Genomic DNA, 230,686 nt, shown 5'->3' on the forward strand with positions numbered 1-230,686 from the left:
CTCGAAGCCGAGTTGGGCGGCGAACCGGGCTGCCCGCATCATGCGCAGCGGATCGTCCGAGAAGGAGGCCTGCGGCGTTCCCGGGGTCCGCAACCGGCGCTCGGCGAGGTCCTCCAAGCCGCCGTGGGGGTCCACGAACTGCTTCTCGGGGAGCTCGACGGCCATCGCGTTGACCGTGAAGTCGCGGCGGACGAGGTCCTCCTCGATGGAGTCGCCGTAGGAGACCTCGGGCTTGCGGGACGTGCGGTCGTAGATCTCCGACCGATACGTCGTCACTTCGAGTAGGAAGTCCGACTTCTTGATCCCTACGGTGCCGAAAGCGATCCCCACCTCCCATACGGCATCCGCCCACGGCCGCACCAGCGCGAGCACGTCCTCGGGCCGGGCGTCCGTGGTGAAGTCCAGGTCGTTGCCGAGCCGCCCCAGCAGCGCATCGCGCACCGAACCGCCGACGAGGGCGAGGCGGAAGCCGGCGTCCCGGAAGCGGCGCGCGAGCTCGTCCGCCACCGGGGAGACGCGCAGCAGCTCGCTGACCGCGCGGCGCTGCACCTCGCTCAGCGACTCGCCCGCTCCCTGCGGCTCGCTCACTCCGCGCTCGCCTGCCGGACTCGGCTCCGCCGACGGGCGGCCGGGCGACGTCGCGGGGCGGCCCGCCGGGGCGGTCTCCGCGGGCTGCACGGGCTGCACGGGCTTCGAGGACCCCGAGGACCCCGAGGACTGCGCGGGGGACGCGGACGGAGCGGAGGAAGCGGCGGGAGGCTGGTCGGGGCTGTCACTCATGGCGTTCGGCACAGCAGCACAGGGTACGTTGCCGGGCGCCCGGCTCGCCGAGCGGCGGCGACCCGGCTGCGGAGGCAGCTTGATGATCTTGTTGTGGACGGCGCGGCACTTCCGCCCGTGAGGCATCGTTACCATCAGGGATCCAGAACGCACGACCCACTACTGCACCACCCACTGCTGCACCTGTTCCTGCACCACCCAGCACCACCCAGCACCAAGCGACCGACGACGACAGACGACGGGATGGACGAGCGCGTGGCCGAGGCGGCTGAGAGTCAGGCTCCCCCTGCCCGTAGGGGGAAGAACCGCCGGCGGCGCCGGGCCGCGACGCTGCTGGCCACGCTTCCCGTGCTGGCGGCCCCCCTCCTGCCGGTGACCGCCGCCCCCGCGGCAGCCGCACCGTCGGCCCCCTCCGCCGCGGCGGCCTCCCCCGCGGCGGCCGCGGCACCGCAGTCCAGCGGATCCCGCAGCGCCCGGATCTCCCTGGACGAGGTCACCCCCTCGGTTCCGGAGAAGGGCGACACCCTCACCGTCAGCGGCACCGTCACCAACACCAGCAGCGCGACGCTGACCGGACTGAAGGTCACCCCCCGCATCGGTCCCACACTGACCTCCCGCAGCGCCATCGAGCAGGCCGACCGCCGCCAGGGCTACCTCTCCGGTGCGGACGGCACCGAGGTCCCCGGCGGGCACGACGCGCGCCTGGCGGGGCTGGCCTCCGGCATCACCCGTGCCTTCACGCTCAGGATCCCCGTCAGCGATCTGCACCTGGGGGCCGACGGCGTCCACCAGCTCGGCATCTCCCTCACCGGGCAGACCCACGCCCGCCCCTACACGCAGGTCCTCGGCATCGGCCGCACCTTTCTGCCCTGGCAGGAGAAGGGCGGCAGGCCCCAGACCCGGGTCAGCTACCTGTGGCCGCTGATCTCCACGCCGCACGTGACCGCGCGGACCCAGTCCGACGAGCAGCAGACCCCCGTCTTCCGGGACGATGCACTGGCCAAGGAGCTGGCCCCCGGCGGACGCCTCCAGCAGATGGTGGAACTGGGCAAGGACCTCGACGTCACCTGGGTGATCGACCCCGACCTGCTGGCGAGCGTCGACATGATGGCGGGCCGCTACCGCGTCCACAAGTCCGGCGGCGACCCGGACGACACCGTCCCCGGCAAGGGCCAGGAGTACGCCAAGAGCTGGCTGAACGACTTGCAGAAGGCGGTCCACGACAAGGAGGTCGTCGCCCTCCCGTTCGCCGACCCGGATCTGGCCTCGCTCGCCCATCGCGGCAAGAACGTGCCCGGCGCGCTCAGCTCCCTGGGACAGGCCACCTCGCTCAGCAGGAGCACCGTGGGGACCGTGCTCCACGTGAAACCGAACACGGACTTCGCCTGGCCGTACGAGGGGGCTGTGGACTCCTCCGTCGTGGACGTGGCCACCTCGGCGGGCGCCCACAACGTGATCACCCGCAGCGACAGCGTCAGGGACGCGGGGCTCTCGTACAACCCGACGGCTGCGCGCCCGATCGGCAGCGGCAACACCGCCCTGGTCGCCGACGAGCGGATGTCCACCGCGTTCCAGTCGGACCTGTCCCGCGCCGGAGCCTCCTCGCGTGCCGTGCAGCAGTTCCTGGCACAGTCCCTCGCGCTGGCGGACCAGGCACCGTCGCGCACCCGCAGCGTCGTCGTCGCCCCGCAGCGGATGCCGAGCGTCTCCCAGGCGCAGGCGATGGCACGGGGCGTCACGGCCCTTGAGGACAGCGGCTGGGCGCAGATGGCCGGCCTGGAGGACGCGGCGAAGGCTCAGCCGGATCCGCGCGCCCAGCGCCGGATGCCCGCCCCGTCGTCGTACCCCTCGTCGCTGCGGAAGAGCGAGCTGCCCGCCTCCTCCTTCGAGCAGGTGCGCAAGACCAAGGACGGGCTGGAGGACTTCAAGGCGGTCCTCAGCGACCCCGAGCGCGTGATGCCCCCGTTCAGCACCGCCATAGACCGTGAGGTCTCCAACGCCTGGCGCGGCAGGGAGGACACCGCCCGCAGCTACCGCGACGCGGTGGAGCGGTACCTGCTGGAGCTGCGGGGCGCGGTCAAGCTCATCAAGAAGTCGGACATCACCCTCTCCGGCCGCGAGGCCACCATCCCCGTCACCGTGCAGAACAACCTGGCGCAGGGCGTGGACGGGCTCGTTCTGGAGCTGCGGTCCAGCCGCGTCGGTCTCGACGTGGGGGATGCCAAGCGCGTCAAGGTCGACGGCGAGCACACCCAGTCCCTCAAGTTCGACACCACCGCCAAGAACAACGGCCGTGCCTACGTCTACGCCCAGCTCTACACGGAGGACGGCGAGCGCTACGGCAAGCCGATGAAGTTCCAGGTGAACGTGACCTCCATCACCTCCACGGTGCTGCTGGTGATCGCGGGCGGCGTGCTGCTGATCGTGCTGGCGGGCATCCGGATGTACACCCAGCGCAAGCGCTCCGGCCCCGCCCCCGACCCGGACGCCCCGGTGGAGGGCCCGGACCCGGGCAGTGACACGGGAAACGACACGGGAAACGACACGGGAAACGACACGGGAAACGACACAGGAAACGGGGGCGAGGACGGCCCCGGAAAAGGCGAGAACGGCGCCTCGCAGGGCGACGACGAGGCGTCCGAGGGCGGTGACGGGCCCGCCGAGGACGCGGACGGCGACGGCAACGACACCGTCCGCGAAAACGACAACCCCCCGGCCGCGGGTGAGAAAGTGGACCGTTGACGCATCCGGGCGAGCAGGGGCAGGGGTAGGTAGCGACGATGAACGCGCCGTATGGCGGCGACCGGGGCCGGACCCCCGGTGAGGGCTCTGGCCAGCCGGAGGACCCGTACGCACGGGAGCCGTACGCCGGGGATGCGTACGACTCCGACCCGTACGCCTCCGACCCGTACGGCCACAGCGGCTCCTCGGCGCAGGGCCCCCATGGGCAGCAGCCGTATCAGGCGGAGGCCTACCAGGGGGAGCAGTCCCCGTCCGGTGCCCCTCCTCGTTCTCCGCAGCACGACTTCCAGCAGCCGCAGCAGCCTCCGCGAACCCCGCATGCACCGCAGGCCCCCCAGCAGGGGGACGCCTTCGCCCACCTGTACCGCGACCAGGGCCACCCGCACTCGCCCCAGCGGGGACGCGCCCAGGGGCGGCACCCCCAGCAAGGACAGCAGCCGCCCCAGCAGCCGCAGCAGTCCCAGCAACAGCACCCCCCGCAAGGGCGGCAGCCCCACCAGTACCAGCAGTCCGCGTACCACCCGCAGCCCACCCAGCCGCCGCAGCCGTTCCCACCCGAGCCCGGAGCGCCCGGTGCCGCCGAGGAGCCGTCGGCGCAGACGGTCAACCTCGGTACCGTCGCACCCGCGCCCGGGAAGGAGCCACAGGCCCCGCCGCCCGGCGAGAGCACAGGCGGCGGCGGGGGCCTGCTCAAGTCCAGCGCCATCATGGCGGCGGGCACGATGGTCTCCCGGCTGACGGGCTTCATCAAGTCCGCACTGATCGTCGCGGCGCTCGGCGGCGTCGGCCTCCTGGGCGACTCCTACCAGCTCGCGATCACCCTGCCGACGATGATCTATATCCTCACCGTCGGCGGCGGCCTCAACTCGGTCTTCGTCCCACAGCTGGTACGGGCCATGAAAGAGGACGGCGACGGAGGCGAGGCCTTCGGCAACCGGCTGTTGTCCCTCGTCACAGTCATCCTCGGCGGGCTGGCCGTCCTCGCCGTCTTCGCCGCCCCCCTCCTGGTGCGGGTCATGTCGTACCCCATCGCCAGAGACCCGCAGGCCAACGACGTGGCCGTCGCGTTCGTCCGCTACTGCGTCCCGTCCATCTTCTTCATGGGGATCCACGTGGTGATGGGGCAGATCCTCAATGCGCGCGAGCGCTTCGGCGCCATGATGTGGACCCCCGTCCTCAACAACGTCGTCATCATCGCCGGAATCGGCATGTTCATCGGTGTCTACGGCGTCTCCGGGGAGAGTCACCTCAACGTCTCCACCATCCCGCCCGAGGGCGTCCGGCTGCTGGGCATGAGCACCCTGCTCGGGCTCGTCGTCCAGGCCCTGGCGATGGTCCCCTACCTGCGGGCCGTCGGCTTCCGTGTGCGGCCCCGGTTCGACTGGCGCGGACACGGGCTCGGCAAGTCGGCCAGGCTGGCCAAGTGGACGACCCTGTTCGTGCTGGCCAACCAGGCGGGCGTGCTGGTCGTCTCCAACCTGTCCACCGCGGTCGGCGCCAAGGGCGGCGACTCCGGCTCCTACCTCGCCTACAGCAACGCGCAGCTCATCTGGTCGATGCCGCAGTCGATCATCACCGTCTCCGTGATGGCCGCGCTGCTGCCCAGGCTCTCCCGCTCCGCCGCCGACGGCGACACCGGTGCCGTGCGCGACGACATCTCACAGGGGCTGCGAAACTCCGCGGTCGCCATCGTGCCCATCGCCTTCGGCTTCCTCGCCCTGGGCATCCCGATGTGCACGATGATCTACGGCTCCTCCGGCGTCGACTCCGCTCGCTCCGTCGGCTACATGCTGATGGCCTTCGGCGTCGGCCTGATCCCCTACTCGGTGCAGTACGTCGTGCTGCGCGCCTTCTACGCCTACGAGGACACACGCACCCCCTTCTTCAACACCGTGATCGTGGCCGCCGTGAACGCTGCGGCGTGCGGGCTGTGCTACGTGTTCCTTCCGACCGACTGGGCGGTCGTCGGCATGGCCGCCTCCTACGGGCTGGCCTACGCAATCGGGGTCGGCATCGCCTGGCGCAGGCTCCGCAAGCGGCTCGGTGGCGACCTCGACGGACGGCACGTCGTACGCACCTACGCCCGCCTCGGCGGGGCCAGCATCCCGGCGACGATCACGGCCGGCGCAGCGGCCTGGGGCATCACCCACGTCCTGGGCAGCGGGACCCTCGGTTCCATCGCCGCACTCGTCGGCGGGGGGATCGTTCTGGCCGCCGTCTTCGTCCTAGCGGCGAAGCGCATGCGGATCGAGGAGATGACAGCGATGCTCGGGATGGTGCGCGCCAGACTCGGCCGATGAAATCCGGGCGAGGAAACCGGCGCATACAACCATCATTCGCCCCCGCGTGTCGTGCATAGCGGCGAGGTGTAGGCACAATTGTTTCCGGCCGTTTCCAGGGAAGCGGCGCTACGGATGGGGAGGCAGGAACGACGGTGGCGGAACGGAGCACAGCCGCTGTCGACGTGGCCGAGACCAGCGGTGAGAACGGCAAACCGCTGGCCGCCCGGCAGGACGGGGCCACGAGCGACGGTGCGACGGACGCGACGAACGGACACAGCCGCGGCGCCGGGCCTTCCGCTCCCACGGAGCACCCGGCCGCCCCCACCGGCACCGCCGCCGACTCGGCGCCCGCGCCGGACAGCACCGACACCGCGCCACCCGGAAGAACCACCGATCGGGAAAAGGATTCGGCGGCCGACGACGACAACGCCACGACACGGGAGGCCGTCACGGAGACGGCCGCCGGGAACGAGGACGCGGACCCCGCCCGCCGGGTTGCCTCCGGTTCCGACGAGGCGCCGTCCGACGGCACTTCCGGCGATGCGGCGCGCGACGAGACCGGCTCCGACGCCGAGGACGGTCACGGTCTCGGCGCCTCCCCCGAACCTGCCTCTGAGGACGGCGCCGGGCGCCGCCCCGGCACCCCCTCCGAGGACGATGCCGAGGCCGACGGCCCCGGGCCCGGCTCCGACGCCGTGACCGGCGCAGCGCCGGACGAGGACACCGACGCCCGCACCGCTGCGCACGACCCCGCCACAGCCCGCACCGGTACCGACGCGGACACCGAGCCTCTTGCCGGGGCCGACACGGACGCCGCGGCCCGTACCGCTACCGACTCGTACGCCGGGGCCCCTGCCGCAGCCGACGCAGACACCGAGGCCCCTGCCGCAACCGACGAAGGCACCCAGGCTCTTGCCGGTACCGACGCAGACACCCAGGCTCTTGCCGGGGCCGACGCAGACACCGGGGCCCGTACCGCAGCCGACGCAGACACCGAGGCTCTTGCCGGGGCCGACGTGGACACCGAGGCCGCAGTCGGTACGGACACCGAGGTTTCCGTCGGAGGCGACGAAGGCGCCGAGGCAGGTGCGGGCGCCGAGGGGGTCGCGCTGGATTCCGGTGAGGGGCAGTCCGGCGGGGGCGCGACCGCGCAGGCATCCGTTCAGGAGCCGGAGCCGGCCAAGGCGCCGGTCGAGATGCGGGTCCCCGAGCTGCACAGCGGCCACAAGCTCGCCCGCCGCTACCGCCTGGAGGAGTGCGTCACCCGCCTCGACGGGTTCAGCAGCTGGCGCGCCGTCGACGAGAAGCTGCGCCGCGCCGTGGGCGTCCACGCGCTGCCCGTCGGACATGCGCGCGCCCGTCAGGTGCTCTCCGCCGCCCGCTCGGCGGCCCTCCTGGGCGATCCGCGGTTCGTCCAGGTCCTCGATGCGGTCGAGGAGGGCGATCTGGTCTACGTCGTCCACGAGTGGCTGCCCGACGCCGTACCGCTCAGCGAGCTGCTCGCCGGCGGCCCCCTGGAGGCGCACGAGGCCTACCAGCTCGTCAGCCAGCTCGCCCAGGCGCTGACCGCCGCACACCGCGAGGGCCTCGCCCACCTGCGCCTGAACCCGACCTGTGTGCTGCGCACCGGCATGGGCCAGTACCGCATCAGGGGGCTCGCCGTGAACGCCGCGCTGCGCGGGGTCACCAGCGAGCACCCGCAGCGCGACGACACCGAAGCCATCGGCGCCCTGCTGTATGCGGCGCTCACCCAGCGGTGGCCGTACGAGGAGGACGCCCACGGGCTGCCCGGCGTCGGCTCGCTCGACATGGGCACCCTCGCCGCGCCCGAGCAGGTGCGTGCGGGCGTCCACCGGGGACTCTCGACCCTCGCCATGCGGGCCCTCGTCAACGACGGGGCCACCGCCTCCCGCCAGGAGCAGCCCTGCGCCACACCGGAGGAGCTGGCCAAGGCGGTCGCGGCCCTGCCCCGCATCCGTCCGCCGGAGCAGGCCTTCACACCGCCCCCGCCCTATCAGCGCACGACGTATCAGCAGGGCGCCTACGCCACCCCCGGCGCCGTGGGTCCGGCCGCGGGGATGCCGCCGAACGGTCCCCGCGTCGAGCAGCCGGCGCCGCCGGCCCTGCCCGGCCGTACCGGGAAGGCCCTCAAGTGGGGCGTCTCCGCGCTGCTGATCGCCGCGCTCGGACTGGGAAGCTGGCAGGTGGCCGACGCGCTGCTGGAGGGCGAACCCCCGGCCGGCAAGTCCACGAAGCAGGTGCACGCGAACGACGCGTCGGGGCAGACCGGCAAGCCCGTCAAGATCGAGGACGCCAAGGACTTCGACCCGCAGGGCGACGGCTCCGAGAACCCGGAGAAGGCCGGGGACGCCATCGACGGCAAGCCAGGAACCTACTGGCTCACCAGCCACTACATCGGCCGCCCCGACTTCGGCCACCTCAAGTCCGGCGCGGGCCTCGTCCTGGATCTGGGCAAGGTCCAGCAGGTGAGCCGGCTCAAGGTCGACTTCATCGGCAAGACGTCGGCGAGCTTCCTGGCGACGCCCCGCAACGTGACGAGCATGCCCTCCTCCCTGGGCAGCTTCAGCAAGGTCTCCAGCGGTTCGGGGGAGCACCTCACCCTCAAGGCGAAGAAGCCGATCAAGACCCGCTACGTACTGGTGTGGCTCACCAAGCTCCCACTCTCCGACGACGGCAACTACCGTGGTCGCGTCACGGAGGCCCAGGTCCTGAGCTGAGCGGGTCCGCCGTGCGTGAGACGGGCGCGGCCGAGGCCGCGGGTGCCGCTTCCCGCCGGGTCGCGGCAGGGCGAGGGGAGGGGTGATGGCGAGCGACGACGCGACGCGCCGTCCATCGCGCGCGGTCCGACCGGCGCGCGAGGGGACCGCCGTGCCCGACGGGACGGAAAGGGACCCCGACAGCGGCGCGGACGCCGACCCCCCGAGGCGGCGGGACGGCGAAGAACACCGGGACAGCGCCCCAGCGCAGCCGAACGGCACCGCAGCGCAGCCGAACGGCACCGCAGCGCAGCGGGACACCGACGAGCATCAGGACGGCCCCACGGCCGGGCACGAGAGCGACGCGGGACATCGGGACGCCGAGGCGAGGCAGCGGAACGCCGACGAGAAGGCGCGGGACAAGACGCTGCTCGATCAGCACGTGGCCGGCGACCCGGACGCGTTCGGTGAGCTCGTCCGGCGCCACCGCGACCGGCTGTGGGCCGTGGCTCTGCGGACACTGGGCGACCGGGAAGAGGCGGCCGACGCCGTGCAGGACGCGCTGGTCTCCGCCTACCGCGCCGCGCACACCTTCCGCGGCCGGTCCGCCGTCACCACGTGGCTGCACCGCATCACCGTCAACGCCTGCCTGGACCGGGCCCGCAAGGCGGCCTCCCGCCGGGCGGCCCTGACCGACGACACCGAGCGCCTGGAGCAACTGCTGGAGCCGGAGGAGTCCGCCGCCGACCCCGTCGAGCGCGAAGACGTGCACCAGCAACTGATGGCCGCCCTCTCCGAGCTGCCGACCGAGCAACGCGCCGCGCTCGTGCTGGTGGACATGCAGGGTTACCCCGTCGCGGAGGCGGCCGATGTACTCGACGTGGCAGTCGGCACGGTCAAGAGCCGCTGTGCCCGGGGACGGGCCCGCCTGCTGCCGCTCGTCTCCCATTTGCGCCCGAGCGGTGACGGCGGCCGTGACGACGACAGCAGCAGCACCGCGCACGGTACGGACGGCACGAACGGCACCAAGGGAGGGAACCCGACGAGCGGGGCATCCGTCCCACCACCGAGAGAGGCTCCGCGGAAGCCACCGCGGGCCACCACGCAGGGCCCCAGCGGCTCCGGGGCAGTGAAGGGAGGGGGACAGGCATGACACCGACCCCTTTCCCGTACGACGAGCACCCGGACGTCTCCGAGATCTCCGCGCTGGGTGAGGGCGTCCTGCCCGCCGAGCGGGAACCGGCGGTGCGCGAACACCTCGCGGAGTGCGAGCTGTGTGCCGAAGTACGGAACTCCCTGGAAGAGATCCGCGAAACCCTCGGTACCCTCCCCGGCCCGGTACGGATGCCCGAAGACGTGGCGAGCCGTATCGATGCCGCCCTCGCGGCGGAAGCACTGTTGGACTCGACGACGCGGGAGGGAGACGAGGCGGTTTCACGTGAAACCGCGCCGGGGGAGCCCTCCACGGACGCATCCGACGCCACGGGACGCACCACCACGACGGCTGTTTCACGTGAAACGGCCTCCGCCTCTTCCGCAGCCCCCTCCGATGCGGGCTCCGCGGCGGACGCCGACCCGGTGGACACGCCCGCCTCCCCCCGCCCGCGCTCCGGTGACCGCCCACCCGGTCACGCCCCCGGAGGCACCGGGCCCCGGGGGCCCGGCGGCGGAACCGGGCCCGGACGGGGATCCGCCGCGTCCCGACGCAGTCGGCGCCGCAGGCGAGCCGTTCTCGCCGCGGTGGCATCCGTCGCGGCACTCGCCCTCGGCGGGATCACGTTCCAGGCGCTCTCCGGGGACGACTCCAGGGAGGTCGCCTCGGACACCGCCAAGAGCGCGCAGCACCCGACGACCACCGCCCCGTCGCGGACACCGGAGACCCGCGTCCCGCACAGCGGCACCGAGGAGACCGGCGAGGACCGGCAACTGCGCAAGCATGTCCAGCACCTGCTCTCCGAGCAGCCGACGCACTCTCCCGGCCGCCGTGCCCCCAGCCCCTCCACGACCAGCGGGACCCCGTCTCCCGACACGAAACGCAGCCCCAGCACGGGAGAGAACACGCTCCGGGACGACATGACCGGCGGCCAGACGCTGCCCTCCTGCGTACGCGACGGCATCCGGCGCGCGGAGACCCCGCTGGCCGTCGACCCCGACGCCACCTTCGCCCACCGCTCCGGCTACCTGGTCGTCCTCCCCCACCAGGGCGGCGACACCGCCCAGGTGGACGCCTACCTGGTGGACCCCTCGTGCATCGATGCCGATCCCTCGGGGCCGGGAAAGGTGCTGTTCAAGGGGGTCTACCCGCGCGGGTGACCCGGGGACGCGGGCACGGGAATGTCTGCCCCGTAGGATCCGTTGGACGGGGTGCAAGCCTCGGCACAAGATCCCGGATAGCAGTCGGCAGACAAGGAAGACTCCCGTGAGCGACGTCCGTAACGTCATCATCATCGGCTCGGGCCCGGCCGGATACACGGCTGCGCTCTACACCGCACGCGCGTCGCTGAAGCCGTTGGTGTTCGAAGGCTCCGTCACCGCCGGCGGCGCCCTGATGAACACCACCGAGGTCGAGAACTTCCCCGGCTTCCAGGAAGGCATCGTGGGCCCCGAGCTCATGGACAACATGCGGGCCCAGGCCGAGCGCTTCGGTGCCGAGCTGGTCCCCGACGACGTCACGGCTGTCGAGCTGTCCGGCCCGGTCAAGACCGTCACGGACTCCACCGGCACCGTGCACCGCGCCCGTACGGTGATCGTCGCCACCGGTTCGCAGCACCGCACGCTGGGCCTGCCGAAGGAGGACGAGCTCTCCGGCCGCGGGGTCTCCTACTGCGCCACCTGCGACGGCTTCTTCTTCCGCGAGCAGGACATCGTCGTGGTCGGCGGCGGCGACACCGCGATGGAAGAGGCCACCTTCCTCTCCCGCTTCGCCTCCTCGGTCACCGTCGTGCACCGCCGCGACACGCTCCGCGCCTCCAAGGCGATGCAGGAGCGCGCCTTCGCCGACCCGAAGATCTCCTTCGCCTGGAACAGCGAGGTGGCGGAGATCCACAGCAAGGACGGCAAGCTGTCCGGCCTGACGCTGCGCGACACCGAGAACGGCGAGACCCGCGAGCTGGACGTGACGGGCCTGTTCGTCGCCATCGGTCACGACCCGCGGGTGGAGCTGTTCAAGGACGAGCTCACCCTGGACGAGGACGGCTACCTGAAGGTGGACGCCCCCTCGACCCGCACCAACGTGCCCGGCGTCTTCGCGGCGGGCGACGTGGTCGACCACACCTACCGGCAGGCCATCACCGCGGCGGGCACCGGCTGCTCCGCGGCGTTGGACGCCGAGCGCTTCCTCGCCGCGCTCACCGACGTGGACGCCGAGGAGACGCCCGAGCCGGAGAAGACCGCAGCCACGGTCTGACTGTCCCGGGCAGCCGCCCGCCTACGCCCATCAGCTCCCACCTGACCCGCAGTCAACAGAGAATGAGGAGAAGCACCATGGCCGGTGCCACCGTGACCGCGACCGACGCCGACTTCGACGACGTCGTCCTCAAGAGCGACAAGCCCGTGCTGGTCGACTTCTGGGCGGCTTGGTGCGGCCCGTGCCGTCAGATCGCCCCCTCCCTGGAGGCCATCGCAGACGAGCACGCCGACAAGCTGACCGTTGTGAAGCTCAACATCGACGAGAACCCCGGCGTCGCCGCGAAGTACGGCATCATGTCGATCCCGACCATGAACGTCTACCAGGGTGGCGAGGTCGTCAAGACCATCGTCGGCGCCAAGCCGAAGGCCGCCATCGAGAAGGATCTCGCCGACTTCATCGCCTGAGCTCCGCCTCACCGCCGGGTCCGCTCCGCCACGGAGCCACCAGGCGCCCGGAGCCAGCCAAAAGGGGCGCGGTTTCACGTGAAACCGCGCCCCTGCGCGTTTCCCCGCAGCAGTTCAGCCGCCCTCACAACGGACGCAGCGCAGGTTCCTTGCTGTGGACCTTGCCCAGCAGTTGGTCCAGCGCCCGCTCCATGTCCTGCCGCCACGACACGGTCGACCGCAGCTCCAGACGCAGCCGCGGAAAGCGCGGATGGGAGCGGACGGTCTTGAAGCCGACGGCCAGCAGATGGTCGGCGGGCAGCAGACAGGCCGCCTCCCGCCACTCCGTGTCCCCGAACGCCTCTATCGCCTTGAAGCCGCGCCGCAGCAGGTCCTTCGCCACCGTCTGCACGATCACCCGCCCGATGCCCTGCCCCCGGAACTCCGGCAGCAGAAACGCCGTCATCAACTGGACGGCGTCAGGCGAGACGGGGCTGGTGGGAAAGGCGAACGAGCGGGGCACGTACGCGGGCGGCGCGTACAGCACATAGCCGACCGGCACGTCGTCGACGTAGACGACCCTGCCGCAGGATCCCCACTCCAGCAGCACGGCGGAGATCCACGACTCCTTCTCCCGGTCCGGCCGCCCGGCCTTGGACGTCTCCTCGTCACTGACCGGGCCCAGCTCCCAGAAGGCGCAGGCACGGCAGCGCTCCGGCAGGTCCGCGAGGTTGTCCAGCGTAAGCGGAACGAGCTGTCGCCCCATGGCAGACATCGTAGCCACGGGGCGACAGCTCGTCGTGAGGTTTCTGCTGTTGTGACTGATGCGGTGACCGGACGCCGCCGGCACCGTCCCGCCCGGCCTCCGGTGATCCCTCGCGCTTCCGGTGGGTCACCCGGCCGGCGCGGACTATGTGGGCTCGTCGTCCTGCTCGGCGTCGCCGTCGGCGAGGTTCTGCTGGAGCACCCGGCCCTCCCCGGGAGCGAACTGCCCCAGGATCCGGTCGAGGTCCTCCATGGAGGCGAACTCCACGACGATCTTGCCCTTCTTCTGCCCCAGGTCGACCTTGACCCGGGTCTCGAAGCGGTCGGAGAGCCGCCCGGCCAGCTGGTTGAGCGCGGGGGAGACCCGGGCACCGGCCCGCGGCCCCTTGGGCTTGGTCCGGCCCGAGGGCGTGCCGTTCATGAGCGTGACGATCTCCTCGACCGCCCGCACCGACAGCCCCTCGGCCACGATGCGGTGGGCGAGCTTGTCCTGCTGCTCGCCGTCCTCCACGGAGAGCAGCGCCCGCGCGTGCCCGGCCGACAGCACTCCGGCAGCCACCCGCCGCTGCACCGCGGGAGACAGCCGCAGCAGCCGCAGTGTGTTGGACACCTGCGGCCGGGAGCGTCCGATCCGGTCGGCCAGCTCGTCGTGGGTGCAGTCGAAGTCCCTGAGCAACTGGTCGTAGGCGGCCGCCTCTTCCAGCGGGTTCAACTGCGCGCGGTGCAGGTTCTCCAGGAGCGCGTCGAGGAGGAGCTTCTCGTCGTCGGTGGCCCGGACGATGGCCGGGATGGTCTCCAGCCCCGCCTCTCGGCACGCCCGCCAGCGGCGCTCACCCATGATGAGCTCGAAGCTGCCCGCTGTCAGTTCGCGGACGACCACCGGCTGGAGGAGGCCGACTTCCCTGATCGAGGTGACCAGTTCGGAGAGAGCGTCCTCGTCGAACACCTCACGCGGCTGACGCGGGTTCGGAGTGATCGCGTCGAGAGGTACCTCGGCGAAGAAGGCACCCGCCGCCTCACCGGCCGCAGCGGCTTCCGTTTCCGCTTCCGCCGCGTCCTCGCCCGGGGGTGCTTCCGTTTCACGTGAAACGGGTTCACGTGAAACGGACTCGTCGCCCTCCCGCTGCGAGAGCGCGGCGACCTTGGCAGCCGCCACCCCACGGGACCCCTGATCCGGGGACAGGAGAGGCACAGAGGTCGGAGAGGTGGAGCCTCCCGTGACACTCGGCGTCTTCCCAGCCCCCGACTCCGAGGACTCGGTGGTCTCCGTGCTTGCCGGAGCCGCCGGGATCAGCGCACCGAGCCCCCGCCCCAGGCCCCTACGTCGCTCGCTCACTGCCCCTCCGCCATGCTGCCGTGCTGCTGCGTCTGCTGTGGTGTCTGTGATGACTGCTGATGTGCCTGGAACGGCACCGCCTGCTGGGGCGGAGCTGCCTGCCCCATCGGCGGGGCCTGCTGCGCGGGCGGCATCGGCTCGGCAGGCTGCGTCTGCTGACGCGGCGCCACCTGTGGGGCCGTCGGCGTCTGCTGGGTCTGCTGCGCCTGTTCCACGCTCGGGTCGCGCAGGGCGATCTCGCGCGCCGCCTCCAGGTAGGAGAGCGAACCGCTGGACCCCGGGTCGTAGGTGAGAACCGTCTGCCCGTAACTCGGCGCCTCCGAAATCCGCACCGAACGAGGGATGTTCGTGCGCAGGACCTCCTTGCCGAAGTGTCCGCGCACCTCCTCCGCCACCTGCGAGGCCAGCCGGGTGCGGCCGTCGTACATCGTCAGAATGATCGTCGAGATGTGCAGGCGGGGGTTGAGGTGCCCCCTCACCAGCTCGACATTCCGCAGGAGTTGGCCCAGGCCCTCCAGTGCGTAGTACTCGCACTGGATGGGGATCAGCACCTCCGCGCCGGCCACCAGGGCGTTCACCGTCAGCAGGCCGAGAGAGGGCGGGCAGTCGATGAGGATGTAGTCCAGCGGCTGCTCGTAGGCCTCGATGGCCCGCTGAAGGCGGCTCTCCCGCGCGACCAGCGACACGAGTTCGATCTCCGCACCGGCGAGATCGATGGTCGCCGGCGCGCAGAAGAGCCCCTCCACGTCCGGTACCGGCTGGACGACTTCCGAGAGCGGCTTGCTCTCCACCAGGACGTCGTAGATCGAGGGCACTTCGGCATGGTGGTCCACACCCAACGCCGTCGACGCATTGCCCTGCGGGTCGAGATCGACGACCAGGACACGTGCCCCGTGCAGCGCCAGCGAGGCGGCAAGATTGACGGTCGTCGTCGTCTTGCCGACCCCGCCCTTCTGGTTGGCCACCACCATGACCCGGGTCTGCGCCGGACGCGGCAGCCCCTCGCCGGCGCGGTTCATCGCTTCGACCGCCTGCTGGGCGGCTCGACCGATGGGTGTGTCATCCATGGGCGGTGGCGTCTCACGTGCCGCGTCACCGCGGGGAGCGACCCCACCCGCGCTGGCTTCCCCTGGCTCTGTCCGGGGACCGGGGACCGGGTCGGCCATCGGTCCCGCGATATTGGCGTCGGACCGCAACGGTTCACTCTCCTCACCATCAGGCTCGCTATGAACAGAGCCTCCCATGCTTTCGGTGTCGTGAACCAGCGAGCCCCACTCGGTTGTGGACGAATCCACCTCCGAGCGGGGCTGTGGGGCCGGGGCGGTCCGGCCGCGCGCACTGGCGGCAGCGCGGCCTCGGTTGATGATTCCGTGCAACAGAGAGCGGCGTTTCACGTGAAACACGATGCACGCGGCTGCGGCGTCGTTCGCCGCGACACTCCGCTCCACGGTGTCGTAAGCGTTTTTATGGAGTAACCGAGAACCTGAGTAACGGGAGAGCGGAGTAATCGAGGAGCCGAGCAACCAAGGAACGGAAGGCAGCTACGAAGGACCCGGAAGCGGAACCACGAAGCGGGCTCCGCCCCCGAGGCCGAGAACTCAGCGGTGGCGCCGGCCACCGCGCGCCGAGCGGCCGCCCGCACGCCGGGCCTTCTCCGCCTTGGCCCGCCGGGCGGCGAACCGGACACCGCCGGGGCTCTCCCCGACCCGCGCCCGCACCACCGTGGAGGGCGGGTCCACCACGCCGCGGCCGATCTGCTCCACCGTGGTCTCCACGACCCCCAGCTTGTGCAGCGCGTCCCGCGCCGTGCGGACCTCCTCCTCAGCGGTGTCGCCCTTGAGCGCCACCATCTCGCCGTACGGCCGCAGCAGCGGAACCCCCCAGCCGGCCAGCCGGTCCAGCGGCGCCACCGCACGGGCCGTCACCACGTGCACCGGCGTCAGCGTGCCCAGCATCTCCTCGGCCCGCCCCCGACGCACCGTCACATGGTCCAGTCCCAGCAGCTCGACGACCTCCTGGAGGAAGGTGGTCCGTCGCAGCAGCGGCTCCAGCAGCGTGATCTCCAGATCGGGGCGGACCAGCGCCAGCGGGATGCCCGGCAGGCCGGCGCCCGAACCGACGTCGCAGACCGAGACACCCTCGGGCACGGCCTCGGAGAGCACGACGCAGTTCAGCAGGTGCCGCTCCCACAGCCGGGGCACCTCGCGCGGGCCGAGCAGCCCCCGCCGTACCCCGGAGTCCGCCAGGAGCTCCGCGTACCGCTGCACAGCACCCAGGCTGTCACCGAACGCCTTGTGCGCCGCCTCCGGCGCGGGCGGCAGTTCCGCCGCGTGCTCCGGCGGCTCCCCCACGTCGCGGCTCACGGGAGGACGACCACGCAGCGCTGCGGCTCCTCGCCCTCGGACTCGCTGCGCAGCCCGGCGGCCTTCACCGCGTCGTGCACGACCTTGCGCTCGAACGGTGTCATCGGGCGCAGCTTCACCGGCTCACCGGCGTCCTTGGCCTCCTTGGCCGCCTGCTCGCCGAGCTCCGCCAGCTCCTCCCGCTTGCGGGCCCGGAACCCGGCCACGTCCAGCATCAGCCGACTGCGGTCACCGGTCTCACGGTGCACCGCGAGACGCGTCAGCTCCTGCAGCGCCTCCATCACCTCACCGTCCCTGCCGACGAGCTTCTGCAGATCGCGTGAGGTGCCCTCGCTGACGATCGAGACCACGGCGCGGTCGGCCTCGACGTCCATGTCGATGTCGCCGTCCAGGTCGGCGATGTCGAGCAGCCCTTCGAGGTAGTCGGCCGCGATCTCACCCTCCTGTTCCAGGCGGGTCAGGCTGTCGGTGTCGGCTTCGGTGCCCTCGGGGGCAGTCGTGTCCGTCACGGCGGGGACTCCTTCGGTACTCACTTCTTGGAGGGGTGCTTGGGACGCTGCGGGCCCTTGCGCTGCTGGCCGCTCTTCTTCTGACCCGACTTGGCCTGGCCGCCGCCCTGCTTCTGACCGCCCTGCTTGGCGCCGCCCTGCTGCTTGCCGGACGCCTTCTGCCCGGAGCCCTTCTGCCCGGACGCCTTGTGACCGGCCTTCCCCGCAGCGGAACCACCCTGGGAACCGGACTTGGCGGCAGCGTCGGCACCGTCGTCAGTGTCGGCTTCGTCGTCCTTCTCCAGCGACGTGGTGACCGAGGAGGCGCCGCCCTGCTGGGAGCCCGCAGCGACCGCACCGCCCTGCCGCTGTGCCTTCGTCTGCCGCTTGGGCTGCTGACGGCGGGCCCGGGCGACCTCGGCGGCCTCGCGGGCCTCGACCTCCTTCGGGTCCTCCTTCAGCTTGCCCGCGGCACGCAGCCGCTCCTGACGCTCCTTGTCGGCGCGGGAGCCGGGCGTCGGGTTGCGCTTGATCATGAAGAGCTGCTGGCACATCGTCCACACGTTGGTGGTCAGCCAGTAGATGAGGACACCGACGGGGAAGTTGATGCCGAAGACGGCGAACATGACGGGGAAGACGTACATCAGCATCTTCTGCTGCTGCATGAACGGCGTCTTGACCGTCATGTCGACGTTCTTCGTCATGAGCTGGCGCTGCGTGTAGAACTGCGACGCCGACATCAGCACGATCATGATGACGGTCACGACGCGGACGTCGGCGAGGGTGGCAGCCAGCTCGCGCGCCTGGTCGGCGCTGTCCATGAACTTCGCGGCGATCGGGGCGCCGAAGATCTTGGCGCTACGGGCGCTCTCGACCTGGTCGGCGTTGAGGACACCCACCGGCTTGTTGTCGGCGATGTGGCTGAGCACCCGGAAGAGGGAGATGAAGAACGGCGACTGCGCGAGGATCGGCAGGCAGCTGGAGAGCGGGTTGGTGCCCGTCTCCTTGTAGAGCTTCATCATCTCTTCGCTCTGGCGCTGCTTGTCGCTCTTGTAGCGCTCCTGGATCGCCTTCATCTTCGGCTGGAGCGCCTGCATGTTCCGCGTCGACTTGATCTGCTTCACGAAGAGCGGGATCAGGCAGACCCGGATCAGCACCACCAGGAAGAAGATGGACAGACCCCAGGCCCAGCCGCTGTCCGGGTCGAAGACCAGGCCGAACAACGAATGGAACTGGACGATGATCCAGGAGACAGCGGTATAGAGAGGACTCAGGATCGTGTCCACGAATCAGGCTCCTTGGGCGTTGGACGGGGTCCGGCGCTGCTGCCAGCGGGAGCGGATCCGCTGGTGCCATACCGGGTGCTTCCGGGCGGGGACATGGTCGACGCCACCGGGCGACCACGGGTTGCAGCGCAGAATGCGCCAGGCCGTCAGTGCCGTCCCCTTCACGGCGCCATGGCGGTGGATGGCCGTGTAGCCGTAGTGGGAGCACGACGGGTAGTACCGGCACACCGGGCCGAGCATCGGACTGATCGTCCACTGGTACAGCTTGATCAACCACAGCAGCGGGTACTTCACGGGGCTCTCCCTCCCGGTTCTCGGCCGGGATCGCGGGGGCGCTCCCCCGAGTCGGCAGAGCGAGGGGACCCTTTGAGCAGCTTCCGCAGCGCGGCGTCCAGATCGCGGACCAACTCCGCGTGACCGGCCTCACCCGCGCCGGGCAGCGCTCGTACGACAACCAGGCTACCTGCGGGCAGCAAGCGCAGGCGTTCACGCATCAGCGCGCGCAGGCGCCGTTTCACACGGTTACGGACCACCGCGTTGCCGACGGCCTTGCTCACGACGAAACCCGCACGCGTCGGGGAAACCTCTCCCCCCGACGCGTGCGGGTCCGTTCGACTGCGTAGGTGGACGACGAGAAGCGGGCGACCGGCCCTGCGTCCTCGGCGTACCGCGGCCGCGAAGTCCTCGCGCCGCCTCAGCCGGTTCTCGGTAGGCAGCACGTCATGGACCTGTGGTCAGGCTGCTCAGGCCGACAGGCGGGCGCGACCCTTGCTGCGGCGGTTCGCGACGATCGCGCGGCCGGCGCGGGTCCGCATGCGCAGCCGGAAGCCGTGGGTCTTCGCGCGGCGGCGGTTGTTCGGCTGGAAGGTGCGCTTGCTCACTCGGGGGCTCCAGAGATGCTTCGTGTCCCGCGGGGGACCGCGGGACAGGGTGTGGGGAGTCGACCGGCTGTCACCGTGCGCCCACGAGTAGCTCGCAACGCCCGAGTGTGCACCGCTTCATGACCGACCGGGCGAACCGGGCGATCTTGCCCATCGGAGGCAGGCGGCAGCAGCCGTCGACACTCGACCTGGTTACGGTACGCGCGCTTACGCCATCCGGTCAAACCAACGCCGGCGGGGCACCCCCTGCCGACGGGGCCACCGTACGCGAGCCGCACGCCTCCAGGCCGCGCCCGACCACCGCCACCGCCGCCCCCACTACTGCACTCGTGCACAGCCTGTGGACAACGACTTGAACGGGGTCGGTCCGCGTGACTACCGTGGCCGAACTTCCCTTCCTTCCCGACCGTGCCCAGAAACACACATCCGTGGGACCTGGTCGATCACCGGACGACGAGCGTCACCGAGCGAGTGACCCGTCACCCAGCGAGTGAGAGAGCGTGCCCTGTGGCTGACCTACCTGCCGATCTTGCCGCAGTGTGGCCACGGGTGCTGGAACAGCTTCTGCGCGAGGGTCGTGAAGGGCGCGAAGGCCGTGAAGGGCAGAGCGTCGAGCCGAAGGACCAGCGCTGGCTGCGGGACTGCCAGCCCCTCGTCCTGGTCTCCGGCACCGCACTGCTGGGCGTACCGAACGAATACGCGAAACAGGTCCTGGAGGGCCGGCTCGCCCCCCTCATCACCGAGGCCCTCAGCCGCGAGTGCCAGCAGCCCATCCGGCTGGCCATCACGGTGACGGGCCCCATGCCGGAGGCCGCCGCACCCGCCGCGCCGGTCACCCCCTCCATCCCGTCACCCACCCCCGCGCCCGAGCAGCAGTCCCAGCCGCTGCACCGCGAGGGCGGATACGAGAGCGCGCCCGCGTACGACACGTACCAGTCGCGCGAGGGGTACGAGGGGTACGAGCAGCGCGACGATCAAGCAGCGCAGCACGGTGCGCCGCAGCCCTCCCCCCAGTCCGGGCACCAGCCGCCCCCCCGTGATCCGCAGCTCCGGCCCCGGGCCCAGGCCCAGCCGGAGCACTTCGAGTCGCAGGACCGCTACGAGCACCAGGACCGCTACGAACCGTCGGACTGCTACGAGCAGACCGAACGGTACGGACAGGCCGACCGCTACGACCAGCCCGACCGCTACGACCAGTACGACCAGTACGAGGCCCGTGAGCAGTACGAGGCACGCGACCAGTACGAGGCACGCGAGATTCCGGGGGCGCGGACCGCGTACCCGGCGGACTACTCGCACGGTCCGGCCCCGGCACCGGCCCCCGAGCCCGCCCCCTGGCAGCAGCGGCGTGACCCGTACCCCGCGCAGCCCCAGCGCCCCCAGCCGTACGACCACCGGCAGCAGGGCTACGACCAGCAGCAGGCGTACGAGCAGCAGCCGCAGGGCTACGAACAGCAGGCGTACGACAGCTACGACCAGCAGCAGCGCCAGGCTCACCCGCAGCACCAGTCCCCGCAGGCCCCTCCCCAGCAGCTGCACCAGCAGCCGCATCAGCCCCCACAGCATGCGCAGCCTCAGCAGCGTCCCCGGCCGCAGGTGCCGCCGCAGGGGCGGCCGCCCGCGCCTCCGTACGACAGCCCCTCCCAGCTGCCCGCGCCCAGCGGGGCACCCGGGCCGCTGGCCGCTCAGCCGGCGCCGGCGACGGGCCCGGGGGAGCCGACGGCGCGGCTGAATCCGAAGTACCTCTTCGACACCTTCGTGATCGGGGCCTCGAACCGCTTCGCGCACGCCGCGGCCGTCGCCGTGGCCGAGGCGCCCGCCAAGGCGTACAACCCGCTGTTCATCTACGGCGAGTCCGGACTGGGCAAGACCCACCTGCTGCACGCGATCGGCCACTACGCCCGCAGCCTCTACCCGGGCACGCGGGTCCGGTACGTCAGTTCGGAGGAGTTCACCAACGAGTTCATCAACTCCATCCGCGACGGCAAGGCGGACGCGTTCCGCAAGCGCTACCGCGACATGGACATCCTGCTCGTCGACGACGTCCAGTTCCTCGCCGACAAGGAGTCGACGCAGGAGGAGTTCTTCCACACGTTCAACACCCTGCACAACGCCAACAAGCAGATCGTCCTGTCCAGCGACCGGCCGCCCAAGATGCTGGAGACGCTGGAGGACCGGCTGCGCAACCGCTTCGAGTGGGGCCTGATCACCGACGTCCAGCCGCCCGAGCTGGAGACGCGGATCGCGATCCTGCGCAAGAAGGCGGTGCAGGAGCAGCTCAACGCGCCGCCGGAGGTGCTGGAGTTCATCGCCTCCCGCATCTCGCGCAACATCCGCGAGCTGGAGGGCGCGCTGATCCGGGTGACGGCCTTCGCCAGCCTGAACCGGCAGCCGGTGGACCTCGGGCTGACCGAGATCGTGCTCAAGGACCTCATCCCCGGCGGTGAGGACGCGACGCCGGAGATCACCGCGCCCGCCATCATGGCGGCCACCGCCGACTACTTCGGGCTGACCGTGGACGACCTGTGCGGATCCTCACGCAGCCGCGTGCTGGTGACGGCGCGACAGATCGCCATGTATCTGTGCCGGGAGCTGACGGACCTGTCGCTGCCGAAGATCGGCGGTCAGTTCGGCGGCCGCGACCACACCACCGTCATGCACGCCGACCGGAAGATCCGGGCGCTCATGGCGGAGCGGCGCTCCATCTACAACCAGGTGACGGAGCTGACCAACCGCATCAAGAACGGCTGACGCGCAGCGCCAGGAGCGGCTGGCACCGCGCCGAAAAGGGCTGCCGACGGCGCCGGAACCGGCTGACAGGCCGCTGTCGGCACCTCGCGAGCCGCCCCTTCGACACCAGGGCCCCCGGAGGAGAACTCCCCGGGGGCCCTTCGCTGTTCGATTCGGGGCGCGCGGGGCGGCTCGGTCCACAGCGAGGGCCGGTTCACCGCGTCCACACCCTGGGGACCTCTTCCGTTGTCCCAAGGGCATCCACAGTCGGGCTCGTGGGAGGGTGTTCCGCGAGGTCACCCGGTTGTGTATTTGTGGGCAGGCGCTGTCCACACCTGTGGAGGGCGGGAACCGCTCCTCGACGGGCGGCCGACTTGTCCACCGGCTGCCCACAGGAGACGGCCGTTTTTCCCCAGTGATCAGGCACTTCTCCACAGAGCTGTCCACTGTTCGGCAACGCAACGCGCCCGCTCACCGGTCCGAGTGAAAGCCGTCACATCGGGGCCAGGGATTGGGCTGTGGGAAAGGTGGGTAAATCTGTGGGCGCCGCTGTGGGGAAACCCCCTCTGCCTGTGGGCGGGGTGTGGGGAACTTTTCCGCGTCCACAGCGAGGCCCCGTTCCTCCACCGGTCCACCCACAGCCGCGGTGGACAAAATTCCGGCTCTGAGCTGCGGAAACGGGCTTATCCACGGTTTCCACAACCCCTACTACTACGACGACACCTAGAGAGCCCGGGATTCGCTTCGAAGTGGGGGCTGTGCACAACTCGGCGCCGCCCGCCTCGGGTGGGATCGCAGCGACTTGACCCGCACCCGCATCCGCTGTCGGTCCGGTGCGTCAGACTGGTGCCCGGCAAACAGCACCAGCGACAGGCGGCAGCAGGAGGCGGCTCAAGGTGAAGATCCGGGTTGAACGGGATGTCCTCGCGGAGGCGGTGGCCTGGACGGCCAAGAGCCTCCCCGCCCGCCCGCCGGTGCCCGTGCTCGCGGGCCTGCTGCTGAAGGCGGACGACAGCTCGCTGAGCCTCTCCGGCTTCGACTACGAGGTCTCGGCGCGGGTCTCCGTGGAGGCGGAGGTCGAGGAGGAGGGCACCGTCCTGGTGTCCGGCCGGCTGCTGGCCGACATCTGCCGCGCCCTTCCCAACCGTCCGGTGGAGATCTCCACAGACGGTGTACGGGCGACCGTGGTCTGCGGCTCCTCGCGGTTCACGCTGCACACCCTGCCGGTGGAGGAGTACCCGGCGCTGCCGGAGATGCCGTCGGCCACCGGCACGGTGCCGGGCGAGGTCTTCGCCGCCGCGGCCCAGCAGGTGGCCATCGCGGCCGGCCGGGACGACACGCTGCCGGTGCTGACGGGTGTGCGGATCGAGATCGAGGGCGACACCGTCACGCTGGCCTCCACCGACCGCTACCGCTTCGCGGTCCGCGAGTTCCTGTGGAAGCCCGAGACGCCGGACGCCTCGGCGGTCGCCCTGGTGCCCGCCAAGACGCTGCTGGACACCGCCAAGTCGCTCAGCAGCGGGGACAGCGTCACGCTGGCGCTCTCCGGCTCCGGCTCCGGCGAGGGGCTCATCGGCTTCGAGGGGGCCGGGCGGCGGACGACGACGCGGCTGCTGGAGGGCGATCTGCCCAAGTACCGCACGCTGTTCCCGACCGAGTTCAACTCGGTGGCGGTGATCGAGACGGCGCCGTTCGTGGAGGCCGTCAAGCGGGTGGCGCTGGTCGCGGAGCGCAACACTCCGGTGCGGCTGAGCTTCGAGCAGGGTGTGCTGACCCTGGAGGCGGGTTCCAGCGACGACGCACAGGCTGTGGAGCGCGTCGACGCCGACCTGGAGGGCGACGACATCTCGATCGCCTTCAACCCGGGCTTCCTGCTGGAGGGGCTGAGCGCGATCGACTCCCCTGTGGCGCAGCTCTCGTTCACGACCTCGACCAAGCCCGCCCTGCTGAGCGGCCGGCCTGCCAAGGACGCCGAGGCGGACGAGGCCTACAAGTACCTGATCATGCCGGTGCGGCTCTCCGGCTGACGCCTCTGCCGCCAGGGCCCTGGAGCGGAACGTCCGTCCACAACCTCCGGGCGTAGGGTCGAAACCGCACGAAACGCTGGTGAACGTAAGGGGCAGTGATGGAGCTCGGTCTGGTCGGTCTCGGGAAGATGGGCGGGAACATGCGTGAGCGCATCCGCCGCGGGGGCCACACGGTCATCGGGTACGACCGGAATCCGGACGTTGCGGACGTCGGCAGCCTCAAGGAGCTGGTCGACTCGCTGAGCGGGCCGCGCGTGGTGTGGGTGATGGTGCCGTCGGGCGCCGCCACCCAGTCGACCGTCGACGAGCTGGCCGAGCTGCTCTCCCCCGGCGACCTGGTGGTCGACGGCGGGAACTCGCGGTGGACCGAGGACGAGAAGCACGCGGAGGAGCTGAAGGCCAAGGGCATCGGCTTCGTCGACTGCGGTGTCTCCGGCGGCGTGTGGGGCCTGGAGAACGGCTACGCGCTGATGTACGGCGGCTCCGCCGAGGACGTGGCGAAGGTCCAGCCGGTCTTCGACGCGCTCAAGCCCGAGGGGGAGTTCGGCTCCGTCCACGCGGGCAAGGTCGGCGCGGGCCACTTCGCGAAGATGGTCCACAACGGCATCGAGTACGCGATGATGCAGGCCTTCGCCGAAGGCTGGGAGCTGCTGGAGGCGGCCGACTCGGTGACCGATGTGCGCGAGGTCTTCCGCTCCTGGCAGGAGGGCACGGTCATCCGCTCCTGGCTGCTGGACCTGGCGGTCAACGCGCTGGACAGCGACGAGCACCTGCAGGCGCTGCGCGGCTACGCGGCGGACTCCGGGGAGGGCCGCTGGACGGTGGAGGCCGCGATCGACAACGCGGTGCCGCTGCCGGCGATCACCGCGTCGCTGTTCGCCCGCTTCTCCTCGCGGCAGGAGGACTCCCCGCAGATGAAGATGATCGCCGCGCTGCGCAACCAGTTCGGCGGGCACGCGGTCACGGCCAACGACAAGGCCGGGGAGAAGGGCGCGGACGCGCCGGGTGCCGACGTCACTCCGCCCACGGGGGGCTGAGCGCGCACCGATGCACGTCAGGCATCTCTCGCTTGCCGATTTCCGGTCGTACGCCCGGGCCGAGGTCGCCCTCGGGCCGGGCGTGACGACGTTTCTCGGACCGAACGGCCAGGGCAAGACGAATCTGGTCGAAGCGGTCGGCTATCTGGCCACGCTGGGCAGCCACCGGGTGTCCTCGGACGCGCCGCTGGTGCGGGCGGGGGCGGAGCGGGCCGTCGTCCGTGCCCAGGTGCGGCAGGACGAGCGGGAGCAGTTGGTCGAGCTGGAGCTGAACCCTGGCAAGGCGAACCGGGCGCGCATCAACCGCTCCTCGCAGGTGCGGCCCCGTGACCTGCTGGGGATCGTGCGCACGGTGCTGTTCGCGCCGGAGGACCTGTCGCTGGTCAAGGGGGATCCGGGTGAGCGGCGGCGGTTCGTGGACGAGCTGGTGGTGGCGCGGTCCCCGCGCATGGCGGGGGTGCGCGCGGACTACGAGCGGGTGCTCAAGCAGCGCAACAGCCTGCTGAAGTCGGCCGCGATGGCGCGGCGGCACGGTGGCCGCGGCGCCGACCTGTCGACGCTGGACGTGTGGGACCAGCATCTGGCGCGGGCGGGCGCGGAGCTGCTGGCGCAGCGGCTGGAGCTGCTGGCGGTGCTGGGTCCGCTTGCGGACAAGGCGTACGAGGCGCTGGCGCCGGGGGGTGGCCCGGTGTCGTTCGCGTACCGGGGCCCGGTGACGGCGCCCTCCCGGGAGGAGCTGTACACGGGGCTGCTGGCGGCGCTGGGTGAGGCCCGCAAGCAGGAGGTGGAGCGCGGGGTGACGCTGGTGGGTCCGCACCGGGACGAGGTGCTGTTGCGGTTGGGCGAGCTGCCCGCGAAGGGGTACGCGAGCCACGGCGAGTCGTGGTCGTACGCGCTGGCGCTGCGGCTGGCCGCCTACGAGCTGCTCAAGAGCGAGGGTCACGAGCCGGTGCTGATCCTGGACGACGTCTTCGCGGAGCTGGATGTGCGGCGCCGCTCCCGGCTCGCGGAGCTGGTGGCCGGGGCCGAGCAGGTGCTGGTGACGGCGGCGGTCGAGGAGGACGTGCCCGGCGTTCTGGAGGGAGCGCGGTTCACGGTGGCCGAGGGGGAGGTGGCATCGGCGTGAGCGAGCAGCCCGGACGGCCGGACCCGGAGGCGGCCCCGCGGGACGCGGCAGGCGGCGAGGCTGCGCAGGACGCGGGGGACGCGAAGGAACCGCAGGTCAGTGGCGTCGACCTGGCGCGGGTGGCGTTGCGGGCGGCCAAGGAGCAGGCGCGGGCCCGGGGGGCGGAGGCGCAGCAGCGGCGGCAGGCCCGGCAGGGGGGCGGGCTGCGGTCGGGTGCGCGGCGGGACGGGCGGGATCCGCTGCCGCTGGGGGCCGCGGTGAGCCGGTTGATCGCGGAGCGTGGCTGGGAGACCCCGGCGGCGGTCGGCGGGGTGATGGGGCGCTGGCCGCAGTTGGTGGGTCCGCAGGTGGCGCAGCACTGCGAGCCGCAGAAGTACGACGAGGAGGAGCGCGCCCTGCTGGTGCGGTGCGACTCGACGGCGTGGGCGACGCAGCTGCGGTTGCTGGCGCCGCGGTTGGTGGCCCGGCTGAACGAGGATCTGGGGCAGGGCACCGTGAGGGTGATCAAGGTGCGGGGTCCGGAGGCGCCGCGGCGGGGGTACGGGGCGTTGCGGGCGCCGGGCAGCAAGGGGCCGGGCGACACCTACGGGTGAGGGCGGCGCGGCCGGCGCGTGGAGCGGCAGCCGTGCGGGGGGTGTGCGGAACGTCGGGCGGGGTGACGGCGTGCGGGATGGGCGGCTCCGTGCCGAGGGTGGCGCCGTGGTGCGGGGCGGGCCTAGCGGCGGGGGTGTTTTCGGGGGGGTCGGGGTGGTTTTCCGGGGGATTTTCGGCGGGTGGTCGCGGACCGTGTGCGGTCCGGGACAGGTGGAGACGAGTGGAAGCGCTCAGCGCCGCTGTGGAGCTCCTGGCACCCCTTCCCAGATATGGGGAGTCGACGGACGCCAGTTCAGGGCGGCACATGCCAACTCAGGCACCGGCAAACCCCCACTCACATCGCAGACACCGGTACACTGGGGGACTACCGCACCGTTGCGGAACTTGTCGAACGACGCAGCCGCTCCGCATTGCCCAGGAGACGGCCTGTGCTGTGCCAGAAAGGGCGCTTCGTGGCCGATTCCGGCGATCTCAACGAGAACGAGCAGACGACTCCGCCGCAGTCCGCGGAGACCACCACCGAGCACGGCGGGAACGCCGCACCGGACCCCGCGGGCGGCGGCGCCGTGGCCCCGGGTGCCGAGGGGGTGCCGCAGGTCGACGCGGCCGACCCGGCGGCGTACGACGCAAGCGCGATCACCGTCCTGGAGGGGCTGGACGCGGTCCGCAAGCGGCCCGGTATGTACATCGGGTCCACGGGCGAGCGTGGTCTTCATCACCTCGTCCAGGAGGTGGTCGACAACTCCGTGGACGAGGCGCTGGCCGGCTACGCGGACACCATCGGCGTGGTGCTGCTCGCCGACGGCGGGGTCCGGGTGACCGACAACGGGCGCGGTATCCCGGTGGGCATCGTCCCCTCGGAGGGGAAGCCGGCCGTCGAGGTCGTGATGACCGTGCTGCACGCCGGCGGCAAGTTCGGCGGCGGCGGGTACGCGGTCTCCGGTGGTCTGCACGGCGTGGGCGTCTCGGTCGTCAACGCGCTGTCGACGAGGGTGGCCGTGGAGGTCAGGACCGACGGCTTCCGCTGGACGCAGGACTACAAGCTGGGCACGCCCACGGCGCCGCTGTCGAAGAACGAGGCGACGGACGAGACCGGCACGGTCGTCACGTTCTGGGCGGACGGCGACATCTTCGACACCACCGAGTACTCCTTCGAGACGCTGGCCCGCCGCTTCCAGGAGATGGCGTTCCTCAACAAGGGCCTGACCATCACGCTGACCGACGAGCGTGAGGGCCACGTCGACGAGGAGGGCCACCCCAACTCGGTCCGCTACCACTACGAGGGCGGCATCGCCGACTTCGTGCGCTACCTCAACTCCCGCAAGGGCGAGCTGGTGCACGACACGGTGATCGACTTCGAGGCCGAGGACACCGAGCGGATGCTCTCGGTCGAGATCGCCATGCAGTGGAACAACCAGTACAGCGAGGGGGTCTACTCCTTCGCCAACACCATCCACACGCACGAGGGCGGCACCCACGAGGAGGGTTTCCGCGCCGCGCTGACGGGCCTGATCAACCGGTACGCGCGCGACCGCAAGCTGCTGCGCGACAAGGACGACAACCTCACGGGCGAGGACATCCGCGAGGGTTTGACGGCGATCATCTCCGTCAAGCTGGGTGAGCCGCAGTTCGAGGGGCAGACGAAGACGAAGCTGGGCAACACCGAGGCCAAGACCTTCGTCCAGAAGATCGTCCACGAGCACCTGACCGACTGGCTGGATCGGAACCCGAACGAGGCCGCGGACATCATCCGCAAGGGCATCCAGGCGGCCACCGCCCGGGTCGCGGCGCGCAAGGCGCGGGACCTGACGCGGCGCAAGGGTCTGCTGGAGACGGCGTCGCTGCCGGGCAAGCTGTCGGACTGCCAGTCCAACGACCCGTCCAAGTGCGAGATCTTCATCGTGGAGGGCGACTCCGCGGGCGGCTCGGCCAAGTCGGGCCGGGACCCGGAGTACCAGGCGATCCTGCCGATCCGCGGCAAGATCCTGAACGTGGAGAAGGCCAGGATCGACAAGGTCCTGCAGAACGCCGAGGTACAGGCGCTGATCTCGGCGTTCGGCACGGGGGTGCACGAGGACTTCGACATCGAGAAGCTCCGCTACCACAAGATCATTCTGATGGCGGACGCCGACGTCGACGGCCAGCACATCAACACCCTGCTGCTGACCCTGCTCTTCCGCTTCATGCGGCCGCTGGTGGAGGCCGGGCACGTGTTCCTCTCCCAGCCGCCCCTGTACAAGATCAAGTGGAGCCGGGACGAGTACCAGTACGCCTACTCCGACCCCGAGCGGGACAGCCTCATCCAGTTGGGCCGCGAGCAGGGCAAGCGCATCAAGGACGACTCGGTGCAGCGCTTCAAGGGCCTCGGCGAGATGAACGCGGACGAGCTGCGGGTGACCACCATGGACATCGAGCACCGCGTCCTGCGCCAGGTCACGCTGGACGACGCGGCCGCGGCGGACGACCTGTTCTCCATCCTCATGGGTGAGGACGTCGAGGCCCGACGCTCGTTCATCCAGCGCAACGCCAAGGACGTCCGCTTCCTCGACATCTGACGTCGGCCCACCCCCGCCCGCCGCGGGCGGGGGTGCCCGAAGCGCGCCGCACACAGAGAAGGACTTGATCTTCAGCCATGGCCGACGAGACCCCCACCACCCCCGAGCCGACGCCCGAGAACGCGCCCGCGCCCGACAGCGCGCTGGTCGACACCGAGGCCGGTGCCCGCGTCGAGCCCGTCGCCCTCGAAACGGAGATGCAGCGCTCCTACCTCGACTACGCGATGAGCGTCATCGTGAGCCGCGCGCTGCCCGACATCCGCGACGGCCTCAAGCCGGTGCACCGCCGGGTGCTGTACGCGATGTACGACGGCGGCTACCGCCCCGAGAAGGGCTTCTACAAGTGCGCCCGCGTCGTCGGCGACGTCATGGGCACCTACCACCCGCACGGTGACACCTCGATCTACGACGCGCTGGTGCGGCTGGCGCAGCCGTGGTCGATGCGGATGCCGCTGGTGGACTCCAACGGCAACTTCGGCTCGCCGGGCAACGACCCGGCCGCGGCCATGCGGTACACCGAGTGCAAGATGGCGCCGCTGGCCATGGAGATGCTCCGGGACATCGACGAGGAGACCGTCGACTTCCAGGACAACTACGACGGCCGCAACCAGGAGCCGACGGTCCTGCCGGCGCGCTTCCCCAACCTGCTGGTCAACGGCTCCGCCGGGATCGCCGTCGGCATGGCCACCAACATTCCGCCGCACAACCTGCGCGAGGTCGCGGCGGGTGCGCAGTGGTATCTGGACCACCCCGAGGCCTCGAACGAGGAGCTGCTGGACGCCCTCATCGAGCGCATCAAGGGCCCCGACTTCCCCAGCGGTGCGCTGGTGGTGGGCCGCAGCGGCATCGAGGAGGCGTACCGCACCGGGCGCGGCTCGATCACGATGCGGGCCGTGGTGGAGGTCGAGGAGATCCAGGGCCGCCAGTGCCTGGTCGTCACCGAGCTGCCCTACCAGGTCAACCCGGACAACCTGGCGCTCAAGATCGCCGATCTGGTCAAGGACGGCCGGATCGGCGGCATCGCCGACGTCCGGGACGAGACGTCCTCGCGCACCGGACAGCGCCTGGTGATCGTCCTCAAGCGGGACGCGGTCGCCAAGGTCGTCCTCAACAACCTGTACAAGCACACCGATCTGCAGACCAACTTCGGTGCCAACATGCTGGCCCTGGTCGAGGGCGTGCCGCGCACGCTGTCGCTGGACGCCTTCATCCGGCACTGGGTGGCCCACCAGATCGACGTCGTCGTACGCCGTACCCGCTTCAGGCTGCGCAAGGCGGAGGAGCGGGCCCACATCCTGCGCGGCCTGCTCAAGGCGCTGGACGCCATCGACGAGGTCATCGCGCTGATCCGGCGCAGCCAGACCGTCGAGGACGCCCGCGGCGGCCTGATGGACCTGCTGACGATCGACGAGATCCAGGCCAACGCGATCCTGGAGATGCAGCTGCGCCGGCTGGCGGCCCTGGAGCGGCAGAAGATCACTGCCGAGCACGACGAGCTCCAGGCGAAGATCGACGAGTACAACGCGATCCTGGCCTCTCCCGAGCGGCAGCGCCAGATCATCGGCGAGGAGCTGCGGCAGATCGTCGACAAGTTCGGCGACGACCGGCGCAGCAAGCTGATCCCCTTCGAGGGCGACATGTCCATCGAGGACCTGATCGCCGAGGAGGACATCGTCGTCACCATCACCCGTGGCGGCTACGTCAAGCGCACCAAGACCGACGACTACCGCGCCCAGAAGCGCGGCGGCAAGGGCGTGCGGGGGACGAAGCTGAAGGAGGACGACATCGTCGACCACTTCTTCGTCTCCACCACCCACCACTGGCTGCTGTTCTTCACCAACAAGGGCCGCGTCTACCGGGCCAAGGCCTACGAACTGCCGGACGCCGGGCGGGATGCGCGCGGTCAGCACGTGGCCAACCTGCTGGCGTTCCAGCCGGACGAGCAGATCGCCGAGATCCTGGCCATCCGCGACTACGAGGCCGTCCCCTACCTGGTGCTGGCCACCAAGTCCGGGCTGGTGAAGAAGACCCCGCTCAAGGACTACGACTCGCCCCGCTCCGGGGGCGTCATCGCCATCAACCTGCGCCAGATGGACGACGGCCGCGACGACGAGCTGATCGGCGCCGAACTCGTCTCCCCCGAGGACGACCTGCTGCTGGTCAGCAAGAAGGCGCAGTCGATCCGCTTCACCGCGACCGACGAGTCGCTGCGCCCGATGGGCCGTGCCACCTCCGGTGTCAAGGGCATGAGTTTCCGCGAGGAGGACGAACTGCTCTCGATGAATGTCGTGCGGGCGGGTACGTTCGTCTTCACGGCCACCGATGGCGGGTACGCGAAGCGCACAGCTGTGGACGACTACCGCGTCCAGGGCCGTGGCGGACTCGGCATCAAGGCCGCGAAGATCGTGGAGGACCGGGGCGAACTGGTGGGGGCGCTGGTGGTCGAGGAGACCGACGAGATCCTCGCCATCACCCTCGGCGGCGGCGTGATCCGCACGCGGGTCAGCGGGGTGCGGGAGACGGGCCGTGACACCATGGGCGTCCAACTGATCAACCTGGGCAAGAGGGACGCGGTCGTCGGCGTGGCACGCAACGCCGAGGCCGGCCGTGAGGCCGAGGAAGTGGACGCCGCGGTGGACGACCCCGAGGAGGGGGTGCAGCAGGACGCGCCCGGCTCCGAGCAGACCGGTAACGACTGAGACGACCTGGCACCGGCCAGGACGACGAAGACGAGGAGCAGGGCGTGAGTGGTGCTCAGCCTCAGCCGAAGGCGCAACCGCAGCCTCAGCCGAAGGCCAAGCCACCGTCCCCGGCGCAACCCCAGCCCCAGCCCGAGCAGCAGCCGCACCGGCCGCCCCAGGCCTACCCCTCCCCCGATGCGGCGGAGGGGCAGACCGGGGCGGTCGGGCAGCAGGCCGGTGCCGTGCGCAAGCCCCGCACCGGGGCACGCACGGTGCCGCGGACACGCAAGGCCCGGCTGCGGGTGGCCAAGGCCGATCCCTGGTCGGTGATGAAGGTCAGCTTCCTGCTGGCCGTGGCACTCGGGGTGTGCACCGTGGTGGCGGTGGCAGTGCTGTGGATGGTGATGGACGCGATGGGGGTCTTCTCCACCCTGGGCGGCACCGTCAGCGAGGCCACCAGTGCCGACGGCAGCAGCGGCTTCGACCTGGAGACCTTCCTCTCGCTGCCCCGCGTACTGGTCTTCACCTCGCTCATCGCGCTGATCAACGTGGTGCTGGCCACCGCGCTGGCCACACTGGGGGCCTTCATCTACAACCTGTCCGCGGGGTTCGTCGGTGGCGTCGAGCTGACCCTCGCGGAGGACGAGTGAGCACCTCCCGCTCCGCCCCTGCGGGCGGCCGGGAAACGGATTTGGGAGCACGGCCTGGAGTGCGCTAATCTTTCGGTGCAGCGCGCGGCTATAGCTCAGACGGTTAGAGCGCTTCCCTGATAAGGAAGAGGCCCCAGGTTCAAGTCCTGGTAGCCGCACCGGCAAAAAGTTGCACGACAGAAAAGGGCCCGGCACCTCGCACGAGGTGCCGGGCCCTTTTCTGTCTTCTTCGCGGGGCGTGGGGCGGTGCTGTGGCGGGGACGGTTCCGACGGGTGGAGGACAGTGCGCTCATCGGGTGGAACGGGCGCGCCCGGGCGTGGGCACCCGGCGCTCCGGTCACTCCTTCGGTCAGTCTTTCTCCACATCCCCCCCGTGTCCGAGGAGTGACCATGCGTCCTGCCGCCCTGCTCAGTGCCGTCGCGACTGCCGTTGCGGTGGCCGGTGTTCTCCCCCTGACAGCCGCGGGCGGCGCCGCCGCCGATGCGCCGGGCGGCAGCGTGAACGCGTCCGACAACGACCGCACGTCCGTCGTGCAGGGCGCGTTCGCCGGCCCCCTCACCGCCCGTACGAGCGCGGACGCGACGCTGGAGCGGTACGCCGGGCCGTGGCTGGGCTCGGCGTACCGGCACGGGCGGGGAACCGACCGCTGACGTCCGGGCCCCGCGGTCGCTCAGCTGCTCGCGGCGCCGCCGGCCTGCGTGCGGCGCCGCGCTGACGTTTGCCCCCCGGGGCGGCCTGGTACTGGTACCGCGTCCGGACGCCGGGCAGCCGGCGTCTCCTCGGCGAGCGGAGTACTGCGATGACCAGCCCCGAGCCCGGGCCCGAGGGGTACGGGCCCGCCTCCCAGGGCCCCGAGTCCGCGCCCGGGGGACCGGCGCAGCAGCCGGGTCCGCGGCAGTCGGACGCACCCGGAGGCACCGGCCCGCCGGACGGCACCGGCGCGCCCGACGGCAGCGGCACCCCGGGGGAGCCCGCGGGGGCCGCATCGGACCGCGCCGACCGGCCGGCAGCCGCACCCGCCGCCGGGGAACGCCGCGAGAAGACCTCCGGGCGGCGGCCCGAGGGACCGGCGCACCAGCGCAGCGGGGGCCTCGGGCAGACGCTGAAGCGCACGATGGCCGAGTTCAAGGAGGACAACCTCTCCGACACGGCCGCCGCGCTCACCTACTACTCCGTACTGTCGATCTTCCCCGCCCTCATCGCGCTGATCTCCCTGGTCAGCCTGGTGATGAGCCCGAAGAAGATCGTCAGCACGCTGACCGACCTGGTCAGCTCGATCGGCCCGTCCTCAGCCGTGGACACGTTCCAGAAACCCATCGAGTCCATGGCGTCCGGCTCCGGAACGCCGGCCGCCCTGCTGATCGTCGGCGCACTGGGCGCCCTGTGGACGGCCTCCGGATACGTCGGCGCCTTCATCCGCGCCTCGAACGTGATCTACGAGGTGGAGGAGGGCCGCTCCTTCTTCACGCTGCGCCCCGTGCAACTGCTGGTCACGCTGATCGCGGTGCTGCTGCAGGCAGTGGTGCTGGTGGGGCTGGTGGTCAGCGGGCCGCTGGCGAAGAAGGCCGGGGACGCGCTCGGAGTGGGCGACGCGGCGGTCACCGCGTGGAACTGGGCCAAGTGGCCGGTCATGGTGCTCATCGTCGTCCTGATCATCGCCGTGCTCTACTACGCCTCCCCCAACGCCAAACTGCGCGGCTTCCCCTCGGTGCTGCCCGGCGCCGTGCTGGCGCTGCTCGTCTGGATCGTCGCGTCGGTCGGATTCGCCTTCTACGTGGCCAACTTCGGCTCGTACAACAAGACGTACGGGACGCTGGGCGGGATCGTGGTCTTCCTGGTCTGGCTGTGGCTGACGAACCTGGCGATCCTGCTGGGCGCCGAGTTCAACGCGGAACGCGAACGCGGCCGGCAGCTCGCCGAGGGCGTCCCGGGGGCGGAGCGCGAGCTCCAGCTGCGGGAGCGGTCACGCACCAAGCGCAAGAAGCGCTCCCGCACGGCTTGACGGCGCGTCGGCACCCCGCCCGGGCCGACCGCTCGGTTCGCACAGGCTGTTGGGTATCATCGGCCGCCAGGAAGGTCCCAACGTCTATGAAGGACGAGGTAGCGCGGTGAAGAAGCTTCTCCTGGTCGCCCTGGCCGCCGTCGGCGGTCTCCTCGTGTACCGCCAGATCCAGGCGGACCGCGCCGAGCAGGACCTGTGGACGGAGGCGACCGACTCCGTGCCCGCAGGTTCGGGTGTGTGAGCCCGGCGGTCAGCGAACCCCGACGACTTCCAGGCCCCGGCCGCCACGGGCGGCCGGGGCCTCGTCGTCCGCCGGTCGTCCGCCGCCGTCCGCCGCCGCCCGGCCCGGCGGGGAGGCACGCGGGACGCCTCGGGACGGTCCGACGGGCCCGGTCCCGGCCTACGTGGCCCCTGGCGGGCAGGGTTGCGGGCGGGCACGGTAAGGAGACGGCCGCGGGAACCGGTGGCGAGCCGCCGTACGTGACAACAGAGCAGTGGCCGGGGAGCGGCCTCGGCAGGTGACAAACGGCACAGAGGGTGGGGACGTGGTGAGACGGAGCAGGGGGACCTGGCGGCGGACGGGCGGGCTCCTGGCAGCGCTGTGTGCCGGCGCGAGCGCCGTCGGCCTGGCGGCGCCGCACGTCTGGGCCGCGGAGAAGCCGCACCCGTACGCGACTGCGCAGGACGCCAAGAGCGTCAGCGGCACCGCCAGCAGCTCGGACGCCCCCACGGTGGGGAACGGGCTGTTCACGGACCGCATCAAGGCGGGCCAGGAGAAGTACTACGCCCTGGACCTGGACGACTCCTCCGACGTGCACGTCGCCGCCACCCTCGCCCCCGGGCCGGGCACCAAGGTCACCTACGACGACGGTGTCGAGGTCACGCTGGAGAACACCGACGACGTCTCCTGCGGTGAGGACGACGCGAGCATCGCCGGCGACACCGCCTTCCCCGTGACCGCCTACGCGGCCCGGCTCATCGGTGACACCGACGACGACTCCTGCCGCGAGAAGGGGCCGTACCTCATCCACGTCGTCCGCAAGGAGGGCAGCTCCTCCGACCCGTCCGCCTGGCCGCTGGAGCTGTCCGTGATGACCGAGCCCGGCCTCAAGGGGAGCATCCCCGAGCCGAGGCCGGGCACGGACGAGGAGACCGACGACAACAACACCCGCCCCACCCCGCCCTCCGGCACCGCCAAGGCCGTCGAGGGCGGCACCGGATTCAACGACGCGCGGGCCGTCGGCAAAGGTGTCTGGAAGGACCGCCTCCAGGCGGGCGAGACCCGGTGGTTCCGGGTCCCCGTCGACTGGAACCAGCGGCTCTACGCGCGCATGGAGGTGCCCAACTCCACCGCGAAGAAGGACGGGTCGACCCGCTACGTCTCCAACGGCTTCCGGCTGAACCTCTACAACCCCGCGCGCGGCCCCCTCTACGACTCCGAGGAGTTCCAGAGCTACGACGGCGGGGGCGCCGACTTCGACCGGTACACCAACCCCGTCCGCTACGAGAACCGGTACGCCGACGACGCCTCCGCCACACGGTTCGCCGGCTGGTACTACGTGGCCGTCACCGCGGGCCCCGAGATGGCGCAGGGCTTCCCCAAGGGCACCCCCGTCACGCTGCGCGTCGCGGTCAAGGGCACGCCCGGGCCCGGCCCGAAGTACGACGGGGACGCGAAGGCCGCGGGGTTCGGCGTCAGCGACGAGGACCGCGACATGGCGGCGAAGGGCCTCACCGAGGTCGAGGCCGAGACCAACGCCACGCTGCGCACCGTCGGCTGGTCCGGGATCGGCACCGGCGCGGGCCTCGTCGCCGTGCTGGCCGCCTGGACGCTGATCGCCCGCCGCCGGACGGCGCCCGCCGCGACCGGCGGCGCCGGCCCCTGGCCGCCACGGCAGCCCGGCACCCCGGGTACGCCCCTGCCCCGGCAGGAGCCGACACAGCCGTACACGCAGCCGCACCAGCCCTACGGCGGCCCTCCCCAGGGCTGAGCGACTCCGGTCCGTCGGCCCGTGTGCGGCGGCCCCTGTGCGGCCTCCGCGGGCCGAGCGGTGCGCTGGCGGCAGCGGCCCCGTGGCGGCCCCCGTGGCTGAGCGGCCCGCTCCGGCGGAGGCGGCTGTATGCGGTCTCCGCCGGTTCGAGCGGTGCGCTCCGGCGGCGGTCGCCGCGCGCGGGGGTTCTCGGGGCTGGTCGGCCCGCTCCGGCGGAGGCGGCCGTGCAGTGGCGCCCTCCCGGGGCTGGGCAGTCCGTTCCGGCGGCAGTTGCCGTGCGGGGGCTTTCCGCGGGGCTGGGCTGCCGCGTCCGGCGGAGGCGGCCGTGCGTGGTGCTTTTCCCGCTGGCGGCCTGCACGGGCGGAGGCGGCCGTGCAGTGGCGCCCTCCCGGGGCTGGGCAGTCCGTTCTGGCGGCAGTTGCCGTGCGGGGGCTTTCCGCGGGGCTGGGCTGCCGCGTCCGGCGGAGGCGGGTGTGCGTGGTGCTTTCCGGGCTGGCGGCCTGCACGGGCGGAGGCGGTTGTGCGTGGTGCTTTCCGGGCTGGCGGCCTGCACGGGCGGAGGCGGTTGTACAGCGGTGCTTCCGGGGGCTGGGCTGCCGCGTTCGGCAAAGGTGGCTGTACTCGGGGCCGGGCGGCCCGTCTTGGTGGAGGCGGCCGGGTCGGGGCGCTTTCCGGGGGCGCGTGGTGCGGTCAGGCGGAGGCGGTCAGGGCCCAGACGCCTACGACCAGGCAGAGCACTGCCACGGCGAGCATCGGGACCGCGACCTTCAGGGGCGGGCCGGGGCGCCGTCCGGTGGGCTTGGGCGCCATGCCCGGCGCGGGGCCCGGTGGGGTGCCGGGTGCGGACGCGGGCGGGTGCGCCGGGCCGAGCTGGGTGCGGGTGACGTCCGCCTCCGGACCGTACGGATACGGCTGTGTTGCTCCGGTCGCTCCGGTCGCCGCCGTGGCGGTCGGTGCGTGCGGGGACGCGGCCGTCGGGGGCGTGCCCGGCGGCTGCGACGGCATCTGCGGTGAGTTCCCCGGGCCCTGCGCCGGAGGTTGCAGGTGGAAGCTGCCGGTGGCCGAGGCGGCGGGCGGGGGCGGCGCCCCGGGAGCGGCCCCCGGGCCGCCGGCGACCCCGGCGGAGGGCCGCAGCGGGCCGTCCGGACCGAACCCCTCGGGCAGCGGCCCGAGATGGTCGGCCACCTCGACCGACCGCTGCTCGTCCGGCGCGCCGCCGTCCAATAGCTGCGCCGCGCTCGCCAGCGCCTTACGGGTGCCGGTGGCGGTCCTGAACCGGGCCGCCGGGTCGGGCTGCAGCAGCTGCCCCAACACCTGCCACAGCGGCTCGGGCACCCGCTCGGGGGCGTCCGGAACCCCGTGCCGGTACGCCTCGAAGAGCTGCTGGGAGTCGGGCCTCTCCCCGGTCAGCAGGAAGAGCCCCACCAGGCCGACCGCGTACAGGTCGGAGGGGAAGTCGACCTCGCCCTCCAGCATCTGCTCCGGAGCGAACCAGCCCGGCGTTCCCACCACGAAGTTGGTCTCGGTCAGCCGCGGGTCGCCCTTGCGTACGGAGATGCCGAAGTCCGACAGCCGCAGATGGGGCCTGCCCGGCCCGGTGGGCTCCAGCAGGATGTTGGCGGGCTTGATGTCGCGGTGCACCACGTCCTCGGCGTGCACGGCCGCCAGACCGGACAGCAACTGGTCGAGCAGGATGCACGCGAAGGAGGGAGGCAACGGCCCCCAGTCGGCGATCAGATGGGCCAGCGAGCCGCCCTTGACCAGGTCCATGGTGAACAGGACCTTCTCGTCGTCGGCCGCCCAGCTCGCCGGGGCCAGCACATGCGGGTGGTCGATCCGCAGGGCCTGCTCCCGCACGAAGCGCAGCAGCGTGTGCGCGTCGGACTGCTGGAGCACCTTGGCGGCCACGTACCGCCGTCGGCGGTGGTCCCATGCGCGCCACACCATGCCGACGCCGCCCCGTCCGATCGGATCGATCAGCTCGTACCTGCCGGCGAAGATCTCACCCATGGTGCCGCGTCCCCCTGATGCGCTCTGGTGTGCTGCTGGTCAGCTCGGACTCGTCAGCTCTGGTGCGCCTCGTAGTGCTTGACGGCGTCCGAGGTGCGGCCCGCGCCGTAGACCCGGAGGAACTCTGCCAGTTCGGGGTGGGAGGGAGCGAGCGTGTTCGCGGCCTCGATGATGTCCGCGGCGTCGGAGACGGAGCGCAGCAGGGCCTGGATCTCCCTCACGACGCGCTTGACGGGGGTCTGCGAGGCGCCGGGGGAGACGGCCTGCGCGGCGGTGTTCAGCACGCTGCCGCCTGCCGTACGGCGGATCTCGTCCATGCGGCTGGTGGCATCCGCCGCGCTGATGTCGCCGCGGGACACCTCGGAGGCCAGCTCCTGGAGGGCCTGGACGCGCTGCACGACCGCCGGGTTGCCGATCTTTGCGCGCTGCCCGCTCATGAGCTGCGAAAGCATAGGGGCGGACAGTCCGAGCACCGTGGCGAGGCGGGCCTGGTTGAGGCCGAGGTCGTCGATCAGCTTGCGGAAGAGAGTGCCCAACGGCTCGCCGTACCACTGGCTCTGCAGCTCGCGCGCCTTCGCTGTCGGGTCCTGTGCTGCTGCGTCCATGAGGTCTCCCCTGGGCTCCCCTGTGTCACTTCGCTCGCGCGAACTTGCCGTGCATCCTACGGACGGGAGGGGGCGCGGGCGATACCCGGTCGGAAGGACAGCGCGGAAGCCAGTATCCTGGTGCGGACGGGGCCATAGCTCAGTTGGTAGAGCGCTGTCTTTGCATGGCAGATGTCAGGGGTTCGACTCCCCTTGGCTCCACGTCGAGAAGCTCCCCCGACCTGCGGAAACGCGGGCGGGGGAGCTTTTTCGCGTGGGCGCGCGGACGCCTCGGGGGCGGGGCCCCGGGCGCCTGGGACCGCGGGGGTATCCCGGGGGTACGCCGGTGCCCGGTGCGTCGGGCGGCAGGACCCCGGGCGGCCGGTCGGTACCCGGTGACGCACTGGCGACGGGGAAGGAGGGAGGACCGGTCGCGCCCGGAACCCCGTCAGGTGTTCTTGCAGCTCCTGCTGCCCTGAGCACAGCCGGGTGGCTCCGGGCGGTTGCGGGCGGCGCCGTAACGGGCGCTGCTCCAGGGGGCGGTGAAGTCGTACGTCGTCAACTTGCAAGCGGTTCGAGGGTTTTACACTCGATCGAGTGATGGTCCGGGGGTGGCGCAGCGCCACCCACAGGGACGCTGCCTATGCTTACGGGCCGATTTCCCGGACTCCTACGGTCACAAGGTCATACGTGAGGGCACCGATGGCACCGCACAGCGACGAGAGCGCCGGCGCGCTGACGTGCGCTCACGGGGAAGAGATCCCCAGCGGCACGGTGCGCTGTCGCGCCGGGGGCGGCAGCGGGGGCGGTACGACCGTGGTGGAGCTGTGCGGGGAGATCGATCTCGCCGTCGTGGTGGCCACCACCCCGCAGCTCTACGCGCTGACCGCCACGCCCACTCCCCGGCTCGTCGCCGACCTGCGGCCCGTGACGTTCATCGACTGCAGCGGGCTGGCCCTCCTGGTGGACATCCGCGCCCGGGTGCTGGCCGGCGGTGGGGTGTTCACGCTCGTGTGCACCGACGAGCGGGTGCTGCGGCTGCTGCGGATCACCGGGCTGACCGACACCCTCGACCCGGTGCCGGCGTTCCCGGACACCAGGACCGGGCGGGACGCCGGGAGCGGACGGCACACCGCGGCCGGTGCGGACACCGGGGCCGGACAGGCCCAGGGGCGGGAGACCTGACCAGGTCTCCCGCCCCTTCCCGTCGGCGTCGGCGACCGCGCGGCCGCCCGGCTCCTGCGGTCACTTCTCCCGGCGCTCGTCGGCCTCGGCCTTGTCCTTCATGTCCTGTTTGTCCTGCCTGTCCTGCTTGGCCTGCACCTCAGGGTCCAGCCTGCTCTCCCCGCTGTCGGCGGCCGGCGAACCGTTCACGCTGGTCAGCGGTGCCCGGTCACCCACCTCCGTGGCGGCCGGCGGCTCGACCAGCCAGTCCGGGTTCGCCTGCCGGTCCCACCAGCGCCAGGCGGCATAGGCGCCGCCCGCGATCAGGCCGACGAGGCCCGCGCGCCAGACGAACCGGCCGGTGCGGGAGCGCCGGCGGCGACGGCGCGAGAGCTTCTCGATCTCCTCGGCCGTCACCTGACCGCGCAGCGCGGCCACCGCGGCGGCACCGCGCTGCAGCGCCTCCTCACGCGCCGGTGCGGTGGCGACGCGCACGTCCGTCACCGCGTTCTCGAGGCGCGGTCCGGCGTAGTCGGCCGCCTTGCGGGCTGCCTTGCGGGTGCGCTTGGCGGCCCGGCCCGCGGCCTTGTCGACCTCGTCCGGGAGGGCGTCCCATGCCTGGGCGACCCGGGGGCCGACGTACTGCTCGTATCCTTCGCGTGCGGTGTGCCGAGCCTGCTCGGCGGCCTTGGCGACCTTGGGCCCCAGGCGCGCGCCGGCTTCCTGTGCGTAGCGCGCGGCGGTGTCCTTGGCCTGGCCGGCGTGGGGCTTCACCACCTCCGCTGCGTGGCGCACGTTCTCCTTGGTGGTGCCGGTCGCGGCGCGCACGCTTTCCTTGGCGGTCACGGTTCCTCCTCTTCGGTGGCTCATGACGTGGGGCAGTCTCTCCGAAAACGGAGGACAGGAAGTCGTTTTTCCACCCCTTTCCAAGATCATGCCTGGCAGTCCGCTACCGGGTACCCACGAGACGGCATCCGGGTCAGCCTGTGTCCACGAAGTCCGTGGGAGGATCGGGGAAGCCGACGCAGACGGACGGGAAGGTAGAACGTGGCCGAGCAGCTCTTCGCCACTGTACGGACCAGCCAAGGCGACATCCGGCTCCGGCTCTTCCCGAACGAGGCCCCCGTCACCGTCCGGAACTTCGTCGAGCTCGCCGAGGGTTCCCGCGAGTGGACGCACCCGGCCACCGGGGAACGGACCTCGGACCGGCTGTACGACGGCACCGTCTTCCACCGGGTCATCAGCGGCTTCATGATCCAGGGGGGCGACCCGCTGGGCAACGGCACCGGCGGCCCGGGGTACGCGTTCGACGACGAGATCCATCCGGACCTGGCCTTCACCAAGCCCTATCTGCTGGCCATGGCCAACGCGGGCCCGGGCACCAACGGCTCGCAGTTCTTCGTCACACTGGCCCCGGCCACGTGGCTGACGGGGCAGCGCACCATTTTCGGCGAGGTCGCCGACGAGGCCGGCAAGAAGGTGGTGGACGCCATCGGGGGCACCCGCGTCAACCCGCGCACGGAGCGCCCGGTTCAGGACGTGGTGGTCGACTCCGTGGTGATCGAGCGCGGGTAGTCCCGGACGGCGGAGCCCCGGACGGGAGAGAGCGAGCCGGGAACGTACGGTTCCGCCTGTGCGTATTCAGGGCGGGCGGGATCGTGTGTGGGGGACACTGGAGGGGTGAGCGTGGCGCAGGACGGACAGCCCGGGGGCGGGGCGGAGCGGGATGAACAGCCCAAGGGCGGTGCGGCCCCCGACGGCGGTGCGGAGCCCGGAAACGCGGCGGGGCCTCGGGACGGGGCCGACCAAAAGGCGGTCCGGCACTGCTACCGGCACCCCGACCAGGAGACCGGTATCTCGTGCGTGCGGTGCGAGCGGCCGATCTGCCCGCAGTGCATGGTGCCGGCCTCGGTGGGCTTCCAGTGCCCGGAGTGCGTCCGGACGGGCTCGGGCACCGGGCACGGTCCGGGGGCGAACCGGCCGCGCACCATCGCCGGCGGCACGGTGACGGCCGATCCGAAGCTGGTCACCAAGGTGCTGATCGGCATCAACGTGGCCCTCTTCATCGCGGTGCAGGCGGTGGGCAACCGGCTGCTGGACAAGCTGTTGCTGTTCGGGCAGGCGGTGACGGAGCCGTACGGGCCGCTGGAGGGCGTGGCCGAGGGGCAGTGGTACCGGCTGCTGACCTCGATGTTCCTGCACCAGGAGATCTGGCACATCCTCATGAACATGCTGGGGCTGTGGTTCCTGGGGCCGCCGCTGGAGGCGGCGCTGGGGCGGGCCCGCTTCCTGACCCTGTATCTGGTCTCCGGGCTCGGCGGTGGCGCGGTCACCTATCTGCTGGCGTCTCCGCAGCAGGCCTCGCTGGGGGCCTCCGGTGCGGTCTTCGGCCTGTTCGGGGCCACGGCGGTGCTGATGCGGCGGCTGCGGTACGACATGCGGCCGATTCTCGTCCTGCTGGCGATCAACCTGGTCTTCACCTTCACCTGGAAGAACATCGCCTGGGAGGCGCACGTCGGCGGCCTGGTGGCGGGCCTGGTGCTGGCGTACGCGATGGTGCACACGCCCCGCTGGGGACACCTGCCGGACGGGGGCCGGAAGCGGCGGGCGCTGGTGCAGTACGGGACGGCGGCACTGCTGCTGGTCGTGATCGCCGTGCTGCTCGTGGTGCGTACGCTCCAGCTCACCTGAGCCCCGAGTTTTCCACAGCGTGTGCGGATCTTGTGTACGGTGTGGCACACCCGTCCGAGTTTTCGGTCAGGTGTGCGTTTCCCTTGGGATTACTGGCCGAACGGGTCTTCGTGCGTGACCCGTCCGGTCACATCGGCGTCAACACCCGGAAAGTTATCCACAGATCTTGTGAGTTATCCAAGGCTGTGGATCAGCCTGTGGATAACTCTTATTTCCACTGGGTGGAGACCACGAAGCCGGTCGCGATGAAGCCGAAACCGACGACGATGTTCCAGTTGCCGAGAGCCTCGACGGGCAGCCTGCTGCTTGTGACGTAGAACACCACGATCCAGGCCAGGCCGATGCCGAACATCGCCAGCATCAGTGGCGCCACCCACCGGCGGCCACCGCCGCCACGGAGATCGATGGTGGTGGCCTTCTTCTCCGGCGGGGGCGTGAAGTCCGCTTTCTTTCGGATACGTGACTTCGGCACGAGAGACTCTCCTGTCGATGCGCTGCTGACCGCCGTACGGCCCACGGGGACGTGGTCCGTTAGCGTAGTGCTTTCCCAGGGCGGAGGGAGACCAGGGTACGGTGACCAGATTCCATCTCCGGCCTGCCCGGCTGGCCGCCATAGGCGTGTTCGCCCTGGCAGGCCTCATCTTCTGGATCAGTTTCAACACCGCGCAAGGCACGAACCTGCGCAGCGACTCCTCGATGCTACGGCTGAGCGACCTCATTCAGGAACGCAGCCGGCAGAACGCCCAGCTCGACAACCAGGCCGCCGGCCTGCGGCGCCAGGTCGACAACCTCGCCCGCCGTGACGACGGCAGCACCAAGGGTGAGGACCGCGAGCTGGACTCCCTCGAACAAGGCGCCGGTCTGCGCAAGGAGAAGGGCGAGGGCCTGACCGTCACCCTCGACGACGCTCCCGGCAACGCCACGGCGAAGGTCCCCGGGCTGCCCGACCCCGAGCCCAACGACCTGGTCATCCACCAGCAGGACCTGCAAGCCGTCGTCAACGCCCTGTGGAAGGGCGGTGCCAAGGGCATCAAGGTGATGGACCAGCGGCTGATCTCCACCAGCGCCGTGCGCTGCGTCGGCAACACCCTCATCCTGCAGGGCCGCGTCTACTCGCCGCCGTACACCGTCAGCGCCGTCGGGGACCGGGAGAAGCTGCACAAGGCGCTCCGCTCCGCGCCCGCCATCCGCAACTACCTCGAATACGTGGACGCCTACGGCCTCGGCTGGAAAGTCGAGGAGCACAAGGCGATGACTCTTCCGGGTTACTCCGGCACAGTGGATCTCCGGCAGGCCGAGCCCGTGGACTGAGGCCGCCGGGGGCGGGGGCCCCGGCAGGCGGTGGGGAGTGAGGGCGCGTGGCGTTACGGGTGGTCGTACGGAGCCTCAGCGAACTGTGCATCACCGTCGGCGTGCTGATCGTGCTGTTCGTCGCCTACCTCCTCTACTGGACCGGGTTACGGGCCGACAGCGCCTCGGACGACGAGATCGCCCGCCTGCACAGGCAGTGGGCCGCGGGTCCGGTGCACCACGGCGGCCGGAGCGGGCAGGGGGCCGACCGCGACGGACCGGCGGACGGCGGGCGGGAGAACGGCCTGGCCGGCGGCGACAGCGGCGACAGCGTCGGCCGGGAGACGGGGACGGCAGCTTCGGCCGACCACCGCGGCGGAGCCTCCTTCGCCGTCATGTACATCCCGCGCTTCGGCAAGGACTGGTCCAAGCCCGTGCTGGAGAACACCGCGACGACCACGCTCCGCAAGGGGCTGGGCCACTACACGCGCAGCGCGTACCCCGGGGCGAAGGGAAACTTCGCCGTCGCCGGGCACCGCCGCACCTACGGCGACCCGTTCAAGGACTTCCCCCGGCTGCGCCCCGGCGACCACGTCGTCGTCAACGACGGCGCCACCTGGTACACGTACACGGTCACCACGCGTCCCTACCGCACGCTGCCCGGCGACACCGGGGTCCTCGACGCGGTACCCGACCCGGTCGACGCGCAGGCCACGCCCTTCGACCGGCCCGGTCGGTACCTCACCCTCACGACCTGTGACCCGGAGTGGGGAAGCAGCCACCGGCTGATCTCCTGGGGGCGGCTGGACGCGACGCGGCCGGCGTCCGAGGGGAAGCCGGAGGCGCTCACCCGGTGAGCCCCCCGAGGCCGTACCCTGACGCCGTACTCTGGGGTGGGCCCACAGGCGCGGGCCGGACGGACGCGGGGGAACGCGTAAGACGCGACGGAAGCGGACACCGGCGCAGCGCGGGAGGAGAGAGGACGACATCGCGGTATGTACGGCTGGATCTGGCGGCATCTGCCGGGCAACGTGTACGTGCGCACACTGATTTCGGCGGCGCTGGTGGCCGGCGTCGTCTTTCTGTTGTTCCAGTACGTCTTCCCGTGGGCGGAGCCGCTGCTGCCGTTCAACGACGTGACGGTCGACGGCGCCGCGGAACCGTTCGGCAGCTTTGTCACCACCCCGCTGGGAGGCGTGGCATGAGCGCCCGCGTACTGGTCGTCGACAACTACGACAGCTTCGTCTTCAACCTCGTCCAGTACCTCTATCAGCTCGGCGCCACCTGCGAGGTCGTCCGCAACGACGAGGTCGAGCCCCGGCACGTCGCGGGTGCCGCCTCCGCGCACGGGGGCCGGGAGGGCGCCTTCGACGGTGTGCTGCTCTCCCCCGGCCCCGGCGCACCCGAGGAAGCCGGAGTCTGCATCGACATGGTGCGGCACTGCGCCGAGCGCGGGCTGCCCGTCTTCGGTGTCTGCCTGGGCATGCAGTCGATGGCCGTCGCCTACGGCGGCGTCGTCGACAGGGCGCCGGAACTGCTGCACGGCAAGACCTCCGTCGTCTCCCACCGGGGCGAGGGCGTCTTCGCCGGCCTGCCCTCCCCCTTCACCGCCACCCGCTACCACTCGCTGGCCGTACGCCCCGGCACGGTGCCGGACGAGCTGGAGGTCACCGCCTGGACCGCCCCCGGCGGCGAGGTCGTCGACGGCGGCGACCTGGTGATGGGCGTACGCCACCGCGAACTCCCCGTCGAAGGGGTCCAGTTCCACCCCGAGTCGGTCCTCACCGAATGGGGCCACCTGATGCTGGCCAACTGGCTGGTGCAGTGCGGCGACACCGACGCCGTGGAGCGGTCCCAGGGGCTGACGGGGGTGCCGCGGGCCGCCGGGCTGGGGACGGTCACCGGGTGACGACCGGCCACGGCGAGGGCGCCGGGGGCGGTCGGGCGCGGTCCGGGGAACGGTACGGCCACGCGGGGTCGGGGCACGAGCCCGGCCGCGACGCCGGACACGAGCCGGGCCACGACACCGGGTACGACCCGTACCGGGCGGCCATCGACGCCCTCGCCGACCCGCTCAACGACCCCCTGCCGGGCCAGCGCTCCGCCCCCGCACCCGGGCAGGGCGCCGCGCCCACGGCAGCCATGCAGGACCCTCTTCCCGGACAGGAGCCCGTCACCGCGCGCGGGCCCGCGGCGGCGTCGTACGGGCCCGGGAGCGCTCCGGCGTCGTACCACGGGGCGGATGCGGCCGGCGTGGACCACGAGGCGCCGTCCTGGTGGTTCGGGGCCGACCCGCAGGAGCCCCGGCACGAGGCCGGGAAGCCGGAGCCTCAGCCGACGCCGCAGGCGTACGGGAACCAACCGGGGCACGGGCGACCGGTGTACGAGGCCCCGGCGTACGGCGCGGAGGCGTACGCGGCGCAGCAGTCGCACGAGGCGGACCCGACGTACCGGCAGCAGGCCCAGGGGCCGCAGCAGTACGCGGCACCGGTGACCGAGCCCGAGCCCGCGCCCGCGCAGGCCCCCGTGCGGGAGGCGGCAGCGCCGCAGACCGCGCGTACCGTGCCCGGGCCGGGGGAGGAAGGGCCCAGCACCCTCAAGCTCCGCTCGCCGCGCCGGCGGGAGGCCGCGGCGGCGGTGGCGGCGGTGGTGCGGACCGAGCGTCCGCCCGGCCCCTCACGGTTGGAGGCCCGCAGGGCTGCACGGGCCCTCAAGCCGGGTCCCGGCATCATCGCCAGCCGCGCCATCGGCGAGGTCTTCATCACCTGTGGCGTGCTGATGCTGCTCTTCGTGGCCTACCAGTTGTGGTGGACGAACTTCCGGGCCGACCAGCAGGCGGGCGGTGCCACGGACAAGCTGCACGCGCAGTGGGACAAGCACAAGCCGGGCAAGGGCATCGACCCGGAGCGCAGGCCCGGAGCCTTCAAGCCGGGCGAGGGCTTCGCCGTCATCCACCTTCCGAAGATCGGCATCACCGCGCCGATCGCCCAGGGCGTCTCCAAGACGCAGGTGCTGGACAAGGGGATGGTGGGCCACTACGACAAGGCACCGCTGAAGACGGCGATGCCCTGGGACGCGAAGGGCAACTTCGCCCTCGCCGGGCACCGCAACACCCACGGCGAGCCGTTCCGCTACATCAACCGGCTCCAGACGGGCGACGTCGTCGTGGTGGAGACCCAGTCGAAGTACTACACCTACCGGGTCACGCGGCAACTGCCGTCCACGTCCCCTTCGGACACGGGGGTGATCGATCCGGTTCCGCCCAAGTCGGGGTTCACGGAGCCCGGACGCTACGTCACGCTGACCACGTGCACCCCGGAGTTCACATCCAAGTACCGTCTGATCGTCTGGGGCAAAATGGTGGACGAACGTCCCCGCAGCAAGGGCAAGCCCGACGCGCTCGTCGACTGACAGCCGTCGGTGGCGGCGCCCGGCAGTGCGCCCTGGGGGGAACCAGCGATACGGCGGCGGAGCGGCGGAGGCGGCACAAGTGACCGACAGCAAGCGGGAGTCCGCGGGGCCGACCGCGGATCGCGGGGGGCCCGCCGAGGGCTCCACCCCGGACTCCGCCCGGCTTCCCGGCCCCACCCCACCGGCCGACCCCGCGAAGGATACCGGCTCGGGGGCCGAAGGCTCCGCCCAGGAGCCCGGCTCCGAGGCTGCCGACTCCGCGCAGAAGTCCGGCTCCGCGGCTGCCGACTCCGCCCAGGAGTCCGACTGCGAGGCCGCGGTCCCCGCGGAGGGCGGAGAGCGGCGGAGGGGAAGGGTGGCTGCCGCGGTGGGGGTGTTCGGAGAGCTCCTGATCACCGCGGGCCTGGTGCTCGCCCTGTTCGTCGTCTACTCGCTGTGGTGGACCAACGTCCTCGCGGACCGGCATGCCAGGAAGGAGGGCGACCGGGTGCGCGAGCACTGGGCCGCCGACCGCGGGCCCGGAAACCTGGACACCCGCGACGGCATCGGCTTCCTGCACGTGCCGTCGATGTCGGAGAAGGACGTGCTGGTCAAGAAGGGCACCGATCCCAAGGAGCTGAACCAGGGCATCGCGGGCTACTACACGAAGCCCACCAGGTCGGCCCTGCCGCAGGACCAGTCGGGCAACTTCTCCCTCGCCGCGCACCGCGACGGGCACGGCGCGAAGTTCCACGACATCGACAAGGTCCACAAGGGTGACGCGGTCGTCTTCGAGACGAAGAACACCTGGTACGTGTACAAGGTCTTCAAGACCCTGCCGCAGACGTCGAAGTACAACGTGGACGTGCTCGACGCGGTACCCGAGGGCTCGGGCCGCAAGGAGCGGGGCCGCTACATCACGCTGACGACCTGCACGCCCGTCTACACCTCGAAGTACCGCTACGTCGTGTGGGGCGAACTGGTCCGCACCGAGGACGTCGACGAGGACCGTACGCCCCCCGAGGAACTGCGCTGACCGCACACGGCGGCCGTGCGCAGCTCCTGCGGCGTGACGGGGTGTGACCCGGCGGCGCGAGCGCGGCCGCTCAGTGGCGGCCCCAACCGCCGATGATCCCGCCGTCGTCGCCCCCGTCGTCCCCCTCGCCCGGGCCGCCCGGGCGGGTCATCACGGTGACCTTGTCGCCCTTCTTGCCCTGCGAGTTGGCGGACGGACTGGTGCCGACGACGATCGCGTCGTCGTCCTGCGGGCCCGTCACCTTGTCCACGGTGAACCCGGCGTCCGAGAGCGCCGACTTGGCGTCACCCAGCTTCTGGTTGGTGACGTCGGGCACGGTGGCCGGCTGGTCGTCGGGCGCCTTGGCGACGGTCAGGCTCACCGTGGTGCCCTCGGCCTGCTTGGTGCTGCCGCCGGGGTCCTGGCGCAGCACCGTGCCCGCGGACTTGGTCTCGTCCTCCTCCTCGGACTTGGAGACCTTGAAGCCGAGCGATTCGAGCTGCTGCTTGGCCTTGTCGAAGGGCTGGTCGACGACGTTGGGCACGGTCGGCCGGGATTCGGTGGCGACCGTGAGGGTCACCTTGGTGCCCTTCTTGCGCTTCTCGCCGCCGCTCGGGTCCTGGGACAGCACGGTGCCGGCCGACTGCTGGGACTCCTGCTGCTTCTTGCCGACCTTGAAGCCCGCCTCGCTGAGCTTCTGCTTGGCGTCGGCGAAGACCTCACCCTTGACGTCGGGCACCTCGCGGGGCGCCTGGTCCTGCGGGCCCTTGGACATGATGAGGGTGACGGAGGTGTCGGGGTCGACCTTCTTGCCACCGGCGGGATCCGTCTTGCAGACGGTGCCCTTCTTCTGGTCGCACCACTCGCTCTGGCCCTTGTCGGCCTTGAGCCCGGAGTTCTCCAACTGCTGGGTGGCCTCGGAGGCGGAGAGCCCCGCGACGTCCGGCACTTCCGGATTGTTGTCGGGCGAGCCGATCAGCGCCTTGCCGATGAAGATCGCGCCGACCAGCACGAGGATCACGGCGAGCGCCAGCAGGATCGTCGACAGCGGGTTCTTGCCCTTGCGGCGCCCGCGCTGCTCGTCGTAATAACCGCCGTCCTCCGGGCGCATCGGCGGCAGCATGGAGGTCTGCGGCTCCTGCGCGTGCAGCGCCGTGGTCGGCTGGTCCTCGGGGTAGCCGCCGTAGCCGCCGGCCATCGCGGTGGCGGCGACGGGCTGGCCGTCGAGGCAGGCCTCGATGTCGGCCCGCATCTCATCGGCGCTCTGGTAGCGGTAGTCCGGGTCCTTGACGAGCGCCTTCATCACGATCGCGTCCATGGCGGGCGTGATCTCGGGGTCGAAGGCGCTGGGCGGCTGCGGCTCCTCCCGTACGTGCTGGTAGGCGACGGCGACGGGGGAGTCCCCGACGAAGGGGGGGCGTACCGTCAGCAGTTCGTACAGCAGGCAGCCGGTGGAGTAGAGGTCGGAGCGGGAGTCGACGGCCTCGCCCTTGGCCTGCTCCGGGGAGAGGTACTGCGCCGTACCGATGACGGCGGCCGTCTGCGTCATCGTCATGCCCGAGTCGCCCATGGCGCGGGCGATGCCGAAGTCCATGACCTTCACCTGGCCGGTGCGGGTCAGCATGACGTTGGCGGGTTTGATGTCGCGGTGGACGATGCCGTTGCGGTGGCTGTACTCCAGGGCCTGGAGGATGCCGGTGGTCATCTCCATGGAGCGCTCGGGCAGCAGCTTGCGCCCGGAGTGCAGCAGCTCCCGCAGGGTGGAGCCGTCCACGTATTCCATGACGATGTACGGGATGGAGACCCCGTCGACGTAGTCCTCGCCGGTGTCGTAGACGGCGACGATCGCCGGGTGGTTGAGCGAGGCGGCCGACTGGGCCTCACGGCGGAAACGGGCCTGGAACGAGGGATCGCGGGCCAGGTCGACGCGGAGCGTCTTGACCGCGACCGTGCGCCCCAGCCGGGTGTCCTGGGCGAGGTAGACCTCGGCCATGCCTCCCCGGCCGAGCACCGAGCCCAGCTCGTACCGGCCGCCTAGGCGACGCGGCTCTTCCATAGTCTCCAGCCCTCTCCGGTCTTCCGTGCCGCGGCGCGTGGAACTCCCCCCAGCCTTCGGCCGGACGGTGCCCCAGGCTTGCGACACGGCGGTGTGCTGCTCGGCATACGGTACCCGCCACAGGTTGCGCGCCTGGTGTGGCCGTGGTGACCGGGCTCACCTCATGCTGCTGGTCGGTGTCACCGCTTCTCGTCGAGGACGGCTTCCATCACGCTCTTCGCGATCGGGGCGGCCAGCTTGCCGCCCGCGATGTCGTCGCGGAGTGTGTTGGAACTCTCCACCACTACAGCGACGGCGACGGGAGATCCGTCACTCGTCTTCGCGTACGAGATGAACCAGGCGTACGGGTTGTCCTTGTTGTCCTCACCGTGCTGGGCGGTACCGGTCTTGCCACCCACGGTGACGCCCGGGATCTTGCCCGCGGTTCCGGTGCCCTTCTCGACCACCGTCTCCATCGCCGACTGGAGCTTCTGCGCGTTCTCGGAGGAGACGGGCTGGCTCAACTCCTTCGGCTTGGTCTGCTCGACGGTGTTGAGGTTGGGCGCGACCAGCTTGTCCATCATGTAGGGCTTCATCAGCTTGCCGTCGTTGGCCACGGCCGAGGCGACCATCGCCATCTGCAGCGGCGTCGCGCGGTTGGAGGCCTGACCGATGCCCGCCTGCGCGTTCTGCGGAGGGGTGTCCTTCGGGTAGACGCTCTTGGCGGGGCGCACCGGCGTTTCCAGATCCGGGTCCATCGGGCCGCCCTCGCCCTCGATGCCCTGCTTGAAGCCGAACTTCTCGGCTTCCTCGATCATGCCCTTGTTGCTGATCTCGTCGGACATCTTGGCGAACACGGTGTTGCAGGACCACTGGAGGGCCACCCGGATGCTGGCGTTCTTGCACTGCGGGATGTTGCCCTCGTTGCCGAGGTCCTTCTGCGTGCCCGGCAGCCGGTAGGGGTCGGGCGAGTCGGTCTTGGAGTCGACGTCGTAGTTGCCGCTCTCCAGCCCGGCGGCGGCGGTGACGACCTTGAACGTGGAGCCCGGCGGATAGGTCTGGCGCAGCGCCCGGTTGAGCATCGGGTCGCTGTCGTCGCTCTTCTTCTGCAGCGCGGTCCAGGCGTTGCTGTCCTTCTTGCTGTTCCCGGCGAAGGCGGACGGGTCGTAGGACGGCTTGTTGGCCAGGGCCAGGATGGCGCCCGTGCTCGGGTCGATCGCGGCGACCGCGCCCTTCTTGTCCCCGAGCCCGTCGTAGGCCGCCTTCTGCGCCTTGGCGTTCAGCGTGGTGACGACGTTGCCGCCCTTCTGCGGCTTACCGGTGATCATGTCGATGGTCCGGTTGAAGAACAGCCGGTCGTCGTCGCCGGTGAGGATCGGGTCGTACAGCTTCTCCAACTGGCTGGCGCCGAACGCCTGTGAGGCGTAGCCGGTGACCGGCGCCCACATCTGGCCGTCCTTGTAGGTGCGCTTGTACTTGAAGTCGGTGCCGTCGGTGGCCGCCGAGCCGGTGACCGACTTGCCGTCCACGACGATGTTGCCGCGCGGCTGGGCGTACCGCGCGATGGAGACCCGTCGGTTCTTCGTGTCGTTCTTGAGCTCGTCGGCCTGGACGAACTGGACCCAGTTCGTCCTCACCAGCAGGGCCATCACCAGCAGACCGCAGAAGATCGCGATCCGGCGCAGGGGCTTGTTCACGGGCGGACCACCTGTGTCATCTCGGCGTCGGGTGAGGGGGCCGGGGCGGGCGCGGGGCGGCGGGCGGTGTCGCTGATGCGGATGAGGATGCCGACCAGCATCCAGTTGGCGATCACGGACGAGCCGCCGGAGGCGAGGAACGGCATGGTCATACCGGTCAGCGGGATCAGCCCCATCACGCCGCCGGCGACGACGAAGACCTGGAGCCCGAAGGCGCCGGAGAGGCCGACGGCCAGCAGCTTGCCGAACGGGTCGCGTGCGGCCAGCGCCGTACGGACGCCGCGCTCGACGATCAGCCCGTAGAGCAGCAGGACGGCCATCATGCCCGTCAGGCCCATCTCCTCGCCGACCGTGGCGAGGATGAAGTCGGAGTTGGCGGCGAAGCCGATCAGGTCGGAGTTGCCCTGGCCCCAGCCGGTGCCGAGCACCCCGCCGGAGCCGAACGCCCACAGGGCCTGGGCGATCTGGTCGCTCTGCGCCATCGTCTTCTCGGCGAAGGGGTGCAGCCAGGCCTGGACACGGTCCTGGACGTGCGGCTCGAACGTGGCCACGACGGTGGCGCCGCCGGCCGACAGCAGCAGGCCGAAGACGATCCAGCTGGTGCGCTCGGTCGCGACGTACAGCATGATCACGAAGAGACCGAAGAAGAGCAGCGAGGTGCCCAGGTCGGTCTCGAAGACCAGGATCATCAGGCTGAGCGCCCAGATGACCAGGATCGGCCCCAGGTCGCGTCCGCGGGGCAGGTACAGCCCCATGAAGCGGCGGGAGGCCAGGGCGAGCGCGTCCCGCTTCACCATCAGGTAGCCCGCGAAGAAGATCGCGATGATGATCTTGACGAACTCACCGGGCTGGAGGTGGACGGGGCCGAGGTTGACCCAGATCCGGGCGCCGTTGACCGGGGAGAAGAACACCGGCAGGACCAGCAGCACCAGGCCCACGGCCATCGAGATGTAGGTGTAGCGCTGGAGTACCCGGTGGTCCTTGAGGAACAGCAGGATCGCCACGAACAGCGCCAGCCCGATCGCCGAGTACATGAGCTGCTTGGGCGCGTCCGGGGTGAAGGAGCCGAAGAGGTACTCGGCGCGCTGGTGCAGCCGCTCCGACTGGTCCAGCCGCCAGATGATCACCAGTCCGAGCCCGTTGAGCAGCGTGGCCAGCGGCAGCAGCAGCGGGTCCGCGTAGGGCGCGTACCGGCGCACCACCAGGTGTCCGACACCTGCCAGCAGCACCATGCCGAAGCCGTAACCGAGCATGCCCGAGGGCAGCTTGTCGTTGATCGCCAGGCCCACGTTGGCGTAGGCGAAGACCGGGATCAGCACGGCGAAGATCAGCATCGCCAGCTCGGTGTTCCGGCGGCTGGGCAGGCCGCCGGAGGACACGGTGGTGTTGCTGCCCGTGGTGGTGGTGAGGTTGCTCATGCCTGTGCCGCCCCCTACGGCGCGGTGCACTGCTTGGCCAGGTCCTGCTGCTTCCCCGTGAGCTTGGGGCTCGGTGACGGGGAGCCGGAGGCGGCGCCAGTGGTGTCGTCGTTGGTGGAGCCGGAGGTGAAGGCGGTGCGGGTCGCGGTGCCGGCGCCGGTGTTCCCCGCACCGGTTCCCGCGGTGCCGTTGCCGGCGCCCCCGTCGCGGGTGGCGTCACCGGGCAGGTTCTGCTCGTCCTTGCGCTGCTTCTCGGAGTCGCCGCCGGACTTGCCGTTCTTGTCCTTGCTGTCCTTGTCGCCCTTGCCGCCCTTGTCGTGATCCTCGGGCTGCTTCTCGCGGTCGGCGACGATGCGGCAGACCTCGGCCTGCTCGTCCAGCTCGGCGAGCTTGTCCTTGGCCTCGCTGCGGCTGCTCAGGGCGATGGTCTCCTTGAGCTGGTTGCGCTGGAAGCTCGCCAGGTACTTGAGTTCGATGTCGGAGCGGTCCTGGTCGACCTTGTGCAGGGAGACGCCGACCAGCTCCTGGTTGATGCCCCGGTAGAGGGCGACGTGGTCGCCGTTGGCGCCGACGTAGTACTGGGTCTGCGTCCAGCGGTAGCCGCCGTACAGCCCCCCGCCGACCACGGCCAGCGCCAGCACGATCCACAGCGAGCGCTTGACCCACCTGCCCTTGCCGCTCTTGCCGGGCTTGGTGAAGTCCTCGTCGGTGAACGGGCCGAAGGAGCCCGCCGGTGCGGCCGGGTCGCCGTGCGGCGGGCCGAAGCCCTCCGCGCCGCCCGGCTGCCCCTGCGGCGGCACTGCCGGGCTGCGGCCCAGCTCGGCCGCGCGGGAGGCCGGGGTGCTGCCGCTGCCCAGCGGCTGCTGCGTCTCGGCCACGGCGCCGACGATGACGGGGGTGTCGTTGAGCTGCGTGTGCAGGGTGTCGTCGTCGTTGATGGCGCCGACGTCCAGGACATCGGCCACGATGCAGGTGATGTTGTCGGGGCCGCCGCCGCGCAGCGCCAACTGGATCAGCGCCTGCACGGTCTCCTGCGGGCCCTGGTAGCCGGCCAGCGTCTCCTCGATCGTCTGGTGGGAGACGACGGCGGACAGCCCGTCCGAGCACAGCAGATAGCGGTCCCCGGCGCGCACCTCGCGGATCGACAGGTCGGGCTCGACGTGGTCACCGCTGCCCAGCGCGCGCATCAGCAGGGAGCGCTGCGGGTGGGTGGTGGCCTCCTCCTCGGTGATGCGGCCCTCGTCCACCAGCCGCTGCACCCAGGTGTGGTCCTGCGTGATCTGGGTCAGTTGACCCTCGCGCAGCAGGTAGGCGCGCGAGTCGCCGACGTGGACGAGGCCGAGGCGCTGGCCCGTCCACAGCAGCGCGGTCAGCGTCGTTCCCATGCCCTCGAGCTGCGGGTCCTCCTCGACCATCAGCCGCAGCTGGTCGTTGGCGCGCTGCACCGTCGTGCCGAGGGAGGTGAGGATGTCCGAGCCGGGGATGTCCTCGTCGAGCTGGACCATCGCGGAGATCACCTCGGAGGAGGCGACCTCGCCGGCGGCCTGGCCGCCCATGCCGTCGGCGACCGCGAGCAGCCGGGGACCGGCGTAGCCGGAGTCCTCGTTGTGCTCGCGGATCATGCCGTCGTGTGATCCGGCGGCAAAGCGCAGTGACAGGCTCATGCGCACCTCGCCCGTCGGCTCCGGGTACATCCGCACGGTGCCCACCCTCCGGTCGTCATGTCGGTACTACTTCCGCAGCTCGATGACCGTCTTGCCGATGCGGATCGGCGCTTCGAGCGGGATCGGCGTCGGTGTGGTGAGCCGGGTCCGGTCGAGGTACGTGCCGTTGGTCGACCCGAGGTCCTCGACGATCCACCTGCCGTCACGGTCCGGGTAGATCCTGGCATGCCGGGACGAGGCGTAGTCGTCGTCCAGCACGATCGTGGAGTCGTGCGCGCGGCCCAGGGTGATGGTCTGCCCCTGGAGGGCCACGGTGGTGCCGGTCAGCGACCCCTCGGACACCACCAGCTTGCTGGGGGTGTTCCGCCCGCCGCCGCGTCCGCCGCGTGCCCGCCGGCCGCCGTCCTGCGGGGGACGCTGGGGCTGGGCCCGCTGCTGGGGGCGCTGTGCCTCGGCACGGCGCGCGGTGCGCTGCGTCACCCTGGTGCCGAACAGGTCACTCCTGATGACCTGGATGGACACGATGACGAACAGCCACAGTACGGCGAGAAACCCCAACCGCATGACCGTGAGGGTCAGCTCTGACATTGCCCCCGCTTCACCCTTCGGCTTGCCGGTAAATGATCGTCGTACTGCCCACGACGATGCGTGAGCCGTCGCGGAGCGTAGCGCGCTGTGTGTGCTGTCCGTCCACCACGATGCCGTTCGTGGAGCCCAGATCCTGGATGGAGGAGGGGCTGCCCGCACGGATCTCGCAGTGCCGGCGGGAGACTCCGGGGTCGTCGATCCGCACGTCGGCCTCCGTGCTGCGGCCGAGCACCAGCGTCGGACCCGAGATCTGGTGCCGGTTGCCGTTGATCTCGACCCAGCGCCGCGTCTCGGCACCCGGCAGCGGCCCGGCCGAGCCGGCCGGGCCCGGCGCGTACGCGGGCGGCGAGGAGGGCGCGGGCGGGGCGGCAGCGGGGCGGGGAGGGTAGCCGTAGCCGCCCGGGGGGCCGTTCCCTGCGGCCCCGCCCGGGGCCTGCCGCTCCGGCGCCTGCGGCTGGGACGTGCTGGAGGCCAGGGTGCGGCTGCGCACCCGGTAGAGCCCGGTGTCCAGGTCGTCGGCCTTCTCCAGGTGGACCTTGACCGGGCCCATGAACGTGTAGCGCTGCTGCTTGGCGTAGTCCCGCACCATGCCGGCGAGTTCGTCGCCGAGCTGACCCGAATAGGGGCTCAGCCGCTCGAAGTCGCCCGGACTCAGCTCGACGATGAAGTCGTTGGGGACGACCGTGCGCTCACGGTTCCAGATGGTGGCGTTGTTGTCGCACTCGCGCTGGAGGGCGCCCGCGATCTCGACGGGTTGTACCTCGGACTTGAACACCTTCGCGAAGGTGCCGTTGACGAGACCTTCGAGTCGCTGCTCGAACCGCTTCAGAACTCCCACGACGCACCTCCTTCCCAGATGCTCTCGGACCTAGCCGACCCGGCCGGCTCCGTCTCCGCTTCCCAGTGTCCCCCGGCATGCGGGCACAGTGCTCCCGCGGTACTGCTTACTGATCGTATCCACGCGCGGGGAAATCGCCTGGTTCCCCACCACAGGCCGGTGCTCAAGTGTTGCCGCTCACAGTGGTTCCGCGCGCGTCCTCCCGCCTCGGCTGCCGTACCGCCCTACAGCGTCGCACGGATCGCTGTGTTCCTGTACTGACTCCCGCCGGGGCGGCTCGAAGCCCCCGGTGGGGCGGCCCGTGCTTCCGCCGGGGGGCGGTACGGGGCAGCGGCCGGGGCGGTGTGGCGGGGTGCCCGATACGGATGTGAGTCCACCCCGCTCGGCGTGCTAATCTTCTGGATGTCGGCAGGCGCCCGCACCGGACGCGAACGACAACACCCAATGCGCGGGTGGCGGAATAGGCAGACGCGCTGGATTCAGGTTCCAGTGTCCGAAAGGACGTGGGGGTTCAACTCCCCCCTCGCGCACACAGAAGCACCGACGGAACGGTCCGCATCGTGATCACGATGCGGACCGTTTTGTTGTTCCCCGTGGAACGGTGCACGTGACCAGGCGTGCGCGAAGGGTCACCCTCAACTGTGAGCCGGGAGTGGCCCGGGCTGCCGTCAGACCAGGCCGGCCAGTGTGAGGCAGAGCACGAGCGGTACGCCCATGGCCACGGCCCCGACGACCATCACTGCCACGGTCCACAGGAGGGAGCGGAACAGCACCCCCAGGCAGGAGTGCGCGCGGGCTTTTTCCGGCCACAGGCGCTCCCCGGCCTTGCGGGAGACGCGGACGCGGCCGGAGGGCGCCCTCCCGACGGCCTGTGCGATGGCCTGGTCCACGGAGTCGTCGGCGCCCGGGCGAGGAGCCGGTACGGCGAGTCGGACGCCGTGCTCGTCGGTGAGCAGCAGCCGGTCCAGCGAGTGGCCGTTCCGGCCGGTCACCTCCAGATGCCCGACCTTGGTCAGCCGGTCCAGGTCCACGGTGCGGCGGCCGAAGAGAGTGCGGGCGCTCAGCAGCCGGCCCCGCTGTGCGAGCTGCCACGAGGCGGTGGCGCCGAGGTGAGCCGGGATCGCGGCGAAGGGGGTGAAGAAGGCCACGGAGCACAGGCCGTCACCGGTAACTCCCGTCCGCACCAGGAGCCCCGGCAGGACGACCATGGCCACGGTGAGCAGACAGGTCGCGGCCAGGGCGTACCACCGGGCAGGTCGTCCCTGGCCGGGCCTGCACGGGGCGTCGGTCGTGGACATGATCCGGCACCGTACCCGCCTCTTCCCCGTCCCGCAGCGGGTTTCTCCCGGGCCGCCCGGACCGTGGGGCCGCCGGTGCGCAACAGCAGAGCGAAGGCCCCGTCGGGGGGCCGACGGGGCCTTCGTGGTGTTGTCGTGCGCGGCTTCGTGACGTCCGTGGAGGGTGCGCCGGGTGTCGGGTAGGTCACACGCCGGCGGCGCGTGCGGTCCGCATCCGCGGGCGCCCGCTCCGCAGTTGACGGCGAGCCGGCCGGCGGGGCGCCGGGGCGGGGGACGGTCGCTGCGCGGCAGTGGTCGAGCGGCGGTGGCGGTGGGGTGCCCGTCAGTCGGCGAACCGGGCGGCCAGGGTCTTGCCCCGGAGTTCGGCTGCCTCGTGGGCCTGGGCGCGGGACGACTTGGCCTTGTCGACGAGGTCCGCCATGGCGGGGTTGCCCTCGGCCAGGGTCAGCTCGGGGACGATGTACTCGACGTCCAGCCCGAAGCCGGACTCGCCCAGCACCTTCTCCAGGTACGTCAGGACGAACTCGAAGCTCTCGCGGGGCGTACCGGGGCCGTAGCCGCCGCCGCGGCTGGCGACGACGGTGGTGGGCTTGCCGGCGACGGTCGTCGTGGGGGCGCCGCTGGTACGGCCCATGACGATCACGTGGTCCAGCCACGCCTTCAGTGTGGAGGGGATCGTGAAGTTGTACATCGGAGCGCCGATCAGCACCGCGTCGGCGGCCTCGAACTCGTTCACCAGCTCCTCGCGGAGCGCGAAGGCCGCGGCCTGCTCCGAGGTGTGCTCCGCCGGGTCGATGAAACCGGCCGCGGCGGCGGCGCCCTCCAGGTGCGGGACCGGGGCGGTGCCCAGGTCGCGGTAGATCACCTTGCCGTCCGGGTGCTCGGCCTCCCATGCCTTGCGGAAGGAGGCGGCGACGTCGCGGGAGACGGATGCCTCGTGCGGAAACACGGACGAGTCGAGGTGCAGGAGGGTGGCCATGGGGGGCTCCTAGGGCTTCATAAGCAGGGGAACTTTCCGACGTAACTATGTATAGCACAGTCACTTACTTTTCTGCACTACCTTGTGTCGGCGCAGTAGCATGGGGGCATGTCAGAGCCCGGAAAGCTCGATCTCCCGCCTCCCCCGGACTGCGACGGTCCGGCCGCCGCTACCTGTACCGAGCCCGAGAGCGCCATCACCCGCGTCTTCCAGCTGCTGGGCAAGCGCTGGACGGGGCTCATCCTGGCCGCGCTGATGAGCGGCCCCGGCCACTTCGCCGAGCTGCGCCGTGCCGTGCCCGGCATCAGCGAGCGCATGCTCTCCGACCGGCTGACCGAGCTCGCCGCCCTCGGGCTGGTCTGCCGCGCCGTCCAGGAGGGTCCGCCTCTGCGGGTCAGCTACAGCCTCACCGGCTCCGGGCACGCGCTGCGGCCCGCCATGGTGGAGCTCACCCGCTGGGCCGACGCGCACCTGACGGGCGCGGCCGGCACCTGCCCGGAGGCGTTCCGTGAGTGATTCCGTGAGTCCGTGAGTGAGTCCGTGAGTGGTTCCGTGGGCGAGCAGCACGGGCGGCGGTCGTAGGGTGGAGGCGATGAACGCCAACTCCCGCGCCCAGGCCGACGCCCGCCAAGAACCCGGTACCGAGCGGCTGGAGAAGGCCGTGCGCGCCGCGGAGACCGCGCTGATCGAGTACGAGATCGCGGTCGAGACCTTCCGCGTGGAGGTGGAGAACTTCTCGCGGCTGCACCACCAGCGCCTCGGCCCGGTCTACGCCCGGCTCGACGAGCTCGACGCGCAGATCGCCGAGGCCGTCGCCGCCCGCACCGGGGACCCGGAGGACATCCGCAGGGCCGACGAGAAGCGCGGCGCCGTCCTGCCCATGCCCCAGGTCGACGCGCTGCTCTCCGGCTGGATCGACTCCTCCGGCATGCCTCCCGAGGCCCAGGCCATGCTCAACGAGCAGCCCGTCAGCCCGCCGAGCCGGGTCCGGCCCAGCGAGGAGACCCGCAAGGCCTACCGCGACCTCGTCCGCAAGGTCCACCCCGACCTCGCCCAGGACGAGGCCGAGCGCGAGCGGCGTGAGGCGTTTCTCGTCCGGGTGAACAAGGCGTACGCGGACGGGGACGCGTCGGCGCTCACCGCCCTCGCCGAGGAGTGGGAAGCCGGCCCGCTGCCCGAGCCCGTGGCGGAACTGCTGCGCAGCGAGGAGCTCTACGCACGCCTGGAGTGGCTCGCCCGGCGCAAGGAGATGCTCGCGCAGGTGGCCGCCGAACTGGAGGAGAGCGCGATCGGCGCGATGCTGAAGCTGGCGCCCGACGACCCCGACGCGCTGCTGGAGGAGATCGCCGAGCAGTTGCACGGGCAGGTGGCCGAGCGTGAAGCGGAGCTGGCCCGCCTGCGCGAGCAGCCGCACGACTGACGCGGTGGCGCCGCGCCGTCCCTCGGCCCGGCCGTCCGTGACCCGCGGCCCGTGGGACGGCAAGCTGTGGCCGGGATGCCTGGGGTGACCGGCCGCTCACGGTGACCGGTCGGCCGACGTGGTGGAGCGGACCGGAAGCAGGACCGGGACACCGGCACGAAGCAGGACACAGGCGTGAAGCAGGACACGAGCGTGAAGCAAGAACGAGACGCAGGACCGACAGGAGAACAGGGATGAACGCCCTTCCCGGCCAGGTGCCCCACATCGAGGCCGCCGCCGTACCGTCCGACGCGCTGCTGCTGGACGTCCGCGAGGACGACGAGTGGAGGGCCGGACGTGCCGAGGGCGCGCTGCACATCCCCATGAGCGACTTCGTCGCACGCCAGGGCGAGTTGACGGAGCGGCTGGGCGAGGGCGAGCGCGTGTACGTCGTCTGCCGGGTCGGCGGGCGCTCGGCGCAGGTCGCCGCCTACCTCGCCCAGCAGGGTGTGGACGCAGTCAACGTCGACGGCGGCATGCTCGCCTGGGAGAGCGCGGGCCGCCCCCTGGTGGGCGACAGCGACCCGGCCTTCGTCGCCTGATCCCGCGCGGGGTCTCCCGGGCTTTGCAGGGCGGGGGTGTGCGGGCCCGGCATGTCAGGCCGGCTCCCGGGTGGCCAGCAGCTCGGCCAGGGCGTCCTCGTGGGCGGCGGCCGAACCGTACGACAGCTCCCACTGCTTGGCCCAGGCGTGGAACCGGTGCAGCGGATAGTCGGTGTCGGCTCCCGTGCCGCCGTGCAGATGCTGTGCCGTCTGCACCACGCGGCGCACCCCGTCCGCGGCCCACATCTTGGCGACCGCCACGGCGGTCGGCTCCAGGCGCCATGCCGCCTGCCAAAGGGTGGCCTCCATCGCGCGCAGGTCGATGTAGCGGTCGGCGGTCTGGACGGCCACGGCCTGGAACGTCGCGACGGCGAAGCCGAACTGTTCGCGGCTGCTGACGTACGTGCTGGTCATCTCCAGCACCCTGCTGCCCAGCCCGAGAGCCAGCGCGCAGGTGCCGGTGGTCAGCAGGCGCCGCAGGTGGCCCGCGGCCTCGGGCCCCTCGACCACGTCGCGGGCCGGTACGCGGACGCCGTCCAGCCGCATCCGCGCGTAGCTCTCCCCGTTGGTGGACGCCTGTGCTTCGAGGGCGACGCCCGGGGTGTCGGCGGGTGCGAGGAAAGCCAGGAGGGGATGCCCGTCGGCCGTGCGGGCCGGGACGGCCACCACATCTGCCGTACGGGCCCACGGTACGGCCGTCTGCACGCCTTCCAGCTCCCAACCCCCGTACCAGTCCACGGACTTCGCCGCGACGGCGAGCTCCGGCGGTTCGTGGCCGCTGCCTCCGTGCCCGGCGACCGTCACCGCCAGCTCGCCGGCCGCGATCCGCGGCAGCAGCGCGGCCCTGAGCTCCGCGTGGCCGTGCTCGGCCAGGGTGAGGGCCACCGCGCCCGTCTCCAGCAGCGGGACGCGGGCCAGCACCCGGCCGGCCTCGCGCAGCGCCAGGCAGAGCGCCACCGCGTCCAGGCCCGCGCCGCCGTGCTCGGTCGGCACGGTGAGCCCGAGCAGATCCGCCCTGGCGAGCCGCCCCCACAGGTCCCGGTCGAAGTCCTGGGCGACGGTGCCGGCCGTCAGCGCCGGGCTCGGCACCGTGTCGACCGTCACCCCCGCGAAGACGCCCTGTGCCGCCTCGCGGGCCGCCTCCTGCTCCTCGCTGAAGCCGAAGTCCATGCCGTACCGCCCCCAGGGGTCGCCGTACCCGAAAGCTGATGGGCCGTCAGGTTACGGCGCGGCGCCGCACTCTGCCAGAGGGCGACCGCTCGGAACCGGGAGGCCCGCACGAGCTCCGGGGGTCGGGGAACCGTTGCGGTACGGCTCAGGCGTCGAAGTCGAGCGCCACCTCGGAGGTCGTCGGGTGGGACTGGCAGGCCAGCACGTAACCGGCCTCCACTTCCTCCTCCTCCAGAGCGAAGTTGCGGTCCATGTGGACCTCGCCCGCCGTCAGGCGGGCCCGGCAGGTGCCGCAGACGCCGCCCTTGCAGGCGTAGGGGGCGTCGGTGCGGTTCCGCAGGACGGCCTCCAGCAGCGTCTCCCCCTCGCGGACCGGCCAACTGCCGCCCCGGCCGCCCAGGGTGGCGCTCATCGTGGCGGAGGCGGCCGGGACACCGGCGGCGCCCCCGGCCGGGCGGGCCGCGGACAGAGCGAGCGAGGCGTCGGCGTGGAAGATCTCCTGATGCACCCGGGAGCGTGGCACCCCGAGCGTGCGCAGCGCCGTGGCCGCGCCCTCCACCAGACCGAGCGGCCCGCACAGGTACCAGCCGTCCATCTCGCGGACCGCGGCGGGCGACAGCAGCGCGGGCAGCAGCGCCGTCAGCCGCTCCCGGTCGAGGCGGCCGGAGGGCAGCCCGCCCTGCTGCTCCTCGCGGGAGAGGGCGGTGACCAGGTGGAAGCGGTCGGGATGACGGTCCTTGAGGTCGGCCACCTCCTCCAGGAACATCGTCGAGGCCGTCGTCCGGTCGCTGCGGAACAGGCAGAAGCGGGCCTCCGGCTCGGTCCGCAGCAGGGTGGCCGCGATGGAGAGGACCGGCGTGATGCCGCTGCCGCCGACGACGGCGGCGAACCGTCCCGGCCGCGGTGCGAGGACGAACCGGCCCGTCGGCGGCAGGACCTCGACCGTGTCGCCCTCCGTCAGCTCCTTGAGGGCGTAGGTGGAGAACTCCCCGCCCTCCACCAGCCGGATGCCCACCCGCAGCGTGGCGGGGCGGGGGTCGGCCGGGGCGCACAGCGAGTAGGTGCGGCGGATCTCCTGGCCGTGGCCCGTGGCGCGGCGCAGGGCGATGTGCTGGCCCGCCACGTATCCGTAGGTCTCCCGCAGCTCGGGCGGTACGTCGAGGGTGAGGGCGGCCGCGTCGTCGGTGAGGCGCTCGACCGACCGGACGCGCAGCGGATGGAAGACGGCCACCCCTCACACCTCCTTGAAGTGGTCGAACGGCTCCCGGCAGCTCTCGCAGCGCCGCAGGGCCTTGCAGGCGGTGGAGGAGAAGCGGCTGAGCACCGTGGTCTCGGCCGAGCCGCAGTGCGGACAGCGGACCGGCCCGGATGCCCCGGCGCCCTCCGCGGGCGGAGCCGCGGATGCGGCGGGCCGTTCCACGGCGTGGCGGGTGGGGGAGAGGCCGACCGGGACCGGGCCCCGGCCCCGGGCTCCGGCGCGGGGCGGCGCGATACCGTGCGCGGCCAGCTTGCGGCGCCCTTCCGCGCTGATGTCGTCGCTCGACCAGGGCGGGGCCAGCACGGTACGGACCTCGACCCGCTCCGCCCCGGCCGCGCGCAGCACCTGCTCGATGTCGGCGCCCATCGCCTCGATCGCGGGGCAGCCGGTGTAGGTCGGGGTGAGCTCGACCAGCAGGTGCCCGGGCTCCGGCTCGACCACCCGGCGCAGCACGCCCAGTTCGGCGAGGGTGACCACCGGGAGCTCGGGGTCGGGCACCTCGCCGGCCAGCTCGGCGAAGGGGCGGGGGCCGGGGGCGGTGCCGGCCGCGGAACGGCCCGTCACCACTGCGCCCCGGGGTGGCTGCGGTGCAGATGCTGCATCTCGGCGAGCATCCGGCCGAACGGCTCGGTGTGCACCCCCTGTCGGCCCGCCCCCGCGGACCACGCACCGTGGCGGGGGGTGTCGGGGACGGTCAGCCCGGCCCGGCCGAACACGTCCCCGATGACGGCGTCCCACTCCTGGGCCAGCTGTGGCCAGCGCACCGCGTCGAGTCCTTCGATCGGCTGGAACAGCTCGCCCGTGAACCGCCACAGCGCATCGACGGCCCGCTGGGTACGGGCATGGCTCTCGTCCGTTCCGTCGCCCAGGCGCAACGTCCACTGTTCGGCGTGGTCGCGGTGGTAGGCGATCTCGTGGACGGTCTTGGCCGCCAGCGGGAGGGTGGAGGCCAACTGGGCGTGCAGCGGCAGTTGGTAGGCGGAGAAGAAGAGCTGGCGCACGATCGTGTGCGCGAAGTCCCCGCCTGGCTGCTCCACCAACTGGCAGTTGAGGAAGGAGCGTTCCTCGCGCAGGTAGGCGATCTCGTCCTCGCTGCCGAGCACCTCGGTCAGCTCCGCGTACAGCGCACGGGCCTGGCCCAGCAGGTCCAGTGCGATGTTGGCCAGCGCCAGCTCCTCCTCCAGCACGGGGGCGTGGCCCGCCCACTCGGCGAGGCGGTGGGAGAGGACCAGCGCGTCGTCGCCGAGGGGGAGCGTGGCGGGTGCGGTGACGGGCGGCCTCGCGGGCCGGGGGGTCACGGACGGCGCGGCCGGGGAGCGGGAGTGTGCGGGCCGGGTGGTCACAGGTTCCGCACCCCCTCCGGCACCTCGTAGAACGTCGGGTGGCGGTAGGGCTTGTCGGCGGCCGGAGCGAAGAAGGAGTCCTTCTCGTCGGGTGAGGAGGCGGTGATCTCGGTGGCGGGGACCACCCACACGGAGACACCCTCCGAGCGGCGGGTGAACAGGTCGCGGGCGTTGCGGAGCGCCATCTGCGCGTCGGGGGCGTGCAGGCTGCCCGCGTGGGTGTGCGAGAGGCCGCGCCTGCTGCGTACGAAGACCTCCCACAGGGGCCAGTCGGCGCTCATGACTCAGCTCACCTTCCCGCCGACAGCGCGGCCGGCCGCGTGCTTCGCTGCGTGCTCAGCCGTGTGCTTGGCTGCGTGCGCCGCGGCTGCCTCGCGGACCCAGGCGCCGTCCTCGTGTGCCGCACGGCGGCGGCCGATCCGCTCGTCGTTGCACGGGCCGTTGCCCTGGAGGACCGCGCGGAACTCCTCCCAGTCGATCGCGCCGAAGTCCCAGTGGCCGCGCTCCTCGTTCCACCGCAGGTCCGGGTCGGGGAGGGTGAGCCCGAGGGCCTCGGCCTGGGGGACGCAGATGTCGACGAAGCGCTGGCGCAGCTCGTCGTTGGAGTGCCGCTTGATCTTCCACTCCATGGACTGCGCGCTGTGCGCCGACTCGTCGTCCGGGGGGCCGAACATCATCAGCGACGGCCACCACCAGCGGTCCACCGCGTCCTGTGCCATCGCGCGCTGTGCGTCGGTGCCGCGGGCCAGCGCCAGCAACAGCTCGTACCCCTGGCGCTGGTGGAAGGACTCCTCCTTGCAGATCCGCACCATGGCGCGGGCGTAGGGGCCGTAGGAGCAGCGGCACAGCGGCACCTGGTTGGTGATGGCCGCGCCGTCCACCAGCCAGCCGATCGCGCCGACGTCCGCCCACGTGAGAGTGGGGTAGTTGAAGATGGACGAGTACTTCTGGCGGCCGGAGTGCAGCTTGTCGAGCAGCTCGTCACGGCCGGTGCCCAGGGTCTCGGCGGCACCGTAGAGATAGAGGCCGTGGCCCGCCTCGTCCTGGACCTTGGCCAGCAGGATCGCTTTGCGGCGCAGCGAGGGCGCGCGCGTGATCCAGTTGGCCTCCGGCTGCATGCCGATGATCTCCGAGTGCGCGTGCTGGGCGATCTGGCGGACGAGGGTGGCGCGGTAGGCGTCCGGCATCCAGTCCCGCGGCTCGATGCGCTCCTCGGCGGCGACGGCCGCGTCGAAGGCGGCCTGGAGCGCCGCGGTCTCCTCGGGAGGGAGTGCGCCCGGCGCCGTGTCCGCGCCCGGACCGCCGGTGGTCCTCTCCCCCGTCCGCCCGTCGCGCGGCGGCGTCGTCACCGATGCCATACCAGCCCCCTGCTCCTCCGCTGTCCCTCCGCACCGCCGGTCCGCAGCGACCGACCGACCGATCGTTCGGTTCAAGAATGAGGTGCCCTCATCCGGCTGTCAAGAGCAGCCAGGGGCCTCTGTGGACGGCGAATGCCATGGACCCTCCGGCCGGGCTCCCGTACACCAGTAGTCTCTGAGAGTCTTCGAGGCGGACCGGTCGGTCCCGTCCCGGGCGTGGAGCCGGCCCGGCGACGGGCCAGGGAGCCGGCCGGGTGGCGGGCAGGAAGAAATGGGGAGCAGGGAGGGCATGGAGCCAGCAGCGCACCAGGTGCCCGGGACGGACAGCGCGGGGGAAACGGACGGCATGCGGGGCATCGCCGCGCTCTCCCTGCCCGCGCGGATCTTCGTCGCGATAGCCGTGGCCGTCGTCACCGTCGGAGTCGCGTTCCACGTGGCGATGGTCTTCTTGCAGACGGCACCGGAGAACACGGTCAGCAAACGGCACGCGGACCTCCTCGACTCCTACATCAACCCGGAGTTCGAACGGAACTGGAAGCTCTTCGCTCCCAACCCCCTCCAGCAGAACGTCGCCGTGCACGCGCGCGCCCGCGTCGCCGGCGGGGACGGCACCACCCGGACCACCGGCTGGGTCGATCTCAGCGCCATGGACGGCGACGCCATCCACGGCAACCCGACACCCAGCCACACCCAGCAGAACGAGCTGCGCCGCGCCTGGGAGTTCTACGCGGACAACCACGACGACAAGGGCAGGTCCTACGGGCTGCGCGGGCGGCTCTCCGAGCAGTACATCAAGCGGATCGTGATGCTGCGCTTCGGTTCCGAGCTGAACGGCGGCAGCGTGGAGCGCATCCAGGTCCGGGCCGCCGTCACCCCGGTCGCCCCGCCCGCCTGGAGCGACGAGAAGAGCGACGGCAAGACCCGGTACTCGGTGCAGCCCTGGTGGCAGGTCACCGGCGGCGACCTGCCGGGAGGTGCCGCATGAGCGCGCAGGGACGGCACCTGGTCCCCGTGCGCGCCCGCCTGGAGCGGCGCGTCTCGCGCGGGCTGGCCATGGTCACCGGGCACGCGCTCGGGCCGTACCAGACGGCGATCGTGCGCATCGGTTTCGGCGCCACCTGGCTGTTCTTCCTGCTGCGGGAGTGGCCGCACCGGCACGAGCTCTACGGCCCGGACGGGCCCTGGAGCTTCGGTCTCGGCAAGCAACTGCTGGAGACCAACCACGCCTTCACGGTGCTCATGTGGGCCGGCAACGACAGCTGGTTCGAGCTCGTCTACGTCGTCGCCCTGCTGTCCGCGGGCGCCCTGCTGCTGGGCTGGCACACCCGCGCCTCGACCGTGCTGTTCATGGTCGGCGTGCTCTCCTTGCAGAACCGCAGCGTCTTCATGGGCGACGGCGGCGACAACGTCATCCATCTGATGTCGATGTATCTGGTGCTCACCCGGTGCTCCCGGGTGTGGTCCCTGGACGCGCGACGGGCCCGTCGCGCCCGCGACCGTGCGCAGGCGGCCGGGACGGGGGAAACGCAGGAAACGCAGGGAACGGGGCAAACGGAGAAAGAGGCCGCGGCGGAGGCCGGGGCCGGTGGTGTGGTGCTGTGGTCGGTGCTCGGTGCCGTCCTGCTGGGCGCCACGATCGCGGGCGCGCTCAGCACCGGCTGGGCCTTGTGCTTCTGGGCCCTGTGGGCGGCCAACGGCGCCTGGTGGGGGCTGAACAAGGCGATCGCCGTACGCGGCGGCAGCGGGCTGCGCGAGATCCGTACCGTGGGCGACGTCCTCGCCAACCTGGCGCACAACGGCGTGCTGCTCGTCATCATGGTCGAGGTCTGCCTGGTCTACTCCACGGCAGGCTGGTACAAGATCCAGGGCAGTCGGTGGCAGGACGGCAGCGCCGTCTACTACCCGATGAACCTCGACTACTTCAGCCCCTGGCCCGATCTGAGCCACCTGTTGGCGGGCAACGGCCTCATGGTCTTCCTGGTGACCTACGGAACGGTCTTCACCCAGGTCGCGTTCCCGTTCACCCTCTTCAACCGGCGGGTGAAGAACGTGCTGCTGGCCATGATGATCCTGGAGCATCTGGGCATCGCCGTCCTCCTCGGGCTGCCGTTCTTCTCGATGGCCATGATCGCGGCGGACTCGGTGTTCCTGCCGACGGTCTTCCTCGTCTGGCTCGGCCGCCACGCCACCGCGCTGGGCGCCCGCGTACGGGGGCTGCTGCCGGGCGGCACATCCCCTGGAACATCCGGGTCAGCTCCGGGAACGGTTCCTGACGCGGCTTCCCCGGCGGCTCCCGGGACGGTCCCGGCGCCCGGAACGACGGGTGCCCGGGCCGAGTCCGGTGCGGAGCGCACGGCGCCTCACTCGGGCTCCGTGTCGTCCCGTGCGGGTGGCGCGGAGCGGCGTCCGTAGGGTGGCCGGGTGACGGAGACGGCCGAGACGGAGTGGGCGCGGCACAGCGGCGCGGGCACGGTGCTGCTGGACGGGTTCCACGCCCTCAAGCACGCCCTGCGCTTCGGAGCCCGGGTCCCGGTCGCGCTGGCGACCGACCGCCGCGCCGCCCTCTCGCTGGCCGGGGAGCTGGCGCCCGACCTGACCGACGCCCTGGGGGCGCTGGTGCGCCAGGTGCCGGAGCGGACGCTGCGCACCCTGGTGCCCCGCCTGCACCCGACGGGCGTGGCGGCCCTCGCCCTGCGGGACAGCGCGCCGTCCGTCGCGCCGGACGGCGACGCTCCGCTCGTCGTCCTCGACAACCCGCGCCACCTGGGCAACCTCGGCGCTGTCGTACGGCTGGCCGCGGGTACGGGTGCGGCCGGGGTACTGACCACCGGGGACGTCGACCCCTGGCACCCGGCCGCGGTACGTGCCGGAGCGGGTCTGCACTTCGCCGTGCCGGTGGCCCGCCGGCAGGTGGCCGAGCTGCCGCGCGGCCCGCTTCTCGCCTTCGACCCGGAGGGTGCCGACCTGCGCTCCGTGACGCTGCCCGCCGGGGCGCTGCTCGCCTTCGGCTCGGAGCGGCACGGGCTCTCGGACGGCCTGCGGGACCGCGCCGACCGGTTGGTGGCCCTCCCGATGCGGCCGCACGTCTCCAGCTACAACCTCGCCACCAGCGTCGCGATGGCGCTGTACCACTGGATGGCCGGGACGGGCCTTGGACCCGACGGGGGATGGGGCTGACGGACCCCGGACCTGCGGTCCCGGAACCGGAAGGTCCCGGAACCGGCAAGGCTGCCTAGAGGTACGGGCCGCCCGTGCGGTGCTGGGCCTCGTTGGCCTCGGCGGCCTCCTCCGGGGACATCGCGCCCGGCGGAAGCGCCCTGCGCATCTGTTCCAACTGCGCCCGGGCCGCCATCTGCTGGGCGAACAGCGCGGTCTGGATGCCGTGGAAGAGCCCTTCCAGCCAGCCGACGAGCTGGGCCTGTGCGATCCGCAGTTCGGCGTCGGTCGGAGTGGAGTCCTCGGTGAAGGGGAGGGAGAGGCGCTCCAGTTCCTCGATGAGCTCGGGGGCGAGGCCGTCCTCCAGCTCCTTGATCGAGCTGGTGTGGATCTCCTTGAGGCGGGCCCGGCTGGCCTCGTCCAGCGGCGCCGCCTTCACCTCCTCCAGGAGCTGCTTGATCATGCTGCCGATCCGCATGACCTTCGCCGGCTGTTCCACCATCTCCGTCACGGGGACCTCAGCCTGCTCATCGCCCTCCCCGTCGCCGCCCTTGGCGCCGGTACCCCCCAGAGCCATTCCGTCGGGGCCCACCACCAGGACCTGCGGCGTCTCCTGCGACTTGTCGTTGCTCGGCTGCGTCATGCCCCCATTCTGCATGCGGGCTCGGACGGCTGCCGAGCGACCCGGTCGGCGGCCGGGCGGGGCGTCGTTCAGCCGCGCCGCAGCCGCAGCGCGAGGAAGGCGAACCCCAGGCCCATGAGCGTCATGCCCGCGCCGAGCGGGAGGACCGGCAGGACCTGGCCCGAGGGCCGGGTGGCGGCGGCCACCGGCTGACCGCGCGCGTCGGTCCGCCCGTCGACGGGACCGTCCGAGGCGTACAGGTCGTGCTTGCCGATCGCCTCGTCGGGACGGCGCGGAGCGGTGAGGTCCTCGGAGGAGGACGGCGGGGGCTGCGTCTGCGCGGCACCCGGGCCGCCCGTGCCGTCCTGGTCCGCATCAGGATCCGGGTTCGCGTTCCCTCCGGGGCCCGCAGCCGCGTCCGGGTCCGGGGCTGTGCGGTTCCGTCCTTCGGGGTGCTTGTCGTGCTGCGGTGCCGTCCCCCGCGTGCCCGGTTCCTGCCGGACCTTCAGCTGTCCGCCGTGCTGCTCGCGCTGGTGGGTTTCGGGGCGCTGTCCGCTCGGGTCACGCCGCGGCTCGTGCGGCGCGGGCCTCTCCGCGGGCTCCTCCCGACGACGCATCCCCTGGCCGTCCGGCTCCTCCTGGGTGCCCTGGAGATCCGGGCGCTGTCCAAAGCCGGAACCGGATGATCCGGAGTCGTGCGGATGTGACGGCCGTGACGGCTTCGGCGGCGCTTCCCGGCCCGGGTCGTCGGGGGGCGTACCGGCGGGCGGGGGATCACCGGCCGCGTTCCGGGGAGCGGCGTCGGAGTCGTCTGAGCTGACGGTTGCCGTCGCCGACAGCAGGTGGTGCACGGTCTGCCGCGCGGAGGGCTGTGCGGCGCCCGCCAGCGCATGCTCGACGGCGGAGGGCCGCACGTAGGACGGCGGCCGGTACGACGACGGTCCGTACGGCAGGGACCGGTACGCCGTCGGCACCGCGTAGGAGTGTCCGGGGGAGGGCTCACCGTACGGGAAGCGGCCGGACGGCGGCAGGTCGCTCGGCGACGGCCCGGGGGGCGACGACGACGGCTCGTACGGCGAGTGGCCGTACGGCGAGTGGTCGTACGACGGCGGTGCCGGAGGGGTGGGCCCCGTCGGGGGCGCCGGACTCAGGGGGCCCGGCAGGTCCCTGTCGCGCAAGCTCCCACTGCCGGGGCCCGTCCCGGCGCGCTCCGGGGCCGGGCCCGTTGCCGTGCCGTCCCCGGCGAGGGCGGCAGGCGTGGGCAGGGCGAGGAAAAGGCAGGTCAACAGGGTGATTCCCCGGTTACGCCGCTGGATGTGCCCCACGAGCGTGACCCTTCCGAACGGGATGGTCCGCATACCAGTCCAGAGTCACATAAAGGGACAAATCCGGCATCATGTGCAAGCGGGACGAGGGATGCCCGCTGCTCCGCACGGCCGACAGAAGGCCGACAGAACCGGGCCTCCGCGTCCTTCGGGCACCGGGGTCTCGGCAGCGCGGCCTCCGTTCCCGCCCGCACCCTCCCTGCCCGCGGCACCGCGTGCAGCTCCCGCGCGTACAGGTCGGGGGAGCGGGCCGGTGACCGATCGACGGCGGACCGGCGGCCGGCGCCCGCCTCGCGGCGTGTCCCGCGGGCGCCGGCCGGACCGGATCACCCCGTGGCCAGCAGCAGCTTGCCGACGTGGCTGCTCTCGTCGAGGGTGCGGTGGGCCCGGGCGGCGTCCGCCATGGGGAACGTCTCGTGCACGACGGGCCGGACGCGGCCGTCCGCGATCAGCGGCCACACGTGTTCGCGGACGGCGGCCACGATCGCCGCCTTCTCGGCCGGGGGCCGGGCCCGCAGCGAGGTGGCCGTCACGGCGCCGCGCTTGGCCAGCAGGGCGCCCAGGTTCAGCTCTCCCTTGCTGCCGCCCTGCATGCCGATGACGGCCAGCCGCCCGTTGACCGCCAGCGCCTTGACGTTGCGCTCCAGGTACTTGGCGCCCATGTTGTCGAGGATCACGTCGGCGCCGACGCCGTCGGTGGCGGCGCGCAGCTCCTCGACGAAGTCCTGTTCGCGGTAGTTGATCAGGATGTCGGCGCCCAGCTCGGCGCACCGCTCCAGCTTCGCGGCCGTCCCCGCGGTCACCGCGACACGGGCCCCCACCGCCTTGGCGAGCTGGACGGCCGCGGTGCCGATGCCGCTGGAGCCGCCGTGCACCAGCAGGGTCTCCCCCGGGCGCAGGTGGGCCACCATGAAGACGTTCGACCAGACGGTGCAGGTCACCTCGGGCAGCCCGGCCGCCGTCGCCACGTCCACGCCGTCCGGCACGGGCAGCAACTGCCCGGTGGGTACCGCGACCTTCTCGGCGTAGCCGCCCCCGCCCAGCAGTGCGCACACCTCGTCGCCGACCGCCCAGCCGGAGACGCCGGGGCCGACGGCCGAGATCCGGCCCGCGCACTCCAGGCCCGGGTACGGGCTCGCGCCGGGCGGCGGGTCGTAGAAGCCCTGCCGCTGGAGGACGTCCGCACGGTTGACGGCGCCGGCCACGACGTCGACGAGGACCTCGCCCTCGCCGGGCTCCGGGTCCGGGACCTCGGCCCAGACCAGCGCCTCGGGACCGCCGGGTTCGGGAATCGTGATCGCATGCATACGGCCGACGCTACCCGGCTCCTCCCGCCTGACCCGCTCGGCCCGTGGGGGCCCGTGGGGCGGCTGCCGTACCGGGGCGGGTGTCCGGGCGGCGCGGGCGGTGGGGCCAGGCCGGACACGGGCCGGCGTAGGTGAAGCGGAGCTTCTGGTCCGGGGTCGGCACGTACGCCTGGTGGCAGCCGGTGCAGAACCAGAACCAGGAGTCGTCCTTGCCCGCCCGGGTCTCCCTGGTGTCCTTCCACAGGAGACGTTCGGGACAGTTGGGGCAGGTCGGCGGCGGATCCATCGCGTCATCGTCACGCCTGGCGCCGCGCCGGGCGCCGCCCGCGCACCACAGTCACCTGAAGGGATGAGCCGGTGGCCCCCACGGCGGCGCCGCTCGCCACGGTGGGGGCCACCGGGCCGTCAACGCTGGTCGCTCCTGCGCTCGTCCGGCTCGGGCAGGACCCGCGACGCGCGGTGGATGACCACGAGCCGGTCGGTGAGCTGGAGAGCGACGGCCTCCGGGTCGTCGTAGGCGAGTATCCGGTGGCCGCGGACGACGGAGACGACCAGGTCGTCGCACTCCCGCGGCGAGCGGCCCGCCTCGGCCTTGGTGACGGGCCGCTCCTTGAGGTCCAGCCCGCTGCCCTGCTGGATGAGATCCTCTATCACCGAGCTGGCGTTGGGGCTGTGCATCGCCAGCCCGAGCAGCCGCCCGGCGGCGCTCGCGCTGGTGATGACCTGGTCGGCGCCCGACTGCCGCAGCAGGGGGGCGTTCTCCTCCTCGCGCACCGCGGCCACGATCTTGATGCGCGGGTTGAGCTGCCGCGCCGTGAGTGTCACCAGCACCGAGGTGTCGTCCCGCTGCGGTGCGATGACGATCTGCCGGGCACGCTGCACCTCCGCCCGGACGAGCACCTGGCTGCGGGTGCCGTCGCCCTCGACGCCGGCGAACCCCTCGGCGTTGGCCGCCTTCACCGTCGCCGGGTGCGCGTCGATGACGACGACCTGGTCGCGGCTGAGCCCGGTGGACAGCAGCGTCTGGATGGCCGAACGGCCCTTGGTGCCGAAGCCGACGACGACGGTGTGGTCGCGCAACGCGGACCTCCAGCGGTTCAGGCGCCACTGCCGACGGGTGCGGTCCGTCAGCGCTTCGAGGGTGGTGCCGATGAGAATGATCAGGAACAGCACGCGCAGCGGCGTGATGACGAGGGTGTTGACCAGGCGCGCGCTGTCCGACCCCGGGGCGATGTCCCCGTATCCGGTCGTCGAGAGCGTGACCGTCGTGTAGTAGAGGCAGTCCAGGAACGTCAGGTGGCCGTCGACGTCGTCCACGTAGCCGTCCCGGTCCAGGTAGACCAGCAGCACCGTCACCCACAGCACGCCGAACGCCGCCAGCAGCCGCCGCACGACCTGCCGCAGCGGGGAGATGTCCAGGCGCGGCAGCAGCACCGAGCCCTGCCGCTCCTCCTCGTCGTCGTCGCCGGTCCCGCTGTCGGCCCGCGAGGAGCGCAGCCGCCTCACCACGGGAGTTCCAGCACCGGTACGTCCTCCCCGGGCGCCGCACCACCGGGCGGCACCACGGCCAGCGCCTCGCAGGACGCGACGCCGCGCAGCATGGCCGGGCCCGCGTAGCGCAGCGGCTGGATACGGGCCCGGATGCCGGAGCCCTCGTGCCGTACGGGCACCAGCCGGGTGTCCCGCGGGTGGCCCGGCACCTCGGCGCCCAGTGTGGCCGCCCGCAGTTGCGGCTCGGCGCGCCCGCCGAGCGCGCGCAGCAGGGGGGCCGCCAGGGTCATCAGCCCGGACAGCGCGGCCAGCGGGTTGCCCGGCAACCCCACCAGGAAGCGGGACCCCGGGCCCGCCGCCTCCCCGGGCGCGGCCCCCGTCCCTGCCGGTGCTGCCTCAGCGCCCGTAGCTCCCGCCGCGCTGTCGGGACCGAGTGCGGCCAGCAGCATCGGGTGTCCCGGCCGGACGCGGACGCCGTGCACGAGGAGGCGGGCGCCCAGCCGGTGCAGCGTCGGTTGCAGGTGGTCGACGGGCCCCTCCGCGGTGCCGCCGGTCGTGACGACCACATCGGCCGTCGTGCCGGACACCGCCTCGAACAGCGCCTCCTTGTCGTCCCCCAGCAGCCGGGTGACGGTCACGTCGGCGCCCAGCGCCGTCAGCCACGGCTCGACCATCGGGCCGAGCGCGTCCCTGATCCGGCCGTCGCGCGGCAGGCCGCGGTGCAGCAGCTCGTCTCCCAGGACGAGCACCTCGACGCGCGGTCGCGGCACCACCTCCAGCTCGTCGTAGCCGGCAGCCGCCGCCAGGCCGAGCACGGCGGGCGTGACGGCCGTCCCCGCGCGCAGCAGCGTGTCCCCGGTACGGCACTCCTGGCCGCGCGGCCGGATGTCGGTACCCGGCTGCGGGGCGGCGGCGGTACGCAGCCGCGCGGCGCCGACCCGCTCGGCCGCCTCCCGGCGGAGCACGGCACTGGTACCGGACGGGACACGGGCACCCGTGGCGATACGGAGGGCCTCCCCGTCGCCGAGCTGCGACGGCTCGGAGCGGTCGCCCGCCAGGATGCCGGGCCGCTCACTGCCGTCGGAGTCCCGCGCCAGCTCCCACGGGCCGGGGCCGGAGACGGCCCAGCCGTCCATCGCGGACGTGTCGAACGGCGGCAGGTCCGTGAGGGCCCGCAGCGGGGCCGCCAGCGTGTGCCCGAGCGCACGGTGGAGAGCGAGCGTGGCGGGCGGCGCCGCCGTGGCGCAGGAGGCCGCCCGGCCGACCGCCTCCGACCAGGTGGGTGCCGCCTCCGGCGCACCACGCCGCCTGCGCCGCGCGTGCGGGCCGTGGCTCACCTGGGGGCCGTCGGCGTCCTCCGCGGAGCAGCCGCCGTGGGACATGTGGGCGGCTGCGGAGCCGGACCCCGCGCCGCCCTGCTCGGGCCCGCCCGGGTGGTGCTCCCGGCCCTGCCGCCCCGCACCGGACGCGGGACCGCCCGGCCCCGCACCGGTCTCGCTGCCGTCCGCGCCGGGTTCACCGCCGTGCACGCCGTGGCCGCTCGGTGCGCCGTTCCGGCCGGGTGTGCCGTACTCGTCGGCGTGCCCGGCGTGCCCGGCGTGCCCGGCGTGCCCGGCGTGCCCGGCGTGGTCCTCGGGCCCGCCGCTGCCGCCGCGCCCCTCTGCTTCGCCGTGCTCGCTCCAGTCGATACGGCGGATCCGCTTCAGGCGGGGTGCGGGAGGTGGTTCCGGCCTGGTGCGGCCGCTGTTGGCGAGGGCGATGGCCTCGTCGAGTTCGTCGGATCCGCTCATCGTTCGTCTGCGTTTTCCGAGGTTTCCGAGGTTTGCGAGGTTTCCGAGGGTTTCGAGTTTTCCGAGGGTTTCGGGTGTTCCGCGTTTCCCGAGCCCCCCGCGTCTCCCGGGGTTTTCGAGTTGTCCTTCTCCGGGCTGTCCCCGGCCGCCGTCTCGTCGGCCCAGCGCTCGGCGAGCCGGGCCGCGCGGGACGCCGCGCGGGCGACGTCCTCGGGCGAGCCGTCCGCCCGCGCTGCCGCGTACCCCACCAGGAAGGTGGTGAGCGGCGCGGCCGGGCGCGCGACACCGTGCGCCGCGTCCCGGGCGAGATCCAGCAGCACAGCGGTGTCCACGTCGAGATCGATGCCCAGTTCGGCCTTGACTGCACCCATCCATTCATCCAGCACGGTGTCATGCTCCCTGATCCGCGCCCGCGCCGTGGCGATGTCCTCCCAGGTGTCGCAGTCCGAGGCGGCGACGGCGACGGGCGGGGCGGTGGACGGTGTCACCCGGTGCAGTTCCAGCCCCTCCAGCACCATACGCAACGGCAATCCGGACAGCTGACCGTACTCCGTGCGCAGCAACGCGAGTTCACGGCGGAGCGGTTCCAAGCGGTAGGCGGCCAGCAGGGGTTGTTCCCGCCCGTCGTAGGCGACGGCCGCTTCCGCGTCCTGGGGGACGGCCAGCAGCGTGTGCACCGTCTCCCTGTCCAGGAAGGGCAGGTCCGCCGAGACGACGAGCACGAGGTCCGGCGCGACCGGGGCAGCGGTTTCCGGCGCGGCGTCCGCAGCGGCCATCGGCGCGGCGGCTGCAGTCCTCTTCGGCGCGGCGTCCGCAGCCGTCTTCGGCGCGGCACCGCTGTGCTCGGCAAGCGCGCACACGCCCGCGTGCAGGGCGGCCAGCGGGCCGCCGCCCGGTGGATCCTCGCGCACCCAGCCGACCGGGCGGTACGTCGCGCGACGCGGGCCCACCACGACGGTGGACGCCGCGTCGGAGCATGCCGCGAGGACCCTGTCGAGCAGGGTCCTCGCGCCGACGGTGACAGCCGGTTTGTCCGCGCCCCCGAGCCGGCCGGCAGCGCCGCCCGCCAGTACGAGCGCGGCGTACGGCCGGCCGCGCACCGTGCCCTCGCGCCCCGGCGGGGCGGTGGGCGGTCGCGTGGTGCCGGGTGGTCCGGGAGCGTCGGATGGTGGTCTGGAAGCCTGCGTCACGCCTCAGAGCGTACGGAGGAGCCGAACCGGTTGCTCCACGCAGTCCGCGACGAAGCGCAGGAAGCCCCCTGCCGTGCCGCCGTCGCACACCCGGTGGTCGAAGGTGAAGGAGAGCTGGACGACGTCCCGCACCGCCAGCTCGTCGTCACCGACCACCCAGGGTCTGCGGGCGATGCGGCCCACGCCGAGCATCGCGGCCTCCGGATGGTTGATGATCGGTGTCGAGCCGTCCACCCCGAAGACGCCGTAGTTGTTCAGCGTGAAGGTGCCGCCCGTCAGCTCCGCAGGGGAGAGCGTGCCCTCCCGGGCCGCCTCCGTCAGCCGGGACATCTGCGCGGTGAGCTGCTCGGCGGACAGCGTGTGCGCGTTCCGCACGACGGGAACGACGAGCCCCCTGTCCGTCTGTGCGGCGAACCCGAGATGCACCTCGGGCAGGACGACGATCTCCTGCGCCGCGGTGTCCACGGTCGAGTTCAGCTCCGGGAACCGGACCAGCGCCGCCGTGCAGAGCCGGGCGAGCAGCGCCAGCAGCGAGACGGGTGCCTCCGGCCGGTTCGGGCCCGACGAGGCGTTCATCCGGCGGCGCGCGGCGAGGAGTTCGGTCGCGTCGGCGTCCACCCAGCAGCTCGCGTCGGGGATCTCGCGGCGGCTGCGGGAGAGCCGTTCGGCCGCCGTCCGGCGCATCCCCCGCAGCGGGATACGGCGCGCACCCGGTGCACCGCCGGTCGCCCCGTCCCCGACGGCCTGGCTGCCGGCAAGGCTCCCGCCCACGGACGGCTGCCCGCCCGGTGCCTGAGCGGCGCGCACGGCACGCTCCACGTCGGCGCGGAGGATCAGCCCGTCCGGACCGCTCCCCCGCAGCTCCCGCAGGTCCACGGAGTGCTCACGTGCCAGGCGGCGCACGAGCGGTGAGATGACGGGCACCGGCGCGGACGCCCGCACGGCGGTGCGGTCAGCCCGGTGGGACGTCCCACCGGACGAGCCGTCGACACAGGCGCCGGGTGTGCCGCCGGGTGCCCCGGTGGGCGTCCCGGCCGGCGGCGCGGTGACCCGGGGGCGGCGCGCGGCTGCCGGGGCCGTCCCGTAGCCGACCAGCACGTTGCCCGAACCGTCGACGTGCTCCCCCTCCGGCTCCCGGCCCGCGCCGGGCCCCCCTTCCGCGTCCGGAGCCGTGCCCGCCTCCCGGCCCGCCTCGCCCGTCGTCGGGCCGTCCGCAGGTTCCGCCGCCTCGGGGCTCACCGCGACGGTGACCAGCGGGGCGCCCACCGCGACCTCGTCGCCCTCACCGGCCGCGTGCGAGGTGACGACCCCCGGGTAGGGGCACGGGACCTCGACCAGCGCCTTGGCGGTCTCCACCTCGACCACGGGCTCGTCGATCCGGACGGTGTCACCGACCGCCACCAGCCACCTGACGACCGTCGCCTCGGTCAGCCCCTCGCCCAGGTCGGGCAGCGCGAACTCGCGTACCACGCCCATCAGAACGCGCCCCCGCCCTGGTCGGGACTCCCCTGCTGACTGGTCCAGCCGCTCTCCCACTGGAGGCGCGCGACGGCGTCCAGGACGCGGTCGACGCCGGGCAGGTGGTGCCGCTCCAGCATGGGGGGCGGGTAGGGGATGTCGAAGCCGGCGACCCGCAGCACGGGCGCCTCCAGGTGGTGGAAGCAGCGCTCGGTGATCCGGGCGGCGATCTCTCCGCCCGGCCCCGCGAAGCCGGGCGACTCGTGGACGACCACGGCGCGCCCTGTGCGCCGTACGGAGGCGACGACCGTCTCCTCGTCGAACGGCACGAGGGAACGCAGGTCGATCACCTCCAGGTCCCACCCCTCCGCATCGCCGGGACCCTCCTCCCGCGCGGCCTCGGCGGCCTCCAGGCACACCGGTACGGACGGCCCGTAGGTGATCAGGGTGGCGGAGGTGCCGCGGCGCCGGACGACGGCCCGGCCGATGCCCGGCACCTCCTCGGGGGACTCGGGGTCCCAGTCGGCCTTCGCCCAGTAGAGCCGCTTGGGTTCGAGGAAGACCACCGGGTCGTCGGAGGCGATCGCCGCGCGGAGCAGCCCGTAGGAGTCGGCCACGGTGGCCGGGGTGACGACGTGCAGCCCGGGGGTGGCCATGTAGTACGCCTCGGACGAGTCGCTGTGGTGCTCGACGCCCCCGATGCCGCCGCCGTAGGGGATGCGTACCGTCAGCGGCATGGGCATCCGTCCGCGCGTGCGGTTGCGCATCCGGGAGACGTGCGAGACGAGCTGTTCGAACCCGGGGTAGGCGAACGCGTCGAACTGCATCTCCACGACCGGCCGCAGCCCGTACATCGCCATTCCGACAGCGGCGCCGAGAATGCCCGCCTCCGCCAGCGGGGTGTCCGCGCACCGCTCCGGGCCGAACTCGGCCGCCAGGCCGTCCGTCACCCTGAAGACCCCGCCCAGGGCGCCGACGTCCTCCCCGAGCACATGCACGTCCGGATCCTCCGCCATGGCGTCCCGCAGGGCCCGGCCCAGCGCCTGCCCCAGCGCCACGGGTTTCCTGTCCTCGGCGGCGCCCGCGCCGGGCGTCCGCCGCACTGCGGTGCTCATCGAACGGCCTCCCCCGCGCTCGCTCCCGTGCCTGGAGGGGTCCCTGTGTCCGCCCCCGCGGCGGCCGCTGCCTCGGCGGCGAGCTCGGCCCGCAACCGGTCGGCCTGCTCGCGCAGCTGCGGTGTCGGTTCGGCGTACACATGGGCGAACAGTTCCAGCGGATCCGGTGAGACGTCCTGGTGCATCCGGGTGCGCAGGGCGGCCGCCTCCCGTTCGGCCGCCTCCCGCACCTGCTGGACGCCCTTCTCCTCCAGCAGCCCGCGGCGGCGCAGCTCCTCCTCCACCAGCGTCACCGGATCGTGCGCCCGCCAGGCTTCGACCTCGTCGTGCGTGCGGTAGCGGGTCGCGTCGTCGGCGTTCGTGTGTGCCTCCAGGCGGTAGGTGACGGCCTCCACGAGCGTGGGGCCGCCGCCGGTACGGGCCCGCTCCAGCGCCTCGGTGAGCACCTCGTGCACGGCCGCCGCATCGTTGCCGTCCACCAGCCGTCCGGGCATGCCGTACCCGACCGCCTTGTGCGCCAGCGACGGCGCCGCGGTCTGCTTGGCCAGCGGTACGGAGATGGCGAAGCCGTTGTTCTGCACCAGGAAGACCACCGGGGCCCGCCAGACAGCGGCGAAGTTCAACGCCTCGTGGAAGTCGCCCTCGGAGGTGCCGCCGTCCCCCACCAGGGCGAGAGCGGCGACCGCGTCCCCCTTCAGCCGTGCGGCGTGCGCCAGCCCCACCGCGTGCGGCAACTGGGTGGCCAGCGGGGTGCTCAGGGGGGCCACGCGGGTCTCGTGCGCGTCGTAGCCGTGGTGCTGGTCGCCGCGGAGCAGGGAGAGCACCTCCACCGGGTCGAGCCCGCGGGCGACGGCGGCGAGGGTGTCGCGGTAACTGGGGAAGAGCCAGTCGCGCTCGTGCAGGGCGAGCCCTGCGGCGACCTGGCAGGCCTCCTGCCCGCGGGACGAGGGGTAGACGGCGAGCCGGCCCTGCCGGGTCAGCGCGGTGGCCTGCTCGTTGAACCGCCGCCCGTGCACCAGCGCGGCGTACAGGCGCTGCAGCAGCTCCGGGTCGGGTACGGAAGGGGCCCCGGCACCGGAGGGCTCCGGCCGGCCCTTGCCGTCGCCCCGGCCCCCGCCCTCGTCGTCGGCCCCGGGGGAGAGCGGCGGCGCCGTCCGGCCGAGCACCCGGTAGGGCTCGGCGTCGGGCAGCAGGGGAGCCGCGTCGGTGCGGGGCCGCCAGGACGGGGGAGGCGCGGGGGCGTAGGTACCTGGCTGCTCTAGAACCGTCATGACGAGCACCTCCTCGTGCGGCGGGCTGCCGCGCACCGCGGGCGGGATGCACCGCACGGCACACGTCTGGCGCGCCGGCCTGCCGATGGCCGTACCACCGACAGGCCGGGACGGTGACCGTGTGGGCCACCCCTACCGATTGTTCGGTCGCCGGCACATTTTGGCTACGGGTGACCCCAGCCTGTGGACAAACGGGCCGCAGAACCGTTCGATGACCGCAGAGTGTCCACACAGGGGAGGTGGCGGACCGTGCCGGATGAACAGATGGCCCACGGGCCGGAGGGGCCGGGCCCCGCGCCGGAACCCCGCCCCGCGGCGCGCCCGCTCGACGCGATCGACCGGGACATCCTGCGGCTGCTCCGCGCCGACGGCAGGGCCTCCATCCGGTCCGTGGCCGAACGGGTGCACGTCTCCCGTGCCAATGCCTACGCCCGCATCAACCGGCTGATCGACGACGGCGTGATCCGCGGATTCAGCGCCCGTATCGACCAGGAACGGGCGGGCCACGGGGCCTCGGCCTACATCACCCTCAAGATCGTCCAGAACTCCTGGCGCAGCGTCCGCGAGAAGCTCCAGGAGCTCCCTGGTGCCGCGCACATCGCGCTGGTCAGCGGCGACTTCGACGTGCTGCTGCTGGTGCACACACCGGACAACAGGGCGCTGCGGGACCTGGTCCTCACCCGTCTGCAGTCGTTCCCCGAGGTGCTGAGCACCCGCACGCTGCTGGTGTTCGAGGAGACGGATCTGGAGCCCGCACCCCGGTGACCACGGCCCGGCGCCCTCAGTGGATGCGCAGCCCCGCGAAGGCGGTGCGGACCACGGCGTCGGCGACCTCCGCACTCGTGGCACCGGCCCCGCCGCCCTGGCCCGGGGCACCACTGCCGAGGCCGGACACGCCGTTGCCCGGGTCGGGTGCGGTGCGGTCGGGGCGGTACCACTCCGCGATCGAGTTGATCATGCCGAACAGCAGCCGGGTCGCCAGCCGCGCGTCCACGTCCTTGCGCAGGTCACCCTCGGCGGTCGCCTGCTTGACCAGCTCGGCGACCCGCTGGTCGAACTCGCGGCGGCGCCCCATCGCCCACACCTCGGTCCCGGTGTTGCCCCGCACCCGCAGCAGCAGCGTCACGTACGGCAGCTCCGTCATCAGGACCTCCACCGTCCGGCGGGTGACGTGCTCCAGCCGGTCCACCGCACGGCCCTCACGGGCCGCGGGCTCCTCCAACACCGCGAACAGGCCGTCCAGCGCCCTGCTTATCGCCCGGCGCAGCAGCTCCTCCTTGCCCCGCACATGGTGGTAGATCGAGGACTTGGAGATGCCGGCCGCCTGGGAGAGGTGCTCCATCGAGGTGCCGTCGTAGCCGCGCTCGTTGAACACCCGCACGGCGACGGAGAGCAGCGAGTCGGGTGTGTACGTGTCGCGCTTGACCGTGGGCATGCGGCCGATGCTAGCCGGGGCGTCCCGAGCCCCTTTTCCGGAGGCCCGGGGAAGGTCCGGCGAGGTCCGGGAGGAGTTTTCCACAGGCTGGGGGACCCCCTTGCACCGACCGATCGTTCGGTAGCAGTATCGGTCGCGTGAGCGGCTCCGGCAACGCCGCGCACGCCGCCGTCGCCCTCGTCGCCGTCGCTCGCCGCCGTCGCCACCCGCACCCCGTCCCAGCTCAGCGAGGAGTTGGTCCGCGTGACCACCGGTACCGGAACGACCACTGCCCAGCTCGTCGACACCCACCGCCCGACCCTGGACCGGGCCCTGGAAGCCATCCGCGACCGGCAGTTCTGGAGCCCGCACCCCGAGCACCCCAAGGCGTACGGCCAGGGGGCGGCCGAGGAGGGCAAGGCGGCCTTCGACGCGCTGCGCGGCAACCGGTTCGAGCTGCCGGGCCAGCCGGTGTCCGGCAGTTGGGTGTCCGGCGAAATCTCCCCGTACGGACTGGAGCTGGACATCTCCTACCCCCGCGCGGACGAGGGGGCGATCGACGCCCTGCTGCCCGTCATGCGGGCGAGCCTGCCGGCCTGGCGCGAGGCGGGGCCGCTGGTGCGGGCGGCGGTGTGCCTGGAGATCCTCGCCCGGATCAGCGCCCGCACCCATGAGTTCGCCCAGGCCGTGATGCACACCAGCGGCCAGGCCTTCACCATGGCGTTCCAGGCGGGCGGCCCGCACGCGCAGGACCGCGGCATGGAGGCGGTGGCCTATGCGTACGCGGAGCAGATGCGCACACCTGAGCGGGTGCACTGGGAGAAGCCGCAGGGCAAGCGCGAACCGCTGCGGGTGACGAAGGAGTTCACCCCCGTCGGCCGCGGGGTCGCCCTGCTGATCGGCTGCAACACCTTCCCCACGTGGAACGGCTTCCCCGGCTTCTTCGCCTCCCTGGCCACCGGCAACGCCGTGCTGGTCAAGCCGCACCCCAGGGCGGTCCTGCCGCTCGCTCTGACCGTGCGGATCGCCCGCGAGGTCCTCACCGAGGCCGGGTTCCCCGCCGACCTGGTCGCGCTGGCCGCCGAGGCGGAGGGCGACGGCATCGCCAAGGACCTGGCCACCCGCCCCGAGATCCGCGTGATCGACTACACCGGCGGCTCCGCCTTCGGCGAGTGGCTGGAGACCCACGCCCGCCAGGCCCGCGTCCACACGGAGAAGGCGGGCGTCAACACGGTCGTCATCGACTCCACGGACGACTACGCGGGCATGCTCGCCAACCTCGCCTTCTCCCTCTCCCTCTACAGCGGCCAGATGTGCACCACCCCGCAGAACCTGCTGATCCCGGCCGCCGGCATCCGTACCGACGACGGCCACAAGAGCTACGCGGAGGTGACGGCCGACCTCGGCGCGGCAGTCGAGAAGCTGCTCGGTGACGACACCCGGGCCAACGCCCTGCTGGGTGCGCTGGTGAACGAGGGCGTGCGTGAGCGCCTCGCCACGGCCCCCTCACTGGGCCAGGTCGCCCTGGCCTCCCGAGAGGTGGCGCACCCGGAGTTCCCCGGTGCCGTGGTCCGCACCCCCGTGATCGTCGAGCTGGACGGCACCAAGCAGGAGGAGGACGCGCCCTACCTGCACGAGTGCTTCGGCCCGGTCTCCTTCGCGGTGGCCGTCGGCTCCACCGACGAGGCCCTGGAGCTGCTCGGCCACACCCTGCTGACCAAGGGCGCCATGACGGTCTCCGCGTACACCACCTCGCCCCAGGTGGCCCGCCGCGTGGAAGAGGTCTGCTTCGAGGAGCCGGCCCAGCTCTCGCTGAACCTCACCGGCGGCGTCTACGTCAACCAGACGGCCGGCTTCAGCGACTTCCACGGCTCCGGCGGCAACCCCGCCGCCAACTGCACCCTGTGCGACGGCGACTTCGTCTCCGGCCGCTTCCGCGTGGTGGAGGTACGGCGCATGACGGAGTGACGACGAGCGGGTGCGCCCTCGCCGGGCCGGGGCCGCACAGGGGCGTGCCCCCGGGCGTGGCCCGGGGGCACGGGTGGAAGGGGCGTCCGGAAGCGGACCGGAGGGGCCGGAAGGGGACCCGGGTGGTCAGTCGCCGGGCTGGCCGGTGGAGACCGTCAGGTCGACCTTGTCCTTCTTCGGGTTGAAGTCCTCCAAAGAGGTGGGGTTCTGGTCGAGGACCTGGTTCTTGCCGAAGACGTTCTCGTCCTCCATGGTGACCTCACCCAGCTTCCAGTCGGCGGCCCGGAGGCAGGCCTTCACCGAGGTGAGGTCCTTGTGGGTCAGGTCCGGGATCATGACGTTGCCGTTGTGCTCGTAGGTCTCGGTCGCCTTCGTGCACTTGTCCTTCTCGATGGTCAGGCTCTTGTCGGGACCCGTGAAGCCGCCCTTGCCGGAGTCGTCGTCGCCCGAGCCGCTGCCGCCGGGGTCGGCGGGGGCGCTGGACTTGTCCTTGGCGGCGGGCTTCGAGTCGGGCTCGTCCCCGTCGCTGCCCGTGAGCACGACGATCATGAAGACGAGGGCCACGACGACGGCGACCGCGGCGAGTCCGTACCCGGCCATGGCGCCCGGTGACATCTTCCTGCCAGGACCGCCGCCGTGTCCCTGGCCGCCGGCGCCGCCGGCGGCGTTGATCGTGTAGGGCGGCGGGGTGGCGGGCCCGCCGGGACCGTAGGAGGACTGCGGGTAGCCGTAACCGGCCTGCGGGCCGGGCTGGGTGGGCGGCGGCGGGGTGGAGGGCCCGAAGCCGCCGCTGTGGTACGGGCCGGGCTGGGTGGGTGCCTGACTGTGCGCCTGCGGCTGGTACGGCGTCTGCACCGCGGCCCCGCCCTGCTGCGGCTGGGAGTTGGCGTCCACGGGCGGGAAGACGGCCTGCCCGACACCGGCACCGCTGGCCGGCGGGCCGCCGCTGATGATGATGGGCGAGGTGCCCGAGGCGAGACCGGCGCCGCCGATGCGCGTGATCTCGTCGTGCATCGAGTCGGCGGACGGGAAGCGCTCGTTGGGGTTCTTCTTCAGCGTGCGGGCGACGAGCGCGTCCACCGCCGGCGGGATGGACTGGTTGATGGAGGAGGGGGCGACCGGCTCCTCCTGGACGTGCGCGTAGGCGATGGCCAGCGGCGAGTCCGCGTCGAAGGGCAGCCGCCCGGTGAGCAGCTCGAAGAGCATGATGCCGACGGAGTACAGGTCGGAGCGGGCGTCCACACCGCGCCCCAGCGCCTGCTCGGGCGAGAGGTACTGGGGGGTGCCGACGACCATGCCGGTCTGTGTCATGGACGTCACGCCGGACTGCATGGCGCGGGCGATGCCGAAGTCCATGACCTTGACCACGCCGCGCTTGGTGAGCATCACGTTGCCGGGCTTGATGTCCCGGTGGACGAGGCCCATCTCGTGGCTGACCTCAAGGGCTGCCAGCACATCACCGGTGATCTTCAGCGCCTTGTCGGAGGGCATCGCGCCGTGCTGGGCGACGTCCTCGTCGAGGACGGTGCGCAGCGGCTTGCCCTCGACGTACTCCATGACGATGTAGGGCACCATCGCGCCGTCGATCTCGTCCTCGCCGGAGTCGAAGACGGACACGATGTTGGTGTGGGTCAGCTTCGCCACGGACTGGGCCTCGCGGCGGAAGCGCTCGCGGAAGGACTGCTCACGGCCGAGCTCGGTGTGGAGTGTCTTGACCGCGACCTGCCGGTCCAGGACGGAGTCGTAGGCGAGATAGACGGAGGCCATCCCGCCGGCGCCGAGCAGGGAACGGAGCTGGAACCGTCCTCCGCCGACCATGCGGCCCAAGTAGTTGCCGGCCGCCTGTGCGCCGTCGTCGCTCATCTGACTGCTTCCCCCTCGGCGGCGCTGCCCCCGTGCAGGTACGTTGAGTGATCCTCTTGACCGTGATACTGGCCCAAGTCTGCCCGGGGGCTCGGTCACGTCAAGTTCGTTGCCCGTTCCGTGACCGAATGCGCATACGCCCTCCGCGAGCGAGGTGCGTCACACGTCGCCGGGCGGCGTCGTCCGTCGTCGCGGCGTGGCGCGGGCTCGCACGCGCGGCGTCCCGAGCGGGTCCACCGAGCGTAGAGGGTGGGGCTGTGCGCCCTCGCGGTGGGTCACCCGCTGTGCACGCCGCACCCCACCGGAGACCTCGACCGCGGGGTGCCGGGCGCCCCGCGAGCGGAGCCCCCCACGGAGGCCCGGGCGCGGCCGCGGGTGTGCGCGAGGTCGCACGCAGGTGTGCGCGGGGTCGCGGTGGGCGCCGGTTTCCGGGTGTGTGCCGGGCGGGAAGGGCGCTCGGCGGGTGGCGGGGGCCTGGTCACGGGGGTGGTCCGCAGCCAACTTGCGGGGCCGGTGCGTCAGCTTGTTGGATGCGACGGGCGTAGCTCGTATTCCGTCCCATCCACCCACCCCCCGCGTGCCTGTAGCCTCCTTGGGGGGAGTATCCACCGCGCGAAGTCCGCGGATTCGAATCGACGGCGAGGACTGATGGCACAGACGCAAGCCGCCGGGGGCCCTTCGGACCCCGACGCGACGGGCGGCGGCTCCCTGCCCGATTCGCCGGAATTGTGGGGCAACAACGGCCTGGTCGGCGACGGCAGGTACCGCCTGACGCACCGCCTCGGCCGCGGTGGCATGGCCGAGGTCTTCGGCGCCGAGGACCTGCGCCTGGGCCGTACGGTCGCGGTCAAGCTGCTCCGCGCGGACCTGGCCGAGGACCCGGTGTCCAAGGCCCGCTTCACGCGCGAGGCCCAGTCCGTCGCCGGCCTCAACCACCACTCCGTCGTCGCGGTCTACGACTCCGGTGAGGAGCTGATCGGCGGCAACATCACGCCGTACATCGTGATGGAGCTCGTCGAGGGCAGCACGATCCGTGACCTGCTGCTGACCGCGGACGCTCCGCCGCCGGACCAGGCGCTGATCATCGTCTCGGGAGTGCTGGAGGCGCTGGCCTACAGCCACCAGCACGGCATCGTGCACCGCGACATCAAGCCCGCGAACGTGATCATCACGCGGGGCGGCGCGGTGAAGGTGATGGACTTCGGCATCGCCCGCGCCCTGCACGGGGCGTCGAACACCATGACGCAGACCGGCATGGTGATGGGCACCCCGCAGTACCTCTCCCCGGAGCAGGCGCTCGGCAAGACCGTCGACGCGCGCTCCGACCTGTACGCGACCGGCTGCCTGCTGTACGAGCTGCTCACACGGCGCCCCCCGTTCACCGGCGAGACCCCGCTGTCGGTGGTCTACCAGCACGTGCAGGACGACCCGGTGCTGCCGTCCCAGGTCTCCGACGCGGTGCCGCCGGAGCTGGACGGGCTCACGATGCGCGCGCTGGCCAAGGAGCCGGACGACCGGTTCCAGACGGCCGAGGAGATGCGCGGGCTCACCCAGTACGCGCTCCAGATGCTGCACGAGCAGGGCGGGCACACCGGCGGTCTGTGGAACACCGGACCGACCGAGCACTACGGCGCGGCGACCGCTGCCATGGGGGTGGCGGGCGCCGGCGCGCGGCCGCACCCCTCGCACTCCGACACCTCGCAGATGGGTGCCCCGCTGCTGGCGGGCCCGCGCGACGACGACGGGGGCTTCGAGGGCGGTCACCGCGGCGGCGGCCGCGGTGGCGGCGGCAGCAAGGGCTTCACGTACGCGCTGGTTGCCTTCCTGGCGGTCATCGCGATCGCGGGCGGCATCTTCTTCGCGGTCAACCAGGACAGCGACGACAGCAGCAACAAGCCCGACAAGCCGACCAAGAGCACGACCGAGCCGAAGGACAAGAAGTCCAGCCACGGCCCCGATCCGTCCCCGACGGAGACGGAGCAGGACCAGCCGGGCACCGACGAGGGCGGCACCGGCGACTATTCGCCCACCGACCGGCCCTCCCAGACCACCCCGAGCAACACCCAGCCCAGCGAGACGCAGCCCTCCGACACGGGCGACCCGTCGCAGTCGGACAACGGCGGCCACCACGGCGGCGGCAACGGCGACGGTGGCAACGGCGGCAAGCCGACCAAGACGCAGTCGCCTCCCCCGGGCGGCAACGACGACGGCGGCGGCGACAACGACTCGGGCGGCAACGGCGGCCTCGTGTCCGGTGCCGACGGCGGCGCCGACGACGAGTAGCCCTCGGGCCCGCGCCCCGCGGCGGACCGCCGTCCGTGAGCGGGGATCGACCGTTCGTCCACCCGCGGTTGACGTAGGGGACCGCGGGGTCGCGCGGCGCTCTACGATGCGGCCGTGCAGCCGTCTTCCCGCCTCCTCACCGAGGGCACGCTCGGCTCCCTGCTGCGGCGCTACGACGGGGTGGGGGACCCGGTGGCCTGCGAGCCCGTCTCGCACGGCCTGCTCAACCGCGGCTACCGGCTGACGACGACCCGGGGCCGCTACTTCCTCAAGCACCACCTCGACGACCGCTCCGCGCGCTCCCGAATCGAGCGCCAGCACCGGGTGACGGCGCGGCTCGGAGCGCGCGGGCTGCCCGTGGTGCCGGTGGTGGAGCGGAGCGACGGGCGGACCGTGGCACTGGTGGGCGGGCGCTGTTACGCGCTGCACCCGTGGATCGAGGGCAGCCACCGGCACGGCAGCGAGCTGTCCACGGGCCAGTCCGGTGCCCTCGGCGCCCTGCTCGGCCGGGTGCACACCCAGCTGGCGCGTACCCTTCCGGCACCCGGCCCCGATCCCCACTCCTGCGCCGACCCGGCCGCGACCTACGCGTTGATCGGCGCCCTGCTGGAGCGGATCCGGGCGCGGCGCCGCCGCGACAGCTTCGACGAGCTGGCCGAGCACCGGCTGCTCGAACGGGACGGGCTGCTGCGGCGGCACGCCTGCTCCCGGCCGGGCCCCGTACCGGCCTCGTTCAGCGGCTGGGTGCACGGGGACTTCCACCCGCTGAACCTGCTGTACGCGCCGCACGGCGCCGGCCCTCGCCCGCTGGCGATCCTCGACTGGGACCGGCTGGGTGTGCAGCCGCGTGCCGAGGAGGCCGTACGCGGTGCGGCGATCTTCTTCCTGCGCCCCGGGGGCACGCTGGACCTGCGGAAGGTACGGGCGTTCGCGCGCGCCTACCGGGGCGGCGCACGCGCCCCGCGCGAGGAGCTGGCGGCCGCCGTGCACCGCGTGTGGTGGGAGCGGCTGAACGACTTCTGGATGCTGCGCTGGCGCTACCAGCTCAGCGACGTGCGGGTGGATGCACAGTTCCCGGCCGCGGCGGCGCTCGTGGTCTGGTGGACGGCGCACTACGAGGCCGTACGCTCCGCCTTCTGCGACTGAGGCCCTGCTGCCGCGGACCGGGTCGCTCCTGGCGCGCCGTTCAGCCGTGGTGGGGGTCGTCGTCACCGTCCGCCGCGCGGAGCCGGGCGATGTAGGCAGCGGCCTGGGTGCGGCGCTCCATGCCGAGCTTGGCCAGGAGTCCCGAGACGTAGTTCTTGACCGTCTTCTCGGCCAGGTGCAGCCGTTCGCCGATGGCCCGGTTGGTCAGCCCCTCACCGATCAGCCCGAGAACGGTGCGCTCCTGCGGGGTGAGGGCGGCCATCCTCTCCCCCCGCCCCGCTCCGGTTCCGGGCCCCGCTTCGGCCTCGGCACCCTGCGCATCCCCGGCGCCCGCCCCCGCCCCCGTTCCCTTCTCCGTTTCCGTCTCCTGTCCCGTTTCCGCCCCGGTTCCGCTGCCGCGCCCGCGCAGCCGGTCGAGCACCCGCTGGGTGTCCGCCGGGTCCAGCAGCGACGTGCCGGCCGCCACCTGGCGGACCGACCGCACCAGCTCGCGGCGGCTCAGCTCCTTGAGGACGTAGCCGGAGGCCCCGGCCATCACGGAGGCGAGGAGCGCCTCGTCGTCCGCGTAGGAGGTGAGCATCAGGCAGCGCACGGACTCGTCACGGGAGCGCACCTCGCGGCAGACTTCGATGCCGCTGCCGTCCGGCAGCCGTACGTCCAGGATGGCGACGTCCGGACGGGTGGCGGCGATGCCGGCGAGCGCATCGGCCGCCGTACCGGCGTCCCCGGCGATCTCGATGGCGGGGTCGGCGGCGAGCATGTCGCGTACACCCCGCCGGACCACCTCGTGGTCGTCGACCAGGAATACCCGGGTTCGTCCGTGTTCGGGCACATTTTCAGTCTCACATACTGATCGGCTCTCCACTCTTCCCGGGCTGACGCACCCCGGGTTACCGTTCGGGTGTCCGCGGCTCGCGAGGCCGTGACCAGTGATGTCCCGACTTCTTCCGGCAGATGCTCGGACTTCCGGGTTCTTACTTGGATATCCGAGCAAAGTTGCAGGTCAGGGCCGCCTCGTGCGTCTATGGAGATGCCAGCCATGGCTGGGGCGTCCCCGCCGAGGGGTCGGTACAGCGGGCCGCGTCCGGGACATGCAGTCACCACCCGGTGCCGACCGCGACGCTCCCACCCCGTGCGTCGCACGGGACCGGGCGAGCCTCCCCCCGCCAGTGGGCGGGGGAGCCCCAGGTCACCGGCAACCCCGGGGGCCGGACAGACGGAGGAGCACACGTGACCGTGGAGAGCACTGCCGCGCGGAGCACCGCGCGCCGCAGCGGCACCGGAGGAAAGCGCGCCACCCAGGCCGCCGCGAACGGCACGGCGGCGGCCGGCGAGGCCACTGCCCCCGGCAAGTCCCGCAAGTCCGCTGCCGGGTCCACCGCGGAGCCCGGCATGAAGCCCGCGGCCGAGGCCGGTGCGAAGCCGGCTGCGAAGACCGGCACCGGGACCGCAGGCAAGGCCACCACCAAGGCGGCGAAGGCCCCCGCGAAGACCTCGGCCTCCAAGAACACCTCGGCCGCCCGGAGCGCCTCGGCGGCCAAGGGCACGGCCGCCACGAAGGGCAAGGGCGCCAAGGGCGGGGCGGCCGCGAAGCGCGGCAGCGCGACGGCGAAGGGCGGTACCCGGAGCCGCTCGCGCGCGGCAGCCGCCCCGGCGCCGGGCGCCACGGCGGACGAGCCCGAGCTGGTGCAGCTGCTCACCCCCGAGGGCGAGCGCCTCACCCATCCGGAGTACGACGTCGAGCTGAGTGCCGAGGAGCTCCAGGGGCTGTACCGGGACATGGTGCTCACCCGCCGGTTCGACGCGGAGGCCACCTCGCTCCAGCGCCAGGGCGAGCTGGGCCTGTGGGCGTCGCTGCTCGGCCAGGAGGCCGCCCAGATCGGCTCGGGCCGCGCCCTGCGCGCCGACGACTACGTCTTCCCGACCTACCGCGAGCACGGCGTCGCCTGGTGCCGTGACGTGGACCCGACGATGCTGCTGGGCATGTTCCGCGGCGTGAACAACGGCGGCTGGGACCCCAACAGCAACAACTTCCACCTCTACACGATCGTGATCGGCTCCCAGGTCCTGCACGCGGCCGGGTACGCGATGGGTGTGGCCAAGGACGGGGCCGACTCGGCGGTGGTCGCCTACTTCGGTGACGGCGCCTCCAGCCAGGGGGACGTGGCCGAGGCCTTCACGTTCGCCGCGGTCTACAACGCCCCGGTCGTCTTCTTCTGCCAGAACAACCAATGGGCGATCTCCGAGCCCACCGAGCGCCAGTCCCGGGTGCCGATCTACCAGCGGGCCCAGGGATACGGCTTCCCGGGCGTCCGTGTGGACGGCAACGACGTGCTGGCCTGCCTGGCGGTGACCAAGGCCGCCGTGGAGCGGGCCCGTACCGGCGAGGGGCCCATGCTGATCGAGGCGTTCACCTACCGGATGGGCGCCCACACCACCTCCGACGACCCGACGCGCTACCGCGCCGACGAGGAGCGGGCGGCGTGGGAGGCCAAGGACCCGATCCTGCGGCTGCGCAGCTACCTGGAGAGCGAGAAGCTGGCCGACTCGGCCTTCTTCACGCGCATCGACCAGGAGAGCGAGGAGATGGGCCGGCACGTGCGCGACGCCATCCGCACGATGCCCGACCCCGACACCATGGCGATCTTCGAGAACGCCTACGCGGACGGGCACGCGCTCGTGGACGAGGAGCGGGCCCAGTTCGCCGAGTACCTGGCGTCGTTCGCGACCGAGTCGGACAGCGGCTCCGCCGCCGGGGAAGGTAAGTGATCATGGCTGTCCAGAAGCTCCCCCTCGCCAAGGCGATCAACGCCTCGCTGCGCACCGCGATGGAGAACGACTCCAAGGTCCTCGTCATGGGCGAGGACGTCGGCAAGCTCGGCGGTGTCTTCCGCGTCACCGACGGCCTGCAGAAGGACTTCGGCGAGGACCGGGTCGTCGACACGCCGCTGGCCGAGTCCGGCATCGTCGGCACCGCGATCGGACTGGCGCTGCGCGGCTACCGGCCCGTCGTGGAGATCCAGTTCGACGGCTTCGTCTTCCCCGCCTACGACCAGATCGTCACCCAGCTCGCCAAGATGCACGCCCGGGCGCTGGGCAAGATCAAGCTGCCCGTCGTCATCCGCATCCCCTACGGCGGCGGCATCGGCGCCGTGGAGCACCACAGCGAGTCGCCCGAGACGCTGTTCGCGCACGTCGCGGGCCTCAAGTGCGTCTCGCCCTCGAACGCCTCGGACGCCTACTGGATGATGCAGCAGGCCATCGAGAGCAACGATCCGGTCATCTTCTTCGAACCCAAGCGGCGGTACTGGGACAAGGGCGAGGTCGACCCCTCCGCCATCCCGGCCCCGCTGCACTCCGCCCAGGTCGCCCGCCAGGGCAGCGCGGCCACCCTTGCCGCCTACGGACCGATGGTGAAGGTCTGCCTGGAGGCGGCCGCGGCCGCCGAGGAGGAGGGCAACTCGCTGGAGGTCGTGGACCTGCGCTCGATGTCCCCGATCGACTTCGACACCGTGCAGCGCTCCGTGGAGAAGACGGGCCGCCTGGTGCTCGTCCACGAGGCGCCGGTCTTCCTCGGTACGGGAGCCGAGATCGCCGCCCGCATCACCGAGCGGTGCTTCTACCATCTTGAAGCACCGGTGCTGCGTGTCGGCGGGTTCCACGCGCCGTACCCACCGGCGCGGCTGGAGGACGAGTACCTGCCCAACCTGGACCGGGTGCTCGATGCCGTCGACCGCGTGCTGGCGTACTGAGGAGAGCCGTGACGATGACGAACAGCGCACAGCCACAGGCCACCGGGTCGGCCGCCGGCGTCCGTGAGTTCCGGATGCCCGACGTGGGCGAGGGGCTGACGGAGGCCGAGATCCTCAAGTGGTACGTCCAGCCGGGCGACACCGTCACCGACGGGCAGGTCGTGTGCGAGGTGGAGACCGCCAAGGCCGCCGTCGAACTGCCCATCCCCTTCGACGGGGTGGTGCACGAGCTCCGCTTCGAGGAGGGCACGACGGTCGACGTCGGCACGACCGTCATCACCGTCGACACGGGCTCCCCCGCGGCCGGTTCGGGCAGCGGCGACTCCTCCCCGGCGCAGGCCGCGATGGAGACCGGGGCCCCGGCCGCGGCTGAGGTGGCGGAGGAGGCCGCCGAGGAGGCCGAGCCGGAGGGCCGGCAGCCCGTCCTGGTCGGGTACGGCGTGGGCAAGAGCTCCACCAAGCGCCGCCCCCGCAAGCCCGCCGCCCCCGCACAGGGTGCCCCGGTGCAGGGCGTTCCCGGGGAGGGTGCGCCCGCGGCGCCGGTGGCGCCCGGGACCTCGGGTGTCCCGGCCGCCGGGCAGCCGGCCCCCGCCGAGGGCGCCGGTTCCCCGGCGCCCGGCGTGCACGGCCACGGGGCGCCCGCCCCCGCCGGCGGGCCGCGTCCGCTGGCCAAGCCGCCGGTTCGCAAGCTCGCCAAGGACCTCGGCGTCGACCTGGCCACCGTCACCCCGACCGGCCCGGACGGCATCGTCACCCGTGACGACGTGCACGCGGCGGCCGGCCGGGCCGCAACCGCGCAGGAGCCCGCCGCGCCCGTGGCCGAAGCCGCCGCTGCGGCCGAGGCCGTGGGGCAGGCGGCGCCGGAGCCGGCCGCGCAGCCCGGACAGGAACCGGCCGCGGTGGCGACCGGGGCGCGGGAGACCCGCATCCCCGTCCGGGGCGTCCGCAAGGCCACGGCCCAGGCCATGGTCGGCAGCGCGTTCACCGCGCCGCACGTCACCGAGTTCGTGACCGTCGACGTCACCCGGACGATGAAGCTGGTCGCCGACCTGAAGCAGGATCCGGACATGGCGGGCGTGCGGATCAACCCGCTGCTCCTCGTCGCCAAGGCGTTCCTGGTGGCCATCCGCCGCCACCCGGAGGTCAACGCCTCCTGGGACGAGCAGCGCCAGGAGATCGTCCGCAAGCACTACGTCAACCTCGGTATCGCCGCGGCGACGCCGCGCGGGCTGATCGTCCCCAACATCAAGGACGCGCACGACAAGACGCTGCCCGAACTGGCGTCCGCGCTCGGCGAACTGGTCAGCACCGCCCGCGAGGGGAGGACCAGCCCCGCCGCGATGAGCGGGGGCACGGTGACGATCACCAACGTCGGCGTCTTCGGCGTGGACACCGGTACGCCGATCCTCAACCCCGGTGAGTCCGCGATCCTGGCCTTCGGGCAGGTCCGCGAACAGCCCTGGGTGCACAAGGGCAAGGTCAAGCCGCGCCAGGTCACCACGCTGGCGCTCTCCTTCGACCACCGGCTGGTCGACGGCGAACTCGGCTCCAAGGTCCTCGCCGACATCGCCGCCGTGCTGGAACGGCCCAAGCGGCTGATGCTGTGGCAGTGACCGTGCGCACGGGCTGAGCCGGTCGGAGCGGCCTCCCGGTCTTCGGCCGGGAGGAGGCCTCCGACCTGTTCCGCCGTGGCCGTGCGCCGTGGCGGTGGGCAGCGTGCGGCGCTTCTGTCCCCGCACTCCCGCGTGGTGGCGGTGGGCAAAGGGTGCGGGGCTCCGGCCCTGCACCCCGCACGGGCGCGGGGCTGCCCCGCAGCGTGGCGGCAGGGCCGGAGCCCCGCACACCGGCGCACCCCGCCGTACCGCATCGTGGTCGTCCCACATCGCGGAAGCCGCAGCCGTACGCATCCGTGTTGTATCTATGATGCGTGCATGCCTGCCGCCGCGCCGCCCACCGAGCACGCCTCCACCCCAGCCGGCACCCCGAAACCGCAGCTCGACCAGGAGAAGCCACCACCCGCCGCGCAACGGGTGTACGCCCATGTGAAGCAGGCGGTGCTGGACCGCCGCTACGAGGGCGGCATGCTGCTGACCGAAGGTGAGCTCGCGGAGGCCGTCGGCGTCTCGCGGACCCCCGTCCGCGAGGGCCTGCTCCGCCTGGAGGTGGAGGGCCTCATCCGGCTGTACCCGAAGAAGGGCGCCCTGGTGCTGCCCGTCTCCGCGCAGGAGATCGAGGACGTCGTCGAGACCCGCCTGCTGGTGGAACAGCACGCGGTGCACCGCGCGGTACCGGTCTCCGAGGCGCTGGTCTCCCGCCTGGAGGAGCTGCTGACCCAGCAGCAGGCACACGCGGCCTCCGGCGACCTGCCGGCCTTCTCCGTCGCCGACCGCGGCTTCCACGCCGCGATCGTGGAGGCGACCGGCAACCAGATCCTCACCCGCCTCTACGACCAACTGCGCGACCGTCAGCTGCGGATGGGCGTCGCCGTGATGCACGCGCACCCCGACCGGGTCGCGAAGAACATCGCCGAGCACGCCGACATCCTGCGCGCTCTGCGCGAGGGCGACCCCGGGGCCGCGGCCCGCGCCGTCCACCAGCACGTGAGCCGCGTCCGCCACCTGGTGCGCGGCGACGAGCGGACCGAGGCGCAGGCCGCACGGGGAACGTGGGAGCCGCGGGAGGGGGAGCGATGAGTACCGTCCCTTCCCCGGAGTCCCCCGAGTCCCCCGGCATCCGGCTGCCCGGCGACCCGCCGGGCGGCCCCCGCGCCATGTGGGTGTGGGGCATCGGCGTGGCCGTCTACTTCGTCGCCGTCACGTTCCGCACCAGTCTCGGGGTGGCCGGGCTCGACGCGGCGCACCGCTTCGACATCAACGCCTCGGCGCTCTCCAGCTTCTCGATCCTGCAACTCCTGGTCTACGCGGGCATGCAGATACCCGTGGGCCTGCTGGTGGACCGCTGGGGCACCCGCCGCATCCTGCTGCTGGGCATCCTGCTGTTCACCGCGGGCCAGTTCGGCTTCGCGCTGTCCGCCTCGTACGGCACGGCGCTGGCCTCCCGGGCGCTGCTGGGCTGCGGGGACGCGATGACGTTCATCGCCGTGCTGCGGCTGGGCGCACGCTGGTTCCCCGCCCGCAGGGGCCCGGTGATAGCTCAGGTCGCGGCGCTGATCGGGATGGCGGGCAACCTGGTGACGACGCTGGTGCTCGCCCGCATCCTGGGGAGCCTGGGGTGGACGCCGACGTTCGCGGGCAGCGCCGCGGGCGGGCTGGTCATCCTGGCACTGGTGATCTTCTTCCTGCGCGACCACCCCGAGGGCCACGAACCCCCGTCCGTGCCACAGGCGGAGGCGACCGGTTCCGGCGCCGGGTTCATCCGGCGGCAGATCGGCGCCGCCTGGCGGGAGCCGGGCACCCGCGCCGGGATGTGGGTGCACTTCACGTGCCAGTTCCCCGGCATGGTCTTCCTGCTGCTGTGGGGCATGCCGTTCCTGGTGGAGGCCCAGGGGCTCGACAAGGGCACGGCAGGTGAACTGCTGACCCTCGTGGTGGTCTCCAACATGGCCTGCGGGCTGGTGTACGGGCAGGTCATCTCCCGCCACCACGCCGCACGCACCCCGCTGGTGCTGGGCACCGTCGCGGCGACGGCCGCGGTGTGGGCGGCGGCCCTCGCCTGGCCGGGCAAGGACCCGCTGTGGCTGCTGGTGCTGCTGTGCGTGGTGCTCGGCGCCTGCGGCCCCGGCTCGATGGTCGGCTTCGACTTCTCCCGCCCCGCCAACCCGCCCGAGCGGCAGGGCACCGCCTCCGGGATCGTCAACATGGGCGGCTTCACCGCGTCGATGACGACGCTGTTCGCCGTCGGTGTCCTGCTCGACCTGACGGGCGACAACTACCGGATCGCCTTCGCCAGCGTGTTCGTCCTCCAGGCGCTGGGACTGGTGCAGTTCGCCCGGCTGCGGGGCCGCGCGGTGCGGCGGGAGCGGGAGCGCGTGGTGGCCAGCCGTGTGGAGGCGGTGCACGTCCCCGTGTGACGGCCCCCGCCCGCACGGCGTCACGGTCTCACAGCGTCACGGCGTCACGGTCTCACAGCGTCACGGCGTCACACCTTCGAACGGTCACGGCGTCACGGAGAAGTTGCGCAGGATCTCGGCGGCGAGGTCGGCGTCGCCGTCGATCTTCACGCGGTCCGCGACGGCGTCCGGCCGCACCCGGCCCGCGGCCAGCCGTGAGTAGGTCTCCCAGTCCAGGGCGAGGGTGGCGGCGGGCCCCAGCGAGACGCTGCCGTCCACGGTGCCCTGGCCGTCCTTGTCGACCCGCACGGTGCGCATGAACTCCACGGGGCCGCTCACATCGAAGACGACCGCGGAGTTCAGCGGGGCCCCGGCGTCCTTGGCGACGACCTTGCCGAGCCCGGCGAGCATCACGTCCCGCGCCACGTACGCGCCGGGGGCGTCAAGGTTGCCCGGCTTGTCCAGGGCGCGGCGCAGATCCTGCTCGTGCACCCACACGTCGAAGGCACGCAGCATCAACTGGCGCTCCAGCGGCAGCTTGCGGGGCCCGAACGGCAGGATGTTGCCGACCTCCGTGTCGGGGCCGCGCTTCTCGTTGCGCAACTGCCGCGCCCGGCGGATCAGCGTGTACTCGAACTCGCTGGTCATCTCCGGACCGGTGTGGTGCCGCCGGACGTCGACCTGCACCTCCATGTGGCGGCTGGTCTCGTCCACGACGTGGCGGATGTCCCGGGGCAGGGAGTGGATCGGCCGCGGGTCGCCCAGCAGTTCGCACTCGATGCCGATGATGTGGGAGATCACGTCGCGGACCGACCACCCCGGGCACTCGGTCCGCCCGTTCCACTCCCCTTCCACGAGCGGAGTGACCAGCTCGGATATCGCTTCCATGGACTGCGTCCACGCGTCAACGTAGGGCTGAAGGCTTGGGTGGTCGGTCACGGGACCCCTCGGCTTGCGGTTCGACAGGTGGTTCGGTCACGGGTGGGCGGGCAGGGCTGTACTGCTTGCCAGGTGCTCTCAAGTTACGCTCCGCACGAGAGCCCCGGCAGGCCTTTTGGGACGATGCTAGGCCCAATCGACCCCCTCGATCGCATGGACGGTGGTACGGTGCGCGCTTCGCTTCTGCAGATTCAGGTGGACCCGGACGAGTCGGTCAATTCCCGTCGGGAACGGGTCGCTTCGCTCGTACGCGCCCAAGCCGGCGCCGATCTGGTGGTGCTTCCCGAACTGTGGCCCGTCGGCGCCTTCGCGCACGACCGCTTCGCCGCCGAGGCGGAGGACGCCGACCCGGCGACCGGCCCGACGGCGCTGGCCATGTCGGCGGCGGCGCGGGACGCCGGCGTGTGGCTGCACGCCGGCTCCGTGGTGGAGAAGGGCGAGGAGGGCGGCGCCCTCTACAACACCTCGCTGGTCTTCTCCCCCTCCGGCGACCTGGCCGCGACATACCGCAAGATCCACCGCTTCGGCTTCGACCAGGGCGAGGCCGCCCTGATGACGGCGGGCACCACCCCCGTCACCGTCGCCCACCCGGAGCTCACCCTGGGCCTGGCCACCTGTTACGACCTGCGCTTCCCCGAGCTGTTCCGGGCCCTGGTCGACGCCGGGGCCGGTGCGCTGGTCGTACCCGCCGGCTGGCCCGCCAAGCGTGCCGACCACTGGTCGCTCCTCGCCCGCGCCCGCGCCGTGGAGAACCAGTGCTTCGTCGTGGCCTGCGGTACCGCCGGCAGCCACGCGGGCGTCGCCCAGGCCGGCCGCAGCGTCGTCGTCGACCCCTGGGGCGAGGTCGTGGCCGAGGCCGACTCCACCGACGAGACCGTCCTGACCGCCGACCTCGACCTCACCCAGGTGGAGAAGGTCCGCGAGTCCTTCCCCGTGCTCAAGGACCGGATGCTGTAGCCGGTCCGGCGGCGTGGCCGCGCAGGGCCCGGTGGCCGACCGGCGCCCGGCGCCGTGGTGGCAAGTGGCACGCTTGAAGGATGAACGACCAGCCCGCCCCCGCCGCCGCACCCGCCCCCGCACCCGCCGCCCGCCGCCCGCGGGTCCGCGCCCCCGAGCTGACGGGCCGGGGCGGCTGGCTGAACACGGGGGGTGAGGCGCTGAGCCTCACCTCGCTGCGCGGGAAGATCGTGATCGTCGACTTCTGGACGTTCTGCTGCATCAACTGCCTGCACGTCCTCGACGAGCTGCGGGAGCTGGAGGAGCGGCACTCCGATACGGTCGTGGTGGTCGGGGTGCACTCGCCCAAGTTCGTCCACGAGGCGGAGCACGCGGCGGTGGTGGACGCCGTGGAGCGGTACGGGGTGGAGCACCCGGTGCTGGACGACCCCGACCTGGCGACCTGGAAGCAGTACGCGGTGCGGGCCTGGCCGACGCTGGTGGTCGTGGACCCGGAGGGGTACGTCGTCGCGCAGCACGCCGGTGAGGGGCATGCGCACGCGATCGAGAAGCTGGTCGAGCAGGTGGAGGCCGAGCACGCGGACAAGGGCACGCTGCGGCGCGGCGAGGGCCCGTACGTCCCGCCGGAGCCCGTGGCGACCGATCTGCGGTTCCCCGGCAAGGTCCTCGGGCTGCCCGGCGGCGGCTACCTCGTCTCGGACACCACCCGGCACCAGGTGGTGGAGCTGGCGGCGGACGGCGAGAGCGTGGTGCGGCGGATCGGCACCGGGGAGCGCGGCCTGGTCGACGGCGGGCCCGGCCGGGCCCGGTTCAACGAGCCGCAGGGACTGACGCTGCTGCCCGACGGGGCCGTGCTGGTCGCTGACACCGTCAACCACGCGCTGCGCCGCCTGGAGCTCGCGACGGGCGACGTGGCCACCGTCGCCGGTACCGGGGAGCAGTGGTGGCAGGGCGCCCCCACCCGGGGCCGGGCCCGCGAGATCGCGCTGTCCTCACCGTGGGACGTGGCCTGCTTCGCGGGCCGGGTGTGGATCGCCATGGCCGGGGTGCACCAGTTGTGGACGTACGACCCGGACGGCGGCACCGTCGCGGTCGCGGCGGGGACGACGAACGAGGGGCTGGTGGACGGTCCCGCCGACGAGGCGTGGTTCGCCCAGCCCTCCGGGCTGGCCGCCTCCCCGGACGGGGCCCGGCTGTGGGTCGCCGACTCCGAGACCAGCGCCCTGCGCCAAGTGGAGCGCGCCGCCGACGGGGACGGCTTCGCCGTGCGGACCGCCGTCGGTACCGGCCTGTTCGACTTCGGGCACCGCGACGGCCCGGCGCAGCAGGCACTGTTCCAGCATCCGCTGGGTGTCACGGCGTTGCCCGACGGCTCCGTCGCCGTCTGCGACACCTACAACCACGCGCTGCGCCGCTACGACCCCGCCACGGGCGAGGTGAGCACCCTGGCGACCGACCTGCGCGAGCCCTCGGGCGCCGTGCTCGCGGCCGGCTCCACCGGCAGCACCAGCGGCGCCGGCAGCCCGGTCGGCGGCGGCGAGATCCTCGTCGTCGAGTCGGCCCGGCACCGGCTGACCCGGCTGCGGCTGCCGGTAAGCGCGGTGGACGCGGCACGGGTCGAGGGCGTGGCCCACCACACGCAGCGTGCCGCCACCGAGGTGGCGGCCGGAGTGCTGCGGCTCGACGTCGTCTTCCAGGCGCCGCCCGGGCAGAAGCTCGACACCCGTTACGGGCCCTCGACGCGGCTGCTGGTGAGTGCCACCCCGCCCGAACTCCTCGGCTCCGGCGAGGGCGCCGGCACCGACCTGCGCCGCGAGGTGGAGCTGACCGGTGCGGAGGGGACGGAAGGGGTGCTGCACGTCTCCGCGACGGCCGCCTCCTGCGACGAGGAGGGGGAGTACCCGGCCTGCCATGTGCACCAGCAGGACTGGGGGGTGCCGGTCCGCATCAGCGCGGCGGGCACCGACCGGCTGCCGCTGGTGCTGGCGGGCCTGGACGAGGGCTGAGTGCCCCGGCGCGGACCCGGGACCGGCGGCCGGGCCCCGGGCCCGCGGGACCGGGCTCAGTCGAGACGGTGCCGGTTGTACTCCTCGACGACGGGGGCGCCGGGGGACGGCGGTTCGACGCGGCGGCGCCGCAGGATGCTGATGTAGGTCAGCAGCCCGATGACGCCGACGATCAGCAGGATCACGCCGATCAGATGGACGTTGATGCCGCTGACGTCAACGTTGACGGCCAGGGCCAGGATCGCCCCCACCGCCATCATGCCGATGCAGATGACGATGCCCATGAATGCTGCCTCCAAGCTCGTTCGGCGGGCCGCGCCGTACGCGGCCTCCGCGCTGACCGGCGCCGGGTACCCGGCTCGGAGGGGTGCAATCAGTCCTAGGTGCGCAAACGGTCCCGCGTGCGCGGCCGTTCGTCACTCGCCGAGGAACGCCGTCAGACAGTTCGCCAGCAGGTAGGGGTCCTGCGCGCCGCACAGCTCCCGGGCGGAGTGCATGGAGAGGATGGCGACGCCGATGTCGACGGTGGTGATGCCGTGCCGGGCGGCGGTGATCGGGCCGATGGTGGTGCCGCAGGGCATGTCGTTGTGGGAGACGAAGCTCTGCCAGGGCACCCCGGCCCGCTCGCAGGCGGCGGCGAACAGGGCGCGGCCACTGCCGTCGGTGGAGTAGCGCTGGTTGACGTTGACCTTGAGGATCGGCCCGCCGTTGGGCATCGGGTGGTGGCCCGGCTCGTGCCGCTCGGCGTAGTTGGGGTGCACGGCGTGCCCGGTGTCGGAGGACAGGCACACGGTGCCGGCCCAGGCGCGGGCGCGGTCCTCGTAGGAGCCGCCGCGGGCGAAGACGGACCGCTCCAGCACGGCGCCCAGCAGGGGGCCCTGGGCTCCGGTGTCGGACTGGCTGCCGTTCTCCTCGTGGTCGAAGGCGGCCAGCACCGGGACGGCGGCCGGCTCGGTGCCCCGCGTGGCGGCGGCGGTCAGCGCGGCGACCCCGGCGTGCACGGACAGCAGGTTGTCCATGCGCGGCCCGACCGCCAACTCGCTCTCCCGGCCCAGGTAGGCGGGGGCCTCGACGCTGTGCGCCATCAGGTCCCAGCCGGCGACGGCGCCCGCGTCCAGCCCGTTCTCCTCGGCGACGCAGCGGATCAGCTCGCCCTCCTGCGGCGCGCCCAGCCCCCAGATCGGCGTCATGTGGCGCTGGCGGTCCAGCTTGAGGCCCTCGTTGACCTGGCGGTCGAGGTGGATGGCCAGTTGCGGAACGCGCAGCAGGGGCCGGTCGATACGCACCAGATGGTCGGTGCCGTCGCGCAGGGTCACCCGGCCGCTGAGGCCGAGGTCGCGGTCGAGCCAGGTGTTGAGGAGGGCGCCGCCGTAGATCTCGACGGCGATCTGGCGCCAGCCCTGGGTGCCGGTGTCGGGGGCGGGCTTGACGCGCAGGTTGGGCGAGTCGGTGTGGGCGCCGACGATGCGGAAGGGGGTGGCGGGTGTGGCGTTCCCGGGTACGTACCAGGCGATGAGCGCGCCGCCGCGCAGCACGTACTTGCCACCGGTGCTCGCGTCCCACTCCTCGGTCTCGCGGACCTGCCGGAAGCCGGCCTTCTCCAGCTCGGCGGCCGCGTTCGCCACCGCGTGGTACGGCGAGGGGCTCGCGGAGAGGAAGGACAGCAGACCGTCGGTGTGGGACCGGTCGAACGGCACGGCATCGCTCATGCCCCCACCTTACGTGCGCCTTCCACGATGCGGACGCCCCGCTCCCGTGGGGGTGGGAGCGGGGCGTACGGCCTCGCCGGGTGCCGGGCGGGGCAGGTCGGCGAGGACGGCGGGACCGGCGGGACCGGCGGGACCGGCGGGGACGGTTTCGGGTGCGGCCGGGCGGCTCAGAACGCGTTCTCGTCCAGCTCCATGACCGACAGGTCCACCGCGTCGGCCAGCTCGCGCTGGACGGCGACCTGCGGCAGCACGGTGGACGCGAAGAACTGCGCCGCGGCGATCTTGCCCTGGTAGAAGGGCACGTCCTTGCCGGTGGCGCCCGGCAGCTTCCCGGCGGCGACGGCGGCGCCGCGCAGCAGCAGGTAGCCGACGACCACGTCGCCGGCGGCCATCAGGAAGCGGGTGGTGTTCAGACCGACCTTGTAGATCGACTTGACGTCCTTCTCGGTGGCGGCCAGGTCGGTCAGCATGGTGCCGACGATGGCCTCCAACTCGCCTGCGGCCCGGCCGAGCTGGTCACGGGCCGCGGACAGCTCCTCGCCGCCCTCGGCCTCGGCGAGGAACTTCTTGATCTCCTCGGAGAGCGCGGTGAGCGCCTGGCCCTGGTCGCGGACGACCTTGCGGAAGAAGAAGTCCTGGCCCTGGATCGCCGTGGTGCCCTCGTACAGGGTGTCGATCTTGGCGTCCCGGATGTACTGCTCGACCGGGTACTCCTGGAGGTACCCGGAGCCGCCCAGCGTCTGGAGGGACTGCGCCAACTGCTCGTAGGACTTCTCCGAGCCGTAGCCCTTCACGATGGGCAGCAGCAGGTCGTTGAGGCGGTGCGCGGCGGAGGCGTCCTCGCCGGCGGCCTCCTTGACGATGATCTCGTCCTGCACGGTGGCGGTGTAGAGGACGAGGGCGCGCATGCCCTCCGCGTACGCCTTCTGCGTCAGCAGCGAGCGCCGCACGTCCGGGTGGCGGGTGATGGTGACCCGCGGGGCGGTCTTGTCGGTGAACTGCGCCAGGTCGGCGCCTTGGACGCGCTCCTTGGCGTACTCCAGCGCGTTGAGGTAACCGGTGGACAGGGTCGCGATCGCCTTCGTGCCGACCATCATCCGCGCGAACTCGATGATCTTGAACATCTGGCGGATGCCGTCGTGCTTCTCGCCCAGCAGCCAGCCCCTGGCGGGCTTTCCGTCGACGGCGCCGAAGGTCATCTCACAGGTGTTGGAGACCTTCAGGCCCATCTTGTGCTCGACGTTGGTGGCGTAGACGCCGTTGCGCTCGCCCAGCTCGCCGGTCTCCCAGTCGAAGTGGTACTTGGGGACGACGAAGAGCGACAGGCCCTTGGTGCCGGGGCCGTGGCCCTCGGGGCGGGCGAGGACGAAGTGCACGATGTTCTCGGACATGTCGTGCTCACCGGAGGTGATGAAGCGCTTCACGCCCTCGATGTGCCAGGTGCCGTCGTCCTGCTGGGTGGCCTTGGTGCGGCCCGCGCCCACGTCCGAGCCCGCGTCCGGCTCGGTCAGCACCATGGTGGAGCCCCACTGCTTCTCGGCCATCAGCGCCGCGATCTTGTGCTGCTCCTCGGTGCCCTCCTCGTGCAGAACCCCCGCGAACGCCGGCCCGGAGGCGTACATCCACACCGCCGGGTTGGCGCCCAGCACGGTCTCGGCGAAGCCCCACAGCAGGGAGCGCGGCGCGGTGGTGCCACCGATCTCCTCCGGGATGCCCAGGCGCCACCACTCGGCGTCCATGTAGGCCTGGTAGCTCTTCTTGAAGGCGGCCGGGACCGGCGCGGTGTGGGTCTCCGGGTCGAAGACCGGGGGCGTGCGGTCCCCCTCCTCGTACGAGGAGGCCAGCTCGTTCTCCGAGAGCCGGGCGATCTCGGCCAGAACGCTCCTGGCGGTCTCGACGTCCATCTCCGCGAACGGTCCGGTGCCGTACACCGCATCGCGCCCGAGCACCTCGAAGAGGTTGAACTCGATGTCGCGGAGATTCGACTTGTAATGCCCCATGGCGACGGCTCCGTAGTGACTCGTTCGTACTTGGCAGTAGCTCCCTAGATGATGCTACCCGCCGGTAATAAGAAGCAACCCCTCACCACCCATCTGTGACTGGTTACTCTTTTCGGTATGTACGGCTACGACCAGACCGGCGCCCCGCCCGGGCAGGGGCACGGCGGCCACAGCGGGCACGGCGGCCACGGCGGGCACGGTTACCAGCAGGCCCCGCCGCCCCCCTACGGCGCGCAGCAGGCGCCCCCGCCGCCGTACGGGCAGCCCGGACCGCAGCAGCAGCCGTTCTACCCCGAGCCCTCCCCGCCCTCCCTCCAGGAGGCCGTCCGCGGCTTCACCACGGGGTCGCTGGGCGCGGAGGACTTCCAGGGGATCTTCTCCACCTCGAAGGTGTACTGCCCGCGCGGGGACACCCCCGGCTTCCTCGCGCTGCACAACACCCAGCAGCCCGTCATCCCCATGTTCAGCACGCTCAAGGAGCTGCGCGCCTACGCGGGCAAGGAGTCGAAGTACTTCGTCATCACCGGCGCGGAGGTCCTGGACCTGCTGCCCTCGGGGTACGGCTTCGTGCTCGACATGGAGGGCGAGCACCGGGTGGTCTTCGACGCCAAGGCGGTCGAGGAGATGGTCGACTTCGCGATGCGGCGGATGTACGGCTGAGCACCGGCGGCGGGCCGCGGGTCACCCCTCGTCGGCCGCCGAGAGATCCCACGCCTCCCACTGGTCCAGTGACGGCTCCGCCGCCTCCTGCGGCTCCTTCTCGTCCGGGTCCGCCTCCCGCATCTCGAACCAGATGTTCTTGCCCTCGCCCCGGGGATCCACGCCCCACCGGTCCGCGAGCATCCCCAGCAGCATCAGGCCCCGCCCGGAGGACGCGAGCTCCCCCGGGCTGCGGCGGTGCGGAAGCTCGTCGCTGGGGTCCGAGACGTCGACCCGCAGCGTGCGCTCCCGCTCCTGCTGCGGCCCGGAGATCTCGGCGACCAGCAGCGCGTCCCCGTCGGTGTGCACCAGCACGTTCGTCAGCATCTCCGAGAGCATCAGGACCGCGCCGTCCACCTGTTCCGGGTCGGCCCAGTCGTGCAGCAGGTCGCGGAGCTGGTGGCGGGCGGCCGCGATCCGGTCCGGCTGCGCCTGGGCGACCGTCATCACCGTCCGCCGCGCCGAGACCGGCACCGCGCCCCCCGGTACGCCCTCCGCGGTGGCGCCCCGCGCCAGCAGCAGCAGCGCGATGTCGTCCTCACGGCGGGGGGCCGACGGCTTCCCGGCGGCCCCGGCCGCACGCTCGGTGCCCTCCTCGCCATGGGCCGCCTGCACGAGCGCATCGGCCACCTGCTCCAGCCCCGGCGCCGCCCCGGCCACCGGAACGGGCACGGCACCCGCACTCCGGACGCGGCCCGTCTCCGCACCGCCCGCGTGCGGGGCGCCCGTCTCCGCACCGCCCGCCTCCGCCTCGGCACGGGCCCGTGCGCGGAGCTCCTCGATGACCTCGTTGATCCGCTCCCACCCGGTCTCCTGGTCGTGCCCGCCCGTCTCCAGCAGCCCGTCGGTGCACATCAGCAGGCGCTCGCCGGGCTCCAGCACCAGCCGGGTGACGGGGTAGTCCGAGTCGGGCTCCACGCCGAGCGGGAGGCCCCCCGCGGTGGGGCGGACCATCATCGGGCCGTCCGGGAGCTGCACGGCCGGATCGGGGTGGCCCGCGCGGGCCACGTCCAGGACGCCGGTGGCGGGGTCCACCTCCACGTACAGGCAGGTGGCGAAGCGCGGGTCCGCGTACTCGGGCTCCTCCTCGGCCTCGTCGGGACCGGGCGGGAAACCGGCGGCCTCCTCGGCGGGGGCGGACGGCGGGGGCGCGTTGAGGCGCTCCCCGGTGCCCATGCCGTGCAGGAAGCGCGAGGCCCGGGAGAGCACCGCGTCCGGATGGTGCCCCTCGGAGGCGTAGGCCCGTACCGCCACCCGCAGCTGGCCCATGATGCCCGCGGCCCGCACGTCGTGCCCCTGCACGTCGCCGATGACCAGCGCGGTACGGCCCGAGGGCAGCGGGATCACGTCGTACCAGTCGCCGCCGATCTGGAGGCCGCCGCCGGTGGGCACGTAGCGGGCGGCCAGGGCCATGCCGGGGACCGCGGGGCTGTGCGCGGGCCGCATCGCCCGCTGGAGCCGGGAGGACAGCTCACGCTCGGACTCGCCCAGCATGGCCCGGGACAGCGACTGCGCCAGCATGCGGGCGACCGTGGTGAGCACCGCGCGCTCGTCCGGGGTGAAGCCGACGGGCCGGCCGAAGGCCGCCATCCAGGCGCCGATGGTGCGGCCCGCGACGGTCAGCGGCAGAAAGGCCCAGGCCGTGCGGCCCGGCTGGGTCTCGGCGGGGCGGGCCGCGGGGAAGCGGGCCGCGTACTCGCCGGGGTCGAGCAGGTAGACGGCGCGGCCGGTGCGCACGGCCTCCGCCGCCGGGTCGTCGTCGGTCAGCCGCAGCCGGGCACCGCTGCCGGGCGGGCCGAGACCGCCGCCGGGCCCGTAGGGGTGCCCGGGCCCGTACGGGTAACCGGGCCGGGCCGGGGCGCCGGGCGAGGCCCCGTAGACGGTGAGCTGGTCGCCGCTCACACAGAAGACGGCCAGCGCGTCGGGGGAGAACCCCGGCATGGCCAGCGACGCGGCGACCCGCAGCACGTCGGCGGTGGTGTACGCCTCGGCCAGCGCGCGCCCGGCGTCCAGCAGGAACGCCTCCCGGTTGCGCCGCCAGTCCCACTCGGCCGCCGGTCCGCGCGTCTGCGGCCCGTCCGCGGACTGCGCGGGGCCCGGCTGTGCGGGCTCCGGGCGCCGACCCGCGGCGGCCCGGGACAGCGGCCCCGCCGCCTGCCGGCCCTCCGCCCCGTCCCCCGCCGGCTGCTGCGCGGGGGTCCCCTCCGGCTCCGGCACCTCGTAGAGCAGACCGGTCAGCCCCGGTGTGCGCTCGGGGTGCGGGTCGGCGTCCCCGGCGGTGCGGGGGACCGGGCGCACCACGACGCGGACCGTCCGCGTGATCGCCCCGTCCGCGTCCACCACCCGCAGCAGGGCCTCGGCGGTGGTCTCCTCGGCGAGGGCCAGGGTGACGATGCCCTGGAAGCCGACGTAGTCGACGGCATGCAGGTGGGAGCGGACCGAGCTGCCGGAGAGTGTGAGGTGCGTGTCGGCGCCTGCGGCGGCCTCCCCGGCCCCGGGCTCCGACGGCGGGGAGGTTACGGTCGGTCCGGCCCCGGCCCCACCAGCCGCATCCGTCCCATCGGCCCCGCCGCGCGCACCGGTCGAGTCGGGTCCTCCGACTCCGAGCAGGCGGGCGGCGCAGGCGTCGAGCGTCACCAGGCCTGTGGCGTCGTCCCAGGTCCACAGGCCCGCGCCCAGGGCTGCCAGGGCGTCTTCGGTGCGCATTGCACCACTTTATGCAGACTCCACCGGGTTGCGGAAACGGGGGCGGAGCGGGGTAGCCCAGGGCGGTACTCTGAGGGGTATCCCACCGTGACCCCTGAGCCGAACGACTTGGATGAATGATGCATCGGTACCGGTCCCACACCTGCGGCCAGCTTCGCGCCACGGACGTCGGCACTGACGTCCGGCTGAGCGGCTGGCTGCACAATCGCCGGAACCTGGGCGGCATCCTCTTCATCGATCTGCGCGACCACTACGGCATCGTGCAACTCGTCGTCCGTGACGAGTCGGGCGAGCTCGCCGGAATCCACGAGAAGCTCAGCTCGCTGTCCAAGGAGACCGTCGTCCGCATCGACGGCACGGTCACCGCGCGCGGCGCGGAGAACGTCAACCCGGAGCTGCCCACCGGCGAGATCGAGGTCGAGGTCTCCCAGGTGGAGGTGTTGGGCGGCGCCGAGCAGATCCCCTTCACGATCAACGCCGAGGACGGCGTCAACGAGGAGCGGCGGCTGGAGTACCGCTTCCTCGACCTGCGCCGCGAGCGCATGCACCGCAACATCATGCTGCGCTCGCAGGTCATCGCGAAGATCCGCGAGAAGATGGTGGCCCAGGGCTTCAACGAGCTGGCCACCCCGATCCTGTCGGCCACCTCGCCCGAGGGCGCCCGCGACTTCCTCGTCCCCTCCCGCATCCACCCGGGCAGGTTCTACGCCCTGCCGCAGGCGCCGCAGCAGTTCAAGCAGCTGCTGATGATCGCCGGGTTCGACCGCTACTTCCAGATCGCGCCCTGCTTCCGCGACGAGGACGCCCGCGCCGACCGCTCGCCCGGCGAGTTCTACCAGCTCGACATGGAGATGAGCTTCGTCGAGCAGGAGGACGTCTTCGCCGTCATCGAGACGGTGATGACCGAGCTGTTCCAGGAGCTGGGTGAGGGCCGCGAGGTCACCTCCCCCTTCCCGCGGATCCCGTTCCGCGAGGCGATGGTCAAGTACGGCTCGGACAAGCCGGACCTGCGCGCCAAGCTGGAGCTGGCCGACGTCTCCGACCTCTTCGCCGGCTCCGGCTTCAAGGCGTTCGCCGACAAGCACGTGCGGGCCCTGGCCGTTCCCGACACCGCCTCCCAGCCGCGCAAGTTCTTCGACTCCCTCGGTGACTTCGCCGTCGAGCAGGGCGCCAAGGGCCTGGCCTGGGTGCGGGTCGCCGAGGACGGTTCGCTCTCCGGCCCGATCGCGAAGTTCCTGACCGAGGACGACGTCAAGGCGCTCACCGCCGCGCTGGGCCTGGTGCCCGGGCACGCCGTCTTCTTCGGCGCCGGAGAGTTCGACGAGGTCTCCAGGATCATGGGCGCGGTCCGCGTCGAGGCCGCCAGGCGGGCCGGGCACTTCGAGGAGAACGTCTTCCGGTTCTGCTGGATCGTCGACTTCCCGATGTTCGAGAAGGACGAGGAGACCGGCGAGATCGAGTTCTCCCACAACCCGTTCTCCATGCCGCAGGGCGGCCTTGAGGCGCTGCGCACCAAGGACCCGCTGGACATCCTCGCCTGGCAGTACGACATCGTCTGCAACGGCGTCGAGCTGTCCTCGGGCGCCATCCGGAACCACGAGCCGGAGATCATGTTCGAGGCCTTCGGGATCGCCGGCTACTCCAAGGAGGACGTCGAGCGGGACTTCGGCGGCATGCTCCGCGCCTTCCAGTTCGGCGCCCCGCCGCACGGTGGCATCGCCCCCGGCGTCGACCGCATCGTGATGCTGCTCGCGGACGAGCCGAACATCCGCGAGACGATCGCCTTCCCGCTCAACAACAACGCCCTCGACCTGATGATGGGCGCCCCCAGCGAGGTCGACGACAAGCGCCTGCGCGAGCTGCACCTGTCGGTGCGCAAGCCCCCGCAGGTGAAGCCCGCGCAGTAACGCGCGGCCTTCCAGCACCGCGGACACCCCCGGGCCCGGCCCCTCCTGCGAGAGGGACCGGGCCCGGAGTGCGTATGGAGCCCGGCTCCCGGGGCGGGCCGCACACCCTGGTCCCAGGAGACCGGCCGCTGATGCTGCCGGAGCCGCTGGAATGCAGTGCGCCGACCACCGGGTGGCTTCCCGTGTCCGGCCCGCTGAGCCCCCCGCCTCACTCTTCGGAGGGGGGAGGCTCAGCCGGACGTCGGTCCTGGCTGGTCTCTTCCAGGCGCGGGCTGTGTTTTCTGGGGGGCGGCTCCCAGGCCCCGGGTTCTTCCCGCGCTGCCCGCGAGCGCTATTTGGTCTCTTCCAGGCGCGGGCTGTGTTTTCCGGGGGGCGGCTCCCAGGCCCCCGGTTCTTCCCGCGCTGCCCGCGAGCGCTACTTGGTCTCTTCCAGGCGCGGGAAGAGGGCCGGGCCCTTGGTGACGGTGGTGCCGGCGGGGAGCTGTCCCCAGCGGCCCGCGTCGGCGAGGGGCTGGTCCGCGAGGGGGCCCAGGGCGGGTTCGGCGCCCAGGGACTCCCACAGCTTGGCGCTGGACTCCGGCATCACCGGGTTGAGCAGCACCGCGCAGGCGCGCAGTGACTCCGCGGCGGTGTAGAGGATGGTGGCCAGCCGCTCCTGGGCCTCCGCCGAGGTGTCCTTGGCGACCTTCCACGGCGCCTGCTCGGTCAGGTAGCCGTTGACCTGCTTGATGAACTCGAAGACCGCGGCGATGCCGCCCGCGAAGTCGAGCTCCTCGCCGATCTTCTGGTCGGCCTCGCGGACCGCCTTCGTCAGGCCGTCGGCGACGGCCTGCTCGGCCTCGCCGTGCCCGGCCGCCTCCGGGAGCGTCCCGTCGAAGTACTTGCCGACCATGGCGGCCACCCGCGAGGCGAGGTTGCCGTAGTCGTTGGCGAGCTCGCTGGTGTAGCGGGCGGCGAAGTCCTCCCAGGAGAAGGAGCCGTCCTGGCCGAAGGCGATGGCCCGCAGGAAGTACCAGCGGTAGGCGTCGACACCGAAGTGATCGGTCAGCTCGTGCGGGGAGATGCCCGTCAGGTTGGACTTGGACATCTTCTCGCCGCCGACCATCAGCCAGCCGTTGGCGGCGATCCGCCTGGGCAGCGGCAGCCCGTTGGCCATCAGCATGGCGGGCCAGATGACGGCGTGGAAGCGGAGGATGTCCTTGCCGACCAGGTGCACGTCGGCGGGGAAGGTGTTCTCGAACTTCTTCTGGTCCGAGCCGTAGCCGACGGCGGTGGCGTAGTTGAGGAGGGCGTCCACCCACACGTAGATGACGTGCTTGTCGTCCCAGGGGATCTTGACGCCCCAGTCGAACGTGGAGCGGGAGATCGACAGGTCCTCCAGGCCCTGCCGCACGAACTGCACGACCTCGTTGCGTGCCGACTCGGGCTGGATGAACTCCGGGTGCGCCTCGTAGTGGGCCAGCAGCTTCTCGCCGTAGGCGGAGAGCTTGAAGAAGTAGTTCTCCTCCTTCAGCATCTCCACGGGCTTCTTGTGGATGGGACACAGCTTCTGGCCCGCGTACTCCCCTTCCCCGTCGAGGAGTTCGCCGTAGGTCTTGTACTCCTCGCAGGGCACGCAGTAGGGGCCCTCGTATCCGCCCTGGTAGATCTCACCGCGGTCGTAGAGGTCCTGGACGAACTCCTGGACGCGGTCGGTGTGGCGCTTCTCCGTGGTGCGGATGAAGTCGTCGTTCGCGATCTGGAGATGCTCCCAGAGGGGCTTCCACGACTCCTCGACGAGCTTGTCGCACCACTCCTGCGGACTGACCCCGTTGGCCTCCGCGGTGCGCATGATCTTCTGACCGTGCTCGTCCGTGCCGGTGAGGTACCACACCTTCTCGCCGCGCTGGCGGTGCCAGCGGGTGAGCACGTCGCCCGCGACGGTCGTATAGGCGTGGCCCAGGTGGGGAGCGTCGTTCACGTAGTAGATGGGGGTCGAGACGTAGTACGCCTGCGTCCCTTCCTGCTCTGATCCAGTGGCCGCCATACCCGAATCCTATCGGCCGCCCGCCACCCTTTTTCCCCGCACCGGTACCCGTGCGGGAGCGGGACGCCGCAGCAGGGTGCCGGCCACCACGGCGCCGGCGCCCGCGCAGGCGGCGCTCACCAGGAAGGCCACCGTCAGCGCAGAGTCGGGGGCGTACCCCGCGTGCAGGAGCGCGCTGTGCAGGGCGCCGAGTCCGGCCACGCCGAGGGCGACGCCGACCTGCTGGTGGGTGTCGTTCAGGGCGGAGCCCATGCCGGCCCGCGCGGGTGGGACGGCTCCCAGGACGACCGTCGTGGTGGAGGGCCCCGCGAACCCGCTGCCGGCGCCCGCCACCAGGAGTCCGGCTGCCACGAGCGCGTACGGCGTTCCGGTGCCGAACCCGGCGAGTACGCAGAAGCCCGCGGCCGTCGCGGTGAAGCCGGCGGCGACAGTGGTGCCCGGCCCCAGCGCCGCGTGCGCTCTCCCGCCCAGCGCGGAGCCGAGGACGATGCCGACGGCGAGCGGTACCACGGCCAGCCCGGAGGCGGTGGGCGGGTAGTCGCGCACCCCTTGGAGGTAGCCGGCCAGCAGGAAGAGGCTGGAGCCGGTGGACAGGGTCAGCAGGGTCGCGGCCGCGCTGCCGGCCGCGAAGCGGCGGTCGCGGTAGAGGCCGAGGTCGATCAGGGGTGCGGGGGTGCGGAGTTGCCGCCGTACGAAGAGCGCGAGGCAGGCGAGCCCCGCCGCGCCGGCGGTGGCCACCGGTACGCCGCCGGCCGCCCGGTCCCCCGTGGCGATCACCGCTGCCGTCAGGGCGGTCATCCCGAGGGTGACCAGCGCGGTGCTCGGTCCGTCCACCGGGCGGGCCGCGGGGTCGCGGGACTCAGGCACCAGGCGGGTCACGGCCAGCGCGGCTCCGCCGGCCACCGGGACGTTGACGAGGAAGACGCCGGCCCAGCTCCACCACGCGGTCAGCGCGCCGCCCAGGACCGGCCCGGCGGCCATGGCACCCGAGGCGACGGCCGCCCAGACGGCGAAGGCGCGGGGCCGCTCGGCCTCGTCGAAGACGTGGACGAGGACGGCCAGCGTGGCGGGCATCACCAGGGCGGCACCCGCGCCCATCACCGTCCGCACGACGATCAGCCACCACACCGACCAGGCGGCGGCCGCCGCGGCCGAGGAGACGGCGAGGAGGGCCAGACCGGCGAGGAGCGCGCGCCGCCTTCCGTAGTGGTCGGCGGCGGCACCGGCGGCGATGAGGAGGCCCGCGAACACGACGACGTAGGCGTCGAGCACCGCTTGCTGCTGTGCCGTGGACGCGTCGAAGTCGGCAGCGATCGAGGGGAGTGCCACGGTCAGCACCGTGTTGTCCACGACGACCACGAGGAGGGCCGCGCAGCACGCGGCCAGGATCGTCCACCGGTGCGGATGGCGGGAGGGTGCCGTCGTCGATTCCGCCCTGCCGTCCTTCGCCATGGCTGCCTCCTGCGGTGCCACTACGGCGCCTTCGTGGTGCCTCCACGACGGTGCCCCTACAGTGTTGGGTTACAACCCCACACTGTAGGGGCACCCGCCGGTGCACGGGCAAGCCCTCCGGTGTAGGCCGAGCCCTTCGGTGTAGGGGCGGGTCGCACTACGCTGGGGCGCCATGAGCCCGAAGCGCGCGCACCGCGACAGCGACGAGATCCCTGCCGCCCTCGCCGGTGCGGTCTGGCTCCGGAAGCCCCGCCCCGTCGCTGCCCGGTCGACGGGCCCCGCGCTGAGCCGGGAGCGGATCGTGACCGCGGCCGTCGCGATGCTGGACGCGCGTGGTGCCGACGGGCTGAGCATGCGCCGGCTCGCGGAATCCCTTCATGTGCACGCGACGAGCCTCTACTGGCACGTGGCCCACCGCGACGACCTGCTCGATCTGGCTCTCGACGCGGTGTTCGGCGAGGTGACACTGCCCGCGCCGCACCGGACCGGGAACGCGGAGGGCGCCGAGGTGGCCGACTGGCGTGCGGACGTCGGCTCCTTCATGGACGCCCTGCGCGACGCGCTGCTGCGCCACCCCTGGTCGCCGCCGCTGGCCGGCAGCCGTCCGCTGCTGGGGCCGAACGCGCTGGCCCGCTCGGAGTTCGTGTACGCGGCCTTGGTCGGCGGCGGTTTCACCGGTGCACAGTTGACGGCCGCGGCCGCCGCCGTCGCCAACTACGTGATCGGCACGGTCTCCGCGGAGGTGCCGTGGCGCGCCGTCTCCACCGAGCAGGAGGAGGCCGGACGGCGCGCCCTCGCGGAGCACCTCGGGCGCTGCGCCGAACGGCACCCCACGCTGGCCGCTCACCCGCCCGCGGCGCACACCGACTGGGACGGTCACTACGCGCGGGGGCGGGACTTCCTGCTGGAGGGCCTGGCGGCATCCCGGGCGCGGGGTACGCGCGGTGACCGCTGAGGACGCGTCAAGGCGAGGGAGGGTGTGTCACCCGCGGCGGGGAGCGTCGGGGTGGAAGAACAACGGTCGTCAAACGGCTACACCTGTGCACAGGGACGACGGCAATCGCCAAAAGGGGAGGCGACGCGGGCACGATGCGGCGTGAGGGCAGCGTCGGCCTCGTAACGGGGAGGCTGGCCGCTGCGGAGTCCGCCGCGCCACGGCGGTACGCACGGTGAGCAACCGTGTGCGTCGTGTGCAATGTGGCGACGCAGCGACGCCGGTGACGCCGGTGACGCCGACGCGGCGCCAGTGACGGTGAAGGAGGTGGCGGTGTGGAGGCCGAAAGGCCGAACCCGGGAACGTGTTGCCGCTGCGATCTGCCGGTGATGCACCGGGCACTGATCGCGATCATCGAGACGGGTTCGGGGCCCGGCGGCAGCGCGTACGCCTGCCTGCCCTGTGCCCACGACTATGCGAAGACCGCGCTCGCTCCCGACTGGATCGGGGAGACGATCGCCCGCGCCGAGGCCGTGCGCCTGGCCTGGGACGAGGAGGAGCGACGGCGGGAGCGGGGCGGCGGCCGGACCGGCGGACGAACCGGCGGACAAGGCGGTGCCGCCACGCCGCTGTGACGTCGGCCGCGTGCCCCGTCCGACCGTGAGCGCGCCCGACGACCCGTGCGTCCGATGTGGACCTGGTGGGTCGTTCGGCGGCTTGTGTGTCCGGCGCGGACTTGGGTGGGTCGTTTGGCGTCTCGTGTGTCCGGCGCGGCCCTGGTGGGTCGTGCGGCGGCTTGTGCGTCTGGTGTGGACCTGGTGGGTCGTGCGGCGGCTTGTGCGTCTGATGTGCACCCGGTGGTGCGTCCGGCGGCTCGTGTGTCTGGTGTGCGTCCGGTGGCGTGTGGGGGTCCGGCAATCTGTGCGTCCGGTACGCCCCTGCCGGGGCGCCCGGCAGCTCGTGCGTCGATGAGGCGTCCGTGGCGCGAGGGGGCTCAGCGGCTGTGCGTCCGGGGGCGTCCGGTGGCGGGTGCCCGTTCGGCGGCCTGTGCGTCTCATGTGCGTCCGGTGGCGCGAGGGTCCTGGTGGCCTGCGTGTCGGGTGCGCGTCCGGCGGCCCGTGCTAACGGGGGCGCGTGCGCGTCCGGTGGTGTGTTCATCCGGGGTTCATTCCGGTGTCGCTCCGCGGCGCACCCGCGGCTCTAGCGTCACGGCGGCGTACGGCGCACGAGCGCACGAACCGGAGGAACGACGATGCGAAAACCGCTGCCGCTGCTCACCGCGCACCCGGGTGGCAGATCCGCGATGACCTGCCGCTACCGCTGCGGGGACGCCTGCTTCCACGAGGTGCCCAACACCAGCGCGAACAGTTACGCGGGGGACGTCATCGCCCGCGCGCTCTCGCGCCGTTCGATGCTGCGGGCCGGCGCCGTCGTGGGGGCGGCGGCGGTCGGCACCGGCCTGGCCTCCGGCCCCGGCGCGGCGCCCGCCTCCGCCGCTGGACCGACGGCGGACGCGGGGCACCCGGCGGGCAGGAGCGGCGTCCACGGGAAGGCGGCGAAGGGGCTCCGCTTCACGCCTGTGGAGCCGAACACGGCGGATGCGGTGACCGTCCCCGCGGGGTACGGGCAGAACGTGGTCATCCGGTGGGGGGAACCGATTCTGCGCGGGGCCCCCGCCTTCGATCCCAGGCGGCAGAGCGCGAAGGCGCAAGCAGGGCAGTTCGGCTACAACAACGACTTCCTCACGCTGCTGCCGCTCCGCGCCCGGCACGGCGGCCACTCCGGCGGCGCCGACCAGCTCCTGGTCGCCAACCACGAGTACACGAACGAGGAGCTGATGTTCGCGGGGTACGACCCGCAGGAGCCGACCCGTGAACAGGTGGAGATCGCCTGGGCGGCGATGGGCCTGTCGGTGGTGGCCGTCGCCGGGGAGCGCCGGACGGGCGCGCTGCGGGCCGTACCGCGGCATCCGCTCAACCGGCGGATCACCGTCACCACACCGTTCGAGGTGACCGGTCCGGCCGCCGGCAGCGCGCTGCTGCGCACCACGGCGGACCCGGGCGGGCGCCGGGTGCTGGGCACCCTCAACAACTGTTCGGGCGGCACCACCCCGTGGGGCACGGTGCTCTCGGGCGAGGAGAACTTCAACCAGTACTTCGCCCACGCCGAGCAGGTCACCGACCCCGAGCGGGCCGCCACCCTCAAGCGGTACGGCGTGACGGGCGGGGCCAGTCAGCGGCGCTGGGAGCGGTTCGATCCCCGCTTCGACCTGACGAAGGAGCCCAACGAGGTCCACCGCTTCGGCTGGGTCGTCGAGATCGACCCGTACGACCCCGACTCCACGCCCCGCAAGCACACCGCGCTCGGCCGCTTCAAGCACGAGGCGGCGCAGCCCCGGCTGACGCGCGACGGGCACGCGGTGGTCTACATGGGCGACGACGAACGCTTCGACTACTTCTACAAGTTCGTCTCGAAGAAGACGATGCGGCCGGGGAGGAGCGCCGCGGACCGGCGGCACAACCTCGCGCTGCTGGACGAGGGCACGCTGTACGTCGCCCAGCTGACCGGCGACAGTCCGGAGGGGGAGATCGACGGGGCGGGGACGCTGCCCGAGGACGGCGAGTTCGACGGCACCGGGCGCTGGATCCCGCTGGCCAGCGGCGAGAAGTCCTTCGTGGCGGGCATGAGCGCCGAGGAGGTGTACGTCTTCACGCGGCTGGCCGCCGACAAGGCGGGCGCCACCAAGATGGACCGTCCCGAGGATGTCGAGCCCTCCCCGCGCACCGGCCGTGTGTACGTGGCGCTCACCAACAACACCGACCGCGGGGCGGCGGGGAAGGCGGGCCCGGACGAGGCCAACCCGCGCAAGGCCAACAAGCACGGGCAGGTACTGGAGTTCGCCGAGCGGGGCGAGGACGCTCCCCCGGCCTCCGGCCGCCAGGCGCCTTCGTCCACGGAGTTCTCCTGGCGGCTCTTCCTGGTGTGCGGCGACCCGGGGGACCCGGGCACCTACTTCGGAGGCTTCCCCAAGGACCAGGTCAGCCCGATCTCCTGCCCGGACAACGTCACCTTCGACGCGTACGGCAACCTGTGGCTGTCCACGGACGGCAACGAGCTGGGCTCCCACGACGGGCTGTTCGGGGTGGCCACGGCCGGGGAGCGGCGGGGTCAGGTGCGGCAGTTCCTGACGGTGCCGACCGGGGCCGAGACGTGCGGGCCGCTGGTGCAGGACCGCCGCGTGCTGGTCGCCGTGCAGCATCCGGGCGAGGTGGACGGCGCCTCCGTCGAGAAGCCCGCCTCCACGTGGCCGGACGGGCCCGGCGCGTATGTGCGGCCCTCGGTGGTCGCGGTGTGGCCGAAGGACGGTTCCGACGTCGGACGGTAGCCCCCGGTCCGGGCGACGGCCGGGTCCCGAGGGGACCGGCGCGCCCGGACCGTGCCCCGCCGCCGGTGAGCGGTGGCGGGGCCCGCGGGCCCGTGCGACGCTGTCGTGAGGACAAACAGCCCGAAACCGCCGTGTCCAGCAGAAGCGGCAAGCCGGGCATGTACGCCTTACGCACGCCAACCGTTGCGGGTGCAGCCATGGAGCGAACCAGAATCCTGATCGTCGGCGGCGGCTTCGCCGGAGTCGAGTGCGCACGCGGGCTGGAGGGCGGTCTGCGTCCTGAAGAGGCGGAGATCGCGCTGGTCACCCCCGCCAGCTACCAGCTCTACCTGCCGCTGCTCCCCCAGGTGGCGGCCGGGGTGCTCACCCCGCAGTCCGTCGCCCCGCCGCTGCGCCGGCTGCTGCACCGCACCTCGATCATCCCCGGCATGGTCATCGGCATCGACACCCACGACAAGGTGTGCATCGTCCGGCTGATCAGCGGCGAGACGCAGAACTACCGCTACGACCACCTGGTCCTCACCCCCGGCAGCGTCACCCGCAGCTTCGACATCCCCGGCCTCACCCAGCAGGCCCGCGGGATGAAGACGCTCGCCGAGGCCGCGTACGTCCGCGACCACGTGATCGCCCAGCTGGACCTGGCCGCGGCCTGCTCCGACGAGCAGGAGAAGGCCGAGCGGCTCCAGTTCGTGGTCGTCGGCGGCGGCTACGCCGGCACCGAGACCGTCGCCTGCCTGCAACGGCTCACCAACTCCGCCGCCCGCCGCTACCCACGGCTCGACCCCGATCTCATCAAGTGGCACCTGTTGGACATCGCGCCCAAGCTGATGCCCGAACTCGGCACCAAGCTGGGGCGGCGCGCCCAGCAGATCCTGCGGGAGCGCGGCACGGACGTGTCGCTGGGTGTCTCCGTCGCCAAGGCCGAGGAACGGCGGATCACCCTCACCGACAACCGGGTGCTGCCCTCCCGCACCCTCATCTGGACGGCCGGCGTCGCCGCCAGCCCGCTGATCGCCACGCTCGACGCGGAGACGATGAAGGGCCGGCTCGTCGTCAACGCCGACTTCACCGTGCCCGGACACCGGGGGCTCTACGCGCTGGGTGACGCGGCCGCCGTACCCGACCTGACCAGGATCGGCGGCGCCGTCTGCCCGCCCACCGCCCAGCACGCGAGCCGGCAGGGCAAGCACATGGCCCGCAACCTGATGGCCACGCTGCGCGGTGTGCCCATGACGCCCTACCGGCACAAGGACCTCGGCCTGGTCGTCGACCTCGGCGGCACCGACGCCGTCGCGCGCCCCCTGGGTTACGAGATCTCCGGGTTCCCCGCCCAGATCGTGACCCGCGGCTACCACCTGATGGCCCTGCCCACCTTCACCGCCAAGGCCCGTACGGTCGCCAACTGGAACCTCAACGCGCTGACCGGCGACGACTTCCTGCGGACCGGCTTCCTCTCCCGCCGCCCCGCCACCCTCCAGGACATGGAGGCCACCGACGCCTACCTCACTCAGGAACGCGCCCGCGAACTGACGGCCTGAGGCGCGGACTCGGGCGGGGTGTCCAGGATGGGGGTGAGGTGCAGGGCCGCCAGGCGCCAGCCCCGCCCGGGGGCGGAGACCAGGTGCAGCGTCACCCGGAAGTGGCCGTCCATGTCGCGGCCCTCGTGGACGGACTGCTGGCTCTGCACGCCCAGGAGGACGGCGCTGTCGCCGTAGCGGCGTAACCGTTCGGTGCGCCAGGTGAACAGGTCGTGCACCAGGGCGCCGGTCCCGTACCGCTCCAGCCACTGCCGCTTGTCCAGGACGAACCCGCGCGGGCCGACAGCCTCGAAGTCGTCGGTCAGCAGGGTGTCCAGCGTCCTGGTGTCGCCGCGCAGTTCGGCGGCGGCCCAGCGGGCGCCGAATGCCGCCGGTTCCACCGGGGCCGTCAGCACCCCTGGCTCCGTCAGCTCCCCCGGCGGCGTCAGCTCGGCCGGGTCCTGCGGCCCGGTCGGTTCCGAGGGCGCCGTCGCCGCTCGCGCCGGTGCCGCAGGCCCGCCGGTGGCCGGGTCCGTCGTCGCGGGCATCTCCTGCTCACCCCTTCTCAGCCGGTGGTGCCGCCCCGTCGTCGTGCGCGCCCCCAGGGTGGGCCCCGCCGGGGTGCGGGCGCGTCGGGCTTCAGGACGACGCCGCGTTACTCCGCAGGGTGCACCGTCTGCACCGTCTGCCAACCATCGATACCACCCGGGGAGTACGGGCGGGGCCCACGCATTCGCAGCCGGATAGCGGGCACAGTGGGGGAGACCGATCGACGACGAGGGATGCGAGGAGCACCCATGCCCACGGTTCCGGTGGTGCGCAGCCTGCGCCGGGTGGTGCGGCCCCGCCTGGCGCGCCCCGGGGTGGACCTTGCCCACCCTGCGCGCTCGCCCCTCGGCTCCTCGGTGGTGAGCTGCGTGGCCTACGACGGCGAGGGCACCCGGCTGATGGACGAGTGCGGCATCGCGGAGGCGCTGGCCTGCGTCCGCAAGAGCGAACCGGCCCAGGAGGGTGCGGGGCAGGACGCCGGCGGAGCGGGCGGCGAGGGAGGCGGGTTCGTGTGGATCGGGCTGCACGAGCCGTCGGAGGCGGAGTTCGAGGGCATCACCGAACTGTTCGGGCTGCACCCGCTGGCGGTCGAGAACGCGATCGAGCCGCACCAGCGGCCGAAGGCCGAGTGGTACGGGTCGAGCGGTCCCGGCGGCGGGGGCGGCGAGATGATGTTCGCCGTCTTCAAGACGGTGCGCTACGTGGAGCACGAGGTGCTGTCCACCACCAGCGAGGTGGTGGACACCGGTGAGATCGTCGTCTTCGCCGGACGGGACTTCGTGATCACCGTCCGGCACGGCGGGCACGGCTCTCTCGGCCCCGTACGCGAGGCGCTGGAGGCCGACCCGGAGCAGCTCGCGCGGGGCCCGGCCGCCGTGCTGCACGCGATCGCCGACCAGGTCGTCGACGACTACCTGCTGGTCGCCGACGAGGTGCAGACCGACATCGACGACCTGGAGAGCGCCGTGTTCGCGCCGCAGGCGCCCTCCACGCGGAGCGGCGGCGCCTTCGAGACCGGCCGCATCCACCAGCTCAAGCGCGAGCTGCTCGAACTCAAGCGCGCCACCCAGCCGTTGGCCCGCCCGCTGGAGCTGCTCTCCTCCCGCCCCAACCAGCTCATCGAGGCGGAGATACGCAAGTACTTCCGTGACGTCGCCGACCACCTCTCGCGGGTCACGGAGCAGATCGCCTCCTTCGACTCCCTCCTCGACTCCATCCTCCAGGCCCATCTGGCGCAGGTGTCCACGGCCCAGAACGAGGGCATGCGCAAGATCAGCGCATGGGTCGCGATCGTCGCCGTACCGACCATGGTCTGCGGCATCTACGGCATGAACTTCCACCGCATGCCCGAGCGGCACTGGGAGTTCGGCTACCCGCTCGTGCTGGCCGTCATCGTCGGCGCCTGCGCGGCCATGCACCGGTCGTTCCGCAGAAACGGCTGGCTGTGAACCGGCACGCCGCGCCCGTGCCGCTGCCGGGCGTCACCACCGTCGTCCTCGACGTGGGCGAGACCCTCGTCCGGGACGACCGGTACTGGGGCTCGTGGGCCGACTGGCTCGGCGTGCCCCGGCACACCCTCTCCGCGCTCGTCGGTGCCGTCGTCGCCCAGGGGCGGGACAACCAGGAGGCGCTGCCGCTGGCCCGGCCAGGGCTGGACGTGGACGCGGAGCGGCGCGCGCGGGAGGCTGCCGGATGCGGGGAGCACCTGGCGGAGTCCGACCTGTACGAGGACGTCCGCCCGTCCCTGGCGGCGCTGGGCGCGGCCGGGCTCGCCGTGCACGTCGCCGGCAACCAGACGGCCCGCGCGGGCGCCCTGCTGCGCGCCATGGAGCTGCCCGCCCGCACCGTCTCCACCTCCGAGGAGTGGGGCTGCGCCAAACCCGAACCGGCCTTCTTCGCCCGCGTTCTGGCCACCACCGGCAGCGACCCCGCCGCCACCCTCTACGTCGGCGACCACCCCTCCCGTGACGTGGGCCCCGCCCACGCCGCGGGCCTGCGCACCTGCCACCTCACCCGCGGCCCATGGGGCCACCTGTGGGCGGGCTGCGACGACCCCGCCCCGGACCTGCGGATCGCCGCACTGAGCGAGCTCCCGCCGCTGCTGGGGGCGGAACAGGTGCGGTGACGTCCGCCCCGGCCGCAGCCGGAGTCCCGGCCGGGGTTCGGTCTTTCCGAACCCCCGATACGGGTGGCCGCTCCCTCCTGCGGCGGCCCGCGCGTCCGTAGCGTCGAGGCCATGGTGAACGTGCAGGACAACGGTGGGACGAACCGGGGACCGGCCCTGGTCATGACGGGGGTCGTGCGGCGCTACGGGCGGCGGCGCGCCGCCGTGCAGGCGCTGGGCGGCGTGGATGTGACGCTGCCGAGAGGGAGCTTCACCGCGGTGATGGGCCCCTCCGGGTCGGGCAAGAGCACCCTGCTCCAGTGTGCCGTCGGCCTGGACCGGCCGACCGGGGGCAGCGTGCGGCTCGGCGGGCAGGAGCTGACCCGGATGGGTCCGCGCGCCCTGACCCGGCTGCGCCGCGAGCGGGTCGGCTTCGTCTTCCAGGCGTTCAACCTGCTGCCCGCGCTGAGTGCCGAGCAGAACGTGCGGCTGCCGCTGCGTCTCGCCGGCAGCCGCGCCCGCCGGGGCGGGAGGGACCGCGCCCGGGACGCGCTGGCCCGCGTCGGCCTGGCCGACCGCGCCCGCAGCCGCCCCGCCGAGCTGTCCGGCGGGCAGCAGCAGCGGGTCGCGCTGGCCCGCGCCCTGGTGACGGAGCCCGAGCTGGTCTGCGCCGACGAGCCGACCGGCGCCCTCGATCCGGCCACCGCGGAGGGCGTGCTGCGGCTGCTGCGCCGTGCGGTGGACGAGGCGGGCGCGACGGTCCTGATGGTCACCCACGACCCGGTGGCCGCCGCGTACGCCGACCGTGTGCTCTTCCTGGCCGCCGGGCGCCTGGTGGACGAGTACGTCGCGGGCGCGGGGCCGAAGCCGCGGCACCGGGCCGCCACCGGTTCCGCCGTCCCACGGGGGGACGGCGGAACCGCGGGCGCCGGTGGCGTCTCCGTCAGCGGTGCCGGGGACGTCGCGGGCGGCGTGCGGGCGGCTGCCGCCGAACCGGTGGCCGGCGCCGCCGCACACATCGCGGGGCGGATGCGGGCGCTCGCCGCACCGCCGGGCGGACCGCCCGAGCAGGACCGTCCCGCGCCGGGGGGCCTCGGTATGGAGGTGGCGCGGTGACGGCCGGGCTCGCGCGGGCCTCGGTGCGGCACCGCCCCGTCGCGTTCGCCGGAGTGTTCGGGGTGCTGGTGCTCTCCGCCACCGTCGTGACGGCCTCCGTGGCGATGCTGCGGACGGCCTCGGGCGTGCGGCCGGGCGCGGCCAGGGAGGAACTGGCCACCATGGGGGCCGGGTTCACCGTGGTGACCGGCTACCTGTCGGTGTTCCTCATCGCCATGGTCATGGCCCTGTCGGTGGCGCAGCGGACGCAGGAGCACGCGATGGTGCGGGCGGTCGGGGGGACGCCGTGGCAGATCCGGCGCACCGTCGCGGCCGAGGCGCTGTGCACGGCGCTGCCCGCCCTGCCGGTGGGCTACCTGCTCGGGTGGGCGCTGGCCCGGGGCTGGCTGGCGGGGATGACCGCGCACGGGCTCGTGCCGCAGGGGGTGCCCCTCGTCGTCGGGGCGCCGCCCGCGCTCGCCGCGGGCGGCGTGCTGCTGGTCACCTCGCAGCTCGGCGGCGTACTGGCCGCCCACCGGGCCGCCCGTGCCCGCCCGGCCGACGCCCTGGGGGAGGCGGCCGGCGCACGGCGGGGCCTGACGGTGACCGGCGTGCTGCGCGGCGTCGGAACGCTCCTGGCCCTGTGCGGGGCCGCGGTGCTGACCGCGGTCACCGCCGCGGGGCCGCGCGAGGACGTGGGGGAGCACCTGCCCCTGGTGCTGCTCGCCCATCTCGTCGCCGTCGGCTGCGCGGGTCCCGCCCTCGGGCGTGCCGCGGTGCTGCTGCTCACCTGGCCGGTACGGCTGGTGACGGCGCCGCGGGTGCTGGGCGGGGGTGCCGCCGCCCAGCTGGCCCTCGCACAGGTGAGGGCGCAGGCCCGCCGGCTCTCCTCCGCCCTCGCCCCGGTGGCCCTGGTGGTGGCGTTCACGCTGGTCAAGCTGGCCGCGCTGGCGCACAGCGCGGACCCCCCGTGGGTCGACCTGTTCGCGACCGTCCTGTATGCCGCCTTCGCCGCGACGGCCGCCGCCCTCACGCTGATGATGCTCAGCGCCGAGGGCCGTCGCGAGGTCGCGCTGCTGCGGTCGGTGGGCGCCGGGGCGGGGCAGGTCGTGCGGATGCGGATGACGGAGGCGGTGACGGTCGCCGTCACGGGGTACGGCGTGGGCACCGCTGTGGCCCTCGCGGTGACGCTGCCGCTCGGCGACGCCGCCGGGGCCTCCCTGACCGCGCTGCCGGCCGGCACCTGGGCGGGCACCGGTGCGGGGGTGCTCGCGCTGGCCCTCGCCTCGACCCTGGCCCCGGTGCCGGGCCACCTGCGCCGGGCGCTGCGCCGGTGACCGTACGGTGCTAAAGAGCCGACGCGGCGCCGCCGGGGACGCCCGAAGGACCGCCCCTACGACCATGAAAGCCGCCCTGTGACCGTGAAGGCCGTACTCGAATCGCTCGGCATCCCCGTGACGCGGCCGGCGCTGCGCGCCCTCGCGTACGCGGTCGTCGGTCTGGTCCCCGCGCTGCTGGGCGTGCCGGCGCTGGCGCTGGTCGCGCTCGGTGCGGTGCTGTGCGTGACGCGGGTGGGGATGCCGGTGCTCTCCCTCGTGCTGACAGCCGTGCGCGCGCTCACCGATCTCGAACGGGCTCTGGTGCGCGGGCTGCTGGGCGAGCGGGTGTCCGCACCGCCGCGCCCCCTCCCGCTGCGCGCCGCGTACGACGGCGCGGCCTGGCGGAGTGCGGCCTTCGCGGTGGTCGACGCGCCGCTCGGGGTGGTGCTGCTGGCCGTCCAGGTGCCCGTGCGGCTGTACGGGCTGGCGCTGCTGTCCTACCCCCTGTGGTTCCGGGCGGTCCGCCAGAACGGGCACCACGGCATCGAGCTCACCGGGACCGTCGCCCTCGACACCTGGCCGCGCGTCCTCGCCGTGGCCGCCTGCGGGCTGGTCGTGCTGGCGGTCGCCGGCTGGGCGGGCCGCCGGCTGGCCGACCTCGTGCGGCTGCTGGCCCGCACCCTGCTCGCCCCGCTCCGCCTCGCCGGCCGGGTCCAGGACCTGGAGGAGACCCGTGCCCTGGCCGTCCGCGACTCCGCCGCCACCCTGCGCCGCATCGAACGCGACCTGCACGACGGCGCCCAGGCCCGCCTGGTCGCCCTCGCCATGGCTCTCACCCGCGCCAAGGACGCCCTGCGCGCCCCCGAGCCCTCCCCGGCCGACACCGACAGGGCCCGCACGCTGATCGACCAGTCGCTGTCCACCGCCCGCACCGCCCTGAGCGACCTGCGGGACCTCGTGCGGGGCATCCATCCGCCGGTCCTCGACAAGGGCCTGGGGCCTGCCCTGGCCTCGCTGCGCTCCGACATCGAGACGCCCGCCCTCCGCGTCGAGCTGCGGACCGCGCTCCTGGCCGCCCCCCGGCCGCCCGAAGCGGTGGAGACCATCGCCTACTTCTGTGCGGCCGAGCTGCTGACCAACGCCGCCCGGCACGCCGCCGCGGAACGCGTCACGGTCAGCGCGTCGATCGAGGAGGCGGGGCGGGCGCTGGTCCTTCTCGTCGAGGACGACGGCCGGGGCGGCGCGGCACCGGCGCCCACCGGCGGGAAGGCCACCGGCCCGGGCGCCTCCACCGGACTGCGGGGCCTCGCCGAGCGGGTACGCACCGTGGACGGCACACTGAGCCTCCACAGCCCGCCCGGGGGACCGACGAGAGCCACGGTCCGCCTGCCGCTCGCACACCAGCAGGAGACACCGTGAGCGTCCGCACAGGTCAGGCCCTGCGCCTGGTGATCGCCGAGGACGCCGTCGTCGTACGGGAGGGGCTCGTCGGCCTGCTCACCGACCGGGGCCTGGAGGTGGCCGCCGCTGTCGGAGACGCGGACGCGCTGTTGGCGGCGGTCGAGCGGACCCGTCCCGACGCCGTCGTCGCCGACATCCGGATGCCGCCCACCCACCGCGACGAGGGCCTGCGCGCGGCCGCGCTGCTGCGGGCCCGCCATCCCCGGCTCGGCATCCTGCTGTTCTCCCAGTACGTGGAGACCAGTTACGCGCACACTCTGCTCGCGGGCGGCCCCGCCGGCATCGGCTACCTGCTCAAGGACCGGGTCCTGGACGTCGAGGAGTTCGTGGACGCCCTGCACCGCGTCGTCGAGGGCGGCACCGCGCTCGACCCCGACGTCATCTCCCGCCTGCTGCGGGCCGGTCCCACCCTCGCCGCCCTCACCCGCCGCGAACGGGAGGTCCTGGGTCTCATGGCCGAGGGCCTCACCAACTCCGCGGTGGCGGCGCGCATGGGGGTCTCCCAGCGTGCGGTCGAGAAGCACACCGCCGCCATCTTCGAGAAGCTGGAGATCCCCCGGACCACCGAGACCCACCGCCGTGTCCAGGCGGTCCTCCACTACCTGGGCGGCAGGTAGCGGTGCCCCGCCCCCGGCCCCCGGCGCGGTGGTGCGGTCAGCGCCGGGCGGCGGAGCCGGACTCGGCGCGTGGGGCGGCGGGGGCGGGGGAGGCCGTCCGCGCGGCAGTGGAGCGCTGGGTCGCCAGCAGGACCACGGCCACCACGGCCATGATGCCGACGACCATGGCGAGCGTGACGGGAGCGTGCACGTCGAGCAGGATCATCGTGGTGTTCGCGGCGAAGTGGGTGACCATCGAGCCGACGACACCGGCGTGCTCGTAGGCGTAGGCGGTCAGCATGGCCATGGGGACGACGCTGACGGCGAAGAGCACACCGCTCGGGGTGGCCAGGCCCAGCTCGTTCTGCACGGTCCCGTCGATGAGGAACAGCGGCAGGTGCCACACCGACCAGACGACACCCAGCACCAGGCCGACCTGGAGGCGGCCCATCGACGCGCGCATCCGCGGGTAGGCGGTGCCCCGCCAGCCCGGCTCCTCCGAGAGCGGACCGGAGACCACCATGCTGACGAGGAACGCGGCCGGCCCGCCCGCCTTCGACATCACGTCCGCCGCGGTCTGCAGGCTCAGGGCCGGGCCGTCCGCCGCCTGCGACAGCAGGGCGGCCGCAACCACCGTCGCCGAGGTGCCCATGAGGAGGAGCGGCAGCAGGAGCAGGGCCTTCCGCCGGAAGGGCACCGCGTGCTCGGGCAGGGCGTCACCGCGCCGGCGCCGGCGTATCCGGACCACCAGGGCGGCGATCAGCGGTCCGAAGGCGCCGAACAGGTAGGGCAGGGCGGTGGGCGGGGTCGTCGCCGACCCGCCGAGCAGCATCGCGGCGCCCCAGGAGGCCCAACTGACGCCGAAGGCCAGCACCATGAACAGGCCCAGGTCGCTGCGGGGCGCGGCGGCAGGGGGCGCGTCCGCGGGGGACTGCCCGGCGTGGGGTTTCGCGAGGAGGTTCAGGGTTGACGCTGTCATGACGCACCGCTCTCTGCAGTCGTGAGGGTTGACGAGTTCTCGGGGGGACGGGGGCGCGGAGCCGTCAGGGCCGGTCCGCGCGCGATCCGGTCGGCGCCTGGTCCACCGCCCCGTCCAGCCGCGGGGCGAGCCAGGAGGCGACGAGGGCGAGGAGTTCGGGGTCGACCGGCTGCCGCAGCAGGCGCCCGTAGGAGCGCAGGCTGTGCGGCCCCGGGTCGCGGCGCAGCACGTGGGTGAGGTCGGGGACGCGGTGGACCTCGGCGCCGCTGGGGACCAGGCGGCGCATCTCCTCCAGGTCGTCGGGGGCGACCTGGAGATCCTTGGCGCCGGTGACGGCCAGCACGGGCACCTGGATCGCGGCGAGGTCGTCGCGGGTGTCGTGGGCGAGGTTCTCGCGCATCCAGCGGGCGTTGACCGGGATGCCGGCGATGCGGGCCACGTCCGTCTGCGTCCTGCGCAGCCGGCCGAGAGCCCGGCCGCCCAGTGCGCCCAGCGGCCGGCGCAGCAGCCGTGCCGGAGCGGGCAGTGTCCCGAAGTGCGAGCGGGCCTGCCAGCGCACGGCGTCCTCGCCCTTGCGGGCGTACCCGGCGAGCAGCACCGCGGCGTGCACCTCCTGCTGCGCGGCGAGCGCCATCGCGTGCAGGGCGCCTTCGCTGTGGCCGACGACGCCGACCGCGTCGGAGCGTACGGCGGGGTGGGCCGCCAGGGCGCGGGCGGCGGCGACGGCGTCCTCGCGGTTGTCGGTGAAGCCGCTGGTGCGCCACCTGCCCGGGGTGGCACCGACGCCGCGCCGGTCGTAGCGCAGGGTGGCGATGCCTTCCGCCGCGAGGGCGTCGGCCAGCGGCCGGGCCAGGTTCATCGTCAGCTTGCGGGAGTTGCCCTCGCGGTCCAGCGGGCCGGAGCCGTGCAGGAGCAGGACGGCGGGGTGCGGGCCGGGTGCCGTCGGCAGGGTCAGGGTGCCGGCCAGGGGGACCCCGTCGGCCGCGGTGACCGTCAGTTCGATGTCGGGCAAGACTCCGCCTCTCTCCGTTCTCAACTTCGAGAACGTTATCAAACATGAGAGTATGGCGTCATGGCAAATGCGAACGAGCTCATGCACCCCGTGCGGATGCGCATCCTGCAGACCCTGCTCGGCGCCGGCGAACTGACCACGGCGCAACTGCGCGACCGGCTCCCCGACATCGCCCCGGCCACCATGTACCGGCACGTCGCGGCCCTCGCGAAGAGCGGCGTCATCGAGGTGGTCGACGAGCGGCCCGTTCGTGGCACCGTCGAGCGCAGCTACCAGGTCCGCCAGGAGCGGGCCCTCATCGACGCCGGCGCGCGCGCCACCATGGGCAAGGAGGACCACCGGCGGGCCTTCGCCGTCTTCACCGCGGCCGTGATGGGCGACTTCGACCGCTACCTCTCCCATGAGGACGCCGACCCTGCCCGGGAGAACGTCCTCTACCGGCAGGGCGCCGTGTGGCTGACCGACGAGGAGTTCGCCGCGCTCGTCGAGGAGATCGAGGCGGCCGTCGCCCGCCGCACCCGCACCACCCCGGGCGACGGGCGCACCCGCCACCTCCTCAGCCTCGTCTTCGTACCGGACAAGACCGCCACCCCCGAAGCGGACGGGTGACACGAGTACCGCCGCGTACGCGGAAACCTCCGAGCCCTGGAGCCGTCGTCGGCGTCCAGGGACCTGGATGCGAGCGCCCGGTCAGGCGTGCCTCGGCGGTGCTCAGCTACAGCACCAGCGACAGCAACAGCAGCAGCACCAGCGAGACGACGGAAATGATCGTCTCCATCACCGACCAGGACTTGACCGTCTGGCCGACGCTCATTCCGAAGTACTCCTTGACCAGCCAGAACCCGGCGTCGTTGACGTGGCTGAAGAAGAGCGAGCCGGCGCCGACGGCCAGCACGACGAGCGCGGCCTGTGCGGTGGACATGTCGGCGGCGAGCGGCGCGACGAGCCCCGCGGCCGACACGGTGGCGACCGTCGCGGACCCGGTCGCCAGCCGGATGCCGACCGCGATGAGCCAGCCGAGCAGCAGCGCGGGGACGGACCAGTCCTTGGACAGGTCGAGGATCATCTGCCCGATGCCGACGTCCACCAGCGTCTGCTTGAACCCGCCGCCGGCGCCGACGATCAGCAGGATGCCCGCGATGGGCCCCAGCGAGCCGGCGACCGTGTCGGAGAGCCGGTCCTTGGAGAAACCGGCGGAGCGGCCGAGGGTGAACAGGGCGACGAGGACGGCGACCAGCAGGGCGATCATCGGGTCGCCGACGACGTCCATGACGCGCTGCCCGGTGTTGTCCGCGTCGTCGACGGCGATGTCGGTCAGTGCCTTGGCGAGCATCAGCACGACGGGCAGCAGCACGGTGGCGAGCGTGCTGCCGAAGCCGGGCCGCTTGTCCGCATCGGCGCTGACGCGCTCGGGGACGACCCCCTCGGGCGGCGTGGTGTCCACCCAGCGTGCGGCGACCTTCCCGAAGAGCGGACCGGCGACCACCAGCGTCGGGATGCCCACGACGAGGCCGAGGGCCAGGGTGACGCCGAGGTTGGCGTGGATGGCGTCGATGGCCACGAGCGGACCCGGGTGCGGCGGGATGAGCCCGTGCATCACCGACAGGCCGGCCAGCGCGGGGATGCCGACCCGCATCACCGAGTAGTTGCCCCGCTTGGCGACCAGCAGCACGACCGGGATCAGCAGGACGAGGCCGACCTCGAAGAACATCGGCAGGCCGACGATGCCGGCGATCAGCGCCATCGCCCACGGAATGCTGCGCCTGCTCGCCTTGCCCAGGATGGTGTCGACGATCTGGTCGGCGCCCCCGGAGTCGGCCAGCAGCTTGCCGAGGACGGCACCGAGCGCGATGAGCACGCCGACGCCGGAGACGGTGTCACCGAGCCCGGCGGTGAAGCTGGAGACGGCCTTGTCCAGCGGCGCCGCGGCCACGGCGCCCAGCACGAGGGACCCGATGGTCAGCGACAGGAACGCGTGCAGCTTGAACCGGGTGATGAGGACGACGATGACGGCGATACCGACGAGGGCGGCGATCCCCAACTGCGCGTTGCCGGCTGAGCTGATGGGGTCCGGCTGCGACCCCGCGGCCAGCATCTCGACACTGAGATGGCTCACGGCTCTTCCTTCGCTGTGTGTGGGTGGGGAGAGGTGGAGAGAGGGGGGACGGGGGTGCCTCGGCTCAGGACGGGGTGGCCGCCTCGGCGGCGGCCTCCCGCGCCCGCTCGCCGCGCAGGGCGGCCAGCGCCCGTTCGGTGACGGCACGCGGGCCCGGGGCGACGGAGACGGTCACGCCCCGCTCGTCCGGGCGCAGGGGTTCGAGGGCCGCGAACTGCGAGTCCAGCAGGGCGACGGGCATGAAGTGGTCGGCCCGCTCGGCCATCCGCCGCGCTATCAGCCCCCGGTCGCCGGTGAGGTGGACGAACACCAGGTGGGGAGCGGCGGCCCGGAGCCGGTCGCGGTAGGCGCGCTTGAGCGCGGAGCAGCTCACGACGCCGCCGACGTGAGCGTGCTCGTGCGCCCAGGCGCCGATCGCGTCGAGCCAGGGGGCCCGGTCGGTGTCGTCCAGGGGGGTGCCGGCGGACATCTTGGCCACGTTGGCCGGGGGGTGGAAGGCGTCGGCCTCGGCATAGGGCACGTCCAGGGCTTCGGCCAGCAGCCGTCCGACGGTGGTCTTGCCCGTTCCGGCGACGCCCATGACGACCACGACGTTCTGGTTCGTCATCTCACTCAGTCCTCATCGACCGTCCTCATCGACTGTCTTCGCCGGCCTCGGCGACGAGCACACCTAACCTCATAGGTCACACGTATTCAATAGTCGGACGCGTATTAGTCATACTTAATTGGAGTGACGATGAGCACGTAGGCTGAACGTCCCGACGCGCTCGCCGAGCGTGCCCGGCGGCCCGGACGGGCCGGGAACGACAGGAGACCAGCCGCAGATGACCAGCCAGGAGGCGGACGGGGCCGACCGGGCGGACGGGAGCGCACAGGCCGCCCGTGCACAGGCCCCCGCACGCGACCGCGGCCTGCACGCCCGGCTGCTCGCCTCCCTCGGCCCCGCGATCACCGCGGGCGAGTACCCGCCCGGCACGGTGCTGCGCACCGAGGAGCTGGCGAGCCGGTACGAGGTCTCCCGCACGGTGGCACGGGAGGCCGTACGGGTCCTGGAGTCCATGCACCTGGTGGAGTCCCGCCGCCGGGTCGGGGTGACCGTGCTGCCGCCCGAGGAATGGGACGTCTACGACCCGCAGGTCATCACCTGGCGGCTGGCCGGCACCGACCGCGGGCGCCAACTGCGCTCCCTCACCGTGCTGCGCTCGGCCGTGGAACCGGTCGCCGCCCGGCTCGCCGCCGAACTGGCCGGGCCCCAGGAGTGCGCGGAGCTGACCGAGCACGCCCTGGGCATGGTGGCGACCTCACGCGGCCGGCAGTTGGAGAACTACCTGGTGCACGACATCGCCTTCCACCGCACCGTGCTGCGCGCCTCCCGCAACGAGATGTTCGCCCGCCTCGGCGACGTCGTCGCGGCGGTGCTGGCCGGCCGGACGCACCACGACGTCATGTTCGCCGACCCCCGGCAGGAGGCCGTCACCCTCCACGTCCAGGTCGCCGAGGCCGTCCGCGAACGGGACGGCACCCGCGCCGAGGCCGCCATGCGCACCATCACCGAGGACGCGATGGCGGAGCTGGACGTCCTGGCCCCCTGAGCACCGTCCCCCGCACCATCCCGCACCCTCCGCACCACCTCCGCGGCGCGAGTGCGGTCACCCGGCGTGCAGGTGCGCGTCACCCGGAAGAGGGGGCCTGTCACCGGCGGGCCCCTCCCAGGGCGCGGGGGCGGACCGCGGCGCGGACGATGGCCCCATGGCAGAGCCCACCGGACCGCCCCCGGGCCGCGGCCCCGAACGGTCACGCTGGGCGTGGCCGCTGCTGGGGCCGCTGGTGGCGATCCTGTTCGCGGCCTTCTTCCTGCTGCCCGCGCGCACCCTGGGCCCGGAGCGGCCGGTGCTGAGCTGGACGGTGTTCGCCCTCGCCCTCGCGGGCATCGCCGTGCTGCTGCTCAAGCACATGCGCGACGCCATGTTCGACCGGCCGGGCACGGTCGTGGCCCTGGTGTCGCTGATGTGCCTGTCGGTGCTGGTCTTCTCCTCGGCGTACTTCGTGATCTCCCACCATCCCGGGGAGTTCCACGGCCTGCACACCCGGCTGGACGCCCTCTACTTCTCGCTGCTGACCCTGGCCACCCTCAGCTACGGCGACATCGCGCCCCGCGGACAGTCCGCACGGCTGGCCATCCTCCTGCAGATCCTCTACACCCTCGTCTTCCTCACCGCCGCCGCCACCACCCTCACCGGCAGGCTCCGCCGCACGGCGGCCAACCGGCCCCCGCGCGGCAGGGGCCGCAAGGGCGTCCCCCGCCCCTGACGGGGCTGCCGACCGGCATGTAGCGCACGACACAGCCGTACCCGGCGCCCCGTGGGAGGATGCCCGGCGGCCGTGCGAGCGGATCGCGAACGGGTGGATGGCCGTCCTTGCCACGCAGGTTCACGTGGGAGCACGTGAGACAGAGACAGGGCCGATGACGATGCGCACCGTGACGATCACCGGAACCCGGACGACGGGGCACCGGGACCCCGCCCACTACGCGAAGCTCTTCGTGGAGTACCTGGGCCCCTTCGCGCCGGACACGCACTTCTACCTCGGCGGCGCCCGGGGCATCGACAGCCTCGCGTTGAGGTGGCTGGCCGAACAGACGCAGGCCTGGATCACCGTCGTCGTCCCCGGCACACTCGACCAGCAGCCGCCCGAGGCCCGGCACGCCGTCAACCGCACCTGGAACCGCATCGCGGAGATCGTCGAGCTGGGCGCCGAACCGTTGGACGACGCCGCCCATCTGGCCCGTCACCGCTGGATGGTGGACCGCTCCGACCTCGTCATCGGCTTCCCCGTCGGCGCGAGCACCGGCTCCGGCACCTGGCGGACCCTCGACTACGCGGACCGCCAGGGCAAGGCCCGGCTGATCGTGCCCACCTGAGCCCTCACCGTTCGGACACTTCGTTCACCTCGTCCGCCTCGTTCACGGCGTTCACCCCGTTCGTCCCTTTCACCCCGTTCACCCTTTTCACACCTTTCACAGCGTCTTCACGAATCGACAGGGTGCATGGAGACGGCGGGCCGGGGCACCCGGGCGGCGGAGGTGAACAGTCATGGTCCCGTTGTTGCTCGTGCTGTTGCTCGCACTGCTGCTGTTCGGCGTGGGGTTCGCGGTCAAGGCGCTGTGGTGGATAGCCGTGATCGTGCTCGTGGTGTGGCTGCTGGGCTTCTTCGTCCGGCCCACCAGCGGAGGACGGCGCGGTCGCTGGTACCGGTGGTAGCGCCGGGGACGTGCGCGGCGCCGGAGGGCTGAGGCCCCGACGCCCCGGCGGCCCGCCCCGTCCCCGGCTCCCGTGCCGGTCGCCCGGCGACGCGCAGTGCGCCGCCGTACCCCTCGGCCCCGCTCCCCGGACTCCGTCCCGGAAGCGGGGCCGGTGCGGTGGCCGCGAAGAGCGGCCGCCGCACCTGACAGGTCGTAAGGTCGCAAACATGGACACCACCGCACTTCTCAAGGACGCCTTCACCCGGGTGAACGGCGAGGTGCACGCCGCTCTCGACGGCATCGCCAAGAAGCATCTGAACGAGCGGCTGGACCCGGGGACGAACACCGTGGCGTGGCTGATCTGGCACCTCACCCGGGTGCAGGACGACCACCTCGCGGACGCCGCGGGGCAGGAGCAGAACTGGCACGCACAGGGGTTCGAGGAACGGTTCGGGCTGCCCCTCGACTCCGACGACACCGGTTTCGGCCACTCACCCGAGGACGTGGCGGCCGTCCGGGTGGACTCGCCGCCGCTGCTGGTCGCCTACCACGACGCCGTTCACCAGCGGACTCTCGACTACCTGGACACGATCGGGTCCCAGTCGCTGGGCCGGATCGTCGACGACGCCTGGGACCCGCCGGTCACCCTCGGGGTACGTCTCGTGAGCGTCATCGGCGACACGATGCAGCACGTCGGTCAGGCGGCCTTCCTGCGCGGCGTGCTCGAACGCCGCGGCTGACAGCAGGCACCTCCCCGCACCGCCCCGCATCGCCGACCCACAGCCCCCACCCGAGCCCCGCACAGCGGGAACCCCGCAGAGCAGAAGAGAGGCGCGCCCCGTGATCCCCCAGCGCACCGCCACCAGCTCGACCCTGACCCTGCACGTCAACGACACCGCGCACACCGTCACCGTGGACCACCGCACCACCGTCCTGGACGTGCTGCGCGAACACCTGGACCTCACCGGTAGCAAGAAGGGCTGCGACCACGGCCAGTGCGGTGCCTGCACGGTGCTGCTGGAGGGGCGCCGTGCCAACAGCTGCCTGCTGCTGGCGGTGGCGCACGACGGCGCGCACCTCACCACCGTCGAGGGGCTCGGCGACGCCCAGCGGCCGCACCCGCTCCAGCAGGCGTTCCAGGACCGGGACGCCTTCCAGTGCGGTTACTGCACGCCCGGGCAGATCGTCTCGGGCGTCGGCATGCTGTGCGAGGCCGCCGAGGGGCACCCCTCGCACGTCACACCACCGCAGGTGCTGGAGGAGGCCACGGGGGCGCCCGCCGAGCTGGACCGGGACGAGATCCGCGAACGCATGAGCGGCAACATCTGCCGCTGCGGCGCCTACCCGCACATCGTCGAGGCGATCGAGGACGTGGCCGATCACGCCGGCTCCGCCACCGCCGCGCACGCCGGCTCCGGTGCCCGGACGTCCGCCCGCCGCCCCAGCGAGGTGACCGCGTGAAGACCTTCACCTTCGAGCGGGCCACCAGCCCCGAAGAGGCCGTCTCCGCGTTCGCCGCCCAGCCGCACGCCCGCTACCTGGCGGGCGGCACCAACCTGGTGGACCTGATGAAGCTCGGCGTCGAGACGCCGGAACACCTCATCGACGTCTCCCGGCTGCCGCTGGACGAGGTCGAGGAGACCCAGGAGGGCGGCCTGCGCGTCGGCGCCAACGTGCGCAACAGCGACCTGGCCGCCCACCCCGCCGTCTGCCGCCGGTACCCCGCGCTCGCGGAGGCGCTGCTGGCGGGCGCCTCCGGGCAGTTGCGGAACCTGGCCACCACCGGCGGCAACGTCCTCCAGCGCACCCGCTGCCCCTACTTCCAGGACACCTCGGCGCCCTGCAACAAGCGCGAGCCGGGCACCGGCTGCTCGGCACGCGAGGGCGTCAACCGCGACATGGCCGTCCTCGGCCACTCCGCGCACTGCGTGGCCACCCACCCGTCGGACATGGCGGTGGCGATGGCGGCCTACGACGCCGAGCTCGAACTGCTCGGCCCGGAAGGCACGCGGACCGTCCCCGCCGCCGAGTTCCACCGGCTGCCCGGCGACACCCCGGAGCAGGACACGGTGCTGCGGCCCGGCGAACTGATCTCCCACGTGACGCTGCCCGCGCCGCCCGAGGGCGCCCGGGCCGGCTACCGCAAGGCGCGCGACCGCGCCTCGTACGCGTTCGCCCTCGCCTCCGCCGCCGCCGTCCTCGCCCTGGACGGCGACGGCCGGATCCGGCACGCCGGGCTCGCCTTCGGCGGGCTCGCCCACCGCCCCTGGCGGGCCCGTACCGCCGAGGAGGCGCTGCTCGGCGCGCGGCCCGACGCCGACAGCATCGGCCGGGCCCTGGACGCGGAACTGGCCGCGGCCCGGCCGCTGTCCGAGAACGCCTTCAAGGTGCCGCTGGCCCGCAGCGTCGCGGTCAGCCTGCTGACCCGCCTCGCCGGCACGTCCGGCGCCGACAACCCGACCAGCCCCGCGCGGACGTGAGGAACCGGACGATGGCCGTACCCGAGACCACCGAAGGCGTCCTGGGATCCCCGGCGCCCCGCCGCGAGGGCCTGGCCAAGGCCACCGGGACCGCGCGCTACGCCGCCGAGCACACCCCGCCCGCCTGCGCCTACGGCTGGCCGGTCGCGGCCGCCGTACCGCACGGACGAATCACCGCTGTCGACGACGCCGACGCGCTCGCCCTCCCCGGGGCGCTGGCCGTCCTCACCCACGAGAACGCCCCCCGCCTCGGCGAACCCGACGACCCGACCCTCTTCCTGCTCCAGAACGACCGGGTGCCGCACCGGGGCTGGTACGTGGCCCTCGCCGTCGCCGAAACCCCGGAGACCGCACGGGAGATGGCGCGGCTGGTGCGCGTCTCCTACGAGGAGGAGGACCACGACGTCCTCGTCCGCACCGACCACCCCGGCCTCTACCACCCGGAGTGGGCCAACGGCGGCTACCCCGGCGACTGGGAGCGCGGCGACGTCGAGGCCGAGTACGCCGCCGCCGCACACCGGATCGACGCCACCTACACCCTCACGCCGCTGCACAACCACCCCATGGAGCCACACGCCGCCACCGCCCTGTGGGAAGGCGGGCACCTGATCACCTACGACTCCAGTCAGGGCTCCACCACGGTCGGCGAGGTGCTCGCCGCCATGTTCGACCTCGCCCCGGGGCAGATCACCGTCGTCGCCGAGCACGTCGGCGGCGGCTTCGGCTCCAAGGGCACCCCCCGCGCCCCCGTCGTGCTCGCCTCGATGGGCGCCCTGCACACCGGCCGCCCCGTCAAGGTCGCGCTGCCCCGCCGCGAGCTGCCCGCCGTCGTCGGCCACCGCGCCCCCACCCTGCAACGGCTGCGGCTCGGCGCCCGCAGCGACGGCACCCTCGCCGCCCTCCAGCACGACGTGGCCACCCACACCTCCACCCTCAAGGAGTTCGTCGAGCAGGCCGCCGTCCCCTCCCGCGTGATGTACGGCGCCGACGCCATCCGCACCGGCCACCGCGTCGCCCGCCTCGACGTCCCTACCCCCTCCTGGATGCGGGCACCCGGCGAGGCACCCGGCATGTGCGCGCTCGAATGCGCCATGGACGAGCTGGCGGGCGCCCTCGGTCTCGACCCCGTCGAGGTGCGGCTGCGCAACATCCCCGACCGCGAACCCGACAGCGGCAAGCCCTTCAGCAGCCACCACCTCGCCGACTGCCTGCGCGAGGGGGCACGCCGCTTCGGCTGGGAGCACCGCGATCCGCGCCCCGCCTCCCGGCGCGAGGGAGACCTGCTGCTCGGTACCGGCGTCGCCTCCTCCACCTACCCGGTGCTCGTCGCGCCCTCCACCGCCTCGGCGCAGTCCATGGGCGACGGCACCTACCACGTGCGGATCAACGCCACCGACATCGGCACCGGGGCGCGCACCGTGCTGGCGCAGATCGCCGCCGAGGAACTGGGCGTGGCCCTCGACGCCGTCCGCATCGACGTCGGCAGCAGCGACCTGCCCCACGCGCCGCTGGCCGGCGGCTCCTCCGGCACCGCCTCCTGGGGCTGGGCCGTCCACAAGGCCTGCCGCGAGCTGCGCGAGTCGGACGGCAGCGTCGTCACCGTCGACACCACCTCCGACGTGGAGGCTCAGGAGGAGTACGCGCGGCACGCCTTCGGCGCCGTCTTCGCGGAGGTCTCGGTCGACACCGTCACCGGCGAGGTGCGCGTCCGCCGGCTGCTCGGCGTCTTCGCCGCCGGCCGCATCCTCAACGCCCGCACCGCCCGCTCCCAGTTCATCGGCGGCATGACCATGGGCATGGGCATGGCCCTGACCGAGCACAGCTCCCTCGACGCCCGGCTCGGCGGCTTCGTCGAGAAGGACCTGGCCGGGTACCACGTCCCCGCGCACGCGGATGTCCCCGACATCGACGCGCACTGGATCGAGGAGCACGACCCGCACCTCAACCCGGTCGGCGGCAAGGGCATCGGCGAGATCGGCATCGTCGGCACCCCCGCCGCCCTCGCCAACGCCGTCCACCACGCCACCGGCCACCGCGTCCGCGACTTCCCCCTCACCCCGGACCGCATCGGCGTCCTGGGCTGAACGGCTGCCGAGTGGCCTGCCGAGCCGAGTCGGTGACCGTCGTGAAAGCCTGCTGAGGCCCGCCCCAGGTGGGCCTCAGCCGCGGCCCTGCGGCGTGAACGGGGTGTCGCACTTGACGGCGGCGCGAGTGTTCTTCGCCGCCTCCTCGGCGGCCTTCACAAGAGCGCCGCGCACCTCTTCGCTGTGCTTCGACCGCGACTCGGCCCGGACGTAGAGGTCGGTGTCCTCCTTGCTGCCCTTCTTCTCCGTGCAGGGGACGGTCACCATGGCGGTGTCCGTCGTGGACCAGCTCTTCGGATAGCCCGGGATCTTCTCGCGCTTGCGCTGTTCCTGCCGGTACGCCCTGTCGTCGGACGGCACGTCGTAAGGGCGCTGTTCGACGGAGAGCTTGAAGGGGGCGCTCTCCTCGTTGTGGACCGCGCAGTGCGCCTGATACCGGCCCGGCTTGGAGACGACTTCGTTGGAGGTGTTCATCCCCGGAGCCGGCGGGACAACCGGGTCCAACTCCTTCGTCGGAAAGGCGAGGAGCTGGACTCCGCAGATACTTTCGTGCGTCGCAGAGAACGCCTTCGGCTCCTCCCGCTGCCAGAGCGCCCCGCCCACCGCCCCCACCGCGGTCAAGGCCAGGGCGAGAGTGGTGAGGAGGGTCCAACGGATCCATCGTGCGGGTCGTGCGGTGTCACTCATCAGTCGGCGCGCTCCGTGGGCAGACTTGCTACTTGATCGCTTGAACTGAGGTAGTCGGCGGTGCCTTGCACCCTGTCCTTGGCCTGCCCGAACCCCTCTTCGGCGAACTTTCCGGCCCAGGCGTCCGAGAGGTCGATGTGGTGCTGCTTTTCGAGCTTGCTGAGAATGGCCCAGTTGTAGTCCACTTCCCGGGTCATCTCCCGGTTGTACAGCGTGTAAGCGGCGTGCGCTTTGTCCTGGGCCTCGTGGTGGGAGATGAGCGCGTCTGCGTCGCTCGAAGCTGCGGAGAACGTTCCGCTCGTGATCGATGAAATCGCCGCAGCCGCTACGGGGTTCTGCATCTTGGCGACCCCCATCGCCAATCCTGAAGCGACTCCCGCACCTGACCACAGCCTATCGCTCAGGGTAGCTTTCTCGAAGTCTGCGTCACTGGCGACGGCAGGACCGATAAGGGCCTCCTGGCGGCCGATTGTCAGCGTCCCGGACACCTCTCCTGAGGTCTTCAGGATTTCCTCTGCTGTCTCTTTACGGCTCGCACCGTACTTCTCTTCCGCAGGTGTATCGGGCGAAAGATAGTGGTCCAGCGTCTCTGCGGCGTATGCCTTTTGGGCCTGGGGCACCGTAGCGTGTGAATCCGGGTCCTGACCGAGCGCGAGAAGGAAATGTGTGGCATCCATGTGGTTGATGTCCGCCTGCGCGCCGGACATCGGGAACAGCTTGGCCTCGGCCATGGCCTGCTCCCGCTTCGCAAGCGAACTGCTGTGGATGTCGCCGTAGTCCGCTCCGTCTTTCATGGCCCGGTAGATGTCAGGTGTGTATTCGGCGGCTGCTCTACCCAGCGCCTCATGCATCCCTGGAGCCATCGTGATGTGGTCACCTCTGGACGCGACACCTTTCATGAGCTCGGACATGATGTGGGCCTCATCCTTCGTGTGAGACGGATGGAGATCCACCGGCGCGTCCCACGAGTGGCCTGTCGTCGCAGATGTAAGGGCACGGCCGAGGGCCGTCCGGGAGGGAACCACGTCCTTCTTCGGATCGAAGTCGGGATTGTTCGCTCCGTCCTGAATGTACTCGCGATCCCGAAGCAGGTAGTCGAAGTGACCCTTGTCGTTGAAGAATTCCGTGGAGGCGGGACCGTTGTGACCCATGGCCTCCAGGAAACCGGTCATGGGATCCGCTCCCTCGTCGGCTTTCGGGCCGAAGTTGAGGTAGTCCACCGGCTTCAGGCCCTCGCTGAGCCACTTGCGGTAACCCCGGTCCTCCTCGCGTCCGCTCCGCGCTTCGAACGGCCTCTTGTCCTCCTTGAGCAGTTTGTCGCCGTAGTCATTCAGGAAGTTTCCGTCCCACTTCCCGGTGCGCATGAGGTTGCTCATGACCTGGAAGCCGTAAGGCGGCGGGGCGTCGTGTGTGCCCGGCTTCGACAGAGCAGGTAGCCGGTTGTCGCCGAGGGCGATGACGTCGTGCTTCCACTGTGTCATTTTCGGTGAGTCGGAGTGGCTGGCCAGCGCAAGGGTGGTGCCGAGGTTGTCCTGGAGGGCTGCGAGCTGTTTGCGGCGTGCCGCGCTGAGTCGTTCTTCCTTCGGGAAGCCGTACTCGTCTTCACCGTACTCAGGTTGCGCTGTCCTGTTCCAGAACTCCAGTATCCCTTTCGCGCCCTTCCGGGTGGCGAACTGCTCGGCGAAGTCGGAGTTTTTCGCGTTCTTGGCCAGCAGGCCGTTGAACTTGGAGAGTTTTTTCGTGTCCTTCTTCAAGTCAGGATCGTGGGCCAGCTTCATCAGGGCATCGACGTCTTCCTTCGTCTCCGCCTTGACATCTCTGAGGTGGCCCGCGATGTCGTCGTTGAAGCCCCTGCCGGGTGGATCGATCTGCAGCACCGTCTTCAAGGCGTGATCGGCCTTGCTCGCATCCGAGATCGCCGTGCTTATGCGGCGGTTGCACTCGTCGACCTTTTGCTGAAGCTTTTCGAGGTCCGGTATGTCGTCCTCGTGGTTCTGGTCGATGGAGACGACGCCCTTGCTCTCGTCGAGCTTCAGGTAGTTTTTGCCGCCGTTCCCGGGCTTCGCGGTCACGGCCTTCTCGATGCTCCTGATCTCGTCCTGAGAGAGCTCGAAGGTCGAGAGCGCCTCCGACATGTCGATGCTGATCTTTTCGGCTTGCCCGGGGGCCTCTGTCATCTGGTGGTGGACGTTCTTGAACTTCTTGAACGCCGCCTCGGCGGTTTCGCCGTACCAGCCTGACTGCACCAACGGGCCGGATACGGTGCGACTGAAGGTGGTCGTTACGGTTTCGATCTTCTCGGGGAGCTTCTTCCACTTGCGCACCGCGTCACGTAGCGGTCCGAGATCGGCGTCGCGGATGGCGGTGTATTCGAGTTCCGGCGTCGACACGGCAGGCCCCTACGAATCGGTCTCGTTGTCGGTCTTCGGCTGTGGGGCGTGCGGGCCCATCGGCTCAGGGGCGTGCGGGCCCATGGGCCGGGGAACGTACGGGCCGAGCAGCGGCTTGTCCGTACCTCGCGCGTAGGGGCCGTACAGCGGACTGTTGTTCGGGGTGTCCCCGTACGGAATTCTGTCGATCTCGGACTTGCGTCGGACGTCTTCTGCCTTGAAGGTCCCGGCAGCGGAACGGAGAGCCTTGGCGACCCCGGAGTAGAGGCCGTCGAGATACTTCATCTGCTCGCGCCACAGCTTCTGGAAGTCCTTGAAGGCCTCGTCGCTTGCGAAGCCTTTCAACGAGCCGGGAACCTGCTCGGTTTCCCGCATGGCCTCGTTGTCCGTCTTCTGAAAGTCGTCACTCACTTTGTCCGCTTTACCCGCGAAGGAGCGAAGGGCGTGAGGTGTCACCTTGATGCCCTAGTTGCCGCCCTTGCCGCCGTCATCTTTGCCTGAGGAGGCGAGCTGCATGGAAGTGGACTGCTTCGACCGGGCGTTGCTCACCAAACCCGCCCATTCCTCTCCGAACGACACGGATCCCCCCAGTCGCTTGTGATCGGTTGAGGCTTTCAGAGGAATCTACAAGATGAGGGGAGCCGATGTCTTCATGCTCCACTTAACTAACACATGACCGCATAGCGGTGTGGTCCTGTTGAAAACGGATGCCCTGTCTCGCACCCCCGCTCCACCCCCCGGCGAAAACCGGGTGCTCGGCGGTTGTCGTAGCGGTCACCATGAGCGGTATGGCAGGTACGCGGGTCAGGTGGAGCAGCGCCGTCGGGGAAGCCGGGTGGATCCGGGGGCGGTTGACGGAGTTCGACGGTGGGACGGCCACCTCGGTGGTGCCGGAGGGGTTCGCGGCGTACGCGCGGGTGCTGCACCCGGTGACGGTCGGCACCGGCGCGGGTCAGGACGGGGAAGCGGTGCCCGTGCGGTGGCGTCAGGTCGCGGCGTGGAGCGGTGCCGAGCTCACCCCGCAGGCCCAGTTCCACGACATCGCACTGCCCGAGCACGCCCCACCCGGCCCCGCCCCCTGGGAAGGTGACGGTCCGCAGGAGGGCACGCTGAGCGCGGCCGACGGCGCCGTGCTGGCGGAGCTCCTGCGGGCGTACACGGACACCCCCGAGGAGTGCTGGTTCTGCCTGTGGGACGGCTTTGGCTGGGACACCGCCGTGCGCTTCGGCTTCGAGGCCGACGACACGGGCGCCGTGGCGGAGGGCAGTGTGACCCGCGGCGCGGTGGGCGAGGGCGATCCCGTGCCGGAGGCCGTGCGCGCCGGGCCGCGCGTCGAGCTGCCGTACCGCGAGTACCTGCTCCACACGGGCGCCGTCGAGCAGGCGCTGGCGTTCGTCCCGGAGCAGGGGCAGACGGCCAACCTGTGGTGGCCGCGCGACCGCGCCTGGTGCGTCGGCTCCGAGATCGACCTGCCCTTCACCTACGTGGGCGGCTCCCGGGAGCTGATCGACCGCCTCACCGCGGACCCGCGCCTGGAGGCCCAGCGGGTCGAGCCGTCCCACTCCCACCTGGTGAAGCTGCACGGATGGCTGGCCACCGCCGTCGAGCGGGCCGTCGGGGAGCTGCTGGCCACCGGCACCGCGACTCTTGCCACGCCGTACGCCACCCTCACCGCCCACCTGCGATGCCCGACCCGGCTGCGCCGGGGAGTGCTCCGCATCGGGACGACGGGCGGTGGCGCCCCCGCGGGTCCGGGACTCGCCGGGCCCGAGGCCGACTTCGGCTTCGACGGTGACAGCGGCGAGAGCGAGACGTATCTGGAGCGGGGCGACGGCACCGTGGACCGGGACGAGATCGTCGACGCGCTCACCTGCGCGCTGACCGACCTGGCCCACGCGTGACGAAGGCGCCGCGGGATGCCCCCTGTTACCGGGCCGACTGCGAGAACGGCATCACGGTCGACGACCCGTCCGAGGACACGCTGCTCATGCTGATACGCGACCTGGACAGCACGGACAACACCTTTCTGGTCCTCCAGTCCGACGGGGCCGCGCAGCGCTCGTCCGCCTGGTTCGCCACGGTCGCCGTGCTGGAGGAGGGCGGCTACGACGTGGTACGCCGCGATCCGTCCCGTGGCGAGCACGAGGCGGCCACGCGCACGCAGCCCGCCCGCATCGCCCACGACCTCACCCGCTGGGCGGCCGGCCGCCCGGCTCCCTCACCCGGCGGCTGACCTCCGGCGGCCGAGGCGGGCACCCAGGTGGTCCTCGGTCTCCCGAGGGCCTTGGCGGGGGAGCCCGCGTCGAGGGGCGGCTGCGGGCCGTGCTCGACCAGGAGCCGGCAGGACCCCGCTTCCGCCCGACGGCGCCCGGCCGGTGGCCGCAGGGACACGAGCGTGACGATCCCTGCCGGCCCTATCCGGTGCTCCGGCTCCCCGTGCCGGGCCACGCCTGCCGGGCGCCCCCCACCCGCCGGACGGCGGCCTGCGGGTCATCCCACGCCCGCGCCCCGTGCGCGGGGCGTGCCCAGTGCCAGCCGTACCGCCTCCAGTGCGCTGGCGAACGAGACCTCGCTCAGCACGCCCGGGGCTGCTACCTGGTCGCCGACCAGGTAGCAGCCGTCGCCGCGGTCGACGGCGGGGCGGTCGCGCCAGCAGGTGCCGGGGAGGTCCACGGCGCCGGTCCGCCCGTTTGCCGTCGCCTCGGTCCGCCGTACGACGCGCTCGCGCCACCCCGCGAAGGCGAGGTCGAGCAGGTGGTCGCCGCGGGCCAGCGCGTCGCCCCGCTTCTCCTCGGGAGCCAGCGGGAACTGTGCCTGGATCAGCGCCTGTCCGGCGGGTGCCAGGGAGGGGTCGGCCGCGGTGAACCGCTCGATCCAGCCGGGCGCGTCGAGGTCGGAGACGACGAAGGGGTCGCCCGTACGGGTCTCCAGCACCAGGTCCAGCAGGGCGGTCCGTCCGCTCGGCCAGCTCAGCGTCGGATCGTCCAGCAGCCCGCGTGCCGCCGCCAGCGAGGTGGCCACCACCACGGGCCCGTGCTCCCGTGCCTCGGCCAGCGCCCCGGGACCGACGCGCGACCCGGTCTCGATCCGTACCCCCCTCTCCCGTGCCCGCTCCGCCATCCGCGCCACCAGCGAGCCCCAGCCGCCCCGCACGTAGTGCGCCTCGGGCGGCAGCTTCGAAGCGCGCCGCATCCGCTCGTGCGTGAACGCCGCGGACAGCTCGCCGGGCGCATGGTGGAAGGTGGCGACGGCGGCGAAGTGTGCCGCCGCCCGCGCCGTCGCCTCCCCCGCCCGCTCCGCCGCCCACTCCAGGTACGGCACGTCCATGGGAGCGTCCCGCGTGCGCCGCAGCCGCAGCAGCCCCAGGGGCGGCATCCGGTGCAGGGCCCCGTCGTGGTGGAACCGCATGCGCAGCCCCTCCGCGGCCGGTACGCGCGCCATGGGCGGCAACAGCTTCCGCTCCCTCAGCCAGCGCCAGTGGGGGCCGCCGTCGTAGAGGACGTGCGGCCCCTCGTTGGTGCGGTGCGGGCCCAGGGCGGTGCGCGCCCGCCCGCCGAGCTCTTCGCGCGCCTCGTGGACGGTGACCTGTGCGCCGGTCTCCGCCGCGCACAGGGCGGCGGTCAGCCCGCCGAATCCACCGCCGACCACGGTGATCCGCCGGCGTTCCCGGCGGCCGGTGCTCTCACCCATTCGGGCCTCCCGCATCTCGCTGCTCGTGCTCTCGCACGTCCCGTTCGCGCGGCCGTCGTTCACCGCCCGTACCCGTCCGACGGGCGGGGCGCCCCGCGATGTGACACGACCGGGGCGCCTGGCCGGAGCACGGCGCGGGGCGCGGCGGCGGGGGTGCCGTGCCGGAGCGAGCCCGCGCGCCGTGACCCGGTCCCTCCTACGCTGGGCTCGCGAGACGTCCTCACCGGCCACGGAAGGTGCGGCAGCCATGCCCGAACTGCCTGACGTCGAGGGTTTCCGGCGGGTCCTCGCCGACTGCGCGCAGGGGCGGACGATCGAGCAGGTGACCGTGCGGGACGCGGGGGTGTTGCACGGGGTGTCCGCGGGGCGCCTGAGCCGGCTGCTGGAGGGGCGCAGGTTCACCGAGCCCGAGCGGCACGGCAAGTGGCTGCTGGCGCACACCGGCGGCCCCTGCCTCCAGTTCCACTTCGGCATGACGGGCCGTCTGGTGTGTGCCGAGGCCGACGAGGAGCCGCATGCGCACGACCGGGTGCTGTTCACGCTGGCCGGCTCGCGTCAACTGCGCTACCGCGACCAGCGCAAGCTCAAGGGCCTGTGGCTGGCCGACGACCCGGAGGCGGCCCGCCTGCTCGACGAGCAGGGCCCCGACGCCCTGACCGTCTCCCGCGGCGACTTCGAGGCCGTGCTGGCCGGCCGACGGCGCCGTCTGAAGGCCGCCCTCACCGATCAGTCGCTGCTCGCCGGCCTCGGCAACCTGCTGGCCGACGAGATCCTCTGGCAGGCCCGGCTGCATCCGTCGCGTCCCACCGACTCCCTCACCGGGAGGGAGCGGCGGGCGCTGTACGAGGCGATGCGCCGGGTGCTGCGGACCTCCGTGCGCGCCGCGCACGTGCCGCCTCGCGAGGACTGGCTGACCGGCCACCGGGACGCCCCGGGGCCGGCGCCGTGCCCCCGCTGCGGCACCCGCCTGCGCTCGGGGCGGGTGGCGGGCCGTACGACGTTCTGGTGCCCGCACTGCCAGCCGGATCCGGGCTGAGGGCCCTGCCGGCTGCGGGACCGACGACAACGGCTGAGGGGCCTCTACATGGCGGCCAGCACCCACACAAGTATAGGTGTATAATACAAATAAATCGCGATCCGAATGGAGGGTGTGACCCGGCTTGGCCTGGACGGCATCGCTCACGCACACCGTACGCAAGGGCTTCCACACGGAACGGGCCTTCGCCGACCCCTGGGCCCTCGCCCGGGCCGTGCTCGCCGTCGCCCTGGGAGCCGCCCTCGGCTGGGTCCGCGGCGACATCCTCGCCACCACGATGATGAGCGTCGGCGCCTTCATCTGCGGCATCGGCACCCTGCTCGCACCCCTGCGGCACCGCCTGGTCAACGCCCTCGTGACGGCGCTCGCCTTCAGCGCCGCGGCGGTACTCGGCGTCTTCCTCCAGCCCGCCGGCTGGTACTTCCTCATCCCCCTGGCCGTAGCGGCCTTCGTGGCCGGCCTGTGGCGCGCCCTGGGTGCCGCACCCGGCATCCGCGCCTGCCTCGTCGTCATCGGCATGCTGATCACCGCGGACGTCTCCCCCGGCACCGGGGCGGGGCTGGAGATGGTCGCCTGGATCGCCGTCGGCGCCGGGTTCGTCGTCCTCGTCCAACTGCTGCCGCCGTACGGCCGCCGGCACGCCGCGCAGCGCCGCAAGCTCGCCGAGGTCTACGCCTCCCTGGCCGACCACGCCCGCCGGGAGGGCACCGCCGCCGTACCGCCCGCGCACGGCAGCCCGCGCAGCGAAGCGGAGGCGGACCCGAAGCCGGACCGGACGGTGTACGCCTCACCGGCCCCCTTCTCCGCCGCCCGCACCGCCCTGGGGCTGCTCCCTTCCGCCGCCCGCCCCGCCGCCTCCCCCCTCTACGGGCTGCTCGGCGAGGCGGAGCGGATCCGCCGCGCCCTGTACGCGGCGCAGGGCGCCCGCGGCGTGCCGTACGACGACCTGGCCGACGCCCTCGACGCCGTCGCCCGCACGATCGCCACCGGCCGGCACCAGGAGAACCCCGCCCGAACCCACGACCCCCTGCACGCCTGGCACGGCACCCTCGCCGACACCCTGCGCTCCCGCCTCACCGAGGCCGCACGGCTGGCCGCCCTCGCGGCGGACCCCCAGGCCGCGCCGACTGCCGACGACGGGCCGCACGAGGAGATCCCCGCCCTGTGGCAGCCCGAGGGGCCCGTCCGCGGCGGGCTGAGGCGGATCGCGGCGGAACTCGACCCGAGGCTGACGGGCACCCCCCTGCTGCGCCACGCCCTGCGGGTCGGCATCGGCACCACGGCCGGTGAGGCGGCGGGCCGCGCCGTCGGCGACTTCTGGGGCCACGGCCTGCCCGCGCACGGCTTCTGGGCCGCGCTGACCACGATGCTGGTCCTCTTCCCCGACTATCAGCACACCTTCGCGCGGGGCTGGAGCCGCCCGGTCGGTTCCGTCGCGGGCGGCTTCCTCGCCTGGGGACTGCTCCAGTTCTCCTGGTCGCACGGCGCGCTCGCGCTCGCCACCGTGGCCTTCTCCGCGGTCACGTTCACCCTCCTGCGTACGGGGCAGCACACGCTGAACCTGGTCCTGACCGCCTGGATCGTCTTCCTGCTGCACCAGATGGGCACCGCGCAGGGCCTGGTGGCGTGGGGCCGCCCGGCCGACACCGTCCTCGGCGCGGTCATCGCCCTGGCGGTCTTCCTGCTGCTGCCCAGTTGGCACCACCACCGCATCCCCGACCTGCTGGCACGCTGGCTGCGCACCCAGCAACGCCTGCTGCCCGCGCTGCTGACCGGCTACGCGGACGCCGACTCCGTCGACCGCTCCGCACTGGAGGAGCTCCGCTGCGCCACCCGCAGAGCCCGCGAGGAGCTGGAGTCCGCCCTCGGCCACCTCCCCCACGAACCGCGGGGCCACCGCGCCCGCTGGACGCCCGACGAACTGGCCCGCATCCGGTCGGCCGTCTTCTCCCTCACCCGCTGCACCGCGCTGCTGACCGAACACCTGCCGCGCGACCCCGCGGAGACGGTGCCCGAACTCGCCGAGTTCGCCGCCCCGTTGCAGGATCACCTCACCGCGCTGGAGGCGGCGGCACTGGAGGGGGAGACGGTACGGCCCGGGGACCTGCGCGCAGTGTTCACCACCCTCTCTGCGAAGAGCGGCCTGGCATGGGTGGCCGACCCCGCCTCCCCGTGCGCTGTCTCCACCCCCCGGGCACGTGCGCTGGCCACCTGCCTGCGCACCGTCCTCGTGCTGGAGTCCCTCACCGCCGAGCTGTCCCCCTCCGCCCCGGCGCCCGCGCCCTTTTCACCGCCCGGCCCGACCGCACCCGACGGCCCGACCGTGCGGGCCGAGCCGACGGGCACCGCCCGCCACCGGCGCCCCCGCTCCCACACCCGCCGCGCGGTGCCCGGGGCGCATGCGGCGATGTGAGGGGCGCCGTCGTCAGGGCGTGTCCGTGAGGCGGTCACCGGGCCTGCCGTGTCCGGGTGGCCGCCCGCCCCCAGGATCCGTCCGCCCGGCGGGGAGCGGAACCGCCCGCCGGGCGGGCCTCGAACTGTGCACCGGGTGGGGCCTGGGCCCGTCCACCGAGCGGTGCCTGGGCCCGTCCACCGGGCGGGCCCTGAGCCGTCCGGTCCGACGGGTCTCCCGCCCGTGTCGACGGACTCGCCAGGTACGGCTGATCATGCGGCGGCGGCTTGACGGCGGTGCCGTCCCGTGGTGTGAGTCCCTCGGCGGGGGCGCGGACCCGGCAGCAGGGGAGGGGCGGCGACCGCTGCAAGCACCAGCGCACCGGCCGTACCCGGGTGGCGGCGGCGTACCCGGCGGCGAGTGCCGAGGAAGCTCGCTGCCGCCCGGGCCGGTCTCCTGAGCACCCCTCCCCATCCCTGACCACCTCCGGGGGCACGTCGGGCACCGAGTGGCGGGCCCAGGGCGCCGAGTGCGGGGGCGCAGGTGCCGGTCGTCGGGGGTGCGTGGCGGCTCGTCTGCCGGATGTACGCGCGGGTTCAGGCCGGTTCGAGGCCCGTCTTCCCTCGAACCGGCGGCCGGTGGGCACCGGCGCGGAGCACCAGTTCGGCGAGCGCCGCCGGGGCGCCGGGCTGGCCGCGCAGTCCGGGAAAGGCGTTGACGTCCACCATCACCGGGCAGCCGTCGTGCCCGGCAACGATGTCGACGCCGTACACGTCGAGGCAGAAGAGGCGGCCGACCGCCAGGACCTTCTCCGCCCAGCTCTGCGGAAGAGTGTGGCCGGTCGGGTGGGTGTCGCGGTCGGTGGTGGCCGGTTCGGCCAGCTCCGAACGGCGCCGGGCCGCGAAGAGGCGACCGGCGATCACCCACACCTTGTGGTCCCAGCCGTCGTTCGCGGTGAACGGCTGCACCACCACCGGCTCCTCCGCCCAGTGACCGCACAGCGCCCGCAGCCCGGCGGCGTCGTCGACCCGCGCCACCAGGTCCCCGCGCCGACTGTGCCGACTCTTGACGACGACCGGGAACGTGACCTGCGGCTCCTCGGCGAGCTGCCGCAGCGCGGCCACCGTGCGGGTCCGTGCGAACGGCAGCCCGGCCTGTCGTGCCCGCTCGGCCATGCCAGTCCTGTCCTGGCAGAACGCGGTGGCCGCCGAGGAGTTGAGGACCGTCGCGCCGCGCTCCTCCACCGCCCGGGCCAGCGCCAGTGCCTGCGGGGTACGCGCCTTGAGCAGGTAGACGTCCGCGAGCTGTCCGTACGCCTGCGCCTCGCACGGCGCGGCGGCGTCCCCCGCCTGCGGGTCGAGCACGGTCACGGTGTGCCGCGGAGACAACAGTGCGGCTGCGGCGGCCAGTAGAGGGTGGTCCGGTCGGGGCGTTATCAGACCGACCCTCATCCCGCTCCCCCGGCAGCGGTGGTGACCGCGGGCGGAACCGCGGAGGTACCGGCCCCGGCGTCGATCCAGTCCCCGGCACCGCCACCCACCGACACGGGTGCGCCTTCCACCGGCACGGGCGCGCCTTCCACCGGCACGGAGGCCTTCTCCGCCGACCCGGACCCGCCGCCGACTTCCTGCGCGAAGCCGCCAACTCCCCTGCTCGGGCCGCCGACTTCCTCGACAAGACCACCGACCTCCTCGGCGAGGCCACCGACCTCCTCGGCGGGAAGGTGGTTGCTGCCCGCCCTGGCCAGGTCGAGGATCGCCTGGCCGACGCGCGCCACGGCGTCCGGTACCTGGCGGAAGCTCGGGAAGTCGTTGACGTCGACGACGACGGGACCGTCCGGGCCGAGCACGAAGTCGACGCCGTACAGGTCGAGCCCGTACACCTCCCCCGTCGCGGTGGCGATGGCGGCCACCTCCGCCGACAGCGGTACGCGCCGCTCGGGCACCGGCCGTTCGGGGTGCAGCGGCGAACTCCGCTGGGTGGCGAACAGCTCGCCTCCGACGCTGTAGACCTTCAGGTCGACGCCCGCGTTGGGCACGTACGGCTGCGCCAGCAGCACGCCCTCCCCGGCCGGTTCGCCCCGTACCCGCTCGCCGGTCAGCTGCTCGGGCGACGGCACCAGCCGTACGCCTCTGCCCGCACTCCCGTCGGCCGGCTTGACGACGAGAGGGAACTCCGCCGCGGGGATCCGAGCGAGGACTTCCGGGTGTGCTGCCGCGTACGTGACGGGAACCGGCAACCCGCGGCTGCGGCCGATCGCCGCCGCCACCGCCTTGTCGCGCACCCCGCGGATCGAGCGGGCGTCGTTGACCGTGGTCAGCCCCACCGCGCTCGCCGCCTCCAGCAGGGCCAGGCCCGGCCCGCCGGACACGGTCTTGAGCACCCAGGCGTCGTGGCTGCCGGCCTGGATCTCCTCCGAGACCCGCACCAGCGAACTGCCGGGCCGCACGACGTCGACACGGTGCCCCCAGGCCCCCAGCCGGCGGATCACCTCCACGGGCATGCCGTCGTGGCGGTACTCCTCCTCCACCAGAAAGCAGAGCCTCATCAGTTTCCCCTACGACACGGAACCGGCCAGGGAGAACGCTATCCGCCCGGACGGCATCCCCGACCGCGCCCCCGAGGTTTCCGGTGCCCGTGCCGCACCCGGACGGCGCCGAGCCGTGCCCTCAACGGCCGCTGCCCGGCCGCCACTTCAGCGCCCGCTCCGGTCCTGACCGAGTCGCTGCCGCACGCCGCCTTCCTCTTCCACCAGGCGGGTCATGGTCTCGGCCGCCCGTACGGCCGCGTCGCCGCAGCAGTTGTTGAACAGCACGTGGACCTGGTCGGCCTGCCCGGCGAGCAGCCGCAGCCGGGGCAGCCACGACCGCAGTTCGGCCTCGCCGTAGGCGTACCGGAACCGCTCCTCCTTGCTGCCCGTCCCCCAGGCGGCACTGCGGCCGTGGAACCGTACGACGGACAGACGAGGCGCGGTCACCCACGTGACGGGCGGAATCGCGGACGGCAGCGTCCGGTCCATGTCGACGGCGACAGCGCTCATCCCGTACCGCGCAAGCAGCTCCGCCGTGCTCTCGGCCCGGCCCTCCCGCCACCACCCCGGGTGCCGGAACTCGACGGAGAGGGGCCAGCCCTCGGTGCGCTGCGCGAGCGCCGCCAGCACCGACTCGGCGCGGTCCCCGGGCCGGAACCACGGCGGGAACTGGAACAGCACGCTCCCCAACCGCCCGGCCTCCCGCAACGGTGCGATCCCGGCGGCGAACCGCTCCCACACCTCGTCCAGCACCCCTGGATCCCGGGCGTCAGCCGGCAATCCGTCCGGCATCACGGCACGCCGCGTGGGGTGTCCGGTGAGCAACGAGAACGCCTTCACGTCGAACACGAAGCCCTCCGGCGTCCGCTCCGCCCACAGTCGGCTGTTCCGCTCGGCAGGCAGGGCGTAGTACGTGGCATCGACCTCCACGACCGGAAACCGCCCGCAGTAGTACCGCAACCGCCCCTCGGCGTCCCTCCGGCCCCGGGGGTACCAACCGCCGGCCACCAACTCCCGGTCCGTCCACGAACACGCCCCCACCAGGATCTCGCCCATGGCCCCCCGGGTTACCCGGAATCCTCCGGTCCTCCCCGCCGGAAAACGGTCACGAAATCATCACTTCCCGCACCGGGCTCTCACATTTTCTCCCTGTCGGGAACTACGGTCACTCCACCCAAAACACTCCGGGGGGACGAGATGACCAATCCGTACACCGCGCCCATACCGCCGATCCCGCCCCCGCCCCCGAGCCCGCGCCCACTCCGCAAGCGGGCTCTCGTCTGGGTCGGCGCCGCGGCCCTCTTCCTCGTGGGCGTCGGTATCGGCACCGCCGGGAACGAGGCGGAACCCGCCGGACACACCGCCAAGCCGACAACGACCGTCACCGCCACCGCGACGACCACCACCACCGCCAAGCCGGCCCCCGCCCCGACCGTCACCAGGACGACCCGCGCCAAGGCCGCACCCCGCCCCACGGTCACCGTCACCAGGACCGCCCCCGCCCACCCCGCCGACACCGGCGCCGGCGGCAGCACCGAGAAGAACGACGCCACCACCTGCACGATCGTCTCGAACTCGGGCAACTGCTACGCGGCAGGCCAGTACTGCCGCAACAGCGACCACGGAGCCACCACGTCCACCGCCACCGGCCGCAAGATCACCTGCGCCCACAGCTCCAACGCCTGGCGCTGGACCTACCGGTAGAACCGGTGGAGAACGGGGGCCGCCAACACCCCCTGCCCGGCACCGGATCACGGCGCGCCCACGGGGTGCCCCCACACCCGCTGGAGCCCCAAGACTCGGACGGCCACGCACCCGAGCGCCCGCACCGCCCGAGCCATCCCACCCAGGGGGCGGGCGGACGCCGGGCCCGTCCACCTCCTTGCCGCAGGATCGTGCCGGTCGGCGGGCGCTGAGGGCGCCGGGGGGCGCTGGGGGGGCAAGAGCGGGCGGGCGGCCAGCACCTGAGACTCCCGGCGGCACGGGCGCTCTCGTCCATGCACCCTCCTACGAGCCGCCCCCTTCTCGTGCCATCACCAACCGCCCCGTGCGGCAGCACAATCGATGCGGCGCCACCTCTCCGGCCGCATCAAAGGAGCGGGCAAGGAGAAGGCGGCCGAACGTCGCGTCGCCACCGTCACCCAGGTGGATGCCGTCGGGGATGCCATGGGGCCGCGCTGGCGCCTCATGGTCTACATCGCTGCGTACGGTCCGGCCCGGCCGGAGGAACAGGCCGCGCTTCGTCGCCCGGACGTGGACCTCAACCGCGTGGGCGTCTGGATTCGGACCGCCGAGCCCGAGCTGTGCACCGGTCGCCGTGCGCCCGGTGAGACCAAGTCCGAGGCAGGGAAGCGGTTCCTCGTCTTCCCGGGTTTCATGAAGAAGGATGTCGAGCGGCACCTTGCGTGGTTCGCGGAGAAGGAGCCGGACGGGCTGCTCTTCGTCGGCGAGAAAGGTGGCGCCTTCCGCCGTCCCACCTTCGGGCGTAAATGGCGGCGGGCTCGGCAGAAGGCGGGCCTCCCGGATGACTTCCGGTTCTACGACCTTCGTCACACCGGGCACACCCTGTCCACCCGTTCCGGTGCCACGCTCAAGGACACGATGGTCCGAGCCGGCCAGTCGTCCGAGCGGGCCGCGCTGATCTATCAGCACTCCGACGACGACCGTCAGACGGAGGTCGCCGCCGGGCTCGACAAGCTGATGCGCGCCGAGCGGCAGAAGGCCACCACCGGCGACACCGACGACAGCGAACCGCCTTCTGGTGCGCATCTGGTGCAAGGTGCCTGAGCTGGTCCAGACAACAAAGAACCCCCGGGTCCATGACCTGGGGGTTTGTCTCTGAGCGGGCGACGGGTATCGAACCCGCGCTCTGAGCTTGGGAATCGCGGGGCGTTTTTCTGGCATCGTCGCTTTGACCTGCGGCAACGGGAGCCGGAGAGTCCTTGGGGGCTCTCCTTGGCACCCGCTGTTGACCGCGGCTTACCGACCTGTCGGGCATGGATCGGGCACGGCGTCTGTCTTCATTCCTCGGCCGCACCCCCGCTGCATGATGGCGGGATACCGCGTCACTCGTTCCCGAAACGGATAGCCATCACGGAACCGTCGGCCCGGATGGACACCGAGTCCCACTCCTCCGATGCGCTGTGGTCCGGCCACTGTCCGCGCAGTGCGTGGACCTCGCGGCGGTACTCGTTGACCCGCCCGTGTCGGAGGTGCATGTAGAGGCTCTTCTTGAGCCCGGAGAACGTTTCGACGCGGGTGCCGTTGAGACGGAAGATGTGATCGGTGCCTACAAAGTCGATTCCGTGCATGGAGTGTTCTGCGTCTCGCAGCCTTCGTGTGTTGGCTCGGACATCGTGCTGGAAATGGCGGTGCCCCTGCTCCTTGGTCAGGTACTGCGCGGTGGGTTTGCCTCCCCCGGTGAAGGCCGTGAGTGTCGCTGCTTCCGTCCGGGCCAGTACGACGCTGAACCATGCGAACGACTTGGGCAGCACCTGGAAGCCGGGGACGGTCTCAACACCGTTCCGTTCTCCTGGCCGCACGACTTCGGCCATCTCGTTCGCGTCCTTCAGGGCGAGGTCCAGATCGGCTCCGGATTCCCCGTCGGGTGGGCTGAGGACGGTATTCCCTGATGCTTCCAGCATGTGTACGGCGAGATTCTCCTTGGCCGGGATCTCCGTGCCGATGAGCAGGTACGGAACCGTGCCGTACGGTCCAATGTGGACCGATTCCACGTGGGCGCTGGCAGTGGCGAGTTGCTTGTACACCTGATGAACGGCGCTGTGAGTGCCCTTCGAGGAGACAAGGAGGATCTTGGACGGCTGCCCCGGTTGCCATGCCTCGACAAAGAAGTGGGGTCGCCGTTGCAGCGGCTCGGGGCGGGAGCCCTTGCCGGTGCTGCGGAGTGTCCAGCCGGCCTTCAGCGCGACGTCCGCCGGGATGACCGAAACCGAGTGATCTGGGTATCGGGTCCTCATCACGTGCTCGGCCAACAACGACGCAAAACCGGTGCCGATCTCCCCTGACTGGGTGGCCTTGTAGAAGCGCAACAAGTCTCGTCCTTCGGCGGACAGTTGTAGGTAGCCGCCTCGGTTCGCTTCCAGGGCCTGGCTGTAGCGCAGGCTGCCCCAGTGTTCGGCGAGTCCTCGTCCCGCTCCCTGCCGGGCAGATGCGGCTCCGAGTCCGATGGCGTGGATGACCTGCCAAGGGGTGAGGGCCAGTGATCGCGGGGCTCCCCGAACGGGCTTGTAGTCGGTGCGTCGGCGTAGGGGTCCACGTCCGTCGTCTTCTCGCTTGTCGTCCTCAGCAGACGCCGCCTTGGAGACCTGATCGGCGAGTTCGTGGGACGAGCGGATCTGTACATAGGAAGTGGTGCTCAGTTCGTGCAGGACTTCAGCGGTGGGCTTTGGCGCGTCCTCGTTCACCGGTTCCCCCTTCGAGCGACGTCACGTGACATGACCCGGAGGGAAGGTAGGCGCGATTGGCGGAGCGCAAGCAAGTGGGCAAAGGGGGCGCGGACCGAGATTCGGCCAGCCCGAACGCTCTGGCAGCAAACAACCCCCGGGTCTACGACCTGGGGGTCTGTCATGGAGCGGGCGACGGGAATCGAACCCGCGCTCTGAGCTCGGGAATCATAGATCGTTTAGGGTGAAAGGGGTGCTGGCCTGCGGTAATACCCCTCGACGGTGCTCGGTTGTTGCTGCCTCTTTTGCCGCTGTTCCCCCGTGGTTTCCCAGGCTGTTCTGGCACGTTGTGGCACGGGCCGTGCATTCCCACGCCTTCGCTTGTAGGCGGGCCGCCTCGGCACCATCGCTGTAAGTGGCTGTCAGCAGGTGAGCTGTATGCCCCGGTGTGCCCCGGCCTATAGACACTGCGTGGGTGCGCACTGAGGGCAGAGCTCCCGACGTTGTTCTGTGCACCGCTCCGTACCATGTGGGGCATGGAGCCTCCGGCAGACGAGCGTACGTCCAGACACTACGGCGAAGTTGACGCCGCAAACACGCTTGACCACTCGACCGTGCAGGGGCCTGTGGTGCAAGCAAGGGATATCCAGCAACTTACGATCGCAGATGCCTCTCTTCTGTCGGAGCGTTACCAGGCGTACGCGAATTTTTGCTCCGTCTGGGAAAAATTGGAGCCGCATATCTGGCTGGTAGCGGCTTCGCTTTGGGCGGTCAGCAGCCGCGATGAGTACGAGGACATGCTCTATCGCTCCGATTCCCTTTTCCATGACCTGGAGCGACATCACCGGCGCATCTCGCTTCTGGATGGTGAGAATGCTCTTTCACGCCTGGTACTGGAGGCTGCCAAGCGCGCTGTGCGGGCGGTAGGGCCCTATATGTACGCCTTGGGCAGGGGTGACGATGAAGCGATCTCGGCTGCGGAGGCCCGTAACTACGAATCGTTGATGGCCATCAACGAAGCGAAGGACGCGTTTGATTGCTTCATGCGGGAGGCCAGCGCAAGACTGTCTGGGCGAGGGGGCAACGTCTAGGTTGGCAGAGCGGCTTTGGGCTGGAGTTACTTTCATGCAAGGCCGTGACGCTCGTCAATGAATCGGGCTGGTTTTTCGACGGGCCCGTGCCGCCCCATGGGCGAAGGTTCGTGGCGGAACTGTCATGGGCTGTTCGAGTGTCCCTGATGCCTCAGCCACAGAAGTTCAGCCACGACGACGGGACAGATGCCGCTCACCCGCACGTGGTCCCGCTCAGCCCCCACCGGCATCAGCCCCGCTTTCAGGCTTTGAGCTTTGGCCCGCAGACGCCTCCGCGCCGCCCCAGCCGACCACTCAGCAATGGCGCGACCGTCCCGCGAACCGCGACGAGACCTGGCGCCGCGCCACGAGCCTTTCCGGCGTTCTGTGCCCGGCGGTACTTGGCTCGGTGCTCGGATCGTGCGGGCCGCGAGATATGGCTGCTCTCGCTGGATAGGTGCACCGCTGTTCCAGGCTGCGCGCTGAGCGGTCCGGGGTCGGCGCGGAGCGGGGCGGAGACATGAGCGGGCGGCGGGCCTCGGGCCGCCAGCGCGCGGCCCGCTTCAGCGGGCCGCCTTGAAGCCGTAGAGAAAGTCGTTACGCAGGTGCTTGGTGCGCTGGCGGGCAGGCAATCGGGCTGACTGTCCAAGTCGCGGCTGTGATGCGCTGTTTGATGGTGAGTGTGTGGCGCTTGCCTTGTTCGAGGTCGTGGGCTGCTGCTGGCTGGCCGTGGTCGAGCCATGCTCGGGCTTGTTGGTAGGGCTCTTCGTCCAGTGTGATGGCGATCATCATGAGGCTGATGCGGACACAGCGCAGGGCTTCGCGGGGGCTGTGGGCGTCGTAGGTGCCGACTCGGCGTTCGTTGACGTAGCACTCGCAGTAGTAGACCCGGTGCGGCGGAAGCGGTTGGGCGGTCATGGTGTCGGCCTCTGTGTGGGCCCTGCCATGCGTCCGCCTGGCAGGGCTGGTTTGTCAGGCTCGTCGGCCATCTCGACGGTGACCGTGCGGCCGAAGTCGTCTCCGCTGACACGTACGCGGTTGGCCAGTGCTGTCACCAAGCTGAGGCCACGGCCGTGGGTGTCGTCCTCGCCCGGGGTCTCGACGTGAGGCTTCGTCGTGCCGCCGCCGGTGTCCGTGACCGCCAGGACGACGGTTCCGCGCGAGCGGTGCAGGGAGACGTGGAAGCTCCCGTTGAGGCTGCCGCTGGCCGAGTGGACGAGTGCGTTGGAACCTAGTTCGCTCACGATCAGTGTGGCGTCGTCCGCGTGGGGGCTGTCGTGCAGCACATCGCGGGTCCAGCGGCGGCTCGGCCGACCTCTTCGGGGTGTCCTGGGCAGGTGAGTTCCCAGATCCGCGCCGTACCCATATACTCGTGCATACAAGTTCCTTCGTGCTGGTGGCCGCTATGGGTAGTGGGCGCGTGCTAGACGAGTCGCACGCCGTCGTGGGCCCGGATAGCCGGCGGGGATGCCCCGTCGAGCGCGTCCAGGACGCGGACCGCGTATGCCTCGTCGGCGAGCTGGGTGACCTCTTCGCGGGTGGCCCAGCGAAGGGCGTAGGTCTCCTCCCCGGTGGTCGGGGAGCCGTCGGCCGCTTCGCAGCGGAAGACCATGGAGACGATCAGGCCGGTCATGTTCTTGTAGATGCCCGTGAGGGTCGCCGGGAGGGCGATCTTCATGCCGGTCTCTTCAAGGACCTCGCGCTGAAGCGCTTCGGGGATGGTCTCCCCGGGTTCCAGGACGCCGCCGGGTGGCTCCCACTGGCCGTTGTCGCGGCGCTGGATGAGCAGCGCTCGGTCTGCGTCGTCAACGATGACCCCTGCGACGCTCACGGAGTGGGGGCGCTCTACCGTGCTCACGTTCCTCGGTCCCCTCAGATGGCTAGGCTTCTCCACCGTAGCAACAGAACTCAGTAGCTCGTCTAGATATCCAAAGGAGTACCCGCTATGGCTGCACTGTCCTCCGGCGTTCTCGGGGTGCTCGACCCGACCAGTGATCGCGCCGTCTTCCGCCAGATCGCCGACCAGATCCGGGAGGCCATCGCCAAGGGACGCTTCAAGGAGGGCGCCAAGCTTCCGTCCGAAGCGGAGCTGGTCGAGCACTTCGGGGTATCCCGGATGACCGTCCGGAACGCCCTCTCGATCCTCCAGAGTGAGGGGCTGGTCTCCTCCGAGCACGGCAAGGGCGTCTTCGTGCGACCACGGCCCCCGGTCCGGCGTCTTGCCTCGGACCGGTTCGCTCGGCGGCATCGCGATCAGGGGAAGTCGGCCTTCACCGTCGAAGCGGAAGCCGCGGGAAGCAAGCCGGAAGTGGACAGCCTGGAGGTGCGGGAAGAGAAGCCGGCCCCTGACATCTCCGCGCGCCTCGGTTCGCCCCGCAAGGTCCTCGCCCGGCGGCGCCGCTATCTCCTCGACGGACGGCCCGTCGAGTTCGCCGTCTCCTATCTCCCCCTCGACCTGGCGCGCGGCACGCAGATCGCTGAACCCAACCCCGGCCCCGGCGGGATCTACGCCCGACTGGAAGAACTCGGCCACCGCCTGGACCACTTCGACGAAGAGGTTCGCGCCCGGATGCCCTCCCCGGCCGAGGTCAAGATGCTCCGCCTCTCCTCCGGCGTCCCGGTGATCAGCCTGATTCGCACGGCCTACGACACCGAGGGCCGCGCGGTCGAGGTCTGCGACACCGTCATGGCCGCCGACGCCTACGTCCTGGCCTACCAACTCCCCGCCAACTAGGGCATGTCGGGCCCGTGATGACGCTGCGGGGTCGTTTTCTCGCGGACTCGTACACACCGAGAGGCTTACTCGTATAGACGAGTGGGCGAGACGTGTGGCAGAGTATCCGCATCCCAACAAGCACGTCCGGGGCGAACCAAAGGACACGATGGTCCGAGTCGGCCAGTCCTCCGAGAAGGCTGCGCTGCGGTACCAGCACTCGAACGACGACCGGCAGCGCGAGGTGGCTGATGGCATCGACGCTTACGTACAGGCTCGTCGGGCACGCTCAAACAGCAACAAGAAGGCCCCGCCACCAACGGGCACGGGACACGTAACCGCCCCCGACAACAAACAAGACCCAGGTCGCCGACCTGGGTCTTCGTCATGGAGCGGGCGACGGGAATCGAACCCGCGCTCTGAGCTTGGGAAGCTCATGTTCTACCATTAAACTACGCCCGCGAGGAGCCGAGGATGGGGTTGGCTCGTCGCTGGATACTGTACCGCATGGGAGACCCGGGCCGCATATGGCCTGGGTCTTCTTGGTGTTGAGGGGGGCCCGGGCGGGAGGGAAGGGGGCGTACGGTGGGCGGAGTGCCGAGGGCCGGGCTGTCGGACTCATCCCCTAACGTGGCAATTGTCGTCCACGCATCCACGTGACTGGGGAGAGGGAAGCGATGGAATCCACTGTCGTCCGGTGTGCCGAGGGCCATGTGTTCAGCACCTCGACGTTCCCGATGCAGCATCTCGGGTCCTCCCGGATCGGACCAGGACGGTTGTTGCGCTGTCCCCGCTGTGGACGGTTGCGTCAGGCGGTACCCGTGGGACGGCAGCGCAAGGGGTAGCGGGAGAGGCGGTGCGCCGCACGGCCGCACGCCGTCCATGATCTCACCGGGGCCGGTCCGATTGGGCCGGCCCCGGTCCGTACGCGTAGTCTCGGCCCGTGCTTCTCTCAGACAAGGACATCCGGACCGAGATCGACGCCGGCCGGGTGCGGATCGACCCGTACGATCCGGCCATGGTGCAGCCGTCCAGCATCGATGTACGGCTCGACCGCTTCTTCCGGGTGTTCGAGAATCACCGCTACCCCCACATCGATCCGGCCGTCGAGCAGCCCGATCTGACGCGGCCGATCGAGGCCGAGGGGGACGATCCGTTCATCCTGCACCCCGGGGAGTTCGTCCTCGCGTCCACGTACGAGGTGATCACGCTCCCGGAGGACGTCGCCTCGCGGCTGGAGGGGAAGAGTTCACTGGGGCGGCTGGGGCTGCTGACGCACTCGACCGCGGGGTTCATCGACCCGGGTTTCTCGGGGCACGTGACCCTGGAGCTGTCCAACGTGGCGACGCTCCCCATGAAGCTGTGGCCGGGGATGAAGATCGGCCAGTTGTGCATGTTCCGGCTGGCCTCGCCGGCTGAGCACCCGTACGGATCGCCGCAGTACGGTTCGCGGTATCAGAACCAGCGTGGGCCCACGCCCTCCCGCTCGTACATCAACTTCCACCGGACCCACGTCTGAACGACCGACGCGCCCCCGAGAAGACCCGGCAGGACCTGGAAGAGAGACCCCGCAGTGAGTGACGAGCGCGAGAACCTGACGTACAGCCTCTTCGGGCAGGCCATCCGGGAGCTGGCGCAGAAGGTCGCCGACGACGGGTACGAGCCGGACATCATCCTCTCCATCGCCCGCGGCGGCCTCTTCGTGGCGGGCGGTCTCGGCTACGCGCTCGACGTGAAGAACCTGCACGTCATGAACGTGGAGTTCTACACCGGTGTGGGGGAAACGCTCGCCATGCCGGTGATGTTGCCGCCCGTGCCGAACATCGTCGACCTGAGCCGCAAGAAGGTGCTGATCGCCGACGACGTCGCCGACACCGGCAAGACGCTCAAGCTGGTGCAGGACTTCTGTGCGGAGCACGTCGCGGAGGCGCGCAGCGCGGTGATCTACGAGAAGTCGCAGTCGCTCGTGAAGTGCGACTACGTCTGGAAGCGTACCGACCAGTGGATCAACTTCCCCTGGTCGGTCGAGCCGCCCGTGGTGCGGCGCGAGGGACAGGTGCTGGACGCCTGACGAGGCGGCGGTACCCGGTTGTCGGTACCTCGCAGCGGGTGCCTGGCCCGCCTGGCCGTTGCTTCCTGATCGTCGGCACCCGTCCGCCAGAATCCGTCCGTCGGCACCCGTCCGCCGGTGCGCCCGTCCTTCGGCACCCGTCCGCGGGCATCCGCTCGTTGCGGAGCCTGCTGCCGCCGCCCCGCGCGCGTGCGGGGCGCCCCCCCCACGGGCCCCTCCGAACTCCCTCCCATCCGAACGGGACGCCGGGGTTTGGACTCTGCGTGACGTTGTGTGCACGAGGGGTTCCCCTCCCGCTTACCAATGGGTAGGAACCGCGGGTAGCAGCAGTTGCCGGCGGTAGGGAGACCACCTGATGGCGCGTTCGAGACCCGCGACAGCGCTCGCGGCCGCTCTGGTGATGATGTTGGGAGGGGCGGGCGCGGCGGCGGCCGTGCCCGCAGGCGGGGAAGGGGCGGCGGCCACGGCGCGGACGGCGGCGGTCACCCCACTGCCGCCCGAACTGGAGGAGATCCGGGCGAAGGAGGCCGAGAAGCTCTACGGCAGTGCCGAGGCGCCACCCCTGGACGAGCGCAGGAGCAGTGTCGTCTCGCTGGGCGACAGCGAGATCTCCGGTGAGGGCGTGGGGACGTACGAGGCGGGTACCGACGGGCCGGACAACTGGTGCCACCGGTCGCCCGATGCGGCCGTACACCGTACGGGCATCGACGTGGACGTGTCGTACAACGTGGCCTGTTCCGGGGCGAACACCGAGAACATCCGGGCCGGCGGCACCAAGCAGTATCCCGACGAGCTGGTGCAGAGCGACAGTCTCGCCATCAAGGCGCGGAACACGCGGCTCACCCAGATCGAGCTGGTCGTCGGCGCCAACGACGACCTCCAGTTCGGCCCGGTGATGACCGACTGCGTCACCCGCTACCTGACCTTGCAGGGGCGCTGCGAGCCCGTGTACGACCCGGGCTGGGACACCCGCGTGGCGGGGCTGGTGCCCAAGGTGGAGCGCACCGTCGAGGACCTGCGGACGGTGATGCGGGACGCCGGGTACGCCGACGGCGACTACCAGCTCGTCGTCATGGGGTACCCCAGTCCGATCGGTCCCGATGTGAAGGACAACCCGGACTTCCCCGGCAAGCTCGTCGGCGGGTGTGCCGGTTACACCAGCGACGCGGGCTGGGGCCGCAACACCGCGGTGCCGAAGTTCGAGAGGGGTGTCCGCGAGGCCGCACGGAACGCCGGTGCGAGCTATCTGGACGCCTCGCGGCTCTTCCACGGCCACGAGGTGTGCATGGAGAACACCTGGGCGCGCGGACTGTACGTGGATCTGGCCAACCCGTTCCCGCCGGACTCCAACTCGGTGCGGCAGTCCTTCCATCCGAACGCGCGGGGCCACGGCGCCTTCGCCACCTGCTTCACGAAGATGTACCAGGCCGGGCAGCAGGGCGTACGGGAGGCCTCGTGCGCCGATCCGGCCGGTGCCGGGCGGCCCGAGCTGTACCGACTGGCCTGGGACGACGTCTTCCAGCGGCTGCGCAACGAGGACACCGGCACGTGCCTGGACGCCGACGGCGGCCACAGCGCGGTGGGCACCGGCGTACGGGGCTGGTCGTGCGAACCGGGGCAGCGCAACCAGTTGTGGTGGTACGACGCGCAGGGCGAGTCGCTCTACGCGGGGCAGACGCATGACCGGTGCGTGCAGAGCGAGAGCGGCGTCGAGGACGGGGCGGGCCTGGAACTGGGCAACTGCTCCGGCGCCGCGGCGCAGCGGTTCGTGCGGGACGGGGCGACGCTGCGGCCGGCCTCCGACGCCGGGCTGTGCGTGACCCTGCCGGGGGCCGAGGAGCGCGCGGAGCTGACCCGGTGCGACGGTGCGGCGGCCCAGCGGTTCACCGCGTAGGACGGCCCGGCGGTTCACCGCGTCGGAGGGACCGGCGGTTCACCGCGTCGGAGGGACCGGTGTTCCGCCGCGTACGCGTCCGGCCCCGGCCCCATGTGGGACCGGGGCCGGACGCGTCGGCCGGAACGGGGGCTGCGGCGGCTAAAGCGTCCCGAGCTTGATCAGGAAGAGCAGGGCCAGGAGCTGGAGGGCGGAGGCGCCCAGGGCGCGCGGCCAGGGCAGATCGTGGGAGCGGCTCACCATCGAGGTGAACAGGAACCCGGCGAGCACCCAGGTCGCCCAGCCCAGCACCTGCACCAGGGGCGCCGTGCCGCCCAGGAAGAGGGCGAACAGCAGCCGGGGCGCGTCCGTGAGCGACATGATGAGCATGGCCAGCCCGACGGTGGGCTGCCACGCCCCGTCCCCGCCGAACTGGCGGGCCAGCGTGTGGGTGACGGCGCCGAGGATGAGCCCGGCGACGACGATGGCCACGCCGGTGGACAGGACGTACGGGACGGCCTGGCCGATCGTCGTGTTGATGACGTCCTCGCGGGCCTGGTCGAGACCGAAGACCGCGAGCAGGCCGTAGACGAACGTGACGATCAGCGCGGGTCCCCACATCGGGTGGTCCCGCATCTGCCAGAACGTGGGGTTGGGGCGCAGGACGATCCCGCTCAGCAGGTCCTTCCAGTGCAGCCGGGGCCCGGACGGCGGCGCCGGGGAGTTGCCCGCGTGGTAGGTGGCGCCGTCGCCGTAGTAGCCGCCCGGGTGGCCGGAGCCGTCGTCGGGGCCGTACGGGTCGTGGATGCTGAACGACTGGGTGTGGCCGGGGCTGTTGGCCTGCGGATCCTGTCCGTGCCAGCCCTGCGGACCACCGGGCGCGCGGCCCGGACCCGGGCCGCCGGGCGCACCCGGGGCGCCGTATCCGGCGGGGCCGCCGTTGCCCGGGTAGGTGGGCGCGCTGTGCGGGTCGCCGAAGTACTCCGGCTCGCCGTACCCGGCTCCGCCGCCGTCCGGCCAGGTGCCGCCGGGGCCGGGAGGTGGGCCGTGTCCCTGCTGCGGGTACGGCGGACCCGCGGGGCGCTGCGGACCCGCCGGGTGTTGCGGACCCGCAGGACGCTGCGGGTACTGCCCATACTGCTGCGCGCCCCGGGAGTCCCGGCCGCGTCCGCTCCTGAATCCAGCCACGCCCTCGAACGTACCCTCTCACGCGGACCGTGCGTGCCGGAGCCGGGGGAGATGGCCGGACATCGCTGCTGACCTGTGACATCCCCTAGGGGACGGCTGCGGGCCCGGTCCCCCGCGGGGCGGAGCCGCTCCTCCTTCAGGCCCGTGCGTCCCTCCTTCTGAGGGGCTGGTGGTCGCTCAGGACGAGGGGAGGCGGACGGCGAAGGTGACGACGGATCCCTGACCGGCCGCGTCGGCGACCGTGAGGCGGTCGGTCACCAGTTTCGCCAGCCACAGGCCGCGGCCGCTGGGGCCGCCGTCCAGGCCGGGGAGCAGCTCGGGGATGACGTCCTCGCTGAAGCCGGGGCCCGAGTCGGCGACCTCGCACTCCAGCTCGCTGCCGAGGTTGCGCAGGACGAGCCGGCCGCCGCCGCCCGCGTGCTCGACGGCGTTGGTGGCCACGGCGTCGACGGCGACGACGAACTCACCGCGACGGGGCTCGCCCAGGCCGGCGGACGCGGCGCACGCCTCGACCTCGGCGCGCAGCCGGGGCAGGTCACGGAGGGTGAAGCGCAGCCGGCAGAGGAGTTCGGGACTCAGCATGCGGCGCCCTCCTCTCGCGCGGGGAGGAGGAATGCGGGCGTACCCGCGTCCGGGCCCGGGGGCCGGTCGTGTTCGGCCGGTCCGTCCTGGGCCGAGCGGCCCGGGGCCTGGCGGTCCGCCACCTGTGGCTCCTCCTCGCGTTCCGGTCCGCGCCGCGTGCGTGGGCGCGTGAGGTGAGGCTAGGCCCGGCAGGCGGCAATGGGTATACCGCGACAACGGTTTGGCTCGTGTGGTGCGGTAACTGATCGCATTTGACCACGCGGGCGCCGGAAACGCGCGACGGCCGGTCCCCCGGCAGAGGGACCGGCCGTCTTGTGTGACTGCGCCGCCGGGTGACCGCGCCGCTGGGCGACTGCGGCACCGCGAGGCGCCGCGCCTACTTCGCGGGCTCCGGCTCGGGTTCCGGGGCCGGGTCCGGGTCCGGGTCGGCGGTCGTCTCGTCCTCGTCGGCGGGCGGATCGGCCGGCGGCGTCTTCACGGAACTCAGCAGGAGCTGGGCGACGTCGACGACCTGGAGGTGCTCCTTCACCTGCCCGCCCGGGGCGGAGTCGTTGCCGGCCGCGGCCTTCCTGCCGTTGACCGAGTCGGTCAGCATGACGAGGCAGAACGGGCAGGCGGTGGAGACGATGTCCGGGTTCAGCGACAGCGCCTCGTCCACGCGCTCGTTGTTGATGCGCTTGCCGATGCGCTCCTCCATCCACATGCGCGCACCGCCGGCGCCGCAGCAGAAGCCGCGCTCCTTGTGCCGGTGCATCTCCTCGTTCCGCAGCCCCGGTACCCGGCCGATGATCTCGCGCGGCGGCGTGTAGACCTTGTTGTGGCGGCCCAGGTAGCACGGGTCGTGGTACGTGATCAGGCCCTCGACCGGGGTGACGGGGACGAGCTTGCCCTCGTCGATGAGGTGCTGCAGCAGCTGCGTGTGGTGGATGACCTCGTAGTGGCCGCCGAGCTGCGGGTACTCCTTGGAGAGCGTGTTGAAGCAGTGCGGGCAGGTCGCGACGATCTTCTTCTTCGACTGCTCGACGGTGACACCCTCCTCGGGGTCCTCACCGAAGGCGGCGTTGAGGTTGGCGACGTTCTCCTCGCCCAGCTGCTGGAAGAGGAACTCGTTGCCCAGACGGCGGGCGGAGTCACCGGTGCACTTCTCGTCGCCGCCCATGATCGCGAAGTTGACGCCCGCGATGTGCAGCAGCTCCGCGAAGGCCTTGGTGGTCTTCTTGGCGCGGTCCTCCAGGGCGCCGGCGCAGCCGACCCAGTACAGGTAGTCGACCTCGGTGAGGTCCTCGACCGTCTTGCCGACGATCGGCACCTCGAAGTCGGTCTCCCGCTGGAGCTCCTTGGTCCACTCCAGCCGCTGCTTCTTGGCCAGACCCCAGGGGTTGCCCTTCTTCTCCAGGTTCTTGAGCATCGTCCCGGCCTCGGACGGGAACGCGGACTCGATCATCACCTGGTAGCGGCGCATGTCGACGATGTGGTCGACGTGCTCGATGTCGACCGGGCACTGCTCGACGCAGGCGCCGCACGTGGTGCAGGACCACAGGACGTCGGGGTCGATGACACCGTTCTCCTCGGCGGTGCCGATCAGCGGGCGCTCGGCCTCGTCGAGGGCGGACTGCGGAACGGCCTTGAGCTGCTCCGCGGTGGCCTTCTCCTCGCCCTCCATCGTCTTGCCGCCGCCGGCCAGCAGGTAGGGGGCCTTGGCGTGCGCGTGGTCGCGCAGCGACATGATCAGCAGCTTCGGCGAGAGGGGCTTGCCGGTGTTCCAGGCGGGGCACTGCGACTGGCAGCGGCCGCACTCGGTGCAGGTGGAGAAGTCGAGGATGCCCTTCCAGGAGAAGTCCTCGACCTGGGAGGCGCCGAAGCGGACCTCTTCGGCGTCCTCGTTCTCGTCGTCCAGGGCGGTCTCGAAGTCGACCTCCTTGCCGCCGGACATCATCGGCTGGAGCGCACCCAGCGCGGTGCCGCCCCGCGCGTCACGCTTGAACCAGATGTTGAAGAAGGCCAGGAACCGGTGCCAGGCCACACCCATGTTGGTGTTCAGGCTGACCGTGATCATCCAGATCATGGTGGTGCCGAGCTTGATGAGCGCCCACAGGTAGACGAGCGTCTGGAGCGTCCCGGTGTCCAGCCCGTCGTAGGCGGCGACCAGGGGGTACGAGACGAAGTAGGCGGGCTCGTAGCCGTCCACCCCGTGCAGCGCGCCCTCCAGGCCGCGGAGCATCAGGATGGCGAGGCCGATGAGGAAGATGACGTACTCGACGAAGTAGGCCTGCCATGCCTTGGAGCCGGCGAACCGGGACTTGCGGCCCGCGCGCGAGGGCAGGTTCAGCAGCCGGATCACCATCAGCACGAGGATGCCCAGCGTGGTGGCGGCGCCGATGAACTCGATGTAGAGCTCGTACGGCAGCCAGTCGCCGATGACCGGGAGCGTCCAGTCGGCCTGGAAGAGCTGTCCGTAGGCGTTGATGATCGTCGGCGGCAGGGTGAGGAAGCCGATCGCCACGAACCAGTGCGCGACGCCCACCACGCCCCAGCGGTTCATCCTCGTGTGTCCGAGGAACTCCTTGACGAGGGTGGCCGTTCGCTGCTTGGGACTGTCCTTGCGCGTGCCTGCGGGGAGCGGCTGTCCGAGCTTCACGAAGCGGTAGATCTGCGCGACTGCGCGGGCGATGAGCGCAACGCCGACCGCGCTGAGGACCAGCGTGATGACGATGGCGGCGAGTTGCATAGCGGCTCCTCGGAGCACGGAGGTCGTCTTTACTAAGCAGTAACTTATCCAGTCCGTACGAGACTACCCACTCCCTGCGGATCGCTGCACCGCGTGCCCGGTGATTTGTGTCGCCTCCTGGGGCGTCCCCGGGCTGGAAACCCGGTGCGCCGGGCGGGGCCGCCGGAGTGCTCGGGGTTCCCGGGGCTCCCGGGGCGGGGTCCTGGGGCGGGCGACCGGGTCCCTGTGGTCGACCATGCGCGCACTGTCAGCACAGACCTTGAGTCGCCCTGACTCATGCTTCTTGACGCATTGATCCGGCTGATGCACTCTTGAGTCAGCTTCACTCAAGCAAGAACGTCAGCAGAAAGCCTGGAGGAACCCGAAATGGCTCGTGCGGTCGGCATCGACCTGGGTACGACGAACTCCGTCGTCAGTGTTCTCGAAGGCGGTGAGCCCACCGTCATCACCAATGCCGAGGGCGCCAGGACCACGCCGTCCGTCGTGGCCTTCGCGAAGAACGGCGAGGTCCTCGTCGGTGAGGTGGCCAAGCGCCAGGCCGTCACCAACGTCGACCGGACCATCCGGTCGGTCAAGCGGCACATGGGTACCGACTGGAAGATCGGTATCGACGACAAGGAGTTCAACCCGCAGCAGATCAGCGCCTTCGTGCTGCAGAAGCTGAAGCGGGACGCCGAGTCGTACCTGGGTGAGAAGGTCGCGGACGCCGTCATCACCGTTCCGGCGTACTTCAACGACGCGGAGCGCCAGTCCACCAAGGAGGCCGGCGAGATCGCGGGCCTCAACGTGCTGCGGATCGTCAACGAGCCGACCGCCGCCGCCCTGGCCTACGGCCTGGAGAAGGAGGACCAGACGATCCTGGTCTTCGACCTCGGTGGCGGTACGTTCGACGTCTCGCTGCTGGAGATCGGCGACGGCGTGGTCGAGGTGAAGGCCACCAACGGTGACAACCACCTCGGTGGTGACGACTGGGACCAGCGCATCGTCGACTACCTGGTCAAGCAGTTCCAGTCCGGTCACGGCGTGGACCTGTCCAAGGACAAGATGGCTCTCCAGCGTCTCCGCGAGGCCGCGGAGAAGGCGAAGATCGAGCTGTCCTCGTCCACCGAGACCACGATCAACCTGCCCTACATCACCGCCTCGGCGGAGGGCCCGCTGCACCTGGACGAGAAGCTCACCCGCGCCCAGTTCCAGCAGCTGACCCAGGACCTGCTGGAGCGCTGCAAGACGCCGTTCCACAACGTGATCAAGGACGCGGGCATCCAGCTCAGCGAGATCGACCACGTGGTGCTCGTCGGTGGCTCCACCCGGATGCCGGCCGTCGCGGAGCTGGTCAAGGAGCTGACCGGCGGCAAGGACGCCAACAAGGGTGTGAACCCGGACGAGGTCGTGGCCATCGGTGCCAGCCTCCAGGCGGGTGTGCTCAAGGGTGAGGTCAAGGACGTCCTGCTGCTGGACGTGACGCCGCTGTCGCTCGGTATCGAGACCAAGGGCGGCATCATGACCAAGCTGATCGAGCGCAACACCACGATTCCGACCAAGCGCTCGGAGACCTTCACCACGGCGGAGGACAACCAGCCGTCGGTGCAGATCCAGGTCTTCCAGGGCGAGCGGGAGATCGCGGCGTACAACAAGAAGCTGGGCATGTTCGAGCTGACGGGTCTGCCGCCGGCGCCGCGGAACGTGCCGCAGATCGAGGTCACCTTCGACATCGACGCCAACGGCATCATGCACGTGTCCGCGAAGGACCTGGGCACGGGCAAGGAACAGAAGATGCAGGTCACCGGCGGCTCCAGCCTGCCGAAGGACGACATCGAGCGCATGATGCGCGAGGCGGAGCAGTACGCGGAGGAGGACCACAAGCGCCGCGAGGCCGCCGAGACGCGCAACCAGGCCGAGCAGCTCGTCTACACCACCGAGAAGTTCCTCAAGGACAACGAGGAGAAGGTGCCCGCCGACACCAAGTCGGAGGTCGAGGGCGCCCTCACCGACCTGAAGGAAAAGCTCGAGGGCGAGGACACCGCGGCGATCCGTGAGGCCTCCGAGAAGGTCGCGGCCACCAGCCAGAAGCTGGGCCAGGCGCTGTACGCCGACGCCCAGCAGGCCCAGGCCGGCGGCGCCGAGGCCGGTGCCGGTGCGGCCGACGGGGCCGGTGCGGGCAAGGCCGAGGGCGGCGCGGACGACGACGTGGTGGACGCCGAGATCGTCGACGACGAGCAGCAGAAGCCGAAGGACGGTGCGGCGTGACGGAGGAGACCGCGGGCCCCGGCAAGGAGCCGAAGCCCCACGTCCCCGCCGACGCCGGTGAGTCCGTGACTGCCGACCGGGCCGTCCCCGAGGAGGGGGCGGCCCCCGGGCCGACGGCCGGGGACGGGCAGACCCTGAAGAGCAGCGCAGAGGGCGATGTGAGCGCGCAGGACATGCCGGAGACGGAAGAGGCCGGTCAGGAGCAGGGCGGCGAGGCCCGCGAGGGCGGCGGCGACCTGGAGGCCGTACGCACGGCGCTGAACGAGCGTACGCAGGACCTGCAACGGCTCCAGGCGGAGTTCCAGAACTACCGCCGCAGGGTCGAGCGGGACCGGGCGGCGGTCAAGGAGATCGCCGTCGCGAACCTGCTCACCGAGCTGCTGCCGGTGCTGGACGACATCGGCCGGGCGCGGGACCACGGCGAGCTGGTCGGCGGCTTCAAGTCGGTGGCCGAGTCGCTGGAGATGGTCGCGGCCAAGATGGGCCTGATGCAGTTCGGCAAGGAGGGCGAGCCCTTCGACCCGACGGTGCACGAGGCGCTGATGCACTCCTACTCTCCGGATGTCACGGAGACGACGTGCGTGCAGATCCTCCAGCCCGGGTATCGGATCGGCGAGCGGACCATCCGTCCCGCGCGGGTCGGCGTCGCCGAGCCGCAGCCCGGTGCCTCGGGCGGCGGCAAGGGCGAGGCAGGCTCCGAGGCATCGGCAGCAGAAGAGGAGAACGGTGGCCCGGACGAGGGCTGACCGCGGACGGGAGGAGGGACGTCGGGGATGAGTACAAAGGACTTCATCGAGAAGGACTACTACAAGGTCCTCGGCGTCCCCAAGGACGCCACCGAGGCCGAGATCAAGAAGGCGTACCGCAAGCTGGCCCGGGAGAACCACCCGGACGCCAACGCCGGTGACCCCAAGGCCGAGGAGCGCTTCAAGGACGCCTCGGAGGCGTACGACGTGCTCGGCGACGCCAAGCGGCGCAAGGAGTACGACGAGGCGCGCACCCTCTTCGGCAACGGCGGGTTCCGGCCGGGCGGCGGGGGCCCGGGCGGGGCCGGTGGCGCGGGGACGTTCAACTTCGATCTGGGCGACCTGTTCGGCGGCGGTCAGAGCCCCGGCGGTGGGGCCGGCGGGCCCGGTGGGCCCGGTGGCTTCAGCGGCGGGCTCGGCGACGTGTTCGGCGGGCTGTTCAACCGCGGCGGCGCCGGCACCCGCACCCAGCCGCGGCGCGGCCAGGACATCGAGTCCGAGGTGACGCTCAGCTTCACCGAGGCGGTGGACGGGGCCACGGTCCCGCTGCGCATGTCCTCGCACGCCGCGTGCAAGGACTGCGCCGGTACGGGCGACAAGAACGGCACCCCGCGGGTGTGCCCCACCTGTGTGGGCACCGGGCAGGTCTCGCGCGGCGCGGGCGGCGGCTTCTCGCTGACCGACCCGTGCGTGGACTGCAAGGGGCGCGGACTGATCGCGCAGGACCCCTGCACCACCTGCAAGGGATCGGGCCGGGCCACCAGCTCGCGCACGATGCAGGTCCGCATCCCCGCGGGCGTCACCGACGGGCAGCGCATCCGGCTGCGCGGCAAGGGCGCACCGGGCGAGCGGGGCGGCCCCGCGGGCGACCTGTACGTCGTCGTGCACGTGGACGCGCACCCCGTGTTCGGGCGCAGGGGCGACAACCTGACGGTCACCGTGCCGGTCACCTTCGTGGAGGCGGCGCTCGGCGGCGAGGTGAAGGTGCCCACGCTCGGCGGCCCGCCGGTCACCCTGAAGGTGCCGGCCGGCACCCCCTCCGGGCGCACGATGCGGGCCCGCGGAAAGGGAGCGACCCGTAAGGACGGCACCCGTGGCGATCTGCTGGTGACGGTGGAGGTCACGGTGCCCAAGGAGCTCAACGACGAGGCGCGGGACGCGCTGGAGACGCTCCAGGACGCGCTCGCGGACGAGGATCCGCGGGCCGCGCTGTTCAAGGCGGCGAAGGGAGACTGAGGTGGACGGCCGGGACACACGCAGACGGACTTTCGCCGCAGGTGGGGCGCGCGCCTCACGTGCCGCGGCGTACGAGCTGACTGACGAGACCCCGGTGTATGTCATCTCGGTCGCCGCGCAGCTTTCGGGCCTGCACCCGCAGACCCTGCGGCAGTACGACCGGCTGGGACTGGTCTCGCCCGACCGTACGGCCGGGCGGGGCCGCCGCTACTCGGCCCGCGACATCGAGCTGCTGCGCGAGGTGCAGCGGCTCAGCCAGGACGAGGGGATCAACCTCGCCGGCATCAAGCGGATCATCGAGCTGGAGCACCAGGTCGCGGCGTTGCAGTCGCGGGTCGCGGAGCTGTCGGCCGCGGTCGAGGGCGCCGCGGCGGCCATGCAGCAGCGGGAGGCCCAGGTGCACGCCTCCTACCGGCGTGATCTGGTGCCCTACGAGGACGTACGCCAGTCCAGCGCCCTGGTCGTCTGGCGCCCCCGCCCCCGCGACTGACTCCGGGCGGGCCGCCCCACCGTGGTGTGGAGGCGGCCCGCCCGGACGCGGTCTGCTCGTTACTTGGCGAAGCCGTAGGACAGGAGCTTCTTGGCGTCCTTCGTACGGTTCGCGGACGAGGTGGAGGCCAGCACGGTGCCGACCACCGTCTTGCCCCCGCGCTGCGCCGCGAAGACGAGGCAGTACTTGGCCTCGGGCCCGGAGCCGGTCTTGATGCCGGTGGTCCCGCTGTAGGTGCCCAGCAGCGGGTTGGTGTTGCTCCAGTTCATGGCGCGGTACCCGCCGCTGCTGGTGACCGTCTTCTGCTTGGTGGAGCGGGTGCTCACGACCGACCGGAAGGTCGCGTTCTTCATCGCGTCGCGGGCCAGCAGGGTCAGATCGCGCGGCGTGGAGTAGTTGCTGCCCTTGCCGATGCCGTCGAAGGAGTCGAAGTGGGTGTTCTTGAGCCCGAGCCCCTTGGCGGCGGTGTTCATCTTGCCGATGAACGACTTCACGCGGGCGGACCGGGTGGAGCCGCTGCCGAAGGTGTCGGCCAGCGCGTAGGCGGCGTCGCAGCCGGAGGGCAGCATCATCCCGTACAGCAGCTGGCGGACGGTGACCTTGTCGCCGACGATCAGCCGCGCCGAGGAGGCGGTGTTGCGGACGATGTAGTCGCTGTAGGCCTTCTGGACGGTGACCTTGCGGTTCAGGTTCAGGTTCTTCTGGGACAGCACCACGCGGGCCGTCATGATCTTGGTGGTCGATCCGGTGGACCGTCGGGTGTCGGCGCCCTTGGTGTAGAGGCTGCTGCCCGTGCCGCTGTTCATCACGTAGCCGCCCTTGGCGGCGATGGAGGGCTTCTTCGCCGCGGCGGCCAGGGCGGGTGCCTGGGCCTGGGCGGGGGCGGTCACTGCGCCGGTGGCCAGCACGGCTCCCGAGGTCAGAAGCACGGTGGCGGCGCGGCGCGTGCTGGCAAGGCCGAATTTCACTGGTCAGCTCCAAGTGCCGCTGTGGGGGCGGCGGGTTGGAAGGGATCCGCGGCCGGGAGCGGCCGGGAACTAAGCCGGATAGTAGTCCGTTCGATGGATTGAGTGGAATAGACTCAACTTGTTGCATGCTGTAGGTGGCAAGAGGAAGCGAGCGCCAGAGGTTGGGCGCCGCAGGCAGCCGGGAAGGCCTGTCAGGCCGCACTGGAGGAGGAGCGCAGGACAGTGGACGCGGAGCTGACCAACAAGAGCCGGGACGCGATCAGCGCGGCCAACGAGCGGGCGGTGGCCGAGGGCCACCCGGACATCACCCCGGCCCATCTGCTTCTCGCCCTGCTCACGGGCGAGGAGAACGAGAACATCCAGGACCTGATCGCCGCCGTCGAGGCGGACCAGGCGGCGCTGCGCTCGGGTGCCGAGCGCCGGCTCGCGGCACTGCCCACCGTCCAGGGCTCGACGGTCAGCAGGCCGCAGGCCGACCGCGACCTGCTCGCGGTCGTCGCGGACGCCACCCAGCGCGCCAAGGAGCTCGGCGACAGCTACGTCTCCACCGAGCACCTGCTCATCGCGCTGGCCGCCAAGGGCGGAGCCACCGCCGAGCTGCTGGCCGAGCAGGGCGCCACCGACAAGAAGCTGCTGGCCGCCTTCCAGGAGCAGCGCGGCAGCAGGCGGGTCACCGATCCGGACCCGGAGGGCACCTACAAGGCGCTGGAGAAGTTCGGCACCGACCTGACGGCGGCCGCCCGTGAGGGCAAGCTGGACCCGGTCATCGGCCGGGACCACGAGATCCGCCGCGTGGTGCAGGTGCTCTCGCGCCGTACGAAGAACAACCCGGTGCTGATCGGTGAGCCCGGCGTCGGTAAGACGGCCGTCGTCGAGGGGCTGGCCCAGCGCGTGGTCAAGGGCGACGTGCCCGAGTCGCTGCGGAACAAGCGGCTGGTGGCGCTGGACCTGGGCGCGATGGTGGCCGGCGCGAAGTACCGCGGCGAGTTCGAGGAGCGGCTCAAGACCGTGCTCTCCGAGATCAAGGAGAGCGACGGCCAGATCATCACCTTCATCGACGAGCTGCACACGGTCGTCGGCGCGGGCGCCGGCGGCGACTCGGCGATGGACGCGGGCAACATGCTCAAGCCGATGCTGGCCCGCGGCGAGCTGCGGATGGTCGGCGCCACGACGCTGGACGAGTACCGCGAGCGGATCGAGAAGGACCCGGCGCTGGAGCGGCGGTTCCAGCAGGTGCTGGTGGCCGAGCCGACGGTGGAGGACTCCATCGCGATCCTGCGCGGGCTCAAGGGGCGCTACGAGGCGCACCACAAGGTGCAGATCTCCGACAGCGCCCTGGTGGCCGCCGCCTCCCTGTCCGACCGCTACATCACCTCACGCTTCCTGCCGGACAAGGCCATCGACCTGGTGGACGAGGCGGCCTCGCGGCTCCGCATGGAGATCGACTCCTCGCCCGTCGAGATCGACGAGCTCCAGCGCGCCGTGGACCGGCTGCGGATGGAGGAGCTGGCGCTGGAGAAGGAGACCGACCCGGCCTCCGTCGACCGGCTGGAGCGGCTCCGCCGCGAGCTGGCCGACAAGGAGGAGGAGCTGCGCGGGCTGACCGCCCGCTGGGAGAAGGAGAAGCAGGGCCTCAACCGGGTCGGTGAGCTGAAGGAGAAGCTGGACGAGCTGCGCGGCCAGGCCGAGCGCGCCCAGCGGGACGGCGACTTCGACACCGCCTCCAAGCTGCTGTACGGCGAGATCCCGGCGACCGAGCGGGAGCTGGCGGCGGCCACCGAGGAGGAGGAAGAGGCCAAGAAGGCCAAGAAGGCCAAGAAGGAGGCCGCGGCCGGCCAGGCGGACAAGCGGGACAAGATGGTGAAGGAGGAGGTCGGCTCGGACGACATCGCCGATGTCGTCGCCTCCTGGACGGGCATCCCCGCGGGCCGCCTGCTGGAGGGCGAGACGCAGAAGCTGCTGCGGATGGAGGAGGAGCTGGGCAAGCGGCTGATCGGCCAGGGCGAGGCGGTGCGTGCCGTCTCGGACGCCGTACGCCGCACCCGGGCCGGCATCGCCGACCCCGACCGCCCCACGGGCTCCTTCCTCTTCCTGGGCCCCACCGGCGTGGGCAAGACGGAGCTGGCCAAGGCGCTGGCCGACTTCCTCTTCGACGACGAGCGGGCCATGGTCCGCATCGACATGAGCGAGTACGGCGAGAAGCACAGCGTCGCCCGCCTGGTCGGCGCGCCTCCCGGCTACGTCGGCTACGAGGAGGGCGGTCAGCTCACCGAGGCGGTGCGGCGGCGCCCGTACAGCGTCGTGCTGCTGGACGAGGTGGAGAAGGCGCACCACGACGTCTTCGACGTGCTGCTCCAGGTCCTCGACGACGGCCGGCTCACCGACGGCCAGGGCCGCACGGTCGACTTCCGCAACACGATCCTCATCCTCACCTCCAACCTGGGCAGCCAGCACCTGATCGACCCCCTGGAGAAGGAGGAGGAGAAGCGCGAACAGGTGCTCGCCGCGGTGCGGGCCGCCTTCCGGCCCGAGTTCCTCAACCGCCTCGACGACCTGGTGGTCTTCTCCGCACTGGCCGGGGACGAGCTGCGCCGCATCGCCCAGCTCCAGATCGACGCCCTCCAGGCGCGGCTCGCCGACCGTCGCCTGCACCTGGACGTCACCCCGGCCGCGCTCGACTGGCTGGCGCTGGAGGGCAACGACCCCGCCTACGGCGCCCGTCCGCTGCGCCGCCTGGTCCAGACGGCCATCGGGGACCAGCTCGCCCGGGAGATCCTCGCCGGGGACGTCCGGGACGGCGACACGGTCCGCGTCGACCACGTCGAGGGCTGGAGCGGGCTGCTGGTCGGCTCCGCCGCGGACGCGCCCGCGGCGGGCTGAGCGACGCCTGTGCCGAGCCCCCGATCACCGGGCGGGTGTGGGCCTGCCCGGTGATCGGGGGGCGCCGGGCCCCGGCAGGGTTGTCATGCCGGGGGGCCGGTGCGGGAGGATGGCCGAAGCCGTATGAAGGGAAACACCCACGTGAGCATCGACCCGTCCTCGATCCCGAACTTCGGGGGCCAGCCCGAGGAGCCGGAGGAGTCGGGGCCGACCGGCCCGATCCTCCCCGACCAGGACCTCGTCAAGCAGCTCCTCGACCAGATGGAGCTGAAGTACGTCGTCGACGACGAGGGAGACCTCGCAGCGCCGTGGGAGGAGTTCCGCACCTACTTCATGTTCCGCGGTGAGGCGGAGCAGCAGGTCTTCTCGGTACGTACGTTCTACGACCGGCACCACTCCATCGAGGACAAGCCCAAGCTCCTCGAAGCCATCGACGACTGGAACCGCCGCACCCTGTGGCCGAAGGTCTACAGCCACACCCACGACGACGGCAGCGTCCGCCTGATCGGTGAGGCGCAGATGCTGATCGGCACCGGCGTCTCGTTGGAGCACTTCGTCTCCAGCACGGTCAGTTGGGTGCGGGCCTCCATCGAGTTCGACAAGTGGCTGGTGGAGCAGTTCGGCCTGGGCAAGGACGTCGACTCCTCCGAGGGCGAGGACGGCGAGGGCGCGTAATCCCCTGCTGCCGGGCTTCCCCGACCCCTGACACCTGTCAGGTACCGGGGCTCCGCGGCGCGCGGGATACTCGTCCTCATACAGCGCGGACACCGCGCACACGGGGGAAGCGGCCGGCAGCACGGGGGACCGGCCCGGAAGGCGGCCGGCCGACGGGGGACCGGCCGCCTTCGTGTGTCGGGCCGGAAAGCCGGCGGGCACCCGGCCCGGCGCTCACAGCCTCCGCAGGCGGCTGACCGCCTCGGAGAGGACGTCCTCGCGCTTGCAGAACGCGAACCGGACGTAGGGCGCACCCGCCTCCGCATGGTCGTAGAAGACCTGGGTGGGGACGGCCACCACGCCGCAGCGCTCGGGCAGCGACAGGCAGAAGGCGACGCCGTCCGACCAGCCCAGCGGGCGGATGTCGGCGGTGACGAAGTAGGTGCCCGCCGGGGTGAACACCCCGAACCCGGCATCCCGCAGCCCCGCGGCCAGCAGGTCCCGGCGGGCACGCATCCCCTCCCGCAGCTCCGTGTAGTAGCTGTCCGGCAGCGCCAGGGCCTCCGCGACGGCGTACTGGAAGGGACCGGCGGACACGAACGTCAGGTACTGCTTGGCCGAGCGCACCGCGGTCACCAGTTCCGGGGTGCCGGTGACCCAGCCGACCTTCCAGCCGGTGAGGGAGAACGTCTTGCCGCTCGAGGAGATGGTCACCGTGCGCTCGCGCATGCCGGGGAAGCCCGCGAGGGGGTGGTGGGTGCCGTCGAAGACCAGGTGCTCGTACACCTCGTCGGTGACCGCGAGCAGATCGTGCTCGACGCACAGCGCGGCGACGGCGGACAGCTCCTCGTGGGTCAGCACGGTGCCCGTGGGGTTGTGCGGGGTGTTGAGCAGCAGGAGGCGGGTGCGGTCGGTGACCGCGTCCCGCAACTCGTCCAGGTCCAGCCGGTAGCTGCCCTCCCCCGCTGCCGCCTTGCCGGGGTGCGGCCGCAGGGTGACCGGCACCCGCCGTCCGCCCGCCATGGCGATGGAGGCGGCGTAGGAGTCGTAGTAGGGCTCCAGCGCGATCACCTCGTCACCGGGTTCGACGAGGGCGAGCAGCGAGGCCGCGATCGCCTCCGTGGCACCCGCGGTGATCAGCACCTCGGTGTCCGGGTCGTAGCGCAGCCCGTGGAAACGGGCCTGGTGTCCGGCCACCGCCTGCCGCAGCTCGGGGATGCCGGGGCCCGGCGGGTACTGGTTCCCGCGTCCGTCGCGCACGGCGCGTACGGCGGCTTCGCGGACGGCCTCGGGCCCGTCGGTGTCGGGGAAGCCCTGGCCGAGGTTGAGCGCGCCGGTGCGGGTGGCGAGCGCGGACATCTCGGCGAAGATCGTGGTGCCGAACTCGGCGAGGCGGCGGTTGAGCAGCGGGCGCCCTCCCGGGGCGGCGGCGTGGCCAGCAGTCATGGCGGTCATCCTGCGGCAAGCTCTGGTCTTCCTCAACTCTGTCTTGCGCTGCCGCCCGGCGGGCAGGAGCCGTCGTGGACTGCGGGGCGGGACGGCCACCCCGTGCAGACGGAACGTGTGACGTAGGGGGATACGCGCATGGAAACCGGCGGCTGGATCGTCATCGCTTTCATCCTGATCGTGGTGCTGCCCGTCATCGGACTCGCCGCTACGCGGCAGCGCCGGCGGCGGGGTGCCGAGAGCTCCTGGTGGGCGGGCGGCGCGGGGCACGGCGGCGCCGGCGGCGGTGGCTGCGGAACCGGCACCTCGTGCGGCGGCGGCTCCTCCTGCGGTGGGGGCTCGTCCTGCGGTGGCGGCTCTTCGTGCGGCGGGGGCGGCGGCTGCGGCGGAGGCGGTGGCTGCGGCGGCGGCGGGGGTGGCGGCAACTGACGGCCTTTCGCCGCCGGGCGCCCCGGAGTTGAGGCGCACACCCGTCAAGAAGGGAACACCTGACCTGATCCATACCGATAGGATGGAAATCCGGAGAACTTGGGTAAAAGCGCTGAGGATGCGGCGCATTCCGTGATTCGGTGAATCGTGAACTGTCGTCCCCGACGCCTCCGGGTCCCTCGCCCGTCGGCGTCGGGTGGTCGAGGGGTGGGGCGGCCCACCCTCCCTGCGTGTTTGCGGAGCCGACGCATGCTGACCACCCTGAAGACCGCCTACACCGACACCCGCGCGCACGAGCTCGCCTGGGCACTGGGCCGCGAGCCGCTGCCCGCCCTCGCCCGCATGGACGTCGAACTGGGCGGAACCCACGTGCAGTTGAGGCTCCTGGGAGCCTCGCACCAAGTGCTGCTGGACGAGGAGTACGGCAACTTCTCGGAGACCGTGGCCTGTCTGCCCGGCAGTACGGCCCCCCTCCCCCTGGGCGTCTCCAAACGCTTCGGGGAGTGGGAGTACGAGTTCGCGGCGCGGGTCGAACAGCTCTCACCCGGTTCGTTCGCGGGGCGAGCGCAGGAGTTGCTCGCGCTGGTCGCGGAACACCCGCACGGACTGGCGGGCACCTTCCCGGGCGACCCCTGCGCCTTCACCGCGCTGCTCGCCCAGTGTCACGAGGGGCAGCTGCGCTGGCGCACCTGGCACGCGTATCCGCAGGAGGGCTGCCTGGTAGCCACCCGTACCCGGGTGGCGGCCGGTGCCGTGGGCCCGCGCACCGCGCGGATCATCGGCCCGGAATTGACAGGGTGTTCGGGGTTGAACCCGGTGGAAGCACCCATGTGAGTGACCGATGGTGATGAAGATGTGACGTAGCGTGCGTGCATGATCGACCGTTCCCCGCCCGGTGCCCAGGCCGCCGCGGACCGGGCACCCCTGCCCGTCCCCGCCCGGCTCGGCCGCGGGATCGTGCTCGCCTCGGTCTTCGTCTGCGCCGCCTGCGGCCTCGTCTACGAGCTCGAACTGGTCGCCGTGGCCTCTTCGTTGGTCGGCGACTCGGTCACCCAGGCGTCCGTCGTGCTGTCCGTCATGGTCTTCGCGATGGGCGTCGGCTCCCTGCTCGCCAAGCGGCTCCCCTGCCACGCCGCCGCCGGCTTCGGCTACGTCGAGGCGCTGCTCGCCCTCGTGGGCGGCGGCTCGGCCATGGCCCTGTACGCGTGCTTCGCGTGGCTGGGCGAGGCCCGCATCGCACTCGTCGTCATCTCCTTCACCATCGGCGTGCTCGTCGGCGCCGAGATGCCGCTGCTGATGACGCTCATCCAGCGCATCCGCCGGCAGGACGCGGGCGGCGCGCTGGCCGACCTGTTCGCCGCCGACTACGTGGGCGCGCTCGTCGGCGGACTGACCTTCCCCTTCCTGTTGCTGCCGCTCCTCGGCCAGCTCACCGGCGCCCTGCTGACCGGCGTCGTCAACGTGCTGGCCGGCGGCCTGGTCGTCCAGTGGCTCTTCCGGCACGAACTGCCCCCGCGGGTGCGCAGGCACCTGCTGTCCGCCAGCGGAGGAACGCTGGCCCTGCTGCTGGCCGGCTCGGCGTTCGTCGCCCCGTTCGAGGGCGCCGCCCGCCGGGCCGTCTACGGCGGTGACATCCGCGTCGCCGTCCGCACCGACGAGCAGGAACTGGTGCTGACCGGCGGCGCCACCCGCACCGAGTGGTCGGATGCGGGCGAACTGCGGTTCTTCCAGGACGGCCGGCTCTCGGTGCGGGGCAGGCAGGCGCACGCGGCCAACCGGGCCTTCGTGCGCCCCGCGATGGCAGGCCCGCACGCCCGGGTCCTCGTCCTCGGCGGCGGCGACGGGCTCGCCCTGCGGGAGGTGCTGCGCCGGCCGGGCGTGGAGCGGGTCACCCTCGTCGACCAGGATCCCGGCGTCGCCCGGCTCGCCCGTCGCGATCCCGGACTGCGAGCCCTCAACGACGGGGCACTGGACGACCCGCGGGTCCGGGTGGAGAGCGCGGACCCCTTCCGCTGGCTGCGTCAGCGGGCGGGCTCCGGGCCGCGGGGTCCGGCTGGCACGGGTCCGACGCGTGCGGGCGGGCGGGGCTACGACGTGATCGTGGCCGCGCTGCCGGAGCCGCGGGTCGCCGCCGGCGCCAAGCTGTACTCGCAGGAGTTCTACGGGCTCGCCGCCCGCGCGCTGAACCACCAGGGGCGGCTGGCCGTCCGCACGGGCCCACCCGGAGCACGGCCGCGGGACTTCTGGACGGTCGACGCCACCCTGCGTGCCGCCGGGCTGAGCACCTGTCCCTACGAACGGGAGGGCGACGGGCCGGGCTTCCTGCTGGCGTGGCTTCCCGGGGGCGGTGCGCCGAACACCTGCGCACCGGGCGGCGGCAACCTGCTGGCGGGCGCGCGGCTCGCCGAACGCACCGGAGGCAGCGGCGCACTGCCGCCCTCGACGCTGATGCACCCCCGGTACCCGGAGGGAGGCGGATGAGTACCTCCCGTGGGAGGGGAGGCGGCGGCCGGGGCGCGGGGCGAGGAGGGCGGCGCACCGGAAACATCCGGCCCGGTCATATGTCCGGCGGACTGCGGGGTAATAGGCTCCGCCCCATGGAGCACGAGGTGTACGTTCCGTTTTCCGTCGGCTCTGTACGGGCCGCCCTCGCCGACAGCGCGCGCGTCGCCCGCTGCGTCCCCGGACTGCAGCAGGACGGTGCGGACGGCGCCGGACCGTCCGACAGCGGCGGCTCCACCGCGCAGGTGGCGGGCCGGCTGAAGGTACGGATCGGCGGCTCGACCATCACCTACCGCGGCAGCCTCACCCTCATTCCGCACGCCCCCACCGGTGCCACCGCGGCGCTCGACGCGCTGGAGCGGCTGGAAGTGGAGGGCAGCGGCAGCGAGGCCCGCGGCCAGGGCACCGTCGAACTGGCGCTCACCGTCGAACCCCGCTCCGCGGACGACGGCGAGGGCACGGCGCTGGTGTGCGTCGGCACCGTCACCGGTACCGGGCGGCTGGCCGGCATCGAGGCCGGGACCGCCTCCTCGGCGGGCGTCCGCCTGCTGGACCGGTTCGCCGCCGCCCTCGGCGAGAGCATCCGCGAGGAGCCGCCGCCGGGCAGTCCCGAAGGGGAGGCCGCCGCGGGTGGTGCGGCGCCGGAGGGAGCAGGGAACGTCTCCGGCGGCATCGGCGCCCCCGACGACAACGAGCGCGCCATCCCCGGCATCCCGGAACCGGAGTCGGAGCCCGAGCGCTCCCCCCTGTTCGAGACCGAGATCCCGCCCTCCTCGCTGGGCCGCGACGACGAGAACGACCTCGACGCGGCCGAGGCGTCGGCGGAGGCGTCGGCGGAGGCACGGGGCGGGACGCCGGCGGGGACCCCGGGCGAGGGCGGACCCGCCGACGGGGACGCGCTCGGTTCCGGCGGGCTCGGCGCGGAGGCGGCGCACGCCCGGCGCACGATGATCGGGCGCAGCGCGGAAGAGGTGGACCACGCCCCGCCCCGTGGGCGGTACGCGCCGGTGCCCGCTCCGGACCAGTCCGCGGCCACCGCGACCCTGCGGTGGGCCGCTCCCGCGGCCGCCGTCGTGGTCGCCGGCGCCGTGGTCGTCGGCCGGGTCTTGCGGCGGCGCCGCTGAGACCGCCGTTATGGTCGCTGTATGACTGATCTGCCCACCCCCGCAGAAGCCACGACCGTCGTGCTCAGCGCCCATGGGACCGAGGTGACGATCGAACCCCAGCACGGGTGCCGGCTCGCCTCCCTCCGGGTGGGCGGCACCGAACTCCTGCGCCAGGGGCCGAAGTACGGCTCCTTCGTGATGGCGCCCTGGTGCGGGCGTACCGCGCAGGGACGGTTCCGCAACGGCGGCGAGATGTTCCAACTCCCGCTCAACGAGGGCACTTCCCGGCCGCAGGCCCAGGGCGGGCCGCACGCCATCCACGGGACCGTGCGGGACGCCGTGTGGCGCCAGGCGCCCGGCGGTACGGACACCAAGGCGTCCTTCACCTACGACCTGACCGACCCGTGGCCCTGGGAGGGCCGGACCACCCAGGTCGTCGAACTCGCCGAGGACGGGAGCTCGCTGACGCTCAAGCTCGCCGTCGAGACCTTCGATGTGTCCTTCCCTGCGCAGGCCGGGTGGCATCCGTGGTTCCTGCGCAACCTCGGCCAGGGGGGCGAGGACGTGCGGATCGACTTCTCTCCCGAGTGGCAGGAGGAGCGGGGGGAGGACCACATTCCGACCGGGCGCCGGATCGAGCCGCAGGGCGGGCCGTGGGACGACTGCTTCGGGATGCCCGGCGGAGTCGACGTCACCCTGACCTGGCCCGGTGAGCTGGAGCTCGAAGTGGCCTCGCGTGCGGAGTACGTCGTCGTGTACGACGAGCCGGAGGAGGCGGTCTGTGTGGAGCCGCAGAGTGGGCCGCCGAACGGTCTGAATTCGCACCCTCGGCAGGTGACGCCGTTGGATCCGCTGGAGCTCACCACTACGTGGTCGTTCCGCCCTCTGTGACCGTCCCCGGCCCGCACGGAAGCGGCGGGGCCTCAGCAACGCCACGGAGAGGGCGCCGGTCACCGGAGAGGTGACCGGCGCATAGGCTAAAGGGCCATGAACGACGTGCGGAACGCATTGCTGCGGCAGATCAAGGACAAGGCCGTGGTGCACGGCAGGGTGACTCTGTCGTCGGGGGCGGAGGCCGATTTCTACATCGACCTCCGCCGCATCACGCTGGACGGCGAGTCCGCTCCGCTGGCGGGCCAGGTGATGCTGGACGCGACGTCGGAGCTGGACTACGACGCTGTCGGGGGCCTCACGCTGGGGGCCGACCCGGTGGCGACGTCGATGATGCACGCGGCGGCTGCCCGTGGCCGGCGGCTGGACGCGTTCGTGGTGCGCAAGGCGGGCAAGGCGCACGGTCTCCAGCGTCGGATCGAGGGACCGGACGTGGCGGGGCGCCGGGTGCTGATCGTCGAGGACACCTCGACGACGGGGAACTCGCCGCTCACGGCTGTGGAGGCGGCACGCCAGGCGGGTGCGGAGGTGGTGGCCGTGGCCACCATCGTGGAGCGCGGTGCTGCTCCGGCGATGGAACGGGCGGGCGTCCCGTACGTATACGCGTTCGATTTGAGCGATCTCGAACTGAGCTGAGTCCGCCTCGATGTTTCACGTGGAACGTCAACTTAGTGAACTCGTGAACACCCGGATGAGGAGCACGCGAACCCGTCTGGGAGGATGGGCGCGACGATGACGTCGTTCCTCCGTTGAGCCGGATCACCAACGCACACCCCCAAGGAGCGGTCTGATGCCCATCGCAACCCCCGACGTCTACAACGAGATGCTGGACAGGGCGAAGGAGGGCGCGTTCGCCTACCCCGCCATCAATGTCACCTCGACGCAGACGCTGCACGCCGCGCTGCGCGGTTTCGCCGAGGCGGAGAGCGACGGCATCGTGCAGATCTCCACGGGCGGTGCCGAGTTCCTGGGTGGCCAGTACAGCAAGGACATGGTCAGCGGCGCGGTGGCGCTCGCCGAGTTCGCGCACATCGTCGCGAAGAAGTACCCGGTCAACATCGCGCTGCACACGGACCACTGCCCCAAGGACAAGCTGGACGGGTACGTCCGTCCGCTGCTCGCGGTCTCCAAGGAGCGCGTCCAGCGCGGTGAGAACCCGCTCTTCCAGTCGCACATGTGGGACGGCTCGGCCGAGACCCTCAAGGACAACCTGGAGATCGGCCGGGAGCTGCTGGCCGAGGCCGCCGCCGCGAAGATCATTCTTGAGGTCGAGATCACCCCGACCGGTGGCGAGGAGGACGGCGTCACCCACGAGATCAACGACGAGCTGTACACCACGGTCGAGGACGCGGTGCGCACCGCGGAGGCGCTGGGGCTCGGGGAGAAGGGCCGCTACCTGCTGGCCGCCTCGTTCGGCAACGTGCACGGCGTCTACAAGCCGGGCAACGTGGTGCTCCGTCCCGAGCTGCTCAAGGACCTCCAGTCGGGGGTCGCCGAAAAGTTCCAGAAGCCGGCGGGCAGCCGTCCGTTCGACTTCGTCTTCCACGGCGGGTCCGGCTCCACGGAGCAGGAGATCGCCACCGCGCTGGACAACGGCGTCGTGAAGATGAACCTGGACACCGACACCCAGTACGCCTTCACGCGCCCGGTGGCCGCGCACATGTTCACGAACTACGACGGCGTGCTGAAGGTGGACGGCGAGGTCGGCAACAAGAAGGTCTACGACCCGCGGAGCTGGGGCAAGGCCGCCGAGAAGGGCATGGCCGAGCGCGTGGAGACCGCCTGCGCCAACCTGCGCTCCACCGGTACCCGCATGAAGTGAGCCCGAGCGACCCCGCGCCGTCGCCGCGGGAGGGCTGCGGCCCGGGCCCGTCCCCTCGCCGGGGGCGGGCCCGGGCTTTTCGCTATCCATCCGTAACCCGTTGACCATTGTGTTCGCCCCTGTGCCGCACCGCAGACTGGGCCGGTGGACAGCACATCACTGCGGAAGAGCAAGGCCGCCGCCTGGGAATTCCTCCAGGGGCTCGGCAAGACGTTCATGCTGCCGGTCGCCCTGCTGGCGTTCTGCGGCATCATCCTCGGCATCGGCTCGTCGCTCTCCAGCGACGCCGTCACCGACAACCTGACCTTCCTCCAGGGCGAGGGCTTCCATCTGGTCTTCACCTGGATGGCCAACACGGGGCAGACGGCCTTCACGTTCCTGCCCGTGCTGTTCGCCATGGCCATTCCGCTCGGTCTGGCCCGCGAGGACAAGGGGGTCGCCGCGTTCTCCGGGTTCGTCGGGTACGTGGCGATGAACCTGGCGGTCAACTTCTTCCTGACCGCCAAGGGCGTCGACCTGGAGGACAAGGGGGCCATCGCGCACTACGGCATCGCCGACGTCCTGGGCATCCAGTCGATCGACACCGGGCTGCTGGGGGCCGTCGTGGTCGGCATCGTCGTCTCGGTGCTGCACCGCCGCTTCCGGACCCAGCGGATGCCGGACGCGCTGGCGTTCTTCGGCGGGCTGCGCTTCGTGCCGATCGTCTCGACGCTGGTGCTGAGCGTGGCCGGGCTGCTGGTGCCGCTGGTGTGGCCGACGTTCAACGGGTGGATCAGGGACCTGGGCGAGGCCATCGGGCACGCCGGGGTGTTCGGGCCGTTCTTCTTCGGCGCCGGTGAGGTGCTGCTGCGCCCGGTGGGGCTGCACCACATCCTGGTGGCGATGTTCCGCTTCACCGACGTGGGCGGCGCGGGCACGGTCTGCGGCGACCACGTCAGCGGCGCCCTCAACCTCTTCTACGCGCAACTGAACTGCGACGCCCCCGCGAACGGGGACGTCACCTCCGCCACCCACTTCCTCTCGCAGGGCAAGATGCCCGCCTACCTGGGCGGACTGCCCGGCGCGGCGCTCGCCATGTACCACTGTGCGCGGCGCGCCATGCGTCCGCAGATCAAGGCGTTGCTGGTCTCGGGTGTGGTGGCCTGCGTGGTCGGCGGGATCACCGAGCCGCTGGAGTTCCTGTTCCTGTTCATCGCGCCGTGGCTGTACCTCCTGCACGCCGTGCTGGTGGGGCTCGGCTTCCTGACGGCGGCCGTGCTGGGCGTCTTCATCGGCAACACCGACGGCAACGTCATCGACTGGTTCGTCTTCGGGGTGCTCCAGGGCACGACCACCCGGTGGTACCTGGTGCCGGTGATCGCCGCCGTGTGGTTCGCGGTGTACTACTTCCTCTTCCGCTGGGCGATCCGGCGCTTCGACCTCAAGACGCCGGGGCGGGAGGCCCCGGAGGACGGCGAGGGAGACGAGGGAGACGAGGGAGAAGAGGGACCGGACAAGCAGGAGGACGCGGGTGCGGTCGCGGACGTGCCGGAAGGGGCGCGTACGGGGAAGGCGGCGCCGAAGCTGGTCGCGGGCCGGTACGACCCCGTCGCGCTGCTGGACGCGATCGGCGGACCGGACAACATACGCACCCTGGACAACTGCATCACCCGGCTGCGGATGACCGTCGAGGACGCCGCACGCCTCGACGAGGCGCGGCTGAAGAAGCTCGGTGCCGTCGGCGTCGTCACCCTCGATCCGCACACCGTGCAGGTCGTCATCGGTCCGCAGGTGCAGTCCGTCAAGGACGCCATCGAGGGGCTCATTCCGGGTGGGAGGAGCGCGTGAGCGCCGGGTACGACTTCGACCGGGTGGTCGAGCGGCACGGCACCTGGTGCACCCAGTGGGACTACGTCCAGGACCGCTTCGGGGTGCCGGGGCTGCTGCCGTTCACCATCTCCGACATGGACTTCGAGACGGCCCCCGAGGTGCTGGAGGCGCTGCGCGGCCGGCTCGACCACGGGGTGCTGGGCTACTCGCGGTGGCGGCAGGCGGACTTTTTGTCCGCCGTCACCGACTGGTACGAACGACGCCACGAGACCGTCGTGGACCCCGACTGGGTGGTGTACGGGCCGTCGGTGATCTACCAGGTCTCGCAGTTGCTGCGGCTGTGGTCCCGGCCCGGCGACGGCGTCGTGGTGCACACGCCCTGCTACGACGCCTTCCCCAAGGTGCTGGCCGCGCACGGGCGGCAGTTGCGCGGCTGCCCCGTCGGGGACGCGGCCGCGCTGGAGCGGCTGCTGGCGCTGCCCGACACGCGGGTGCTGCTGCTGTGTTCCCCGCACAACCCCACGGGCCGGGTGTGGACGGAGGGGGAGCTGGCACACATGGCGCGGCTGTGCGCCCGCTACGACGTGGCCGTGATCAGCGACGAGATCCACGCGGACCTCGCCCATCCGCCGCACCGCCACCGGCCCTGGGCCCGCCACGGCACGGGGCGCTGGGCGGTGCTGAACTCCGCGTCCAAAGCGTTCAACATCCCCGCGCTCACCGGGAGCTACGGCATCGTGCGGGACGAGGCGTCTCGGGAGGGCTATCTGCGGGCGCTCAAGGAGGCGGACGGGCTCTCGTCACCGGCCGTGCTCTCCCTCGTCGGGCACATCGCCGCCTACCGCGAGGGCGAGCGGTGGCTCGCGGAGCTGCGGCGTTACGTGCACGGCAACCTGCGCATGGTCGCCGAGCGGCTGGCGGCCGCCTTCCCCGCCCTCGGCTGGGAGCCGCCCGAGGCCGGCTACCTGGCCTGGATCGACCTGCGCACGCTGAGCTCGGCGCCGTTCGACGACGAGGCGCTGCAACGGGAGCTGATCGAGACGGAGAAGGTCGCCGTCATGCCGGGGACGGCGTACGGTGCGCCCGGTTTCGTCCGGCTGAACGTCGGCTGCCCCCGTGCCAAGGCCGAGGCGGGCGTCGCCGCGTTGGTCGCGGCGCTGCGCCGGGTGTGCTGAGGGTCCGGCGGGGGCTGTGGGGCGGGAGGGTCCGCCCTGGGCCGTGGCCGGGTGGGGGACACTGGGGCCCATGGCCATTCACGAGAATCTGCTCGGGGGCCCGCCCCCGACCCACCTGCCCGACGATCCCGGGCCGCGCGAACTGCTCGCCGCCGGGACGGCGCCCGCCGAGGTCGCCGCGCAGTACCCCACGTCCTCGCTGGCGTGGGCGCAGCTGGCCGACGACGCGTTCGAGGCGGGCAACGTCGTCGAGTCGTACGCGTACGCCCGCACCGGCTACCACCGGGGTCTGGACGCGCTGCGCCGCAACGGCTGGAAGGGGCACGGCCCGGTGCCGTTCGAGCACGAGCCCAACCGCGGCTTCCTGCGGGCGCTGCACGCCCTGGCGCGGGCGGCGCAGTCGATCGGGGAGCAGGACGAGTACGAGCGGTGCAGCACGTTCCTGAAGGAGAGCTCGCCGACGGCGGCCTCCACCCTGGGCTGAGCTGCCGCGCGGTGCGGACGGCGGCGGTGACCTTGCCGCCGCCGTCGCCTTGCGCGCATGATGCGTGGTGGGCCCCGTGCGGCCCGAGGGGACCGGAGCTCCGACGTCTATCCGGAAGGGGCGGACCGCTACCCGGAAGCTCAGCGAGTGGAGACAGCGATGTCACACGAGTCCGATGCCCCGGTCCTGGATTTCGCGGGCACCACGCCGTACGAGGACTACGTCCAGGCGGACGTCCTCACCCACCTCCAGCACCCCCTCTCCGACGACCCGGGCGAGCTGGCGTTCCTCGTCACCACGCAGGTGATGGAGCTGTGGTTCACCGTCCTGGTGCACGAGTGGCAGACGGCGGCACAGCGGCTGCGCCAGGACGACCTGGAGGGCGCGCTGGCCGCCCTGAAACGCTCGACGTACGAGATGATCTCCCTCAACACCTCCTGGGAGCCGCTGGCCCACCTGACCCCCGCGGAGTTCAACTCCTACCGGTCCGCGCTCGGCGACGGCTCGGGCTTCCAGTCCGCGATGTACCGGAGGCTGGAGTTCCTGCTGGGGGAGAAGGCCGCGTCGATGCTGGTCCCGCACCGGGGCTCGCCGCGGGTCCACGCGGAGCTGGAGAAGGCGCTGCACGAGCCGAGCCTCTACGACGAGGCACTGGCCTTCCTCGCCCGGCAGGGGGAGGACGTGCCGGAGGCGGTCCTGCGGCGCGACGTCACCCGCAGGTACGAGCCGGACCCCGGCGTGGAGGCCGTCTGGGTACGCGTCTACCGGGAGGGCGCCGGAGGGCCGGCGCACCGGCTCGGTGAGGCGTTGACCGAGGTGGCGGAGCTGGTGTGGCGCTGGCGCAACGACCACCTGGTCGCCACCCGGCGGGCCATGGGAGCCAAGACGGGCACCGGCGGTTCCTCCGGGGTCGCCTGGCTGGAGAAGCGGGCCGCCAAGCAGGTCTTCCCGGAGCTGTGGACGGCGCGCAGCCATGTCTGAGCGGGCAGCCGTATCCGGGGCCCCGGCCGACCCCGGGGCTTCGGCTGCGTGGGGAGTCGCAGCCGTGTCGTCGGACACCCGCCTCCGCGACGAGGCGCGGGCCCACGACGGGGCCGACGCCCTCGCGTCGCTCCGCGAGCTGTTCGTCCTCGACGACGACACCGTCTACCTGGACGGGAACTCCCTGGGCGCGCTGCCCGCCGGTGTGCCCGACCGGCTCTCGGACGTGGTCCGGCGGGAATGGGGCCGGCTGCGGATCCGGTCGTGGACCGAGTCGGGCTGGTGGGGGATGCCCGAGCGGGTGGGGGAGCTGATCGCCCCGCTGCTCGGTGCCGGGCCCGGGCAGGTGGTGGTCGGCGACTCGACCAGCGTGAACGTGCTGAAGGCGCTGGTCGGCGCGGTGCGGCTGGCCCGTCGCGACGCCCCCGGGCGGAACGAACTGCTGGTCGACGCGGCGACCTTCCCCACCGACGGCTACATCGCCGCGTCCGCCGCGCGGCTGACCGACTGCACCGTGCGCGCCGTGGCACCCGCGGACGTCCCCGCGGCGCTGGGCCCGCGCACCGCGGCCGTGCTGCTCAACCACGTCGACTACCGCACCGGGATGCTGCACGACCTTCCCGCGCTGACGGCCGCCGTCCGCGACGCCGGTGCCGTCGGCGTCTGGGACCTGTGCCACAGCGCCGGTGCCCTGCCGGTGGACCTGGACCGGCACGGGGTGGACCTGGCGGTCGGCTGCACCTACAAGTTCCTCAACGGCGGGCCCGGCTCCCCCGCGTTCCTGTACGTGCGCGCCGCGCTCCAGGAGCGGTTCGAGACCCCGCTGCCCGGCTGGAACTCGCACGCCGACCCGTTCGCCATGGCCGCCGCGTACGAGCCGGCGGCCGGTGCGACGCGCGGTCGGGTGGGAACGCCGGAGATCCTGTCGATGGCCGCACTGGAGGAGGCGCTCCGCGTCTGGGACGGGGTGCGGATCGAGGACGTACGGGCGAAGTCGCTGGCGCTCACGGACTTCTTCCTGCGCTGCGTCGAGGCGTACTCGGGGCGGCGGGACGGAGGAGGTGCGGTGTCCGTGCGGCCGCTGACGCCCGCCGAGCACGCGCGGCGCGGCAGCCAGGTCGCGCTGGTGTGCGAGCCCGAGGAGCGGGCCGGGCAGGTGATGGGCCGGCTGATCGAGCGCGGCGTCGTCGCCGACTTCCGCCGTCCCGGGGTGCTGCGGTTCGGGTTCACCCCGCTCTACACGTCGTTCCAGGACGTCGAGCGGGCCGCCCGCGTCCTGGAAGACATCCTCGCGGAGCCGCGGTGAGCACGGACGAGCGCGAGAGCAAGGCCCTGCTGGCCGCCGCACCGGTCGATCCCGAACGCCAGGAGCGGTACGGGGACGATCCCGCGCAGGTCGTCGATCTGTACGGGCAGGGCTCCTCCGGCGGCCGGGTCGTGCTGCTGCACGGCGGGTTCTGGCGCCAGCAGTGGGACCGCCGCCATCTGTCGCCGTTCGCGGCCGCGCTGGCCGGCCAGGGACTGTCGGTGGCGCTGGTCGAGTACCGCAGGGTCGGCGGGGGCGGCGGCTGGCCCGCCACCGTCCAGGACATCGACGCGGCCCTCGACCACCTGGGCGCCCCCGTCAGCGTGCTGTTCGGCCACTCCGCGGGCGGGCACCTGGCCCTGTGGGCGGCGGCCAGGCGGGAGCGGGTGGCGGGCCGGGTCGTCGTGGTCTCGCCGGTGGCCGACCTGGCGCGGGCCCGCGAACTGCGGCTCGGAGACGGCGCGGTCGCCGCCTTCCTCGGCGGCGAGGAGCAGGCCGGGCAGGCCCTGGCCGAGGCGGACCCGATGCGGCTGATGCCCCGCGTCCCCGTCGAGATCCTGCACGGCACCGCCGACACCCAGGTGCCCTACGACCTGTCCCGGCGGTACGCGAACGACTGGGGCGGGCGACTCCACCTGATGCCCGGCGTCGGGCACTACGCCCCTGTCACCCCGGGCACCCCGGCGTTCGACGTGGTGGTGCGGTCCCTGCGCTGACGCGACGCCGGGTACGCCGGGCCCGGGCGTTGCCGGGTACGCGTCCGGCCCCGCCGGTGGGTGGCGAGGCCGGAGGTGCGTGCGGCGCGGTTGTGGGGCGCCGCGGGCGGGTGACCGCGGGTCAGTCGAGTTCGAGCTCGCCGATCTTGGCGCCGGTGTCGAAGTTCTTGACGTTGTTGTCCGAGACGTTCGTGTACTTGAACTGCTTGACGACGTTGGTGTCGTTGTCGCTCTTGTTCTCGTACTTGCTCATCACGTGGTCGCTGAAGTCGTAGGCGGCCGAGGTCCAGTTGTTGTCACCGGCCAGGGCGGTACCCGCCGAGCCGAGGACGGCGGCGGTCGCCAGGACAGCGGCGGCGGCTGCGGTGCGGATGCGCATGAGAGCTCCTTGCGGTCGGGTCGCGCGGTGGCGCGCGGGGTTGTGCGCTGTGCGCCGAGAGCTGTTCCCCGCGCCGTGGCGGAACGATCATCATTAATCCGCACGCGCCGCTGATGTACGCCGCACGGGCGCTTCCCGTCGAGGCGGGCCGTAGGCTTCCGCGGGGGCCCATGTGAACCGCGCGGGCGCTGTGGGTGTCTCCTCCGGTATGAAGGAGCAGTCGACCGGAACGGTCTCGGCCGGTGTCACCCTCGGCCTCTTCGCGGCGTGGGCCCTGCACGACGCGGAGGAGACGGCCATGATGCCGTACTGGACCCGCACCCGGGTCCCCGAGCTGCGCAAATCGGCACCGTGGGTGCCGGAGGCGGTGTGGACGCGGCTGGAGGCGACGGACGGCCGGCAGTTCGCGGCGGCCGTCGGCGTGATGGCCGTCCTCGTGGGGGCGGCCGCTGCGGAGGGACACCGTACGGGCGGCCGGAGCGCCACCTACCAGGCGGCGCTGGGCGCCTTCGGCGCGCACGGCGTCCTGCACCTCGCGCAGGCCGCCGCCACCCGCAGCCTCACCCCGGGGGCGCTGACCTCACCGCTGGTGGTCCTGCCCTTCGCGGTCCGGGCCCGCGCGATCCTGCGTGAGCAGGGGGTCCTCCGGCCGGCGAGGCCGCGCGACGTCGCTGCCTCGGCCGTCGGCGCTCTCGGGGCGCTGGCCGTCTCCCACGGGGTCGCCCGGCTGCTGGTGCGACGGCGCTGACGACAGCGGGGGCACCCGGGAGCGGGAGCGCAGCCGGTCGCTCAGGGCGCAGGCGGCGACCGCCACGGCGAGGAACGTTGTCGCGCCCGCCGGCGCCGTCGTCGCGTGTTGGCCGCCGTAGCCGCCGCCCATCAGCCGCGCCGCCGCGTATCCGGTGACCGCACCGCTCAGCACGGCGCAGCCCGGCACCGCGAGCAGGCGGCCGGAACCCGCCCCGCCGTCGGACACGGTGTCGCGGGTGTCGCGCAGCGCGAGGCGGGCCGCCATCGAACCGAGGACGAGCCCCGTGGCGGTCGTCGGGCTCGGGCTCCCGGTTCGCCGGGGAGTCCGGGCCAGGGACGAGGGAGAGTGCGGCGGATAGGACGACGGCGCCGTCCACAAGGCTGTGCACGGCGCCGTACGGTATGCCCTCGGGCCACGGGTGCGGTGGGGTACCGCGGCCACGAGGCCCGGCGGGCGGTGGGGAGTGGAGGTGCGGGTGGGGTCAGAGGAAGGAGTTGACCTGGATCGTCTCGTCGCGGCCGGGGCCGACGCCGATGGCGGAGATCGGGGCGCCGGACATCTCCTCCAGGGCCCGCACGTAGGCCTGCGCGTTCTTCGGGAGGTCGGCGAACGTCTTGGCCTTGGTGATGTCCTCGCTCCAGCCGGGCAGGTACTCGTACACCGGCTCGGCGTGGTGGAAGTCGCTCTGGTTGTAGGGCAGTTCGGTGGTGCGCTCGCCGTCGATCTCGTAGGCGACGCAGACGGGGATCTGCTCCCAGCCGGTGAGCACGTCGAGCTTGGTGAGGAAGAAGTCGGTCAGGCCGTTGACGCGGGTCGCGTAGCGGGCGATGACCGCGTCGAACCAGCCGCAGCGCCGGTTGCGGCCCGTGGTGACGCCGAACTCGCCCCCGATGGTGCGCAGCGCCTCGCCGTCGTCGTCGAACAGCTCGGTGGGGAAGGGGCCGGCGCCGACGCGGGTGGTGTACGCCTTGAGGATGCCGATGACCCGGTTGATCTTCGTCGGGCCGACCCCCGCCCCGGTGCAGGCGCCGCCCGCCGTCGGGTTGGAGGAGGTCACGAACGGGTACGTGCCGTGATCCACGTCCAGCAGGGTTCCCTGCCCGCCCTCGAAGAGGACGACCTTGCCCTCGTCGATGGCGTCGTTGAGGACCAGCGTGGTGTCGGCGACGAAGCCCTTGAGCTGCTCCGCGTAGCCCAGCAGCTCCTCGACGACCTGCTGTGCGGAGATCGCGCGGCGGTTGTAGAGCTTGGCCAGCACCTGGTTCTTGAAGTCGAGCGCGGCCTCGACCTTCTGCAGCAGGATCGACTCGTCGAAGAGGTCCTGGACCCGGATCCCGACGCGGTTGATCTTGTCGGCGTAGCTCGGGCCGATGCCGCGCCCGGTGGTGCCGATGCGCCGCTTGCCCAGGAACCGCTCCGTGGTCTTGTCGAGCGTCGCGTGGTACGGCGTGATCAGGTGCGCGTTACCGCTGACCAGCAGCTTGGAGGTGTCGACGCCGCGCTCCTGCAGTCCGCTCAGCTCGGAGAGCAGGACCGAGGGGTCGACGACGACGCCGTTTCCGATGACCGGGGTGCAGCCGGGGGACAGGATCCCGGAAGGGAGCAGATGCAGCGCGTACTTCTGGTCGCCGACGACGACCGTGTGGCCGGCGTTGTTGCCGCCCTGGTAGCGCACCACGTAGTCCACGGAGCCGCCGAGCAGGTCGGTGGCCTTTCCCTTGCCTTCGTCACCCCACTGAGCACCGAGCAGCACAAGTGCGGGCACAGGCGTACACCCCTTTCGGGTGGGGCATGTCCCACGTGCGTGGCGAGTATCGCCATCGCGAGAGCCGCAGGTCGGTACCCCGGATGGAGGAAGCCCCTGGCGCAACAGCGACAGGGGCTCTTGCACCGAGAGATTACCGAACAATTCTCCCGGGTGACGAACAGGGGAGTGCCTCGCTCGGACGGACGTGCGAGACAGTACCGCTCCCGCACCGGCTCAGCACGCGTCGGATTCACGAGGAAGGACCGTGGTGTCGGCTCCAGATCCCGCGAGGCCCTCGACGCAGCCCACTGCGGAGCCGGAGCCGCAACGCAAGCCCCCGGTGCCGCCGCTGCTGGTGGTCGTCGACCCGGTCGCCCGCGCCACGGACGGCGAGTCGGTCCGCATCACCCGTGACGTGCTGCGCGCCGGGAGCCGGGGCGCGAAGCTGTGCCTCCCCGACGACCCCGAGGAGGCCGCGCGGGCTCTCGTGCGGCGCGGCAGCCGCCGGCCCGTGCTGGTCGGCAACGACCACGCCCTGCTGCACGCCGTCCGGCTCCTGCACGAGGAGCGGGCGCTGGCGGGGACGGCGCTGTCCGTGGTGCCCGTCGGCAACGGCCCCTCGGTGGCTCTCGCCCGCAGTCTCGGCCTGCCGCTGGACGCCGTCTCGGCGGCCCGGACGGTACTGCGCGGTACCCCGCGCGCCATGGACGTGCTGGTGGACGACGCGGGCGACGTCGTTCTCGGCGGCCTGCGCATCGAAGGCGCCCCGGCATCTTCGGACGGAGGTGGCCCGGCGCCTTCGGGTGAGGGCGCGAGCCGGAGGGTACCTCCGCAGGCCCGGAGATTCGTGCCCGCGGCGCAGCAGGAACAGGCGGAACCGCTGGACCGGCCCGCGGAGCCACCTTCCCTGGAGGCGGTGCCCGCGCAGGGCGCTCACCCGGGAGAGCCGGTTGCCGGGGAAGCCGGGGAAGCGAGCGGGGAGGAGCGGGGGGTCGGGGCGCCCGCCTGGGCGCGGCTGCGCCGGTCCCTGGAGCGGCCGATGCGGTCGGCGGTCCGCTCGATGCGCTCGCTCCATGCCCTCCGCTCGGTCCACGCCCTCCGCCCGGCAGGCCGGGCGGACCCGGCGGGCCCGGGTGACGGCGCCGGGAGGGGCCCGGTTCCTGCGGTCCCGCTCTCAGGGCCCGCCGCCCCCTCCCGGCTGCGGGTCGAGGCCGACGGTACGGAGCTGGTCGGTCCGGGCCGCCCGGTGGCCGAGCTGTCGGTCCGTACGGCCGGGGACACCGGGCTGGCGGAGGTCGTCGTCCGGCCCGCCGATGGGGGCGCACCCGTGCGGGCGAGGGCGCGTACGGTCACGGTCACCGCGCCCGCGGGCCGGACCTTCCGTTACCGGCCGGACGCGCAGGCCCCTCTCGCCCCGGTGCGGGCCCGGACCTGGACGGTGCACCCGGGCGGCTGGCACCTGGTGCTCCCCTCCACGGGCTGAGGCCGCCGGTCCGGGCGAGCGCGGCGCAGGGGCTCCGCGGGGTGTGTGTCAGCCCTCGCGGTCGTGCCAGCGCTTCAGCATGGCTTCCAGCTCCTGCTGCATGAAGCGCAGGAAGTCCGCGCTCTCCCGGATGCGGAGGCCCCCGGGTGTGTCGTCGCCGAGGGTGTCGGCACCGGCGTTGAGGGTGTGCTGCCAGCGGCTGAGGAGGTTGTCGCGGTTGAGCAGGGTGGTGTACCAGATGTCCTGGTGCAGCAGGTAGCGCTCGCGACGGGAGCCGGGGTCGCGCTGGCGGCTGACCATGCCGACCTGTGAGAGGTAGCGGACGGCACCGGAGATGGCGGCGGGGCTGGCCTGGAGGCGGCGGCCCAGCTCCGCGGAGGTGAGGGCGCCGTCCGTGGAGGCGAGCAGGCAGGCGAACGTGCGGGCTGCCATGCGCTGCATGCCCGCCTCGGCGAGGTCGGCGGCGAACCGTTCCACGAAGGGGGACACCTGTTCGCTGTAGTGCTGGAGCTCCGCTCCGGGGCTCTCGCCCCCCTCGGCCTGCTCATCCCCCTCGGTCCGCTCGGCCCCTTCGGTCCGCTCGCCCTGCTCGCTCACCTCGTCGGTCCTCTCCTCGTCGGCCACGTCGGACGGCTTCTTCCTGCTCAGCGCCCCTCTCGGAGACTCTAACGCTTCCTTAACTTCACAATTTTGTGAAGCTAGCGTAGTTTCCCAAACATGAAAGCCGCCAGTACCGCGACCGTCCCTGCCCCGTCGCCCCGCACCACGGCGATCTCCGTGTCCGGGCTCGTCAAGACCTTCGGCAGCACCCGCGCCCTCGACAGGCTGGATCTGGAGGTCGCGACCGGCGAGGTGCACGGTTTCCTCGGTCCCAACGGGGCGGGGAAGTCGACCACGCTGCGCATCCTGCTGGGCCTGCTCCGCGCCGACACCGGCTCCGCCCGCCTGCTGGGCGCCGACCCGTGGGACGACGCCGTCGCCCTGCACCGGCGCCTGGCCTACGTACCCGGCGACGTGGAGCTGTGGCCGAACCTGACCGGTGGCGAGGCCATCGACCTGCTGGCCCGGCTGCGGGGCGGCATCGACCCGGCAAAACGTGCCGAGCTGATCGAACGCTTCGACCTGGACCCGACCAAGAAGGGCCGCACCTACTCCAAGGGCAACCGGCAGAAGGTCGCCATCGTCGCCGCGCTCGCCTCCGACGCGGAGCTGCTCCTGCTGGACGAGCCGACCGCTGGCCTCGACCCGCTGATGGAGGTCGTCTTCCAGGACGTCGTCCTCCAGGCCAAGGCCCAGGGCCGCACCGTCCTGCTCTCCAGCCACATCCTGTCCCAGGTGGAGAAGCTGTGCGACCGGGTGAGCATCATCCGGCGCGGCACGATCGTGCAGACGGGGACGCTCGACGAGATGCGGCATCTGACCCGTACGACCGTCGAGGCCGAGCTCGACCTCTCCGGGGCGACGGCCGGCCGGGGCACGGCTCCCCGGGACGCGGCCGGGCGGGATCCGCGGGTGGCGGGCCTCGCCGAGCTGCCCGGCGTCCACGGGCTGCGCACGGAGGGCGACCGGGTGCACTTCGCCGTGGACGGCGCCCATCTGGACGCCGCCGTACGCCACCTCAGCGGCATCGGCATCCGCAGCCTCGTCAGCCACCCGCCGACCCTGGAGGAACTGATGCTGCGCCACTACGGCGACGAACTGGCGGGCACCGGCAGGGTGTCCGCAACCGGAACCCCGGACGCCGCCGCAACGGACGGGGCCTCGCACGGATCGGACGGCGCCCCGCGATGAGTACCGCCACCACCGCCTCCGTGCCCGGCGCCCGACCCGGCTCCGGGACCCGCCCCGGCCGCCGCCTCCGCCCCGGGGGCGCGGGTAACGGCGGTACCGCGCTGGCCGGCACCGGCACCCTCTGGCGCTTCGCGCTGCGCCGCGACCGGCTGCGGCTCCCCGGCTGGGTGCTGGCGGTCCTCCTCGTCTCGCTCTCGGGCGTGCAGAAGTCCGCCCAGCTCGCGCCGGACGACCCGGCCGCCTCGGCCGACATGGCCAGGACGCTGAGCGGGCCCGCCATGCTCGCCATGACGGGCCCCGAGCACCACCTCTCCCAGTTCACGCCCGCCTCCTTGCTCAGCATGCTGATGCTCGGTTACGGCGCCGTCCTGACCGGCCTGATGAGCGTGCTCACCGTCGTGCGGCACACCCGCGCCGACGAGGAGACCGGCATCGCCGAACTGCTCCGCTCCGGCGTCGTGGGGCGGCACGCCACGCTCAGCGCCGCCCTCGCCACGGCGGGCGTCGCCGACCTGGCGCTCGGCGTGCTGTTCGCCGCCGCGCTGCCCGCCACCGGGCTGGAGGGCGTCACCGCCGGCGGCGCGCTGCTCTACGGTGCCGCACACACCGTCGTCGGCCTGGTCTTCGCCGGGGTCGGCGCGGTCGCCGTCCAGCTGCCCGCGCACGGCAGGGCCGCCTCCGGCGCGGCGCTGGCCGCCGTCGGCGCCGCGTACGCGCTGCGCGCCGCGGGTGACGTCGGCACCGAGGCGCTGGCGTGGCTCTCCCCCGTCGGCTGGGTCCAGCGCACCTACCCGTTCGTCGACGACCGCTGGTGGCCGCTGCTGCCCGCGCTCGCGCTGGCGCTGTCCGCGACGGCCGCCGGTTACCTGCTCAGCACCCGCCGCGACGTGGGCGCCGGTCTCCTGCCGCCCCGGCCGGGTGCCGCCACCGCCTCCGCCGGGCTGCTGCGTCCGCTCGGCTTCGCCCTGCGGCTGCACCGCGGACTGCTCACCGGGTTCTGCGCCGCCTCGGTGCTGCTCGGCGCCATGTACGGCTCCCTGCTCGGCGACGTGGACGACATGCTGGCGGACCTGGACGACATCCGGGAGGCCGTCGCCCGGGCCGGCGGCTCCCTCGTCGAGTCGTTCGCCTCCACGATCCTGCTGGTGGTCGCCGTCGTCGCCGCGCTGCACGTGGTGATGGCCGCGCTGCGGCCCCGCTCCGAGGAGACGGCCGGCCGTGTCGAACCCCTGCTGTCGACCGGCCTGTCCCGCACCCGCTGGCTCGGCTCTCACCTGACCGTCGCCCTCGGCGGGGGCACCCTCGTGCTGCTGGCCGGCTCACTCGGCCTGGGGCTGGCCGGGGCCGCGTCCACCGGCGACGGTGCCCTCGTGGGGCGGCTGCTGGGTGCCGGACTCGCCTATGCCCCGGCCCTGTGGGTCACCGGCGGGGTGGCGGCGCTGCTGATCGGCTGGGCGCCGCGGGCCGCCGCGCTGGCCTGGGCCGTCCCGGCCTACGGCTTCGTCGTAGGCTACCTCGGCAAGCTCCTCGATCTGCCCGGCCGGCTGAACGACCTCTCCCCCTTCGGCCACGTCCCCGCCCTCCCCTCCGCGGACCTGCGCTGGACGCCGCTGGTCGTCCTCACCCTGGTCGCCGCCGCGCTGGTCGCCTGCGGTCTGGCCGGGTTCCGCCGCCGAGACCTGGAGACGAAGTAGCCCCGGCCGCCGTGCAGCCCACGGGGCGGCCTCCTGGCGAGGGTCGGCGCCCGGAGGTCACTCGGCGCGCTGGTACCGCAGCGTCGCGCCGTTCGGGAACTCGCGGAGCAGGGCGCCTTTCTCGGCCCGCAACGTCGAGGAGGCGCCTGCCGCGCAGGTCCCCCGGGAGGCCGAGCGGTCGACCTCGGGAGGCGCGACGCGGGCCGGTTCGGTGTCGTCGCCCGTGAAGAAGACGTCCACCGTGGCCTCGCAGTGTTCGGGACCGTCGGACACCATGCGCAGTCCCTGGCCTACGGCGTCGTCGGCCCCGACGGCCAACGTCTGACTGCCGCCGCCGGCCAGCTGCCGGCGCCACGTGCCGACCAGCGCGTCGGGCAGCCGCTCGGGAGTGGCGACCTTGTGCAGCGTCGCCGTGCGTCCGGCGGCCCGCCACTGCAGGGAGCCGTCCGGCCCGGCCGTCAGCCTGTGCACGCCGATCGCCGCACAGCGCCCCCGCGGCACGCTCTTGACGACCTTGGTGTCCAACCGCATGCCGTCCCGGGCGCCGGAGGACCCGCCGTCCTGCGCGGCCCCGCCCTGCGACGGTGCCGTGGTGAGCTTCGCGTCGCTCTTGCACTCGTAGTCCTGACCGAGGCTGACGCTGGTGGCCACGATCTCGCCCTCCTTGCCGGGCGTGATGACGAAGCGGCGGCGCTGCCCGTCGGGCGTCCCGTCCCGCTCGACGGCGCCCACCCAGGTGCCCAGGTAGGCGTCGGGCACGTCGGACTGCGCCTCGCCGCCTCCGCCGCCCCCGCCGCCCTGGTCCCCGCCTCCGTCGCCGACGAGCTGGCCGAGGCCGCCTTCCACCGCCGCGACCCCCGTACCGACGAGGACGACGGCGGCCACGACCGCCGTCACCGTACGAAGGACCCGCCGCTTCGGCCCCCGCCGCCTCCCGCGGGGCAGCGTCGAGGCGGGTGCGGCGGACTCCGCGTCCCCGTCCTGGTGTTCCGGCCCGGGAGCTGCCGCGGAGCCGATGCCGTCGACAGCGCCGAGGCCCGTCCCGGATGCGGCCCTGCCCGTACCGGCGGACCCGGTCCCGGTCGCGGTCCCGGCTGCGGTGCCCCTCGCGGTAGTTGCCCCGGCCGCATCGCTGAGGTCCCTCCCGGGGGTGCCCTCCCGGTCGGTGCCGGCTCCCGGCGGCGGAGCGGCCCCGCCCCGGGCCGCGTCGCCCGGCGGTGTGACGGCGTCGCCCGCGTCGAGGGTGCCCGGCGCCGGGGTGGCCGCGCCAGGGCCGGGGGCGCCCGGTGCGGACGGGTAGCCGAACGCGCCGGGTGAGGGCGCGGCGTCGAACGCGTTGGCACCGGCCACCGGCGAGGGCGCGCCGTGGGACGGCATCGATTCCGGCAGGGAGGACGAGAACGGAGTGGACGAGGGAGCCGGTGCGCGGGCCGAAGCCGACTCGTAGGGCGAGGGGGCGTAAGGAACACCGGCAGCGCCGTCGCGGTGCACACCCGAACCCGACGGCGGCGTTTCCGTGTCCAGCAGGCGCACGGCCTCTCGCCCGAGTTCGGCGAGCAGTCCGGCGGGGAGCCACGGCGGGGCCGAGGCGCCGACCGCCACCGGCTGCACCCGCGCCACGATCTCTTCCGGCGTCGGGCGGGCGGCGGGGTCCTTGGCCAGGCAGTCCGCGATCAGCTCCCGCATCCGCACGGCGTTCTCAGCGGCCCGGGCGTTCCCGGCGTTTCCGCCGTTCCCGCCGAGGCCCGCACCGACGCCGCCACCCGCGCCCGCGTGCCCGGCCCCGTCCGCGAGGCCCCGCAGATCCGGCTCCTCCGAGGCGATGCGGTACATGACGGCGTGCACTCCGCCCGCACCGCCGCCCGGACCGAACGGCGGGCGTCCGGTCGCCGCGTAGGCGAGGACCGCACCCATGCAGAACACGTCGCTGGCCGGGCTCAGCCTGCCGCCGGTGATCTGCTCGGGCGACATGAAGCTCGGTGACCCGACGACCATGCCGGTGCTGGTGAGGGTGGATTCGGGCACCTCGTCCAGGGCCCGCGCGATGCCGAAGTCGATGACGCGGGGGCCGTCGATGGTCAGCAGTACGTTCGACGGCTTCAGATCGCGGTGGACGATGCCCGCCCCGTGGATGTCGAGCAGGGCGGAGGCCAGCCCGTAGGCGAGGACGCGGACCGATCCGGGCGGCAGCGGCCCGTGCCCCCGCTGGATCGCGGACTGGGTGGGGCGTTCGGAGCCGTCCTTCAGCCCCTTGGAGACGACCTGGTCGAGCGAGGGCCCCGCGATGTAACCGGTCGCCACCCAGGGGGTCTCCGCCTCGGTGTCGGCGTCCAGTACCGGCGCGGTCCAGCGGGCGCCGACCCGCCGCGCGGCCCCCACCTCCATCCGGAACCGGGTCCGGAAGGCGGGCTCCGCCGCCAGCTCCGGCTTGACCAGCTTGACGGCCACCGTGCGGCCCCCGACGGACCGCCCCAGGTACACCCGGCCCATGCCGCCCGCACCCAGTCTTCTCAGCAGCCGGTAGCCGCCGACACCGACCGGGTCCTCCGGCAACAGGTCCGCCATACGCCGCCCGCCCCCCGTGGTTCATGGGTCGTCACTGGTTGGCCGTCTCCAGGTCACCCTCACCCACGAAGGTCACGGTCCGGCCGCCGACGGGCTTCGCTTCGGTGCTGGAGACGCCCACGCGACTGACCCTCTGCGCAGCCGCGTCACCGGACCCATGGGATCACACGAGGGTTTCGTCTTTGCGGGTGGACGGCCCCCCTGGCCGCCGGTGAGCCGCTCCGCGCCGCGCCCTGCGCCCGGACTCCGCCTCGCCGCCCGGCGGGAGGCCGACAGGACGCCGGCGCGGTGCGGCCCGGCGGTTCCGCCGCGTTCGGTGGTGCGGTGCCGTGGGTCTCTCGTTCAGGAGCGGACCGCCGCGAAGACGGCGTACGCCTCCGAGTCGGAGTGCTGGTACAGGCGGTGGAAGGCGTCCACGACGGCGGGCTCGTAGACGCCCAGCCGGGTGAGGATCTCGCGGGCGAAGGCGACGGGTTCGGTCGGCCCCGCGGTGATCAGGTCGCCGTCGGTGACGGCGTCGGCCTCGCGGTAGTGGGCGGCGCCCCGGTAGCCGTTCGCCGACCGGAGGAACTCCGGTGCCGCGCTGGTGTGTGCGCGTTCGTCCAGGAGCCCCTCGTCGGCGAGGCCGTGGACGGCACCGCAGATGGCGGCCACGGGCACGCCCTCGTGCAGGAACTCGCGGGCCGTGTACGCGAAGTCGGCCAGCGCGCCGTCGGCCCACCCGTCGGCGCCGGGGAGGATCAGCATGGAGCTGTCGGCGGGGCGGAGGGTCTCCAGGGTGAGGTCCGGCTGGAGGCGCAGGCCGCCTTTGGTCACCACGGGGGCGCCGGTGAGGGCGACGGTGGTCACGCCGCCGGGAAGGTGGGCGACGGCGTGACCGTACTCCCAGTCGGCGAGCGTGTCGTAGACGGCGAGGTGGACGGTCATGGCGGCCTCCCAGGGCAGCGCTCGGCGGGAAGAGCAGCGAATGAGAGCATCCTGTCGAAAAGCGGGCATACTGTCCCGCTCGCCGCACGGGACGGGCTGCTGATCCTTAACGTCGCGGGGAAGCCGCCTTAACCCGCGCCTTTCTACGTTCTTCCGCATGGATTCGTTCAGCCAGTTCCTCGGCCATCTCGCCCTCGACCTCGCGGCGGTGCTGGTCCTGACGTGCGCCGTCTACTTCCCCCGGCACCGCAGGCGGGACCTGCTGCCCGCCTACCTCGCCCTGAACGTGGCGCTGTTCTCCGTCGTCGCGGCGCTCGCCCGGGTCGGCGGCGACGGCGGGCTGGCGCTGGGCTTCGGGCTCTTCGGGGTGCTGTCGATGATCCGGCTGCGTTCGGAGTCCATCCAGAACGAGGAGGTGGCCTACTACTTCACCACCCTCGTCATCGGGCTGGTCGCAGGACTGCCGCATCTGCCGTTCGGTCTGGCGGCCGCACTGTGTCTGCTGCCGGTCGTCGTGCTGTACGCCGCCGACCATCCGCGCCTGTATGCCCGTACCCGGCGTGCCGTCGTCACCCTGGACGCGGCCGTCACCGACACCGAGGGCGTCCGGGCCCACGTCCGCGCCAGGCTGGGCGAACCGCTTGCCTGGAAGGTCACCGAGGTCGACTACGTACGCGATCTGACGGTGCTCGACGTCCGCTACCGCGAGGTTGCCGCGAGCCAAGGGCGGGCACGGGGACGAACGACGGCCCCCGCTCGTCACCGCGACGACGACCTCGGCGAGGCACCGGCGCCGCAGCCGGCACCGCGACCGGCACGGACGCCCGGAACGGCCCCGGCGTCCGGGACCGGCCCCCACGCCGCCGCCCCCGCGCCGAGCGTCGCCGGCGACAGCGACACCCGTACGACGTCCACGTCCGCGTAGGCGCCAGGCCGACGTTCACGTCACGCACGCCTGCCACTGCCGCTCACCCGAGGGAGACCGCCTGATGCCTGCGCTCACCACCTCCGCCGCGACCGCCCCCGCAGGACCCCCGGCGAGCGGGGGCCGCACCCGGGTCGCGCCCGGCGTCCGCGCGCTGGCCCGCGCCGCACTGGCCGCCCGCCCCATCGGCCTGGACGCCGTCATGGAGCGCGCCTCGCTGCTGGACCGCTACGACCGCTGCTACCTCGTCCCCGCCTCGACGTTCGTGGACATCGCGGCACTGCTCACCGACCAGCGCCGCGCCGAGCCCTTCCGCGCCCTGTCCATCGGGGGCCGCCGCTGGTTCGGCTACCACTCCGTCTACTACGACACCCCCGGCCTGCGCGCCTACCACGACCACCGGCAGGGCCGCCGTCGGCGCTGCAAGATCCGTGAGCGGCTCTACCAGGACACCGGTGAGCGCCAGTTCGAGATCAAGGTGAAGGGCGGCCGCGGCCAGACCCTCAAGTTCCGCCGCCGCCTCGACGAGCGCGCCCACGCGCTGGAGGACGCCTCCCGCGCCTTCCTGGCCGGAACCCTCGAGGACACCTACGGCAGCGACTTCGCGGTCCCCCAGGACCTGACGCCCAGCCTCGTCACCGACTACACCCGGGCCACGTTCGTCGCAGACGGCCGGCGCATCACCGCCGACGCCGGGATGGTCTGCCGCGACGCCGACGGCAACGAGGTGCACGGCGCCCGCGATCTGGTCCTCGTCGAGACCAAGTCCTGCGGCCACCTCACCGAGGCCGACCTCCTCCTCCACGAAAGCGGCTACCGGGCCGCGGAGTTCACCAAGTACGCCTCCCTCGCCGCCCTCGACCCCGCCCTCCCCGGCAACCGCTGGCTCCGCGCGCTGAGGGAGACGTTCCCGTCGGAGACCTTCCCCGGCACCCCGCAGCACGGGACCGCCCCGGCGGCGTGAGTCCCCGCTCTCAGGCGGGCAGCGGGCGTTCGTGGACGACGTGTTTCATCACCAGGGTGGAGCTGAGGCGCTGGACGCCGGGGAGGGTGGCGAGGTTCTCGTCGTAGAGGCGCTGGAAGGCGGCGAGGTCGGCGGTGACGACGCGGAGCAGGTAGTCCGGGTCGCCGAACAGGCGCTGGGCCTGGACGACCTGCGGGAGGTCGGCCAGCGCCTGTTCGAAGCCGGCGATGGTGGTGCGGTCCTCCTGGCGCATGGTGACGAAGACGAGGGCGTCGAAGGTGAGGCCGACGGCCGCCGCGTCGACGACCGCGCGGTAGCCGCGGATGGCACCGGTGCGCTCCAGCTCGCGGAGGCGCCGGTGGCAGGGGGAGAGGCTGAGCCCCACGCGTGCTGCCAGCTCGGTGACGGTCAGGCGGCCGTCCGCCTGGAGCTCCGCAAGAATCTGCCGGTCCATGTCGTCCATGGGGGAGATTCTCCCACCCGTGACGGCCTGATGGGCCATATGAGGGAACACCTTTGGGGTGTTTCTCCGTATTCTTTCTCCTCGATCCCGCGTGAGAGGAAGAACCGACCCCCATGGCTACCAGCTCCATAGCCGCCTTCGCCGCCGTCTCCCTGCTCCTCGTCCTGGTGCCCGGCGCCGACTGGGCGTTCGCGATCACCTCCGGGCTGCGGGACCGGTCCGTCGTTCCGGCGGTCGGCGGGCTGATGCTCGGATACGTGGGGCTGACGGCCGTCGTCGTCGCCGGGGTGGCCGCCGTGGTGGCGCGGACCCCCGGCGTGCTGACCGGCCTGACCCTGCTGGGCGCCGCCTACCTGGTCCGGCTCGGGGTCACGACGCTGGCCGGCGCCAAGGACTCCGGGCCCCCGGCCGCCGAGGGCGCCGACGGGGGAGCCGGTGCCGCCTTCGGCGCCCGGTCCAGGCTGCTCAAGGGCGCCGGTGTCAGCGGGCTGAACCCCAAGGCGCTGCTGCTGTACGTGGCGCTGCTGCCCCAGTTCGCCGACCAGCACGGGAGCTGGCCGCTCGCGTGGCAGATCGGGCTGCTGGGGCTGCTGCACATGTCCACGGCCGGGGCCGTCTACCTGGGTGTCGGCTCGCTCGCCCGTACGGTGCTGCGGGCCCGGCCCACCGCGGCGCGGGTCGTCACCCGGCTCTCCGGGGTCGCGATGATCGTGCTCGGCGGGATGCTGTTGGTGGAGCAGGTCCCGCACTGAGGGGGAGTGCGCGTCCCTGGTGCGGAGCCCACGTCCCGGGCTCGGGCCCCCGGGCCGGTTCACGGGTTCACTGGCGGGGCGCCGCGCCGAAGCGGCAGGTGACCGAGGCGCCGCCGTGCTCTTGTGAGGCGCCGAGCAGCATGCCGCCGCCCGACTCCTCCGCCGCCGTACGGGCGATGTCCAGGCCGAGGCCCGTGGACCCGGCTCCGCTCGCGCCCCGCGCTCCCACGTCAGCGGTGCCGTCGGCGCCGTCGGTGAAGCCGGGGCCGTCGTCCTCGACGGTCAGCACGGCGAAGGGGCGCGCGTCCCCGTCCGGCGCCGCCTCTGCGGCGGCCGTGACAGTGAGCCACAGTCCCGTTCCCTCGGGGGTGTGGTCCAGGACGTTGCCGATGAGCGTGTCCAGCACGGCGGACAGGTCGTCGGCGCAGACCGCCACCGGGGCCGATCGGGGCGTGGAGACGGTGAGCACCCGTCCCTGGTCCTCGGCGAGAGGTGTCCAGAACGCCGCCCGCTCCCGCACCAGTTCGGCCAGGTCGCACCGCCGGCTGCCGGGGGCGGTGCCCGCGCGGCGCGCGGTACGGATGACGCTGTCGACGCTGCGTTCCAGCGCGGCGACCGAATCGCCGATCCTGGCCGCCTCGTCCGCGTCGCGCAGCCCCTCCGCGTCCAGCCGCAGCGCGGCGACGGGGGTGCGCAGCCGGTGCGCGAGGTCGGCGCCGCGTTCGCGTTCGGCGGTGACGAGCCCGTCGATGCGCTCCCCCAGCTCGTTGAGGTGACCGGCGAGCCGGCGCAGTTCGGGCGGGCCCAGGGGGTCGGCGCGGGCGGTCAGTTCGCCGGCGGCGAGCCGGTCGGAGACGGCGGCGAGCCTACGGGTGGCCCGCACGATGCGTGCGGCGAGCCGGTCGGCGAAGGCGAGGCCGAGCAGCATCAGCGCGACGCCGAGTCCCAGGACGGCCAGCCAGGACGGCAGGACGCCCGCGTGCAGTTGGTCGTCGCCGACGGCGACCTGGACGACGGAAGCGGGGTGGCCGCCCGAGCCGCCGGCCGTCCCGGTACCGGCCTGGGTGCCGAGGACCGGGACCATCACCACGCGGCCGCCCCGCGAGTGGCCGGGCGCGTAGGTGAAGGCCCGGCCGCGGCGGGCGAGAGCGAGCGCGTCGTCGCTCACCTCGCCCACCCGTGGCCCGAGCACCGTGTCGTCGGCGAGCACGACGGAGGTGCGCGGCTGGCCCTTGCCGTTGAGCCCGTCGAGCACCCCGGTGACCACGTCGCGGCCGCTGCCGCCGCCCCTGCCCAGCGAACCGCCGACCACGGCCGCCACGGACTGCGCCCGTTCCGTCGCGTCGGTCATGGCCCGGTCCTCGGCGTGGCTGCGCACCAGCAGCGCGAGCGGGACGAGCAGGACGACGAGGACGACGGCGGTCGTGGTGCCGATGAGGACGAGGAGCTGCCGCCGCATCAGCCACGGCCCCCGTTACCGGGGCCGGCACCGTCCTCGGCCGCGGTGGACCCGGGCGCGGCCAGCTTCACGCCCACGGTCCGTACGGTGTGCAGATAGCGCGGCTGCTGCGCGGTCTCGCCCAGTTTCCGGCGCAGCCAGGACAGGTGGACGTCCACCGTCTTGTCGGCCCCGCCCAGCGGTTGCTGCCAGACCTCCGCCAACAGCTCGCGGCGCGAGACGACCTGGCCCTGGCGCCGCGCCAGGTAGCAGAGCAGGTCGAACTCGCGCGGGGTCAGCTCCAGGGCCTCGCCGTCCAGGGTGACCTCGCGGGAGGAGGGCGCGAGAAGGAGCCCGCCGACCCGTACGGGCGGCTCCGGCTCGTCGGGCCCGCCGCTGCCCAGCCGGCGGAGCACGGCCTTGATGCGGGCTTCGAGTTGGCCGGATCCGAACGGTTTGACGAGGTAGTCGTCGGCACCGTCCTCCAGCGCGGCGACGATCTCGGGCTCCTCGTCGCGCGCGGTCGCGACGATGACGGGCACGTCGCTGACCGACCGCAGCATCCGCAGCACCTGTCCGCCGTCGACGTCCGGCAGCCCCAGGTCGAGCACCACCAGGTCGGGCCGGTGGGTGACCGCGGCATCGAGCCCCGCCATCCCGGTGGAGGCGGTGGCGACGGCGTGCCCGCGGTCGCGCAGTGCCCGTACAAGGGCTGCGCGGAGCTGGGGGTCGTCCTCGACGACGAGTAGATGCGCCATACACGTACGTTAGTCATGCGGATCCGGACGGCTCCGGTGGGTGCTGCCGCCACTGCTGTCGCTGCTGACACCGGAACACCGGAACACCGGAACACCGGCGCACCGGCGCACCGGCACCGGCACCGGCACCGGCACCGGTGTCCGTACGAGCTTGTACCGGGCCCGCGCCGGGTTGTCCATCCGGCCGCGGCCGGATTGTGGCCCCCTTAACGCGGCGTTAGGGAACGGGACGGCAGACTCCGAGAGGTGAAGCGCATGGCCGACGACGAGCAGCAGCCCCCCGGCGTGGACCCGGACCGCACCGGGGGCGACGCCGCGGGCGCGGAGCAGACCAAGGGGGACGCGGGAGGCGAGAGGCGGCGCCGGCGCCTGGCCGCCACGGGGTGGCTGTGCGCGGTGGCCGCCGCCTTCCTGCTCGGTGCCTGGTCGTTCGCGCACGCCGATCCGGGCGGTCAGTACGGCCGCCCCGACCTCCTCACGGACGACGGCGTGCGGCAGGAACTGGCCCGGACCCAGCAGCGAGCAGGCGCCCACACTGCCGACCCGGACCCGTCCGCGCCCACCTCCCCCGCGCCGTCCGGCTCCGCGCCGTCCGGCTCCGCGTCCCCGTCGCCGTCCACGCCCGCCGCGGGGAGCTCCTCTCCCTCCGCGTCGGGCGGCTCCCCCCGGCACCCCGCAACCCGCACCAGTACGGTGCGCTTCCCCGGCGGGCTGGGCACCGCCCTCGCGGAGTGCCGTACCGACGCCCGTACGGTCACGATGCTGAGCTGGACGCCCGCGGAGGGGTACAGCGCGGACGACGTGGAGCCGGGCCCGGCGAAGAAGGCCACCGTCGAGCTGGAGCCCGCCGACGACGACGCGGCGGACCTGATCGTCAGCCTCCACTGCAGGGACGGCGAACCGCGGGCCGCTGTCGCAAAGAAGAAGGCCGACGTGGACGACGAGGCCGACGTGGACGACGACTGACCGGCCCGGCGGGCGTGAGCAGGGCGACACTACGCTGGCTGTCACCCTCCTGCGGGACCTCCCGCAGCACGCGAGCGAACCGAGGTACCGATTGTGACGACGCACCACCCCTCCTCCGCTCCCTCGGCCGCCGGCGCCGCGGTTTCCGGCCCGCCCGCGCCGGACCCGGCCGTGGGCCGTGCGGTGTACGCCGCGGACCGCGCCCACGTGTTCCACTCCTGGTCGGCGCAGGGGCAGATCGATCCGCCCGCGGTGGCGGGCGCGGAGGGGTCGTACTTCTGGGACTACGAGGGCAAGCGGTACCTCGACTTCACCAGCGGACTGGTCTTCACCAACATCGGCTACGCGCACCCCAAGGTCGTCGCGGCCATCCAGGAGCAGGCGGCGACGATGTGCACGTTCGCGCCTGCCTTCGCCATCGAGGCGCGCTCGGAGGCGGCCCGGCTGGTCGCGGAGCGGACGCCCGGCGACCTGGACAAGATCTTCTTCACCAACGGCGGCGCCGACGCCGTCGAGCACGCCGTCCGCATGGCCCGCGTGCACACCGGACGCCCCAAGGTGCTCTCGGCCTACCGCTCGTACCACGGCGGCACCCAGCAGGCGGTCAACCTCACCGGGGAGCCGCGGCGGTGGGCGTCGGACACCGGGACGGCCGGGGTCGTCCACTTCCACGCCCCGTTCCTCTACCGCACCCAGTTCTACGCCGAGACCGAGGAACAGGAGTGCGAGCGGGCGCTGGCGCACCTGGAGCAGACCCTCGTCTACGAGGGGCCGCAGACCGTCGCGGCCGTCCTCCTGGAGACCATCCCGGGCACCGCGGGGATCATGCCGCCGCCGCCCGGCTATCTGGCCGGGGTGCGCGAGATCTGCGACAAGTACGGCGTCGTCCTCGTCCTCGACGAGGTGATGGCCGGCTTCGGCCGTACCGGCACCTGGTTCGCGGCCGACCTCTACGACGTCGTACCCGACCTGATGACGTTCGCCAAGGGCGTCAACTCCGGCTACGTCCCGCTGGGCGGCGTCGCGATCTCCGCGAAGATCGCCGAGACCTTCGACCAGCGCCCCTACCCCGGCGGGCTCACCTACTCCGGGCACCCGCTGGCCTGCGGTGCCGCCGTCGCCACCCTGAAGGTGATGGCCGAGGAGGGCGTCGTCGAGCACGCCGCCCACCTGGGCGAGAACGTGATCGGACCGGCGCTGCGGGAACTGGCCGACCGCCACCCCTCGGTCGGCGAGGTGCGCGGCACCGGCGTCTTCTGGGCGCTGGACCTGGTGCGCGACAAGGAGACCCGCGAGCCGCTGGTGCCCTACGCCGCCACCGGCGCGGCCAACGCCCCCATGGCCGAGTTCGCCGCCGCCGCCAAGCGCGGGGGCCTGTGGCCGTTCGTCAACAACAACCGCACCCACGTCGTGCCGCCGTGCACCGTCACCGAGGCCGAACTCAAGGAGGGCCTGGCGGTCCTGGACGACGCCCTCACCACGGCGGACGCCCACACCACCGCCGGGGGCGCGGGCGCATGATCCGCCGCAGCACCCTGCGCTCGCAGGTCGCCACCGCTCTGCGCGACGAGATCCTGGCCGGCCGGCTCGCCACGGGCCGCGACTTCACGGTCAAGGAGATCGCCGAACAGTACGGCGTCTCCGCGACACCCGTCCGCGAGGCACTGGTCGATCTCGCGGCGCAAGGGCTGCTGGACGTGGAACAGCACCGCGGCTTCCGCGTCCACGAGTTCACGCCCGCCGACTACCGCGCCATGTGCGAGGCGCGGCAGTTGGTCGTCGACGGCATCTTCCGTGGTCTCGGCTCCGAGACCGACCCGGCCGCGGGACCGACCGCGGCCGGGCGTGCCCTGGGCGGGCTGAGCCCGCAGGTCCTCGCCTCCCTGCGCCGCCGCGCCGACGCGGCCGAACGCGCCGCGCGCGCCGGCGACCTGGACGTGCTGATCGCCTACGACCTGCGGTTCTGGCGGGAGTTGAGCGGCCTGCTCGGCAACCCCTACATCTGCGACTTCCTCGACCGGCTGCGCGTGCAGTGCTGGGCGTTCGCCGTGCCGCTGCTGCGCCGCCGGGCCACCTTGCGCGGCCGCCTGTGGTCTGGACACAACGCGCTGCTCGACGCCGTCGAGCGCGCGGACGCGCGCGCGGCCCGCGAGGTCGTCGCCACCTACCACCAGCACGCGCTGGCGCAGGCGGGCGCGACGGAACCGGACGCATGAACGCCCGGGCGCACTACGCTGAGCGCACTGCCCGTCCCTGACGGTATTGGAGCGCCCCTTGGCCTGTGACCTCTGGCTGGTACCCCTCGTCGACGTGCTCTGCCACAGCCCCGACAACCCCTTCGCCCAGGAGATCGCCACCTACGACCGGGTGCTCACCGAAGCCGGGCTGCCCACGGTCCCCGTCTTCGGCTACATGCCGGGCCTGTCGGGCGACGTCGCCCCCGTCGCGGGCTTCGACTACGAGGCCCTGCACTACCTGCGCCGCGCCCACCTGCTGCTGGCGGCGGGCCTGGAGGTCACACCGGTGGGGGAGCTGGGCGGCGACTACGAGCAGCTCCTGGAGATGTTCGAGCAGCCGGCGCGGCAGTCGCACCTGGTGTGGCACTACGACCACGCGGGCGCCTACATCCCGGTGGACTTCCCCGCCCCGCTGTCCGACGACGAACTGCTGGAGGGCGGCGGGCCCCTGGGCTCCAGCCACGGCCTGCTGCGGGAGCTGCACGCGGTGGCGCCGCACCTGGGCATCGACCCGGACAACCCGCCCCCGGCCCCGGCCGCCCCGCTCGGCCCCACCGACCTGGACGAGCCGGCCGCGTCCGCCGCCATCGGCTACGAGGACGGCACCCCGTTCGGGAGGGAGCGGCACGTCTGGCTCGGCCTGCACACCGCCGCCACCCGCAGCCTGGCCCAGGGCTCCATGATCGTCTTCGGCTGACCCCCCGGGCCGTACCCGCCTCGCCCCGGCCGCCCCGTCGACCGCTCCGTCTCCCCCGCCCGGCGTACGCCCTCAGCCGCCCGGCGGGCGCTGCCGCGGCATGGTGGCCCAGCCCGCGCCGCCCCCCGGACCGGCCGGGGGGACCCGGCGGGGCGGGGTACGCCACGGCGCCGGTGCGGAGTTGGAGGTGAGCGGCGTCAGCGGGGAGCCGTCGGTGCGGAAGGCGACCATCCAGTCGGTGGTCTCGGCGCGGAGGATCTCGCCGACGTCCTCCGAGAAGCGCCGCAGCACCGCCAGGGAGCGCTCGGCGGCCTCCCCGGCCGTCCCGTCGGCGGGGCCGAGGACCTCCCGTACGTTCTCCGCCGCCCACTCGTACCGCAGCGTCTCCAGCCGGCGGTGCACGGCCAGCGCCGCGGCCATGTCCCGCATCCAGCCGGAGGTGGCCCCCAGCCAGCGGTCGGCCAGCGCGCAGGAGGCGGCGAACAGCAGCGCGACGTATCCGAGATACCCGGCGCACCCGGCGGGTAAGGGCAGCCCCGTCAGATCGGCGAGCGGCACCAGGGCCCCCGCCGCGGCGCCGGCCACCACGCCGCCCCGCAGGGCCCGCGCCCATCTGCGCTTGCGCACCCGGTCGGCGAGGTACCAGTCGACGAGGCGCATCGCCTCCTGTTCCACCCAGCGGTAGAGCTCCTCCAGGCGTTCGGCGGGCTCGTCCCACTCCCCGGACGGGAACCCCCTCCCCAGCAGATCCGCCTGCTTCACCCGCTTCACGCGCACTCCCTCGGCTGCCTCGTCGGCGTTCCGGCCCCTCTCTTCCGGAGTCCGGCGGCCTCTTCCTACCGCCAGAAGTGGGGCCACGCCGACGATCCGCGCCGAAATCCCCTCAGAAGTGGCGCCCTGTCGGGTATAGGGCGCCGCACTGTCACCCGAACGGGCGCATGTGCCGACCGCCCCGGCGTCGCCGGTGGCGGCCGTACGGTCCGCGCGGGCGGACTGCCGGGTGCCGTTAGGGTGGCGGCGTGAGGATTCTGGTCATTGGCGGCGGTGCCCGCGAACACGCAATCTGTCGCTCGCTGGAGCTCGACCCCGAGGTCACCGCGGTGCACTGCGCCCCCGGCAACGCCGGTATCGCCGAGGTCGCCACGCTGCACGCCGTCGACGCGACGGACGGCACGGCCGTCGCCGACCTCGCCGCCTGCGACCAGGTCCGCGCCGACCTCGTCGTCGTCGGCCCGGAGGCCCCGCTGGTGGCCGGGGTCGCCGACGCGGTCCGCGCGCGGGGCATCCCGGTGTTCGGCCCGTCCGCCGAGGCAGCGATGCTGGAGGGCTCCAAGGCGTTCGCCAAGGAGGTCATGGCCCACGCGGGCGTGCCCACGGCCCGCAGCTACGTGTGCACCACGCCGCAGGAGGCCGACGCGGCGCTGGACGCCTTCGGCCCGCCCTACGTCGTCAAGGACGACGGCCTCGCCGCGGGCAAGGGCGTCGTGGTGAGCGACGACATCGAGACGGCACGCGCCCACGCGCGGGCGTGCGGCGGCGCCGTCGTCATCGAGGAGTTCCTCGACGGCCCGGAGGTCTCCCTCTTCGCGGTGACCGACGGCGAGACCGTCGTCCCCCTCCAGCCCGCCCAGGACTTCAAGCGCGCCTACGACGCCGACGAGGGCCCCAACACCGGCGGTATGGGCGCCTATTCGCCGCTGCCGTGGGCCGAGCCGAAGCTGGTGGAGGAGATCACCGCGACCGTCCTGGAGCCCACCGTCCACGAACTGCGCCGCCGGGGCACCCCCTTCTCCGGGCTGCTGTACGCCGGGCTGGCCCTCACCTCGCGCGGGCTGCGCGTGATCGAGTTCAACGCCCGGTTCGGTGACCCGGAGACCCAGGCGGTGCTCGCCCGGCTCCGCACGCCGCTGGGCGGGCTGCTGCACGCGGCGGCCACCGGCGCCCTCGCCGACTTCCCCGCGCTGCGCTGGAGCGACGGCGCGGCCGTCACCGTCGTCGTCGCGGCGCACGGCTACCCGGCCGGGCCCCGCACGGGTGACGTCGTCGAGGGGCTGGACGCCGTCGCGCGCGAGGACGCCCCGGAGGCGTACGTCCTGCACGCCGGTACGAAGGCGGACGCCGACGGCACCGTCCGCAGCGCGGGCGGCCGCGTCCTGTCGGTCACCGCGACCGGCACGGACCTGGCCCGGGCCCGCGCCCGCGCCTATGCGGCGGTCGGCCGCATCCGTCTGGAGGGGTCGCACCACCGTACGGACATCGCCCGGCGTGCTGCGGACGAAGCGGCCACCGGGAACTGACGGACGCGTATATACCCCTGTGGCCGCAGGGGCAAGAGCTCTACCCAAAGCCATTCCATCGAGTGACGAAGCCCTTGTACGGCTGACGCCCGCACAGGCCCCAACTAGGGTGCCGCTCAAGTGCCGTGAGGCCGTCGCCGCGGGCAACCGCGGGCCGAGGCCGGGGCGGTCCGTCGACTGGCGCAGCACGCATTGCGGTGTCGGAACGCGGTGACACAGTGGGTGGAAGCCGGAGAGCCCGGCTGCGGTCCCTAGCGGTCCCGAACGGAGCGGGGGTGAGTCGTGAGCTCTTCCGATGGCGTGAGCCTCGCCGGTGGTCCCGGCCGGCGCGCCGTCGCGCGCTCCGCGCGCGGCCACGCCCTCGCCGTGCTCCGGGTCCGCAGCACGGCCCTCGCCCTGGCCCTGCTCCCCGCCGCCCTCGCGGTGATCCTGTGGATGGGGCGCACGACGGACGCGTTCGGCCTCGGCCCCGGTCCCGCCTGGGACGCGGTGCGCTGGGCCGTGACGGGCCTGGCCGTGCTCACCCTGGCCTGCGCCGCGGTCGCCGCCCGGGTCGTCGCGGGCGGCCGCCCCGCCGTCACGCCCACGGTCCCGCTCGACGAACGGGCCGCCCCCGACCTGCACGCCCTGGTGCGGGACCTCGCCGAGCGGCTGGAGGTCCCGCCGCCCTCCGCCCTGGCCCTGACCCCCGACTGCGACAGCTGGCTGGAGGAGCGCACGGCCCCCGCCGACGGCTCCCGCCCCGCACCGGTCCTGGTCATCGGCTCCCCCTTCCTGTGGTGGATGCGCGTGGCCGAACTGCGCGCCCTGCTGGCCCCGGTCGTCGCCGGCACCGGCCCCTCCGCCCACCCCGACATAGCCGCCGCCCGCCGGTTCGTGCGCGCCCTGGACGCGGCCGTCGCCGGCCCCGCCGAGCCCGCCATGACCGAGCCCGCCATGACCGAGCCCGCCATGACCGAGCACGGCGCGGTCGAGCACGGCGCGGTCGGGTACGGCGCCGCCGGTGGCCCGGGGCCGCCCTCCCACGGAGCGCCGGGGTGGCAGCCCGCCGCCCCCCGCCGTCTCGTGCACCGCCTCGTGGCGCGGCTCGCCCGTCGGCTCCTGCGCGCGGTGGGGCCGCACGCCGCCGAGATGGAGCGCGGCGTCGCCGCGGCGGCCGCCGAACGCGCCCAGGCGGTCGACCACGGGCTGCGGGTGGCCGCCCAGGAACAGGTCGGCCTCGCCTACGCCGGCTGGGACCGGCTGCTGACCCGGGTCGCGCTGCCCGCCTGGCAGTTGGGGCTGTGGCCCACCCGCCTCGACTCCGGGGTGGTCTCCGCGCTCACCGAGCTCTCCCGCCGCGACCGCCTCGCCGAGGGCTTCACCTCGCGGCTCGGAGAACGCCCCGCCTGCGACCTGCTGGCGGAGCCGGGCCCCGTGGACGGCGCCGTCTCCCTGCTGGCCGCCCGCATCTTCATGGGACCGCGCCCCCCGCTGCCGCCCGCCCACGCGAGCGGAGCCGGTGCGGCCGGTCCCGCGACGCCGGGCGCAGCCGCCCCGCGGAGCGCGGGCAAGCAGGGGGACGCGGCGGCCACGCGGGGGCAGGCGGCCACGCGTGCGGAGGTGGAGGAGGCGGGCGCGCCGGAGTGGACGCCGGTGGAGTGGTCGGCGTATCCGGAGGAGGTCGTCGACCGCATCTGGCGCGCGGAGGCGGTCCGTCTCTTCGACGCCTTGGACGCCCTCACCGCGGGGGAGACCTCCACCGCAGCGCAGCCCGGCCCCGTGCCGTCCGCACCCCTCACCCGTACCGCGGGCGTCACCCGGGCGGGTCATACGCGAGCCGTCAGCCCGGCAGCCGCCCGTACGCGAGCCGCCGGCGAGGTCCTGTCCGACGAGGCGCGGGCCGACGAGGTACGGGCCGACGCACTGCCGCCCGGTGGAGAGCGGGACGGCGGGGCGGATGCGGCCCGCCGCCTGGCGGGGCCCACGCTCGCGCGGGTGCTGGAGCGTTTCACCGCACCCGACGGGACCGAGACGCTGGCGGCACGTCTCAGCGCGGAGGTGGCGCGCGCGGAAGCCGCCCGCGCCCCCGGGGCCATCGGTGCGAGCCCCGGCGCGCAGCTCTCGGAGTGCGCCGGTGAACCGCCCGCGGCGCCCCCCGCGGAGGCCGCGCCCTCCGTACCGCCGGCCCCCATGGGGCTGCCGCTCACGATGCCGCGCAGCGCCCGCGAGGTGCTGGCCGACCACGTCACCGCAGTGGTCTGCTGTGCCGCCGTGGACACCGCGGGGGCAGCCCCGGGGCTGGACTGGCTGGACGGACCCGCCCTGCTCGTCGAGGGAGAGCGGGCCGGGGAGCTGACCGGTCTGGTGCTCGCGCTGGTCGAGGACGGGGACGCGGAGGGCCTGCGGGAATGGCTGGCACGGGTCGGGGTGCGGCCGGAGAAGCCCGTACGACTCGTCTGAAGATCACCTCCGACCACGGGACGACGAAGGGTGACCATCCCCTTGCGTAGTGTGATGTGCTGTCTGCCGTCACCCACGCGGCACAGCGGAGACGGACCGAGGGCGCCGGGGAGGGAGCAGCACATGGGGACCGAGCGGACGAGGACCGAGCGGACGAGGACCGATCGGATCGAGCCCCCCTCCGGCACGGCCGGGCCGCAGCCGCTCCGGCGGTGGGAGTCCGGGGCCCTCGCGCACGCGGTGACCGACCCCTTCGGGCAGGGGCCGCTGCCCTGGCTGCGGGTGAGCGAGAACTACTTCGAGAACGGCCGCCTCGTCCCCTGGTACGTGGACTGCGTCGATCAGGCGCCCGGCCAGACCTCCCGCACCCCCGAGCTGGTCCGCGAGCTGGCAGGCGGTGGCCAGACCCTCCCCAAGCCCCGTACCCGCGGCCTGTCCAGCAGCGCCCCGCCCACCGCCGACGACGTGCGCTGCCAGATCAAGGGCTTCGCCTCGGTCCCGGGCGGGACCCCGCCGGGCGAGTCCCTGGACTTCCGTATCACCGTCAACCCGCCGCAGGACTTCAGCGTGGACGTCTACCGGATCGGCCACTACGGCGGCGCCGGTGCCACGAAGATCACCACGAGCCCCCGGCTGTCCGGCATCTCTCAGCCCGCCCCGATGACCGCCGACCGCACCGTCTCCTGCCACCACTGGTGGCTGTCCTGGCGGCTCCAGATCCCCGAGTACTGGTCCACCGGCGCCTACGTCGCCGTGCTGACCACCGCCGACGGGCACCGCTCCCACATCCCCTTCACCGTCCGCGACCGCGACCCCGGCGACCTGCTGCTCCTGATGCCGGACGTGACGTGGCAGGCCTACAACCTCTTCCCGGAGGACGGCCGCACCGGGGCCAGCCTGTACCACGCGTGGGACGACGACGGCCGGCTGCTGGGCGAGAGCGAGGCGGCGACGACGGTCTCCTTCGACCGCCCGTACGCCGGCTCCGGCCTGCCCCTGCACGTCGGACACGCGTACGACTTCATCCGCTGGGCGGAACGGTACGGCTACGACCTGGCCTACGCCGACACCCGCGACCTGCACGCCGGGCGTATCGACCCGACCCGCTACCGGGGCCTGGTCTTCCCCGGCCACGACGAGTACTGGTCGGTGCCGATGCGCCGCGCCGCCGAGCGGGCCCGGGACAGCGGCACCGCGCTCGTCTTCCTCTCCGCCAACACCATGTACTGGCAGGTCGAGTTGGACGCGCTGCCCTCCGGCGCCCCCGACCGGCTGCTGACCTGCCGCAAACGGCGCGGTCCCGGGCGCCCCGCGCTCTGGCGCGAGCAGGGCGACCCCGAGCAGGCGCTGCTGGGCATCCAGTACGCGAGCCAGGTCGCCGAGCCGTACCCGCTGATCGTCCGCAACGCCGACCACTGGCTGTGGGAGGCGACCGGTGCCGCCGAGGGCGAGGCGCTGCCCGGCCTGGTCGCGGGCGAGGCCGACCGCTACCACCCGCGCACCGTGCTGCCCCGGCACACCGATCGCCTTCTGCTCGCACACTCCCCCTACCGCGACCGCGGCGGCGCCGTCCGCCACCAGGAGACCTCCCTGTACCGGGCACCCTCCGGCGCGCTCGTCTTCTCCTCCGGCACCTTCGCCTGGTCCCCCGCCCTGGACCGCCCCGGCTACGTCGACTCCCGCGTCCAGCGCGCCACCAGCAACCTGCTGGACCGCATCTGCAAACGCGACTGATCCGCTGCGACACCCGGCCCGGCGGGCACGGTGCCCGGGTCACGAGGGAGAATCAGGGAACCCGCGGTGTGTCGGCCGCCTCCAGGGAGGAAAAACGTGACGGGATTCGTCGAAAAGCCCGAGCCCGCCCAGGTCCCCGGCCTGGTGCATCTGCACACGGGCAAGGTGCGGGACCTGTACCGGAACGAGGCCGGCGACCTGGTGATGGTCGCCAGCGACCGGATCTCCGCCTTCGACTGGGTCCTGCCCACCGAGATCCCCGACAAGGGCCGCATCCTCACGCGGCTCTCCCTGTGGTGGTTCGAGCAGTTGGAGGACCTGCCCAACCACGTCGTCGGCACCGACGTGCCCCCCGGCGCCCCCGCCGACTGGGAGGGGCGCACGACGGTGTGCCGCTCCCTGCGCATGATCCCCGTCGAGTGCGTGGCCCGCGGCTACCTGGCGGGCTCCGGGCTGCTGGAGTACGAGCGGGAGCAGACCGTGTGCGGCCTCGCCCTCCCGCCCGGTCTGGAGAACGGCTCCGAGCTGCCGGGCGCGATCTTCACGCCCGCCACCAAGGCCGAGGTGGGGGAGCACGACGAGAACGTCTCCTACGAGGAGGTCGCCCGCCGGGTCGGCCCCGAGACGGCGACGGCCCTGCGCCAGTGCACCCTGGCCGCTTACGACCGGGCCCGCGACATCGCGCAGGAGCGCGGCATCGTCCTGGCCGACACCAAGTTCGAGTTCGGCTGGGACGAGGCGGGCGGGGAGCCGGTGCTCACCCTCGCCGACGAGGTGCTCACCCCCGACTCGTCCCGCTTCTGGCCGGCCGACAGCTGGCAGCCGGGCCGCTCCCAGCCCTCCTTCGACAAGCAGTACGTCCGCGACTGGCTCACCTCACCGGCCTCCGGCTGGGACCGCACCTCCGAGCAGCCGCCGCCCGCCCTCCCCGACGAGGTCGTCGAGGCCACCCGCGCCCGCTACGTCGAGGCCTACGAGCGCCTGACGGGCGTCCCCTGGAGCTGACATTGGGCGCCGGCACACCGGCACACGAAGAAGGCCCCGGTCGTGGGACCGGGGCCTTATCTCGTGCTGCTTCCTGCGAGCGGACGACGAGGCTCGAACTCGCGACCTCAACCTTGGCAAGGTTGCGCTCTACCAACTGAGCTACGTCCGCCTGCTCCCCGCCGGTCCGGCCGGACCGCCGTGGTGCGCGGCCCAGTATAGCCGTACGGCACCCGGCCGGTGACCGGCGTCCGTACCGCTCGGACACCGCTCAGATCCACCCCCGCTCGCGGGCCGCACGGGCCGCCGCATGCCGGTTCTCGGCGCCCAGCTTGGCCACGGCCGCGGACAGGTAGTTGCGGACGGTGCCCTGGGTCAGCGACGCCCGTTCGGCGATCTCAGCGACGGGCGCACCGTCCGCCGCCAGCTCCAGCAACTCGGCCTCCCGCGCCGACAGCGGCGAGTCCCCGGCACTGATCGCGTCGGCGGCCAGCTCCGGGTCCACGTAGCGGCTGCCGGAGTGCACGGTACGGATGATCTCCGCGAGCTGTTCGGCCGACGCGGTCTTAGGCACGAAGCCGCGCACCCCCACGGACAGCGCCCGCTTCAGATGCCCCGGCCTGCCGTGGCTGGTGACGATCATCGTGCGGCACTCGGGCACCGAGTCCCGCAGCGTGGCCGCGACGCGCACCCCGTCCGCACCCGGCATCTGCAGGTCGAGCACCGCCACGTCCGGGTGGTGCGCGGTGGCCATGGCCATCGCCTCGGGCCCGGACGCCGCCTCCGCGACGATGACGAGGTCGTCCTCCAGCGCGAGCAGCGCCGCCAGGGCCCCGCGGATCAGATGCTCGTCGTCCGCGAGCAGCACCCGGATGGGAGCCGCTCCGCCCCCTCCGGACGCCCCCGTGCCCCCCGCTGACGCGTTCCCGGTCCGCCCCGTCGCTTCCGTCGCTTCCGTCACTCCCGATGCTCCCGTCCGACCGCCGACCTCACCCCGGCGAGGGCCCGCCGCAACGGCCCGCTCCCCGCTCCGTCCACCGCCCCGCCCTGTCTCCGCCCGCCACCGCGCCCCTCTGCCACAGCGTGCGGGGGCTCCGCGTCCGCCGTCGCCTCCGACTCCGCATCCGGCGTGGTCTGCGTGGTCTGCGTGGTCTGCGTATCCGGTGTCTCCGGCGTCGTCGCCGTCGCTCCCGATGCGGCGTCCGGCCTCGTGCGCTCGTGCGCAGGTGCGGGCGGAACCGTCGCCGGGTCCGTCCTCGTGTCCGCCGCCTCGTCCGGCGACGGGTGCCCCGGTCCGGCCGGTGGGGGCGGGTCTGCGGGGGCGTCCGGTGCCGTGGCGTGCGCCGGAGCCGTGCGGGGCACCTCGGCGCGCAGCCGGAAGACGTCACCGGACTCGGCAACGGCGCCGGTGAGGGTGCCGCCGAGGGCGGCGAGCCGTTCGGCGAGCCCGGTCAGTCCGGAGCCCCGCCCCGGGGACGAGCGCCCGACACCGTCGTTCTCCATCACCAGCACCGCCGTCTCCGCCGTCCCCGCGGTCAGCCGGATCACGCAGTGGGCGGCCTCCGCGTGCCGCAGGATGTTGGTGGCGCCCTCCCGTACGACCCAGCCGAGTGCCGACTGCACGCACCGGTCCATCGGCGGGTCCGCCGATTCGATGCGGCAGTCCACCCCGGCGGCCCGCAGCACCCCGCGGGCGCCGGCCAGTTCGGTCTCCAGCCCGGCCTCCCGGTAGCCGCGCACCACGTCGCGCACCTCGGTCTGGGACTCGCGTGCCAACCGCTGCACCTCCTCCATCTGCGCGACCGCCGTCCCCGCACCCCGCCGGGCCAGCTGGGTGGCCAGTTCGCTCTTGAGGGCGATGACCGAGAGGTTGCGGCCCATCACGTCGTGCAGGTCGCGGCTGAACCGCAGCCGTTCCTCGGCGACGGCGAGCCGCGACTGGGTCTCCCTCGCCTCGTCGAGCTCCCGCATCACGGAGATGTACCAGGCGGAGCAGCGTGGGGTGAACGTTCCCGACAGTCCGCCCAGCGTGAGGACGAACCAGGTGGCCAGCAGGCTCGGCCACGACATGCCCGCGAGGGCGAACAGCCCCGCGATCAGCAGGGCCCCCACCAGGACCGCCATCGCCGCGCGCCGCCGCCGCGCCACAAGGGCGTAGATCCCCATGAGGCTGGGGACGAAGGCGAACAGCGCCATCGCGGGGCCGGCGGCGTTCCCCGTCCACCTCTGCCCGACCATCACCGCGAGCAGGGCGACGGCCAGGGCGAACAGCACCCAGCAGGCGTTCAGCAGCGCGCGCGGCGGCTCGGCCGTCCCCAGGTAGTGGTCCATGCCGATCCGCAGGGCGCGCATCGCGAGCACGGAGTGCACCAGCCCCGCGACGGCCACCCCGGAGGCCAGCGTGCGGGCTCCCGCCCCGGCCCCCAGGTCGAGCAGGAGCTGCGGCATGCCGGCCACGAAGTAGATGAACGGCGTGAGCAGCACCATCCAGCGGGTCGAGACCTCGACCTGCGCCAGCCTGCTGTGCTGCTGCCATTCGCGTCGCTTCGTGCGACCCCAGCGGATCATCGCTGTCCCCTTCCGTCCCCGCGCTGCCCAGCCACACCGTACGGGGCGCAGCCGCCCCCGCCCCGTCGGTGCCGTACCGCCCGGTGCGGCTCAGCGGCGCGGCTCCCAGCGGAACCGCTTGCGCACCGCGTAGCAGCCCAGCAGCGTCCATGCGACGGCGACCGCCAGCGCCCGCAGTGTCTCCGCGCCGCTGAGCTGCTCCGTCCAGGCGCCGCGCAGCAGGTCCATCACGGGCGACATCGGCAGCCAGTGGCAGACCTCGGCCAGCCGGTCGGGGAAGACCTCCAGCGGTACGAACACCCCGGACCCGGCGAACGTCACCATCATCAGCGGCATGGGCGTCAGTTGGGCCAGTTCGGTGGTGCGGGTGAGGGCGGCGGAGGCGGCGGCCAGCGCCGGCATCATCAGCAGACCGAGGACCAGCCCCGCCGCCAGCAGGTCGAGCCGCGGCGGCGCGCCCATGTCCAGCAGCAGCGCACCCCCCGTCAGCATCAGCACCGACTGCACTGCCGCGATGACGACGGACGGCAGCGCGGTGGCCCCGAGGATCTCCAGGTCGTCGGCCTCCCCGGTGCGCAGCCGCTTGAGCACCAGTTCCTCACGGCGGGCCACGTAGACGCCGACCAGGTTGCTGTAGACGGCGAAGAGCAGCGCCATGCCGACCGCGCCCGGCATCACCACCGTGCCCAGCGACAGCCCCGTACCGGACAGGTCGGTGTTGTCCATGGCGGTCTTGATGGACAGCGTCAGCGCCACCGGCACGAACAGTGCGACGACCAGGGCCGACCGGTTGCGTATCAGCAGCGTCAGCTCCGCGCGTGCCAGCGCGCGCACCCGCCGCGTCGACATCCGCCGTGCCCGGCCGCCCGCGGTGGCCGTGCCGTCCACCCCGTGTGCCGCGTGCGTCGTCGTGCTCATGCCCGAACCCCCGTCCGTGTGCTGGTCGTGCTCGCGGCGCCCGCCGCCTTGCCGGTCCCGTCGGCCCCGTCGGAGGACGCCCCACCGCCGCCGACCTCCGGATGGTGGCCCGCCTGCGCGATCTGGAGGAACGCCTCCTCCAACGAGGCGGAGCGCGCCTGGAGGTTGCCCAAGGTGACGTCCGACTCGCGTGCCCACAGCAGCAGTTCCGTCAGCGCGGGCTGCAACGCGTGCGTCCGCACCGAGACCCGCCGCCCCTCCACCGCGGCCGGAACGCTCAACGGCAACCGCTCGGTCCCGACGCCCGGGGGCAGTTGGAAGGAGATCCGCGAGGGCTGCTCGGCCACCACCTGCTCGGTCGTGCCCGACGTCACGATGCGGCCGGCCCGCATGATCGCCAGCCGGTCGGCGAGCTGCTCGGCCTCCTCCAGGTAGTGCGTCGTCAGCAGCACGGTTGTGCCCTCGGACCGCAGGGTGCGCACCAACTCGGCCACGTCCCGGCGCCCCTCGGGGTCCATGCCGGTCGTCGGCTCGTCCAGGAACAGCACCTCGGGCCGGCCGATCAGCGCCAGCGCCAGATCCAGCCGCCGCCGCTCGCCCCCGGACAACTGCTTGACCCGGACCTGCGCGCGCCCGCCCAGCCCGACCAGTTCCAGCGCCTCCCGCGGCGGCCGCGCCTCGCTGGTGACGCCCGCCCACATCTGGGCCGTCTCCGCGACGGTCAGCTCCGAGGGGAAACCGCCCTCCTGCAGCATGACGCCCGTACGGGGCCGCACGTAGGCACGCTGGGTGAACGGGTCGAAACCGAGCACGCGCACCGTGCCCGCCGTCGGCTTCGCCAGCCCCTCCAGCACCTCGACGGTGGACGTCTTGCCCGCCCCGTTGGTGCCCAGCAGCGCGAAGATCTCCCCCTCGCGGACGGAGAACGACACCTCCCGGACGGCCTCGAATCCGCCACCGGCTCCCTTGTCGCCGCTCGTCGGCGCGTAGCGGCGCCTCAGTCCTTCGACCTCGATCGCATCCATGCCTCCAGGCTTCCGCCGCAGCAGGCCGGAAACGAGTGCGGGCCGTCACGAGTGCGCATGACGGATGTCATGCCGCGCCGGGCGAATCCTCATCCACGGCAGCCATGCGAAAGGGCCCCGGTCCGAAGACCGGGGCCCTTTTCCTGTGAGCGGACGACGAGGCTCGAACTCGCGACCTCAACCTTGGCAAGGTTGCGCTCTACCAACTGAGCTACGTCCGCATGCTTCCACCCGGCTCCCACCGAGTGGCGCGACCACTACTCTACCTGATCGTTTCCGACCGGCGGTCCGTAGTGAAGAGCGGGTGACAGGAATTGCACACTGCGCCTCCCTCTTGGAAAGAGGGCGCTCTACTACTGAGCTACACCCGCACGCTCTGCCGGTTCCCCCTTTCGGGTTCCCCTCGCGGCGTGCCCTGACTGTATCCGATCACCCGCCCCCTCTGGCAAGTCGCCACCGCACCCCGCAGCTTTGGCCCCGAAGGCGGGAGGGGGCTCGATCGCGCTTCCGCGTACGGAGCCGGACCCTGCCGGGTGCGGATACGACCGAACGACAACAGCACCCTGTTGCGCGGCCCCGCTCTCGTACCGGGCCCGCAGCCGGGCCCGAACAAATCCGCCGCGGCGTCGCACCGCGCGCCGGGACGCCACGGCGGCCGACGGCACCGGGCTCTCACCGTCGCGAGACCGGCACCTCGGCCGGACACGGCGCCCGGGCTCCGGGCCCGGGGCGGCTCCGAGCGTCGGCCACGGAGCGGAACCCAGGAGAATTCGGGAGAACCCGGGAGAATCCAGGAGTTTCCAGGAAAGTGGACACCGGCGCGGACCCCAGGAGAGTGCACCCCGGAACGGCCGCCGGATCGCGTCCGGATGCCTTCGGCAGCCCCCGGGACGGGCCCGGGGCCGCTTCCACGGCGGAGCCGGGCCGGTGCGGACGGAGCCGAGTCGATCCGCCCGCGCCCCCAGTGCACCTTGCGCCCCGCGGGCACCCCCCGCGTGCCGGGCGTCACGCACCGGGGCGGCCCGCCGGGCGTCCGCCGCCCGGATCCGGGACCACCCCGTGTCCGGCTCAGTGGGCGGCGTGGAAGGCCTCGTACACCTTCTTCGGGATGCGGCCACGGGCCGGCACGTCGAGGCCGTTCGACTCGGCCCAGGCGCGCACCGCGCGGGGGTCGGGGTCGACGGAGGTGTGCCGGTACGTCTTGCCGGACTTCGCCCGCTTGCGGCCGGCCTCGACGAAGGGGGCGAGCTCGGTGCGGAGCCGCTTCGCGTTGTCGGTGTTCAGGTCGATCTCGTACGTCTTCCCGTCGAGCCCGAAGGAGACCGTCTCCGCCGCTTCTCCGCCGTCGAGATCGTCGGAGAGCATCACTACTACACGCTGTGCCACGGATATCGGTCCTTCCTTCAGGATCGCGAATGGGGTCACCCGGCTTTCCCCGGCCGTTGCCGGCGGGGCGTCCCCGTCGGCAACGGGGAGTACGGGTGAGCCCGGGTAGGAGACAGGTTCTTATTCAGCTGGAGGCTGTCCGCCGGTGTCGGGTGGCGGGCAATGACCGTCGCGGTGGGCGCACATACATTATGGCCCGGAATTCGCATCGGGTTCCGGCCGCAATCGGGACCCTACTTTTTTCCGGTCGATTTTCCCAGTGCTTCGCGAAGTCCCACCGGGATCGTCACGGGGAACACTCCGAAGATCCCCGGGACTGCGGGCGCGAGAACCCGGGAGAACCGCCGGGAAGCCGCGAGTGATCCCGGGATCGGAAGCCGGATGGGGAAGCCACTCATATCAACGCGCGTAGATTCTGCGGGCCGGTACGCTGGCCAGCGCAGCGCCCCGCTAAGCACTAGGAGTACCTGTGGCTCGCGTCGTCGTCGACGTCATGCTGAAGCCGGAGATTCTCGACCCCCAGGGACAGGCGGTGCAGCGCGCGCTGCCCCGGCTGGGCTTCGAGGGGATCTCCGATGTCCGCCAGGGCAAGCGCTTCGAGCTCGAAGTGGAGGGCCCCGTCGACGCGGACGCCCTCGCCCGTATCCGGGAACTGGCCGAAACGTTCCTGGCCAACACGGTGATCGAGGACTTCACCGTCCGCATCCAGGAGGCCGACGGCGCCGAGCGTGCCGTGCCGGGCACCTCGGCCGGCCCCCGCTCCGCGTCCGAGGGAGCCGTGGCGTGACGACCCGTATCGGAGTCGTCACTTTTCCCGGCTCCCTCGACGACAGCGACGCGCGCCGCGCGATCCGCCTCGCGGGCGGTGAACCGGTCGCCCTGTGGCACCGTGACAAGGATCTGCACCAGGTCGACGCCGTGGTGCTGCCGGGGGGATTCTCCTACGGCGACTATCTGCGGTGCGGCGCAATTGCCCGCTTCTCGCCCGTCATGGAGACGGTGATCACGCAGGCGCGGTCCGGAATGCCGGTGCTCGGCATCTGCAACGGTTTCCAGGTCCTGTGCGAAACCCACCTCCTCCCGGGGGCGTTGACCCGTAACGATCATCTGCACTTCGTCTGCCGCGACCAGCGTCTCCGCGTCGAGAACGCGGACACTGCCTGGACGTCGGACTATGCGCGGGGCGCGGAGATCACCGTTCCGCTCAAGAACGGCGAGGGCGGCTACGTGGCCGATGAACGCACCCTGGACGAACTGGAGGCCGAAGGCCGCGTGGTCTTCCGGTACTTGGACGTGAATCCCAACGGTTCCCGCCGCGACATCGCCGGCATCACCAACGAGGCCGGGAACGTGGTCGGCCTCATGCCGCACCCCGAGCACGCCGTCGAGACCCTGACCGGGCCGACGACCGACGGGCTCGGTTTCTTCACCTCGGCCGTCAAGAAGCTGGTCGCCTCATGAGTTCCCAGAGCCTGGACACCGTCAAGAACGCGGAACAGACTCCCGACACCCACCTCCCCTGGGCCGAACTCGGCCTCAAGGAGGACGAGTACGCGCGGGTCCGCGACATCCTCGGCCGCCGTCCCACCGGCGCCGAACTGGCCATGTACTCGGTCATGTGGTCCGAGCACTGCTCCTACAAGAGCAGCAAGGTCCACCTGCGGCAGTTCGGTGAGAAGGCGCCGACCGAGGGCCCGGGGGCCGAGGCCATGCTCGTCGGCATCGGCGAGCAGGCCGGCGTGGTGGACGTCGGCCAGGGGTACGCGGTCACCTTCAAGGTCGAGTCCCACAACCACCCCTCGTACGTGGAGCCGTATCAGGGCGCGGCCACCGGTATCGGCGGCATCGTCCGCGACATCATCGCCATGGGCGCCCGCCCGGTCGCCGTGATGGACCCGCTGCGCTTCGGTGCCGCCGGCCACCCCGACACCAAGCGGGTGCTGCCCGGTGTCGTCGCGGGCATCGGCGGCTACGGCAACTGCCTGGGGCTGCCCAACATCGGCGGCGAGGTCGTCTTCGACGCCTGCTACCAGGGGAACCCGCTGGTCAACGCGTTGTGCGTGGGGGTGATGAAGCACGAGGACATCCACCTGGCCAAGGCCGCGGGCACCGGCAACAAGGTGATCCTCTACGGTGCCCGCACCGGCGGCGACGGCATCGGTGGCGCCTCCATCCTGGCGTCCGAGACCTTCACGGACAGCTCAGGGGCTGACGCCGCGGGTGCGAAGCCGAGCAAGCGCCCCGCCGTCCAGGTCGGTGACCCCTTCCAGGAGAAGCTGCTCATCGAGTGCACCCTGGAGGCGTTCCACGCCGACCTCGTCGTCGGCATCCAGGACCTCGGTGCGGCCGGACTGTCCTGTGCCACCAGCGAGTTGGCGTCCAACGGCTCGGGCGGCATGCGCGTCGAGCTGGACGACGTGCCGCTGCGCGACTCCTCGCTCTCCCCCGAGGAGATCCTGATGAGCGAGTCGCAGGAACGCATGTGTGCCGTGGTCGAGCCCGACAAGGTCGAGCGCTTCCTCGCCATCTGCGAGAAGTGGGAGGTCACCGCCACCGTCGTCGGAGAGGTCACCGACGGCGACCGGCTGGAGATCTTCTGGCACGGCGAGAAGATCGTCGATGTCGACCCGCGGACGGTCGCCCACGAGGGGCCCGTCTACGAGCGCCCCTACGCCCGCCCGCAGTGGCAGGACGACCTCCAGGCCGACGACCCGGCGAAGCTGCCCCGCCCGGCGGACGGCGACGAACTGCGCGCCGCCGCCCTCGCCCTGGTCTCCTCCCCGAACCAGGCGGCCAAGTCCTGGATCACCGACCAGTACGACCGCTACGTCCTCGGCGACACGGTGCTCGCCCAGCCCGAGGACAGCGGCATGATCCGCATCGACGCCGAGACCGGCCTGGGCGTCGCCGTCTCCACCGACGGCAACGGCCGCTACGCCAAGCTCGACCCGTACGAGGGCGCACGGCTGGCGCTGGCCGAGTCGTACCGCAACGTCGCCGCCACCGGTGCCCGGCCGCTCGCCGTCACCGACTGCCTCAACTTCGGCTCCCCCGAGGACCCGGCGGCCATGTGGCAGTTCGCCGAGGCGTGCCGGGGGCTGGCCGACGCGTGCCTGGAGCTGGGCACCCCGGTGACCGGCGGCAACGTCTCCCTCTACAACCAGACGGGCGAAGCCGCCGTCCACCCCACCCCGGTGGTCGGTGTGCTCGGCGTCATCGACGACGTCGCCCGCCGCACCCCGATGGCCTTCCGCGACGAGGGCCACCTGATCCACCTCCTGGGCGAGACCCGCGCGGAGCTGGGCGGCTCCGCCTGGTCCCAGGTCGCCCACGGCCACCTGGGCGGGCGCCCGCCCAGGGTGGACCTGGAGCGCGAGCGGCTGCTGGCGGAGATCCTCGTCTCCGCCTCGCGCGACGGCATGGTCGACGCCGCGCACGACCTGTCGGACGGCGGGCTCGTCCAGGCCCTCACCGAGTCCTGCCTCAAGGGCGGCAAGGGCGCCCGGATCGTCGTGCCCGACGGACTGGACCCCTTCGTCTTCCTCTTCTCCGAGTCGCAGGGCCGGGCGCTGGTCGCCGTCCCGCGAAGCGAGGAGGTGCGGTTCACCGACATGTGCGCCGCGCGCGGGATGCCCGCCGCGCGGATCGGCGTCGTCGACGGTGACGCCGTGGAGGTCCAGGGGCAGTTCTCCCTCCCCTTGAGCGAGCTCCGCGACGCCCACGAGGGCACACTGCCGGGGCTGTTCGGGTAGCCCGTACCTCTCCCGGGCCGGTGGGTGCCCCGCGGGCCGCTCGGCTTGCGGGGCACCCACGAAGCCACCCCACCGGAGGGGTGCCGCCGGGTGCCCCACGGGAGGGGTTACCCCCTCATACCGGGGGAAGGGCGGCTAGTCTCACGCGTATGCCGCCTGCTCCACGACGTACCTCCTCGGGACGTACCCCCTCGGGAAGAGACCGGCGCACGTACGACCCGCGCCGCGTCCGCAGGGCCCTCATCAACCAGGTGGAGGCCGTCACGGACGCCGCGCGCCGTCTCAGTCCTGATCAGCACTCCCTCCCCGCCGGTCTGCCGGGCTGGGACGTGCACCATCTCCTGGTCCACCTGGCGCTCCAGATCGACGCGGTGCCCCGCGCCCTGGGCCGGCCGGAGACGGAGGTCGCCGCCCTCTCCGCCCGGCCCCCGCAGGTCTCCCTCTCGCGGTGGGCCCTGAGCACCGCCTCGCTCGCCGGGACGCTGGACGAGGACACCCGGACCGAGGCGGCCGCGTCCGGTGACGGGCCCGCCCGAATCGATCAGGCGGTCGCCGATCTGGAGCCGGTCATCGAGTCCGCGGTCCGCGAGGACCTGCTGATCCCGCACCCCTTCGGGACGATGCGGATGCTCGACTTCACGGTGACCCGGCTGATCGAGCTGGTGGTGCACAGCGACGATCTGGCCCGCGCGACGGGCGTGCGTGTCGCCCTGGACCGGCAGGCGACCGCGGCCACCGCCCGGGTGCTGGCG

194 protein-coding genes, 7 tRNA genes and 5 pseudogenes (2 of these 206 only partly in view) are annotated in these 230,686 nt (G+C 72.4%); 119 read left to right on the forward strand and 87 right to left on the reverse strand.

Going from position 1 to position 230,686, the window contains the following annotated elements; translation table 11 throughout:
• Window positions 1-588 carry the 5' end (the start) of a CCA tRNA nucleotidyltransferase gene (locus H297_RS0126055; protein ID WP_037795497.1) on the reverse strand. The gene continues 864 nt to the left of window position 1, outside the view, so 588 of the gene's 1,452 nt are visible here — the first part of the coding sequence; it begins with the start codon at window positions 586-588; the stop codon falls past the left edge of the window.
• Window positions 589-1,023: 435 nt separating this feature from the next.
• Between H297_RS0126055 and H297_RS0126060 the strand changes: the two genes are divergently transcribed.
• The 7 genes from H297_RS0126060 to trxA all read left to right on the forward strand — a co-directional run bounded on the left by H297_RS0126060 (window position 1,024) and on the right by trxA (window position 12,334).
• Entirely contained in the window at window positions 1,024-3,522 is a 2,499-nt protein-coding gene (locus H297_RS0126060) for a DUF6049 family protein (protein WP_027739442.1), read from the forward strand.
• A gap of 38 nt (window positions 3,523-3,560) precedes the next feature.
• Window positions 3,561-5,822 carry a murein biosynthesis integral membrane protein MurJ gene (gene murJ / locus H297_RS0126065; RefSeq protein WP_027739443.1) on the forward strand — a complete coding sequence of 754 codons (2,262 nt, stop codon included), beginning with the start codon at window positions 3,561-3,563 and terminating at the stop codon, window positions 5,820-5,822.
• A 134-nt stretch (window positions 5,823-5,956) separates the two neighbouring features.
• Window positions 5,957-8,542: a protein kinase family protein gene (locus H297_RS44605; RefSeq protein ID WP_027739444.1), complete on the forward strand. Its 2,586-nt coding sequence runs from the start codon at window positions 5,957-5,959 to the stop codon at window positions 8,540-8,542.
• 406 nt (window positions 8,543-8,948) lie between these two features.
• A complete protein-coding gene (gene sigM / locus H297_RS38525) occupies window positions 8,949-9,674 on the forward strand; it encodes an RNA polymerase sigma factor SigM (protein ID WP_051352227.1) in 726 nt (241 codons plus the stop codon).
• Window positions 9,671-10,834 (forward strand): hypothetical protein, encoded by a 1,164-nt coding sequence (locus H297_RS0126080; RefSeq protein ID WP_027739445.1) that lies wholly within the window; start codon window positions 9,671-9,673, stop codon window positions 10,832-10,834. The genes sigM and H297_RS0126080 overlap by 4 nt, the downstream gene beginning before the upstream one ends.
• 106 nt (window positions 10,835-10,940) lie before the next feature.
• Window positions 10,941-11,927: a thioredoxin-disulfide reductase gene (gene trxB, locus H297_RS0126085; RefSeq protein ID WP_027739446.1), complete on the forward strand. Its 987-nt coding sequence runs from the start codon at window positions 10,941-10,943 to the stop codon at window positions 11,925-11,927.
• A gap of 77 nt (window positions 11,928-12,004) precedes the next feature.
• On the forward strand, window positions 12,005-12,334 hold the full coding sequence (gene trxA / locus H297_RS0126090) for a thioredoxin (protein WP_027739447.1): 330 nt from the start codon (window positions 12,005-12,007) through the stop codon (window positions 12,332-12,334).
• A gap of 124 nt (window positions 12,335-12,458) precedes the next feature.
• Here the strand turns inward: trxA and H297_RS0126095 are convergent, their stop codons facing one another.
• From H297_RS0126095 to rpmH, 9 genes are all read right to left on the reverse strand, one after another.
• The gene (locus H297_RS0126095) at window positions 12,459-13,079 is read right to left on the reverse strand and encodes a GNAT family N-acetyltransferase (protein ID WP_027739448.1); all 621 of its coding nucleotides are present in this window, start codon (window positions 13,077-13,079) and stop codon (window positions 12,459-12,461) included.
• A gap of 144 nt (window positions 13,080-13,223) precedes the next feature.
• A complete protein-coding gene (locus tag H297_RS0126100) occupies window positions 13,224-14,414 on the reverse strand; it encodes a ParB/RepB/Spo0J family partition protein (protein ID WP_037795498.1) in 1,191 nt (396 codons plus the stop codon).
• On the reverse strand, window positions 14,411-15,658 hold the full coding sequence (locus tag H297_RS38530) for a ParA family protein (protein ID WP_486589675.1): 1,248 nt from the start codon (window positions 15,656-15,658) through the stop codon (window positions 14,411-14,413). Before H297_RS38530 ends, H297_RS0126100 begins: the two co-directional genes overlap by 4 nt.
• Before the next feature lie 354 nt (window positions 15,659-16,012).
• Window positions 16,013-16,777 (reverse strand): 16S rRNA (guanine(527)-N(7))-methyltransferase RsmG, encoded by a 765-nt coding sequence (gene rsmG / locus H297_RS0126110; RefSeq protein WP_027739450.1) that lies wholly within the window; start codon window positions 16,775-16,777, stop codon window positions 16,013-16,015.
• Window positions 16,774-17,286 (reverse strand): R3H domain-containing nucleic acid-binding protein, encoded by a 513-nt coding sequence (locus H297_RS0126115; protein ID WP_027739451.1) that lies wholly within the window; start codon window positions 17,284-17,286, stop codon window positions 16,774-16,776. The genes rsmG and H297_RS0126115 overlap by 4 nt, the downstream gene beginning before the upstream one ends.
• Before the next feature lie 20 nt (window positions 17,287-17,306).
• Complete coding sequence (gene yidC / locus H297_RS0126120; protein ID WP_027739452.1) at window positions 17,307-18,551, reverse strand: membrane protein insertase YidC; 1,245 nt, start codon at window positions 18,549-18,551, stop codon at window positions 17,307-17,309.
• Window positions 18,552-18,554: 3 nt separating this feature from the next.
• Window positions 18,555-18,845 carry a membrane protein insertion efficiency factor YidD gene (gene yidD / locus H297_RS0126125; RefSeq protein WP_027739453.1) on the reverse strand — a complete coding sequence of 97 codons (291 nt, stop codon included), beginning with the start codon at window positions 18,843-18,845 and terminating at the stop codon, window positions 18,555-18,557.
• Entirely contained in the window at window positions 18,842-19,270 is a 429-nt protein-coding gene (gene rnpA, locus H297_RS42115; protein WP_078514618.1) for a ribonuclease P protein component, read from the reverse strand. Before rnpA ends, yidD begins: the two co-directional genes overlap by 4 nt.
• A gap of 24 nt (window positions 19,271-19,294) precedes the next feature.
• Complete coding sequence (gene rpmH / locus H297_RS0126130; protein ID WP_016906158.1) at window positions 19,295-19,432, reverse strand: 50S ribosomal protein L34; 138 nt, start codon at window positions 19,430-19,432, stop codon at window positions 19,295-19,297.
• A gap of 1,161 nt (window positions 19,433-20,593) precedes the next feature.
• Here rpmH and dnaA point away from each other — a divergent pair.
• The 13 genes and pseudogenes from dnaA to H297_RS38540 form a co-directional block, all read left to right on the forward strand.
• A pseudogene (gene dnaA / locus H297_RS0126135) lies at window positions 20,594-22,183 on the forward strand (chromosomal replication initiator protein DnaA); the annotation flags it as partial.
• Between the two features lie 875 nt (window positions 22,184-23,058).
• Window positions 23,059-24,189, forward strand: coding sequence for a DNA polymerase III subunit beta (gene dnaN, locus H297_RS0126140; protein ID WP_027739455.1), 1,131 nt, complete (start codon window positions 23,059-23,061; stop codon window positions 24,187-24,189).
• Between the two features lie 98 nt (window positions 24,190-24,287).
• Complete coding sequence (gnd, locus tag H297_RS38535; protein ID WP_037795500.1) at window positions 24,288-25,226, forward strand: phosphogluconate dehydrogenase (NAD(+)-dependent, decarboxylating); 939 nt, start codon at window positions 24,288-24,290, stop codon at window positions 25,224-25,226.
• Between the two features lie 10 nt (window positions 25,227-25,236).
• Window positions 25,237-26,352, forward strand: a complete 1,116-nt coding sequence (recF, locus tag H297_RS0126150; protein WP_027739456.1) for a DNA replication/repair protein RecF — start codon at window positions 25,237-25,239, stop codon at window positions 26,350-26,352.
• Window positions 26,353-26,462: 110 nt separating this feature from the next.
• Window positions 26,463-26,945: a DciA family protein gene (locus H297_RS0126155; RefSeq protein WP_051352228.1), complete on the forward strand. Its 483-nt coding sequence runs from the start codon at window positions 26,463-26,465 to the stop codon at window positions 26,943-26,945.
• Between the two features lie 429 nt (window positions 26,946-27,374).
• Window positions 27,375-29,501, forward strand: a complete 2,127-nt coding sequence (gene gyrB / locus H297_RS0126160) for a DNA topoisomerase (ATP-hydrolyzing) subunit B (protein ID WP_027739458.1) — start codon at window positions 27,375-27,377, stop codon at window positions 29,499-29,501.
• A 77-nt stretch (window positions 29,502-29,578) separates the two neighbouring features.
• The gene (gene gyrA / locus H297_RS0126165; protein WP_027739459.1) at window positions 29,579-32,200 is read left to right on the forward strand and encodes a DNA gyrase subunit A; all 2,622 of its coding nucleotides are present in this window, start codon (window positions 29,579-29,581) and stop codon (window positions 32,198-32,200) included.
• Between the two features lie 44 nt (window positions 32,201-32,244).
• Window positions 32,245-32,832: a DUF3566 domain-containing protein gene (locus H297_RS0126170; RefSeq protein WP_027739460.1), complete on the forward strand. Its 588-nt coding sequence runs from the start codon at window positions 32,245-32,247 to the stop codon at window positions 32,830-32,832.
• A gap of 84 nt (window positions 32,833-32,916) precedes the next feature.
• Window positions 32,917-32,990 (forward strand) — tRNA-Ile (locus tag H297_RS0126175).
• 232 nt (window positions 32,991-33,222) lie between these two features.
• The gene (locus tag H297_RS0126180; protein WP_027739461.1) at window positions 33,223-33,483 is read left to right on the forward strand and encodes a hypothetical protein; all 261 of its coding nucleotides are present in this window, start codon (window positions 33,223-33,225) and stop codon (window positions 33,481-33,483) included.
• A gap of 149 nt (window positions 33,484-33,632) precedes the next feature.
• Entirely contained in the window at window positions 33,633-34,835 is a 1,203-nt protein-coding gene (locus tag H297_RS0126185; RefSeq protein WP_027739462.1) for a YihY/virulence factor BrkB family protein, read from the forward strand.
• Between the two features lie 106 nt (window positions 34,836-34,941).
• Window positions 34,942-35,076, forward strand: coding sequence for a DLW-39 family protein (locus H297_RS42120; RefSeq protein WP_212732741.1), 135 nt, complete (start codon window positions 34,942-34,944; stop codon window positions 35,074-35,076).
• A gap of 307 nt (window positions 35,077-35,383) precedes the next feature.
• Window positions 35,384-36,826, forward strand: coding sequence for a hypothetical protein (locus H297_RS38540; RefSeq protein ID WP_158693750.1), 1,443 nt, complete (start codon window positions 35,384-35,386; stop codon window positions 36,824-36,826).
• A gap of 690 nt (window positions 36,827-37,516) precedes the next feature.
• Here H297_RS38540 and H297_RS0126200 read toward each other — a convergent pair.
• Window positions 37,517-38,836, reverse strand: a complete 1,320-nt coding sequence (locus H297_RS0126200; RefSeq protein WP_027739463.1) for a serine/threonine protein kinase — start codon at window positions 38,834-38,836, stop codon at window positions 37,517-37,519.
• A gap of 53 nt (window positions 38,837-38,889) precedes the next feature.
• A complete protein-coding gene (locus H297_RS0126205) occupies window positions 38,890-39,441 on the reverse strand; it encodes a DNA-binding protein (protein ID WP_027739464.1) in 552 nt (183 codons plus the stop codon).
• 128 nt (window positions 39,442-39,569) lie between these two features.
• Between H297_RS0126205 and H297_RS0126210 the strand changes: the two genes are divergently transcribed.
• Window positions 39,570-39,642: transfer RNA gene (locus tag H297_RS0126210), tRNA-Ala, on the forward strand.
• Between the two features lie 480 nt (window positions 39,643-40,122).
• Window positions 40,123-40,605 (forward strand): anti-sigma factor antagonist, encoded by a 483-nt coding sequence (locus H297_RS38545; protein ID WP_051352194.1) that lies wholly within the window; start codon window positions 40,123-40,125, stop codon window positions 40,603-40,605.
• A 60-nt stretch (window positions 40,606-40,665) separates the two neighbouring features.
• Here H297_RS38545 and H297_RS0126220 read toward each other — a convergent pair whose 3' ends face one another.
• The gene (locus tag H297_RS0126220) at window positions 40,666-41,430 is read right to left on the reverse strand and encodes a DUF5324 family protein (RefSeq protein ID WP_027739466.1); all 765 of its coding nucleotides are present in this window, start codon (window positions 41,428-41,430) and stop codon (window positions 40,666-40,668) included.
• A gap of 201 nt (window positions 41,431-41,631) precedes the next feature.
• Between H297_RS0126220 and H297_RS0126225 the strand changes: the two genes are divergently transcribed.
• Together H297_RS0126225 and H297_RS0126230 are read left to right on the forward strand one after the other, a co-directional pair.
• Window positions 41,632-42,159 carry a peptidylprolyl isomerase gene (locus H297_RS0126225; RefSeq protein ID WP_027739467.1) on the forward strand — a complete coding sequence of 176 codons (528 nt, stop codon included), beginning with the start codon at window positions 41,632-41,634 and terminating at the stop codon, window positions 42,157-42,159.
• A 105-nt stretch (window positions 42,160-42,264) separates the two neighbouring features.
• The gene (locus tag H297_RS0126230) at window positions 42,265-43,275 is read left to right on the forward strand and encodes a rhomboid family protein (RefSeq protein WP_051352195.1); all 1,011 of its coding nucleotides are present in this window, start codon (window positions 42,265-42,267) and stop codon (window positions 43,273-43,275) included.
• Window positions 43,276-43,483: 208 nt separating this feature from the next.
• Here the strand turns inward: H297_RS0126230 and crgA are convergent, their stop codons facing one another.
• Window positions 43,484-43,747 carry a cell division protein CrgA gene (gene crgA / locus H297_RS0126235; protein WP_027739469.1) on the reverse strand — a complete coding sequence of 88 codons (264 nt, stop codon included), beginning with the start codon at window positions 43,745-43,747 and terminating at the stop codon, window positions 43,484-43,486.
• Window positions 43,748-43,848: 101 nt separating this feature from the next.
• Here crgA and H297_RS0126240 point away from each other — a divergent pair, with 101 nt between their 5' ends.
• The 6 genes from H297_RS0126240 to H297_RS38555 all read left to right on the forward strand — a co-directional run bounded on the left by H297_RS0126240 (window position 43,849) and on the right by H297_RS38555 (window position 48,991).
• Complete coding sequence (locus H297_RS0126240; protein WP_027739470.1) at window positions 43,849-44,586, forward strand: DUF881 domain-containing protein; 738 nt, start codon at window positions 43,849-43,851, stop codon at window positions 44,584-44,586.
• A 47-nt stretch (window positions 44,587-44,633) separates the two neighbouring features.
• Window positions 44,634-45,422 (forward strand): class E sortase, encoded by a 789-nt coding sequence (locus tag H297_RS0126245; RefSeq protein WP_027739471.1) that lies wholly within the window; start codon window positions 44,634-44,636, stop codon window positions 45,420-45,422.
• Between the two features lie 138 nt (window positions 45,423-45,560).
• A complete protein-coding gene (locus tag H297_RS0126250) occupies window positions 45,561-45,770 on the forward strand; it encodes a hypothetical protein (protein WP_027739472.1) in 210 nt (69 codons plus the stop codon).
• Window positions 45,767-46,474, forward strand: a complete 708-nt coding sequence (locus tag H297_RS0126255; protein WP_027739473.1) for an aminodeoxychorismate/anthranilate synthase component II — start codon at window positions 45,767-45,769, stop codon at window positions 46,472-46,474. Before H297_RS0126250 ends, H297_RS0126255 begins: the two co-directional genes overlap by 4 nt.
• Window positions 46,471-47,976 carry a class E sortase gene (locus tag H297_RS40830; protein WP_078514622.1) on the forward strand — a complete coding sequence of 502 codons (1,506 nt, stop codon included), beginning with the start codon at window positions 46,471-46,473 and terminating at the stop codon, window positions 47,974-47,976. The genes H297_RS0126255 and H297_RS40830 overlap by 4 nt, the downstream gene beginning before the upstream one ends.
• Before the next feature lie 355 nt (window positions 47,977-48,331).
• Window positions 48,332-48,991: a class E sortase gene (locus H297_RS38555; RefSeq protein WP_027739474.1), complete on the forward strand. Its 660-nt coding sequence runs from the start codon at window positions 48,332-48,334 to the stop codon at window positions 48,989-48,991.
• Between the two features lie 70 nt (window positions 48,992-49,061).
• On the opposite strand, the gene pknB is transcribed toward H297_RS38555, so the two are convergent.
• The 6 genes from pknB to H297_RS0126295 all read right to left on the reverse strand — a co-directional run bounded on the left by pknB (window position 49,062) and on the right by H297_RS0126295 (window position 57,210).
• A complete protein-coding gene (gene pknB, locus H297_RS0126270) occupies window positions 49,062-51,026 on the reverse strand; it encodes a Stk1 family PASTA domain-containing Ser/Thr kinase (protein WP_027739475.1) in 1,965 nt (654 codons plus the stop codon).
• Window positions 51,027-51,205: 179 nt separating this feature from the next.
• On the reverse strand, window positions 51,206-52,702 hold the full coding sequence (locus tag H297_RS0126275; protein ID WP_027739476.1) for a peptidoglycan D,D-transpeptidase FtsI family protein: 1,497 nt from the start codon (window positions 52,700-52,702) through the stop codon (window positions 51,206-51,208).
• Window positions 52,699-54,120, reverse strand: a complete 1,422-nt coding sequence (locus H297_RS0126280; protein ID WP_027739477.1) for an FtsW/RodA/SpoVE family cell cycle protein — start codon at window positions 54,118-54,120, stop codon at window positions 52,699-52,701. The genes H297_RS0126275 and H297_RS0126280 overlap by 4 nt, the downstream gene beginning before the upstream one ends.
• Before the next feature lie 14 nt (window positions 54,121-54,134).
• Window positions 54,135-55,784: a Stp1/IreP family PP2C-type Ser/Thr phosphatase gene (locus H297_RS0126285; RefSeq protein WP_486589676.1), complete on the reverse strand. Its 1,650-nt coding sequence runs from the start codon at window positions 55,782-55,784 to the stop codon at window positions 54,135-54,137.
• Between the two features lie 66 nt (window positions 55,785-55,850).
• The gene (locus H297_RS0126290) at window positions 55,851-56,372 is read right to left on the reverse strand and encodes an FHA domain-containing protein FhaB/FipA (RefSeq protein ID WP_027739479.1); all 522 of its coding nucleotides are present in this window, start codon (window positions 56,370-56,372) and stop codon (window positions 55,851-55,853) included.
• 10 nt (window positions 56,373-56,382) lie between these two features.
• On the reverse strand, window positions 56,383-57,210 hold the full coding sequence (locus H297_RS0126295; protein WP_027739480.1) for a DUF3662 and FHA domain-containing protein: 828 nt from the start codon (window positions 57,208-57,210) through the stop codon (window positions 56,383-56,385).
• 446 nt (window positions 57,211-57,656) lie between these two features.
• Between H297_RS0126295 and H297_RS0126300 the strand changes: the two genes are divergently transcribed.
• Window positions 57,657-57,740 (forward strand) — tRNA-Leu (locus H297_RS0126300).
• 138 nt (window positions 57,741-57,878) lie between these two features.
• Here H297_RS0126300 and H297_RS0126305 read toward each other — a convergent pair.
• Complete coding sequence (locus H297_RS0126305; protein ID WP_027739481.1) at window positions 57,879-58,508, reverse strand: hypothetical protein; 630 nt, start codon at window positions 58,506-58,508, stop codon at window positions 57,879-57,881.
• A 322-nt stretch (window positions 58,509-58,830) separates the two neighbouring features.
• Entirely contained in the window at window positions 58,831-59,487 is a 657-nt protein-coding gene (locus tag H297_RS0126310) for an NAD(P)H-dependent oxidoreductase (RefSeq protein WP_027739482.1), read from the reverse strand.
• A 108-nt stretch (window positions 59,488-59,595) separates the two neighbouring features.
• Between H297_RS0126310 and H297_RS0126315 the strand changes: the two genes are divergently transcribed.
• The 3 genes from H297_RS0126315 (at window position 59,596) to H297_RS0126325 (ending at window position 61,488) form a co-directional block, all read left to right on the forward strand.
• Window positions 59,596-60,003, forward strand: coding sequence for a winged helix-turn-helix transcriptional regulator (locus H297_RS0126315; RefSeq protein WP_051352196.1), 408 nt, complete (start codon window positions 59,596-59,598; stop codon window positions 60,001-60,003).
• A gap of 76 nt (window positions 60,004-60,079) precedes the next feature.
• Window positions 60,080-60,907, forward strand: coding sequence for a hypothetical protein (locus H297_RS0126320; RefSeq protein ID WP_027739484.1), 828 nt, complete (start codon window positions 60,080-60,082; stop codon window positions 60,905-60,907).
• A 233-nt stretch (window positions 60,908-61,140) separates the two neighbouring features.
• Entirely contained in the window at window positions 61,141-61,488 is a 348-nt protein-coding gene (locus H297_RS0126325; RefSeq protein WP_027739485.1) for a rhodanese-like domain-containing protein, read from the forward strand.
• Window positions 61,489-61,542: 54 nt separating this feature from the next.
• Here H297_RS0126325 and H297_RS0126330 read toward each other — a convergent pair whose 3' ends face one another.
• From H297_RS0126330 to paaA, 6 genes are all read right to left on the reverse strand, one after another.
• Entirely contained in the window at window positions 61,543-62,658 is a 1,116-nt protein-coding gene (locus tag H297_RS0126330) for an acyl-CoA dehydrogenase family protein (RefSeq protein ID WP_027739486.1), read from the reverse strand.
• A 145-nt stretch (window positions 62,659-62,803) separates the two neighbouring features.
• Complete coding sequence (locus tag H297_RS0126335) at window positions 62,804-63,889, reverse strand: 2Fe-2S iron-sulfur cluster-binding protein (RefSeq protein ID WP_027739487.1); 1,086 nt, start codon at window positions 63,887-63,889, stop codon at window positions 62,804-62,806.
• A gap of 3 nt (window positions 63,890-63,892) precedes the next feature.
• Window positions 63,893-64,480: a 1,2-phenylacetyl-CoA epoxidase subunit PaaD gene (paaD, locus tag H297_RS38560; protein WP_051352229.1), complete on the reverse strand. Its 588-nt coding sequence runs from the start codon at window positions 64,478-64,480 to the stop codon at window positions 63,893-63,895.
• On the reverse strand, window positions 64,477-65,214 hold the full coding sequence (gene paaC / locus H297_RS0126345) for a 1,2-phenylacetyl-CoA epoxidase subunit PaaC (protein ID WP_027739488.1): 738 nt from the start codon (window positions 65,212-65,214) through the stop codon (window positions 64,477-64,479). Before paaC ends, paaD begins: the two co-directional genes overlap by 4 nt.
• 41 nt (window positions 65,215-65,255) lie before the next feature.
• Window positions 65,256-65,540, reverse strand: a complete 285-nt coding sequence (paaB, locus tag H297_RS0126350) for a 1,2-phenylacetyl-CoA epoxidase subunit PaaB (RefSeq protein WP_027739489.1) — start codon at window positions 65,538-65,540, stop codon at window positions 65,256-65,258.
• Window positions 65,541-65,543: 3 nt separating this feature from the next.
• Window positions 65,544-66,617 (reverse strand): 1,2-phenylacetyl-CoA epoxidase subunit PaaA, encoded by a 1,074-nt coding sequence (gene paaA, locus H297_RS38565; protein WP_051352197.1) that lies wholly within the window; start codon window positions 66,615-66,617, stop codon window positions 65,544-65,546.
• Window positions 66,618-66,906: 289 nt separating this feature from the next.
• Here paaA and H297_RS0126360 point away from each other — a divergent pair, with 289 nt between their 5' ends.
• From H297_RS0126360 to H297_RS0126370, 3 genes are read left to right on the forward strand one after another with little or no spacing between them, the layout of a single operon-like run.
• Entirely contained in the window at window positions 66,907-67,602 is a 696-nt protein-coding gene (locus H297_RS0126360; RefSeq protein WP_486589677.1) for a DUF5819 family protein, read from the forward strand.
• Complete coding sequence (locus tag H297_RS38570; protein WP_486589678.1) at window positions 67,599-69,029, forward strand: HTTM domain-containing protein; 1,431 nt, start codon at window positions 67,599-67,601, stop codon at window positions 69,027-69,029. The genes H297_RS0126360 and H297_RS38570 overlap by 4 nt, the downstream gene beginning before the upstream one ends.
• Window positions 69,030-69,038: 9 nt before the next feature.
• Window positions 69,039-69,794 (forward strand): TrmH family RNA methyltransferase, encoded by a 756-nt coding sequence (locus H297_RS0126370; protein ID WP_027739491.1) that lies wholly within the window; start codon window positions 69,039-69,041, stop codon window positions 69,792-69,794.
• Between the two features lie 55 nt (window positions 69,795-69,849).
• Here H297_RS0126370 and H297_RS0126375 read toward each other — a convergent pair whose 3' ends face one another.
• The 10 genes from H297_RS0126375 to pdhA (H297_RS0126420) all read right to left on the reverse strand — a co-directional run bounded on the left by H297_RS0126375 (window position 69,850) and on the right by pdhA (H297_RS0126420) (window position 81,342).
• Window positions 69,850-70,416, reverse strand: coding sequence for a bacterial proteasome activator family protein (locus H297_RS0126375; RefSeq protein ID WP_027739492.1), 567 nt, complete (start codon window positions 70,414-70,416; stop codon window positions 69,850-69,852).
• A 68-nt stretch (window positions 70,417-70,484) separates the two neighbouring features.
• Complete coding sequence (locus H297_RS0126380) at window positions 70,485-71,753, reverse strand: hypothetical protein (protein ID WP_486589679.1); 1,269 nt, start codon at window positions 71,751-71,753, stop codon at window positions 70,485-70,487.
• 293 nt (window positions 71,754-72,046) lie between these two features.
• Window positions 72,047-73,027, reverse strand: coding sequence for an NAD(P)H-quinone oxidoreductase (locus H297_RS0126385; protein WP_027739494.1), 981 nt, complete (start codon window positions 73,025-73,027; stop codon window positions 72,047-72,049).
• A 10-nt stretch (window positions 73,028-73,037) separates the two neighbouring features.
• The gene (locus H297_RS38575; RefSeq protein WP_037795504.1) at window positions 73,038-73,313 is read right to left on the reverse strand and encodes a hypothetical protein; all 276 of its coding nucleotides are present in this window, start codon (window positions 73,311-73,313) and stop codon (window positions 73,038-73,040) included.
• Window positions 73,314-73,432: 119 nt separating this feature from the next.
• The gene (locus tag H297_RS0126395) at window positions 73,433-74,461 is read right to left on the reverse strand and encodes a potassium channel family protein (RefSeq protein WP_051352230.1); all 1,029 of its coding nucleotides are present in this window, start codon (window positions 74,459-74,461) and stop codon (window positions 73,433-73,435) included.
• 68 nt (window positions 74,462-74,529) lie between these two features.
• Window positions 74,530-76,308 carry a molybdopterin molybdotransferase MoeA gene (locus H297_RS0126400; RefSeq protein ID WP_027739496.1) on the reverse strand — a complete coding sequence of 593 codons (1,779 nt, stop codon included), beginning with the start codon at window positions 76,306-76,308 and terminating at the stop codon, window positions 74,530-74,532.
• The gene (locus tag H297_RS38580) at window positions 76,305-77,408 is read right to left on the reverse strand and encodes a DUF6457 domain-containing protein (protein ID WP_064744882.1); all 1,104 of its coding nucleotides are present in this window, start codon (window positions 77,406-77,408) and stop codon (window positions 76,305-76,307) included. Before H297_RS38580 ends, H297_RS0126400 begins: the two co-directional genes overlap by 4 nt.
• A gap of 93 nt (window positions 77,409-77,501) precedes the next feature.
• A complete protein-coding gene (locus H297_RS0126410) occupies window positions 77,502-78,974 on the reverse strand; it encodes a dihydrolipoamide acetyltransferase family protein (protein WP_027739497.1) in 1,473 nt (490 codons plus the stop codon).
• Entirely contained in the window at window positions 78,974-80,071 is a 1,098-nt protein-coding gene (locus H297_RS0126415) for an alpha-ketoacid dehydrogenase subunit beta (protein WP_027739498.1), read from the reverse strand. Before H297_RS0126415 ends, H297_RS0126410 begins: the two co-directional genes overlap by 1 nt.
• A complete protein-coding gene (gene pdhA, locus H297_RS0126420; protein ID WP_027739499.1) occupies window positions 80,068-81,342 on the reverse strand; it encodes a pyruvate dehydrogenase (acetyl-transferring) E1 component subunit alpha in 1,275 nt (424 codons plus the stop codon). Before pdhA (H297_RS0126420) ends, H297_RS0126415 begins: the two co-directional genes overlap by 4 nt.
• A gap of 264 nt (window positions 81,343-81,606) precedes the next feature.
• Here pdhA (H297_RS0126420) and H297_RS0126425 point away from each other — a divergent pair, with 264 nt between their 5' ends.
• Complete coding sequence (locus H297_RS0126425; RefSeq protein WP_037795505.1) at window positions 81,607-82,107, forward strand: Lrp/AsnC family transcriptional regulator; 501 nt, start codon at window positions 81,607-81,609, stop codon at window positions 82,105-82,107.
• 16 nt (window positions 82,108-82,123) lie between these two features.
• Here the strand turns inward: H297_RS0126425 and H297_RS0126430 are convergent, their stop codons facing one another.
• Entirely contained in the window at window positions 82,124-82,777 is a 654-nt protein-coding gene (locus H297_RS0126430; protein ID WP_027739501.1) for a TetR-type transcription factor C-terminal domain-containing protein, read from the reverse strand.
• 243 nt (window positions 82,778-83,020) lie between these two features.
• Here H297_RS0126430 and paaN point away from each other — a divergent pair, with 243 nt between their 5' ends.
• A complete protein-coding gene (gene paaN, locus H297_RS0126435; protein ID WP_027739502.1) occupies window positions 83,021-84,724 on the forward strand; it encodes a phenylacetic acid degradation protein PaaN in 1,704 nt (567 codons plus the stop codon).
• Between the two features lie 126 nt (window positions 84,725-84,850).
• Here the strand turns inward: paaN and H297_RS0126440 are convergent, their stop codons facing one another.
• Window positions 84,851-86,587 (reverse strand): protein kinase domain-containing protein, encoded by a 1,737-nt coding sequence (locus H297_RS0126440; protein WP_027739503.1) that lies wholly within the window; start codon window positions 86,585-86,587, stop codon window positions 84,851-84,853.
• A 648-nt stretch (window positions 86,588-87,235) separates the two neighbouring features.
• Between H297_RS0126440 and H297_RS0126445 the strand changes: the two genes are divergently transcribed.
• A complete protein-coding gene (locus H297_RS0126445) occupies window positions 87,236-88,870 on the forward strand; it encodes a protein kinase domain-containing protein (RefSeq protein ID WP_027739504.1) in 1,635 nt (544 codons plus the stop codon).
• Window positions 88,871-88,984: 114 nt separating this feature from the next.
• Window positions 88,985-90,016: a phosphotransferase gene (locus tag H297_RS0126450; RefSeq protein WP_027739505.1), complete on the forward strand. Its 1,032-nt coding sequence runs from the start codon at window positions 88,985-88,987 to the stop codon at window positions 90,014-90,016.
• 40 nt (window positions 90,017-90,056) lie between these two features.
• Here the strand turns inward: H297_RS0126450 and H297_RS44610 are convergent, their stop codons facing one another.
• A complete protein-coding gene (locus tag H297_RS44610; protein ID WP_027739506.1) occupies window positions 90,057-90,848 on the reverse strand; it encodes a response regulator transcription factor in 792 nt (263 codons plus the stop codon).
• Window positions 90,849-91,408: 560 nt separating this feature from the next.
• Here H297_RS44610 and pdhA (H297_RS0126460) point away from each other — a divergent pair.
• From pdhA (H297_RS0126460) to H297_RS0126480, 5 genes are all read left to right on the forward strand, one after another.
• Window positions 91,409-92,785 carry a pyruvate dehydrogenase (acetyl-transferring) E1 component subunit alpha gene (gene pdhA, locus H297_RS0126460; RefSeq protein WP_064744889.1) on the forward strand — a complete coding sequence of 459 codons (1,377 nt, stop codon included), beginning with the start codon at window positions 91,409-91,411 and terminating at the stop codon, window positions 92,783-92,785.
• A 2-nt stretch (window positions 92,786-92,787) separates the two neighbouring features.
• Complete coding sequence (locus tag H297_RS0126465) at window positions 92,788-93,768, forward strand: alpha-ketoacid dehydrogenase subunit beta (protein WP_027739508.1); 981 nt, start codon at window positions 92,788-92,790, stop codon at window positions 93,766-93,768.
• A 14-nt stretch (window positions 93,769-93,782) separates the two neighbouring features.
• On the forward strand, window positions 93,783-95,381 hold the full coding sequence (locus tag H297_RS0126470) for a 2-oxo acid dehydrogenase subunit E2 (protein ID WP_027739509.1): 1,599 nt from the start codon (window positions 93,783-93,785) through the stop codon (window positions 95,379-95,381).
• Window positions 95,382-95,699: 318 nt separating this feature from the next.
• The gene (locus tag H297_RS38585; RefSeq protein WP_051352198.1) at window positions 95,700-96,461 is read left to right on the forward strand and encodes a GntR family transcriptional regulator; all 762 of its coding nucleotides are present in this window, start codon (window positions 95,700-95,702) and stop codon (window positions 96,459-96,461) included.
• Complete coding sequence (locus H297_RS0126480; protein WP_037795507.1) at window positions 96,458-97,798, forward strand: MFS transporter; 1,341 nt, start codon at window positions 96,458-96,460, stop codon at window positions 97,796-97,798. Before H297_RS38585 ends, H297_RS0126480 begins: the two co-directional genes overlap by 4 nt.
• Before the next feature lie 84 nt (window positions 97,799-97,882).
• On the opposite strand, the gene H297_RS0126485 is transcribed toward H297_RS0126480, so the two are convergent.
• A complete protein-coding gene (locus H297_RS0126485; protein ID WP_027739511.1) occupies window positions 97,883-98,716 on the reverse strand; it encodes a maleylpyruvate isomerase family mycothiol-dependent enzyme in 834 nt (277 codons plus the stop codon).
• Between the two features lie 168 nt (window positions 98,717-98,884).
• Between H297_RS0126485 and H297_RS0126490 the strand changes: the two genes are divergently transcribed.
• Window positions 98,885-99,673, forward strand: coding sequence for a carbon-nitrogen family hydrolase (locus tag H297_RS0126490; RefSeq protein WP_027739512.1), 789 nt, complete (start codon window positions 98,885-98,887; stop codon window positions 99,671-99,673).
• 80 nt (window positions 99,674-99,753) lie between these two features.
• On the forward strand, window positions 99,754-101,679 hold the full coding sequence (locus H297_RS0126495; protein ID WP_027739513.1) for an NHL domain-containing thioredoxin family protein: 1,926 nt from the start codon (window positions 99,754-99,756) through the stop codon (window positions 101,677-101,679).
• 56 nt (window positions 101,680-101,735) lie between these two features.
• Here the strand turns inward: H297_RS0126495 and H297_RS0126500 are convergent, their stop codons facing one another.
• The 3 genes from H297_RS0126500 to H297_RS0126510 all read right to left on the reverse strand — a co-directional run bounded on the left by H297_RS0126500 (window position 101,736) and on the right by H297_RS0126510 (window position 105,388).
• Window positions 101,736-101,963, reverse strand: coding sequence for a DUF6458 family protein (locus tag H297_RS0126500; protein ID WP_027739514.1), 228 nt, complete (start codon window positions 101,961-101,963; stop codon window positions 101,736-101,738).
• 132 nt (window positions 101,964-102,095) lie between these two features.
• Window positions 102,096-103,388 carry a M18 family aminopeptidase gene (locus H297_RS0126505; protein WP_027739515.1) on the reverse strand — a complete coding sequence of 431 codons (1,293 nt, stop codon included), beginning with the start codon at window positions 103,386-103,388 and terminating at the stop codon, window positions 102,096-102,098.
• Between the two features lie 167 nt (window positions 103,389-103,555).
• Window positions 103,556-105,388: an acyl-CoA dehydrogenase gene (locus tag H297_RS0126510; protein WP_027739516.1), complete on the reverse strand. Its 1,833-nt coding sequence runs from the start codon at window positions 105,386-105,388 to the stop codon at window positions 103,556-103,558.
• 117 nt (window positions 105,389-105,505) lie between these two features.
• On the opposite strand from H297_RS0126510, the gene H297_RS0126515 reads away from it, so the two are divergent.
• Complete coding sequence (locus H297_RS0126515; RefSeq protein WP_027739517.1) at window positions 105,506-106,048, forward strand: SseB family protein; 543 nt, start codon at window positions 105,506-105,508, stop codon at window positions 106,046-106,048.
• 21 nt (window positions 106,049-106,069) lie between these two features.
• On the opposite strand, the gene H297_RS0126520 is transcribed toward H297_RS0126515, so the two are convergent.
• Window positions 106,070-108,793, reverse strand: coding sequence for a SpoIIE family protein phosphatase (locus H297_RS0126520; protein WP_027739518.1), 2,724 nt, complete (start codon window positions 108,791-108,793; stop codon window positions 106,070-106,072).
• Between the two features lie 119 nt (window positions 108,794-108,912).
• Here H297_RS0126520 and aspS point away from each other — a divergent pair, with 119 nt between their 5' ends.
• Window positions 108,913-110,700 carry an aspartate--tRNA ligase gene (aspS, locus tag H297_RS0126525; protein ID WP_027739519.1) on the forward strand — a complete coding sequence of 596 codons (1,788 nt, stop codon included), beginning with the start codon at window positions 108,913-108,915 and terminating at the stop codon, window positions 110,698-110,700.
• 415 nt (window positions 110,701-111,115) lie between these two features.
• On the opposite strand, the gene metG is transcribed toward aspS, so the two are convergent.
• Together metG and H297_RS0126535 are read right to left on the reverse strand one after the other, a co-directional pair.
• On the reverse strand, window positions 111,116-112,726 hold the full coding sequence (gene metG, locus H297_RS0126530; protein WP_027739520.1) for a methionine--tRNA ligase: 1,611 nt from the start codon (window positions 112,724-112,726) through the stop codon (window positions 111,116-111,118).
• Window positions 112,727-112,735: 9 nt separating this feature from the next.
• A complete protein-coding gene (locus H297_RS0126535) occupies window positions 112,736-114,178 on the reverse strand; it encodes an MFS transporter (RefSeq protein WP_051352199.1) in 1,443 nt (480 codons plus the stop codon).
• Between the two features lie 172 nt (window positions 114,179-114,350).
• On the opposite strand from H297_RS0126535, the gene H297_RS0126540 reads away from it, so the two are divergent.
• The 4 genes from H297_RS0126540 to H297_RS0126555 all read left to right on the forward strand — a co-directional run bounded on the left by H297_RS0126540 (window position 114,351) and on the right by H297_RS0126555 (window position 120,035).
• Window positions 114,351-115,133 (forward strand): TetR/AcrR family transcriptional regulator C-terminal domain-containing protein, encoded by a 783-nt coding sequence (locus H297_RS0126540; RefSeq protein WP_027739522.1) that lies wholly within the window; start codon window positions 114,351-114,353, stop codon window positions 115,131-115,133.
• 368 nt (window positions 115,134-115,501) lie between these two features.
• The gene (locus H297_RS38590) at window positions 115,502-115,747 is read left to right on the forward strand and encodes a hypothetical protein (RefSeq protein ID WP_486589690.1); all 246 of its coding nucleotides are present in this window, start codon (window positions 115,502-115,504) and stop codon (window positions 115,745-115,747) included.
• Between the two features lie 617 nt (window positions 115,748-116,364).
• Entirely contained in the window at window positions 116,365-118,497 is a 2,133-nt protein-coding gene (locus H297_RS0126550) for a PhoX family protein (protein ID WP_027739523.1), read from the forward strand.
• A gap of 197 nt (window positions 118,498-118,694) precedes the next feature.
• Window positions 118,695-120,035, forward strand: a complete 1,341-nt coding sequence (locus tag H297_RS0126555; RefSeq protein WP_027739524.1) for an NAD(P)/FAD-dependent oxidoreductase — start codon at window positions 118,695-118,697, stop codon at window positions 120,033-120,035.
• On the opposite strand, the gene H297_RS38595 is transcribed toward H297_RS0126555, so the two are convergent.
• A complete protein-coding gene (locus H297_RS38595; RefSeq protein ID WP_106959704.1) occupies window positions 120,005-120,562 on the reverse strand; it encodes a nuclear transport factor 2 family protein in 558 nt (185 codons plus the stop codon). The genes H297_RS0126555 and H297_RS38595 overlap by 31 nt on opposite strands.
• A 249-nt stretch (window positions 120,563-120,811) precedes the next feature.
• Between H297_RS38595 and H297_RS0126565 the strand changes: the two genes are divergently transcribed.
• The 6 genes and pseudogenes from H297_RS0126565 (at window position 120,812) to H297_RS0126590 (ending at window position 127,159) form a co-directional block, all read left to right on the forward strand.
• The gene (locus tag H297_RS0126565) at window positions 120,812-122,011 is read left to right on the forward strand and encodes a magnesium and cobalt transport protein CorA (protein ID WP_027739526.1); all 1,200 of its coding nucleotides are present in this window, start codon (window positions 120,812-120,814) and stop codon (window positions 122,009-122,011) included.
• Window positions 122,008-122,688, forward strand: a complete 681-nt coding sequence (locus tag H297_RS0126570; protein WP_486589680.1) for an HAD family hydrolase — start codon at window positions 122,008-122,010, stop codon at window positions 122,686-122,688. Before H297_RS0126565 ends, H297_RS0126570 begins: the two co-directional genes overlap by 4 nt.
• Before the next feature lie 111 nt (window positions 122,689-122,799).
• Window positions 122,800-123,594 (forward strand): annotated as a pseudogene (locus H297_RS38600) (ABC transporter ATP-binding protein); the annotation flags it as partial.
• Between the two features lie 185 nt (window positions 123,595-123,779).
• Window positions 123,780-125,099, forward strand: a complete 1,320-nt coding sequence (locus tag H297_RS38605) for an ABC transporter permease (protein WP_037795509.1) — start codon at window positions 123,780-123,782, stop codon at window positions 125,097-125,099.
• Window positions 125,100-125,177: 78 nt separating this feature from the next.
• Window positions 125,178-126,500 (forward strand): sensor domain-containing protein, encoded by a 1,323-nt coding sequence (locus H297_RS38610; protein ID WP_051352202.1) that lies wholly within the window; start codon window positions 125,178-125,180, stop codon window positions 126,498-126,500.
• Window positions 126,501-126,520: 20 nt separating this feature from the next.
• The gene (locus tag H297_RS0126590) at window positions 126,521-127,159 is read left to right on the forward strand and encodes a response regulator transcription factor (RefSeq protein ID WP_027739528.1); all 639 of its coding nucleotides are present in this window, start codon (window positions 126,521-126,523) and stop codon (window positions 127,157-127,159) included.
• A 37-nt stretch (window positions 127,160-127,196) separates the two neighbouring features.
• Here H297_RS0126590 and H297_RS38615 read toward each other — a convergent pair whose 3' ends face one another.
• Entirely contained in the window at window positions 127,197-128,117 is a 921-nt protein-coding gene (locus tag H297_RS38615) for a CPBP family intramembrane glutamic endopeptidase (RefSeq protein ID WP_486589681.1), read from the reverse strand.
• A gap of 64 nt (window positions 128,118-128,181) precedes the next feature.
• The gene (locus H297_RS0126600) at window positions 128,182-129,129 is read right to left on the reverse strand and encodes an alpha/beta fold hydrolase (RefSeq protein ID WP_027739529.1); all 948 of its coding nucleotides are present in this window, start codon (window positions 129,127-129,129) and stop codon (window positions 128,182-128,184) included.
• 60 nt (window positions 129,130-129,189) lie between these two features.
• Here H297_RS0126600 and H297_RS0126605 point away from each other — a divergent pair, with 60 nt between their 5' ends.
• Window positions 129,190-129,738, forward strand: coding sequence for a helix-turn-helix domain-containing protein (locus tag H297_RS0126605; protein ID WP_027739530.1), 549 nt, complete (start codon window positions 129,190-129,192; stop codon window positions 129,736-129,738).
• 106 nt (window positions 129,739-129,844) lie between these two features.
• On the opposite strand, the gene H297_RS0126610 is transcribed toward H297_RS0126605, so the two are convergent.
• Both H297_RS0126610 and H297_RS0126615 read right to left on the reverse strand, forming a co-directional pair.
• Window positions 129,845-131,245: a GntT/GntP/DsdX family permease gene (locus H297_RS0126610; protein WP_027739531.1), complete on the reverse strand. Its 1,401-nt coding sequence runs from the start codon at window positions 131,243-131,245 to the stop codon at window positions 129,845-129,847.
• Window positions 131,246-131,309: 64 nt separating this feature from the next.
• Window positions 131,310-131,852: a gluconokinase gene (locus tag H297_RS0126615; protein ID WP_027739532.1), complete on the reverse strand. Its 543-nt coding sequence runs from the start codon at window positions 131,850-131,852 to the stop codon at window positions 131,310-131,312.
• Between the two features lie 217 nt (window positions 131,853-132,069).
• Here H297_RS0126615 and H297_RS0126620 point away from each other — a divergent pair, with 217 nt between their 5' ends.
• The 8 genes from H297_RS0126620 to H297_RS0126655 all read left to right on the forward strand — a co-directional run bounded on the left by H297_RS0126620 (window position 132,070) and on the right by H297_RS0126655 (window position 139,050).
• On the forward strand, window positions 132,070-132,837 hold the full coding sequence (locus H297_RS0126620; protein WP_486589682.1) for a FadR/GntR family transcriptional regulator: 768 nt from the start codon (window positions 132,070-132,072) through the stop codon (window positions 132,835-132,837).
• Between the two features lie 157 nt (window positions 132,838-132,994).
• On the forward strand, window positions 132,995-133,555 hold the full coding sequence (locus H297_RS38620; RefSeq protein WP_051352203.1) for a potassium channel family protein: 561 nt from the start codon (window positions 132,995-132,997) through the stop codon (window positions 133,553-133,555).
• Between the two features lie 154 nt (window positions 133,556-133,709).
• On the forward strand, window positions 133,710-134,165 hold the full coding sequence (locus H297_RS0126630) for a DNA-processing protein DprA (protein WP_027739534.1): 456 nt from the start codon (window positions 133,710-133,712) through the stop codon (window positions 134,163-134,165).
• 172 nt (window positions 134,166-134,337) lie between these two features.
• Window positions 134,338-134,505: a DUF5670 family protein gene (locus tag H297_RS0126635; RefSeq protein WP_027739535.1), complete on the forward strand. Its 168-nt coding sequence runs from the start codon at window positions 134,338-134,340 to the stop codon at window positions 134,503-134,505.
• A gap of 208 nt (window positions 134,506-134,713) precedes the next feature.
• The gene (locus H297_RS0126640; protein WP_027739536.1) at window positions 134,714-135,226 is read left to right on the forward strand and encodes a mycothiol transferase; all 513 of its coding nucleotides are present in this window, start codon (window positions 134,714-134,716) and stop codon (window positions 135,224-135,226) included.
• A 100-nt stretch (window positions 135,227-135,326) separates the two neighbouring features.
• Complete coding sequence (locus tag H297_RS38625; RefSeq protein ID WP_051352204.1) at window positions 135,327-135,947, forward strand: 2Fe-2S iron-sulfur cluster-binding protein; 621 nt, start codon at window positions 135,327-135,329, stop codon at window positions 135,945-135,947.
• Window positions 135,944-136,966, forward strand: a complete 1,023-nt coding sequence (locus H297_RS0126650) for an FAD binding domain-containing protein (protein ID WP_027739537.1) — start codon at window positions 135,944-135,946, stop codon at window positions 136,964-136,966. Before H297_RS38625 ends, H297_RS0126650 begins: the two co-directional genes overlap by 4 nt.
• A gap of 11 nt (window positions 136,967-136,977) precedes the next feature.
• Window positions 136,978-139,050 carry a xanthine dehydrogenase family protein molybdopterin-binding subunit gene (locus H297_RS0126655; protein WP_027739538.1) on the forward strand — a complete coding sequence of 691 codons (2,073 nt, stop codon included), beginning with the start codon at window positions 136,978-136,980 and terminating at the stop codon, window positions 139,048-139,050.
• A gap of 75 nt (window positions 139,051-139,125) precedes the next feature.
• On the opposite strand, the gene H297_RS0126660 is transcribed toward H297_RS0126655, so the two are convergent.
• Genes H297_RS0126660 through H297_RS0126670 form a run of 3 tightly spaced genes read right to left on the reverse strand, consistent with a single transcriptional unit; the run spans window position 139,126 to window position 142,583 of the window.
• Window positions 139,126-139,737, reverse strand: coding sequence for a hypothetical protein (locus tag H297_RS0126660; RefSeq protein WP_158693753.1), 612 nt, complete (start codon window positions 139,735-139,737; stop codon window positions 139,126-139,128).
• The gene (locus tag H297_RS0126665) at window positions 139,737-142,127 is read right to left on the reverse strand and encodes a hypothetical protein (protein WP_027739540.1); all 2,391 of its coding nucleotides are present in this window, start codon (window positions 142,125-142,127) and stop codon (window positions 139,737-139,739) included. The genes H297_RS0126660 and H297_RS0126665 overlap by 1 nt, the downstream gene beginning before the upstream one ends.
• Before the next feature lie 9 nt (window positions 142,128-142,136).
• Complete coding sequence (locus H297_RS0126670; protein WP_158693754.1) at window positions 142,137-142,583, reverse strand: WXG100 family type VII secretion target; 447 nt, start codon at window positions 142,581-142,583, stop codon at window positions 142,137-142,139.
• 332 nt (window positions 142,584-142,915) lie between these two features.
• Here H297_RS0126670 and H297_RS38630 point away from each other — a divergent pair, with 332 nt between their 5' ends.
• Together H297_RS38630 and H297_RS0126680 are read left to right on the forward strand one after the other, a co-directional pair.
• Window positions 142,916-144,028 carry a hypothetical protein gene (locus tag H297_RS38630; RefSeq protein WP_051352205.1) on the forward strand — a complete coding sequence of 371 codons (1,113 nt, stop codon included), beginning with the start codon at window positions 142,916-142,918 and terminating at the stop codon, window positions 144,026-144,028.
• Window positions 144,025-144,360: a hypothetical protein gene (locus H297_RS0126680; protein WP_027739542.1), complete on the forward strand. Its 336-nt coding sequence runs from the start codon at window positions 144,025-144,027 to the stop codon at window positions 144,358-144,360. The genes H297_RS38630 and H297_RS0126680 overlap by 4 nt, the downstream gene beginning before the upstream one ends.
• A gap of 257 nt (window positions 144,361-144,617) precedes the next feature.
• On the opposite strand, the gene H297_RS0126685 is transcribed toward H297_RS0126680, so the two are convergent.
• A complete protein-coding gene (locus tag H297_RS0126685) occupies window positions 144,618-145,817 on the reverse strand; it encodes an NAD(P)-binding protein (protein WP_037795511.1) in 1,200 nt (399 codons plus the stop codon).
• Window positions 145,818-146,064: 247 nt separating this feature from the next.
• Between H297_RS0126685 and H297_RS0126690 the strand changes: the two genes are divergently transcribed.
• Both H297_RS0126690 and H297_RS0126695 read left to right on the forward strand, forming a co-directional pair.
• Entirely contained in the window at window positions 146,065-146,853 is a 789-nt protein-coding gene (locus tag H297_RS0126690; protein WP_027739544.1) for a formamidopyrimidine-DNA glycosylase, read from the forward strand.
• Between the two features lie 124 nt (window positions 146,854-146,977).
• Window positions 146,978-149,266 carry an FUSC family protein gene (locus H297_RS0126695; RefSeq protein ID WP_027739545.1) on the forward strand — a complete coding sequence of 763 codons (2,289 nt, stop codon included), beginning with the start codon at window positions 146,978-146,980 and terminating at the stop codon, window positions 149,264-149,266.
• Window positions 149,267-149,841: 575 nt separating this feature from the next.
• Here the strand turns inward: H297_RS0126695 and H297_RS0126700 are convergent.
• From H297_RS0126700 to H297_RS38640, 3 genes are all read right to left on the reverse strand, one after another.
• Window positions 149,842-150,696 carry an alpha-L-glutamate ligase gene (locus H297_RS0126700; RefSeq protein WP_027739546.1) on the reverse strand — a complete coding sequence of 285 codons (855 nt, stop codon included), beginning with the start codon at window positions 150,694-150,696 and terminating at the stop codon, window positions 149,842-149,844.
• The gene (locus tag H297_RS38635) at window positions 150,693-151,793 is read right to left on the reverse strand and encodes a hypothetical protein (RefSeq protein ID WP_078514631.1); all 1,101 of its coding nucleotides are present in this window, start codon (window positions 151,791-151,793) and stop codon (window positions 150,693-150,695) included. Before H297_RS38635 ends, H297_RS0126700 begins: the two co-directional genes overlap by 4 nt.
• Window positions 151,794-151,940: 147 nt before the next feature.
• Window positions 151,941-152,831, reverse strand: coding sequence for a DUF72 domain-containing protein (locus H297_RS38640; RefSeq protein ID WP_051352207.1), 891 nt, complete (start codon window positions 152,829-152,831; stop codon window positions 151,941-151,943).
• A gap of 141 nt (window positions 152,832-152,972) precedes the next feature.
• Here H297_RS38640 and H297_RS0126715 point away from each other — a divergent pair, with 141 nt between their 5' ends.
• Both H297_RS0126715 and H297_RS38645 read left to right on the forward strand, forming a co-directional pair.
• Entirely contained in the window at window positions 152,973-153,479 is a 507-nt protein-coding gene (locus H297_RS0126715) for a hypothetical protein (protein WP_027739547.1), read from the forward strand.
• Between the two features lie 381 nt (window positions 153,480-153,860).
• Window positions 153,861-154,562, forward strand: a pseudogene (locus H297_RS38645) (tyrosine-type recombinase/integrase); the annotation flags it as partial.
• A gap of 278 nt (window positions 154,563-154,840) precedes the next feature.
• Here H297_RS38645 and H297_RS0126725 read toward each other — a convergent pair.
• The gene (locus tag H297_RS0126725; protein ID WP_027739548.1) at window positions 154,841-156,199 is read right to left on the reverse strand and encodes a hypothetical protein; all 1,359 of its coding nucleotides are present in this window, start codon (window positions 156,197-156,199) and stop codon (window positions 154,841-154,843) included.
• A 515-nt stretch (window positions 156,200-156,714) separates the two neighbouring features.
• Between H297_RS0126725 and H297_RS0126730 the strand changes: the two genes are divergently transcribed.
• Window positions 156,715-157,269 carry a hypothetical protein gene (locus H297_RS0126730; protein WP_027739549.1) on the forward strand — a complete coding sequence of 185 codons (555 nt, stop codon included), beginning with the start codon at window positions 156,715-156,717 and terminating at the stop codon, window positions 157,267-157,269.
• Between the two features lie 576 nt (window positions 157,270-157,845).
• On the opposite strand, the gene H297_RS42125 is transcribed toward H297_RS0126730, so the two are convergent.
• The 3 genes and pseudogenes from H297_RS42125 to H297_RS0126740 form a co-directional block, all read right to left on the reverse strand.
• Window positions 157,846-158,166, reverse strand: coding sequence for a hypothetical protein (locus tag H297_RS42125; RefSeq protein WP_078514633.1), 321 nt, complete (start codon window positions 158,164-158,166; stop codon window positions 157,846-157,848).
• A pseudogene (locus H297_RS38650) lies at window positions 158,163-158,626 on the reverse strand (ATP-binding protein). Before H297_RS38650 ends, H297_RS42125 begins: the two are co-directional and overlap by 4 nt.
• Before the next feature lie 45 nt (window positions 158,627-158,671).
• Entirely contained in the window at window positions 158,672-159,079 is a 408-nt protein-coding gene (locus tag H297_RS0126740) for an NUDIX domain-containing protein (protein ID WP_027739550.1), read from the reverse strand.
• Between the two features lie 114 nt (window positions 159,080-159,193).
• On the opposite strand from H297_RS0126740, the gene H297_RS0126745 reads away from it, so the two are divergent.
• Both H297_RS0126745 and H297_RS44615 read left to right on the forward strand, forming a co-directional pair.
• Window positions 159,194-159,982 carry a GntR family transcriptional regulator gene (locus H297_RS0126745; RefSeq protein ID WP_027739551.1) on the forward strand — a complete coding sequence of 263 codons (789 nt, stop codon included), beginning with the start codon at window positions 159,194-159,196 and terminating at the stop codon, window positions 159,980-159,982.
• Window positions 159,983-160,121: 139 nt separating this feature from the next.
• Window positions 160,122-160,256, forward strand: a pseudogene (locus H297_RS44615) (tyrosine-type recombinase/integrase); the annotation flags it as partial.
• 93 nt (window positions 160,257-160,349) lie between these two features.
• Here the strand turns inward: H297_RS44615 and H297_RS0126750 are convergent.
• A tRNA-Gly gene (locus tag H297_RS0126750) sits at window positions 160,350-160,423 on the reverse strand.
• A gap of 481 nt (window positions 160,424-160,904) precedes the next feature.
• On the opposite strand from H297_RS0126750, the gene dcd reads away from it, so the two are divergent.
• From dcd to H297_RS0126765, 3 genes are all read left to right on the forward strand, one after another.
• Window positions 160,905-161,480 carry a dCTP deaminase gene (gene dcd / locus H297_RS0126755; protein ID WP_027739552.1) on the forward strand — a complete coding sequence of 192 codons (576 nt, stop codon included), beginning with the start codon at window positions 160,905-160,907 and terminating at the stop codon, window positions 161,478-161,480.
• Window positions 161,481-161,534: 54 nt separating this feature from the next.
• Entirely contained in the window at window positions 161,535-162,032 is a 498-nt protein-coding gene (locus H297_RS0126760) for a phosphoribosyltransferase (RefSeq protein ID WP_027739553.1), read from the forward strand.
• A gap of 355 nt (window positions 162,033-162,387) precedes the next feature.
• Entirely contained in the window at window positions 162,388-163,926 is a 1,539-nt protein-coding gene (locus H297_RS0126765; RefSeq protein ID WP_027739554.1) for a ricin-type beta-trefoil lectin domain protein, read from the forward strand.
• 141 nt (window positions 163,927-164,067) lie between these two features.
• Here the strand turns inward: H297_RS0126765 and H297_RS0126770 are convergent, their stop codons facing one another.
• The 3 genes from H297_RS0126770 to H297_RS0126780 form a co-directional block, all read right to left on the reverse strand.
• On the reverse strand, window positions 164,068-165,093 hold the full coding sequence (locus tag H297_RS0126770) for a Yip1 family protein (RefSeq protein ID WP_027739555.1): 1,026 nt from the start codon (window positions 165,091-165,093) through the stop codon (window positions 164,068-164,070).
• Between the two features lie 177 nt (window positions 165,094-165,270).
• Window positions 165,271-165,675: an ATP-binding protein gene (locus tag H297_RS0126775; protein WP_027739556.1), complete on the reverse strand. Its 405-nt coding sequence runs from the start codon at window positions 165,673-165,675 to the stop codon at window positions 165,271-165,273.
• A 376-nt stretch (window positions 165,676-166,051) separates the two neighbouring features.
• Window positions 166,052-168,403: a (Fe-S)-binding protein gene (locus tag H297_RS0126780; protein WP_027739557.1), complete on the reverse strand. Its 2,352-nt coding sequence runs from the start codon at window positions 168,401-168,403 to the stop codon at window positions 166,052-166,054.
• 366 nt (window positions 168,404-168,769) lie between these two features.
• On the opposite strand from H297_RS0126780, the gene dnaK reads away from it, so the two are divergent.
• The 4 genes from dnaK to H297_RS0126800 are packed head-to-tail and all read left to right on the forward strand — an operon-like array spanning window position 168,770 to window position 173,122.
• Window positions 168,770-170,650 carry a molecular chaperone DnaK gene (dnaK, locus tag H297_RS0126785; protein ID WP_027739558.1) on the forward strand — a complete coding sequence of 627 codons (1,881 nt, stop codon included), beginning with the start codon at window positions 168,770-168,772 and terminating at the stop codon, window positions 170,648-170,650.
• Window positions 170,647-171,396, forward strand: a complete 750-nt coding sequence (grpE, locus tag H297_RS0126790; protein WP_027739559.1) for a nucleotide exchange factor GrpE — start codon at window positions 170,647-170,649, stop codon at window positions 171,394-171,396. The genes dnaK and grpE overlap by 4 nt, the downstream gene beginning before the upstream one ends.
• Window positions 171,397-171,423: 27 nt before the next feature.
• The gene (dnaJ, locus tag H297_RS0126795; RefSeq protein ID WP_027739560.1) at window positions 171,424-172,632 is read left to right on the forward strand and encodes a molecular chaperone DnaJ; all 1,209 of its coding nucleotides are present in this window, start codon (window positions 171,424-171,426) and stop codon (window positions 172,630-172,632) included.
• Between the two features lies 1 nt (window position 172,633).
• Window positions 172,634-173,122, forward strand: coding sequence for a heat shock protein transcriptional repressor HspR (locus H297_RS0126800; protein WP_037795516.1), 489 nt, complete (start codon window positions 172,634-172,636; stop codon window positions 173,120-173,122).
• Window positions 173,123-173,181: 59 nt separating this feature from the next.
• On the opposite strand, the gene H297_RS0126805 is transcribed toward H297_RS0126800, so the two are convergent.
• Window positions 173,182-174,090 carry a serine hydrolase gene (locus H297_RS0126805; protein WP_027739562.1) on the reverse strand — a complete coding sequence of 303 codons (909 nt, stop codon included), beginning with the start codon at window positions 174,088-174,090 and terminating at the stop codon, window positions 173,182-173,184.
• Window positions 174,091-174,312: 222 nt separating this feature from the next.
• On the opposite strand from H297_RS0126805, the gene clpB reads away from it, so the two are divergent.
• On the forward strand, window positions 174,313-176,970 hold the full coding sequence (gene clpB / locus H297_RS0126810; RefSeq protein WP_027739563.1) for an ATP-dependent chaperone ClpB: 2,658 nt from the start codon (window positions 174,313-174,315) through the stop codon (window positions 176,968-176,970).
• Between the two features lie 141 nt (window positions 176,971-177,111).
• A complete protein-coding gene (locus H297_RS0126815) occupies window positions 177,112-177,645 on the forward strand; it encodes a YbjN domain-containing protein (protein ID WP_027739564.1) in 534 nt (177 codons plus the stop codon).
• Window positions 177,646-177,858: 213 nt separating this feature from the next.
• Here the strand turns inward: H297_RS0126815 and H297_RS0126820 are convergent, their stop codons facing one another.
• Window positions 177,859-179,070, reverse strand: a complete 1,212-nt coding sequence (locus H297_RS0126820; RefSeq protein WP_027739565.1) for a pyridoxal phosphate-dependent aminotransferase — start codon at window positions 179,068-179,070, stop codon at window positions 177,859-177,861.
• Between the two features lie 138 nt (window positions 179,071-179,208).
• Here H297_RS0126820 and H297_RS0126825 point away from each other — a divergent pair, with 138 nt between their 5' ends.
• From H297_RS0126825 to H297_RS0126885, 13 genes are all read left to right on the forward strand, one after another.
• A complete protein-coding gene (locus H297_RS0126825) occupies window positions 179,209-179,499 on the forward strand; it encodes a hypothetical protein (protein WP_027739566.1) in 291 nt (96 codons plus the stop codon).
• A 249-nt stretch (window positions 179,500-179,748) separates the two neighbouring features.
• Window positions 179,749-180,333, forward strand: a complete 585-nt coding sequence (locus H297_RS0126830; RefSeq protein WP_027739567.1) for a DUF2617 family protein — start codon at window positions 179,749-179,751, stop codon at window positions 180,331-180,333.
• Between the two features lie 39 nt (window positions 180,334-180,372).
• A complete protein-coding gene (locus H297_RS0126835) occupies window positions 180,373-181,980 on the forward strand; it encodes a polyamine aminopropyltransferase (RefSeq protein WP_027739568.1) in 1,608 nt (535 codons plus the stop codon).
• A 116-nt stretch (window positions 181,981-182,096) separates the two neighbouring features.
• The gene (locus tag H297_RS0126840) at window positions 182,097-183,125 is read left to right on the forward strand and encodes a hypothetical protein (RefSeq protein WP_027739569.1); all 1,029 of its coding nucleotides are present in this window, start codon (window positions 182,097-182,099) and stop codon (window positions 183,123-183,125) included.
• A 21-nt stretch (window positions 183,126-183,146) separates the two neighbouring features.
• Entirely contained in the window at window positions 183,147-183,998 is an 852-nt protein-coding gene (locus H297_RS0126845) for an aldose epimerase family protein (protein ID WP_051352208.1), read from the forward strand.
• A 96-nt stretch (window positions 183,999-184,094) separates the two neighbouring features.
• The gene (locus tag H297_RS0126850; RefSeq protein WP_027739571.1) at window positions 184,095-184,634 is read left to right on the forward strand and encodes an orotate phosphoribosyltransferase; all 540 of its coding nucleotides are present in this window, start codon (window positions 184,095-184,097) and stop codon (window positions 184,632-184,634) included.
• A 154-nt stretch (window positions 184,635-184,788) separates the two neighbouring features.
• Window positions 184,789-185,820, forward strand: coding sequence for a class II fructose-bisphosphate aldolase (gene fbaA, locus H297_RS0126855; RefSeq protein ID WP_027739572.1), 1,032 nt, complete (start codon window positions 184,789-184,791; stop codon window positions 185,818-185,820).
• 144 nt (window positions 185,821-185,964) lie between these two features.
• Window positions 185,965-187,647 carry a maltose/glucose-specific PTS transporter subunit IIBC gene (gene malX, locus H297_RS0126860; RefSeq protein ID WP_486589683.1) on the forward strand — a complete coding sequence of 561 codons (1,683 nt, stop codon included), beginning with the start codon at window positions 185,965-185,967 and terminating at the stop codon, window positions 187,645-187,647.
• Window positions 187,644-188,804: an aminotransferase class I/II-fold pyridoxal phosphate-dependent enzyme gene (locus tag H297_RS0126865; protein ID WP_027739574.1), complete on the forward strand. Its 1,161-nt coding sequence runs from the start codon at window positions 187,644-187,646 to the stop codon at window positions 188,802-188,804. The genes malX and H297_RS0126865 overlap by 4 nt, the downstream gene beginning before the upstream one ends.
• A gap of 70 nt (window positions 188,805-188,874) precedes the next feature.
• Window positions 188,875-189,288 carry a DUF3151 domain-containing protein gene (locus H297_RS0126870; protein WP_027739575.1) on the forward strand — a complete coding sequence of 138 codons (414 nt, stop codon included), beginning with the start codon at window positions 188,875-188,877 and terminating at the stop codon, window positions 189,286-189,288.
• A 159-nt stretch (window positions 189,289-189,447) separates the two neighbouring features.
• Complete coding sequence (locus H297_RS0126875; protein ID WP_027739576.1) at window positions 189,448-190,269, forward strand: tryptophan 2,3-dioxygenase family protein; 822 nt, start codon at window positions 189,448-189,450, stop codon at window positions 190,267-190,269.
• Window positions 190,270-190,333: 64 nt separating this feature from the next.
• Window positions 190,334-191,575: a kynureninase gene (kynU, locus tag H297_RS0126880; protein WP_037795520.1), complete on the forward strand. Its 1,242-nt coding sequence runs from the start codon at window positions 190,334-190,336 to the stop codon at window positions 191,573-191,575.
• On the forward strand, window positions 191,572-192,291 hold the full coding sequence (locus H297_RS0126885) for an alpha/beta fold hydrolase (protein WP_027739578.1): 720 nt from the start codon (window positions 191,572-191,574) through the stop codon (window positions 192,289-192,291). The genes kynU and H297_RS0126885 overlap by 4 nt, the downstream gene beginning before the upstream one ends.
• Window positions 192,292-192,412: 121 nt before the next feature.
• Here H297_RS0126885 and H297_RS0126890 read toward each other — a convergent pair whose 3' ends face one another.
• On the reverse strand, window positions 192,413-192,670 hold the full coding sequence (locus H297_RS0126890; protein WP_027739579.1) for a hypothetical protein: 258 nt from the start codon (window positions 192,668-192,670) through the stop codon (window positions 192,413-192,415).
• Window positions 192,671-192,878: 208 nt separating this feature from the next.
• On the opposite strand from H297_RS0126890, the gene H297_RS0126895 reads away from it, so the two are divergent.
• Window positions 192,879-193,418 (forward strand): HXXEE domain-containing protein, encoded by a 540-nt coding sequence (locus H297_RS0126895; protein WP_027739580.1) that lies wholly within the window; start codon window positions 192,879-192,881, stop codon window positions 193,416-193,418.
• Between the two features lie 484 nt (window positions 193,419-193,902).
• On the opposite strand, the gene H297_RS0126900 is transcribed toward H297_RS0126895, so the two are convergent.
• Window positions 193,903-195,186: an adenylosuccinate synthase gene (locus H297_RS0126900; RefSeq protein ID WP_027739581.1), complete on the reverse strand. Its 1,284-nt coding sequence runs from the start codon at window positions 195,184-195,186 to the stop codon at window positions 193,903-193,905.
• Window positions 195,187-195,433: 247 nt separating this feature from the next.
• Here H297_RS0126900 and H297_RS0126905 point away from each other — a divergent pair, with 247 nt between their 5' ends.
• Entirely contained in the window at window positions 195,434-196,651 is a 1,218-nt protein-coding gene (locus tag H297_RS0126905; RefSeq protein ID WP_486589684.1) for a diacylglycerol kinase catalytic domain-containing protein, read from the forward strand.
• Between the two features lie 48 nt (window positions 196,652-196,699).
• Here the strand turns inward: H297_RS0126905 and H297_RS0126910 are convergent, their stop codons facing one another.
• Window positions 196,700-197,140: a MarR family transcriptional regulator gene (locus H297_RS0126910; RefSeq protein WP_051352234.1), complete on the reverse strand. Its 441-nt coding sequence runs from the start codon at window positions 197,138-197,140 to the stop codon at window positions 196,700-196,702.
• Window positions 197,141-197,368: 228 nt separating this feature from the next.
• Here H297_RS0126910 and H297_RS0126915 point away from each other — a divergent pair, with 228 nt between their 5' ends.
• Entirely contained in the window at window positions 197,369-198,442 is a 1,074-nt protein-coding gene (locus H297_RS0126915) for an ABC transporter ATP-binding protein (protein WP_027739584.1), read from the forward strand.
• The gene (locus H297_RS0126920) at window positions 198,439-200,136 is read left to right on the forward strand and encodes an ABC transporter permease (RefSeq protein ID WP_027739585.1); all 1,698 of its coding nucleotides are present in this window, start codon (window positions 198,439-198,441) and stop codon (window positions 200,134-200,136) included. Before H297_RS0126915 ends, H297_RS0126920 begins: the two co-directional genes overlap by 4 nt.
• A gap of 57 nt (window positions 200,137-200,193) precedes the next feature.
• Here the strand turns inward: H297_RS0126920 and H297_RS43820 are convergent, their stop codons facing one another.
• Entirely contained in the window at window positions 200,194-202,701 is a 2,508-nt protein-coding gene (locus H297_RS43820) for a serine/threonine-protein kinase (protein WP_027739586.1), read from the reverse strand.
• Window positions 202,702-203,043: 342 nt separating this feature from the next.
• Window positions 203,044-203,628 carry a DJ-1/PfpI family protein gene (locus H297_RS0126935; RefSeq protein ID WP_027739587.1) on the reverse strand — a complete coding sequence of 195 codons (585 nt, stop codon included), beginning with the start codon at window positions 203,626-203,628 and terminating at the stop codon, window positions 203,044-203,046.
• A gap of 157 nt (window positions 203,629-203,785) precedes the next feature.
• Here H297_RS0126935 and H297_RS38655 point away from each other — a divergent pair, with 157 nt between their 5' ends.
• Together H297_RS38655 and H297_RS38660 are read left to right on the forward strand one after the other, a co-directional pair.
• A complete protein-coding gene (locus tag H297_RS38655) occupies window positions 203,786-204,553 on the forward strand; it encodes a DUF4956 domain-containing protein (protein ID WP_051352210.1) in 768 nt (255 codons plus the stop codon).
• 64 nt (window positions 204,554-204,617) lie between these two features.
• The gene (locus H297_RS38660) at window positions 204,618-205,517 is read left to right on the forward strand and encodes a VTC domain-containing protein (protein ID WP_078514635.1); all 900 of its coding nucleotides are present in this window, start codon (window positions 204,618-204,620) and stop codon (window positions 205,515-205,517) included.
• 10 nt (window positions 205,518-205,527) lie between these two features.
• Here the strand turns inward: H297_RS38660 and H297_RS0126950 are convergent, their stop codons facing one another.
• Window positions 205,528-205,980: an Lrp/AsnC family transcriptional regulator gene (locus tag H297_RS0126950; protein WP_027739588.1), complete on the reverse strand. Its 453-nt coding sequence runs from the start codon at window positions 205,978-205,980 to the stop codon at window positions 205,528-205,530.
• Between the two features lie 113 nt (window positions 205,981-206,093).
• On the opposite strand from H297_RS0126950, the gene H297_RS0126955 reads away from it, so the two are divergent.
• Entirely contained in the window at window positions 206,094-206,732 is a 639-nt protein-coding gene (locus H297_RS0126955; RefSeq protein ID WP_027739589.1) for a LysE family translocator, read from the forward strand.
• Window positions 206,733-206,799: 67 nt separating this feature from the next.
• Here H297_RS0126955 and H297_RS0126960 read toward each other — a convergent pair whose 3' ends face one another.
• Together H297_RS0126960 and H297_RS0126965 are read right to left on the reverse strand one after the other, a co-directional pair.
• On the reverse strand, window positions 206,800-208,191 hold the full coding sequence (locus H297_RS0126960; RefSeq protein WP_027739590.1) for a sensor histidine kinase: 1,392 nt from the start codon (window positions 208,189-208,191) through the stop codon (window positions 206,800-206,802).
• Window positions 208,191-208,928: a response regulator transcription factor gene (locus H297_RS0126965; protein ID WP_027739591.1), complete on the reverse strand. Its 738-nt coding sequence runs from the start codon at window positions 208,926-208,928 to the stop codon at window positions 208,191-208,193. The genes H297_RS0126960 and H297_RS0126965 overlap by 1 nt, the downstream gene beginning before the upstream one ends.
• 255 nt (window positions 208,929-209,183) lie before the next feature.
• On the opposite strand from H297_RS0126965, the gene H297_RS43410 reads away from it, so the two are divergent.
• The 4 genes from H297_RS43410 (at window position 209,184) to H297_RS0126985 (ending at window position 212,828) form a co-directional block, all read left to right on the forward strand.
• On the forward strand, window positions 209,184-209,894 hold the full coding sequence (locus H297_RS43410) for a hypothetical protein (RefSeq protein WP_051352211.1): 711 nt from the start codon (window positions 209,184-209,186) through the stop codon (window positions 209,892-209,894).
• Between the two features lie 93 nt (window positions 209,895-209,987).
• Complete coding sequence (locus H297_RS0126975) at window positions 209,988-211,415, forward strand: aspartate aminotransferase family protein (RefSeq protein WP_051352212.1); 1,428 nt, start codon at window positions 209,988-209,990, stop codon at window positions 211,413-211,415.
• Window positions 211,412-212,110: a GntR family transcriptional regulator gene (locus H297_RS0126980; RefSeq protein WP_027739593.1), complete on the forward strand. Its 699-nt coding sequence runs from the start codon at window positions 211,412-211,414 to the stop codon at window positions 212,108-212,110. The genes H297_RS0126975 and H297_RS0126980 overlap by 4 nt, the downstream gene beginning before the upstream one ends.
• A 58-nt stretch (window positions 212,111-212,168) precedes the next feature.
• On the forward strand, window positions 212,169-212,828 hold the full coding sequence (locus H297_RS0126985; protein ID WP_027739594.1) for a hypothetical protein: 660 nt from the start codon (window positions 212,169-212,171) through the stop codon (window positions 212,826-212,828).
• A 72-nt stretch (window positions 212,829-212,900) separates the two neighbouring features.
• On the opposite strand, the gene H297_RS0126990 is transcribed toward H297_RS0126985, so the two are convergent.
• Window positions 212,901-213,599 carry an SLATT domain-containing protein gene (locus tag H297_RS0126990; RefSeq protein ID WP_027739595.1) on the reverse strand — a complete coding sequence of 233 codons (699 nt, stop codon included), beginning with the start codon at window positions 213,597-213,599 and terminating at the stop codon, window positions 212,901-212,903.
• 248 nt (window positions 213,600-213,847) lie between these two features.
• On the opposite strand from H297_RS0126990, the gene purD reads away from it, so the two are divergent.
• From purD to H297_RS0127010, 4 genes are all read left to right on the forward strand, one after another.
• A complete protein-coding gene (purD, locus tag H297_RS0126995; RefSeq protein ID WP_027739596.1) occupies window positions 213,848-215,125 on the forward strand; it encodes a phosphoribosylamine--glycine ligase in 1,278 nt (425 codons plus the stop codon).
• Between the two features lie 282 nt (window positions 215,126-215,407).
• Window positions 215,408-217,567 (forward strand): M48 family metalloprotease, encoded by a 2,160-nt coding sequence (locus tag H297_RS0127000; RefSeq protein WP_078514637.1) that lies wholly within the window; start codon window positions 215,408-215,410, stop codon window positions 217,565-217,567.
• Between the two features lie 123 nt (window positions 217,568-217,690).
• The gene (locus H297_RS0127005; RefSeq protein WP_486589685.1) at window positions 217,691-219,301 is read left to right on the forward strand and encodes a N,N-dimethylformamidase beta subunit family domain-containing protein; all 1,611 of its coding nucleotides are present in this window, start codon (window positions 217,691-217,693) and stop codon (window positions 219,299-219,301) included.
• Between the two features lie 96 nt (window positions 219,302-219,397).
• Window positions 219,398-220,306, forward strand: coding sequence for a phosphoribosylaminoimidazolesuccinocarboxamide synthase (locus tag H297_RS0127010; RefSeq protein WP_027739599.1), 909 nt, complete (start codon window positions 219,398-219,400; stop codon window positions 220,304-220,306).
• 78 nt (window positions 220,307-220,384) lie between these two features.
• Here H297_RS0127010 and H297_RS0127015 read toward each other — a convergent pair.
• The 8 genes from H297_RS0127015 to H297_RS0127050 all read right to left on the reverse strand — a co-directional run bounded on the left by H297_RS0127015 (window position 220,385) and on the right by H297_RS0127050 (window position 226,182).
• Window positions 220,385-220,457 (reverse strand) — tRNA-Gly (locus H297_RS0127015).
• Between the two features lie 99 nt (window positions 220,458-220,556).
• Window positions 220,557-221,159, reverse strand: a complete 603-nt coding sequence (locus H297_RS0127020; RefSeq protein ID WP_027739600.1) for a response regulator transcription factor — start codon at window positions 221,157-221,159, stop codon at window positions 220,557-220,559.
• Between the two features lie 83 nt (window positions 221,160-221,242).
• The gene (locus H297_RS38670; protein ID WP_051352213.1) at window positions 221,243-222,853 is read right to left on the reverse strand and encodes a histidine kinase; all 1,611 of its coding nucleotides are present in this window, start codon (window positions 222,851-222,853) and stop codon (window positions 221,243-221,245) included.
• A gap of 90 nt (window positions 222,854-222,943) precedes the next feature.
• Window positions 222,944-223,771: an ABC transporter permease gene (locus H297_RS0127030; RefSeq protein ID WP_199787266.1), complete on the reverse strand. Its 828-nt coding sequence runs from the start codon at window positions 223,769-223,771 to the stop codon at window positions 222,944-222,946.
• Window positions 223,768-224,796 (reverse strand): ABC transporter ATP-binding protein, encoded by a 1,029-nt coding sequence (locus H297_RS0127035; RefSeq protein ID WP_027739602.1) that lies wholly within the window; start codon window positions 224,794-224,796, stop codon window positions 223,768-223,770. Before H297_RS0127035 ends, H297_RS0127030 begins: the two co-directional genes overlap by 4 nt.
• A gap of 148 nt (window positions 224,797-224,944) precedes the next feature.
• Window positions 224,945-225,017: transfer RNA gene (locus tag H297_RS0127040), tRNA-Gly, on the reverse strand.
• A gap of 78 nt (window positions 225,018-225,095) precedes the next feature.
• Window positions 225,096-225,167, reverse strand: a tRNA-Gly gene (locus H297_RS0127045).
• A gap of 697 nt (window positions 225,168-225,864) precedes the next feature.
• Window positions 225,865-226,182, reverse strand: a complete 318-nt coding sequence (locus H297_RS0127050) for a histone-like nucleoid-structuring protein Lsr2 (protein ID WP_027739603.1) — start codon at window positions 226,180-226,182, stop codon at window positions 225,865-225,867.
• Between the two features lie 469 nt (window positions 226,183-226,651).
• Between H297_RS0127050 and purS the strand changes: the two genes are divergently transcribed.
• The 4 genes from purS to H297_RS0127070 all read left to right on the forward strand — a co-directional run.
• The gene (gene purS, locus H297_RS38675; protein ID WP_051352214.1) at window positions 226,652-226,969 is read left to right on the forward strand and encodes a phosphoribosylformylglycinamidine synthase subunit PurS; all 318 of its coding nucleotides are present in this window, start codon (window positions 226,652-226,654) and stop codon (window positions 226,967-226,969) included.
• Window positions 226,966-227,643 (forward strand): phosphoribosylformylglycinamidine synthase subunit PurQ, encoded by a 678-nt coding sequence (gene purQ, locus H297_RS0127060; protein WP_027739604.1) that lies wholly within the window; start codon window positions 226,966-226,968, stop codon window positions 227,641-227,643. Before purS ends, purQ begins: the two co-directional genes overlap by 4 nt.
• Window positions 227,640-229,934 carry a phosphoribosylformylglycinamidine synthase subunit PurL gene (gene purL / locus H297_RS0127065; RefSeq protein ID WP_027739605.1) on the forward strand — a complete coding sequence of 765 codons (2,295 nt, stop codon included), beginning with the start codon at window positions 227,640-227,642 and terminating at the stop codon, window positions 229,932-229,934. The genes purQ and purL overlap by 4 nt, the downstream gene beginning before the upstream one ends.
• Window positions 229,935-230,083: 149 nt before the next feature.
• Window positions 230,084-230,686: the 5' portion of a maleylpyruvate isomerase family mycothiol-dependent enzyme gene (locus H297_RS0127070; RefSeq protein ID WP_027739606.1), read on the forward strand. 249 nt of this gene lie beyond the right edge of the window; only the first 603 of its 852 coding nucleotides appear in the window; its start codon is at window positions 230,084-230,086; the stop codon falls past the right edge of the window.

This window comes from Streptomyces sp. CNT360, assembly GCF_000424785.1.

Excerpts from the sequence above, each read along its gene's own strand:
- H297_RS0126060 (WP_027739442.1), top strand. The coding sequence starts at position 1,024 with ATGGACGAGCGCGTGGCCGAGGCGGCTGAGAGTCAGGCTCCCCCTGCC.
- murJ (WP_027739443.1), top strand. The coding sequence starts at position 3,561 with ATGAACGCGCCGTATGGCGGCGACCGGGGCCGGACCCCCGGTGAGGGC.
- H297_RS0126080 (WP_027739445.1), top strand. The coding sequence starts at position 9,671 with ATGACACCGACCCCTTTCCCGTACGACGAGCACCCGGACGTCTCCGAG.
- trxA (WP_027739447.1), top strand. The coding sequence starts at position 12,005 with ATGGCCGGTGCCACCGTGACCGCGACCGACGCCGACTTCGACGACGTC.
- H297_RS0126095 (WP_027739448.1), bottom strand. The coding sequence starts at position 13,079 with ATGGGGCGACAGCTCGTTCCGCTTACGCTGGACAACCTCGCGGACCTG.
- H297_RS38530 (WP_486589675.1), bottom strand. The coding sequence starts at position 15,658 with ATGGGAGGCTCTGTTCATAGCGAGCCTGATGGTGAGGAGAGTGAACCG.
- gnd (WP_037795500.1), top strand. The coding sequence starts at position 24,288 with ATGGAGCTCGGTCTGGTCGGTCTCGGGAAGATGGGCGGGAACATGCGT.
- recF (WP_027739456.1), top strand. The coding sequence starts at position 25,237 with ATGCACGTCAGGCATCTCTCGCTTGCCGATTTCCGGTCGTACGCCCGG.
- gyrA (WP_027739459.1), top strand. The coding sequence starts at position 29,579 with ATGGCCGACGAGACCCCCACCACCCCCGAGCCGACGCCCGAGAACGCG.
- H297_RS0126180 (WP_027739461.1), top strand. The coding sequence starts at position 33,223 with ATGCGTCCTGCCGCCCTGCTCAGTGCCGTCGCGACTGCCGTTGCGGTG.
- H297_RS0126185 (WP_027739462.1), top strand. The coding sequence starts at position 33,633 with ATGACCAGCCCCGAGCCCGGGCCCGAGGGGTACGGGCCCGCCTCCCAG.
- H297_RS0126200 (WP_027739463.1), bottom strand. The coding sequence starts at position 38,836 with ATGGGTGAGATCTTCGCCGGCAGGTACGAGCTGATCGATCCGATCGGA.
- H297_RS0126205 (WP_027739464.1), bottom strand. The coding sequence starts at position 39,441 with ATGGACGCAGCAGCACAGGACCCGACAGCGAAGGCGCGCGAGCTGCAG.
- H297_RS38545 (WP_051352194.1), top strand. The coding sequence starts at position 40,123 with ATGGCACCGCACAGCGACGAGAGCGCCGGCGCGCTGACGTGCGCTCAC.
- H297_RS0126250 (WP_027739472.1), top strand. The coding sequence starts at position 45,561 with ATGTACGGCTGGATCTGGCGGCATCTGCCGGGCAACGTGTACGTGCGC.
- H297_RS0126255 (WP_027739473.1), top strand. The coding sequence starts at position 45,767 with ATGAGCGCCCGCGTACTGGTCGTCGACAACTACGACAGCTTCGTCTTC.
- pknB (WP_027739475.1), bottom strand. The coding sequence starts at position 51,026 with ATGGAAGAGCCGCGTCGCCTAGGCGGCCGGTACGAGCTGGGCTCGGTG.
- H297_RS0126280 (WP_027739477.1), bottom strand. The coding sequence starts at position 54,120 with ATGAGCAACCTCACCACCACCACGGGCAGCAACACCACCGTGTCCTCC.
- H297_RS0126285 (WP_486589676.1), bottom strand. The coding sequence starts at position 55,784 with ATGAGCCTGTCACTGCGCTTTGCCGCCGGATCACACGACGGCATGATC.
- H297_RS0126290 (WP_027739479.1), bottom strand. The coding sequence starts at position 56,372 with ATGTCAGAGCTGACCCTCACGGTCATGCGGTTGGGGTTTCTCGCCGTA.
- H297_RS0126305 (WP_027739481.1), bottom strand. The coding sequence starts at position 58,508 with ATGTCCACGACCGACGCCCCGTGCAGGCCCGGCCAGGGACGACCTGCC.
- H297_RS0126310 (WP_027739482.1), bottom strand. The coding sequence starts at position 59,487 with ATGGCCACCCTCCTGCACCTCGACTCGTCCGTGTTTCCGCACGAGGCA.
- H297_RS0126315 (WP_051352196.1), top strand. The coding sequence starts at position 59,596 with ATGTCAGAGCCCGGAAAGCTCGATCTCCCGCCTCCCCCGGACTGCGAC.
- H297_RS0126320 (WP_027739484.1), top strand. The coding sequence starts at position 60,080 with ATGAACGCCAACTCCCGCGCCCAGGCCGACGCCCGCCAAGAACCCGGT.
- H297_RS0126325 (WP_027739485.1), top strand. The coding sequence starts at position 61,141 with ATGAACGCCCTTCCCGGCCAGGTGCCCCACATCGAGGCCGCCGCCGTA.
- H297_RS0126330 (WP_027739486.1), bottom strand. The coding sequence starts at position 62,658 with ATGGACTTCGGCTTCAGCGAGGAGCAGGAGGCGGCCCGCGAGGCGGCA.
- paaB (WP_027739489.1), bottom strand. The coding sequence starts at position 65,540 with ATGAGCGCCGACTGGCCCCTGTGGGAGGTCTTCGTACGCAGCAGGCGC.
- paaA (WP_051352197.1), bottom strand. The coding sequence starts at position 66,617 with ATGGCATCGGTGACGACGCCGCCGCGCGACGGGCGGACGGGGGAGAGG.
- H297_RS0126360 (WP_486589677.1), top strand. The coding sequence starts at position 66,907 with ATGGAGCCAGCAGCGCACCAGGTGCCCGGGACGGACAGCGCGGGGGAA.
- H297_RS38570 (WP_486589678.1), top strand. The coding sequence starts at position 67,599 with ATGAGCGCGCAGGGACGGCACCTGGTCCCCGTGCGCGCCCGCCTGGAG.
- H297_RS0126375 (WP_027739492.1), bottom strand. The coding sequence starts at position 70,416 with ATGACGCAGCCGAGCAACGACAAGTCGCAGGAGACGCCGCAGGTCCTG.
- H297_RS0126380 (WP_486589679.1), bottom strand. The coding sequence starts at position 71,753 with ATGCGGACCATCCCGTTCGGAAGGGTCACGCTCGTGGGGCACATCCAG.
- H297_RS0126385 (WP_027739494.1), bottom strand. The coding sequence starts at position 73,027 with ATGCATGCGATCACGATTCCCGAACCCGGCGGTCCCGAGGCGCTGGTC.
- H297_RS38575 (WP_037795504.1), bottom strand. The coding sequence starts at position 73,313 with ATGGATCCGCCGCCGACCTGCCCCAACTGTCCCGAACGTCTCCTGTGG.
- H297_RS0126400 (WP_027739496.1), bottom strand. The coding sequence starts at position 76,308 with ATGAGCGGATCCGACGAACTCGACGAGGCCATCGCCCTCGCCAACAGC.
- H297_RS0126410 (WP_027739497.1), bottom strand. The coding sequence starts at position 78,974 with ATGGGCGTGGTACGCGAGTTCGCGCTGCCCGACCTGGGCGAGGGGCTG.
- H297_RS0126415 (WP_027739498.1), bottom strand. The coding sequence starts at position 80,071 with ATGAGCACCGCAGTGCGGCGGACGCCCGGCGCGGGCGCCGCCGAGGAC.
- pdhA (WP_027739499.1), bottom strand. The coding sequence starts at position 81,342 with ATGACGGTTCTAGAGCAGCCAGGTACCTACGCCCCCGCGCCTCCCCCG.
- H297_RS0126425 (WP_037795505.1), top strand. The coding sequence starts at position 81,607 with ATGGCCCACGGGCCGGAGGGGCCGGGCCCCGCGCCGGAACCCCGCCCC.
- H297_RS0126430 (WP_027739501.1), bottom strand. The coding sequence starts at position 82,777 with ATGCCCACGGTCAAGCGCGACACGTACACACCCGACTCGCTGCTCTCC.
- H297_RS0126440 (WP_027739503.1), bottom strand. The coding sequence starts at position 86,587 with ATGAGCGACGACGGCGCACAGGCGGCCGGCAACTACTTGGGCCGCATG.
- H297_RS0126445 (WP_027739504.1), top strand. The coding sequence starts at position 87,236 with ATGGCACAGACGCAAGCCGCCGGGGGCCCTTCGGACCCCGACGCGACG.
- pdhA (WP_064744889.1), top strand. The coding sequence starts at position 91,409 with ATGAAGCCCGCGGCCGAGGCCGGTGCGAAGCCGGCTGCGAAGACCGGC.
- H297_RS0126465 (WP_027739508.1), top strand. The coding sequence starts at position 92,788 with ATGGCTGTCCAGAAGCTCCCCCTCGCCAAGGCGATCAACGCCTCGCTG.
- H297_RS0126470 (WP_027739509.1), top strand. The coding sequence starts at position 93,783 with ATGACGAACAGCGCACAGCCACAGGCCACCGGGTCGGCCGCCGGCGTC.
- H297_RS38585 (WP_051352198.1), top strand. The coding sequence starts at position 95,700 with ATGCCTGCCGCCGCGCCGCCCACCGAGCACGCCTCCACCCCAGCCGGC.
- H297_RS0126480 (WP_037795507.1), top strand. The coding sequence starts at position 96,458 with ATGAGTACCGTCCCTTCCCCGGAGTCCCCCGAGTCCCCCGGCATCCGG.
- H297_RS0126495 (WP_027739513.1), top strand. The coding sequence starts at position 99,754 with ATGAACGACCAGCCCGCCCCCGCCGCCGCACCCGCCCCCGCACCCGCC.
- H297_RS0126500 (WP_027739514.1), bottom strand. The coding sequence starts at position 101,963 with ATGGGCATCGTCATCTGCATCGGCATGATGGCGGTGGGGGCGATCCTG.
- H297_RS0126505 (WP_027739515.1), bottom strand. The coding sequence starts at position 103,388 with ATGAGCGATGCCGTGCCGTTCGACCGGTCCCACACCGACGGTCTGCTG.
- H297_RS0126510 (WP_027739516.1), bottom strand. The coding sequence starts at position 105,388 with ATGGGGCATTACAAGTCGAATCTCCGCGACATCGAGTTCAACCTCTTC.
- H297_RS0126515 (WP_027739517.1), top strand. The coding sequence starts at position 105,506 with ATGTACGGCTACGACCAGACCGGCGCCCCGCCCGGGCAGGGGCACGGC.
- H297_RS0126520 (WP_027739518.1), bottom strand. The coding sequence starts at position 108,793 with ATGCGCACCGAAGACGCCCTGGCAGCCCTGGGCGCGGGCCTGTGGACC.
- aspS (WP_027739519.1), top strand. The coding sequence starts at position 108,913 with ATGCATCGGTACCGGTCCCACACCTGCGGCCAGCTTCGCGCCACGGAC.
- metG (WP_027739520.1), bottom strand. The coding sequence starts at position 112,726 with ATGGCGGCCACTGGATCAGAGCAGGAAGGGACGCAGGCGTACTACGTC.
- H297_RS0126535 (WP_051352199.1), bottom strand. The coding sequence starts at position 114,178 with ATGGCGAAGGACGGCAGGGCGGAATCGACGACGGCACCCTCCCGCCAT.
- H297_RS0126540 (WP_027739522.1), top strand. The coding sequence starts at position 114,351 with ATGAGCCCGAAGCGCGCGCACCGCGACAGCGACGAGATCCCTGCCGCC.
- H297_RS38590 (WP_486589690.1), top strand. The coding sequence starts at position 115,502 with ATGCACCGGGCACTGATCGCGATCATCGAGACGGGTTCGGGGCCCGGC.
- H297_RS0126550 (WP_027739523.1), top strand. The coding sequence starts at position 116,365 with ATGCGAAAACCGCTGCCGCTGCTCACCGCGCACCCGGGTGGCAGATCC.
- H297_RS0126555 (WP_027739524.1), top strand. The coding sequence starts at position 118,695 with ATGGAGCGAACCAGAATCCTGATCGTCGGCGGCGGCTTCGCCGGAGTC.
- H297_RS38595 (WP_106959704.1), bottom strand. The coding sequence starts at position 120,562 with ATGCCCGCGACGACGGACCCGGCCACCGGCGGGCCTGCGGCACCGGCG.
- H297_RS0126565 (WP_027739526.1), top strand. The coding sequence starts at position 120,812 with ATGCCCACGGTTCCGGTGGTGCGCAGCCTGCGCCGGGTGGTGCGGCCC.
- H297_RS38615 (WP_486589681.1), bottom strand. The coding sequence starts at position 128,117 with ATGACAGCGTCAACCCTGAACCTCCTCGCGAAACCCCACGCCGGGCAG.
- H297_RS0126605 (WP_027739530.1), top strand. The coding sequence starts at position 129,190 with ATGGCAAATGCGAACGAGCTCATGCACCCCGTGCGGATGCGCATCCTG.
- H297_RS0126615 (WP_027739532.1), bottom strand. The coding sequence starts at position 131,852 with ATGACGAACCAGAACGTCGTGGTCGTCATGGGCGTCGCCGGAACGGGC.
- H297_RS0126620 (WP_486589682.1), top strand. The coding sequence starts at position 132,070 with ATGACCAGCCAGGAGGCGGACGGGGCCGACCGGGCGGACGGGAGCGCA.
- H297_RS38620 (WP_051352203.1), top strand. The coding sequence starts at position 132,995 with ATGGCAGAGCCCACCGGACCGCCCCCGGGCCGCGGCCCCGAACGGTCA.
- H297_RS0126630 (WP_027739534.1), top strand. The coding sequence starts at position 133,710 with ATGACGATGCGCACCGTGACGATCACCGGAACCCGGACGACGGGGCAC.
- H297_RS0126635 (WP_027739535.1), top strand. The coding sequence starts at position 134,338 with ATGGTCCCGTTGTTGCTCGTGCTGTTGCTCGCACTGCTGCTGTTCGGC.
- H297_RS0126640 (WP_027739536.1), top strand. The coding sequence starts at position 134,714 with ATGGACACCACCGCACTTCTCAAGGACGCCTTCACCCGGGTGAACGGC.
- H297_RS0126655 (WP_027739538.1), top strand. The coding sequence starts at position 136,978 with ATGGCCGTACCCGAGACCACCGAAGGCGTCCTGGGATCCCCGGCGCCC.
- H297_RS0126660 (WP_158693753.1), bottom strand. The coding sequence starts at position 139,737 with ATGAGTGACACCGCACGACCCGCACGATGGATCCGTTGGACCCTCCTC.
- H297_RS38630 (WP_051352205.1), top strand. The coding sequence starts at position 142,916 with ATGGCAGGTACGCGGGTCAGGTGGAGCAGCGCCGTCGGGGAAGCCGGG.
- H297_RS0126685 (WP_037795511.1), bottom strand. The coding sequence starts at position 145,817 with ATGGGTGAGAGCACCGGCCGCCGGGAACGCCGGCGGATCACCGTGGTC.
- H297_RS0126690 (WP_027739544.1), top strand. The coding sequence starts at position 146,065 with ATGCCCGAACTGCCTGACGTCGAGGGTTTCCGGCGGGTCCTCGCCGAC.
- H297_RS0126700 (WP_027739546.1), bottom strand. The coding sequence starts at position 150,696 with ATGAGGGTCGGTCTGATAACGCCCCGACCGGACCACCCTCTACTGGCC.
- H297_RS38635 (WP_078514631.1), bottom strand. The coding sequence starts at position 151,793 with ATGAGGCTCTGCTTTCTGGTGGAGGAGGAGTACCGCCACGACGGCATG.
- H297_RS38640 (WP_051352207.1), bottom strand. The coding sequence starts at position 152,831 with ATGGGCGAGATCCTGGTGGGGGCGTGTTCGTGGACGGACCGGGAGTTG.
- H297_RS0126715 (WP_027739547.1), top strand. The coding sequence starts at position 152,973 with ATGACCAATCCGTACACCGCGCCCATACCGCCGATCCCGCCCCCGCCC.
- H297_RS0126730 (WP_027739549.1), top strand. The coding sequence starts at position 156,715 with ATGGAGCCTCCGGCAGACGAGCGTACGTCCAGACACTACGGCGAAGTT.
- H297_RS42125 (WP_078514633.1), bottom strand. The coding sequence starts at position 158,166 with ATGACCGCCCAACCGCTTCCGCCGCACCGGGTCTACTACTGCGAGTGC.
- H297_RS0126745 (WP_027739551.1), top strand. The coding sequence starts at position 159,194 with ATGGCTGCACTGTCCTCCGGCGTTCTCGGGGTGCTCGACCCGACCAGT.
- H297_RS0126765 (WP_027739554.1), top strand. The coding sequence starts at position 162,388 with ATGGCGCGTTCGAGACCCGCGACAGCGCTCGCGGCCGCTCTGGTGATG.
- H297_RS0126775 (WP_027739556.1), bottom strand. The coding sequence starts at position 165,675 with ATGCTGAGTCCCGAACTCCTCTGCCGGCTGCGCTTCACCCTCCGTGAC.
- H297_RS0126780 (WP_027739557.1), bottom strand. The coding sequence starts at position 168,403 with ATGCAACTCGCCGCCATCGTCATCACGCTGGTCCTCAGCGCGGTCGGC.
- dnaK (WP_027739558.1), top strand. The coding sequence starts at position 168,770 with ATGGCTCGTGCGGTCGGCATCGACCTGGGTACGACGAACTCCGTCGTC.
- dnaJ (WP_027739560.1), top strand. The coding sequence starts at position 171,424 with ATGAGTACAAAGGACTTCATCGAGAAGGACTACTACAAGGTCCTCGGC.
- H297_RS0126820 (WP_027739565.1), bottom strand. The coding sequence starts at position 179,070 with ATGACTGCTGGCCACGCCGCCGCCCCGGGAGGGCGCCCGCTGCTCAAC.
- H297_RS0126825 (WP_027739566.1), top strand. The coding sequence starts at position 179,209 with ATGGAAACCGGCGGCTGGATCGTCATCGCTTTCATCCTGATCGTGGTG.
- H297_RS0126830 (WP_027739567.1), top strand. The coding sequence starts at position 179,749 with ATGCTGACCACCCTGAAGACCGCCTACACCGACACCCGCGCGCACGAG.
- H297_RS0126835 (WP_027739568.1), top strand. The coding sequence starts at position 180,373 with ATGATCGACCGTTCCCCGCCCGGTGCCCAGGCCGCCGCGGACCGGGCA.
- H297_RS0126840 (WP_027739569.1), top strand. The coding sequence starts at position 182,097 with ATGGAGCACGAGGTGTACGTTCCGTTTTCCGTCGGCTCTGTACGGGCC.
- H297_RS0126845 (WP_051352208.1), top strand. The coding sequence starts at position 183,147 with ATGACTGATCTGCCCACCCCCGCAGAAGCCACGACCGTCGTGCTCAGC.
- H297_RS0126850 (WP_027739571.1), top strand. The coding sequence starts at position 184,095 with ATGAACGACGTGCGGAACGCATTGCTGCGGCAGATCAAGGACAAGGCC.
- fbaA (WP_027739572.1), top strand. The coding sequence starts at position 184,789 with ATGCCCATCGCAACCCCCGACGTCTACAACGAGATGCTGGACAGGGCG.
- H297_RS0126870 (WP_027739575.1), top strand. The coding sequence starts at position 188,875 with ATGGCCATTCACGAGAATCTGCTCGGGGGCCCGCCCCCGACCCACCTG.
- H297_RS0126875 (WP_027739576.1), top strand. The coding sequence starts at position 189,448 with ATGTCACACGAGTCCGATGCCCCGGTCCTGGATTTCGCGGGCACCACG.
- H297_RS0126890 (WP_027739579.1), bottom strand. The coding sequence starts at position 192,670 with ATGCGCATCCGCACCGCAGCCGCCGCCGCTGTCCTGGCGACCGCCGCC.
- H297_RS0126895 (WP_027739580.1), top strand. The coding sequence starts at position 192,879 with ATGAAGGAGCAGTCGACCGGAACGGTCTCGGCCGGTGTCACCCTCGGC.
- H297_RS0126915 (WP_027739584.1), top strand. The coding sequence starts at position 197,369 with ATGAAAGCCGCCAGTACCGCGACCGTCCCTGCCCCGTCGCCCCGCACC.
- H297_RS0126920 (WP_027739585.1), top strand. The coding sequence starts at position 198,439 with ATGAGTACCGCCACCACCGCCTCCGTGCCCGGCGCCCGACCCGGCTCC.
- H297_RS43820 (WP_027739586.1), bottom strand. The coding sequence starts at position 202,701 with ATGGCGGACCTGTTGCCGGAGGACCCGGTCGGTGTCGGCGGCTACCGG.
- H297_RS0126935 (WP_027739587.1), bottom strand. The coding sequence starts at position 203,628 with ATGACCGTCCACCTCGCCGTCTACGACACGCTCGCCGACTGGGAGTAC.
- H297_RS38655 (WP_051352210.1), top strand. The coding sequence starts at position 203,786 with ATGGATTCGTTCAGCCAGTTCCTCGGCCATCTCGCCCTCGACCTCGCG.
- H297_RS38660 (WP_078514635.1), top strand. The coding sequence starts at position 204,618 with ATGCCTGCGCTCACCACCTCCGCCGCGACCGCCCCCGCAGGACCCCCG.
- H297_RS0126950 (WP_027739588.1), bottom strand. The coding sequence starts at position 205,980 with ATGGACGACATGGACCGGCAGATTCTTGCGGAGCTCCAGGCGGACGGC.
- H297_RS0126955 (WP_027739589.1), top strand. The coding sequence starts at position 206,094 with ATGGCTACCAGCTCCATAGCCGCCTTCGCCGCCGTCTCCCTGCTCCTC.
- H297_RS0126960 (WP_027739590.1), bottom strand. The coding sequence starts at position 208,191 with ATGCGGCGGCAGCTCCTCGTCCTCATCGGCACCACGACCGCCGTCGTC.
- H297_RS0126965 (WP_027739591.1), bottom strand. The coding sequence starts at position 208,928 with ATGGCGCATCTACTCGTCGTCGAGGACGACCCCCAGCTCCGCGCAGCC.
- H297_RS43410 (WP_051352211.1), top strand. The coding sequence starts at position 209,184 with ATGGCCGACGACGAGCAGCAGCCCCCCGGCGTGGACCCGGACCGCACC.
- H297_RS0126980 (WP_027739593.1), top strand. The coding sequence starts at position 211,412 with ATGATCCGCCGCAGCACCCTGCGCTCGCAGGTCGCCACCGCTCTGCGC.
- H297_RS0127005 (WP_486589685.1), top strand. The coding sequence starts at position 217,691 with ATGGGGACCGAGCGGACGAGGACCGAGCGGACGAGGACCGATCGGATC.
- H297_RS38670 (WP_051352213.1), bottom strand. The coding sequence starts at position 222,853 with ATGATCCGCTGGGGTCGCACGAAGCGACGCGAATGGCAGCAGCACAGC.
- H297_RS0127030 (WP_199787266.1), bottom strand. The coding sequence starts at position 223,771 with ATGAGCACGACGACGCACGCGGCACACGGGGTGGACGGCACGGCCACC.
- H297_RS0127035 (WP_027739602.1), bottom strand. The coding sequence starts at position 224,796 with ATGGATGCGATCGAGGTCGAAGGACTGAGGCGCCGCTACGCGCCGACG.
- purL (WP_027739605.1), top strand. The coding sequence starts at position 227,640 with ATGAGTTCCCAGAGCCTGGACACCGTCAAGAACGCGGAACAGACTCCC.